This is a genomic window from Acrocarpospora sp. B8E8 (assembly GCF_039871605.1).
GTDB classification, from domain to species: Bacteria; Actinomycetota; Actinomycetes; order Streptosporangiales; family Streptosporangiaceae; genus Acrocarpospora; species Acrocarpospora macrocephala.
On sequence record NZ_JBDPLV010000004.1, the window covers coordinates 57,672 to 238,640 of the forward strand.

At 68.4% G+C, this 180,969-nt stretch carries 162 protein-coding genes, 2 rRNA genes and 1 riboswitch (1 of these 165 cut by a window edge); of the genes, 69 read left to right on the plus strand and 95 right to left on the minus strand.

Going from position 1 to position 180,969, the window contains the following annotated elements:
- Positions 1-516, minus strand: the start of a protein-coding gene (locus tag ABGB08_RS05510; protein WP_347586949.1) for a zinc-binding dehydrogenase. Its footprint begins 585 nt before the window's first position; only the first 516 of its 1,101 coding nucleotides appear in the window; it begins with the start codon at positions 514-516; its stop codon lies off the left edge, out of view.
- Positions 517-597: 81 nt separating this feature from the next.
- Positions 598-2,076, minus strand: a complete 1,479-nt coding sequence (locus ABGB08_RS05515) for an aldehyde dehydrogenase family protein (RefSeq protein ID WP_347586951.1) — start codon at positions 2,074-2,076, stop codon at positions 598-600.
- A 90-nt stretch (positions 2,077-2,166) separates the two neighbouring features.
- Here ABGB08_RS05515 and ABGB08_RS05520 point away from each other — a divergent pair, with 90 nt between their 5' ends.
- Positions 2,167-3,168 carry an aldo/keto reductase gene (locus ABGB08_RS05520; protein WP_347586953.1) on the plus strand — a complete coding sequence of 334 codons (1,002 nt, stop codon included), beginning with the start codon at positions 2,167-2,169 and terminating at the stop codon, positions 3,166-3,168.
- Here ABGB08_RS05520 and ABGB08_RS05525 read toward each other — a convergent pair whose 3' ends face one another.
- Genes ABGB08_RS05525 through ABGB08_RS05545 form a run of 5 tightly spaced genes read right to left on the minus strand, consistent with a single transcriptional unit; the run spans position 3,169 to position 7,990 of the window.
- Positions 3,169-4,044 carry a CoA-transferase gene (locus ABGB08_RS05525; RefSeq protein ID WP_347586955.1) on the minus strand — a complete coding sequence of 292 codons (876 nt, stop codon included), beginning with the start codon at positions 4,042-4,044 and terminating at the stop codon, positions 3,169-3,171.
- On the minus strand, positions 4,041-5,558 hold the full coding sequence (locus tag ABGB08_RS05530) for an AMP-binding protein (protein ID WP_347586957.1): 1,518 nt from the start codon (positions 5,556-5,558) through the stop codon (positions 4,041-4,043). The genes ABGB08_RS05525 and ABGB08_RS05530 overlap by 4 nt, the downstream gene beginning before the upstream one ends.
- Before the next feature lie 13 nt (positions 5,559-5,571).
- Positions 5,572-6,366 carry an alpha/beta hydrolase gene (locus ABGB08_RS05535; protein ID WP_347586959.1) on the minus strand — a complete coding sequence of 265 codons (795 nt, stop codon included), beginning with the start codon at positions 6,364-6,366 and terminating at the stop codon, positions 5,572-5,574.
- Positions 6,363-7,199 (minus strand): alpha/beta hydrolase, encoded by an 837-nt coding sequence (locus ABGB08_RS05540; protein WP_347586961.1) that lies wholly within the window; start codon positions 7,197-7,199, stop codon positions 6,363-6,365. Before ABGB08_RS05540 ends, ABGB08_RS05535 begins: the two co-directional genes overlap by 4 nt.
- Positions 7,196-7,990 (minus strand): CoA-transferase, encoded by a 795-nt coding sequence (locus ABGB08_RS05545; protein ID WP_347586963.1) that lies wholly within the window; start codon positions 7,988-7,990, stop codon positions 7,196-7,198. The genes ABGB08_RS05540 and ABGB08_RS05545 overlap by 4 nt, the downstream gene beginning before the upstream one ends.
- 208 nt (positions 7,991-8,198) lie before the next feature.
- Here ABGB08_RS05545 and ABGB08_RS05550 point away from each other — a divergent pair, with 208 nt between their 5' ends.
- Genes ABGB08_RS05550 through ABGB08_RS05570 form a run of 5 tightly spaced genes read left to right on the plus strand, consistent with a single transcriptional unit; the run spans position 8,199 to position 12,036 of the window.
- The gene (locus ABGB08_RS05550) at positions 8,199-9,092 is read left to right on the plus strand and encodes a DUF6282 family protein (protein WP_347586965.1); all 894 of its coding nucleotides are present in this window, start codon (positions 8,199-8,201) and stop codon (positions 9,090-9,092) included.
- Between the two features lie 13 nt (positions 9,093-9,105).
- On the plus strand, positions 9,106-10,014 hold the full coding sequence (locus ABGB08_RS05555; RefSeq protein ID WP_347586967.1) for a hypothetical protein: 909 nt from the start codon (positions 9,106-9,108) through the stop codon (positions 10,012-10,014).
- A complete protein-coding gene (locus ABGB08_RS05560; RefSeq protein ID WP_347586969.1) occupies positions 10,011-10,409 on the plus strand; it encodes a lipocalin-like domain-containing protein in 399 nt (132 codons plus the stop codon). Before ABGB08_RS05555 ends, ABGB08_RS05560 begins: the two co-directional genes overlap by 4 nt.
- Positions 10,403-11,233 (plus strand): amidohydrolase family protein, encoded by an 831-nt coding sequence (locus tag ABGB08_RS05565; protein ID WP_347586971.1) that lies wholly within the window; start codon positions 10,403-10,405, stop codon positions 11,231-11,233. Before ABGB08_RS05560 ends, ABGB08_RS05565 begins: the two co-directional genes overlap by 7 nt.
- The gene (locus tag ABGB08_RS05570; protein WP_347586973.1) at positions 11,230-12,036 is read left to right on the plus strand and encodes an amidohydrolase family protein; all 807 of its coding nucleotides are present in this window, start codon (positions 11,230-11,232) and stop codon (positions 12,034-12,036) included. Before ABGB08_RS05565 ends, ABGB08_RS05570 begins: the two co-directional genes overlap by 4 nt.
- 77 nt (positions 12,037-12,113) lie before the next feature.
- On the opposite strand, the gene ABGB08_RS05575 is transcribed toward ABGB08_RS05570, so the two are convergent.
- Genes ABGB08_RS05575 through ABGB08_RS05620 form a run of 10 tightly spaced genes read right to left on the minus strand, consistent with a single transcriptional unit; the run spans position 12,114 to position 24,168 of the window.
- Positions 12,114-13,001: an SDR family oxidoreductase gene (locus tag ABGB08_RS05575; protein WP_347586975.1), complete on the minus strand. Its 888-nt coding sequence runs from the start codon at positions 12,999-13,001 to the stop codon at positions 12,114-12,116.
- Positions 13,002-13,055: 54 nt separating this feature from the next.
- A complete protein-coding gene (locus tag ABGB08_RS05580; protein ID WP_347586977.1) occupies positions 13,056-14,603 on the minus strand; it encodes an ABC transporter substrate-binding protein in 1,548 nt (515 codons plus the stop codon).
- Positions 14,604-14,642: 39 nt separating this feature from the next.
- Complete coding sequence (locus tag ABGB08_RS05585; RefSeq protein WP_347586979.1) at positions 14,643-15,836, minus strand: cobalamin-independent methionine synthase II family protein; 1,194 nt, start codon at positions 15,834-15,836, stop codon at positions 14,643-14,645.
- Positions 15,833-16,846 (minus strand): peptidyl-alpha-hydroxyglycine alpha-amidating lyase family protein, encoded by a 1,014-nt coding sequence (locus tag ABGB08_RS05590; RefSeq protein ID WP_347586981.1) that lies wholly within the window; start codon positions 16,844-16,846, stop codon positions 15,833-15,835. Before ABGB08_RS05590 ends, ABGB08_RS05585 begins: the two co-directional genes overlap by 4 nt.
- Positions 16,843-18,051, minus strand: coding sequence for an amidohydrolase family protein (locus ABGB08_RS05595; RefSeq protein ID WP_347586983.1), 1,209 nt, complete (start codon positions 18,049-18,051; stop codon positions 16,843-16,845). Before ABGB08_RS05595 ends, ABGB08_RS05590 begins: the two co-directional genes overlap by 4 nt.
- A gap of 11 nt (positions 18,052-18,062) precedes the next feature.
- Complete coding sequence (locus ABGB08_RS05600) at positions 18,063-20,348, minus strand: CoA transferase (protein ID WP_347586985.1); 2,286 nt, start codon at positions 20,346-20,348, stop codon at positions 18,063-18,065.
- A complete protein-coding gene (locus tag ABGB08_RS05605; RefSeq protein ID WP_218041421.1) occupies positions 20,345-21,376 on the minus strand; it encodes an ABC transporter ATP-binding protein in 1,032 nt (343 codons plus the stop codon). The genes ABGB08_RS05600 and ABGB08_RS05605 overlap by 4 nt, the downstream gene beginning before the upstream one ends.
- Complete coding sequence (locus ABGB08_RS05610) at positions 21,369-22,355, minus strand: ABC transporter ATP-binding protein (RefSeq protein ID WP_347586987.1); 987 nt, start codon at positions 22,353-22,355, stop codon at positions 21,369-21,371. The genes ABGB08_RS05605 and ABGB08_RS05610 overlap by 8 nt, the downstream gene beginning before the upstream one ends.
- Positions 22,352-23,224, minus strand: coding sequence for an ABC transporter permease (locus tag ABGB08_RS05615; RefSeq protein ID WP_347586989.1), 873 nt, complete (start codon positions 23,222-23,224; stop codon positions 22,352-22,354). Before ABGB08_RS05615 ends, ABGB08_RS05610 begins: the two co-directional genes overlap by 4 nt.
- Positions 23,221-24,168 carry an ABC transporter permease gene (locus ABGB08_RS05620; RefSeq protein WP_347586991.1) on the minus strand — a complete coding sequence of 316 codons (948 nt, stop codon included), beginning with the start codon at positions 24,166-24,168 and terminating at the stop codon, positions 23,221-23,223. Before ABGB08_RS05620 ends, ABGB08_RS05615 begins: the two co-directional genes overlap by 4 nt.
- Before the next feature lie 354 nt (positions 24,169-24,522).
- Here ABGB08_RS05620 and ABGB08_RS05625 point away from each other — a divergent pair, with 354 nt between their 5' ends.
- On the plus strand, positions 24,523-25,878 hold the full coding sequence (locus ABGB08_RS05625; protein WP_347586994.1) for a helix-turn-helix domain-containing protein: 1,356 nt from the start codon (positions 24,523-24,525) through the stop codon (positions 25,876-25,878).
- A gap of 32 nt (positions 25,879-25,910) precedes the next feature.
- Here the strand turns inward: ABGB08_RS05625 and ABGB08_RS05630 are convergent, their stop codons facing one another.
- Both ABGB08_RS05630 and ABGB08_RS05635 read right to left on the minus strand, forming a co-directional pair.
- On the minus strand, positions 25,911-26,789 hold the full coding sequence (locus ABGB08_RS05630; RefSeq protein ID WP_347586996.1) for a VOC family protein: 879 nt from the start codon (positions 26,787-26,789) through the stop codon (positions 25,911-25,913).
- A gap of 324 nt (positions 26,790-27,113) precedes the next feature.
- Positions 27,114-27,983 carry an SDR family oxidoreductase gene (locus ABGB08_RS05635; protein ID WP_347586998.1) on the minus strand — a complete coding sequence of 290 codons (870 nt, stop codon included), beginning with the start codon at positions 27,981-27,983 and terminating at the stop codon, positions 27,114-27,116.
- Between the two features lie 80 nt (positions 27,984-28,063).
- Between ABGB08_RS05635 and ABGB08_RS05640 the strand changes: the two genes are divergently transcribed.
- The gene (locus ABGB08_RS05640; RefSeq protein ID WP_347587000.1) at positions 28,064-28,528 is read left to right on the plus strand and encodes an Rrf2 family transcriptional regulator; all 465 of its coding nucleotides are present in this window, start codon (positions 28,064-28,066) and stop codon (positions 28,526-28,528) included.
- Between the two features lie 170 nt (positions 28,529-28,698).
- Here the strand turns inward: ABGB08_RS05640 and ABGB08_RS05645 are convergent, their stop codons facing one another.
- The 3 genes from ABGB08_RS05645 to ABGB08_RS05655 all read right to left on the minus strand — a co-directional run bounded on the left by ABGB08_RS05645 (position 28,699) and on the right by ABGB08_RS05655 (position 31,499).
- Complete coding sequence (locus ABGB08_RS05645) at positions 28,699-29,538, minus strand: alpha/beta hydrolase (protein ID WP_347587002.1); 840 nt, start codon at positions 29,536-29,538, stop codon at positions 28,699-28,701.
- Between the two features lie 89 nt (positions 29,539-29,627).
- A complete protein-coding gene (locus tag ABGB08_RS05650) occupies positions 29,628-30,602 on the minus strand; it encodes a helix-turn-helix domain-containing protein (protein ID WP_347587005.1) in 975 nt (324 codons plus the stop codon).
- Between the two features lie 66 nt (positions 30,603-30,668).
- Positions 30,669-31,499 (minus strand): helix-turn-helix transcriptional regulator, encoded by an 831-nt coding sequence (locus tag ABGB08_RS05655; RefSeq protein ID WP_347587007.1) that lies wholly within the window; start codon positions 31,497-31,499, stop codon positions 30,669-30,671.
- 102 nt (positions 31,500-31,601) lie between these two features.
- Between ABGB08_RS05655 and ABGB08_RS05660 the strand changes: the two genes are divergently transcribed.
- Positions 31,602-32,033 carry a PPOX class F420-dependent oxidoreductase gene (locus tag ABGB08_RS05660; RefSeq protein WP_347587008.1) on the plus strand — a complete coding sequence of 144 codons (432 nt, stop codon included), beginning with the start codon at positions 31,602-31,604 and terminating at the stop codon, positions 32,031-32,033.
- On the plus strand, positions 32,033-33,010 hold the full coding sequence (locus ABGB08_RS05665; RefSeq protein ID WP_347587009.1) for an aldo/keto reductase: 978 nt from the start codon (positions 32,033-32,035) through the stop codon (positions 33,008-33,010). The genes ABGB08_RS05660 and ABGB08_RS05665 overlap by 1 nt, the downstream gene beginning before the upstream one ends.
- Here ABGB08_RS05665 and ABGB08_RS05670 read toward each other — a convergent pair.
- Complete coding sequence (locus ABGB08_RS05670; protein WP_347587010.1) at positions 33,004-33,348, minus strand: MFS transporter; 345 nt, start codon at positions 33,346-33,348, stop codon at positions 33,004-33,006. The genes ABGB08_RS05665 and ABGB08_RS05670 overlap by 7 nt on opposite strands.
- Positions 33,349-33,484: 136 nt before the next feature.
- On the opposite strand from ABGB08_RS05670, the gene ABGB08_RS05675 reads away from it, so the two are divergent.
- On the plus strand, positions 33,485-34,327 hold the full coding sequence (locus ABGB08_RS05675; protein ID WP_347587012.1) for a DUF4394 domain-containing protein: 843 nt from the start codon (positions 33,485-33,487) through the stop codon (positions 34,325-34,327).
- Here the strand turns inward: ABGB08_RS05675 and ABGB08_RS05680 are convergent.
- Positions 34,314-35,630, minus strand: coding sequence for a HAMP domain-containing sensor histidine kinase (locus tag ABGB08_RS05680; protein WP_347587014.1), 1,317 nt, complete (start codon positions 35,628-35,630; stop codon positions 34,314-34,316). The two genes, ABGB08_RS05675 and ABGB08_RS05680, sit on opposite strands and share 14 nt — an antisense overlap.
- A 375-nt stretch (positions 35,631-36,005) precedes the next feature.
- Between ABGB08_RS05680 and ABGB08_RS05685 the strand changes: the two genes are divergently transcribed.
- Positions 36,006-36,500 carry a cellulose binding domain-containing protein gene (locus ABGB08_RS05685; protein WP_347587016.1) on the plus strand — a complete coding sequence of 165 codons (495 nt, stop codon included), beginning with the start codon at positions 36,006-36,008 and terminating at the stop codon, positions 36,498-36,500.
- A 30-nt stretch (positions 36,501-36,530) separates the two neighbouring features.
- On the opposite strand, the gene ABGB08_RS05690 is transcribed toward ABGB08_RS05685, so the two are convergent.
- On the minus strand, positions 36,531-36,893 hold the full coding sequence (locus tag ABGB08_RS05690) for a cupin domain-containing protein (RefSeq protein ID WP_155358162.1): 363 nt from the start codon (positions 36,891-36,893) through the stop codon (positions 36,531-36,533).
- A gap of 119 nt (positions 36,894-37,012) precedes the next feature.
- On the opposite strand from ABGB08_RS05690, the gene ABGB08_RS05695 reads away from it, so the two are divergent.
- On the plus strand, positions 37,013-37,804 hold the full coding sequence (locus tag ABGB08_RS05695) for an isocitrate lyase/phosphoenolpyruvate mutase family protein (protein WP_347587019.1): 792 nt from the start codon (positions 37,013-37,015) through the stop codon (positions 37,802-37,804).
- Here ABGB08_RS05695 and ABGB08_RS05700 read toward each other — a convergent pair.
- Entirely contained in the window at positions 37,781-38,614 is an 834-nt protein-coding gene (locus ABGB08_RS05700) for an alpha/beta hydrolase (RefSeq protein WP_347587021.1), read from the minus strand. The genes ABGB08_RS05695 and ABGB08_RS05700 overlap by 24 nt on opposite strands.
- Positions 38,615-38,918: 304 nt before the next feature.
- Between ABGB08_RS05700 and ABGB08_RS05705 the strand changes: the two genes are divergently transcribed.
- From ABGB08_RS05705 to ABGB08_RS05715, 3 genes are all read left to right on the plus strand, one after another.
- Positions 38,919-39,218, plus strand: coding sequence for a hypothetical protein (locus tag ABGB08_RS05705; RefSeq protein ID WP_347587023.1), 300 nt, complete (start codon positions 38,919-38,921; stop codon positions 39,216-39,218).
- Between the two features lie 52 nt (positions 39,219-39,270).
- Positions 39,271-40,038: a class I SAM-dependent methyltransferase gene (locus tag ABGB08_RS05710; RefSeq protein ID WP_347587025.1), complete on the plus strand. Its 768-nt coding sequence runs from the start codon at positions 39,271-39,273 to the stop codon at positions 40,036-40,038.
- An 89-nt stretch (positions 40,039-40,127) separates the two neighbouring features.
- Entirely contained in the window at positions 40,128-40,745 is a 618-nt protein-coding gene (locus ABGB08_RS05715; RefSeq protein WP_155358159.1) for a hypothetical protein, read from the plus strand.
- A gap of 44 nt (positions 40,746-40,789) precedes the next feature.
- Here ABGB08_RS05715 and ABGB08_RS05720 read toward each other — a convergent pair whose 3' ends face one another.
- From ABGB08_RS05720 to ABGB08_RS05750, 7 genes are all read right to left on the minus strand, one after another.
- Positions 40,790-42,067 carry a DUF4331 domain-containing protein gene (locus ABGB08_RS05720; protein WP_347587027.1) on the minus strand — a complete coding sequence of 426 codons (1,278 nt, stop codon included), beginning with the start codon at positions 42,065-42,067 and terminating at the stop codon, positions 40,790-40,792.
- 102 nt (positions 42,068-42,169) lie between these two features.
- Positions 42,170-43,249, minus strand: a complete 1,080-nt coding sequence (locus ABGB08_RS05725) for a hypothetical protein (protein WP_347587029.1) — start codon at positions 43,247-43,249, stop codon at positions 42,170-42,172.
- A gap of 57 nt (positions 43,250-43,306) precedes the next feature.
- Entirely contained in the window at positions 43,307-45,697 is a 2,391-nt protein-coding gene (locus ABGB08_RS05730) for a discoidin domain-containing protein (protein WP_347587031.1), read from the minus strand.
- Between the two features lie 145 nt (positions 45,698-45,842).
- Positions 45,843-46,721 (minus strand): 1,4-dihydroxy-2-naphthoyl-CoA synthase, encoded by an 879-nt coding sequence (locus ABGB08_RS05735; RefSeq protein ID WP_155358153.1) that lies wholly within the window; start codon positions 46,719-46,721, stop codon positions 45,843-45,845.
- A gap of 31 nt (positions 46,722-46,752) precedes the next feature.
- Positions 46,753-47,943, minus strand: coding sequence for an isochorismate synthase (locus tag ABGB08_RS05740; RefSeq protein ID WP_347587034.1), 1,191 nt, complete (start codon positions 47,941-47,943; stop codon positions 46,753-46,755).
- Positions 47,943-48,752 (minus strand): methyltransferase, encoded by an 810-nt coding sequence (locus ABGB08_RS05745; RefSeq protein WP_347587036.1) that lies wholly within the window; start codon positions 48,750-48,752, stop codon positions 47,943-47,945. Before ABGB08_RS05745 ends, ABGB08_RS05740 begins: the two co-directional genes overlap by 1 nt.
- A gap of 97 nt (positions 48,753-48,849) precedes the next feature.
- Entirely contained in the window at positions 48,850-49,977 is a 1,128-nt protein-coding gene (locus ABGB08_RS05750) for an amidohydrolase family protein (RefSeq protein ID WP_347587038.1), read from the minus strand.
- Between the two features lie 143 nt (positions 49,978-50,120).
- On the opposite strand from ABGB08_RS05750, the gene ABGB08_RS05755 reads away from it, so the two are divergent.
- Complete coding sequence (locus ABGB08_RS05755) at positions 50,121-52,055, plus strand: family 20 glycosylhydrolase (RefSeq protein ID WP_347587040.1); 1,935 nt, start codon at positions 50,121-50,123, stop codon at positions 52,053-52,055.
- On the opposite strand, the gene ABGB08_RS05760 is transcribed toward ABGB08_RS05755, so the two are convergent.
- From ABGB08_RS05760 to ABGB08_RS05790, 7 genes are all read right to left on the minus strand, one after another.
- On the minus strand, positions 52,052-52,639 hold the full coding sequence (locus ABGB08_RS05760; protein WP_347587042.1) for an ATP/GTP-binding protein: 588 nt from the start codon (positions 52,637-52,639) through the stop codon (positions 52,052-52,054). The genes ABGB08_RS05755 and ABGB08_RS05760 overlap by 4 nt on opposite strands.
- Positions 52,620-52,979: a DUF742 domain-containing protein gene (locus tag ABGB08_RS05765; protein ID WP_246268861.1), complete on the minus strand. Its 360-nt coding sequence runs from the start codon at positions 52,977-52,979 to the stop codon at positions 52,620-52,622. Before ABGB08_RS05765 ends, ABGB08_RS05760 begins: the two co-directional genes overlap by 20 nt.
- Positions 52,976-53,389: a roadblock/LC7 domain-containing protein gene (locus ABGB08_RS05770; RefSeq protein WP_347587242.1), complete on the minus strand. Its 414-nt coding sequence runs from the start codon at positions 53,387-53,389 to the stop codon at positions 52,976-52,978. The genes ABGB08_RS05765 and ABGB08_RS05770 overlap by 4 nt, the downstream gene beginning before the upstream one ends.
- Positions 53,389-55,740: a nitrate- and nitrite sensing domain-containing protein gene (locus tag ABGB08_RS05775; protein WP_347587044.1), complete on the minus strand. Its 2,352-nt coding sequence runs from the start codon at positions 55,738-55,740 to the stop codon at positions 53,389-53,391. Before ABGB08_RS05775 ends, ABGB08_RS05770 begins: the two co-directional genes overlap by 1 nt.
- 212 nt (positions 55,741-55,952) lie before the next feature.
- Entirely contained in the window at positions 55,953-57,500 is a 1,548-nt protein-coding gene (locus ABGB08_RS05780) for a prenyltransferase/squalene oxidase repeat-containing protein (RefSeq protein WP_347587046.1), read from the minus strand.
- Positions 57,497-58,357, minus strand: coding sequence for a terpene synthase family protein (locus ABGB08_RS05785; protein ID WP_347587048.1), 861 nt, complete (start codon positions 58,355-58,357; stop codon positions 57,497-57,499). The genes ABGB08_RS05780 and ABGB08_RS05785 overlap by 4 nt, the downstream gene beginning before the upstream one ends.
- Positions 58,358-59,710, minus strand: coding sequence for a cytochrome P450 (locus ABGB08_RS05790; RefSeq protein ID WP_347587050.1), 1,353 nt, complete (start codon positions 59,708-59,710; stop codon positions 58,358-58,360).
- 477 nt (positions 59,711-60,187) lie between these two features.
- Between ABGB08_RS05790 and ABGB08_RS05795 the strand changes: the two genes are divergently transcribed.
- Positions 60,188-62,203, plus strand: coding sequence for a cellulase family glycosylhydrolase (locus ABGB08_RS05795; protein WP_347587052.1), 2,016 nt, complete (start codon positions 60,188-60,190; stop codon positions 62,201-62,203).
- A 167-nt stretch (positions 62,204-62,370) separates the two neighbouring features.
- Here the strand turns inward: ABGB08_RS05795 and ABGB08_RS05800 are convergent, their stop codons facing one another.
- Positions 62,371-62,724, minus strand: coding sequence for a hypothetical protein (locus ABGB08_RS05800; protein WP_155358139.1), 354 nt, complete (start codon positions 62,722-62,724; stop codon positions 62,371-62,373).
- Positions 62,725-62,793: 69 nt separating this feature from the next.
- On the opposite strand from ABGB08_RS05800, the gene ABGB08_RS05805 reads away from it, so the two are divergent.
- From ABGB08_RS05805 to ABGB08_RS05825, 5 genes are all read left to right on the plus strand, one after another.
- A complete protein-coding gene (locus ABGB08_RS05805) occupies positions 62,794-63,801 on the plus strand; it encodes a 2-dehydropantoate 2-reductase N-terminal domain-containing protein (protein WP_347587054.1) in 1,008 nt (335 codons plus the stop codon).
- Positions 63,798-64,340 carry a hypothetical protein gene (locus ABGB08_RS05810; protein WP_347587056.1) on the plus strand — a complete coding sequence of 181 codons (543 nt, stop codon included), beginning with the start codon at positions 63,798-63,800 and terminating at the stop codon, positions 64,338-64,340. Before ABGB08_RS05805 ends, ABGB08_RS05810 begins: the two co-directional genes overlap by 4 nt.
- A gap of 195 nt (positions 64,341-64,535) precedes the next feature.
- Positions 64,536-65,579 (plus strand): alpha/beta hydrolase-fold protein, encoded by a 1,044-nt coding sequence (locus ABGB08_RS05815; RefSeq protein ID WP_347587058.1) that lies wholly within the window; start codon positions 64,536-64,538, stop codon positions 65,577-65,579.
- 398 nt (positions 65,580-65,977) lie between these two features.
- Complete coding sequence (locus ABGB08_RS05820; RefSeq protein ID WP_347587060.1) at positions 65,978-66,913, plus strand: helix-turn-helix domain-containing protein; 936 nt, start codon at positions 65,978-65,980, stop codon at positions 66,911-66,913.
- Positions 66,914-67,094: 181 nt separating this feature from the next.
- Positions 67,095-67,721 (plus strand): response regulator transcription factor, encoded by a 627-nt coding sequence (locus ABGB08_RS05825; RefSeq protein ID WP_347587062.1) that lies wholly within the window; start codon positions 67,095-67,097, stop codon positions 67,719-67,721.
- A 180-nt stretch (positions 67,722-67,901) separates the two neighbouring features.
- Here the strand turns inward: ABGB08_RS05825 and ABGB08_RS05830 are convergent, their stop codons facing one another.
- Both ABGB08_RS05830 and ABGB08_RS05835 read right to left on the minus strand, forming a co-directional pair.
- Positions 67,902-68,186: a hypothetical protein gene (locus ABGB08_RS05830; protein WP_347587064.1), complete on the minus strand. Its 285-nt coding sequence runs from the start codon at positions 68,184-68,186 to the stop codon at positions 67,902-67,904.
- Between the two features lie 193 nt (positions 68,187-68,379).
- Entirely contained in the window at positions 68,380-70,827 is a 2,448-nt protein-coding gene (locus ABGB08_RS05835; RefSeq protein WP_347587066.1) for a hypothetical protein, read from the minus strand.
- Positions 70,828-70,834: 7 nt separating this feature from the next.
- On the opposite strand from ABGB08_RS05835, the gene ABGB08_RS05840 reads away from it, so the two are divergent.
- Positions 70,835-71,362, plus strand: a complete 528-nt coding sequence (locus ABGB08_RS05840) for a hypothetical protein (RefSeq protein WP_347587068.1) — start codon at positions 70,835-70,837, stop codon at positions 71,360-71,362.
- A gap of 98 nt (positions 71,363-71,460) precedes the next feature.
- Here the strand turns inward: ABGB08_RS05840 and ABGB08_RS05845 are convergent, their stop codons facing one another.
- From ABGB08_RS05845 to ABGB08_RS05855, 3 genes are all read right to left on the minus strand, one after another.
- The gene (locus tag ABGB08_RS05845; protein WP_347587070.1) at positions 71,461-74,529 is read right to left on the minus strand and encodes a hypothetical protein; all 3,069 of its coding nucleotides are present in this window, start codon (positions 74,527-74,529) and stop codon (positions 71,461-71,463) included.
- Positions 74,530-74,841: 312 nt separating this feature from the next.
- Positions 74,842-75,849 (minus strand): hypothetical protein, encoded by a 1,008-nt coding sequence (locus ABGB08_RS05850; protein WP_347587072.1) that lies wholly within the window; start codon positions 75,847-75,849, stop codon positions 74,842-74,844.
- The gene (locus tag ABGB08_RS05855) at positions 75,846-76,475 is read right to left on the minus strand and encodes an RICIN domain-containing protein (RefSeq protein WP_347587074.1); all 630 of its coding nucleotides are present in this window, start codon (positions 76,473-76,475) and stop codon (positions 75,846-75,848) included. Before ABGB08_RS05855 ends, ABGB08_RS05850 begins: the two co-directional genes overlap by 4 nt.
- Positions 76,476-77,852: 1,377 nt before the next feature.
- Here ABGB08_RS05855 and ABGB08_RS05860 point away from each other — a divergent pair.
- Entirely contained in the window at positions 77,853-78,059 is a 207-nt protein-coding gene (locus ABGB08_RS05860) for an EF-hand domain-containing protein (protein ID WP_155346241.1), read from the plus strand.
- A gap of 112 nt (positions 78,060-78,171) precedes the next feature.
- Here ABGB08_RS05860 and ABGB08_RS05865 read toward each other — a convergent pair whose 3' ends face one another.
- Positions 78,172-79,383 carry a hypothetical protein gene (locus tag ABGB08_RS05865; protein ID WP_347587076.1) on the minus strand — a complete coding sequence of 404 codons (1,212 nt, stop codon included), beginning with the start codon at positions 79,381-79,383 and terminating at the stop codon, positions 78,172-78,174.
- 44 nt (positions 79,384-79,427) lie between these two features.
- The gene (locus ABGB08_RS05870) at positions 79,428-80,531 is read right to left on the minus strand and encodes an FAD-dependent oxidoreductase (RefSeq protein WP_347587078.1); all 1,104 of its coding nucleotides are present in this window, start codon (positions 80,529-80,531) and stop codon (positions 79,428-79,430) included.
- 34 nt (positions 80,532-80,565) lie between these two features.
- Between ABGB08_RS05870 and ABGB08_RS05875 the strand changes: the two genes are divergently transcribed.
- From ABGB08_RS05875 to ABGB08_RS05900, 6 genes are all read left to right on the plus strand, one after another.
- Positions 80,566-81,198 (plus strand): helix-turn-helix domain-containing protein, encoded by a 633-nt coding sequence (locus ABGB08_RS05875; protein WP_347587080.1) that lies wholly within the window; start codon positions 80,566-80,568, stop codon positions 81,196-81,198.
- Positions 81,199-81,267: 69 nt separating this feature from the next.
- Complete coding sequence (locus tag ABGB08_RS05880; protein WP_347587082.1) at positions 81,268-82,428, plus strand: homogentisate 1,2-dioxygenase domain-containing protein; 1,161 nt, start codon at positions 81,268-81,270, stop codon at positions 82,426-82,428.
- On the plus strand, positions 82,429-83,463 hold the full coding sequence (locus ABGB08_RS05885) for a fumarylacetoacetate hydrolase family protein (protein ID WP_347587084.1): 1,035 nt from the start codon (positions 82,429-82,431) through the stop codon (positions 83,461-83,463). It begins immediately after the preceding gene.
- Between the two features lie 60 nt (positions 83,464-83,523).
- Positions 83,524-84,696 (plus strand): Ig-like domain-containing protein, encoded by a 1,173-nt coding sequence (locus ABGB08_RS05890; RefSeq protein WP_347587086.1) that lies wholly within the window; start codon positions 83,524-83,526, stop codon positions 84,694-84,696.
- Positions 84,697-84,753: 57 nt separating this feature from the next.
- The gene (locus ABGB08_RS05895; RefSeq protein WP_347587088.1) at positions 84,754-85,185 is read left to right on the plus strand and encodes an NfeD family protein; all 432 of its coding nucleotides are present in this window, start codon (positions 84,754-84,756) and stop codon (positions 85,183-85,185) included.
- A 2-nt stretch (positions 85,186-85,187) separates the two neighbouring features.
- Complete coding sequence (locus tag ABGB08_RS05900; RefSeq protein WP_347587090.1) at positions 85,188-86,270, plus strand: SPFH domain-containing protein; 1,083 nt, start codon at positions 85,188-85,190, stop codon at positions 86,268-86,270.
- Positions 86,271-86,515: 245 nt separating this feature from the next.
- On the opposite strand, the gene ABGB08_RS05905 is transcribed toward ABGB08_RS05900, so the two are convergent.
- Both ABGB08_RS05905 and ABGB08_RS05910 read right to left on the minus strand, forming a co-directional pair.
- Complete coding sequence (locus tag ABGB08_RS05905; protein WP_347587093.1) at positions 86,516-88,141, minus strand: GTPase; 1,626 nt, start codon at positions 88,139-88,141, stop codon at positions 86,516-86,518.
- On the minus strand, positions 88,138-89,850 hold the full coding sequence (locus ABGB08_RS05910; protein ID WP_347587095.1) for an ABC transporter: 1,713 nt from the start codon (positions 89,848-89,850) through the stop codon (positions 88,138-88,140). The genes ABGB08_RS05905 and ABGB08_RS05910 overlap by 4 nt, the downstream gene beginning before the upstream one ends.
- Before the next feature lie 309 nt (positions 89,851-90,159).
- On the opposite strand from ABGB08_RS05910, the gene ABGB08_RS05915 reads away from it, so the two are divergent.
- Both ABGB08_RS05915 and ABGB08_RS05920 read left to right on the plus strand, forming a co-directional pair.
- Positions 90,160-90,537, plus strand: coding sequence for a hypothetical protein (locus ABGB08_RS05915; protein WP_347587097.1), 378 nt, complete (start codon positions 90,160-90,162; stop codon positions 90,535-90,537).
- Between the two features lie 43 nt (positions 90,538-90,580).
- The gene (locus ABGB08_RS05920) at positions 90,581-91,759 is read left to right on the plus strand and encodes a serine hydrolase domain-containing protein (RefSeq protein WP_347587099.1); all 1,179 of its coding nucleotides are present in this window, start codon (positions 90,581-90,583) and stop codon (positions 91,757-91,759) included.
- A gap of 14 nt (positions 91,760-91,773) precedes the next feature.
- On the opposite strand, the gene ABGB08_RS05925 is transcribed toward ABGB08_RS05920, so the two are convergent.
- Positions 91,774-92,262 (minus strand): hypothetical protein, encoded by a 489-nt coding sequence (locus ABGB08_RS05925; protein WP_347587101.1) that lies wholly within the window; start codon positions 92,260-92,262, stop codon positions 91,774-91,776.
- Positions 92,263-92,494: 232 nt separating this feature from the next.
- On the opposite strand from ABGB08_RS05925, the gene ABGB08_RS05930 reads away from it, so the two are divergent.
- Positions 92,495-93,271: a methyltransferase domain-containing protein gene (locus tag ABGB08_RS05930; protein ID WP_347587103.1), complete on the plus strand. Its 777-nt coding sequence runs from the start codon at positions 92,495-92,497 to the stop codon at positions 93,269-93,271.
- A 37-nt stretch (positions 93,272-93,308) separates the two neighbouring features.
- Here the strand turns inward: ABGB08_RS05930 and hemC are convergent, their stop codons facing one another.
- The 3 genes from hemC to ABGB08_RS05945 all read right to left on the minus strand — a co-directional run bounded on the left by hemC (position 93,309) and on the right by ABGB08_RS05945 (position 95,494).
- Positions 93,309-94,277, minus strand: coding sequence for a hydroxymethylbilane synthase (gene hemC, locus ABGB08_RS05935; RefSeq protein WP_347587105.1), 969 nt, complete (start codon positions 94,275-94,277; stop codon positions 93,309-93,311).
- A 267-nt stretch (positions 94,278-94,544) separates the two neighbouring features.
- On the minus strand, positions 94,545-95,120 hold the full coding sequence (locus tag ABGB08_RS05940) for a hypothetical protein (protein WP_347587107.1): 576 nt from the start codon (positions 95,118-95,120) through the stop codon (positions 94,545-94,547).
- Positions 95,120-95,494, minus strand: a complete 375-nt coding sequence (locus tag ABGB08_RS05945; RefSeq protein ID WP_347587109.1) for an ATP-binding protein — start codon at positions 95,492-95,494, stop codon at positions 95,120-95,122. Before ABGB08_RS05945 ends, ABGB08_RS05940 begins: the two co-directional genes overlap by 1 nt.
- A 368-nt stretch (positions 95,495-95,862) precedes the next feature.
- Between ABGB08_RS05945 and ABGB08_RS05950 the strand changes: the two genes are divergently transcribed.
- The gene (locus ABGB08_RS05950) at positions 95,863-97,176 is read left to right on the plus strand and encodes a helix-turn-helix transcriptional regulator (protein ID WP_347587111.1); all 1,314 of its coding nucleotides are present in this window, start codon (positions 95,863-95,865) and stop codon (positions 97,174-97,176) included.
- A 131-nt stretch (positions 97,177-97,307) separates the two neighbouring features.
- Here ABGB08_RS05950 and ABGB08_RS05955 read toward each other — a convergent pair whose 3' ends face one another.
- Both ABGB08_RS05955 and ABGB08_RS05960 read right to left on the minus strand, forming a co-directional pair.
- A complete protein-coding gene (locus ABGB08_RS05955; RefSeq protein ID WP_347587113.1) occupies positions 97,308-97,760 on the minus strand; it encodes a MarR family transcriptional regulator in 453 nt (150 codons plus the stop codon).
- 2 nt (positions 97,761-97,762) lie between these two features.
- The gene (locus ABGB08_RS05960; protein ID WP_347587115.1) at positions 97,763-99,337 is read right to left on the minus strand and encodes an MDR family MFS transporter; all 1,575 of its coding nucleotides are present in this window, start codon (positions 99,335-99,337) and stop codon (positions 97,763-97,765) included.
- Positions 99,338-99,757: 420 nt separating this feature from the next.
- On the opposite strand from ABGB08_RS05960, the gene ABGB08_RS05965 reads away from it, so the two are divergent.
- Entirely contained in the window at positions 99,758-100,243 is a 486-nt protein-coding gene (locus ABGB08_RS05965; RefSeq protein ID WP_347587117.1) for an NUDIX hydrolase, read from the plus strand.
- Here the strand turns inward: ABGB08_RS05965 and ABGB08_RS05970 are convergent.
- Positions 100,213-101,535, minus strand: coding sequence for a helix-turn-helix transcriptional regulator (locus tag ABGB08_RS05970; RefSeq protein ID WP_347587119.1), 1,323 nt, complete (start codon positions 101,533-101,535; stop codon positions 100,213-100,215). The genes ABGB08_RS05965 and ABGB08_RS05970 overlap by 31 nt on opposite strands.
- 194 nt (positions 101,536-101,729) lie before the next feature.
- Between ABGB08_RS05970 and ABGB08_RS05975 the strand changes: the two genes are divergently transcribed.
- Both ABGB08_RS05975 and ABGB08_RS05980 read left to right on the plus strand, forming a co-directional pair.
- Entirely contained in the window at positions 101,730-102,836 is a 1,107-nt protein-coding gene (locus ABGB08_RS05975; RefSeq protein ID WP_347587121.1) for a glycosyltransferase family 4 protein, read from the plus strand.
- Positions 102,833-103,567: a hypothetical protein gene (locus ABGB08_RS05980; RefSeq protein ID WP_347587123.1), complete on the plus strand. Its 735-nt coding sequence runs from the start codon at positions 102,833-102,835 to the stop codon at positions 103,565-103,567. Before ABGB08_RS05975 ends, ABGB08_RS05980 begins: the two co-directional genes overlap by 4 nt.
- 37 nt (positions 103,568-103,604) lie before the next feature.
- Here ABGB08_RS05980 and ABGB08_RS05985 read toward each other — a convergent pair whose 3' ends face one another.
- The 6 genes from ABGB08_RS05985 to ABGB08_RS06010 form a co-directional block, all read right to left on the minus strand.
- Complete coding sequence (locus ABGB08_RS05985; protein ID WP_347587126.1) at positions 103,605-105,074, minus strand: HAMP domain-containing sensor histidine kinase; 1,470 nt, start codon at positions 105,072-105,074, stop codon at positions 103,605-103,607.
- Positions 105,075-105,081: 7 nt separating this feature from the next.
- A complete protein-coding gene (locus ABGB08_RS05990) occupies positions 105,082-105,771 on the minus strand; it encodes a response regulator transcription factor (RefSeq protein WP_347587244.1) in 690 nt (229 codons plus the stop codon).
- Positions 105,771-106,310: a hypothetical protein gene (locus ABGB08_RS05995; RefSeq protein ID WP_347587128.1), complete on the minus strand. Its 540-nt coding sequence runs from the start codon at positions 106,308-106,310 to the stop codon at positions 105,771-105,773. The genes ABGB08_RS05990 and ABGB08_RS05995 overlap by 1 nt, the downstream gene beginning before the upstream one ends.
- A gap of 31 nt (positions 106,311-106,341) precedes the next feature.
- Positions 106,342-107,610, minus strand: a complete 1,269-nt coding sequence (locus tag ABGB08_RS06000) for an ABC transporter permease (protein ID WP_347587130.1) — start codon at positions 107,608-107,610, stop codon at positions 106,342-106,344.
- Positions 107,607-108,341, minus strand: a complete 735-nt coding sequence (locus tag ABGB08_RS06005; RefSeq protein WP_347587132.1) for an ABC transporter ATP-binding protein — start codon at positions 108,339-108,341, stop codon at positions 107,607-107,609. Before ABGB08_RS06005 ends, ABGB08_RS06000 begins: the two co-directional genes overlap by 4 nt.
- Before the next feature lie 67 nt (positions 108,342-108,408).
- Entirely contained in the window at positions 108,409-109,554 is a 1,146-nt protein-coding gene (locus ABGB08_RS06010) for an efflux RND transporter periplasmic adaptor subunit (RefSeq protein ID WP_347587135.1), read from the minus strand.
- 117 nt (positions 109,555-109,671) lie between these two features.
- Between ABGB08_RS06010 and ABGB08_RS06015 the strand changes: the two genes are divergently transcribed.
- Entirely contained in the window at positions 109,672-111,219 is a 1,548-nt protein-coding gene (locus ABGB08_RS06015; protein ID WP_347587137.1) for an HlyD family efflux transporter periplasmic adaptor subunit, read from the plus strand.
- A 22-nt stretch (positions 111,220-111,241) separates the two neighbouring features.
- Here ABGB08_RS06015 and ABGB08_RS06020 read toward each other — a convergent pair whose 3' ends face one another.
- Positions 111,242-111,772, minus strand: coding sequence for an FAD:protein FMN transferase (locus ABGB08_RS06020; protein ID WP_347587246.1), 531 nt, complete (start codon positions 111,770-111,772; stop codon positions 111,242-111,244).
- Between the two features lie 5 nt (positions 111,773-111,777).
- Here ABGB08_RS06020 and ABGB08_RS06025 point away from each other — a divergent pair, with 5 nt between their 5' ends.
- The 3 genes from ABGB08_RS06025 to ABGB08_RS06035 are packed head-to-tail and all read left to right on the plus strand — an operon-like array spanning position 111,778 to position 114,618.
- Positions 111,778-112,095, plus strand: coding sequence for a circadian clock KaiB family protein (locus tag ABGB08_RS06025; RefSeq protein ID WP_347587139.1), 318 nt, complete (start codon positions 111,778-111,780; stop codon positions 112,093-112,095).
- Positions 112,092-113,591: a circadian clock protein KaiC gene (gene kaiC / locus ABGB08_RS06030; RefSeq protein ID WP_347587141.1), complete on the plus strand. Its 1,500-nt coding sequence runs from the start codon at positions 112,092-112,094 to the stop codon at positions 113,589-113,591. The genes ABGB08_RS06025 and kaiC overlap by 4 nt, the downstream gene beginning before the upstream one ends.
- Positions 113,584-114,618, plus strand: coding sequence for an ATP-binding protein (locus ABGB08_RS06035; protein ID WP_347587143.1), 1,035 nt, complete (start codon positions 113,584-113,586; stop codon positions 114,616-114,618). Before kaiC ends, ABGB08_RS06035 begins: the two co-directional genes overlap by 8 nt.
- 54 nt (positions 114,619-114,672) lie before the next feature.
- Here the strand turns inward: ABGB08_RS06035 and mgtA are convergent, their stop codons facing one another.
- Positions 114,673-117,336: a magnesium-translocating P-type ATPase gene (mgtA, locus tag ABGB08_RS06040; RefSeq protein ID WP_347587145.1), complete on the minus strand. Its 2,664-nt coding sequence runs from the start codon at positions 117,334-117,336 to the stop codon at positions 114,673-114,675.
- A gap of 127 nt (positions 117,337-117,463) precedes the next feature.
- Here mgtA and thpR point away from each other — a divergent pair, with 127 nt between their 5' ends.
- On the plus strand, positions 117,464-118,012 hold the full coding sequence (gene thpR / locus ABGB08_RS06045) for an RNA 2',3'-cyclic phosphodiesterase (RefSeq protein WP_347587248.1): 549 nt from the start codon (positions 117,464-117,466) through the stop codon (positions 118,010-118,012).
- 112 nt (positions 118,013-118,124) lie between these two features.
- Here thpR and ABGB08_RS06050 read toward each other — a convergent pair whose 3' ends face one another.
- On the minus strand, positions 118,125-119,096 hold the full coding sequence (locus ABGB08_RS06050) for an aldo/keto reductase (protein WP_347587147.1): 972 nt from the start codon (positions 119,094-119,096) through the stop codon (positions 118,125-118,127).
- 86 nt (positions 119,097-119,182) lie between these two features.
- On the opposite strand from ABGB08_RS06050, the gene ABGB08_RS06055 reads away from it, so the two are divergent.
- From ABGB08_RS06055 to ABGB08_RS06065, 3 genes are all read left to right on the plus strand, one after another.
- Positions 119,183-120,154 carry a hypothetical protein gene (locus ABGB08_RS06055; RefSeq protein WP_347587149.1) on the plus strand — a complete coding sequence of 324 codons (972 nt, stop codon included), beginning with the start codon at positions 119,183-119,185 and terminating at the stop codon, positions 120,152-120,154.
- A 69-nt stretch (positions 120,155-120,223) separates the two neighbouring features.
- Positions 120,224-120,514, plus strand: coding sequence for a Fe-S cluster assembly protein HesB (locus ABGB08_RS06060; RefSeq protein WP_347587151.1), 291 nt, complete (start codon positions 120,224-120,226; stop codon positions 120,512-120,514).
- A 112-nt stretch (positions 120,515-120,626) separates the two neighbouring features.
- On the plus strand, positions 120,627-123,134 hold the full coding sequence (locus tag ABGB08_RS06065) for a hypothetical protein (protein ID WP_347587153.1): 2,508 nt from the start codon (positions 120,627-120,629) through the stop codon (positions 123,132-123,134).
- On the opposite strand, the gene ABGB08_RS06070 is transcribed toward ABGB08_RS06065, so the two are convergent.
- Entirely contained in the window at positions 123,118-123,498 is a 381-nt protein-coding gene (locus ABGB08_RS06070) for a hypothetical protein (protein ID WP_155358953.1), read from the minus strand. The genes ABGB08_RS06065 and ABGB08_RS06070 overlap by 17 nt on opposite strands.
- A gap of 232 nt (positions 123,499-123,730) precedes the next feature.
- Between ABGB08_RS06070 and lhgO the strand changes: the two genes are divergently transcribed.
- From lhgO to ABGB08_RS06085, 3 genes are all read left to right on the plus strand, one after another.
- Entirely contained in the window at positions 123,731-124,891 is a 1,161-nt protein-coding gene (lhgO, locus tag ABGB08_RS06075; protein ID WP_347587156.1) for an L-2-hydroxyglutarate oxidase, read from the plus strand.
- Between the two features lie 65 nt (positions 124,892-124,956).
- Entirely contained in the window at positions 124,957-125,667 is a 711-nt protein-coding gene (locus ABGB08_RS06080; RefSeq protein ID WP_155358955.1) for a response regulator transcription factor, read from the plus strand.
- Positions 125,668-126,007: 340 nt separating this feature from the next.
- Complete coding sequence (locus tag ABGB08_RS06085) at positions 126,008-126,889, plus strand: hypothetical protein (protein WP_347587158.1); 882 nt, start codon at positions 126,008-126,010, stop codon at positions 126,887-126,889.
- 58 nt (positions 126,890-126,947) lie between these two features.
- Here the strand turns inward: ABGB08_RS06085 and ABGB08_RS06090 are convergent, their stop codons facing one another.
- From ABGB08_RS06090 to ABGB08_RS06105, 4 genes are all read right to left on the minus strand, one after another.
- On the minus strand, positions 126,948-128,249 hold the full coding sequence (locus ABGB08_RS06090; protein ID WP_347587160.1) for an MFS transporter: 1,302 nt from the start codon (positions 128,247-128,249) through the stop codon (positions 126,948-126,950).
- A gap of 197 nt (positions 128,250-128,446) precedes the next feature.
- Entirely contained in the window at positions 128,447-128,908 is a 462-nt protein-coding gene (locus ABGB08_RS06095) for a MarR family transcriptional regulator (RefSeq protein ID WP_347587162.1), read from the minus strand.
- A gap of 260 nt (positions 128,909-129,168) precedes the next feature.
- Positions 129,169-131,136, minus strand: coding sequence for an endo-1,4-beta-xylanase (locus tag ABGB08_RS06100; protein ID WP_347587164.1), 1,968 nt, complete (start codon positions 131,134-131,136; stop codon positions 129,169-129,171).
- Between the two features lie 296 nt (positions 131,137-131,432).
- On the minus strand, positions 131,433-132,908 hold the full coding sequence (locus tag ABGB08_RS06105) for an NCS2 family permease (protein WP_347587166.1): 1,476 nt from the start codon (positions 132,906-132,908) through the stop codon (positions 131,433-131,435).
- 125 nt (positions 132,909-133,033) lie between these two features.
- On the opposite strand from ABGB08_RS06105, the gene ABGB08_RS06110 reads away from it, so the two are divergent.
- Complete coding sequence (locus tag ABGB08_RS06110; RefSeq protein WP_347587168.1) at positions 133,034-133,264, plus strand: DUF2530 domain-containing protein; 231 nt, start codon at positions 133,034-133,036, stop codon at positions 133,262-133,264.
- A gap of 52 nt (positions 133,265-133,316) precedes the next feature.
- On the opposite strand, the gene ABGB08_RS06115 is transcribed toward ABGB08_RS06110, so the two are convergent.
- Both ABGB08_RS06115 and ABGB08_RS06120 read right to left on the minus strand, forming a co-directional pair.
- Positions 133,317-136,865, minus strand: coding sequence for a hypothetical protein (locus ABGB08_RS06115; RefSeq protein ID WP_347587170.1), 3,549 nt, complete (start codon positions 136,863-136,865; stop codon positions 133,317-133,319).
- Positions 136,866-136,989: 124 nt separating this feature from the next.
- Complete coding sequence (locus tag ABGB08_RS06120) at positions 136,990-137,790, minus strand: DUF3027 domain-containing protein (RefSeq protein WP_347587172.1); 801 nt, start codon at positions 137,788-137,790, stop codon at positions 136,990-136,992.
- Positions 137,791-137,976: 186 nt separating this feature from the next.
- Between ABGB08_RS06120 and ABGB08_RS06125 the strand changes: the two genes are divergently transcribed.
- On the plus strand, positions 137,977-139,284 hold the full coding sequence (locus ABGB08_RS06125) for an MFS transporter (protein ID WP_347587174.1): 1,308 nt from the start codon (positions 137,977-137,979) through the stop codon (positions 139,282-139,284).
- Here ABGB08_RS06125 and ABGB08_RS06130 read toward each other — a convergent pair.
- Positions 139,281-139,679, minus strand: coding sequence for a cold-shock protein (locus ABGB08_RS06130; RefSeq protein WP_155349839.1), 399 nt, complete (start codon positions 139,677-139,679; stop codon positions 139,281-139,283). The two genes, ABGB08_RS06125 and ABGB08_RS06130, sit on opposite strands and share 4 nt — an antisense overlap.
- Positions 139,680-139,999: 320 nt before the next feature.
- Here ABGB08_RS06130 and ABGB08_RS06135 point away from each other — a divergent pair, with 320 nt between their 5' ends.
- Complete coding sequence (locus ABGB08_RS06135; protein WP_347587176.1) at positions 140,000-140,620, plus strand: helix-turn-helix domain-containing protein; 621 nt, start codon at positions 140,000-140,002, stop codon at positions 140,618-140,620.
- A 1-nt stretch (position 140,621) separates the two neighbouring features.
- On the opposite strand, the gene ABGB08_RS06140 is transcribed toward ABGB08_RS06135, so the two are convergent.
- A complete protein-coding gene (locus ABGB08_RS06140; RefSeq protein WP_347587178.1) occupies positions 140,622-141,467 on the minus strand; it encodes a hypothetical protein in 846 nt (281 codons plus the stop codon).
- An 83-nt stretch (positions 141,468-141,550) separates the two neighbouring features.
- Between ABGB08_RS06140 and ABGB08_RS06145 the strand changes: the two genes are divergently transcribed.
- Positions 141,551-143,905, plus strand: coding sequence for a helicase C-terminal domain-containing protein (locus ABGB08_RS06145; RefSeq protein WP_347587180.1), 2,355 nt, complete (start codon positions 141,551-141,553; stop codon positions 143,903-143,905).
- A 296-nt stretch (positions 143,906-144,201) separates the two neighbouring features.
- A complete protein-coding gene (locus ABGB08_RS06150; RefSeq protein WP_347587182.1) occupies positions 144,202-145,842 on the plus strand; it encodes a DNA repair helicase XPB in 1,641 nt (546 codons plus the stop codon).
- A gap of 230 nt (positions 145,843-146,072) precedes the next feature.
- Here the strand turns inward: ABGB08_RS06150 and ABGB08_RS06155 are convergent, their stop codons facing one another.
- On the minus strand, positions 146,073-146,345 hold the full coding sequence (locus ABGB08_RS06155) for a hypothetical protein (protein WP_347587184.1): 273 nt from the start codon (positions 146,343-146,345) through the stop codon (positions 146,073-146,075).
- A 218-nt stretch (positions 146,346-146,563) separates the two neighbouring features.
- Between ABGB08_RS06155 and ABGB08_RS06160 the strand changes: the two genes are divergently transcribed.
- Entirely contained in the window at positions 146,564-148,594 is a 2,031-nt protein-coding gene (locus tag ABGB08_RS06160) for an ATP-binding domain-containing protein (RefSeq protein WP_347587186.1), read from the plus strand.
- A 588-nt stretch (positions 148,595-149,182) separates the two neighbouring features.
- Here ABGB08_RS06160 and ABGB08_RS06165 read toward each other — a convergent pair.
- Complete coding sequence (locus ABGB08_RS06165; protein ID WP_347587188.1) at positions 149,183-149,578, minus strand: hypothetical protein; 396 nt, start codon at positions 149,576-149,578, stop codon at positions 149,183-149,185.
- A 123-nt stretch (positions 149,579-149,701) separates the two neighbouring features.
- Here ABGB08_RS06165 and ABGB08_RS06170 point away from each other — a divergent pair, with 123 nt between their 5' ends.
- Positions 149,702-150,127 (plus strand): GNAT family N-acetyltransferase, encoded by a 426-nt coding sequence (locus tag ABGB08_RS06170; protein ID WP_155358974.1) that lies wholly within the window; start codon positions 149,702-149,704, stop codon positions 150,125-150,127.
- 300 nt (positions 150,128-150,427) lie between these two features.
- Here the strand turns inward: ABGB08_RS06170 and groL are convergent, their stop codons facing one another.
- The 5 genes from groL to ABGB08_RS06195 form a co-directional block, all read right to left on the minus strand.
- Positions 150,428-152,059, minus strand: a complete 1,632-nt coding sequence (gene groL, locus ABGB08_RS06175; RefSeq protein ID WP_347587190.1) for a chaperonin GroEL — start codon at positions 152,057-152,059, stop codon at positions 150,428-150,430.
- Positions 152,060-153,097: 1,038 nt separating this feature from the next.
- Positions 153,098-153,298, minus strand: a complete 201-nt coding sequence (locus ABGB08_RS06180) for a cold-shock protein (protein ID WP_030452168.1) — start codon at positions 153,296-153,298, stop codon at positions 153,098-153,100.
- Between the two features lie 334 nt (positions 153,299-153,632).
- Positions 153,633-153,908, minus strand: a complete 276-nt coding sequence (locus ABGB08_RS06185; protein WP_155361582.1) for a MoaD/ThiS family protein — start codon at positions 153,906-153,908, stop codon at positions 153,633-153,635.
- A 31-nt stretch (positions 153,909-153,939) separates the two neighbouring features.
- Complete coding sequence (gene thrC, locus ABGB08_RS06190; RefSeq protein ID WP_347587193.1) at positions 153,940-155,184, minus strand: threonine synthase; 1,245 nt, start codon at positions 155,182-155,184, stop codon at positions 153,940-153,942.
- A gap of 14 nt (positions 155,185-155,198) precedes the next feature.
- Positions 155,199-155,337: riboswitch (SAM riboswitch) on the minus strand.
- 57 nt (positions 155,338-155,394) lie between these two features.
- Positions 155,395-155,955, minus strand: a complete 561-nt coding sequence (locus ABGB08_RS06195; RefSeq protein ID WP_347587195.1) for an RNA polymerase sigma factor — start codon at positions 155,953-155,955, stop codon at positions 155,395-155,397.
- A 130-nt stretch (positions 155,956-156,085) separates the two neighbouring features.
- Here ABGB08_RS06195 and ABGB08_RS06200 point away from each other — a divergent pair, with 130 nt between their 5' ends.
- Positions 156,086-157,510 carry a trehalose-6-phosphate synthase gene (locus ABGB08_RS06200; protein ID WP_347587197.1) on the plus strand — a complete coding sequence of 475 codons (1,425 nt, stop codon included), beginning with the start codon at positions 156,086-156,088 and terminating at the stop codon, positions 157,508-157,510.
- A 40-nt stretch (positions 157,511-157,550) separates the two neighbouring features.
- Positions 157,551-158,714, plus strand: a complete 1,164-nt coding sequence (locus tag ABGB08_RS06205) for an MFS transporter (RefSeq protein ID WP_347587199.1) — start codon at positions 157,551-157,553, stop codon at positions 158,712-158,714.
- Here the strand turns inward: ABGB08_RS06205 and ABGB08_RS06210 are convergent.
- From ABGB08_RS06210 to ABGB08_RS06220, 3 genes are read right to left on the minus strand one after another with little or no spacing between them, the layout of a single operon-like run.
- Positions 158,692-159,270 carry a hypothetical protein gene (locus ABGB08_RS06210; protein ID WP_347587201.1) on the minus strand — a complete coding sequence of 193 codons (579 nt, stop codon included), beginning with the start codon at positions 159,268-159,270 and terminating at the stop codon, positions 158,692-158,694. The genes ABGB08_RS06205 and ABGB08_RS06210 overlap by 23 nt on opposite strands.
- A gap of 10 nt (positions 159,271-159,280) precedes the next feature.
- Positions 159,281-160,132 carry a trehalose-phosphatase gene (otsB, locus tag ABGB08_RS06215; protein WP_347587203.1) on the minus strand — a complete coding sequence of 284 codons (852 nt, stop codon included), beginning with the start codon at positions 160,130-160,132 and terminating at the stop codon, positions 159,281-159,283.
- A 15-nt stretch (positions 160,133-160,147) separates the two neighbouring features.
- Positions 160,148-160,402 carry a DUF3263 domain-containing protein gene (locus ABGB08_RS06220; protein WP_246269228.1) on the minus strand — a complete coding sequence of 85 codons (255 nt, stop codon included), beginning with the start codon at positions 160,400-160,402 and terminating at the stop codon, positions 160,148-160,150.
- Between the two features lie 152 nt (positions 160,403-160,554).
- On the opposite strand from ABGB08_RS06220, the gene ABGB08_RS06225 reads away from it, so the two are divergent.
- Both ABGB08_RS06225 and ABGB08_RS06230 read left to right on the plus strand, forming a co-directional pair.
- Positions 160,555-161,673: a S8 family serine peptidase gene (locus ABGB08_RS06225; RefSeq protein WP_347587206.1), complete on the plus strand. Its 1,119-nt coding sequence runs from the start codon at positions 160,555-160,557 to the stop codon at positions 161,671-161,673.
- A 165-nt stretch (positions 161,674-161,838) separates the two neighbouring features.
- The gene (locus tag ABGB08_RS06230) at positions 161,839-162,138 is read left to right on the plus strand and encodes a hypothetical protein (RefSeq protein ID WP_155361591.1); all 300 of its coding nucleotides are present in this window, start codon (positions 161,839-161,841) and stop codon (positions 162,136-162,138) included.
- Between the two features lie 48 nt (positions 162,139-162,186).
- On the opposite strand, the gene ABGB08_RS06235 is transcribed toward ABGB08_RS06230, so the two are convergent.
- From ABGB08_RS06235 to ABGB08_RS06255, 5 genes are all read right to left on the minus strand, one after another.
- Positions 162,187-163,203, minus strand: coding sequence for a dipeptide ABC transporter ATP-binding protein (locus ABGB08_RS06235; RefSeq protein ID WP_347587208.1), 1,017 nt, complete (start codon positions 163,201-163,203; stop codon positions 162,187-162,189).
- Positions 163,187-164,227, minus strand: coding sequence for an ABC transporter ATP-binding protein (locus tag ABGB08_RS06240; protein WP_347587211.1), 1,041 nt, complete (start codon positions 164,225-164,227; stop codon positions 163,187-163,189). The genes ABGB08_RS06235 and ABGB08_RS06240 overlap by 17 nt, the downstream gene beginning before the upstream one ends.
- A 12-nt stretch (positions 164,228-164,239) precedes the next feature.
- Complete coding sequence (locus ABGB08_RS06245; protein WP_347587213.1) at positions 164,240-165,160, minus strand: ABC transporter permease; 921 nt, start codon at positions 165,158-165,160, stop codon at positions 164,240-164,242.
- On the minus strand, positions 165,153-166,094 hold the full coding sequence (locus ABGB08_RS06250; protein WP_347587215.1) for an ABC transporter permease: 942 nt from the start codon (positions 166,092-166,094) through the stop codon (positions 165,153-165,155). The genes ABGB08_RS06245 and ABGB08_RS06250 overlap by 8 nt, the downstream gene beginning before the upstream one ends.
- A gap of 110 nt (positions 166,095-166,204) precedes the next feature.
- Positions 166,205-167,863, minus strand: a complete 1,659-nt coding sequence (locus tag ABGB08_RS06255) for an ABC transporter substrate-binding protein (RefSeq protein WP_347587217.1) — start codon at positions 167,861-167,863, stop codon at positions 166,205-166,207.
- A gap of 477 nt (positions 167,864-168,340) precedes the next feature.
- Between ABGB08_RS06255 and ABGB08_RS06260 the strand changes: the two genes are divergently transcribed.
- From ABGB08_RS06260 to ABGB08_RS06275, 4 genes are all read left to right on the plus strand, one after another.
- On the plus strand, positions 168,341-169,255 hold the full coding sequence (locus ABGB08_RS06260; RefSeq protein WP_155361597.1) for an ABC transporter permease: 915 nt from the start codon (positions 168,341-168,343) through the stop codon (positions 169,253-169,255).
- Positions 169,256-169,304: 49 nt separating this feature from the next.
- The gene (locus ABGB08_RS06265; RefSeq protein ID WP_347587251.1) at positions 169,305-170,099 is read left to right on the plus strand and encodes an ABC transporter ATP-binding protein; all 795 of its coding nucleotides are present in this window, start codon (positions 169,305-169,307) and stop codon (positions 170,097-170,099) included.
- A gap of 92 nt (positions 170,100-170,191) precedes the next feature.
- On the plus strand, positions 170,192-170,728 hold the full coding sequence (locus ABGB08_RS06270; protein WP_347587220.1) for a YbhB/YbcL family Raf kinase inhibitor-like protein: 537 nt from the start codon (positions 170,192-170,194) through the stop codon (positions 170,726-170,728).
- Positions 170,729-170,808: 80 nt separating this feature from the next.
- Positions 170,809-170,985 carry a hypothetical protein gene (locus tag ABGB08_RS06275; protein ID WP_170322050.1) on the plus strand — a complete coding sequence of 59 codons (177 nt, stop codon included), beginning with the start codon at positions 170,809-170,811 and terminating at the stop codon, positions 170,983-170,985.
- Positions 170,986-171,164: 179 nt separating this feature from the next.
- Here the strand turns inward: ABGB08_RS06275 and ABGB08_RS06280 are convergent, their stop codons facing one another.
- Together ABGB08_RS06280 and ABGB08_RS06285 are read right to left on the minus strand one after the other, a co-directional pair.
- Complete coding sequence (locus tag ABGB08_RS06280) at positions 171,165-171,995, minus strand: hypothetical protein (RefSeq protein WP_347587222.1); 831 nt, start codon at positions 171,993-171,995, stop codon at positions 171,165-171,167.
- A gap of 323 nt (positions 171,996-172,318) precedes the next feature.
- Positions 172,319-173,638 (minus strand): lysine 2,3-aminomutase, encoded by a 1,320-nt coding sequence (locus ABGB08_RS06285; RefSeq protein WP_347587224.1) that lies wholly within the window; start codon positions 173,636-173,638, stop codon positions 172,319-172,321.
- A 184-nt stretch (positions 173,639-173,822) separates the two neighbouring features.
- Here ABGB08_RS06285 and ABGB08_RS06290 point away from each other — a divergent pair, with 184 nt between their 5' ends.
- The 4 genes from ABGB08_RS06290 to ABGB08_RS06305 all read left to right on the plus strand — a co-directional run bounded on the left by ABGB08_RS06290 (position 173,823) and on the right by ABGB08_RS06305 (position 178,794).
- Complete coding sequence (locus tag ABGB08_RS06290; RefSeq protein ID WP_347587226.1) at positions 173,823-174,386, plus strand: DUF1707 domain-containing protein; 564 nt, start codon at positions 173,823-173,825, stop codon at positions 174,384-174,386.
- Between the two features lie 208 nt (positions 174,387-174,594).
- Positions 174,595-175,620 carry a phosphate acyltransferase PlsX gene (plsX, locus tag ABGB08_RS06295; protein ID WP_347587228.1) on the plus strand — a complete coding sequence of 342 codons (1,026 nt, stop codon included), beginning with the start codon at positions 174,595-174,597 and terminating at the stop codon, positions 175,618-175,620.
- Positions 175,621-175,662: 42 nt separating this feature from the next.
- The gene (argS, locus tag ABGB08_RS06300) at positions 175,663-177,381 is read left to right on the plus strand and encodes an arginine--tRNA ligase (RefSeq protein WP_347587230.1); all 1,719 of its coding nucleotides are present in this window, start codon (positions 175,663-175,665) and stop codon (positions 177,379-177,381) included.
- 126 nt (positions 177,382-177,507) lie between these two features.
- Positions 177,508-178,794, plus strand: a complete 1,287-nt coding sequence (locus ABGB08_RS06305; protein ID WP_347587232.1) for a hypothetical protein — start codon at positions 177,508-177,510, stop codon at positions 178,792-178,794.
- A 138-nt stretch (positions 178,795-178,932) separates the two neighbouring features.
- Here the strand turns inward: ABGB08_RS06305 and sepF are convergent, their stop codons facing one another.
- Positions 178,933-179,313 (minus strand): cell division protein SepF, encoded by a 381-nt coding sequence (gene sepF / locus ABGB08_RS06310; RefSeq protein WP_347587234.1) that lies wholly within the window; start codon positions 179,311-179,313, stop codon positions 178,933-178,935.
- A gap of 109 nt (positions 179,314-179,422) precedes the next feature.
- On the opposite strand from sepF, the gene ABGB08_RS06315 reads away from it, so the two are divergent.
- Positions 179,423-180,208 (plus strand): PhzF family phenazine biosynthesis protein, encoded by a 786-nt coding sequence (locus ABGB08_RS06315; RefSeq protein WP_347587236.1) that lies wholly within the window; start codon positions 179,423-179,425, stop codon positions 180,206-180,208.
- 464 nt (positions 180,209-180,672) lie between these two features.
- Here ABGB08_RS06315 and rrf read toward each other — a convergent pair.
- Both rrf and ABGB08_RS06325 read right to left on the minus strand, forming a co-directional pair.
- Positions 180,673-180,789 (minus strand): 5S ribosomal RNA (gene rrf, locus ABGB08_RS06320).
- A 53-nt stretch (positions 180,790-180,842) separates the two neighbouring features.
- Positions 180,843-180,969: ribosomal RNA gene (locus ABGB08_RS06325) — 23S ribosomal RNA — on the minus strand; the annotation flags it as partial.

Sequence of the window (180,969 nt, forward strand, 5' to 3'; positions counted from 1 at the left end):
GACCGCCGCTCCGAAGCCGCTCGGCACGCCGCATCCGAGCAGCGCGGCGACCTGCGGCGGCACCCTGGGATCGATCGCCACGGCCTGCCGCGCGGGCACGATGACCCGCTCGGCGAGCCCGCCCACGCCGAGCACCGGGGTCGCCTCGACGCCGTCGCCCAGAAGTACCTTGGGCCGCCGGGGCAGCCGGTCAGGGCACGCGCGCGGGCGGCCGGCCATGCACTGGCGGCACCGCCCGCAGGCCACCATCGGGGCGACCACCACGCTGTCGCCGACGCTCAGCCCGCTCGCCTCGGGACCCAGCTCGGCCACCCGCCCGGCCACCTCGTGGCCCACCAGGTAGGGAAAGTCGGTGCCCGAGGTGCCGTGCATGAAGTGCACGTCGCTGTGGCATAACCCGCAGGCGGACACCTCGATCACCACCTCGTCGCCCACCGGCTCGCGCAGCGGGATGTCCTCGATGCTCAGCGGCCCGTGCGCGGCACGGGCGACCGCGCCTCGGTAGTGGGTGGGCATGGCGGCTCCTTCGGTAGGTCGTGATCTGGACGGCGACGGTGAATCGCCTGGTCGGAGGCTTCCTATGGGACGGGTTTCCGGTTAGTACCAGCGCGGCGCGTCGGCCGAGGCGGTGTCGATGATCACGGTCTTGGTCTCGGTGTACGCCTCGTGGCCGAGACGTCCCAGCTCCCGGCCGACGCCGGACAGGCCGACACCGCCGATGGGCGCGTCCAGCGCGAGCGCGCCGTAGGAATTGATCCAGAAATATCCGGACCTGACCCGCCGGGCGGTGGTCAGCGCCCGGTCCAGGTCCCGGGTCCAGCAGCCACCCACCAGGCCGAACGGCGAGTCGTTGGCCAGCGCGACCGCCTGCTCCGCGCCGCTGAACCGCTGCACGGTGAGGACCGGGCCGAACACCTCCTGGTAGACGATGTCGGGCGGGTTCACCGGGGCGACCTCCAGGACGGTGGGCGCGTAGAATGCGCCGTCCGGGGGCTCGCCGCCGACCAGGACCTTGGCCCCCTGCTCGACGGCCTCCTGCACCATCACGTGCACCCGCGTCGCCTCGGCGGCCGAGATCAGCGTGCCCAACTGGCTGTCCGGATCGAACGGCGGTCCCACCCGGATCGAGCGGGCTAGCTCCACCACCCGGGCCGTGAACTCAGCCGCGACCGGCTCCTCCACCAGCAGCCGGGAGCCGGAGAAGCAGCGCTGTCCCGCGTTGCGGAAGATGCCGCCGACCGTGGCGTGCAGGGCGGCGTCCAGGTCGGCGTCGGCGTAGACGATGTTGGCGGACTTGCCGCCGAGTTCGAGCAGCACCCGCTTCATGCCGTCGGCGGCCGAGCGCATCACCTGGCGGCCGACGGCGGTGCTGCCGGTGAAGGACACCATGGTCACCGCCGGGTGCTCGGCCAGCCGCCGCCCCACCTCGCCCGCGCCCTGCAGCACCTGGAGCAGCCCGGGGGGCAGGCCCGCGTCGGTGAGCAGCCCGGCGAACACGGGGGCCGCCAGCGGGCTGACCTCGGGAGCCTTGAGCAGCACCGCGTTCCCGGCCGCCAGCGCGGGCCCGGCCTTCTGCGCGGCGAACACGAGCGTGGTGTTGAACGGGATGATCGCGGCGACCACGCCGACCGGCTCGCGGAAGGTCATCCGCAGCGTGCCACCGTCGGCGGGGAACGTGGACCCCTCCAGGGTGGCCGCCCACCCGGCCGCCGCGCGTAAGTGCGCCGCCGCCACGGCCACCTCGCCGTACGCCTCGGCCAGCGTCTTGCCGTTGTCCAGGGTGACCAGGTGCGCCAGCCGTACGGACTGGGCCTCGATCAGGTCGGCGGCGGCGCGCAGCACCCGGGCCCGCTGGTGCGGCGAGGTGGCGGCCCAGGCCGGTTGCGCGGCGGCGGCCTCGCGCACCGCCGCGTCGCCGAACTCCGGAGTGGCCTCCTGGACGGTGGCCAGCCAGGTTCCGTCGCCCGGGTGGCTGGTGGCGAACTCCCGGCCACCGCCGTGGCAGAGCGCGCCGGAGACGAAACTGTGGGCCGCCGGAAGCCTGGCGGTGGCGATGTGCCCAGCGAGTGTGCTCAACGGCTGCTCTCCTCTTTCCCTCAGCTAGCGGGCAACGATACTCTTATTTATAGGACTTAAAGTCCGATAAATGGAACATGGGAGAGCAGTGTGGAGTTCGCGAACCTCGGCCGCAGCGGTCTGGTCATCAGCCGCCTGGTCCTCGGCACCGACAATTTCGGCACCCAGACCACCGAGGAGGACGCCTTCGCGATCATGGATCGGGCCCACGAGCTCGGGATCAACCTGATCGACACCTCCAACGTGTACGGCTGGCGGTTCGGCGAGGGCCTGACCGAGCAGATCATCGGCCGCTGGCTGGCCCAGGGCGGCGGCCGCAGGGACCGGACCGTGCTCGCCACCAAGCTGTACGGCCGGATGGCCGAGTGGCCCAACAACTCCGGCCTGTCCGCGCTGCACATCCGGCGCGCCTGCGAGGACTCGCTCCGCCGCCTGGGGACCGACCACATCGACCTCTACCAGCCGCACCACATCGACCGGAGCACCCCGTGGGAGGAGATCTGGGAGGCGATGGAGCTCCTGAAGACCCAGGGCAAGATCGTCTACGTGGGCTCCTCCAACCATCCCGCCTGGCATCTCGCCGGTGGCCAGGAGAGCGCGGCCCGACGCGGCCACCTCGGCCTGGTCAGCGAGCAGACCATCTACAACCTGCTGGAACGCACCGCCGAGCTGGAGGTGCTGCCCGCCTGCCGGCACTACGGCGTGGGCATGATGCCGTGGTCCCCGCTGGACGCCGGGCTGCTCGGCGGCATCCTCCGCAAGGAACGCGAGCACCTGCTGGGCAAACCGCTGCCCGGCGCCGGGATGGCCCCGCACCGGGGCCGCAGGATGGTCAAGCTGGACCGGCACCGCGCCGCCGTCCAGGCCTACGAGGACCTGTGCGCGAAGCTCGGCGAGGACCCGGCGGACGTGGCCGTGGCCTGGCTGCTGCGGCAGCCCGGGGTGACCGCGCCGATCATCGGGCCCCGCACGGTGGAGCAGCTGGACGCCGCCGTGCGGGCCTTCGAGGTGAACCTGGACGAGGCGACGCTGGCCAGGCTGGATGAGATCTTCCCTGGTCCCGGCCCCGCGCCTGAGGCGTACTCCTGGTGATCAGCGGAAGGTCTGCTGGAGGGCCAGCAGCCGCCGCACGCCCACTTTTTCCAGATGTTCCTGGTGGTCGGCGACCGAGTGCACGTGGGTCTCCAGGTATTCCTTGGTGCGGTCCTGGGCGGCCAGGTCGCGGTACTCGACCAACCGCTCCCGGTCGTAGCCGTAGTGGCCTGGGGAGGACAGCGGGTAGGCCCCGTATGGAGCGTGTGCCACCCGTTCCACGATGGCGCCGGGTATGGACACCAGGCGCGGGTCCGGCTGCGGGGCGTGCTCGTCCAGGATCTCGTCCGAGCTGATGATGACGTGGTCGCACGCCTTGGCCATGACGTCCTCGAAGCGGCGCTGACCGAAGATCTGCGCATTGCCCTTCCGGTCACTGACCTGGGCGTGGAACAGGCCGTAGTCGGCGCGCAGGGCGGGGATGGTGGTGACCGTGCGGCCGGTGTACGGGTCGGTGGTGGTGCGGATGTCCGGGTTCACCTTGGGCAGGTCGGTGCCCTCGTACAGCGGGGGCAGGGGCAGGAACGGCAATCTGCTGGCGCCCGCGCGGAAGCCGTAGACGATGTAGGCCTCGTCTCCCTCGACGATCTCGATGCTCTGGCTCTCGGCGGCCCTGCGGTAGTTGGGGGCCATACCGAGGAACTCCAGGCCGACGTAGGAGACGTGCAAGCGCCGTACACATCCGGCGGCGATCAGCATGTCCACCGGCGCGCCCGCGCTGGGTGTCGGGATCAGTTCCAGGTCTCGCGCGCCGCGCCGGATCAGCGCGTTGACCAGGGCCATCGGGCTGTTGTGCGAGTGCACTCCGCCGAGCGCGATCGTGGCTCCGTCGGGAATGCCGGCGACCGCCTCCTCGGGGGTCGTCACCTTGCTCATCGCATGGACTCCTTCAGCTCGGCTCTTCTGATCTTTCCGCCCTCGTCCACCGGCAGGTCCGTGACGAACTCCACCTCGCGGGGGCGCTTGTATCCGGCCAGCCGCTCGGCGCAGTAGCCGAGCACCTGCTCCTCGGTCAGGTCCGCGCCGGGCACCCGCTGCACCAGCGCCTTGACCGACTCGCCGAACCGCTCGTCCGGCACGCCGACCACGGCCGCCCTGGCCACGCCGGGACACGCCTGGAGCACCGCCTCGACCTCGCCCGCGTACACGTTCTGCGCGCCGGACCTGATCACGCCCTGGGCCCGGTCGGCCAGGTAGATGTAGCCGCGCTCGTCCCGCCAGGCGATGTCGCCCAGGCGCAGCCAGCCGTCCTGGAGCACCTGCCGGGTGAGTTCGGGCTGGCTCCAGTATCCGGAGAACACGCTGGCCGCCTTGATGCGCATCTCGCCGGTTTCGCGCACAGGCACTTCGTGGTCCTGCTCGTCGAAGATCTTCACTTCGGCGTACGCGGCTGGGCGGCCCACCGAGACCAGGGCGGTGGCCCCGGCGGCGAGGAAGTTGCGGTGGTCGTCGGGGGTGAGGAGCGCGGTGAAGCCGCCTGCCTCGGTGGCGCCGAAGGCGTGGTAGAGCTCGACTTCCAGGGCTTCGGCCACGGATCTGATCAGGCTCCAGGAGACGGAGGCGCCGCCGTAGCCGATCATCTTGAGGCGCTGGGCCTGGGACAGGTCCAGGTCGGGTAGGGCCCGGACCAGGTCCACGAGCATGGTGGGGACCAGGAAGGCGTGCTCGACGCCGTACTCGGCGATGTCCTTGAGGAAGGCGGCCGGGTCGAAGCGCCGCCGCAGGAGCAGGGGCACGCCCAGGTAGGCGGTGGTGGTCACATAGGACGCGCCGACGCCCAGGCTGAGCGGGACCGAGAGCCAGGTCGGGCCGCCGCGCGGCACGTCGATCTCGGACAGGTAGTTGGCGGTGTGGGCCAGCTGCTGGTCGTGGGTGGCCATGCAGCCCTTGGGCGCGCCGGTGGTGCCGCTGGTGTAGCGGAGCGAGCGCAGGTCGCCGCCGTGGCCGGTCTCCGGTGTTCCGGCCGGGTCGCCGGAGGCGATCAGCTCGGCCAGCGTGGGGTGGCCGTCGAGGCCGACGGTGAACACCGCGCGCATGCCGGGTAGCGCGGCGGCCGCCTCGACCGCGGCGGGGGTGTCGCAGATGACCGCGGACGCGCCGGAGTGAGCCAGGATGCGGGTGATCTCGGGTGCGGTCATCCGGGGGTTGATGCCGACCGCGACGAGGTTGATCTTCCAGAGGCCGTAGAAGGCGGTCACCATGGGGTGGCTGTTGGCGAGCACGAGCGCGATCCGCTCCTGGGCGCGGTAGCCGAGGGCGGCCAGCGCGTTGGCCAGGCGGTCGCTCTCGTGGTCGAGTTCGGCCCAGGTCAGCTGCCGCTCGTCGGAGATGACGGCGAGCCGGTCGCCGCGCCGTACCGCGTTCTGCCGCAGCAGGTTCTCGATTCGCATGGATCTTCCGTTCTCAGCGGAGTGCCTGTTCCACCAGATTGGCGACCAGGCCGGGTTGCTCGATGTGCGCGTTGTGGCCGGTGTTCGCCAGCACGGTGACCGGGCGGCCGAGCACCGAGACCAGCTCCTCGTAGCGGATGCCGGGGTCACGGTCGCCGCAGGCCAGCCGGACCGGGCAGGCGGCACGGGCGGCCAACGCGGCCAGCGCGGCGGGAGGCGCGGGAGGCGCGGCGGTGATCCGGGGATCGCCCGATAACCGGTAGCCGCTCTCGGCGACGGCGACCCCGCTGTCCAGGTCTGCCGCGGCGAATCCGGCCATCCCGGAGATCCGCCCGAACAGCTCGCGAGCCTGCTCGCGGCCGGGGAGGATCCGGATCGGCCTGGTCGCGGCGGCGGCGCGGCGGGTCAGCTCCTCCTCGGTCCAGCTCACCTTCATCGCGATGACCAGGACGGACGCGACGCTCACCCCGCGAGCGCCGTCCGCGAGGGCCAGCGCGACCATCGCGCCGAGGGAGTGGCCGACCAGGTGCACCGGGCGCTCGCCCAGGTGCCCGCGGATGCCAGCGGCCACCGCGTCGGCGTAGCCGTCCGGAGAATAGTCCAGCTGCCAGCGGGAGCGGCCGTGACCTGGCAGGTCGGCGAGCAGCCAGCCGACGTCGGGGCGGCGGCCGGCCAGCTCCCGGGTGACCGGCTTCCAGACCGCCCCCGAGGCGGCCGAGCCGTGCAGGAACACCACCGTCGGGCCCGCGCCGCCGCCGGACTCCAGGTGCACGCCCGGTCCGGCCTGCGTCGGCCGGGGAGAAGTCATGATCCCTCCTGCTTGAAGAAGTCCAGCACCGTCTCGGTGAACGCGGCAGCCTGCTCGATCTGCGGGTAGTGACCGCTCCCGGCGACGGTGACCGCGACCGCGCCGGGGATCTGCGCGGCCAGCTCCCGCCAGGTGCCGTCCGGCACCAGCCGGTCGTGCTCGCCCCGGATCAGGCAGGTGGGTACGGCGACGCCGCCATAGTCGCGGGCGGGCGGTCTTATGTGCGGGCGGCTCTCGCCACGGCGCATCGGCGAGCGCAGGTTGCCCGCCGCCGCCGTCTCCCACGCGCCGGGGATGGCGCAGAAGTCGTACCTGCGGCGCAGATACTCCTCGCTGTCCCGCCAGCGGGGATCGTGGAAGAGCACGTCCATGGACGGGCGCAGCCCTTCCAGGGTGCCGTCGAAATCCTCCAGCACCTTCCGGGCCGCCTCCGCCGGGGCGGCCAGACCGATCCCGGCCACCGCCATCGCTTTTATCGGCCAGACCGGCGCGGGTTTGCTGGCCACGTCCAGCAGCATGCGCCCGCTGAGTGAGGTGCCGATGAAGTACGCCGACTCGATCCGGAGCGCGCGCAGCACGCCGGAGACCTGGCGGAGCATCAGCCGTCGCTGGCCGCCGAAGTCCCTGAGCTTGGCGCTGTGCCCGTAGCCGACGAAGTCGAGCGCCATCACCCGGTGGTGTGCCGCCAGGGCCGGGATGCAGTGCTCCCAGGTGATCTCGGCGGCGGCGCCGTACTCACCGCCGTGGAGCAGGACCAGCGGGGGTCCGTCGCCGGCCTCCAGGTAGTGGGTGGCGCAGCCGTCCACCACGAGGTGGCGCTCTGCCCAGCTCATGCCGTGGCGGGGTAGCGGCGCAGCACGCCTTCGGTGTCCACCTGGGTCCGCAGCAGGCGCAGCTCCTCCTCGGTCGGCGGGTCCACGGTCCGCACGTCGTCGGCGACCAGCAGCTCGAACCCGGTGGCCGCCTGGACGCGCTCGACGCTGCTCCACGGGTGCACCTTGATCAGCCGCATCCGGCGGCTCTCCGGCTCGAAGTCGAACACCCCCAGCGGGGTGAACACCCGGCGGGGACCGTCGGACTCGGGGCGGAAGACCTTGCTGCGGGAGTCGCCGCCGTCCAGCCAGCCCGCCCCGCTGACGAAGTCCACCTTGTCGACGAAGATCCTCGGCGTGTGGTGCTCGGTGTAGATGTAACTGGTCTTGAAGCCGCCCAGGAAGATCAGCCCGATCGTGCCGGGGCCGCGGACCTTGGGCTTGTCCCACGGGCCGATCACGGCCATGTTGAGATTGCCGTGCTTGTCGATCTGCATCCCGCCCAGGAACGCGAAGTCGAACCGGATCGCGGTCTCGAAGTCCACCACATCATCAAGAGAGAACTGGTACTCGCTGGTCACCAGGTTGCGGTAGTCGGCCGACGACTCGGTGAGCCGCTGGATCTTCGGGTTCATCGCGCCACTGCCGCCGCAGAAGAAGGACAGGTCCGGCGCGTGGGTGAGCTGCGCCAGCCGCAGGCCGGCCACGGGGATGTGCGAGGCGGCGCCCACGGAGCCGAAGTCGCCGTCGGCCATCTCGTGCGAAATGGAGATCGCCATCATCTCGGCCCAGGTATAGCTCGTGTCCGGCACGTGAACCCCCCACTGTGTTGATTGCGATGCTTCGCATCGCGGTTCGGATGCTCAACCCCGGTGTCTTCCCTCGTCGCTTCGCTCCTCAGTCCAGACACCGGCGCATCCTCACGGGCTTGCCATGATAGCGATTCGCATTTATCGTACATCAAGTCCGCAATGTGTTACAGACTCTAGGGTGGCGGCACCGCTGTCAAGAGGAACGACGATGATCCGACCCTCCGCGATCGAGCGAGCCCTGCACGGGCTCGTCGATCTGCACTGCCACTCCGGGCCTAACCCCCTCCCGCGCCGGTTCGACCATGTCGGTGCCGCCGCCGACGGGGCGCGGCTGGGCATGCGGGCGCTGCTGGCCAAGTCCCACCACCACAACACGGTGATGGACCTGCTGGCCATGCGGGATCGGCTGGCCCCGCTCAGCACCGCCGTGTACGGCGGGATCGCCCTCAACAACCAGGTCGGCGGCATCAACCCGTACGCGGTGGAGATGTGCCTGCGGATGGGCGGGCGGTGCGTGTGGTTCCCCACCATCTCCTCCCGCGCGCACATCGACCACCACAACTCCGGCGGCGGCTTCCCCAAGCCGACCATCCCGCTGTCGCTCGCCCAGGTCGACGTGCGCGGCCCGGACGGCGCGCTGATCCCCGAGGTCGGCCGGGTGCTCGACGTGATCGCCGAGTCCGGCGCGCTGCTGTCCGCCGGGCATATGGCCCCCGACGACATCCTGGAGGTCTTCGCCGCCGCCCGGGACCGGGGCATCCGGCGGCTGGTGGTCAGCCATCCGAACTTCGTGATCGGCTCAGATCCCGCGCAGTGCCAGGAGTTCGTCCGGCTCGGCGCGTACATCGAGCACGAGACCAGCATGTACGACCCCGAGGTGGCCCAGGCCCGATGGTCACCCCGGCAGCTGCTCGACTGGATCGAGCAGGTCGGGCCCGAGCACACCGTGCTCGCCTCCGACCTCGGCCAGGCGGGGCGGCCGATGCCCGTGGACTCCTTCATCCGGGTCGGCTCCGCGCTGCTGGACCTCGGCCTGCCGGAAAAGGACCTAGGGCAGATCGTCCGCGTCAACCCCTCCTACCTGCTCGGCCTGGACGACTGAAAGGACCGATCGCATGTACAGCGCAACCGACCCGCGCTCCGCGCTCAACGCGGGACGCCCGATCGACACCAACGCGCCGATCGCCGCGCTGGCCACCTTCGAGTTCCTCAGCCTGCCGCCGCAGGAGACGACCGAACGCGGGGGCAGAACCTGGTATGCCCGGGGGCAGAACCTGGCGATCGCCTACAGCCGGCTGGCCGGCGGCGACACGCTCAGCCGCTCGGCCGCGGAGCAGGGCGAGGAGTATGTCGTGATCCTGCCGGATGCCGAGGCGACCATCGAGGTCACGGCAGGCTCCGAGAGCAGGACGGTGTCCGGCAGCGGCCTGGTCGTCGTGCCCCCGGGGGACAGCTCGATCACCGCGCGCGGCCAGGTGGAGCTGTTCCGCCTGTTCGACGTGCGCGCCTCGGACGTGCTGGCCCGCTGCGCCAACGCCGCGTCCTACGCCGAGCCGCACCCCCGGGTGGCCTTGCTGGAGCCCTGGCCGGACCCGCCCGCCGGGCACCGGCTGCGCGTGTATCTCACCGCCGACTATCCCCGGGAGCCTGGCCGGTTCGGGCGGATATTCCGGACCAGCTCCTTCATGGTCAACTTCGGTGACCCCAGCGATGGGCCGCGCGACCCCGACCGGATGTCCCCGCACCACCACGACGACTTCGAACAGTGCTCGCTGACCGTGGCGGGCGACTACGTCCACCACGTCCGCACCCCGTGGACGGCCAAGCTGGACCAGTGGCGCGACGACGAGCACGCCCGGGTGGGCAGCCCGTCCGTCGCGATCATCCCACCGCCCACCGTGCACACCAGCCAGGCCATGGGCGCCGGGCAGCACCTGCTCATCGACGTGTTCAGCCCGCCGCGCGCGGACTTCTCGGCCAAGGCCGGGTGGGTGCTGAACGCGGCGGAGTATCCAGCCCCATGATCATCGGCACCTGGCGTCTGGACGACTACTACCTGGAGGACGGGGAACGGCCGCTCGGCGACACCCCGCTCGGGCGGCTCCTCTACGGTCCGGACGGCTACATGGCGGTGCAGTACATGCCAGGGAACCGGCCGCCGATGGCCGCCGCCAACTGGCGCTGGGCGAGCGACGCGGAACGGCTCGACGCGGTGCGCGGCTACGGCGCCTACAGCGGCCGGTACGAATGGCTCGGCGACCGGATCGTGCACCACGTCGAAGCCGCCATCTATCCCAACTGGATCGGCGCCACGCTGGTCCGCCTGGCCGTCGTGACGGGATCTCGGCTGGTCCTGCGCGCCGAGCGCACCCCTGGCCAGCCACCGACGCCCGTCCTCGTCTGGGAGCGCCTGTGCTAGTCGACGCGCACGCCCATCTGACCATCAATGACCCCGCCTACCCGGGTGGCGAGGTGGTCGACCCGATGACCGCAGAGCGGCTGCTCGCCGCGCTGGACGAGCACGGTCTCACCGCCGCCGTCGCGGTGCAGCGAGCGCACGTGTACGGCTTCGACAACAGCTACGTGGTGGACTCGGCCGCACGTTATCCGGACCGGCTGGCGGCCATGTGCGTGATCGACGCTTTGGCCGACGATGCCGACGCGGTGGTACGCCGCTGGGCTACGCGCGGCGCGGTGGCGATGCGGCTGACCGCCCCGGGCGGACACCAGCACGGCGGCCCTCGCGGCACGGACTGGTTCGCGGGCCCTGCGGCGCTGCGGGTCTGGCGGCAGGCCGCCGAGCTCGGGCTGTCCATGTGCCTGCACATTTACCGGTGGAACCGCGACGACTGCCTGGCCGCCCTGCCCGGCGTGGTCCGCGCGTTCCCCGGCACGCCCGTCGTGCTCGACCACATCGCCAGCGTGGAAGCCGACCGGCCGGAGCCGTACCCCGGGGCGGACGGGCTGCTCGCGCTGGCCGACCTGGAGCAGGTGCACGTCAAGGTCACCACCCTCAACCACGCCCGGCTGCTGTCCGCCGGGGTGGCCCCGGCGGACGTGGTGTTCTGGCTGGTGTCCCGGTTCGGGGCCGGGCGGGTGTTGTGGGGTTCGGACGTCACGCAGACCCCGGTCGGCTATCCGGACATGGTCCGGATCGGCCGGGAATCGGTGGCCGGACTCACGCCCGGAGACGCCGCCCTCGTGCTCGGCGGCACCGCCGCCCGCCTGTACGGCCTGACATGACGCTGCCGCTGGTCGACACCCACGTCCACCTGTTCAGCAAAGCGCTGCCGCTGGCGGCCGGAGCCTGGACCCGGCCGGAGGGCGACCTGACCACCGAGGCGTTCCTGCCGATGATGGACGCGCACGGCGTCAGCCACGCGGTGATCTCCGCGATGAGTCTGCTCGACGACCGGAACGAGTACACCCTGGCCGCGCTACGCGCATACCCCAGGCTGCGCGGCACGGTGCACGTGGAACCGGCCACAGAGGCGACCGAGCCAACCGAGTTTGCCGGGTTGCGCGTCAACGGCGTGGCCGGCGTGCGGTTTCAGTGGCGTCGCCGTGCCGATCTGCCGGACCTGGCCGGGCCTGGCTACCGCGCGCTGCTGCGCCAAGTCGCCGAGCTGGGCCGGCACGTCGAGCTCAACATCGAGTCGGCGCGGCTGCCTGCGGTGCTGGACTCGCTGCTGGCTGCCGGGGTGAAGGTGGTCGTGGACCATTTCGGCGACCCGCACCCCGCGACCGGCTACGCCAACCCCGGAGGCGCGGCGCTGTTGCGCGGCCTGGCCACCGGCCGGGTCTGGGTGAAACTGTCGGCCGGATACCGGTTCCGCGTTCCCCCCGCCAGGCTGGCCGGATATGCGGCGACGCTGCTCGCCGCCGTCGGGCCGGAACGGCTGTTCTGGGGCAGCGACGCCCCATTCGTCGGCGCGCGGCGGCCGCTCACCTACCGGGATGCCGTGGACTCCTTCGCGACCACGGTGCCGGAGCCGACGCTACGCGATCAGATCACCCGGGCCTCCCTGGCGTTCTACTTCGGCTGAACCGAGCACCTGGACCGACCTCCTGAACCGGCCCACCTCGAACGGCTCCGCCGACACCGAACCGGCGGAGCCGCCGTTCAGCGGCCGGGTGGCAGGTGGCTCTGCAGATGCTTGCTGAACCCGGCGAAGTCTTCGGCCAGCTGGTCCGCCGTCCAGCCGCCCTCCCGGTGGGTCACGAACTCCTCCTTCGGATGCGCCCAGATGGCGAACTTGTCGCCGCCGAAGCCGAAATACTGCCCGGTGATCCCGGCCGACTCCGCCGAGGACAGGAAGACCACCAGCGGGGCCACGTCCTGGACGGTGCCGATGCCGCGGCGGCGGAGCTCGGGCGGGACCGGGGCGCCGGCCTCCACCTGGGCCACCACCTCGGCCAGGTTCGGGATGGTCGCCGCCATCCGGGTCAGCGCGATCGGCACGATGGCGTTCACCGTCACCCCGGCCTTGGCCAGCTCGATCGACCAGACCCGGACCATGGCGATGATCGCCGCCTTGGACGCCGCGTACGCGGTCTGGCCGAAGCTGCCGTACTGGCCCGCGGGCGAGCCGACCAGGATCAGGCGGCCGCCGTCACCCTGCTCGCGGAAGCGGGCGGCGGCGGCGCGGCCGCAGGTGAAGGTGCCGCGCACGTGGCTGTTCAGGACGAGGTCGAACTCCTCGTCGGTGACCTTGCCCAGGGTGCGGTCGCGAAGCGCGCCCGCGTTGGTGCACATCACGTCCAGCCGGCCGAACTCGGCGACGGCCCGCTGGACCAGCGCGTCGGCCGACTCGGCCGTGCCGACCGCGCACACCTCGGCGACGGCCCGGCCGCCCGCGCCGGTGATCGCGGCCACGGTCTCGGCCGCCGCGTCGCCGTCGATGTCGTTGACCACCACGCCCGCGCCCGCGGCGGCCAGCGCCTCAGCGTACGCGCGGCCGAGGCCCCGTCCAGATCCGGTGACGATCGCGACCTTGTCGTCGAGCCGCACAGTCTTCCTCCATGGTGTTCCGGGGGGGGCGCCCCAGGGACGCCCCCCTGCGACTTATGAGCTGATCTTTATGGGGGCGAAGTCGTAGTCGCCCGTCACCGGCACCTCCATGCCGGTGACGCCCTTGCGGAAGGCGGCCACGTAGGTGACGCCGCAGACCGGCACCACCGGCGGGCCGACCTCCAGGACCTTCTTGAAGATCTCCTGGAGCGGCGCCGCGCGCTGGGTCACGTCGTCGCTGACCCGCGCCTGGGCGAGCAGCTCCGCGCCGCCGGGCAGCTCGAAGCCGCCGGGGTTGTAGAGGCCGCCCTTGAGGTAGAAGTCGGCGACGAACTGGCTGGGGTCGGGCCGCCCGGCCTGGAGCAGCGAGACGGTAGCGGTGAACTTGCCGGTCCTGCGCGCGTTCACCATCTGCTGGAACTCCAGCACCTTGATGGTGACCTTGATGCCGACCTGCTGCAGCTGGGCCTGGAGCGCCTGCGCCAGGGTCTGGTAGGAGGTGTTGGGGCCGACCTCCAGCTGCATCTCGAAGCCGTTCGGGAAACCCGCCTCGGTCAGCAGCTGCTTGGCCTTGGCCGTGTCGTAGTACGGCTTGACGTCGTTGAGCTCGGGCACGTTCGCCCAGAAGCCCTGCTGGAGCGGCTGCACGGCCGGCGTGCAGGAGCTGGCGTAGAGGTTCTTGCTGATCGACTCGCGGTCGATCGCGTACAGCATGGCCTCGCGGATCTTCGGGTCGGCCAGCTTGTCGGAGCCGGTGTTGATGAGGATGCCGTTGAAGGTGGTGTTCGCCCCCTTGATCACGGTCAGGCCGGACGCCTCGGCCTCCTTCATCTGGCTGGGCGTGATGGACGTGCCGTCCGCCTGGCCCGACTTGACCGCGCGCAGCCGGGTGGACTCGTCGGAGAAGACCGCCATCTCGATGCCGCCGATGGTGATGCGCTTGGCGTCCCAGTAACCGTCGAACCTCTTGAAGGTCACCTTGCCCTCGCTGAGGGTGTCCAGCTGGAACGGCCCGGTGCCGACCGGCTTACCGGTCAGGCCGGGATCGGTGAGCGCGCTCGGCGCGACCACGATGCCCGGCTCCCCGGCCAGCACGTTGATCATGTATCCGGACGGCTCCGTGAAGGTCAGCTTGACCTGGTCGGGAGCGAGCACCTCGACCTGCTCAAGCCCCGCGAGGGTGCCCGCCAGAGCCCCTTCCTTCTTGTACGCCTCCAGAGACGCCTTGACGGCTTCGGCGTTCAGCTCCTCCCCATTGTGGAACTTCACGCCCTGCCGCAGTTTGAAGGTGATCGTCTTGTTCTCGTCGGCGAGCTGCCACTCGGTGGCCAGGCCAGGAATGATCTCCCCGGCCGGGGTGCGGTTGATCAGGCTCTCGTAGACGACGTCCAGGAAGACGGGGTCCAGCGGCGCCGACTTGCGCGGGTCGAAGGAGGTCGGCATGCCCGGCACCGCCCACCTCAGGATGGCGTTGTTGTCATATCCCGCCGCGGCCGGTTGGGCGCTCCCGGCCGGACTCCCCCCGGTCTCGCTCCCGCACCCGGCGAGGACGAGACCTAAGGAGAGGATCACACCGGCCGATTTCACTGATGTTCGTTTCACGGCCCTTGCCTCCCTATTTCACTTTTTTCGTTCCACTCGTTACCGCAACCGCTCAGCGGCGATCGCGGCGCCTTCGGCGAGAGCGCGCAGCTTCGCCCAGACGATCTCCTCGTGGCCCACCCGGGATCCGATCCCGCAGTCGGTGCCGGCGTGCAGGTTCTCCCTGCCGACCACGCCGGCGAAGTTCACCAGCCGCTCGGCGACCAGCTCGGGATGCTCGACCAGGTCGGTCGCGTGGCTGACCACCCCAGGGATGAGGATCTTGCCCTCGGGCAGCTTCACGTCCTCCCACACCCGCCACTCGTGCGCGTGCCGGACATTTCCCGCCTCGATGGCGTACGCGCCTGCGTTGACCTTGATCAGCAGGTCGGCGATGTGCTGCAGGCCGATGTCCTGAGTGTGCGGGCGGTGGCCGCTGCCCCAGCAGGTGTGCAGCCGGATCTGGTCGGCGGGCAGCCCGGCGATGCTGTGGTTGAGCACCTCGACCGCCGACTCCAGGTAGCTGCGCAGGTCCTCTACCGTCCAGCTGGGGTGGAACTGCCAGGTGGTGGCGAACTCCGGCTCGTCGATCTGCAGGATCAGACCGGCGTCGGTGATCGCCCGGTACTCCTCGCGGAGCGCCTCGGCCACCGCGAACATGTAGTCCTCTTCGCTCGGGTAGTACGCGTTCCGCGCGCCGGCGCCCAGGCTGAGCGGGCCGAGGGCGGCGATGAAGCCGTCCGCCTCCCGGCCAGTGAGGGCGGTCTTCAGGGCGTCGATGTCGGCGGCGATGGCGTCCTGGCCGGTGTAAGCGATCGGGGACGTACACACCCGTTCGGTGGTGGACATCTTTGGGGCGGCGCCGGGTGTTGAGAAGCCCGGTCGGATCGGCCCCCCCGAGCCTGCCAGCCACAACCCGGAGGCGTACATGCCGGGGAATTCGGCCTTGTCGCGAGCGGCCACGAACTCACGCTTCGGCGGCGTGCCCGGCTCGATGGGCAGGGTCTCCCAGCCGGTCACCCGGGCGTGGATATAACCGGCATATCCGGACATGTTCGCGGCTTTGACGTACTCGCCGTCGTTGACGGTGTCCAGGCCGCAGGCGATCTGGAGGTCTACGACCTCGCCTACCGCGCCTGGAAGTCGCTCGTCTACGGCCGCCCGCTCGCCCTTGGCGATCAGGTCGTCCAGGTCCTTGGGTCTGGGCAGGTTGCCGCCGTGGGTGGTGAGAATTCGGTGGGTGTCGCGCCTCATACGATTCCTTTGAATTTCTGGAGTTGGTGGCTGGCGCACGACTGATCGACCAGGCCTGGTCTGACGGCGAAGCTGTAGGTCACCTCGGCGACGTACAGGTCGCCGCGGGAGTCCAGCGCGATGCCGTGCGGGGCGATGAAGTTGCCGGGGGCGGCGCGGTCCTGGGTGGAGTCGCCCCACCGCTCGAGCACGCCACCGTCCTGGCCCAGCACGGAGAGCCGGGCCGGGTGGTCCTCGGCCATCTCGCCGTGGACGAAGGACTTCGCGCCCTTCGGCCGCCACAGCTCGGCCACGAAGACCGTGCCGTCCGGCGCGACGGTCAGCGCGCAGGGGCGGCGTACGTCCGTCCACGCCTCGATGAACCGGCCGGTGGTGTCGAAGACCTGGATGCGGTCGTTCTCGCGGTCGCCGACCAGGATCCGGCCGTCGGGGGTGATGTCCAGGCAGTGCGGGAGGTGGAACTGGCCGGGGCCGGTGCCGATCTCGCCCCAGGAGTGGATCAGTTCGCCGTCGGGGGAGAAGTGGTGGACGCGGCAGTTGCCGTATCCGTCGGTTACGTACAGGTCGCCGTCGGGGGCGACTGCCAGGGCGGTGCAGCGGTTGAAAGGGCCGCCGGGGTGGCGGACCCGCTCCACGCTGTGCACCCGTACGGGGCCGGTGGAGGTGTAGCCCGTGTCGGAGGGGACGCCCTCGGTTCCGATGGTGAGGAGCAGTTCTCCGTCGGGGGTGAACTTGCGCACGGTGTGGTCGCCCGCGTCCACGCAGTAGATCGCGCCGTCGGATCCGACGGTCAGGCCGTGCGGCATGGTGAAGAGGCCGAGTCCCCAGGAGCGGACGAACGTGCCGTCGCGCTCGTAGACCAGGACCTGGTGGTCGAAGCGGGTGAACAGGTAGACGCGGTCGTCCGCGTCCACATCGACGGCGGTCACGTCCGCGTGCCGCAGGCCGTCGGGCAGTCGCTCCCAGTCGTCGTCGAGGAGGAAGCGGTGGCGGTCGCCGCGTGTGGTCATAACGCCCCCCGGGTGGCCGGGAGCCAGCCCCACGGGTGGGTGCCCCACACCGGTGGCACCAGTTCTCCCGCTCGTACGGTGTGCACGGGCACCAGGCCATATCCGCCGTGAAAGGTCTCCTGCGCGGTGTCCACGAACTCGAAGTCGCCCTCGACCAGGTCCAGCACGGTGAGATCGGCCTCCCGCCCAACGGCGATCGCGCCGAGCTCGTCTTCCATGCCGATCGCCCTGGCCGCGTTCACCGTGGTCATCCGCACCACGTCGGCCAGGCTGTAGCCGACGGCCAGGAACTTCGCCATGCATTCGAGCAGCGAGTGGAAGTTCTGGCCCATCGCCGTCAGGTCACTGCTGATGGTGTCCGGCGCGAGGCCCAGCCCGCGCTGCTCGCTGGCCACCCGGTAGCCGAAGTTGCCGCGGCCGAGCGCGGAGTCCAGGATCACCCCGCGTTCCCTGGCCGCGACCAGGGCTTGCGTCATCCCCTGCGCACCGCCGGGGTTGGGCGTGCACAGGTGGGTGAGGATGTCGCCGGGGTCTAGCTGGTCGAGGGCGAATTGGGTGACGGGGGTGAGCCGCTCGGGATTCGGTCGCCGGTGCGCGGACAGGTCGCCGATGTGGACCATGAGCGGCACGCCGTACTCGCGGGCGACGTCCTTGGCGGCGGCGAAGACCTCCTTGCCGCGCTCGGCGACGAGCGGCCCGACCAGCCTCAGTTTGACGCCCTGGACCAGGCCGGGGTTGGCGGCCATGCACCGGGCGATGGCGTCCTGGTCGATCTCGTCCATGCTGTTGACGTCCACCATCGTGGGCATGGTGTGGGCATAGCTGCCGATGTTCAGGTAGGGCACGATCCTGGTGCTGGCCTTGGGCTGGATGAAGGCCGAGAAGACGCCGATGGCGGCCACGCCGACCGAGCCCGCGTCCACGAGCGTGGTCACTCCGGAACCGACGCCGATCACGTCGGGGTCGCAGCCCTCCATGCCGACGCCGGGCGTGATGGCGCCGTAGGCGACGTGGGTGTGCAGATCGATCAAGCCGGGCACCACATACCGGCCGCGCACGTCGATGACGCGGCGGGCCTGGTCGGCGAGGATGTCCTGGCCCAGCGCGCTGACGCGCCCACCGGTGATCGCCACGTCCAGGACACCGTCGATGGCCTGTCCCGGGTCCAGGACCCGGCCGCCTCTGATCAGCAGGTCGTATTCCATCGGATCTCCCATCAGAAGGGGTTCCAGCCCGGAGGCAGCGCGTCCAGCTGGACAGCCCAGCCCCGCGCCAGCGCGTCGGCCTCGTCGCCCAGGCCGATCTGTTCCAGCACCTCGCGCCCGTCCGCCCCGGGGCGGCGGACCGGCTCGCCCAGCCGGGGCGGATTGCCCTCGACCGAGATGGCGAGACCGGGCATCACCACCTCTCCGACCTCCTCGGAGACCTGGTTGACGCTCAGCCCGAGGGTTCTGACGCCCGGGTCGGTCATCAGCTCGCCGAGCGAGGTGACCGCATGCGCGCCCACACCCGCCGCGACCAGCCGCCGCGTCCACTCGGCCGCGCCGGACGAGCGGAAAGCGGCGGCCAGCACGGCGGCGATGTGTTCATGGCCGGAATCCGGGTCCAACTCGCCCAGGCCCGGCACCCGGCGCAGCTGCTCCTCCGTCGCGCCGAGGTAGAACCAGCCGTCGGCGGCCTGGTAGAACCGCTGCCATGGGCTCGGTCCGAGCGCGGCAGGGCCTTGCCCGGGATCCGCCGAGCCCAGCACCAGCCAGGCCTGCTGGTAGAGGCCGGTCTGGGTGAGCGAGGCGTGCACGTGCTGCCCCTGTCCCGTGGTCTCCTGGTGGTAGAGGCCGAGCGCCGCGGCGAACGCCGCCATCGCGCCGGTCCCGTAATCCAGCACGTTGTACGGCCCGAACACCCCCGGCGGCCCCTCCCCACCAGAGCGGACCATGATCCCGGTCGCCGCCTGGCCCTGCGTCTCGTAGCCGCGCCGATCCGACCACGGCCCGCCACGCCCGAAACAGTTGACCGACACGTAGACGATGTCCGGCCGGCGGGCCCGCACATGCTGATAACCCAGTCCGTAACTGTCCGCGGTCCGCCCCGGAAAGTTGTGCGTGAGCACATCCGCCTCGTCGATCAACCGCCACAGGACCTGCTGACCCTGGCTGGACTTGACGTCCAGCAGCACGGTGCGCTTGCCCCGATTCACGAACCCATGCGCGCCAACCGACCGCTGCGGCACATTGATCTTGACCACGTCGGCCCCGAACTCGGCCAGAATGCGCCCCGCACTCGGCCCGGCCAGAATCTGGGTCAGATCCACAACCTTCCGCCCCTGGTACGGCAATCCGCCCCCACCCGCCGGCAACCACGCGGAACCCGACGGCGTGGCCAACTCGGCCAAGATCTCCGCACGGTCCCCGTCGGGCAGGCTGCGTGCCCGGCCAGGCACGGCGGGGGTCCCCGACAGCCAGACCGGGGAGCCGGGCATGGCGGTCGGCCCAAGCACCGGGTCATCCAGCACAACCACCTCGCCGGACACGCGCGCATGCTCGGACTCCAGCCACTCCCCGGTGGTCCGCACCAAGGTGAGCGGCACCCCGGCCGCGTCAGCGAGCTCCTCCCACTCCAGCGCGGGCCGGGTCAGGAAGAGCCCGGTCAGCCGCTTCTGCAGCAGGTCACGCAGGTGCGGCTCGCGGTCCATCCTGGGCCGGTCGGTCAGTCCTTCCCCGGCCCACTCGGCCACCCCCGCCGCGTCGAGAAACCACGAGAGGAAGCGAGTGGTCGCGCCGATCGGATTGAACTGCACATAGCGGCCATCCCCGCAGCGGTAGGTGCCACTGCCGTTGGCGGCGATGGCACGTTCCGGTCCAAGACCCCGCGCCGTCGGGTACGCCCCGGCACCCCCGATCGCCTCGAACATCGCGTGGTACAGCGGCACCTCGATGCGATCTCCCCGGCCGGTGCGGTGCCGCGACGTGAGCCCCGACACCACCGCGAAGGCCCCGCAGAAGGCCGCGAAGTTGGACGCCACCGGGATCGCGCTGTAGGTCGGGCGGGTGGGGTCCCAGCCCTTGGGCACGTACCCGGCCCTGATCCGGCAGTTGCCGGTGGCCGCCGCGATGACCCCCTCCCAGCCGGGTATCCCGGCCCGCGGGTCGGCGGCGGCGAAGCCGGGCAGCGAGCAGTACAGCAGCCGGGGGTTGACCTCGCGCAACTCCGCCCAGCCGAGCCCGAGCCGATCCATCACCCCCGGCCGGAAGTTCTCGATCAGCACGTCGGCCCGCCGGACCAGCTCCCTGGCGGTGTCCAGGTCGGCCTTCAGGTCCAGAGTGATGCGGCGTTTGTTCCGGTTGAGGAATGCGTCGGCGCTGTCCAGCACGGCCCCCGGGCGGTCCACGTGGACCACGTCGGCGCCCTGGTCGGCGAGCATCAGCGCGGCCAGCGGCCCGGCCACGTAGTGACCGAAATCGACCACCCTGACACCCGCCAGCGCACCTCCCCTGTCGTTCATCGCACGGTCTCCTGGGGGATCGTCACTTCATCCATCGGCTTCTCGCCCGGCCGGTGGCGCACGCAGGCCACCCGGTGCTCGGCCGCGATCTGCAGCAGCGGCGGGTCCTGCTGGGCGCACTCGGGCAGCGCCACCGGGCAGCGGGTGTGGAACCGGCAGCCCGAGGGCGGGTTGGCCGGATCGGGCAGGTCGCCCTTCAGCACGGTCCTGCGCCGGGCCCTCTGGGCGCGCGGGTCGGGCAGCGGCACCGCCGACAACAACGCCTTGGTATAGGGGTGCCGCGGGTCCTCCGCGATCTGCTCGGCCGGACCTTCCTCGACGATCCGGCCGAGATACATCACCGCGATCCGGTGCGCCAGGTGCCGTACGGTGGCGAAGTCGTGCGAGACCAGCACCATCGCCTGGCCGGTGTCCTCCTGGATGGACAGCAGCAGGTTGAGGATCTCCGACCGGGTGGACAGGTCGAGCGCGGAGGTCGGCTCGTCGGCCACCAGCACGCTGGGCGACAGGGCCAAGGCGCGGGCGATGCAGACCCGTTGCCGCTGCCCGCCGGACAGCTCGTCCGGGTAGCGGTCCACGAACGCCGGGTCGAGCGCCACCCGGGCCAGCAGGGCGGCCGCCCGCTCGCGCATCTCCCCCCGGCGGATCCGGCCGTGCACCAGCAGCGGTTCCGCGACGGCGTGGGCGACGGTCTTGGTGGGGTCGAGCGCGCCGTACGGGTCCTGGAAGATGACCTGGAGGCGGGCGCGCATCTGTTTCAGCTCACGGCCCTTGGCCCGGCTGACATCCTTGCCCTCCACCTCGACGGTGCCCTGGTCGGGGGTGAGCAGCCGGGCCATCAACCGGCCCACGGTGGTCTTGCCGGAACCCGACTCGCCGACGATGCCGACGGTGGTTCCGGCCCGCACCTCCAGATCCACCCCGTCCACCGCGCGGACGCTCTCCACCGTCCGGCCGAACGCGCCCCGGCGCATCGGGAACGACTTGCTCAGGCCCTGGACCCGCAGGACCACCCGATCCTCAGCCACGGCCGGCTCCCTTGAGCGTCAGGTCGCCGGAGGCGACGCGGCCACATCGGGTGCGATGTCCTTCGCCCAGCAGGGCGTCGGGCTGGGGCTCCCGGCAGTGCTCCACGGCGTGCGCGCAGCGTGGCTCGAACCGGCACCCGGCCGGGAACCCTCCGGCGGACGGCACCCGCCCCGGAATCACCGTCAGCCGCGACCTGGCCTGGCCCGACTGCGGCACGGCGGCCAGCAAGGCGCTGGAGTACGGGTGCCCCGGGTCGTAGAAAAGCCGGTCCACGGTGGTGCGCTCGGCGATGTGACCGGCGTACATGACGACCACCTCGTCGCAGAAGTCGGCGACCACGCCGAGGTCGTGGGTGACCAGCAGGACGGCCAGGTCGAGGTCGCGTTGCAGGTCGCGCAGGAGGGCCAGGATCTCGGCCTGGATGGTGACGTCCAGCGCGGTGGTCGGCTCGTCGGCGATGACCAGCTTGGGCTCGCAGGCGATGGCCGCCGCGATCATGACCCGCTGCTGCATGCCGCCGCTCATCTCGTGCGGGTAGGAGCCGATCCTCCTGGCGGCGTTCGGGATGCCGACCCGCTCCAGGAGCTCGCGCGCTCGCGCCAGGGCCACCCCGCGCCGCTCGCCCAGGTGCAGCCGCCGCGCCTCGGCGATCTGGTCGCCGACCGTCATGGTCGGGTTGAGGCTGCTCATCGGCTCCTGGAAGACCATGCCGACCGGCCCGCCGCGGATCCGGCGCAGCTGCCGGGGCGTGCACGTGAGCAGGTCGACCCCGTCGAACCAGACAGAACCGGCCGTGACCCGGACGGCGGCGGGCAGCAGGCCGAGAATGGACATCGAGGTCAGCGTCTTGCCGCAGCCGGACTCGCCGATCAGCGCGGTGGAGCGGCCCTCGCTCACCTGGAAGCTGACATCCTCCACCAGGCCGGGCTGGCGGCCGGGCAGGTCGATGGTGAGCCCTTCCACCGACAGCAGCGTCATATGCCTCTCCTCAGTCCGACGGCGTCGCGGATCGCGTCACCGATGGTGTTGAAGGCCAGCACCGTCAGGACCATCGCGATCCCGGGCGGCACGACCGAGTAGGGCGCGTCGAATTGGTTGGTGTAGGCGGCCTTCAGCATCGACCCCCAGCTGGCGTCGGGCGGCTGCACGCCGAGCCCGATGAAGCTCAGGCTGGCCTCGGCCAGCAGCGCCACGCCCATCAGGATGGTCACCTGGACCAGCAGCGGGGCGGCGATGTTGGGCAGGATGTGCACCCACAGGGTCCGGCGGGTGGGCGAGCCGATCGCCACCGCCGAGTGCACGAAGGTCTCCTCGGCCACCGCCAGGGTCGCGCCGCGCACCACCCGGAACAGGCCGGGCGCGAAGATGATGCCGATCGCCACCATGGCGTTGACCAGGCCGGGGCCGAGCACCGCCAGGATGGCCAGCGCGCCGACCATGGCGGGCAGGCTGAGGACGGTGTCGGCCAGCCGCCCGGCGACGGCGTCCACGACGCCCCGGCGAAGCCCGGCCCACAGGCCGAACGGCAGGCCGATGAGCAGCGCCACGCCCACCGAGATGAGCGGCGCGACCAGGGCGATCCTGCTCGCCTGGATGATCCTGCTGGCCACGTCCCTGCCGAACTCGTCGGTGCCCAGCAGGTGGGACCAGCTCAGCTCGGCGAACCGGTTGCCCAGGTCCTGCGCGTCCGGGTCGTGCGGGGAGATGAGCGGGCCAAAAACGGCGAACAGCACCAGGATAGCCACCAATCCGGCGGCGGTCGCGGCGGACGGGCGGCGCAGGACGTTCCTGATGACCCGGCTGCGCTGGGAATTTCTGGTGGCGGAACTCAGGGTGGCGGTTGTCATGCGGTGCGCACCTTCGGATTGATCCAGCCGTAGGCCAGATCCACGATGAGGTTCATCAGGACGACGACGACGGCGCAGAGCAGCACGTATCCCTGGATCACCGGGTAGTTGCGCTGCAGCACCGCGTTGACGGCCAGGGTGCCGAGGCCGGAGATGCCGAACACGGCCTCGATCACGATCGCGCCGCCCAGCAGCCGCCCCGCCTGCAGGCCCAGCACGGTCACCACCGGGATGGCGGCGTTGCGCAGGATGTGCCGCCGGACCAGCCAGCCGCCGGACGCGCCCCTGGCCCGCGCGGTTCGCACGTACGGCCGGGTGAGCACGTCGGCCACGCAGCCGCGGGTGTGCCGGGCCAGCTCCGCGGCCGTGGCCAGGCCCAGCGCGGTGGAGGGGAGGATCACGTGGGACAGCCAGGTGCCGAAGCCCTCCCCCAGGTCCGCGTAACCGGTCGCCGGCAGCCAGGTGTTGGTGAGCGCGAAGACCGAGACCAGCACCAGCCCCAGCCAGAAGCTCGGCATCGCGATGCCCAGGGTGGCCAGGGTGGAGACCAGCCGGTCCAGCCGGCTGCCCAAGGTCAGGCCCGCGACGATGCCGGCCGACACCCCGACCAGCACCGCGAGGACGATCGCCATGACGGTGATGACCAGGGTCGGCGGAGCCACCTCCGCGATCGAGGTGAGCACCGACTTGTCGGTGAACAGCGATTTGCCGAGGTCGCCGCGGAGCACGCCGGACAGCCAGGTGACGTACTGCGCGAGCACGGGCCGGTCCAGCCCCAGCTGGGTGCGGATGCGCTCCACGTCGGCGGTGGTGGCGTTCTCGCCCGCGATCACCTCGGCCGGGTCGCCCGGAATGAGGTGGACCAGCAGGAAGGTGAGGATGGACACCAGCCACAGGACCAGCAGACCGCCACCGAGCCGACGGATGATCATGCGAGTGCTCATCGTCACCTCCGTTGAGCGTCGGGCTGGCGGCAACCCGCTCCGCCAGCCCGCGTTTGTCCGATAATTGGACAAAACGTTTGATATTTGTTACGCCATGCTGCCCTGCGGGTAAGTTCGCGTCAAGGGGATACCGCCGCGTAAATCCTCGGAGTCGGGACTGTTACAGATCCAGGTGGGATCGATGGGTCCGGCCGGGGCGTCATCACAGGTGCCGGTCGTCGGCGGGTGAGCGGCGGGTGACCCACGTATAGCCGATCACGGGGAGCCGGTACGTTGGGCTCCAGCACAAGACGTTCCGCATTTCTCTGGTCCCGAGCACATGGCAACTTCCCCCTTTCGCCCTAGGATGCGCACATGGCCGAACCGTCGACCTCCGCCGGCCTGTCCCCCGTCACCAGCGGGTTCACCGAGATCAACCAGGAGAACCGCACGCTCCGCGACCTGGTGGAGATCTACCGGCACCTGTCCGGCCTGGCGCTGCAGGACGCCGACATCGGCACCGTGGCCCAGCTCATCGCCCGCAGGACCGAGGTGACCGTCGCGGTCATCAGCCAGAAGATGGGCATCCTCGCCGCGGCCGCACCCGGCGAGAGCTACGAGAACTCCGTGCAGTACGTGCACGACCACCTGATCCACCCCCGGCTCGCGCACCTGCTGGCGATGGCCGGCAAGACCCGGCGCGCCATGCGCCTGCCCGACCCCACCCGGGGCCGGGCCAGGATCGTCGCGCCCATCCTGGTCGGCGACACCGTCCCGGCCTACCTCGTCTCTCTAGTCGCGAACGTCTCGCTGGTCACGGACGCGCCCGAGCAGGGCGAGGACATCCACCTGCTGATCGCCGAGCACGCCGCGACCATCTGCGGCGTCATCCTGGCCCGCGAGCGGGTCATCTCCTCGGCGGGCAGCCAGGTGCGCGACGACCTCATCGAGGGCCTGCTGTCCGGTTCGGGACGGGACAACGACGAGGTGGTGCGCTGGGCGCAGCACCTCGGCTTCGACGGCGAGCGGGACCACCGCGTGCTGTCGGTCATCATCGAGGCGCCCCCGGGCGACAGCGAGCGCAGCAGGCTGGTCGCCGAGCGCGCGGCCGGGGCCACCGCGCGCTTGTTCGTCGCCCAGTCGCCGGACGCGATCACCGCCGTCCGAGCCCGGGAGGTGATCATCGTGCTGAGCGAGCCGGCCACGCCCGCCACCGGCATCCGGGCCGACCAGCTCGGCGCGCTGTGCGTGCAGCGGCTCGGCGCGCTCTTCCCCGACGTCGGCGTCTCCATCGGTATCGGCGGCGCGTTCCGCGAGCCCGCGCACATCGCCCGCTCCTACGAGGAGGCGCGGCGCACCAACGAGGCGGTCCGGCGGCTGGGCCGGCGTGGCGCGGTGGTCGCGTTCGACAGCCTCGGCATCAGCCGCCTGCTGCTCCAGGTGCCCGACCCGGAGGCGCTGCGCGAGTTCGCCACCGACATCCTCGGCGCGGTGCTCCGGCACGAGCAGGAACATCACGTCAAGTACGTGACGACGCTCAAGTCGTACTTCCAGGAGAACAGCAGTCCCCGGCGAGCCGGGGAGCGGCTGCACGTGCACCCCAACACGGTCACCTACCGGGTCCGCCGGGTGGAGGAGATCACCGGCCTGGACCTGGACAACTACCGGGACCGGCTGGCCGCCCAGGTCGCCCTGGAGATCCTGGAGGCCCTCGGAGAGGCCGGGCTGTGACCGGGCCGGCGCTTTTCAGCACCGGGCTCTTTTCAGCGAGGCGCGGTGACCACGGCCGCCGCGGAGTAGACGATCCCGCCCACCCGGGAGGAGTCGATGTAGCGGGGAATCCAGTTCTCGTCGTCGACCTGGCTCGCGCCCCAGCCGTAACAGACGTCGAAGCCGGTCGAGGTACGCACCCGGAACAGGAACATGTTGTCCGACAGTCGGCGCCCGGGGCTGACGAAGGCGTCCATCTCCCGCTCCGCCAGGTCCCAGGCGATCTCCACCTCTTCCAGCGTGGCCGTCTCGATCATCAGGTGCTCCAGCCGGAGCGCGTCGCCGCCCTCCAGGAGCGCGATGCTGTGGTGGCGGAGGTTGCAGCGCAGGAACCACATCTCCCCGTGCGGCCGGCCCAGGTTGATCGCGTCGGAGACCCGCATCCCCATCACGTCGCGGTAGAAATCCAGCCCGCGCTGCAGGTCGGGCACCCGCAGCGCCACGAAACCCAGCCCGAGATCGCCGGTGACCGCCCGCGAGCTGGGACGTTGGCCCCGATAGGAGCCCGGCTTCTCCTCCTGGCCGACGAACAGCTCGTGCCGCAGGCCGAAGGGGTCGGTGAAGGAGACGATCCACCGCACCGAACGCTCGGCCGCCAGCCGCGCGCCACCCGGCTCCACCGCGAACCCCGCACCCGCCACCCGGGCCGCCGCCGCCTCGAGCGCGGCCTCGTCGCCCAGATCCCAGCCGAGGTAGAGCAGCCGGTCCGGCCCCTGGGGATGCACCGCCAGCCGGTAAGCCCGATCGCACCAACGCACCCGAACCGTGCCGTCCGCCAGCCGGTCCGCCTCGAAGCCGAAGACCCTCGGCCCGAAATCCAGCCAGTCCGCCGCCGCCGCGGACTGCACGCCGACATATCCGAGAGTCCGCATCCGCAACCCCCTCGTGCCTCAGGCGCACTTGTGCGCCACCACAAGAGTATGCGGCACCGGCGGCATGTCAGCTCGCCCGACCGCCACCCCGGCGTCCTGGTAGGCGGGCCAATTGAGGTGACGGCCCACAACCGCTCAGCCGCCAGGTCGGCCCGCCACGCTAAGCAGAACATCGGCCTGAGGCCCAGTGTGGTGAGGAGGGCGTCGGCCTGGGGCCCGGCGTGGTGGGCAGGGCGTCGGCCTGGGACTCGGTGAGATGGCCAGGGCGTCGGCCTGGGGCCCGGTGTGGTGCGCGTAGGCCCCAGGCTGGTGCGTCAGGGCCGGTCAGCCGATCAGCGCGGCCCGGTTTTCCGCCAGCACGTCGCGCAGCGACCTGGGCTCGCGGCCGGTGAGGTCGCGGACCGCGGTCGAGACCCGTTCCGCCCAGCCGCCGCGGGCCGAGGCGCCGAACGAGGCGATCATCTGCGCGACCTCGACCGGCAGCCCGGCCGCGACCAGGCCCTGAACGTACCCCTCGTCATCGACATGGAGCACCTCGACCGGACGGCCGCTGATCTCGGCTGCCAGCGCGGCCAGCGCCGCGGCGTCGATCGCCTCCGGGCCGGTGATGTCGTAGACGGTGTTCTCGTGCCCTTCGGACGTCAGCACCGCCGCGGCGGCGGCCGCGCAGTCCTCGCGGGAGACGTAGGCGGTGGCGCCCGCGCCGCTGTTGGTCACCAGCTGGCCGCCGGCCACCGCCTGGGCGGCCGTCGGGATCTGGTATTCGGCGTAGATGTTGTTGCGCAGGAACGTCCACGTCAGCCCGCTGTCGAGCAGCGCGGTCTCGGTGGCCCGGTGGTCGACGGCGACGGCGGCCGGATTGTCCGGGTCCGGGCTCGGCAGCGAGGTGTAGAGGACGTGCCCGACGCCCGCGGCACGGGCCGCTTCGACGGCCTGGGTCTGCAGCTCGACGCGGCCAGGCCCGATGATGTCGGTCGAGATCAGCAGCAGGCGATCGACGCCGGTCAGTGCGGACCGCAGGCCGGTCGGGTCGCTGAAATCCCCGTGCCGGACGTCGGCGCCGCGCTGCGCGAACTCGCCGAGCGCGGCCGGATCGCGGGTGAGCAGGACAGGCTGTTCCCCCTTGTCGAGCAGCAGCTCGGCGACTAGGCGGCCGAGGTGACCGGATGCTCCGGTGATGGCGATGGTCGGCACTTGGGCCCTCCACATGCTTCCGTAATCAGAACGGTGACGGTTAATAATAACCAGATCGGTTGCAGTTATAGACTGCGAGGGTGAGCAGTCCCACGAACACCCGCTTCGCCGTCGCCTATCACGTGCTGGGGCTGCTCGCGTCGATCCCCGGGGAGCCGCTGAGCTCCGAGCAACTGGCCCCCAGCGTCGGCTCCAGCTCCGTCTACCTCCGCCGCGTGCTCGGCCTGCTCCGCCGCGCCGGTTTCGTCCAGTCCAAAGCCGGTGTGTTCGGCGGCTGGCAGCTCGCCCGCCCCTCGCACGAGATCAGCCTCGGTGACGTGTGGCGGGCCGTACAGGGGGATGGGCCGGTGCTGGGCATCCACGGCCCGCCTCCAGGCTGCCCGGTCGGCGGCTCGGTGAGCGCGCGGCTGGCGGACGTCGAGCAGCGCGTGGCCCGCGCGATCGAGGCGGCACTCGACGAGCTGACCGTCGCGGACTCTCTTCCCGACGGCGCCCCGTTCACCGTCGACATCCTCACGGTTCCGGCTCGCACGAACGGCGCTTAACCGGAGATCCCCGGAACCAACACCGTCACGATCGTCGCGGTCGACGCCGCGGGAAACGCATCGCCCCCGAGCAACGCGATCGCCATCCCCGTCAACTTCGGCACCGGCTGCTGAACGCGCACCGCTAGGCAACGGCCCGGCTCCAGCCAGGAGCCGGGCCGGCTCGCCTGCTAGACGAACCGCTTGATGAAGGTCAGGGCCGTGTCGGCGACCTCGCGCCAGCCGCTGTCGATGGTGAGGGAGTGGCCGCGGTTGGGGATCTCGACGATCTCGGTGACGGCGTGCTCGTTGCGGCGCTGCTTCTTGAAGGAGGCGTTGGCGATCGCCCAGGGGACGGTGTGGTCCTTCTCGCCGGAGATGATCAGTAGCGGGCCGCGGTCGGGGGTCTCGCTGTCGACCTTGGTCTCGCTCCAGGGGTTGAAGTTGGCGACGGCGGCCTGGAACAGCGGTGCGCCGGGGGCCGGGACGGAGAAGGTCTCGTACAGGTGTTTGGCCTCCTCCTCGGTCACGGCGTTGGCGAAGGCGTACCGGAACTGGTCGTAGGTGAGCGGGACCGCGCGGTGGATGTTGGCCGGGTTGGTCAGCACGGGCGCGGCGGCGCGCAGGGAGGAGACCGGCAGCGGCAGCACGCCCTGGAAGGGGGCCGGGTCGATCGCGACGGAGGCGCACGACAGGCCCCGGCCGGCGAGGATCTGGGCGAGCAGGCCGCCGAAGGAGTGCCCGATGACAGCGGGCCTGCGCTCCAGCTTGCCGATCAGGTCGGCGAAGTGGTCGGCGACCTGGCCGACGGTTTTGTGGGCGAACACCTCTGGGTGCGCCTTGGCCTCGGCCACGGTCTCGGGGTCGTCCGGCCATCCGGGCAGCACCGGCGCGAAGCCGGCCTCGGCGAAGACCGCCGCCCACCGCTCCCAGCTGCTCGGCAGCAGCCACAGGCCGTGGACGAAGACGACGGGGGTGCAGCCGGCGGCGTTGGCCTGCTCGATCTGCTGGAGGTCATGTTCTGCGGACATGCGTGAAGGCTCCTGTTTGACGGGCGATGGCCTGGTCACGATAGGGCGGGAGGGAGCGGGCGAACGTGTCGCGTGCGCACAGGATTTGGTCAGGCGTGCATGGATTCGTTGGGGCGGTTCAGGTCGCGCCAGGCGCGTGGCGACATGCCGTACGCGCGTTTGAATACCTTGCTGAAGTGGGTGGCGTCGGTGAAGCCCCAGCGGTGGGCGATGGCGGCGATGGTCAGGGAGCGGGTGGCGGGGCGGGCCAGGTCCTTGCGGGATTCTTCGAGGCGGCGGGCGCGGATCCAGTCGCCGAGGCTGATACCGGATCGGGCCAGGAGTGTGTACAGGTAGCGGACGGAGATGTTGTGGGCGGCGGCGATCCGTGCGGCCGACAGGTCGCGGTCGGCGAAGTGGGTCCGGAGGTACTCCATGATCCGCAGGTTCAGCGTCGCCTCCATTGGTGCCCAGCTCAGGCTTCGGTCGGCCAGTTGGGTGGCGATGACCGCGCGGATCAGCTCGATGCTCGGTTCGGCGACCAGGTCGGCGTGCGTGCTCTGCCGCAGCTCCGCGCTGCCGCCCAGGCGGGCGAAGTACGCCGAGGCGAGCTCCGCCACGGGATTGCCGGAGCCCAGCGTCAGCGCAGTCACCTCGCGCAGCGTCCTGCTGGGGAGCGCCAGCGCCTCGCGGGGAATCCGGAAGAAATGCTGGTCGATGCCATGCTCGAACAGCAGCGTGTAAGGAGTCGCCGTGTCGTAGAGAGCGAAGTCTCCCGGCCGGAGCAATGCCTCTCGCCCACCTTGGATCACCATGCTCGACCCGGACAGCTGCAGCCCCAGGAACACGGCCGGTTCGACGTCGTCGCGGGCGAGCGTGGGCGTGCGGCGGATCGTGGTGCTCGTCGCGCGTACCGAGCAGATCCCGATCCGTCCGGCGCCGCTCAGCCGCACCTCGACGTCGATGTCCTCCGGCGGCCGGTGGTGATCGATCTCGATGCGGACCACCGAGTCGCACACGACGTCGCGTACCACTTCTGCCCGCTCACCCGGCGGCAGGGACGCGGTCTGCACGATGACCGTCACGGGAGAGCCCCCGTTCTCGACCTGACATAGGACAGATTCCAGGATGTTGTCCCGTGATGACCCTGTCTAGCCGCGTACGGCCCGCAACGCGCGCCGGTTGAGACGGTCCAGGGCGGCGGACGTGGCTTCGTCAGCCGGGAGGTAGAAGAGGATCCGCTGGCCTTCGGCGTCCAGGGTCTCGTACGACAGGTGCAGTTCGCCCACCTCGGGATGCACGAGCCGTTCCACGCCGGTACGGCGCGGCGGCACCAGCCCGGCCCGCATCCGTTCGGCGAAAGGCGCCCCGCCCACGATGGTCAGCTCCTCGACGAGGTGGGCGAAGTGCGGGTCATCGGGCGAGGATTCGGACCTGAGCACGGCGACCTCCTCGTCGGCGATCCGCTCCCAGTCGGGAAACGCCGATCGAGCCCGGTCGTCGGTGAACACGAACGTGGCCCGGTTCGGCGGCCGTCCGTCTAGCAGGCCGATGGGCCTGGCGAGGCGTTCGTAGGCGGAGGTGTGGGCGAGCGTCTCGCCGAGCCGGTTGAGCAGCACGGCCGGGGTGGTCTCCAGCCGGTCCAGCAACGACCGCATCGTGGCCCGCACCTCCCGTTCCGGCGGCAGCGCGCCCGGACACAGGATGTCGGCGCCGGACGCCGCCTTGGCCAGGTTGCGGAGCTGGATCCGCTCGCCTCCCGGCAACCGCAGCGCGTCCGCGAGCGCGCCCAGCACCTGCGGCGACGGGTGCCGATCGCGCCCCTGTTCCAGCCGCGTCAGATAGTCGACACTCACCCCGGAGATGGTGGCGAGCTCGGCCCGCCGCAGACCGGGCGTGCGCCGACGACCACTATCGGGCAACCCCACCTCGGCCGGCGTAATGGCCTCCCGGCGACTACGGAGAAACGCCCCCAAATCCATGGCCCGAGTGTACGGCCGGCGCCACCCCCGGATCGTGGCCCTGCCAGGGCTAGCCTTCCCTCGGCCTTCCTGCCGCCGAATAGGCTCCCCACAATGAAGATCATGAGATTTACCGACAACGAGATCGAATATCTGAACAGCCAGCTGCTCGGCCGCCTGGCCACCGTCGGCCCCGGCGGCCGCCCGCATATCGTCCCGGTAGGGGTCTTCTACGACCCGGAGACCCAGACCATCGTGATCGCCGGGCACGCCGGCACCAACATGATCGAGAGCAAGAAGTTCCGCGACGCAGAGCGCCACCCGGAGGTCGCGTTCGCCGTGGACGATCTTGCCTCTACCGATCCCTGGACCCCGCGCGGCATGGAGATCCGGGGACGCGCCGAAACCCACACCACCGGCGGCGAGGAACTCGGCAAGCGCATCGGGGCCACCATGCCGTTCGACTCGGCGTGGATCCGCATCCACCCCCGGCGCATCCTGACGCGCGGGATCGACACCGATTCCTTCGACCTGTCCGCCCGGGATGTGGCCTGATGCGTTACCAGCTGCTCGGCCCGACCGGCCTGCGAGTCTCCGGCCTGTTCCTCGGCGCGATGAGCTTCGCCAGCCCCGCCGAGGCCCGCAAGATGATCAACCTGTACGCGGACGCGGGCGGCAACGTCATCGACACCGCCTCCGCCTACGGTGACAGCGAAGAGATCCTGGGCGACCTCCTGCGGGAGCGCCGCGACCAGTTCGTGCTGGCCACCAAGTTCACGCTCACCCGGGACGCCAGGGACCCGAACGCGGGCGGCAGCCACCGCAAGAACCTGACCCTCTCCCTTGAGGCCAGCCTGCGGCGGCTGCGCACCGACTACGTCGACCTGTTCTGGGTGCACATGTGGGACGAGGTCACGCCCATCGAGGAGACCATGCGGGCGCTCGACGACGCCGTCCGCGCGGGGAAGGTCCTCTACGTGGGCGCCTCCAACCTGCCCGCGTGGCTGGTCTCCCGGGCCAACGCCCTGGCCGAATGGCGGGACTGGACCTCGTTCGCGGGGATCCAGGTGCCGTACAGCCTGCTCAAGCGGGACATCGAGCGGGAACTGCTGCCGATGGCGGAGGCTCTTGGGCTGAGCGTGGCCACCTACGGGGTGCTCGCCGGTGGAGTGCTCTCGGGCAAGTTCCTCAGCCCTGTCGGGGTTTCGACCAGGATCAATCCGGCGTCCCTCACCGCGCGTGATCATCGAGCGGCGCGTGCCGTGCAGGATGTCGCCGGGGAGTTGGGGGTGACCGCGTCGCAGGTCGCGATCGCCTGGACCCGCGGCCGGTCCCGTGCCGTGCACCCGATCATCGGCTCCCGCACCGCCGAGCAACTGCAGGACAACCTGGCCGCCATCGACGTCACCCTCCCGGCGGAAGCCATGGATCGTCTGGATTCGGCGGTCGAATTCGACCTGGGTTACCCCACCGCGGACAACTTGGGACCCCGGCCGTGGCTGTTCGGTGAGCGGGACACCAGGCGTCAGTGACGCCCGCTCTCGACGAGAGCTCTGGGGGCCAGGTCGATGCTGTCGCGCAGCTTGGTGGGGGTGAGGTGAAGCGCCGCCATGAGGCCGAAGGCGGCGACGGCGGCGGAGATGAGAAAGATGTGCGCGGTGCCGTCCCCGTAGGCGGCGCTGACGACCTCGCGAACGGCCGGTGACATCGCGGCGATGACCACCTGGACCAGGACCTGCAACGCGCCCATGCCGATGCCCTGCAGGACCCGCCAGGCGATGAGCTGGCCGGTGTTCTGGGCGAACCCGCAGCCCAGGGAGGCGATCACGAACGCCACGATGGCGATCTGCCGGCACGTAGAGGAGACCATACCTACCTTTTCGGCAAAAATGCACGTCAAGCAAAAATGCCTGGAGGGCAGGTAAGATCGCCGGGCAATCCGCACGCCGTACCGCACCGAATGAGAGGTGTCGCCCTCGATTTCACTCATGCAAAGGAGCACGGACATGCGCAGGACTCTGGCCACCGGCCTGCTCGCGCTGGCGGCGGTCACCGTCGCCGCAGCACCCGCGAGCGCGAGCCGCGACAGCATCAAGGTCATCGGACTCACCAGCACGCAGCGACTGGTCATCTTCGAAGCCGACAGCCCCGGTTCCACCTTCGTGATCGGCAAGGTCACGGCGCTCAAGGGGGACAAGAGGCTGGTCGGCATCGACTACCGCGTGCAGAACGGCAAGCTCTACGGCGTCGGCGACAAGGGGGGCGTCTACGTCGTCAGCCCCACCACCGCCAAGGCGACCAAGGTCTCCCAGCTCACGGTCGCCCTGACCGGGAAGAACTTCGGCGTCGACTTCAACCCGGCCGCCAACCGGCTGCGGGTGATCAGCGACACCGGGCAGAACCTCCGGCACAACATCGACGACCCCATGGGCGCGCCCGCCGCCGGCACCACCGCCACCGACGGCACGCTCACCAACCCGCCCGTGCCCCCGGCCACCACCGGCGCGACGGCGACCGGCGTCTCCGGCGCGGCCTACACCAACAACGACCTGAACCCCGCCACCGCGACCACCCTGTTCGACCTCGGCGCCGACCAGGTCAGCATCCAGTCTCCGGCCAACGCGGGCTCGCTGGCCCCGACCGGCAAACTGGGCGTGACGGCTTCCGGCGGCACCGGTTTCGACATCTTCAGCAGCCGCGGCAGCAACCGCGGTTTCGCCACGCTGAAGGTCTCCGGCGGCTACCGCTTCTACACCGTGGACCTGCTCACCGGCCTCGCCTCATCGCGGGGAGCCTTCCCGGCGAAGCAGCAGGTCGTCGACATCGCGGTGCCGCTCAAGCAGGGCTGACAGCCCCGTGTGCGGGGACACGCAGGACAAAACGCGCCCCTCGTTCGCTGTCCTGAATGGTCAACGTGCCCCCGTGCGCCTCGGCGATTTCCCGCGCGATCGCGAGCCCCAAGCCGGTTCCCCCCGAGTCCCGATCGCGCGAGGCGTCCAGCCGGGTGAATCGCTCGAAGACCATCTCCCGGTGTTCTGGAGCTATTCCGGCGCCGTCGTCGACCACCTCCAGGATCGCCGCCGATCCCTCGGCTCGCACGCTGACGGTGACCTTCGAGGTGGCGTGACGTTCGGCGTTGTCGAGCAGGTTGACCAGCACCCGCGTGACCCGCAGCCGGTCACAGTCGATGAGCACGCTCGGCTGGAGATCCCTGACGATCTCCACCCGGTAGGCCCGGTGCTCCACCTCGGCACCGGCCAGCTCACTCAGATCGGTCACCTCACGGCTGAGCGGGGCATGCGCGTCCAATCGGGCCAGGGTCAGCAGGTCGGTCACGATCGCCTGAAGCCGGTCAAGCCCGGCGAGCACCTCCTTGGTCATCTTCGGCCAGTCGGTGTCCCGGGGATACATGAGCGCCTCGTCCAGCTGCACCCGCATGGCGGTGATCGGGCTGCGCAGGTCGTGGGAGGCGTCCGAGGTGAACTGCCGCAGCTGCTTGTACGCGCCTTCGAGCCGGTCCAGAGTGCCGTTCACCGTTTCGGCCAGGCACTTGAGCTCCGAATACCTCCCGTACTGGGGCACCGGGACCCGGCGATCGAGACGGGTGGCGGTGATCTCCGCCAGTTCGGTACGGATGGCGTTCATCGGAGTCACCACCTTGGTGAGATCGCGGAACACCCAGGCGGTCATCATCGTGGTCACCACCAGGGACACGCCGACCGCCAGGAGCAGCGCGGTGACGTCGCCGTACCAGGGGACGATCGGGACCGCAATGTAGAGCGGCCAGATCCCATCCGGCTGGTACACCTTGTACGCCACGACGGTCATGCAGCCCTTCAACCCCGCCGGAGGGCACAACACCCGCGCGGCGCGCACGTTGCTGCTGGCCGGGAGGAAGGTGGCCATCGGCGGCTTGCCGACCAGCGGCCGGGTCGCCGCGACCGGCCGGCCGTGCGCGTTCAGGACCTGAATCGCCTCGACCCTGCCCTTCTGCAGCACGGCCGGGAGAGGACCTTCCCTGATGAGGGGCACCACCCGGCTCCAGGCCCCGGTGGCCCGATCCCGAGCCCTGTCCGCCTCCTTGGCACCCGCGAACAGGAGGAACAGAAAGCTGACCCCGACGCAGACCAGCGCCACGAGAGCCCCGGCCACAAGTGTCCTACGCGCCCGAAACGATGATGATCGGTACCAGCTCAACATGCGCCCCCCCGAATGTGAGGTGCTTCACCCCCTTCTAGTCAAAGAACGGCGATGTCTGGCCACAACGTCCCGAACCAAGGCAAAGTTTCGGCGTTCGACCTGGGGCGATGCGTCATCTCACGACAATCGCGCGCTCTCCGGGTGGGATCAGCTCCCTGATCACAGTCGATGACGCCGGTGACGCCCGAGGCGCGGACCCGCCTGAAATCTTCAGGCCGGAGGCTCCGGTGAACTGCGCGGCGAATGACGGGCGAGGGATGTCCGTTGACGCGGTCCAAAGGTGATCGGACGCTCACAGCGGATCGCTCATCAAAAGGAAGGCGTGCCATGAGGTCGCTGAAATCCACGATCGCGCGGGTAGCCGCGGTCGCCCTCGCGTTACCGCTGTTCGTCGGTGCCGGCACGCCCGCGGCTACGGCGAGTTCGGCGGCGTACGGCTGTGCGGTGACCTACGACGCCACCGACTGGGGCACGGGATTCGTGGTAGCACTGACCGTGAGCAATACGGGGACCATAACGTTCAGCCCGTGGATCCTGCAGTTCGTCTTCGCCGGCGACCAGCAGGTCATCTCGTCGTGGAGCGGCGTCTGGTCACAGACACCGCCGAGCGTGCAGGCCACCAATCCCACCTGGTACGCGTCCATCGCTCCCGGCGCTTCCCATGGGATGGGCTTCACGGCCACCTACACCGGGGTGAACGCCAACCCGACCGGCGTCACGCTCAATGGCGTTCCGTGCGTGGTGACATTCCTCTATGACGCAGCTCGACGGGACCGGCGGGACGGGATCTCGCCGGTCCCGTGCTTGTCCGCCGCCGAATAATATGGTCGCGCCAATCCGAGCAGCTAATGCTTAGGCGTTCGTTGCCTTTGCGTATTCGGCGGCGCCGCCCGCGAAGTCGTACACGATGGCGGGTTCGTCGCCGACTACCCAGGCGTTGTGGCCCGGTGGGCAGACGAAGACGTCGCCGGGGCCGACTTCTGCTTCGGTGCCGTCGTTCATGCGGAAGCGCATGCGGCCGGTGACGACGAAGCCGTTGTGGCGGGTCTCGCAGAGTTCCGTGCCCGCGATGGACTTGACCGATTCGGACCAGCACCATCCGGGCTCGAAGGTGGCCACACCGAAGCTCAGGCCGGTCAGGTTGCATACTTCCAGGTGCCCCAGCGGGAAGTCGCGGCGCTCGTCCGGCTTTTCGATGCTCTTGACCTCGATCATGACGTTCCCCCTCACGTCAGTCCCAGTCTTCCACCGCATATTTCTCTCCACAAGGGGCTCTACCTGGGCAAACACCTCTGCGACCCCCGGTCCGGCATACCCTTGAACGGGAGGAACACATGAGGACATTTCATGAGTTGCACCACGGCGACCGGCCTTTGCTGCTGCCCAACGCCTGGGATGTGCCGTCCGCGCTGGCCTTCCTCCACGCGGGCTTCCCGGCGATCGGGACCACGAGTTTCGGCGTCGCCTCCGGCCTCGGCCGTCCGGACGGTGAGCGCGCCACCAGGGACGCCAACCTGTCGCTCGCGCGCCGGCTCGCACGCCTGCCGATCCACGTCAGCGTGGACATCGAGGACGGCTACACCGACGACCCCGAGGAGATCGCCGCGTACGTCGCCGAGCTCGGCGTGGCGGGCGTCAACATCGAGGACAGCACGGCCGAGAAGCTGCTGCCGCCGCAGGCGCACGCGGCCAAGGTGGCGGCGATCAAGGGCCAGAATCCCGGCGTGTTCGTCAATGCCCGCGTTGACACCTACTGGCTCGGCCAGGAGGCCACCGTGGATGCGACGCTGGATCGGGCCTCCCATTACGTTGAGGCGGGCGCCGACGGCGTCTTCGTGCCCGGCGCCACCGAACCTGCCGAGCTGCGGGAGCTGGCCGCGCGCATCCTGGTGCCGCTCAACGTTCTCGTGATCCCGGCGCTCTCCCTCGCCGACCTGGCCGAACTCGGCGTGCGCCGGGTCAGCACGGGCTCGTTGCCGTACCGGGCGGCGATCCACGCCGCGACGCAGGTGGCCACGGCCGTCCGCGATAGCGGAAGCATCCCCGCCGCCGTGCCTTACCCCGACCTACAGCACCGGCTGGTCCGGTACGCGCGGAAAGCGTCAGCGGGCGAGGAAGTCCAGTAGCGCCCGGTTGACCTCCTCGGGGTGGGTCCAGGGCACGTTGTGCGGACCCTTCTCGATCGTGACGAAGGTGAGGTCCCTGATCAGGCCAGGCAGCCGGGCGGCGGTGTTGGCGTACGGCAGGATGCGGTCCTCCTCGCCGTGGATGAGCAGGGTTGGCACGTCGAATTTGAGCAGGTCCGGCCGGAAGTCGGTCAGCCAGGCGTCCACGCAGGCGTACGCCGCGTAGGGAGACGCGAGGACCGCCACGTTGAAGCTGTTCTGCCAGGCCTCGTCGCTGATCCGGGTGCCCCGGTAGACGTCGACGTTGTAGAAGTTGTCGAGGAACTCCTTGATGGCGGCGGGCCGGTCGTGCACGATCGCCTCCTTGATGGCGTCGAACACCTTTCCGTCCACGCCTTCGGGGTTGTCGCCGGTCTGCAGGAGGAACGGCGGAAGTGCCCCGATGAGCACCGCGCGGCCAACCCGCTCCGAGCCGTACGTGCCGAGATACCGCGTCACCTCGCCCGTGCCCATGGAGAAGCCGACCAGGTCGACTTCGTCCAGTTCGAGGTGGTCGAGCACCGCCTTGAGATCGTCGGTGAAGGTTCTGTAGTCGTAGCCGGTGGTGGGCTGGCTGGACTTGCCGAACCCGCGCCGGTCATAGGTGATCACGCGGTATCCGGCCCGCAGCAGCACGCGCTCCTGCTTCTCCCAGGCCCGGCCGTCCAGCGGGTACCCGTGCATCATCACCACCGGCCGCCCCGCCCCGTGGTCCTCGAAGTGGATGTTGATGACGTCGCTGTTCTCCCGCCCAACCGTGACTTTCCCCATTGAGTCCTCCCCCAGGGACGCAGTTCCTACGGCCCAAGCTAGCAACGCCGTAATTGGCGATTTTTGGGATTTTGCGGTACGGCAAGGCACAGCCATCGCCTGTTCATCCGTGCACCACTGGCGTTGACGCATGATCGACCCAACCCCGAGCACCTGACCGGCTTGGCGAAGATATGCCGCAGAGTTGGCGGTGCCCGCCGCGCCCGACACCAAGCTGGTGCAAAATCGCCATATTTGTCTACTTATGTCGGGATTCCTGGTGGTTGTGCCGGGCAGAGTCCGATCAACAAGAGGGGGATGCCAGATGATCAATAAGATTCGTGAGAACGGTCTCACCTCCCAGCACATGTACATCGCCGGCTTCGCGTCCATAGGGCTTTCGATGGCGTCCTGGCTGCTCTCCAGGGCCGCGGGCGACGTCGGCATGGGGCGCGCCGACCACTGGGGGATCTTCATCGGACAGTGGGCGCCGACCTTCTTCACGCTCGGGATCGCGCTCCGGATCGAAGAGAGCATGGACGGGAAGCACGACATGATGGGCAAGTCCAAGACGGATATGGACTCCCGGATGGCCCGCAACGCGCGGATGGGCTCCCCGGCCTGAGAGCTAACGCGGGCGGGTTTCCGCATCGGCCCGCCCGCGTTAATCTGCTGCGATGGCCGAAGCCCGGACGACATTGCGGCACACGTTCAACACCGACGCCGAACTCTACGACCGTGTCAGGCCAGGCTATCCAGCTGAATTGTTCGACCAGTTGCCCACCGGGCGCGTGCTCGAAATCGGCTGCGGCACCGGCCAGGCCACCGAACCACTGGCCAGACAAGGCCGACCCATCGTCGCGATCGAATTGGGCGAACAATTGGCCGACGTCGCCAGGCGTAAGCTCTCCCGATTCCCTCACATAGAAATCATCACCGCCGATTTCGAGACCTGGCCGCTGCCACCCGAACCTTTCGACCTCGTCCTGGCCGCGACATCCTTTCACTGGATCGACCCGGACATCCGCGTGGCCAAGGCCGCGCAAGCCCTACGCCCGGGCGGAACGCTGGCCACCATCGCCACCCACCACGTATTCGGCGGAACCACCGCGTTCTTCGCCGACGCCCAGGAGTGTTACCTGCGCTTCGACCCCGACACCCCACCGGGCCTGCGCCTGCGGCCCTCCGCCGAGATCCCCACGGACAGCGCCGAGATCGACGCGTCCCCCGACTTCGGCCCCGCCCGCTTCCACCGGTACGAATGGGACCAGCCCTACACCACCCAGGCCTACCTCGACGTCCTGACCACCTACTCCGGCCATATCGCCCTGCCAGCCCCGGCCAGAGCCGGACTCCTGCGCTGCATCGCCGACCTCATCGACAACACGTACGGCGGCCGGATCGTCAAGCGCTACCTGACCGAACTCCGCCTGGCCGACCGCTGATCACGGGATCTTTACCAAGATCAGCCACCGGCTCGCCTTCGCCCGGGAATCAAGATCAAGGTTGATTCTCCAAGCGAAGGAAATATCCCATGCGTATATCGACCGTTCTGGCCGGGGCTGCGCTCCTTCTTCTCACGCCCGCGATGACGCCGGCCCAAGCGGCCACGACATCCGCCGCGTCGCGCTGTTTCCAGTTGCCGTACTTCGGTCCGTGGGGGAAGGCCGATTTCGACTTCGGCCCCGCGACCGTCGAGCAGTTGAACCGCAACGGCATCCGGCTGGAGGGCATCACGCCGGTCCAGGTCAAGCGTGGCAACACCGGCATCTTCATGCCGATCGGCTGGCAGCAGGACCATATCGACCCGTGCCGTGGCGTTTTCTACCCGGGCGGGTTCCGGATGGTGAACGACAAGACCAAGGAGAACATCTCGTTTGAGCGGTTCTACCTGCGTGTGGACGGCGTCTACTTCAACATGTCGGTCAACGGAGGTCCGTCGGCGGAGCTCCGGGTCGGGACGTACAAGCTGCTGGAGTTCATGCCGACCATCGCCACACCGCGCCCGCTTGAGGGCGGCGTCGGGCCTCGGGTGTGGCCGTTCTACGTGGATTCCGGCTGGTCGAAGGCCGTCAAGCGGCTGAGCGGCTTCACGCCGCCGATCGGCCAGGTGCTGGGCAACCTGGACGCGGTCGTCAAGTACCTGCCGTAGACACGAGATCCCGGCCGCCTCGCGGCGGCCGGGATCTCCCAACGTTAGAAGCGGTGCGGCGGCGCCAGGTAGGGGAACGTCGGGCTGACCGCCGCCGTCGGCGCGGTGACCTTCTCGTTCGCGATGATCAGCGACGGCGAGCCGGGCCCGGCAGGCTCCCCCATCAGCATCCGGACCAGCGTGGCGTGCGCGTCGTCGCCGAGGCGGCGGCCGTTCGGGTAACCCTGGGGGTCATCCTCCACCAGCCCGAAGCGGTTCGGGCGGCTGCTGGGCGGGATGCTCATGTTCAGCCGGAGCTGGTCGCTCGGGATGACGGCGGCCGGGTCGACGTCCTGGTTGAGGACGTGCGCGTTGAGATCGTCCCGGATCGTGCCCCGGATCGGCCCGGTGGACTTGGCCACTCCGGCGAAGAAGATCTGCCACAGGTCGCGGCGCGGTGCCGGGGGCACCTTGACGCTCCAGTGGTGAACCTTGATCAGCCTCGGCCCGATCGGGTTGAGCACGAAGTTGGTCAGCCGCGTGTTGTACCGGTCCTCGACCGGGGTCATCGAGTTGTACGTCTCCCCCATGGTGAACATGGTCACCACGTCCATGGCGGGATTGCCCATCCGCGACATCTGCGGATATCTGCCATCCAGCCCGCGACGTCCGGCCGTCGCCCAGACCCCGATCACCGGATTGCGCGTGACATCGCCCTTCAACGCCAGCGTGGCCTTCGGCACCTGCAACACCATCGCGTTGACGTTGCCGTTCAGCACCTTGATCAGGTCGATCGGCGGGATGATCGGCGACCCGGTCATCGCCAGTCCCACCGTCTTGGCGTTGCTGAAGAACGAGTCCGCCGCCTTCGCGGCGAGCGTCCGGCCGCCGCCGGGCAGGTCCACGGTCGCTTCCGGCCGTCCCGCGCCGGTGGCCGCAAGCGGCACTACCCCGTTGCCCACCAGCGTCTTGACCGGCTCTCCCGGCCGGATCTCCTCCAGCTTGTACGGCTGGCTGGCCCCCACCTGCGTCCCGAACGTCCACCGATAGGTGAGATCCGGGGTGCCGGTCCCCCGCTGGTCAATATGGATCTCGTAACGCGCGTCGGTGGCGAACCCCCGTCCGGAGAACTGCTGGATCGGGGCATAGTTGGTGACAAAGCACACCATGTCCGGGCTATCCGGGCAGACAAAGGCATACAGATCCGAGCCATCCATCTGCGGATCAAGGACCAGCCGCGGCGCGTCCACATGGCTGGCGGCCGTGCTCGTCCCCGTACTGGGCCCGGCCAGCACGCCCCAGGTCATCGCCCCCACGGTCGCCGTGGTGACTACGGCTGGCAAGACTAGCTTGCTGCGTTTCACGCGTTCCTCCGATATTAATTAGAAAGTCGTGATCTGGTCAGCCGCAGCGGTGAATCGCCTGGTCGGCGGCTACGCGGCTGTCTATGGGACGGGTTTCTGATTAATGCTTTCGATCTCCGCCAGATGACGGGCTTGGGTGCGCCCCGCATGCCGCAGCGCCCGGTCGAGGGCGTCGGCGACCTCAGGCGTCTTGCGCTGCCGCCACTCGGCGCGCAGCAGCCGGACCGCGGTCTCGGGGTCGCCGTGGCCGGTCTCGTAGCGGCCGATCGCGAGCCGGTCGCCGGTGGCGCGCACCATGGCGAAGTGGGCCTTCGCCTCCCGGTCCCGGCCGAGCTTGAGGAGGAGCTCGCCGTACTCCAGCAGGAAGGCCGGGGCGGGCAGGCGGTTGACGGCGGCCTGGTAGCTCGCCGCGGCTTCGGCGGTCGCGCCGAGCGCGGCCTGGGCTCTGGCGCGGCCCGCCAGCGCGTACGCGTAGCCGGAGTCGGCCTGGAGGGCGCGCTCGTAGGAGCGGAGGGCAGCGGCGGGGTCGGTCTGCAGTTCGCCCAGGCGGTGGTGGCAGAAGGCGACGTCCACCGGGTCGACGGCCGTGTCGGCGGCCCGGCGCAGGGCTTCGGCGGCTCGGGCCGGCTGGCCGCGCAGCTCGTACATGCGGGCGGCGCGGGTGAAGGTGGCCACGTCGGCGCGCAGGGCCATCAGGCGGTCGAGCGCCCGCTCTGCGCGGGCGGGCTGGCCGCGCTCGATGGCGGCGTCGAAGAGCACCGCGTAGGTGGAGGCCCGGCGCGGGTCGGCGCGCCGGGCTTTGATCCCCCAGGCGTAGCCCTTCGCGAAGTCGTGCTTGATGTTGGCCACGGCGCCCAGACCGACAATGGCGTCCAAGTTGCCCGGATCCAGCCGGGTGGCCTCCCGGAGCGCGCCTTCGGCCTTGGGCACGTACGCGCTCTGACCCGTCCGCCGGGCCCGTTCCGCGTAGAGGTTGCCGAGCGACGCCCAGGTTCTGGCGTCGCCGGGATGCGCGCGCAGGTACTCCTGCGTCCGCGCCAGCAGATCAACCTGAGGGGGCTGCGCCGACCCGCCCGAACCGCCCGGCCCGAGCATGGTCAGCGCGGCGGCGACGATCACGCCGGCGCCCAGCGTCCTGGCCTGCACCATGAAGGCGATCATGGTATGCCGCTGACCGGCGCCGATCGCGGCGCCGGTCAGCGGCGGGTAATAAGCCCCTCAGGACTGGTAGACCTCGAATTCCGACAGCTGCCCGGCGGGCCAGCCGGTGTTGCCGGTGATGTTCAGCCGCACGTAGCGGGTGGACGTGCCCGCGAACGTGATCGTCACGGTGTTGCCGGTGGCCGGGTTGAAGACGTATCCCGCCGAGCCCACGATGGTGCTGAACGAGGAGCCGTTCGTGCTGCCCTGAACGGACAACGTCTGGGTACGTGTCTGCCACGCGGACGGCGGCGGCAACTTGAGCACGATCCTGCCGACCGTGACAGCCGAGCCCAGATCGACCTGGATCCACTGCGGGAACACGTTGTTGGCGCTCTCCCAGTAGGAACCGGCGTCGCCGTCGACCGCGTTGCCGGAGCCCAGGTTCTGGGTGTGGCTGCTCTCGGCGGTGGGCTTGCCGCGGGCCAGGTTGACGTTGGGCGCGGCGTCGGTGGTGACGTTCAGCGCGGAGGACGGTTGCGAGGTGTTCCCGGCCGCGTCACGGGCGACGACGGTGAAAGTGTAGGCGGTGGCCGGGGTGAGGCCGGTGATGGTGGTGGAGGTGCCGGTCGGGCTGGCCACGGCGGTGCCGTTCTGCCGGACCTCGTAGCCGGCCACGCCCACGTTGTCGGTGGAGGCGCTCCAGGAGAGGGAGACGCTGGTGGCGGTCTTGCCGGTCAGGGTGAGGTTGCCCGGCACGGTGGGCGGCTCGTTCTCGCCGATGACCGTCGTGCCGTACACCTCGAATTCGGCGAGCTGCGCGGCGGGCCAGCCGGTGTTCCCGGAGAAGTTGAGCCGGACATACCGCGCGGTCCCGGACGGGATATTGATGGTCACCATATTTCCGGTGGCCGGGTTGAACGTGAACGCTGTCGGGCCCGCGAAGTTCGTGTAGGTCGTGCCGTTGGTGCTGCCCTGGACCTGGATGGTCTGGTTGCGTGTCCCCCAGGCGGGCTGCGGCGGCAGCTTGAGCACCACCCGGCCGATGTTCGCCGCCGACCCGAGGTCCACCTGGATCCACTGCGGGAATCCGTTCAGGCTCTCCCAGTACGAACCGGGGTTGCCGTCGACGGCATTGGACGGGGGGTAGCCCGGGTTCGTGCTGCTCGCGGTCGTCTGCTTGCCGCGCGCGAGGTTGGGGTCGGGGTCGACGATGATCATCGGCACGGTGGGCCGTACCGACGTGAGGGCGATCTGGCCTTTCAGCATGCGCCCGCCGTCGCCGGTCAGCCGCAGGTAGTAGTCCGACGAACAGGCCGTCCCGTCCTCGTCCAGGGCCAGCAAGCCCGAGTTGGCCGGCACGGTCGCCGGCGTCTCGGCGGTCTTGGCGATCTGGTTGCCCTCGTTGAACTCGTCGAACATCGAGATGTAGATGCCCTGGCAGCCCGCGCGGATGACGTTGTAGAACTGCCGCCACATGAAGTCACCGTGCGCGCGGTGCCGGGCGGTGACCTCGCCGGGCAGCACGCACGGCTGGTAGTCGATGCCGCGCGCGTTGCAGTGCGCCTGGTCCGGCACGAGCAGGTTGGTGTAGTGGTTGTCCGCCTCGCCGACGTTCCTGATCCGGCCGACCATCCACGGCGAGATCATGTCGTAGGCGTTGTAGACGTCGATGAAGCCGGGGCGGGAGTCGTTGATGCCCTGCCGCCAATGCGTCGGGACCCCGCCCATCACGTAACAGCCCTGGGCCTTGAACCAGTTGACGACGTCCAGGCAGGGGCCGGGGGCGAACGGCCGGCTGGGCTCGCTGAAGCCGAAGCCCCAGAGGCCGACGACGGGTTTGCCGTTCTGCTTGGCGTACATGGGGGAGGCGACGTGGGCCGACATCTTGGTCAGCCAGTCGGTCTTCACCTCCGACTGCATGTTCAGCCAGTCGGTGAGGTCGTACATGACGTACCACTTGACGGTGTTGGCCTCGGCCGCCTGCCGGACCTTCTGCGCCATGGCGTCCCGCGTGGGACCTTCGGCGCCGTTGGGGTTGAACCGCTGCAACGCGGCCGTGTCGATGGTGTTCTCCCGCATCCAGCGGAAGTGGGTGTCGACCGTCTGCTGGTCCCAGCTGGAGAACAGCGTGGCGGGCTGCCCGTTGTTCAGGTTCGAGTACGCGGTGACGTAGCTGTTGGTGTACTCCCGCATGTCCGGCCAGGCCACGATGGTGTTGTTGCCCGGCGACGGCGGCACCTGGTTGTTGTTGCCGCTCCAGTGCCACCAGGCGTTGATCGGCGCGCCGTCCCCCTTGCAGGCGAACCAGCCCTGATAGCCCACCGTGATCTTCCCGACCACGTCCCCCGGCGGGCTCGCCGCGTTCGCCGCGCCGGCCATCGTCGCCAGCACCCCGGTCGTCGACGCCGCCGCCAGGGCGGATCCGGTCACCGCGGAGGCCAAGAACCCCCGACGTGAGATCTCCACGCGCACTCCTCTGTGAGGGGGCGCGGATCAGGACGCGTGAACCGCGCGCCAGAAAGGCTCGGATCCCCATCGTGACAGGATCCGATACACGAGTGCAATAGTTGGAAATCTCAACGCAATCTTTCGAGGTCAACGCGCAAGAAACTCAGAAGTGCCAGGGAAACGGGCTCCAGTCGGGGGCGCGCTTCTCCAGGAAGGAGTCCCGGCCCTCGGCCGCCTCCTCGGTCATGTACGCCAGCCGGGTCGCCTCCCCCGCGAACACCTGCTGCCCGACCAGGCCGTCGTCGATCAGGTTGAAGGAATACTTGAGCATGCGCTGCGCGGTCGGGCTCTTGCCGTTGATCTTGCGAGCCCACTCCAGCGCGGTCCGCTCCAGTTCCTCGTGCGGCACGACCGTGTTGACCATGCCCATCCGGTGCGCGGCCTCGGCGTCGTACGTGTCGCCCAGGAAGAAGATCTCCCGGGCGAACTTCTGCCCCACCTGGCGGGCCAGGTACGCGGAGCCGAAGCCGCCGTCGAAGCTGGCCACGTCCGCGTCGGTCTGCTTGAAGCGGGCGTGCTCCCGGCTGGCGATGGTCAGGTCGGCCACCACGTGCAGGCTGTGGCCGCCCCCGGCCGCCCAGCCGGGAACCACGCAGATCACGATCTTGGGCATGAACCGGATCAGCCGCTGCACCTCCAGGATGTGCAGGCGGCCGGTAGCGGGGGTGCCGTCCGCGTACTGGTAGCCGTCCTTGCCGCGGATGCGCTGGTCGCCGCCGGAGCAGAAGGCCCAGCCGCCGTCCTTGGGGGACGGGCCGTTGCCGGTGAGTAGCACGCAGCCGACGTCCGTGGTCATCCGGGCGTGGTCGAAAGCCTGGTAGAGCTCGTCCACGGTCTGCGGGCGGAACGCGTTGCGGACCTCCGGCCGGTTGAAGGCGATCCTGACCGTGCCCTGATCGACCGCGCGATGGTAGGTGATGTCGGTGAACTCGAAGGCGTCCACCGGCTCCCACGCCTTGTCGTCGAACAGCTCAGAAACCATTCCCACTCCCCAATATCGTCCTGCCTGCACTCTAGAAGCTCCCCACGGCCTCGCGGACGCCGAAGATGTCGCGGACCGCGCCCAGCTTGGCCTCGGTCTCCTGCCACTCGGCGACCGGACTGGAACCGGCGACGATGCCGCACCCGGCGAACAACCGCAGCTCCTGGCCGCTCACCCGGGCGCAGCGCAGCGCGATGCACCACTCCCCGTCGCCCCGGGAGTCCTGCCAGCCGACCGGGGCGGCGTACCGGTCCCGGTCCAGGCCCTCCAGGGAGCGCAGCAGTTCCCGCGCCTGGTGGGTGGGCGTGCCGCACACGGCGGCGGTCGGATGCAGCCGCCCCGCGAGGGCGAGTGCGTCGGTGTCGCCGCTCAGCGTGCCGGTGATCATGGTGGCCAGGTGGGTGACGTTGGCCAGCCGGAGCACGTGCGGGGTGGGCACGTCCAGGGTGTCGCAGTACTCCTCCAGGACGGCGATGGCCGAGTCGGCGGCCAGCGAGTGCTCCACCGAGTTCTTGGGCGTGACCAGGTTGTGGGCGCCGCCCGGCCAGGCCGTACCGGCCAGCACCAGGGAGGTGATGTCGCGGCCGACGCGGCAGGCCAGCAGTTCGGGGGACGCGCCGACCAGGCCGTCCACCGCGAAGGACCAGCAGGAAGGGAAACGTTCGGTCAGGCGGGCGACGGCGGAGCGCGGGTCGAAGGGACCGGCCAGGCGGCCGCGGACGTCCCTGGCCAGCACCACCTTCTCCAGCCGGTCGGCCTTGATGTCCTGGACGGCCTGGGTGACCGCGCTGTGCCAGCGGGCCCTGGCCCCCGGTTCCGCGCGCCAGTCGACGTGCGGCAGCGGAGCCCAGGGGTCGCGCGGCGGCTCCTCGGGGTCGCCGACCGTGGTCTTCCAGGCGATCCCGTCCCGGCGGCCGACCACCACCCGGGGCACGATCAGCACGGATTTTCCCGGGCCGTCGTCGAAGGTGAAGCTGCCGAAGACGATCGGGCCCGAGCCCGGGCGCTCGACCTCGTCGCTGATCCGGCTGACGGCCGTGAACCGCCGCCACCAGCGGCGGGCCAGGTCGAAGCGGTCGGGACCGGAGATCTCGAACCGGGCTGCCTCTCCCCAGGCCACCACCCCGTCGCCACCGCGCAGCCATAAGGTGGCTCCGGCGTGCGGCGCGACCTCCAGTAACGAGCCGGGATCGTCGATCTTGACGGTGCGGACCAGCTCCATCAGGCCGCACCTCCCGCCGGGCGGCGCGCGTGCACGCTGTGCACGGTGAAGGAGACCGCGCGGAAGCCGGGCTCGGCCATGAGCTTCCGGACGCCGGTGAGCTGGGCGGGGGTCATGCCCGCCGCCAGCAGCTGGGCCTCCAGGTGGTGGCTGTTGCTGATCAGCAGGCCGAGACCGGGCGAATCAGGACCCCACACCTCGGTCTTGCAGGCCGGGTCCACGGCGGTGAAGCCCGCCTCGGCGACCGCCTGGGCGGCCGACCTGCCCCAGGTCGGGTCGGCCCCGACCGCGTCCAGCACGGTGGCCAGCGTGGTGAGGTAGGTCTCGTAGAGTTCCCGCGCCTGCTCGTCCGGCGTGAGCAGCGCGGGCCAGTGGGTGATGTCGATCTCGTCGAGCTGCAGCCAGCCGCCCGGGCGGAGCGCGCGCAGCAGGCGGGCCAGCACGTGCTGCCGGTCCGGCAGGTGGCTGAGCACCAGCCGGGCGTGCACCAGGTCGAAGCCCGCGTCCGGCAGGGGATCGTGGACGATGTCATGGCGGGTGACGGTGAGGCCCGGATGGGCGGGGATGAGGCCCGGCTTGATGTCCGTGGCCAGCACGCTGCCCTGGGGCGCGACCCGTTCGGCCAGCCAGCGGGCGACGCTGCCGCCGCCCGCGCCGATCTCCAGGCAGCGCCACCCCGCGGTCACCCCGGTGCGGGCGAGACGCTCGAAGGTCAGCGGATCGAGCAGGTCGGCCAGACATCGGTGCTGGTCGGCCGAGTGGTCTCCGTCGTTGTCGAACACGTAGTGCGGCTTGGTGGCATGCGCCAACTGGGCCTCCCCCGAAAGAAGCAGATGGACCAGTTCCGCATACTAGACAGTCGTTACTCTAAGTAAGTATCTCGACACTCGCGACTTGGCCGGTTCCTCAGGAAGTGCGGATTCCCCGGCGGAAGACGGCCGCCGGGCGCTGGAGCAGGCGGTGGTCCTTCGTGGGGTCGCCCGCGACCGCGAGCAGGTCGGCGTCGAAGCCGGGGGCGATCCTGCCCTTGCGGTCGTCGACGCGGCAGGCGCGGGCGGCCAGGCTGGTGAACGAGCGGAGGACCTCGGTGGGGGTGCACCGGGCGAAGTCGACCAGCATCTCGCCGCCGTAGGGGAGGATGCCGTGCGGCTTGGGCGGGCCGATGCCCGCGTCGCTGCCGCCGATGATCTGGACCCCGGCCGCGTGCAGCAGGCGCATGCCCTCGGCCAGCCCGGGAAGGCGGCGGGCGATCACGGGCGGTGGGTTGAAGCCAGGCAGCACGCCGACCGTCAGCGAGGCGAAGATCCCGCTTTCAGCCAGCCGCGCGATCAGCTCGTGGTCGGGGCTCACGCCGTCCTCGGTCAGGAAGGAGACATGTTCGATCGAGTCGAATCCCGCGTCGAGCGCGGCGGCGATGCCCACGGAGGCGTGCGCGTGGCCGGTGATGGGCAGGCCGTGCAGGTGCGCCTCCTCGGCGGCGGCGCGAATCTCGGCGGGGGTGAACTGCAGCAGGTGGGAGTGGGTGCCGGGGGTCATCTCGCCACCGGTCACCATCATCTTGACGGCTTTCGCGCCGCGCGCGGCCCTTTCCCGTACGGCTTCGCGGATGCCTTTCTCGCCTTCGGCCTCGCCGCCGAGGAACCAGCAGTGACCCCGAGGTGAGGTGATGGGCGCTCCGGCCGAGAGGATCTCGGGGCCGTCGGTGAACTCCTGGGCCAGCTTGATGGCCAGGTAGTCCTTGTCGCCCAGGTCGCGGATGGTGGTCACCCCGGCGGCCAGGTGCAGTTGCGCGGCCGCGTGCATGCGCTCGTAGAGGCCGTCCTCGTCGAGGTGGCCGATGGGGTCGAGGCTGGCGTCGAAGGCGAGGTGCACATGGGTGTCGATCAGGCCGGGCAGGAGGGTCACGTCGCCCAGGTCGAGGGCGTTCTCGGCGTCGTCGAGGAGCGCGGTGATCCGCCCGCCGTCCACGACCACCGCCCGCGAGTGGATCAGGTCGTGACCGTCGAAGATGCGCTGCGCGCGAATGATTTGCATGTGATCGATTGCACTGCGAGTCGGGGGTTGGGGGCATGAGTACCCCCGTACTCGAAACAGGTCTTGACGGGTGTTGAACTGTAAATAAGGCTTACTAATTAACACCTCTGGAGGCGCTTGTGACCCGGTTCGGGCGTGTTGTCGTGACAGTGCTTCTGGCGAGCACCGCAGTGATCGTGCCCGCGTCCGCTCCGGCGGTGGCGGCGACGATGGCGGATGTCGTACCGGTGCCGGTGACCATCCAGCCGTCGGCGGCGACCTACACACTCCCGTCGGGGGCCAGCATCTTCACCCAGGCGGGATCGGCTGATGTCGGGAATTATCTGGCGGGCATTCTGCGGCGTTCGACCGGGTACGCGCTGCCGATCGCGAGCGCCGGATCGGGCGAACCCACCAGTGGCATCTCCCTGCTGCTCAGCGGCGCCGATCCGAGCGTGGGCGCGCAGGGATACCAGCTCGACGTGACCGCCGCCGCCGTGGTGCTGCGGGCGCAGACGGCGACCGGTCTGTTCAACGGGGTCCAGACGCTGCGGCAGCTGCTGCCGCCGGAGATCGAGAGCCCGACCGTGCGCCCAGGGCCCTGGACGGTTCCCGGGGGCAGGATCGTGGACTACCCGCGGTTCGCCTACCGGGGCACGATGCTCGACGTGGCCCGCCACTTCCACCCGGTGGCCACGATCAAGCAGCACATCGACCGGATCGCGCTCTACAAGATCAACTACTTACACCTGCACCTGTCCGACGACCAGGGCTGGCGGATCGTGGTGGACTCCTGGCCCCGGCTGGCCACCTTCGGCGGCAGCACCCAGGTGGGCGGCGGCCCCGGCGGCTACTACACGAAGGCGCAGTTCCAGGACATCGTCGCGTACGCCGCGGCCCGGCACATCACGATCGTGCCCGAGATCGACATGCCGGGGCACACCAACGCCGCGCTCGCCTCCTACGCCGACCTCAACTGCAACGGCGTCGCCCCGGCGCTCTACACCGGAACCGGAGTCGGGTTCAGCTCGCTCTGCACGACCAAGGAGATCACCTACACCTTCGTCAACGACGTGCTGACCGAACTGGCGGCGCTGACGCCCGGGCCGTACCTGCACGTCGGCGGCGACGAGGCGGACGCGACCTCGGCCGCCCAGTACGCCACGTTCATGAACCGGGTGCAGCCGCTGGTGACCGGCAAGAACAAGGCCGTCATGGGCTGGCACCAGATCGGCGCCTCGGCCGTGCAACATTCGGCGAACCGGATCGTGCAGTACTGGGGCACCACCACGTCCGACACGCTGGTGAGCACCGCCGTCTCGCGCGGCGCGAAGGTCGTCATGTCACCGGCCAACAAGGCCTACCTCGACATGAAATACACCAACGCCACCCCGATCGGGCTCAGCTGGGCGGGCCTCATCGAGGTGCAGACCGCCTACGAGTGGAACCCCGGCACCCACCTCAGCGGCGTGCCCGCCACCGCCGTCCTCGGCGTCGAGGCCCCGATGTGGACCGAGACGATCGTCACCGAGGACCACATCGAGTTCATGGCCTTCCCCCGCCTGCCCGCCATCGCCGAACTCGGCTGGTCCCCGTGGTCCACCCACAACTGGACGGCCTTCCGCGCCCGCCTGGCCGTGCAGGGCCCCCGCTGGACGATCATGGGCATCGACTTCTACCGCTCTCCCCAGATCGCCTGGCCCGCGCCGGGCACGACCGTCCGGTACGAAGCCGAGAACGCCGCCATCACCCAGGGCGTCGTCGAGTCCAACCACGCCGGCTACTCCGGCACCGGCTTCGTCAACTACGACAGCGCCGTGGGCAGCAGCGTCCAGTGGACGGTCACCGCCCCCACCGCGGGCACGGCCACCCTCCGCCTCCGCTACGCCAACGGCACCATGGCCAACCGTCCCATGGACATCACCGTCAACGGCACCTTGGTCGCCGACGAGTTCGCCTTCACGGGCACCGGCGCCTGGACCACCTGGCAGACCAGAACTCTGACGGTGACGCTACCCGCCGGAACTTCCACCATCCGGGCCACGGCCACCACCGCGAGCGGCGGCCCGAACGTCGACTACCTGGAGGTGCAGCGCTAGACCTTCGCCATCGGGCGGCGGCCGTAGGCGTGCTGGACCAGGGCGATGAGGACTTCCTTGCCGGAGTCGCGGCGGCGGGCGTCGCAGAGCAGGACCGGGATGTCGGGGCCCAGGTTGAGGGCGAGTTTGACCTCGTCCAGGTCGTAGCGGGGGGCGTCGTCGAAGCAGTTGACGGCGACGATGAACGGGGTGCCGCGGCGTTCGAAGTAGTCGACCGAGGGGAAGCAGTCGGCCAGGCGGCGGGTGTCGGCCAGCACGACCGCGCCCAGGGCACCGCGGGCGAGCTCATCCCAGACGAACCAGAAACGTTCCTGGCCGGGGGTGCCGAACAGGTAGAGGACGAAGTCGTCGCCGATGCTGATCCGGCCGAAGTCCATCGCGACCGTGGTGGTGTTCTTGGACTCCACGCCGGACAGGTCGTCGACGCCCACGCTGCGGTCGGTCAGGGTCTCCTCGGTGCGCAGAGGCTTGATCTCGGAGACCGCGCCCACCATGGTGGTCTTGCCCACCCCGAACCCGCCCGCGATCAGCAGCTTGATCGGGACGGGCATCTTCTTCTTGCCGTCAGAGGGCCCGGAGACCATCGAGCACCGCCCTATACATTCTCTCGTCGAGCACGTCCACCTCGGGCTGCGGTTCCTGGACCGCGATGAAACCCCGGTCCAGCAGGTCGCCGAGGAGCACGCGAACCGTGCCGGCCGGCAGGTCCAGGTGGGCCGCGATCTCCGCCACCGAGAGCGGCCGCTTGCACAGCCGGACGATCTTCAGATGTTCCGGATCGAGGCCCATCTCGACCCCGGTGGCCGGGCGGATGGTCACGGCCAGCGAGATGAGGTCCAGCTTGGCCCGCGCCTCGGTGCGGCCGCGCGTCATCACGTACGGCCGGACCACCTGCTCGTCATAGAGGGCGTCATCAGGATTCACGGGTCGCTCCTGGTAGAAGAGGCTACGGTCCGTGCGGGCGAGGTGAGGTACTGGCCGACGCGGGTGACCAGCATGGCCATCTCGTACGCGACCAGGCCGATGTCGGCCGATTCCTCGCAGAACACGGCCAGGCAGGCGCCCTGGCCGGCGACCGTGACGAGCAGGTAGGCGGACTTCATCTCGATGATCGTCTGCCGGACCGTGCCGCCTTCGAACCTTTCGCTGATGCCGCGGGCCAGGCTCTGCACGCCCGCCGCGACCGCGGACAGGTGCTCGGCGTCGTCCACGGCCAGGCCGCGGGAGGATGCCATGAGCAGGCCGTCGGTGGAGAGAACGATGCAGTGCCGAGCCTCGCGGACCCGCCCGACAAGATCGTCCAATAGCCAGGCCAGGTCAGCGGATGCGGTCATCATCGGTAGTCCTCATCGTTCTTTTGTTGTCCGAGCAGCCGCGCGGCCTCGGACCTTCCACGTTGGGTACCAGACTGGTACGACCCCATGATCTTACGAATATCCTCGGGAGAACGATCATCGTCCTCATCCTCAGGCAGATCCTCGACCGGCCGGTCCCGCAGGGACGGGGCGATGCTCGCCTGGGGCACCCGGAAGGGGAGCCCGGACGGGGTGAACGACTCAGGCACGGGAGCCTCCGGGACACGCGGGATGTCGGGAGTGTCCGGCACGAGCTCGGGGCGGCGACGCTCCCCGATCGGGGTGACCGGTGTCGCCACCGGGGCCGCGAGCGGCTGCTGCCGGGGCGGTTCCGGCGCCCGGTCGAGCGGGTCGGTGGGCCGTCCGTGCTGGGCGACCACGGCCATCCTCGGCAGCTCGGGCGCGCCCAGCGGATCGGCGTCCACCAGGCCCGAGCTCATCATCACGAGTTCGTCCTCCACGACCAGCTCGCGCGGCAGCAGCACCACCGCGGTGGTCCCGCCGTACGGGGAGGCCTTGAGCTGGACCCGGATGCCGTGGCGCTCGGCCAGGCGGCTGACCACGAACAGGCCGAGCCGGGCGGTGCTGGACAGGTTGAACTCCGGCGGCTCCAGGATGCGCTGGTTGGCCGCGGCCAGGTCCTCGGCGGACATGCCCAGACCCCGGTCCTCCACCTCCAGCGCGTACCCGTTGGCCACCATCTGCCCGGCCACCTGCACCACCGTGTACGGCGGCGAGAACGAGACCGCGTTCTCGACCAGCTCAGCCAGCAGGTGGATGACGTCGCCGACGGCCCGGCCGGTCAGCTCGACCTGGCCCATCGGCATGATGGTGACCCGGGTGAAGTCCTCGACCTCGCCGAGCGCGCCGCGCACCACGTCCACCATGGGGACGGGGTTGCGCCAGGCACGGGCGGGGCTCGCGCCGGAGAGGACGATCAGGTTCTCCGCGTTGCGGCGCATGCGGGTGGCCAGGTGGTCGACCCGGAACAGGTCGTTGAGCTCCTCCGGCTCGCTCTCCCGGCGCTCCATCACGTCCAGCAGGGTGAGCTGGCGGTGCACCAGACCCTGGGTACGGCGAGCCAGGCTGAGCAGAATGTCGCGGATGCTCTGCCGCAGTTCGGCTTCGTCGACGGCGGTTTTGATGGCCGTCTCCTGCACCGCGTTGAACGCGTGGCCGACCTGGCCGATGACGTCGTCGCCGAACTCCAGCGGCGGCGCCTCGCTGGCGACGTCCACCTTCTCGCCGTGCGCGAGCCGGTTGACGATGCTGGGCAGGCGCTCGTTGGCGAGTTCGAGGGCCGCCGTGCGCAGCTTCTCCAGCTGCTGGAAGAGCGCCCGCGCGGTCGTGATGGACAGCACGATAGAGGCGATGACGGCGAGCAGGCCGAGACCACCGGCCAGCGCCAGCCGTACGAGGACACCGATGGCCACGCCCGCGGCCCGGTCGAGCAGGTTCTTGCCGGCGTCCTCGACGGCTTGCTGGCGGGCACCGAGCACAGCGTCGGCGACGGCCCGCCACTGGCCCGAGGTGAGCACCAGGCCCATGTCGGTTCGACCGCTCTCGATGACGGTGTCCTCCATGACCCGCATCCGGACGAAGTCGGGGGTGACGGCCAACTCCTGGTAGGCGTCCTTGTCGGCCTTGGGCAGTTCGGCCACCGCATCATCGGTCTGAGCCCGTTGGGCGCCGACGAGCTGGGCGAACTGGGAGTGTTCCGCTGCGGTGAGGCGGCCGGCGGCAAGCGCGCCGGACAGGAGCGCGTCCTCCTGGGCGACGATCTCTCTGGCCCGGGTCAGCTCGACCAGGGTGCGGGCGTCCTTGGAGACCTCTTCGTCGTCGAGGCCGGCCAGTGAGACGTACATGCGGTAGATCGAGTTGGTGAGGTCGGAGTAGACGTCGGCAGCGCGCAGCCGGTCGATCCGGCTCTTGTCTATGGTGTCCCTGGCCGCGGCGAGGCCGTCGAGGCCCTTGACCGTGTCGGCCAGGCGGGTGCGCAGGATCGGGCTGGCCGCGGTGCTCACGCCGCCGTCGGCGCTGAGCTCCTTGAAGGCCCGGATGACCGTGTCGGTACGGCCCCGCTGCGCCTCCAGTTCTTTACGACTGGCGTTGCTGGGCGCGCCCAGGTTGACCAGCGTCAGCCGCCGCTCGTGCTGGAGTTCGACGAGCAGTGGCTCGCTCGGCTGCACGATGCCCGAGTCGAGCGTGCTGACCCAGAGCAGGTTGACACCCTCGCGGAGGGTCACCCAGGCAGCGAACACCCACAGCGCGGCCAACGAGAGGAGCAGCGCTGTGACCTTGGTCCGCACGCGTGAGTTACGGAAACGCATGACACCATCCCTGATAAAGCCAGAGAAAGCTGCGGCGTGTTTCCTTGCGATTAACTATTGCTAACCACTCAGGGCCTCAGCGAAAGGAGTGGCCGATATCCCTGCACCACACGTCGGAAAACCCTAGCAATGCTACGAAACACACTCAAGCCGCAGGACTATACAACCGACTAGATGTCCTACTTTTCGTTAAACGTCCTGTTTATCGCGGTTTAAGCGGTACAGACCTGTGATGGTAACCGACCTGGCGGCGGTGCACCAGCCAATCGGGTCCGTACGGCCTGCCGGGTTGCCAAGATCACAGCGCGCACGATGGAGACCGGCAGATACAGGTCCTTGTCATGCCAGAGCGGCGGGTGGTCCGCCTTCGCTTCGGCCGCCAGCAGGAAGGCGTGGCCGCGCAGAACGGCGTCCCAGTCGGTGTTCTCGCGAGTGAGCAGGATCTGGATCGCGTACGCGGTCTCTTCCGCAGTCCCGGTCCAGCGGCCCCAGGAACCGTTGGCGCGCTGGGTGGCGCGGACCCAGCGGACGGCCCTGGCGGTGGCCTTGCGGGCGGCTCCGCCGCCGAACTCGTGCAGGGCGAGCACGCAGCTCGCGGTGGCATAGAAAGGCGACGCGTGCCAGCGATCGTGCCAATTCCCGTCGGGGTTCTGGTGCGCGCACAGCCAGTGCGAGACTTTACCGATGACAGCCGCATATCGTCCGGCGGCGTTCGGATTTTCCCTGGCGTACTGGCCATACGCATCGAGTACGTGCGCGTTCACGCTGACCGAGGAGCCCTCTTCTCCCGGCCAGGTACAGAAATGCGAATCTGTTTCATAGGCAGCCAGGCTGTCGGGCGGGCAGGGGGCACCGAGCAGTGCCAGCGCGTACAGCGCGACCGAGGTGGTGTCGGCGTCGGCGGGCAATCCCGGCCCGGCGGGGGTGCCGGACGGGCCGATCGCCAGTCGCAGGTCGGCGACCATCTCCGGAGGGACGTCCACGGACACACCGGTGCGGGCCAGCCAGCTGAGCACCCAGCCGCGCTCGAACACGGTGATCGGGTAGCCCACGGGGACGGGGCCGCCATGCGCGCGGACCACCGCCTCCAAGTGGCGGCGGACCGAGCTGGGGCCCTTCGGGTCGCCGAGCCAGGCGGCGGCGGCGGCCGGGGATGCGCCGACGATCCCGGCGAGGGTGGGCCGGACGGCGGACACGCCGCGGGCCGCGTCGCCCGCGACCTCCAGGGCGTGCACCAGCTTCTCGGGAACCGCGCCGCCGGAGTCGAGCCTGGATCTGATCACGGCCAGCTTGGCGTCCGACATCCCGGACGGCAGCCGGAGCGGATCACCGCCCAGGTGCCGGTTGATGAGCGCGACCAGCGACGGCACCACCAGTTCGATGGCCGGCATGTCCGGCAACGGCCCATCGTCGCGCTGCCAGGCCAGCAATGCCGCGAGCCCGCGTTCGGCCACCAAGCCGACCCGCTCGGTATCCCGCACGTGATCCCCACGCCGCAGGACGGACAGCAACGCCTCGGTGGCGCTTAGCGTGGGCACCAGGCCGTAGCCGTCGGGCGCGCCCCAGCCGCCGTCCGACTGCTGGCCCGCCACCAGGAAGGCGATTCGCTCAGCGTGCCCGACCAGCCAGGGGGCCTGGCTGACCAGCCGTCCGGTCTCGTACGCGGAGGGCGAGACCTGCCCCCACGGTTTGAGCATCAGCCCGGACAGCAGTTCATTACCGGCCTCGGTCAATTCCGCACCGGACATCGTCGTCGTCACAGCTCACCCCAGTAGTCGCCGTGGCCGTAGAAGCCCGTGCTGAATCCGATCTGCCGCTCCAGATAGGCGACCGCACCCGGGCATCGGCCCCGGAGTGGATCCAGGCGTTTGCGGCAGACGTCGACCGAGTTCATGATCAGGTCGGTGACCTCCGCCCGGGTGGCGCCCAGCAGCAGCGCGTTGAGGTCGCCCCACTCCTGGTCGCGCTCGTAACCGGCCAGATCGTTGAGGAGCCGGAGCACCCGCTGGACCTCGTCGCCGATGTCCATCAACTGGTCCAGGTGGCGCAGAGTGGCAGGGTCGCCGAGGGCGATCCAGTGCGTGAGGTTGACGAAGGACGAGGCGGCGCTGGCCGCGTTGGCCAGATATTCGCCCAGGGCGGGCTTGTCACCGGCGGCCCGCCAGTGCCATTCCCTGGCCATCGCGGCGACGAACCGGCGGAGCACGTCCCGCCAGCGGCGCTGGAGTTCCTCGTAGGCGGGTCGTTCGGCCAGGTCGTCGCGGATGCCCTGAAGGAAGGTGGTGAGCGGAGTCGCCGGGTCGCCGCCTTCGGCGACGCGCACGCAGGTCCGTACCAGCTCGTCGACCTGGCCGGGGGTGCTGGCCACGTAGTCCATCTGCCAGTCGGCGGCGAACACCCAGAGCGCGGTGCGGAGCAGGACGCGCAGGTCCTCGGCGGTCGCGTCCGGGGAGCTGAAGGAGTTGGCCAGGGCGAGGGAGCTGAACAGGCCGGGGGCGAAGGGTTTGGGTGGGAAAAGGTCGGGCTGGGTGGCCGCGCATTCCATCAGGTAGCGCTGACCGGTCGCGGCCAGGGCGCAGATCCTGCCCTGCTCGGCGGCGGACGCCAGGAGATCCACTCAGCGCCCCTCTCGCCGGTGCAGGGTCATCTCGACCTTCCGGCGAGGCCGGACGGATCCGGCGGGGAACGGCTGGTATGGGCCGGGGTCCACCAGCCGGGGGCGGAATCTGCTCAGCAGGGTGGCCAGGAGCAGCGGGGCTTCGACGTAGAACAAGTGCAGGCCCAGACAGACGTGCGGGCCGCCGCCGAACGGGAAGTAGGCATAGCGATGGCGGCGCTCGGCGACGTCCGGCGAGAAACGCTCGGGGTCGAACTCCAGCGGGCGCTCCCAGAACTCGTCCAGGCGGTGCGTGACGTACGGGCTGATGAGGAGGTCGGAACCGGCCTTGATCGGAATTCCGGCGATTTCATCATCGGCGGCGGCGACCCGGGGGAACAGCCAGCCAGATGGGTAGAGGCGCAGGAGTTCCTGCAGGACCATCTTCAGGTAGCGCAGTTCCAGGAGATGGTCGGGAGTCACCGGGCCGGTCCCGACCACCTGGTCGATCTCCGCGTACAAGCGTTCCGCCACCTGCGGGTGTGCGTCCAGGAGCGGCCAGAGCCAGGTCAGGGCCATCGCCGTCGTCTCGGCAGCGGCACCGTAGATGCTGACCAGATCGTCGCGCATCTGGCGGTTGCCGCTCTCGTCCCGGGAGCGCGCCCGGCTCAGCGCGGAGATGATGTCGCGCCCGTCGTTCTCCTCCAGCCGGGCCTGGCGGACCAGCGGATACACCACGTCGTCGATCGTCTTCGCCGCGTCCCAGAAGGCCCGGTCGCCAGGCAGCGGAACCCGGTCGGGCACGAACGGCAGGAAGATCCGGAATGCGAAGGACGAAGCCGCGGTCGCGTACGCGGGGGCGAGGCGTTCGGCTTTCTCCGGTGACACCCGGTTCCCGAACAGCACCCGGATCACGGCCTGGTTGACGATGCGGGCCATCTCCTCGGCCACGTCGATCACCTGTGCGGTGTGCCGGTCGAGAGCGTCGATGCCCTCCTCGATGGACTCGGCCATCTCGGCGGCAAGCGAGTCCACATACCGTGCGGTGAACAGCGGCTGAAGGATCTTCCTGCTGGACTCCCAGCCGGGCCCGTCGCTGATGATGCTGTCCCCGGACAGCCGGGACAGCGGCTTCCAGAACATACCGTCTCTCACGTAGTTGGTCCAGTTCCCGCGTAACACGTGCTGGACGTGGTCGGGGTGGCTGACCAGGTACGGCCGGATCGGGCCGAGGTTGATCCGGACGAGTTCGCCGCCGGCGGCCCGGCCGAAGTCGGCGAGCGCGTTGACGGGGTCACGCAGGAGCCGGGGCAGGACGTGGCGGAGGGGAAGCGTTGCGGCCTGTCTGGTTCCGACTGGATTGGTGATCGACATCGCGGGTGTCTCCCACTGGTGCGATTTTTGCGCAGCACGAACGGCACTCATGGCGGATGGGTGCGTGAAACGGTCCAAGGCACACGGGTTGCCGATTGGGCACCCGGACCTCGACCGAAATGGTCGGTATTCGAATAGGAATCGACGCTCAGTAGCTCGTCGGTTACCTCCAGTTCGCGCCTGATCACATGACCGATGTCGCCCATGTGATGGTTTTAGCCCCAAGCGACATCACTGGCGCAGTATCACATGATCAATTCCAGTCGATCAATATTGCACCACAGTGACACTTTTGTAGGCACATGACCGAAATACATGGATCGGTCCGAATTGGAGGGTATTGGGCGGTAAGTGACTGGGGTTACCTGCGGGAACGGCCTAGGCGAAAGGCCAGCAGGCTGGTTGGATCTTCTCGGGGCTTGCCGGTGAAACGCGTCAGCCAATAAATATGAAGAATTCTCGCGTTACGGGAGCACCATGAGGACGACCCCCACCTTTCGCGCCGCCCGCGCGGGAACGATCGTGCTGGCGTTGCTGCTGCTGGCCGGGGTGGCTCTGGACCCTTCCAAAGTGGTGGGCCTGTCCTCCTATCCGGGCAGCTACCGGCTAGGGTCCATGCTTATCTACCTGCCCTTATGGCTGGCCGGATTCGCGGCAGGATGCACCATCCTCCTACAACGCCGCAGGTCCGGATTTTTCGTGACATTGGGTGTTCTGGTGTTATCGGCGATGGTCGCCCGGTTCGCTGCTTCGCTGGTGAGCGTGATCGGCACGGTGCCCGCCTGGTCGACCGTCCGGTTCGTGGCCTGGTCGACGGGGTTCACCGGGATCTACGCGGGCGTGTTCGGCTGGCCCGCCGCCATCCCCGCGTGGCTGATCCTGCGCCGCGAGAAGCCCGGCCCGTCCGCCAGGCCGGTGCCCGAACTGACGGTCATGGCCGCGTTCGCCGGGGTCGGCGGCCTGCTGCTGCTCAGCCGCGCCTGGTGGACCCACTCCCCCCTCGGGTACGCCTTCGGCGACGGCTGGTGGTTCATCGCCCCCACCGCCGAGGCCGGAGTCGTCGGCGGGCTGGCCGGCCTGGGCGTGTTCCTGGCGATCGTGCACGTGGCCGCCCCCCGGCTGGCCCGAGGCCCGAGCCGGTTGTCGACGTTCGTCGGCGGCTGGCTGGCCTGCGTCTGCGGCGGCCTCGGCCTGGGCGCGGCCCAGAGCCTGCTCGCCCTGTTCGCCTCGGACCCGGTCGACGCTCTGGGCTCCGACCTGTGGGCGATCCCCGCGACCCTGCTCCGGCTCTCCCTCGGCGTCTCGTACGGCGCGACGATCGGCCTGGTCGCCGCCAGCGCCCTGATCACCCTTCCCGCGTCCCTGCGCGCCCCCCGGATGATCAAACCAGCCGTCGCCACGATGGCCCTGCTCAGCCTGCTCACGGTCGACCCGCTGCCGCCGCCGCTCCCCGTCGCGGCCACCACCACGGCGGACGAACTCCCCCGGCTATCGGTGTCCGCGCCCGCGATCGTGGACGGCCAGGGCCGCCAGGTCCTGCTGCGCGGCGCCAACGTGGAGCTCCCGCTGACCAGGGACGACTTCCGGGGCCTCGCCGAGCAGGGCGCCAACGTCGCCCGCCTGGGCATCTCCTGGTCGCGGCTGGAACCCACCCCCGGCGTCTGGGACACCAGCTACCTGGCCAGGATCAGGGAGGCGGTCGGCTGGGCCGAGGCGCACGACCTCTACACCGTGCTCAACCTGCGCCAGGACCGCGCCCCCACCGGCCTGTACGCGACCTGGGGACGGCTGGCCGCCGAGTTCGCGAGCGCGTCGGCCGTGGCCGGGTTCGACCTGATGGACGAACCGGCCACCGGGGAACAACCCCCGCTCACCTCGTCATTGCTGCTCGGCCGGGACTACGCCGAGGCCATCACGGCGATCAGGGCCGCCGAGCGCGCGGCCCGCGGCTTCGCCCATCTGATCTTCTTCCAGCCCAGCGTGCTCTGGGCCGAACTGGGCTTCGACGCCGCCCCGCCCCCCGGCTTCAGCGCCGATCCGAACCTGGTGTTCGCGCCCCACCCGCCCGCGCGCTCCACCCTGGTCTCGGCCCGGCGGGGACTCGCCCAGGCCGCGCGCATGGCCTCGCGGTACGACGCCGCCCTGTGGATCGGCGAGTGGTCGAGCGAGCCGAGCGGCTACGCCTCCGCGGAGGACGAAGGCCTGGTCGGAGGCGCTTTCCGGGTCGGCTACAGACCCGCCGTGCTGTCCCGGGCCTATCCCCGGGCCACGCCGGGACGACTGACCGCGCTCTGGTCCGGCACCGAACGCCGCGGCCTGCGCCTGGCGGGAACCGGCGGCAGTGGCCGCTGCGACCTGGACGTCTGGGTTCCCGGGGCGGAACGGCCCGCGATCGCGTCCACCGGCATCTCCAGCGTCGCCTCCCGTAGGGTCCCCGGCGGCTGGCGGATCTCCGGCTGCCCGTCGGGCGACTACCGGCTGGAGTTGGTGTAGGTCAGGCCGTCTTGGTGACCAGGATCGCGATGCCCAGCAGGATGGCGACGGGGATCAGCCACATGACGACCTCGACCGCGAACTCCTTGTACATACCGTTCCTCTCCGTAAGCAGGGCGAAGTTTTCCGTTCGCCAGCATATTTAGATAGACCGAAATTGCCCACTTCTAGAGGGGCACGAGCGCGTACGCAACCTGTCCGGAGCCGAGCGCGCCCGCCTCGTAACCCACCGCGACCAGCACTCTCCGCCGTACCCCAGCAGTATGGATCCACTCTCCGCCAACAGGTTGATGGAACGTCCGCCCATCCGGCAACTCCACTGCCACCTCTTCGTAACCGATCTGCACCCGGAACCCAATGGGTTCTTGCGTCACAGCCCCAGGCGCGGGATCCAGCCCGAGTTCCATCGCGAGCGACGGCATCATGACAGGCCCACGAGGATCCGGAGTCTCCAGCAGAAGCACTGCCTCCTCATCACTGGAACCAGCCGCGCGAGCCACGATCGCCGTCACGTAGAGCATGATTCCGGAGGCTAGCAGTGTCCGATGGCCGATCCTCCGGATCGGCGGGCACCTGGAAGGATCGAATCCATGCGTTACATCATCATTGGGGCCGGGGCGATCGGCGGGACCATCGGCGGCAGGCTGTTCGAGAGCGGCCATGACGTCGTGCTGGTGGCCCGAGGCGCTCACTACGCCGCGTTGCGCGACGGCGGGCTCCGTTTCGTCACCCCCGACCGCTCCGCGACTCTCCCCATCCCCGCCGCCCAAGGCCCCCAAGACGTCGAGCTGACCCCCGACGACGTACTCCTCCTCTCTGTGAAAACGCAGGACACGACGGCCGCGCTGGACCTGTGGGCAGGCGCGCCGGTGCGTGGCGGCGGCACCGCCGCCGAGCGGCTGCCGATCATCTGCGCCCAGAACGCCGTCGAGAACGAACGCGCCGCACTCCGCCACTTCCCCCGCGCGTACGGCATGCTCGTCTGGCTCCCCGCCCTCCACCTGGAACCGGGCACCGTAGCCGCGTACGGCGCACCCCTCTCCGGCATGCTGCCCCTCGGACGTTATCCCCAGGGTGTGGACGAATTCTCCGAACAGGTGGCAGAAGCCCTGAGCAAGAGCGTCTTCACCAGCTGGCCCGACCCCGACATCATGCGCTGGAAATACGCCAAACTCCTCGGCAACCTCGGCAACGCCATCGAAGCCCTGTGCGGCCCCGGCCCCGGCCGCGAACCAGTGATGACACAAGCGGTAGCCGAAGGCCGCGCAGCCCTGAACGCGGCCGGCATCAGCTACGCAACCCCTCAAGAGGAACAAGACAAACGCGGCAACCGAGCCGACCTGGTGGCCATCGACGGCTTCCCCCGCCCAGGCGGCTCATCCTGGCAGAGCCTCGCCAAATCCAGCGGCACAATCGAAGCCGACTTCATCAACGGCGAAATCGCCCTCCTCGGCCGCCTCCACAACATCCCCACCCCAACCAACATCGTCCTCCAACGCGAGGCCAACCGCTTCGCCCGAGAACGCCGCGAACCCGGCTCAATGCCAATCGAAACCCTGACCGCCTTGATCGAGCCGATCTCCAAAGGTGACTCATGACGACCCTCGCCCAGCTTCGCAAGACCGCGCTTTCCCTCCCCGAGACCGCCGAGCAAAGCATCCGCTTCGGCATGGTCGCATTCACTGTGCGCGACAAACGGTTCGCCTCGATGGACAAGGACGACTATGTGCAGCTCCACCTCCCCGTGGCGGAGGCGGACGAGGTCCTTGCGGCGCACCCGACCGCTGAGCGGCTGACCCGCGGCGCGACGCTGATCGGCGTACGTGTCCCGCTCGGTGACATCAACGGTCAGCAGCTCAACCACTGGGTACGTCGCGCCTGGCTCTCGCGCGCACCGAAGCGGCTCGCAGAGCAGGTAGCCGCCGGGGACACCGCGGCTCCCGGTGAAGTCGGTGACCTGCCAAAGGCCATCGGAAGACCCGCCACTCAGGCGCTCATCAGCGCCGGCATAACCACGCTTACCCAGGTCGCCGAACTGACTGAAGCCGAACTGCTGGCAATGCACGGAGTCGGCCCGAAGGCCGTTCGCATTCTCAGCGAGGCACTCAACGTAACTGGACGCCCGCTCAAGAACTGACTCAAGTCCTCCGGCGTTTTGCCATGGCCAGCGCGTGGATCTGTCCAATGTAGATCATCCCAGCTGGTGTGGAACGCTGCGGTCGCTCTATCGAAACCCGCTGTAAACGCTCCTTTGCGTACCGTTTCCGTATCCGTTGGATGAAACGCCCAAATAACGCTTTACGGGGACTCGGTGGCGCTCTAGTTTCAGTCCGTGGACGTGGAGCGTCGTGAGGCCGCTGAGCGGTACGACAGCGCGCTCCCCGAGGGTGTCAACGTCATGCGGGTGTGGACTCCCCGCGATCCGGACTCGCTGCGCAAACGTCTTGGGGACGACGGTCTCGCGGTGTGGGCCGAGGATGACGTTTTGCATGTGGTGTGGCGGGGGGCGGCGCGGCGGGTGGAGTTGATCGGTGGCGTCCGGCCGCGGCTCTGGCTGGTGGAGGGGACCGACGATCTGTGGGAGGCCTCGCTGCGGATCCGCCGACTGGATGAGGCTGTCATCGATATCGTCCCGTGTGTCGGCGGGAGCCGTACTGCCATGGATGAGGTGCGCTGGCACGGGCCGGAGGCGGTCGAGCCTCGGCCGGTCGCGCAGGCCCTGGTCGGTACGGTGGAGCGGCATGAGGTGGAGTTCGCGGGGCGGCCTCGGGCTATCACCCTCTATCGGCCGCCGATCGGCGGTGGTCTGGTGCCGGCGTGCTGTGTGGCCGATGGCGGATCGGTGGGCCTCTTCGCGCGTACGGTCGAACCGGCGATCCTGGCCGGGAAGTTCCCGGCGGTCGTGCTGGTGGGGATCGACAGCGATCATGGGGCCGGGGCGTATCCGGATCCGCGGGCGCGGGAGTATCTGCCCGACGCGGACCCGGATCGGTTCGCGGCGCATCTGGCGTTCGTGGTCGACGAGGTCATTCCCTGGGCGGAGGAGCGGTTTCCGGCCTCGGGGCACTGGATGAGCGGCGGCTACTCCAACGGCGCGGTGTGGGCGCTGACGGCGGCGCAGCGGCGGCCCGACGTGTTCACCGGGGTGGCCGCGTTGAGTCCTGGCATCCCACCGCCCGCCGAGGTGCACACGCTGGGCCGCCATTACCTCGGCGCGGGCACGCTGGAACCAGGTTTCCGCTCGGCCTCCGCCGAATGGGCCAGGCGGCTGGCCGGGATCGGCGGGCGGGTACGCCACGAGGAGTGGATCGGCGGCCACGACCACTACTGGTGGACCCAGCGGTTCCCGACCGCCCTGGAATGGTTACTCGCCTAGCAGTCAAACCACTGCCGAACGCCAACGATCCGCGATCTTGATGCCATAGCCATGCTGACCATGCCAAACATCCCCGCCTGCTGTGCTTTCCATTGCCACTGTCACCTGACGCCGCAGTCGGCCAATTCAGCCGACGAACTGAGAGCACCCGCTGACTCGCCCTGCACGCAAATTCGGACAGCTCAGCGCATTCGGTACCATTCCCACATCGTGCGCTATGGCCTCTGTAGGGTACAACATCGGCAATATGATCATCTGTTCACTACCGGGCAGGCATCGGCAGATACGCGCCGCAAGGGCGAGGCGATGCCCTAACGAGGAGTTACGCCATGCGGGTGAGTGAATTCAGCACTGATGGCCTGCCAGCCCATGACCGCTTCCCCGGCTGGATTGAGAGCGTGGAAAGATCGCTGACACCCTCCCGGGTGCATAGTGAGCAGAACGACTTCCGCGGCTGGGTGCGGACGGTGGAGCTAGGCAATGTGCAGATCTCCACCATGGCCTACCCTCCTCTGATCGTCCGCAGGTCCGCGCAGCACATCCGGCGGAGCGACCCCGAGGCGTACCAGGTCAACTTCATCCTCAGCGGGCAGGGGTGGACCGCCCAGGCGGGCTGTGAAGCAGTGATCAGTGCCGGGGAGTTCGTCCTGTTCGACACCTCCCGCCCGTTCGATGGTCGGCGGATATGCGCCCCCGACACCGCCTGCGGCATCGTCGTCGAGATTCCCCGTGCGCTGTTACCGCTGCCGCCGACTATGGTCAGCCCGCTTGTCGGAGCCTCCTTTTCTGGGCGCCAGGGTATCGGCGCGGTGTTCCGCCGCTGGCTGACGAACCTCGACAGGCATGCCACCGAGTTCACCGCAGCGGACGAGCCGTCCTTGAACTCGATCACCGTAGAGTTACTCGTGGCCGTGCTGTCCCACCAACTCGACGATGCCGGCGCCACATCGCCGGAGTCACATCGACGCGTGCTGCGGGTGCGGGTCCGCGACTACGTCCAGCAGCGGCTCAGCGACCCGAACCTGTCCCCGACCGCCATCGCCGCCGCCCACCAGATCTCCCTGCGCCACCTCTACCAGATCTTCGACGACGAAGATGTGACGCTGTCGGCCTGGATACGCCGGCAACGCCTGGAGAACTGCCGCCGCGACCTGGCCGACCCCCGGCTCGCCTCGCGCCCTGTCCATGCCATCGCAAGCCGATGGGGCTTCACTGACGCAGCTCACTTCAGCCGTGCGTTCCGGACCGCGTACGACATGCCACCCAGCGTCTACCGGAAGCTCACCCTCACCGGCCAGCCCATGCAGAGATCGACAAATACTGTGCACAAATAGCCAACGACTTCCGAAACAGTGTTCTGCATCCTCAATGTGCGACCGACCAACACGGTTACGCTCGGCCGGACACATCGCATCGGTAGCCGGGGAACGTATCTATCAACGGGGAGCCTGACATGCATGTACTTGTCTCAGCGTGCGTTCCGCCGCTTCACATGCCGTCCTCAACGGGACGGGCATGCGCGTCGTCGTGATCGAGAGGGACCCTCTGGCACGCGGCGGCATCACGGCGATACTCCGCCACGAGGAAGGCATCAAATCCATCGTGGAGGTTTCCGCCTATCACGATCTCCGCAGAGAGCCTTCCTTATCCGAGACCTCGGTCTGCATCATGGGTGTGGATCGCGTAACCGACGAGACGGTGACACTGGTCAGTCAGTTGCGCCATCACCTGACAGGGTCGGAACGGCCCATCCCTGTGATCGTGCTCACCCCCGACTGGTCCCCGCTCGACATCATGCTGATCAAAGCAGACGCTTGTCCAATTCGACGAGATCACATCGGTCCCATGCAGCTTGTCTGGCTCATCAGGGTCATCAGCATGGGCTACCGACCGCTATACAAAGCCCTGGTGCAGGGCCTGACGGACAGGTTCGCTCCAGTGAGCGGCGAGATCCGCCAAATCCTGACAAAACGAGAGTACGAAGTGCTGACTCTAATCGCCCGCGGGAAGGTGAACGGTGAGATCGCCACCGAACTGGGCGTAGCGATCTCCACCGTCAAGACCCATGTGACGGAGATCCTTCGCAAGCTGGGCGCCCGGACCAGAGCCCAGGCGGTGATGGCCGCCGGACTCTCCGGCTAGGCGGCCGTCACCCGGCTCAGTCGGGTGACGGCTAAACGGGCGTCGACCCGACTCGCCAGGTCTCATCCGGTCACGCCGCCGGGTAGACGGCCTTCCAGCCGGAGTGCCGGCCCTTCGGTTGCCGCGAGCGAGGAGTGGAGTCGCGGGATTCCGGCGTGCCCGTGGCAGGTGATCCGGCGGCTACTCTTTTATTCGCCAGGACTTTCCATTGCAGATCCCAGGCCCATAGGTGTAGGTTTTGCCGCTCTCGCTGACGGCGACCAGGATGTCGCCATTTTCTCCATCACATCTGTCGCCGAACCCGAAGGGTGTCCCCTGTCCCGGGCTGATCGTCGCGAGACTGTGCTCGTTTCCTTTCCAGCTGACCGTCACGGTCTCGTGAGTGTCGTTGATGATATGGAATTGCGCATCGAACCGGGGCTGGCAGGCACTCAGGGTCATCACGCCGGCCACGGCCAGTCCCACGATCCACAGACGAATCTTGGACAGGGATACAGACGGGGATACAACTGCCCCTCGCGTACTCATCAAGGCCTCTCCGGATCTTGCGCCGCCAGCCGGGACTGCGGCTTCTCTGTCCAATGTACGTCCTGGTACACCTCCTGAGCCGGCACGATGGGGCCGCCTGGAACCTCCACCGTGCCGGCTCGGAGCCCTTCTACGGAATCTGCGCCGCGGTGAAGAACTCGCTGACGGGAACTTCAACGAATCGCGGATACTGGTGGTCCGGGAAATAGTAGCCGCGCGTCCAGCAGCTCAGATTCGCGGCGCTCTTGCTCACCGTGTACGAAATGAGAACCCTGCTGCTGTCCGGCAGGATCCCCGGCTGGACTCTCGCACCGTAGACGGAGGAATAGGCCGGGTTCGTCGTGGTCTCCGGCGGCGTGTAAAGGTCCACCTTCGTGGTTCCGAACCCCCACGCGCTCCGGGAAGGCACGGCGACTATATTCCCTGGAGCCTGCGAGGCGGGCGTGTGATGCACCAGCCAGAACGAGCCGTTGACGCGGACGACGCTGAAGTCGATTTCCACTTTCGGTGCCAGCGGCTTGGCCGTGGCGCAGGTCGTCTCCCATTGCGCGGCTCCGTTGCTCCCCGGGCCGGCGAAGTACCGCCATTGGCTCTGATCAGTGAGGTTGACATTGCCGGGCGTACGTGCAAGGAAAAGCGATTTCTCGGCGTTGGCGCCGTCTCCCTCCCAGCCGTATATGTACGTGTACCCGTCATGGTCCAGCAGGGAGGCTCCCCAGATGATGGGTAACGAATTCCGGGCCGAGCAGTCCTGCAGCCTCGTCGGGGTGACGTTGATCGTGTTGCTCGTCTCCAGACCGGCGATCGGAAGCCTGGCGTACGAGCCACGCGTGTTCTCGTCCCCCACCCCCTCGTAATAGAACTTGACGACGTCGTTCCCGGCGACCTTGGAGTCTCCCGTCCAGTACTGTCCGCCCTCGCCCACCGGGGTCTTGGCGTATCGCGACCAGAAGTCCGTGTTGGGATCGGTCTCCTGGCAGGTGCTTCCTCCCGTGATGGTGCGTAACGAGGATCCGTTCTGGACGACGACAGAGTTGCGCATGAAGCTGGTGTCGGTGCCGGTCGGCCGTTTACTCGGATCACCGAGGAAGGTGTCCGAGAAGAACCAGGCCCGCTTACCCGACGGCAGTTTCAGCGACTGGACGGCGTCCCCGCCACTCCAATCCGCGCATCCGGCGTTGGCCGCCTGGTTTTCCCACATCGCGTTCAACGCGCCGTTCATCTGCGTACCGGCCTGGACCGCCATGGTGGCGGTCCAGTTCACGACCTGCCCCATCGCCAGGGAATTGGGGATATTCTGTGACTCCTGCCAGAGGTCGCTGCGGACCGCGATCAACGTCGCCGCCTCTCCCGCGTTGATTTTGATGGTGAGTTCGTGCGTTTCCTCGTCTCCCCTGGACAGGGCGCGCGCCCATCGCAATGGTGTCCTGGACGACAGGTTGTTCCACGCCACGAGGAAGTAGTTGAACTCGACCTCGCTGTCGACCCCGGCCTGATCGGGCGCGTCGACCCGGACGGACAACCTGCCGTTTCCCGTGGCGGGTGGGGTGAACTCAAGGTAGGAGGCGCCCCCGTGCCAGATTCTGGTGCTCCCGCTCGCCGAGCCGCCCCAGGTCATGGCGCTCTGCGCCGCCCGCCTGGGACGAGCGTCAGCGCCGAGCAGGCCGCGCCAGGTGGTGGTCGCGTGAGCATGGGAGTATCCGTCCGCGGCGCCGATGAACGCGGAGAGATCGGTGGTCTTTCCGGTGAGCCGGTAGTTGGCCACCGCGAATCCCTGCACTTCGGTGATCAGGTTGAGGCCGTAACCTGCCAGCACCTGCTCTATCGCCTCCAGCGGCAGCTTGTCGTCCATCTCCTCCCAGGTCTTCCGTACGAAATCAACGGTGCCGGTTCGCTCGGCTAGATACTCGGCGAATATGAAGGCCCCGTACTGCCTGCTCCCGCCCAGGCCGTCACTCGCGTTCAGCGCGCTTTCCGGACCGCCAGCCTCGGCGAGGACTGATTTCAGGGCCCTGGCGTAGTGCTGCCATCCCGCCTCCGCCGGGTTGGCCTGACGGTAGACGACGTCGGTCGCCCATTCCGCGGTCGCCTCCATCCACCAGTTGATCGAGGGGATGTGGCCGAAGAAGTGGAGGCTCGGCAGGTAATGATATTGGACCGCGTGAAATAGCTCGTGCCGGATGAGATAGGTGTACCACTCCTCGTTGCGGAAAGGGTTGCCATTCGCGTCCACCATCTCCGCAGGGTCCGTGGGGAGGAAGATCACCGGCCCGCCGTCGACGAAATCCCCGAAGGGGAAGGTCAGCCCGGGATTGTCGTTGACATCGAAACCGACATATATCTCGACGCGGTCTCCCGTGAGGCCATACCCCATGGACTGGTACTGCGACCACGCCACCCTGAGCGACGCCTCGATCTTGTCGATGGCATCCGGAACACCGTTCGCCGGGCTCGTGTCGACGTCCGGGATCCCGTTCAGCGGGATCTCGGCGGCGTCGATGGAGAACCCGTCGATATTGTAATAGATATCGAATTCATGACCTATCGAAAGCGAGCGCTTACAGGTGAACCAGTTCAAGAATTGAATGTACGACGTGGCACAGTCGTTCCAGGTGGCCAACAGCGCTGACGGGGCCGTATTCTTTACTGGCCTGACGGCCAGGCCCTTCACCCAGGCTTGTGTCTCCGCCGATGCCTGGTTGAGCAGTGAAAGCGCATGGACCATGGTGAAGCCCGTTTCATGGGATATCTTCTCGTCCCTGAATCTCTTCGGCAGCCGACCCGGATCCGCGATCTTCAGAATCGTGTTCCGGATGTATTCGTCGACGCCGATCTCGCCACGCGACCATGCTTTCGAAATCTGGCCGTCATCGCCGAAGTCGGGTTTCTGGGCCGCGAGCTGCTTGTGCAGCTCGCTTTCTGGCCGCTCCACCGCTCGGTACGGCCCGGGCGTCTCGCCGGGAACCGGCGGTTCCGGCTGGGCGGATGGGGCCGCCGGCGTCGGTGTCGACGTCGGCCGCGCGAGGGCGTTCGGCGCCGTGGCCGACTGCAGGACCGCCACGAGCACGCCGACGACCGCCAATGCCACTACCCGCATTCGGCGACGGGTTTGATATGGAGATAACAAATCTTCCGCCTACGGTGAGAGGTGACGAACAGAATGGGTAGCTGAACCGCAACGGTTGCCAGGGAGCCCGGCAACCGAGGAGCGTCACGGACAGGTGGTCGGGACGAATGCCACGGCGTCGAAGACCACGCTTTCGTCTCCGGCGCCCTCGCCGTTGAGCGTGCTCAGCGAGACCTTGGCCGTGCCGGAGAAGGTGAACACGCCGAGCGGCACCCAGCGGTTGGCCGCCTGCCCGGGATTCGCCTTGACCGGACGCTGCGTGATCACCCGTGATCGGATGCCCTGCGCGGTGTGCACGTCGTAACGCGCCTGTTTGGTGTATCCGTAATGGTCTGGCAGGTGGACGAAGACCTGTGCCGCCCCGTTCAGCTGCTGGCCCAGAGTCCAGGTGCCGACGACCCTCATCACGGCTCCGTTGTTGCTCGCGTTCCTGGCGTAGCCGAACCACTGGTGTCCGCCGAACCCGTTGCCGAGCTGCTGGAAGTCCGCCTTGGCGGGCGTCTTCCCGCTGGCGTCGCGGCCGAATTCGAGGGTGAAGCCGCCAGCGTTGGTCCAGCCGGAGTTGTCGCAGCCTCCGCGGACGGCCGGCGCCGTACTGGGCACGTCGTCGACGATCTGGGCGCCGGACGGCAGCCCGGGGGTCTTGCACGGATACCAGAAGTCCCGTGGTTCCTCACGTTCCGTGCCGGCCCAGGTGGCGTCGTAGCGGATCGTGCCCTCGTTGCCGCACATGGCCGAGCAGTCGCCCTTCCACGCCTTGGGCAGGTGCCACCAGCACTTGAAATCCGCCCGGGTGCAGGTGCCCGCCGTACTGGCGGCCGGGTTCTCATAGTTCGACGTCCCCGGCTGGCAGTCGTTGTGCGCGGTGCTGCCCGGCGTGGCCGCGACGCAGAAGGCGTTGAGGTCCACCGCGAAGACGTTCACCTTCTGAATGACGGGGACCACGGACGAGCGGTAGTCGTTGTGGTTCCACCACGCGGCGTTGTAACCCGCCTGGTCCACGTATTTGCCCTGGGCCGTGTCCCAGTAGGTCTTGGTGATGGGCCAGGCCGCCCAGCCGAGCACCTTCTCCTGGTAGGGCCAGAACTGCGGCGTCGCCGCGTCCGCGTACGTGTTGCCGTCCAGGAAGGGATGCCGACCGGGTTTCCAGAACGAATTGGAGGGATTGTTGGTCCAGCCGGCACCCCAGGCGCCGTTGTTCGGCTGGCCGTTCGCATCGTTGCCGTTGGCCTCCGACTTCGGATGCCAGCCGGAGTTGTAGGCCCAGACGGCGAAATACCAGTTCTCCAGCTTCGACGCGCTTCCATTGTTCGCGATCATGGCGCCGTTGGTGTCGGTCCAGATCTGGTTCCACTTCTCGGTCAGCGTCCGCAGGCCCGCCGCGATGTTGGTGACATAGTCCAGGGCCACGGCCTTCTGCTTGTCCGGCGGCCACGCCGTCTCCCCCGGTCGCTCGGACCCGGCCTTACGCATTCCGTCGGTCTGCTGCGAGATGCCGTACCCGCAGTCCGCCTGGGAAAAGTCGATGGCCCAGTCGTTGGAAGGGTCGCTGTCGTAGATATTGACCCCGTAATAGTTCCCCACCAGCGGGTTACCCGTCTCACCCTCGAAGGCCCTCCGCTGGGCCTGCCAGAGGTTCGACTCCTGGGCGAGGATGCCGAGCATGATGTTCGTCGGCACCCGGCCTCCTCCCAGGAGATCATGCGCGGGGAACATCGTCTGCGGGGGCCAATTTGGCAACCCCGAGCCCTTCCAGTTGTCCCCCCCGCCGGTCGGTCGGGTCACCGTCAGGCGCTTGAAAACCAGCTGGTCGACAGCCCATTCGACCTGACGCCAGTGCGGCTGGTACACCTGCAGCTTCGGATCGTTGCGCGGGACCGCGCAGGTGTGGCCGTCGTCGATCGGGCTCTCCGCGAGGGTCAGCCCTGCCGATGTTCCGGCCGCCGCCTTGTCGGCACGCTCCGCGATCGCCGCGAGGCGGGGATTCAGGACTCCGCCCGTGTGGATCTTCGGTGCCCGCCGCAGCTCCGGCTCCACGCGGAAGGTCAGCTTCGCCTTGGTCGCGGAGACCTCCGCCGCCACGTCAATCGTTTCGGCTCCACCGTCGTCCCTGCCGACTCCGGAAATTCCGGTGTCCTTGGGATCTCCTCGGAGCCCTTCACGCAGGCCGCGCCGGGACGCGCTCCTGACGACGAGCGTCCCCTGCGAGGAGACCTGACCGGACGCGGGGCCTGTCACCAGGCTCATCGTCCCCGGAAGGTCGCGGGCGTTCCGCGCCCCGCCCAAGAGGAAGATCCTGCCGCCGCTCCCCGCCTGAACGGACACCTCCCCCAGCGCTCCCGTGGCCAGCGTCCGGGTCCTGCCGCCGGAGTGGTACCTGACGGTCACGCCGTCCTCGGCCTGCTCGACGAACGCCACGCCTCCCTGAGCGTCCACCCGCAGGTCAAACGGCACGGAACGGGCCTCAGCCAGACGCCTGACCTTCCCGGACCCGGAGACGGCGACAAGCGCACCGCCCTTGGCGGCCGCGAACCCGTCCTCGTACGGCACAGCCGAGGTGATCTGTCCGGGAATCACCACAGCGTCGGTGACCTTCCCCCCGCCCGCCTCCACCCGAAGAAGTCGGCTGGTCCGGTGCTTGTCGTCCGCACCCTGGGTGAGCGCGACCGTGCCGTCCGCACCACAGCCCGGATTGAAGTACGCCAAGGTCACTTGATCTTTGAGCTTGGTCACCGCGCCGCTCGCGACATCGACGACCGCAGCGAAGGCGCCCCGAGCGAAGAGTTCGGATCGGTTGGTGAAATAGCGGGGCGCGTAGACCGCCATCACATGGCTCCCCGACCCGGTCAGACACGCGTTTCCGATCCACTGATCGGTGTCCATGCCCGGTTCGCTGAGGGTCGCCAGCGTTCGCCACTGGTAACCGGTGCGCGCCTCCGCGACGAGCAGGTGAAAGCCGGTCGCATCGCCAGCGGCGGCCACAGCGAGATCCTTGGACGTCCGCCACCCTGCGGGAAGCACGCGGTCACGCTGCGACGTCTCCACCGACGAGAGCTCAGTCAGGTCTCCGGCCGGCTCGACCGCGGCTTTCGCCGATGGTTGCGGGGCGACTCCCCTGGTGGGCGCCCGAGTCTCGGCCGTTGCCGCACCCACACCACCGACCATTGATAAAGCGGTAATTACGGACAACACAAGAGCGGTATACGGCCTACCGGCGATAGCCACTCAGACCTCCGTCTTCGAAGCTTGTAAGGACGCTGGTTCGGCCCCGTTTCAGGTGACGGGGACCGGAGAAAGAAGGCGGGCGGACTTCCATGTCAGGAGAACCGGCCCTGTTCGGCGAGAAACAGACAACCGACGTGGAACAGCGGAGGAAAGCACGCCTTTCCTCCGCTGTTCCCGTGGCCCTCGGCCTCGTCCTACGGGGATCCCCGTCAAGAACCGTCCGGTCGGACGTCGGCTCTCTCAGCCCGCCTTGATGATCTGCTTCGCGTTGCTCACCCAGCCGGCGAAGATCTGTCGGGATTCGGCGATCTTCTCCTTGTTCCCGTCGAGAAGCCGATGTTCGTACGCGGCTCTGACCGCCTTGTACGTCCCGACGAGATTCAGCTCCGCCTGGCAGTTCGCATCGGCGGCGGCGACCCGCCTCTCCTCGGCGGACGCCGGCGTGCCCTCGGCGCGCGACTCCCACCTCGGGTCGCCTTGGGCGGTGACCGGATGGTCGTACGAGGTGAGGCCGACATCCTGCATGCAGGCACGCCAGGCGGCCAGAGCCGCCTGCACCCGGCTGTCGCGGATGGCTCGTGAACGGGAGGCGACGGCCAGGCCGCGAGGGTCGGCGGGGAGTTTTCTCACGGTGCCGTAGAGCTTCTCGTCCGCCTGGCCGGCACATCCTTTCGCGGGGATGGCGCGCCCCGTCTCGGTCTGAGCCGCGGCCCCGTCGAACGCCTTTCTTTCCTCACGGGTGGGTTCGTGCTTCGACTCGGTGAAACCGCGCGGCATGGTCTCCGCCGGGAGGCGCGGGTACCCCGAATCAGCGGCGGCCTTCGGATCCAGGTATTCGAAGATGTCGGACTCGCGATAGTCTCCGGGGCTCCAGGTGCGGATGGTGTTGGCCGTCCAGTGAGTGAAGCCGAGTGACCTCATGCACGCGGCGGACGCGATGTCGCGAGCCTGGTCGATGAGCCTGATGTCGCTCATCGGAGTGAGGTACGGATCGAGCGGCAACGTCACATGCGTGGAATCGTGGACCTTCACGATGTCGCCCAGCGGAGGCTCGCCCTCCCCCCCAAGAGGCGCGGAGGTCGGGCGCATACCGTTGGACAGCGAAGGCTCGACGGTGGGGTCGACGGCGGCGGTCACCGCCGTATTGGCGGCGGACAGCTGGATTACGATGAAACCAACAGCGGAAATCGACGCGAGTGCCGTGGCGGCGGCGACGACGGCGACTGCTCTCCTTGGCTGAAGCGTCACGGGGTCCCCCTCCTCCAGTAGCACTGGTGGTAGATTCCGTAGCTGTTCCCATAAACGCAGTGGTCCGTATGGAACTGCGTCGTCCAGCGGCCGTAGCCCGCGGCCGTGGAATTATTAACACCGAGCGTGTCCTGATAAAGGTCGCCCGAGCACCCGGCCTTGTTCACCCACATCGTAAACCATGCACCGTAGTAATTACTGTATTCGACCCGGTAACCCCAATGCTGCTGGGGCTCGTCGACCCACCAGTATTGCATCGGGCTGCTGCATCCGCCATCACTGCCAGGGCCACTGTAATCATCCCACCTGTCCAGGACCAGACCGCTGTGGAGGTTCTGTATGGAGTAGTAACCGTCGGACTGCTGAGCGTCCCACCACTGCTGATTGCTCGACGAACTGTTGTACGGGTAGGCGATGACTTTGGCGAGCGGATCCATGCTCGAATTGAGGATTTCGAGATACAGGTAGCCGTTGCCGTAGTCGCTCGCGGTCGCCCACCTGTTCATGGAGTCCGCGTAGGCGGTTCCGGCGGGCATCGCGGTTAACCCCGCGAGCACGCCCACGCCCAGCGCCGCCAGGGCCTTGGCGCGTACCAGGGATCTGATTTGGCGCAAGCCGAATACCAACTAATTCCCCTCTCGATCGCCTTTCGGCGCGACAGTACGGAGTGAGTTCTCTCGCTTCGGTCCGGAGGATGTGGAGTCCGATCACTGCGGACATCGCAAGGTTTACGAAAAATCTTGCCTGCGATTCCCAACCCCCATGACTTCTATTGTCAACGCTCTTGAAGTGTCCGTCAATGCGAAGCACGTCACGCTCGAATCACTGTTAGCGGTCACCCCAGTCCAGACGCTTTTCTAGCTGAATACGGCGATTTGCGCGGCACATCCACGCAGAGAATATCGACCGTCCGAAACCCAGCACATTCGCCCCTTGTCGGCGGACCGAAAGTCGCGGTTCGCGCATTGGTGGGTTCCCCAGGATACGAACAGAAGACGTCTGCGGCGGTTGTGTAGCTCCGATCGGACCTGGTGAAGTCCAGCATGCCGCCAGTAAGGCTCGTCAAGCGATAGAGGCAGACGTCACCGTCCTCTATCGCATAATTACACTGGCCGTCATGACCGGCGCTGGCAGGTGATGCTCCGGCCATCAGCGTGAGAGTGCTAATGGCGATGGCCAGTGTTAGGTTCCTGGCTGTTTTTCTGACGGGCAAATTTCCCCTCCTTGGTTCGGCGGTCAGCAAAATTAGTGCGCCGCCTGGTGCCCGCCGGGATCCCTGAATACGCATGGACCGGGCCCACAATGGATAACAGTCTTTTCAGCATTGAGCTGAACTCCTCTTCCACCTCCCCTGGCCGATTTCGCCGGTTTCCATGCTTCCTGCGGAGTCATCAGACATCAATGGGTCAAATGACGGATTCCCGCACACACCTCCACCATTAGGGGGAGAATAATACGGTTCGCCCATCCGCCATATGGGCGATGATGGCGTCGAGCAGGCCAGGGCCGGTACTGCAGGCGGCACCCCGGACAGCCAGGTTTGCCAGTGGCCCTTGAGGTTGGGCCAGATGCCTTCGGCGGGCTTGAGTTCGGGGGTAGCTGGAAGATCGTCAACCAGTCGTGATCGTCAATGAAGGCGCGCATCTCAGGGTGGACGTGTGCGTTGAGGTTGTCCCAGACGACCATGATCAGGGCTCGTAACTGCTGGTGAGCGGCTTGGAGTGTTCTCTGGGTGAACAGTGAGCCTTTCCGTGTAGCGGCTGATCACGAAAGGTGATCATGTGGGAGTGCGCCCGGCGTACGGCGATGTCAGGGGTGCTTGCGGAAAGGTGCGGTCGGGTCTCCCGGAGGGATCGCATCTCTGGGTCGGGTAGGACCGCATCACTGCGGCGGTCCCCTAAGAACCGTGCAAGCGACTCGCCGCCGCACACGGTTCAGGCAAGCCGACTGCTGAACACCATTTATCCGACTAAGGTGCTGATCGCGAAACCTGAGGAGGATACATGTCTGAATACGCTCCGACCTTCAGCCTGGTCGACAGTGACGGGGACGGCTTGATCTCGGCCGAGGAACTGGTCCGGCTCGCGGACCTGCTCGGCCAGCCGCTCGGCGAAGATGGCGCGGAAGCCGTCATCCGCAAGGTGGACGGCGACGGCGACGGCCTGATCAACCTGGAGGAGTTCGGCGGCTGGCTCCAGTCCGCCCGCTAGATCCAGGAGTTTGACATTCGTCAGCCTGCCCGAATACGGCTGTGCGAGTTCAGAAATCCTGATCTCTCACGGCATCGAATCAGCCGGGCGAATCCGCCCGGCTGACCGGGCTTCAGGCCGCGATGTACACCTGGCTGAAGACCTTCGCCAGTTTGGCGAGGTCGTCGGTGCCAGGGGTGTAGAGGGTGGTGAGGCGGCGCTGGAGGGGTTCGAGCTTCTCCAGTTGGGCCCAGGTGGCGGCGGGGATACCGTGGACGGTGCCCTTGGTGTCCACGTAGCGAGACCAGATGTTGACTGTTGCGGCGCCGTCTTCCAGGGGGAGCACGATGCGCTGGGCGGTGGCGGTCTTGGCTTGGGCGGTGGTCAATGAGGGGCCGACCAGGCCGGCGTCTTCGGCGCCGACTTGGGCGAGGGCGTCCCAGGCGCGGGCTTTGACCTGGATCCACTGGTTGCGGCGGGCCTCCTGGGCGGTGATCTTCCACTTGGTGTAGCCGGGGGCCATGCCGCTGTCCAGGGTGAGCTGGTCGATCTTGCCGCCGGTGAGCAGCGGTTCGATCACGGCGGGGGTGAGCAGCGGGTACTGCGTCGTCATGGTCTTGACGCAGGCGGTTTGGCCGCCGCAGGCGAACACGGGGACCACGGTGTGCAGGCCCAGTTTCTTGCCGGGGGCGATCTCGCGTAGCGCGGTCGAGGCGGCGGTGACGAACTTGGTGAGGTCCTCGGCGGTGGTGAAGGTGGCGTTGTAGCCGAGTTGGTTGGTGAAGCGGATGCCGGCCACGCCGGGCTGGGCGGCCAGGGCGCCGATGTTCTTGATCGCTGCCGTGAAGGCCTGCTCCCCCGCCTTCCAGTCGTCGGCGAGCTCGGTGTTGATCCAGACCCGCAGCCCGGTCTCACTCGCGGTCTCGACCGCCTGTCCGGTGGGCGTCTGGGCCGCCGCCTCGACCTCGTCGGGTTCGACCGTGCAGGTCGTGCCGGGCGGGTCGCACACGACGTCCCCGCCGTCCTCGGCGGGGCCGGCCTGGTCCTCGTCGTACGCCTCGCCCTCGCCCGTCGGGCAAGGGCCGTCGGTGCAGGTGATCTCGACGGCCGGCGAGCCGTACGGCTCTGCTTCCTGGAGGTTGCGGGCGTCGTCGGCCAGCCAGTTCATGGCGACCTGGAGGGCTTCGTCGGGTTTGGCCAGCCAGCGGCAGACGACGTAGGAGGGCGTGCCCGCCGGGAGCTCGTCGTTGCAGGATTCCCCGGACGCATGCGCCGCGGATCCGGGCAGCCAGATCGAGATGGCTCCCGCCAGAGCACCGATGGCCGCAATCCGCCTCAAACGCATCTTCACTCCAGGGTTCTTGGTGATCGCCCCGGACAGTATAAGGATCAACCAGTCTGACCGCTTGTGCGCAAGCCGCGGGTCGCGGAGCGCGGGTGCAGGCCGAAGCGGGGGTCGGGCTCCTGGGTGTCGTCGAGGATGTCGGCGAGGTAGTCGGCCAGGGCGGGGGCGTGTTTGAAGCCGTGGCCCGAGTCGCCGCCGATCACCCATTCGGACGGGCGGACTTCCGCGATGATCCATTCGGCGTCGGGGGTCAGGCCGTACTGGCAGACCTGGCTGAACAGGACGGGGGCGGCGGCGAGGCTGGGGAAGCGGCGGCTGAGGTAGTCGCGGGCGAGAAGTTCGCTCCGCGGGAGGATCTGGCGGCTGCCGGTGCGCGGGTCGTAGGGGTCGCCTTCCAGGTCGCTGGTGCATTTCAGGCCCGCGCCGTCGATGTCGCCGTGGCCGTAGATCGAGCTGTCGTATTCGCAGAAGGCGGGGATGCTCGCCCAGGTGGCGGGGACGTCGAAGTGCAGGGTGTCCTGGCGGGTGACCGTGACGGGGAGGTCGAAGAGGCCGGGGAGCCAGGCGCCGCAGGCCCAGACGATGCGGTCGGCGCGGAGGGTCTCGCCGTTCACCTGTACGCCGCCGTCGGGGTGGGGGAGGGCCTCGGCGCGGATCGTGGTGACGCCTGCGGACTGGGCGAGGCGGGCGGTGATCTGGGTGGCGCGGCGGGCGCGTACGACTCCGGCGTGCGGTTCGCGCAGGACGAAGGTGAGGTCGTCGCCGCGGAAGTCGGGGAAGGCGCGGCCGGCGTCGGCGGGATCCAGCAGTTCAACGGAGATGTCCAGATTTTTCAGGACCTGGGTGCTGGCGGATTCCCAGCCGTGTTCCTGGCGGGCGAACCACATGATTCCGGTTTCCAGGAACAATTCTTCGCCGGCGCGTTCGCCTAGGCGGCGCCAGCCCTCGCGGGCTTTCCAGGCGAGTTTGGCGTACCAGTCGTCGTGGCCGTGGGCGCAGCGCAGCAGGCGGGTTTCGCCGGCGCTGGCCTGGCGGATGTGGCCGGGGGCGTACTGCTCGATCAAGGTCACTTGCCAGCCGGTGTCGGCTAGGCGCAAGGCCAGTGAGGTGCCCCAGATACCTGCGCCTACCACGATTACGGTCCTCATCGGGCCAGGGTGCCATACCAGCCATAATCGGAGGATGGCGGGCGAGGCAGCGCAGACGTTGGAGCGGGGGCTGCGGTTGCTGCGCGTGCTCGCGGATGGGCAGCGGGGGCGTACGCCGACTGAGCTCGCCGCTGAGCTGGGGTTGAGCAGGCCGGTGGTGTATCGGCTGATCAATACGTTGCAGCAGGAGGGGTTCGCGCGGCGGGATTCGGATGGGCGGGTGCATCTCGGGTTCGGGGTGCTGGTGCTGGCGCAGGCGGTGCAGCCGCTGTTGCGGGCTGCCGCGTTGCCGGCGTTGCGCAGGCTGGCGGAGCGGGCGGGGGCGACCGCGCATCTGACCGTGGCCGAAGGCGGTGATGGGCTGGCGATCGCGGTGGTGGAGCCGTCGTGGACGGATATGCATGTGGCTTATCGGGAGGGTTCGCGGCATCCGCTGTCCCGAGGGGCGGCGGGGTTGGCGATCCTGGCGCAGCGGGACGGGGTCGTGGGGTTTCAGGCGTCCGAAGGACAGTTGCAGGAGGGGGCTCGGGGGGTGGCCGCGCCGATTCTGGGGGTGCCGTGGCTGGCGGCGTCGGTCGGGGTTATCACGTTTGGGCAGTTGGATGTCGAGGCGGTCGGGGAGCTGGTGATGGGTGCCGCCCGGGAGCTTGCTGAATCGTTGACATGAGGGCTGGTTCGGGGCACTGTCGTACGTATAGAGGACAAAGGTGTCCGATATCCGTACGCGGGAGGGGTCATGCCGTACTACCAGCAGGTCGGGGAGGTGCCGCGGAAGCGGCATGTGCGGTTTCGTCGGCCTGACGGCGGGTTGTACGCCGAGGAGTTGATGGGCGAGGAAGGGTTCTCGTCGGATTCGTCGCTGCTTTATCACCGGTACGCGCCGACGGCCATCGTGAAGGCGGAAGCCGTAACCGCCTTGTCAGGGGGTGAGCTGACGCCGAACCTGCCGCTTTCGCCACGACATTTCCGGACTCAGGATCTGGGGCCTTCGGAGGATCTCGTTTCGGGGCGCAGGTTGCTGGCGGGGAACGGGGATGTCCGCATCTCGTACGCGGCGGCGGATCGGCCGAGCGAGCTCTACCGGGACTCGATGGGCGACGAATGCGTGTATGTCCAGTCCGGTCGGGCCACCTTCGAATCCACCTACGGCGCGCTGGAGGTGGATGAAGGCGACTATGTCGTGATTCCGACGGGGACGATCCATCGGTGGGTGCCGCACGGGACGGTCACCGCGCTCACCATTGAGGCGGCGGGGCATATCCGTCCGCCGAAGCGTTACCTCTCCCAGTACGGCCAGTTCCTGGAGCACGCGCCTTACTGCGAGCGCGACCTGCGCATTCCTTCCGAACCGCTACTCAGCGACGGTGAGGACGTTCCCGTGCTGGTCAGGACCCGGGGCGGGCTGACCAGGCTGACCTACCGCAACCATCCGTTCGATGTGGTCGGCTGGGACGGCTGCCTCTACCCCTACGCGTTCAACATCGCCGACTTCGAGCCGATCGTGAAGCGCACCCACGCCCCGCCGCCGGTGCATCAGACGTTCGAGGGGCCAGGCTTTGTGATCTGCTCGTTCTGCCCTCGTCCGCTGGACTTCCATCCGGAAGCGGTGCCGATTCCGTACAACCATCACAACGTGGATTCCGACGAGTTCATGTTCTATGTGGGCGGGGATTACAGCGCTCGCGCGGGTTCGGGTATCGATGTCGGGTCGATCTCGTTGCATCCGGCGGGGTTCACGCATGGGCCACAGCCGGGTGCAGTGGAGGCGGTGATCGCGTCGGGTGCGACGACGACCAGTGAGCTGGCTGTCATGATCGATACCTTCCGGCCGCTCGATCTGGGTCCGGGCGCGCTGGCCTGCGAGGATACGGACTACGCGTGGACGTGGGCCCGCTAGATGTTCGGGCTCGACAACCTGCCTTATGGCGTTCTCGCGGATCGGGTCGTGGTCAGGTATGGGGACCATGTGCTCGATCTGGCCGACGCGCTTGGGGACGAGGTGTTCCATTCGCGGAGTCTGAATGCCTTCATGGCGCTCGGGCGTCCGGCCTGGCAGGAGACCCGGCGGCGGATCCAAGCCTTGCTCCGTGCCGGGACCGATCACCTCATTCCGCTCGCTGAGGTCGAACTGCGGCTGCCCATCGAAGTCGCGGATTATGTCGACTTCTACTGCTCGCTGGAGCACGCCACCAACCTCGGGCGCCTGTTCCGGCCCGGTGAGGAGCCGCTCAAGCCCAACTGGCGGCATCTTCCGGTTGGGTATCACGGGCGGGCGGGGACGGTGGTCGTTTCGGGGACGCCGATCCGCAGGCCGTACGGGCAGGTGGGCGGGCCGCATTTCGGGCCGACGGCGAAGCTCGACATCGAGGCGGAGCTGGGGTTCGTGGTTGGGGTCGGCACTCAGTTGGGCGAGCGGCCGGGTGCGTTTGAAGATCACGTTTTTGGGGTGACGCTGGTCAACGACTGGAGCGCGCGGGACATCCAGTCCTGGGAGTACGTCCCGCTTGGGCCCTTCCTGGGGAAGTCGTTTGCGACGTCTATCTCGCCGTGGATCACTCCGCTTGAGGCGCTTGAGCATGCCAGGGTTCCGGGGCGTGCGCAGGATCCGGAGCCGCTCGGCTATCTGAGGCGTACCGCGCCTTGGGGGCTTGACCTGCGGCTCAGGGTGGAACTCAACGGGAAGACGGTCAGCGAACCGCCGTACCGGGATATGTACTGGACGCCTGACCAGATGCTCGCACATATGACCGTGAACGGGGCATCTTTGAGGACCGGGGATCTGTTCGCGAGTGGCACGGTGTCCGGCGTGGCTGATCCCGGCTCGTTCATCGAGCTTGGGCAGGGGTTTCTCGACGACGGAGACACGGTGATCATCAGCGCGACCACGAGCTCCGGGATGTCACTCGGCGCGGTGTCAGGCACGATCACTTAGTGCTACCGATCCGCTACCCTAGGGAGTCCCCCGAGTAGCAAAGGCAGGACCATGCGCCGCGTGATCGTTCTCGTGACCCTGTGCTCCGGGTGCACGTCGGTGACGGCGGGAACGCCGCAGGTCACTGCGCCGATCATCACGATCTCTCCCCGGCCTGACGACCTGCGAGCCCGCCCGGACCTGGGGCTGGTCGTGCGGGTGCGGTACGGCACGCTGACCGGCGTGACCGCGTTCGCGGGCAGCAGACCGGTGCCGGGCATCTTCAACGGCGACCGTACGGCCTGGCGCTCGACCTGGACCCTCACCCCCGGCATCGACCACGTGGTCAACGCCTCCGCCACTGGCGCCGGAGGCGCTGTCCGCCAGGCGAGCAGGTTCCGTACCCTGCCGCCGTCCGGACCCGCCGGAGACGTGGCCATCGCCCCGCTGCCCGGCGAGACCGTCGGCGTGGGCATACCGATCGTGGTGACCTTCAACACCCCCGTCACCGACCGGGCCGCCATCGAACGCGCCCTGGAGGTCAAGGCCTCCCGACCGGCCGAAGGCGCCTGGCACTGGTTAGGCCCCAACCAGGTCGTCTTCCGCCCGCGCCGGTTCTGGCGGGCCCGCCAGCAGATCGTCCTCACCGCTCATCTGGGCGGCGTGCGCCTCTCCCCCGGTGTGTACGGCACCGCCGACCGCACCGTCAGCTTCACCATCGGCCGCAAGATGACCAGCACGGTCGACACGCTCACCCACCAGATGATCGTCAGACGCGACGGCGCGGTCGTCCAGCGCATGCCGATCAGCGCCGGGAGGGCCACGAGCCGGGAATACACCACCACCAGTGGGATGCACCTGGTCATGGACAAGGGCAACCCGGTCCGCATGGTGTCACCCGGCCGTCGCCGGGGCGAACCCGGCTACTACGACAAGCTGATATCGCACGCTGTCCGGATCTCCAACAGCGGAGAATATGTGCACGCGTTCAACAACATCTGGGCCCAGGGACGGCAAAACGTCAGCCACGGATGCGTGAACGCCTCGCCCGCCCAGGCCGCCTGGTTCTACGCCAACTCGCTGCGCGGCGACCCCGTGCTGATCACGGGCACCAAGCGGGTGCTGGAACCTGACAACGGCTGGGGTTTCTGGCAACTTTCGTGGCAGGAGTGGCTCGCTGGAAGCGCACTGCATGCTCCAACGCTTGTGAATTCGTTCATCGCCCCGCCCCTACGCCCGGTTTCTGACATGTAGCGTGAAAAGTGGAACCCCGCAGAGTAGGGATCCGTTGAACGCTATGGAGGGCGGGCAATGGACTCGTGGATCGTCTGGTTGATACTCGCGGCGGCACTCGGCGTCGCGGAGATCTTCACGTTGACCGCCGCGCTGGGGCTCATCTCGGTCGCGGCCCTGCTCACCGCCGGAGTGGCAGCGGTCGGGCTCCCGCCCGCCCTGCAACTCCTCGTCTTCGTGCTCACTTCGATCTCTGGCGTGGTGGTCATCAAGCCCATCGCCCAGCGCCACATACAACAGGCTCCGGCCCAGCGGTTCGGGGTGTCCGCTCTGGTCGGCAAGTCCGCGTACGTGACCCGGGAGGTCACCGGCCGGGATGGCCGGGTCCGCATCGGCGGGGAGGAATGGTCCGCTCGGGCCTATGACGAAACCCTCGTCATACCCGTCGGCGCCACCGTCGACGTCTTCGAGATCGAAGGAGCCACCGCGCTCGTCTACCCCCGGGAGTGACCATGGAAGTCGCCCTGCTCGTTGTTCTGATCTTCGTGGTGCTGTTCGCCATGACCACGGTGCTCCGGTCCGTACGGATCGTGCCGCAGGCACGCGCGGGCAACGTGGAACGGCTCGGCCGATATCACCGGACGCTGGAACCGGGGCTGAATTTCGTCATCCCTTATGTGGATCGGGTTCGGCCGCTGATCGATCTGCGGGAACAGGTGGTGTCCTTCAAACCGCAGCCGGTCATCACCGAGGACAACCTGGTGGTGGACATCGATACCGTGCTGTACTTCCAGGTCACGGATCCGCGGGCGGCCTCCTATGAGATCGCCAACTTCATCCAGGGTGTCGAGCAGTTGACCGTGACCACGTTGCGGAACGTGGTCGGCGGGATGGATCTGGAGATGACGCTCACCTCGCGGGACACCATCAACAGCCAGTTGCGGGGGGTGCTGGACGAGGCGACCGGGAAGTGGGGCATCCGGGTGAACCGGGTCGAGATCAAGGCGATCGATCCGCCGCGGACCATCAAGGAAGCCATGGAGAAGCAGATGCGCGCCGAACGGGACAAGCGCGCTGCGATCCTTACCGCCGAGGGTTTCCGGCAGTCGCAGATTCTTACCGCCGAAGGTGAGAAGCAGAGCGCGATTCTGCGCGCTGAAGGTGAGCGGACGGCTCAAATCCTGAAGGCCGAAGGTCAGTCGCAGGCGATTGACGAGGTCTTCCAGGCGGTTCATCGGAACGACCCCGACCCGAAACTTCTCGCCTACCAGTACCTGCAGATGCTGCCCCAACTCGCGCAGGGGCCTGGCAACACGTTCTGGGTCATTCCCAGTGAGGTCACCTCGGCCCTGCAGGGTGTCTCGAAGGCCTTCACCGAAGCCCTGCCGCAGTCGGCCGCGACCCGCGAACGCCAGGTCAGCCAGGCCGGCAGCGAAGCAGTCGCCGAAGCGGAACGCGCCGCCGCTCAAGCCAAGGCCGAAGCGGATGAGCCCCTGGGACTGCCGCGGTCAATCGAATCCGGTAACGCCGTGACCGACGCTTTGAAGGAGTTCACGGCCCAGCCGGAGCATGCCGAAAGGCCTAGGGAGAGCTGAGGTCGCTGGCTGAAGGGCAGCGGGCCCTGGAACGGCTGAGGGGTTCGCTGCCTGGAGGCTGGGCGCGTAGCGGGAGGAACAGCTGAGGCTCGCTACCTTGAAGGGCTGAGCGCCGTAGCGGGTGGACGGGGCGAAGCCCCCGGAGCGGGTAATTTCCTGGGGGGCGGGGCGGTAGCCCCGGAACGAATACAGGGTGGGTGGGTGGGTGGGTGGGAAAAACCACCGCTCCAAGCACTCCGGTTGGGTTAGCTGGAGGCTGTTTTTATTGACTTGGTGAAGTTTTGGAATCTTGTTAGTTCTTCTTGGGCTGGGGTGAGGACTAGGCGTTCGCCTACCTCGGTGACGCTTGTTTGGAGGGCTTTGTTGGCTTTGTGGGCGCGGTGTCTTCCGCCTAGCCAGGCTGCCAGGCGGGAGAGGAGGGCGACGAGCAAGCCGGTGATGGCTCCGCCTAGGAGGAGGGCGGTGGGCCAGGGGAGGCGTCCGATGGTGGGGGCGGAGGCTTCTGGGAGTTGGAGGTAGCTGAGGCCGAAGTAGACCAGGAGCCAGAGGGCACCGGTGATCATGATGGCGAAGAGTAGCCACTGGAGGAGGCCGACCGCGCGCCACCAGTGGGGGCGTTTGGAGACGCCGAGCGAGGTGGTCGCGACGGCTTGGTCGAGGGTGTCGGCGAGGTCGTCGGTTCTGCTGCGGGCCGCGTGCCTGACCACTGCCGCCCAGGGTTCGGGGACTCCGGTGGCGACATCTGAGCCGATCTGCCTGATTGCCGTGTCCAGCTGTGATCGTTGCACGGCGGTCGGGCTGGGCAGCGAGCTCCGTCCGGCCACCCAGACATCGCTGGGTGAGCTCCCGGAAGACGGGGTGAGGTGGAAACGCCGTAGCGGATCGGGGCGGAATTTGCGGAGCCAGCGGGTGATGGGCCAGCCGGTGGCCATGATCGCGCGGTGGCGGTGTGCTTTGGCGACGGCTTCCACGACCAGGGGCACGCCGGCGGCTTGGGCGAGGGCGTCCGCGAGTGGCTTGGTGAGGCGGTCGACGGAGTCCGTACCGGATCTTGGGGTGAGGTTGGCGGCGGCGGCGAGGGTGTCGGCGGCGGTGACCACGTCGGCGGACAGCCGGGCGGACCAGGCGCGGCGGCGGGCCACCTTCTGGGTGAGCATGCCACGCAACTCGGTCAAACCCTGTCCGGTACGCGTCGAGGTGCCCAGCACCGGAACCCCATCCAGTCCGTCCTGCGCGAGCAGTCGCGCGAGGTCGTCCAGGCAGCGCTTGATCGCCTGTTCGGGCAGCCGGTCGATCTGGTTGAGCACGATGACCGTGACGTCTTTGTGGCGGGCCAGCGGGCGCAGGTAACGATCGTGGATGGCCGCGTCCGCGTACTTCTGCGGATCAAGCACCCACACCAGCAGATCGACGACGGCGACCAGCCGATCGACCTCCTGCCGGTGGGACAGCTCGATCGAATCGTGGTCGGGCAGGTCGAGCAGGATCAACCCGGACAGCGGATTGTCCCCGCTGCCCATCGCATGGCGGCGCGGCACATCCAGCCAGTCGAGCAGCGGCCCGGAACCGTCCGGATCCCAGAGCGCCGCCCGCGCCTTCGACGTCGTCGGCCGGGTCACCCCCACCGGCGAGAGCGACGACCCGGCAAACGCGTTGAACAGCGACGATTTCCCGCTCCCCGTGGCCCCGGCCAGCGCCACCACGGTGTGATCGACCGACAGGCTGCCCCGCACCCCGGCCCGCGACACCACCTTCCGCGCCTCCACCACAACCGACCCTTCCAGCCGCCCCTCAGCCAGATCCGCCGCCGAACCGAGCGCCTTCAGCCGATCCTCCAGCGGAACCTCCCGACCCCTGCGCAAGATCTTCACGCCGGAAGCTCCCGTTTCCGCTCCTGTACGGCCCGCGCCGCCACCCGCAAGGCCCCCGAATCCGGCGCACCCAGACCCTCAAGCAGCGCGGTGAAGCGCACCTCCTCACCGTCCAGCAACGATCGCACCCGAGCCCGCAGATCGGCCCGCGCCCGATCGGTGAGTGTGCGCACCGCCTGATCCCCGAAGACCGCTTCGAGTAGTTTCTGGCTGAGCACGCTGGTGCCGCCCGCGATCCCGATCTCGATCCCGGTCAGGCCGCCTGTGGACGCGAAAACGGCCAGCATCAGCAGCAGGCCGAGACCGTTCACCCCGAACGACGCCGCCCTCGCCGAGCTGCGCTTGCCGGCGCCCTCGGATCTGACGAGATCGAGCACGTACCCTTGCCAGTCGCGCACCGCGGTCGCCGCCTGCCCGGCCAGTCCTTGCGAGGATCTCCCGAGCCGTCCTGCCGTGGCGACCCCCGCGCGTTCCAGCAGATCTCGCCCCGACGGCGTGGCCAGCCACGACTCGACGGCACGTTCGGCCGCGCCGTCGGCGGTGGCCCTGATGAGGGACTCGACCCCGCTCTCCAGGGCCGTTCTCAACTGACGGTCCTGGGCAGGCCTGCCGGTGATGACGGCCGCGATCCGGTCGCGCAGCCAGCCGACCCTGGTCTCCAGCGACCGCATCAGGTCGCCGGTGCCGATGAAATCCTGCCAGCGGGCCAGCACCTCGCCGCGCAGCAGCGAGCCGTCCCGCATGCCCTCGTCGAATCCGCTCATTCCGACGTCGTAGCTGCGCTCGGCCATCCCCCGCAGTTCCCCGATGCCGAGCCGCTGCCGATCCGCCGCGTCGGCCAGCACGGGAACCCGTACGGAGAGGCTGTCCAGCGCCCCCGCCAACGTCTGCCGGACCACCTCGCCGCGCGCCTTCGCGTCGGCGGACAGGTCGGCCAGCCACTCCTTCACCGGGCGTACGACGGTTTCCGGCAGGCGGGCGTTCTCCTCCGGAAGAATCAGCTCCGGGATCACGAAAAGCGGCGTCCCGCCCAGGCCATTGGCTCCGAGCAGCCGCCGCAGGTCCTTGCTGACCGGATCGAGCGCCTCCGCCGGAACCCGCTGCAGGATGATCCCCAGCGCCGTGCTGCGCTCCCTGGCGATCCGGAGGAAACCCCACGGCACCTCATCGGCGTACCGGGATGCGGTGGTCACGAACAGCCAGAGATCGGCGGCGGCCAGCAACTGCGCGGCCAGCTCACGATTGGCGATGACCACGGAATCGATGTCAGGCGCGTCCAGCAGGGCAAGCCCTTCCGGCAACGACGCCGTTTCGACGATCTTCAAGGTGCCCGGTTCGCCGGACCCCATCCCCGTGACTCGCGGCAGGCCAGGCAGCACATGGGTGGCCGTGAACCACGACGCGTCCTCCGGATTGGCCACCAGCGTCGGTGCCAGCGTGGTCGGCCGCAGCACCCCCGGCACGGTCACGTCCGTCCCCACCAGCGAGTTGACCAGGGTCGATTTCCCGGCCCCCGTCGATCCGCCGACCACCGCAAGCAGTGGCGCGTCAATCGCCGCCAGCCGAGGCAGCAGGTAGTCGTCCAGCTGCCCCCGCAGCTCCTTCAAGGCACGCCGATCAGCCGCCACGTCTCCGATCGCCAGCGGAAACAGGTCGTGGTCAAGCTGACTCCGCAGACTCCGCAGAGCCGCCAGCAGCTCATCGGCCATGCCCCCGACCTTCCCGGGGGATGGCCTCCGCAACGCGCCACCACACACAAATTTGCCGAGATATCGCCGTACGCCCCGAGAAAACCCCCAACCACATGCCGAAATATCAGCGTAGGTACCCGACGCCGCTCACCTCGTTTCCCCGCGACGCCGGGATCCGAGATAACTTCGTCTCCGTTGTTGACGATATTTCCCATCCAGCGCTAGCGTTGTCTCTACCAGAGACGATGTTCAACGGATCCCGTCGGCGTCTCCGGCGTGGTAGTAGTGAGACCCCCAGAGGAGGCCGGACAGACAAGTTGGTGCACCATGACCGAGCACTTCCTCGGCGTTCTCGGCATCGGCGAGGCGCTGGGAGTGAGCCGGCACGCGGTGCACAAATGGCGCTCCCGGTATCCGAGCGACTCGACTCACCCGTTCCCCGAACCCGACGTCGAAATCGACGGAGCTCCCGGCTGGCGAGCTGACCGGCTGGACGAGATCGTGCGGTGGCGCAACGGCCTGCCGGGCCGCGGCGCGGGCGGCGGCCGCCCCTCCGCCGCACGTCAGGAATACCTCCAGGCAGCGGCGGCGCGCGGCCTCGACCGAGACGAAGCGTTGCGTGCCCTCGTCACCTTCACCGAAGAATTCCCCGAGATGACCGAGCCGGAACTCTGCGCCTGGCTCATAGAGAAATGGCGCCCCTAGGACTTCCCGGCGCTCCCCCGTACACCAGGAAAGGCGATGACGCATGCCCGAAATCGGCGGACACACCGCACCAGGATTCGAAGGATTACGCGAAGCGTTCGCGGCCAACCTGGCCCACAACCGGGAAATAGGCGCCGCCGTCGGCGTCTACCTGCACGGCCGGAAAGTCGTCGACCTGTGGGGCGGAATCGCCGACCCCGAGACCGGCCGCCGCTGGGAGCGCGACACCCTGCAAGTCGTGTTCTCCACCACCAAAGGCATCACCGCCGCCTGCGCGCACCTGCTGTCCCAGCGCGGCCACCTGGACCTCGACGCACCCGTCGCCGACTACTGGCCGGAGTTCGCGGCGTACGGAAAGGACCGCATCCCCGTCCGCTGGCTGCTCACCCACCAGGCCGGACTGCCCACGATCGACCACCCGATCACCCCGGCGCAGGCGATCGCCTGGGACCCGATGGTGACCGCGCTGGCCGCCCAGCGCCCCGCCTGGGAGCCGGGCACCGAACACGGCTACCACGCGCTCACCTACGGCTGGCTGGTCGGCGAGGTCGTCCGCCGGGCGACCGGCCGCAGCCTCGGCTCCTTCCTCGCCGAAGAGATCGCCGCACCACTCGGCCTGGACTTCTGGATCGGGCTGCCCAAAACCGAGCAGCATCGGGTCAGCCGGATCGTCGCCGCACCCCTGGACCTGGACGCGCTGGCCCACATCGACCTGGGCGCCTTCCCCGAACCCATGCGCGAGGTGATGAGCGCGTACGCCGACCCCACGTCGCTGACCATGCGGTCGTTGACCGTCGTCACACCGCCGCTGAACCACAACGACCCCGACGAGCAGGCCGCCGAGATGCCCGCCACCAACGGCATCTGCACCGCCCGCGCGCTGGCCCGCTTCTACGCCGCGCTCATCGGCGAAGTCGACGGGCATCGTATTCTCGAACCCGCCACCTTGGCGGCGGCCACCGCGGAACAGGTCAGCGGCATCGACCGCATCCTGCGCATACCCGTCCGGATCGGCACCGGTTTCGGCCTGCCCACACCCGACGTGTTCTGGTACACCCCGACCGCCTTCGGCTTCCCCGGCCACGGCGGATCCCTCGGCTTCGCCGACCCGGCCACCGGCCTCGCCTTCGGCTACGTCATGAACCACATTCAGGACGGCGCATCCGATCTGCGAGCCGCCACCCTCCTTGACGCGGTCCGGCGCGCGATGCTCAACCCTTGAGCCCGCCGCGACTCTCAGGCGCTCTGCGAGGGCGTGCCTCCGCCACCAGGCGACGGCCGAGTGGGCATCAACGCACGGCACTTCTCCAGCGCCTCCGCCACCTTCGGATCCGCTTGGTCGAGATCCTGGAACCCGCGCACGTCCTCGACTCCGTTGTCCTTCATGCAGGTACGGAACGCGTTGAGCGCGGAATCATCGAAATTCCCCCGCTGCCCCGGCCCACCGGACGGCATCAAGGACCGGCACGCTTCCATCGCCGCCTGAGCCTCCGGACCCATGGCGCCGAAACCCCCCTGACCACCCTGCCTGCCACTCGGCCTTGGAGACGGGGACCCACTCGGCCGAGGAGCCTGGGTCACCCCATGCTCGCGCAGGCAGTCGGTGAACGCCGAACGCTGATCACCCGAAGGTTGTGCGCCGGTGGGCACGGTGTCCTCCCCGCCACAAGCGGCAGAGGCCAGCACGACAGCGGCAACGGCGACGATCCGAAGGTACGCGATCACGGAGCAGACTCCCGTGGACTCGGGGCCGGGGGGTTCCGGCGGGTCCCATCCCAGAGCATGCGATTAGGAACCGCTTGAACCCCGGCTGTGAGTCACCTGTCAATCCCAAATGCTCCCGCCCCTAACCAATGGGCGTGAGCGGATGTCTGGGTCGCGAGGCGACGGCGTGGTCTGCACGGGGTCTTGACGCCTTCTGCTCCTGGGCTGCGTATGCGTCTGGTTGGGTGTGAGCGTGATCGAGAACAGCAGCCTGTCCCGTCCTGACCCGATCGTCTATCTCGATCAGGTAGCCGCGAGCGCGCCGGGGCGGGCCTATAAGCAGCAGGTGATGGATCTGCTTGAGCTTCAGCCGGGGCAGACGGTGCTCGATATTGGCTGCGGGCCGGGGACCGACCTCGCGGCTATGGCCTCTGCCGTCATGCCGAGCGGCATGGTCATCGGTGTCGACCGCGATCCGCTGATGGTCGCGCAGGCTCGGGTCCGCCTGGCTGAGCAGCCCTTGATCGAGATCCGCTCGGGCGACGTGCACGCGTTGCCGTTGGACGATGGCAGTGTCGATCGGGCTCGCACCGATCGTGTGCTCCAGCATGTAAGCAACCCGTCCCAGGTGCTGGCCGAGTTTCGCCGGGTGGCCCGCCCCGGGGGACGCATCGTCATGGCCGAACCCGATTGGGAAGGATTGCTGATCGACTCCGTGCAGCCCGCCACGGGCCGAGCACTGATCCGATTCATCACAGTGGAGATCATCCGTAACGCGACCATCGGCCGCAGTCTCCCGCGGCTTTGTGTGGATGCTGGCCTCAGCGTGCGGTCCGTCATCACCGTGGCGCCGGTGTTTCGTGACTTCACCATGGCTGATCAGCTCTTCGGGCTGCGCCGTAACGTGGCCCGAGCCATCGATGCCGGCTATCTCGACGCCGATGGCGAGCAATGGATCGAGGACATCGCGGCTCGGCCGTTCCTGGCCACGGCCCTGTTGTTCCTGGTAACAGCCGAGGTCCCTGCTTGAGGAGAGGTTCGCTGGTCGCTCATGCCGAACCTCCCGGTCAGTGCGGGATGCCCCGGATGATGTCCCGAGCCCCCTTACGCCCCAGCACCGACGCCACATACGCGCCCAACTCCTCCGCCCGGTTGGGGGTGTCCCACTCGTGGGCGTACGCGAACTGGCCGCCCTCTCGCGTGAACACCATGCCGATCAGTGACAACTGACCGTCCGGCGTGGTGTGGCAGTGCCCGGCGATCGGGGAATTGCAGTGGCCCTGCAAGGCGTGCAGCATCGCCCGTTCCGCTCGGACGTGGACCCGGGTCTCCGCGTGATCCAGCAGCCGCAGCAGTTCCACCACTCCCGCGTCACTCTCGCGGCATTGCAGCCCGATCACCCCCGCACCCACCGCGGGACACATCACATCCAGCGGCAGCGCCTCACCGATCCGGTCGTCCATGCCGATCCGCCGCAGCCCGGCAGCGGCCAGAACCAGCGCCTCGAACCGGTGCTCCGCGTCCAGGCGCGCCAGCCGCGAGTTGACGTTCCCCCGGATCCGGTCCACGTGCAGATCAGGGCGATGCCGCAGCAACTGCGCCTTTCGGCGGACCGATGAGGTCCCGATCGAGGTGCCAGGCGGTAGCTCGTCCAAGCTTCGGAAGGGCGAGCCGTTCCGCCAGACCACCACGTCATGCACGTCTTCACGCTCCAGGTAGGCCGCGACGCAGGTACCGGGCGGAGGCGGGATATCGCCAGGCACGTCTTTGAGGCAGTGCACCGCCGCATCGACCACGCCCATCACCAGCGCCCGGTCGATCTCCTTCATGAACGCGCCCTTGCCGCCCAGCTCCGCCAGATCTCCCTGCCAGCGATCTCCACTGGTCTCGATCCCGACCACCTGGACCTCCAGGTCCGGGCAGATCCCGAAAATCCGGTCCGCCACATCACGCGCCTGACCCATCGCCATGGGCGAGGTCCGCGTCCCCAGCCGCAGAGCCCGCCCCTCCAGCCCCTGGGCCACGAACCTCCGCATCAGCGACGCTCGATCATGGTCAAGCCCGCTTCCCGCTCCCCGTCCGACCACCGACAGCGTCGCTCTGCTCACGCGCCCTGCCACCGCCCTCACCCTCCTGACTGCCGAGCCCATTTCTTGATCTCAACATCGGTACGGGACCTCATGCGCCTCACGACCATCAGTCGCCAAGGCCACCATCTTGATCACATAGGCGACCGGGTGCTGGTCCGGGCCCCCGATTTCGCACGCCTATCCTTCCCTCACGGCCGGGACGGCGTCTCACACTCATGCCAGGACGCGCGACACGTCCGGCCGGCGATGCTCTGCCAGGTGGTTGCCCTGGCGACGGCTCGCGTTCGCGGGGATGGGTACGGGACGGTGGATGGGCCAGTCCTCGCAGGGCGCGGCGAAGGTGCCCCGGTAGGGGACGCTGTAGGCCCAGCCCAGATACTCCAGGCGGCATTTGGCCACTTCGGCGACCTCGTCGCTGACCTGATAGCGGGCTCTCAGCTCCCGCTGGGTGCCCACCCGCTCGTGGACGGCGATCTCACCGTCGCGGATGCGGGCCGCGAGATGGTCGGAGACCGCGACGATCCGCTCCTCCATACGCGCGGAATAGAACGACGTCCATTCCTCACCGGGGTTTCCGACGACCAGACCCACAGACGGATCCAAGCGGATCAGCCTCCGCCTTTTGAGCTGACGCCAGATCCACAGGGCCTGCGTGGACGCGAGGTTGTAGGTGGCCACCAGCTCAGCCGCGCTGGGCACCCGAACGCCTGGCGCGAGTTCACCACTGATGATCCGCGCTGCTAACTCATCGACGATCTTCTGAACGTGCCTCAAAGCCCACGCGGTCATCAGGCCACCTCATCAAGGATGGCGTAGACGACCTTTCCGCCGGTCACCGGCAACCGGTATCCCCATACCGCCGCCAGCGCGTCGACAAGCAGCAGCCCACGCCCGCCGACGTCCTCCGCCGAAGGGTTGACCAGCTTCGGCGGTAGACGGCTGCAATCCCACACCTCCAGGACGACGCGCCCGCCGATCCGGTAGAGGCCGACCCCTACGATCCCTAGCTGGCATTCCCCCTGTCCGCCCGGCGCGCCTAAATCGGCACCCGCCGCTGTGACATCAGCGGTGGCCTGGACCGCGTTCGCGACGAGCTCGCCGATGACGAGCTGAGCACACTCGACGAGATCCGCTCGCCCCCACGCGGTGAGCGTCCGCCCCACACGGCGACGCGCGATCGAAGCCGAAATTGGATACGCCAGCAAACGCTCACACGAACGCTGCGGAATCTGGATCGGTTCCGCTCTACCTGGTTTCCGGTCTACACCCCCTCGCGTAACTCCGGACGAATCATCTAGAAAACGATCATTTCGCTGGGCATAACGGCTGCTACTATTCTGTGCCATTGAGTCAGTGCCCTCTTCCGGATCGAGGACTCGGCTGATCGTTCACAGCGCCAGCCGAACCCGCGTGAGTTTCGTGGTTTGTCGCGCACAGCAGTGCCATAATTGGCCAAGCACCAGGAACTGAAAAGACGAATAGCGTGTCGAGACGCCAATGACACGCGGCGACACGATCGCGAGGGATTGTTATGGCCAACCCGATCGACCCGAAACAATCGCCCTGGAATCTCCTCGGCATGGCCCTCCGCCATTGGCGTAAAGACATCCGCGATATCGGGCTCCGCCCCCTCGCCGATGAGATCAACTGGAGTTACTCTCACCTCGCGAAATGGGAACGGGGAGAGCAACAGCCACACGCCGATGCGATCAAGGCTCTGGATGCCAGACTTAACGCGGGTGGATATCTTGTGGCACTTCACGCGGCCGTATCCGAGCTTGACCAACTCCGCAGGGGTACCCTCGATGAAGAACCCCTCGACGAGGACGGCTATATGGAACGCAGAGAACTTATGCGGAACGCCGCAGCCTTCGCTGCTGCCGGTGCAGTCGCTCCCGTGCTCACCACCCTGACCGACGCGTGGCGTATGTCATCACCAGATCGCTCCCTGCCCGGCGCAAGCGTGACCCAGGCGATGATCGATGACTGGGAGAACGCGGCGGATGTGCACGTCAGGCGGGCATATTTCGATCCGCCCGCTACCGTCCTCGCCGCCGTCGCGGTGGATTACACCGACATGGCTCCCCACCTAAGTCGCACTCAGCCTGCCGCCCTACAGCGCGATCTCACCCATGCCGCCGCCCGGCACACGGCCGTGATCGCGGGAAAATGGTTCGACCTGGGCAACCTCCGCGAAGCACACCGCTGGTGGGCCAAAACCCGAGAGCTGAGTATCCAATCCGCGGACCCGCTACTGGCGTCATCTCTGCGGAGTTGGGAGGTGAGTTACCGGCGACAAGACCCCCACGAAGATCTCGCCGATGTGCTCTCGACAGCGCGGGAGGCACGACGCCTCGCCGGAGACCGCCCGAACGTGGCACTCGTCACAGCGCTAAGTGCCGAAGCTCAGACCCTCGCATCGATGGGCCGCACCGACGAAGCGGTCACCGCGCTCCTCCGAACCGAAGAGGTATTCACCCGCCTCCCAGCCCAGATCACGGCGGATCGCGACTGGCTGCGACGGGGAACCTATCTGGACCGGAGTCTCATCTATACCCTCGCCGGCGATAACAGGCGGGCCGCCGAGGCGCAAAGCGCCGCCCGGAATCTCTATCCGGCGACGCACCGGTCTGCGATCGTGATCCAGCTCCATGGTGCCGCTCTCCAGGCTCGCACCGACCCGGAGCAAGGTGCCGACGAGGCGCTTCGGATCGTCGGGGCGCTCCCCACCGGCCGACGAGACACCAGAGTCCTGCGGGCAGCTCACATCGTTCTGGATGTCGCGCCCGAGAATGCCCGCTTCCTCCCCGCCGCTCGGGAACTTCGCGCCCTCACCGCAGCCTGAGCAAAGGCGAAGCACTCTCGGCTGTCCGACAGTTCAAACGTCACACCAAACCCCTGACCAGGGAACGGCCAGCATCCCCGAAGAGCCTGTCTTTGTACCCCGACGGGTCGGGTGCCACCGCTCTGCCCGGATCAGGGGTGCGCTGTGCCGAGTATCTTGTTGTATTCGCTGAGAAGGTCGACGAAGTTGGCCAGGTTCTCGTCTGGCCAGTCGCCTAGTTTGTCGTCGAAGCGTTTGCGTAGGCCGGTGGTGGCGTCGGCTACCCGCTGGGCGGCGGTGTCGCTGGCCGAGAGTAGTGTTGCGCGGCCGTCGGCGGGGTCGGGGCCGCGGACGATCAGGCCGAGGTCGGCGAGGTGGGTTAGGAGGCGGCTGACCGCGCCCTTGTCGATGTCAAGGTTCTCGACGATCGACGTGGCGCGGGCGGGGCCGTGGTCGGTGAGCCAGGCCAGGATGAGGTAGCCGGAGGGTTGTAGTTCCGGGTGGACTGCCCGCGCGCGCTCAGCGACCACACACTTGATCCGGCGCAGCAGGATGGCCATCTCGCTTTCGAGGCGGCGCATTGAGTCGACCCGGCTTCTGGTCACGGTCAGCCCGTTCCCTGGGCGGCGACCTGGTCGGTTGAGTGCAGGGTCGTACGGAGCGGGACTTCCTTGATGAACAGGACGCACACCAGCGCCAGGGCGGCGAAGGGCACCGAGACCAGGAACAGTTCGGCGATCGAGGCGCCGAAGGCGTGCTCGAAGACGGCCCGGATCGGGGCGGGCAGCGTGCTGAGGTCCGGGATGCCGTGCGCCTGCTGGCCACTGCCGTCGATGCCGAGTCCCTTGAGGCCGCTGGTCACCTTGTCGGAGACCTGGGCCGACAGCAGGGCGCCGAGTGCGGCGACGCCGACCGTGCCGCCGATGGAGCGGAAGAACGCCACGAGCGAGCTGGCGGCGCCCAGATCGGCCAGCGACACGATGTTCTGTACGGGGATGACGAGATTCTGCATGGAGCCGCCGACGCCGATGCCGAGCAGGGCCATGTAGACGCCCACCAGGACCAGGTTGGTGGTCTCGTCGATCGTGCCGAGCAGGGCGCATCCGGCCACGACGAAGATCATGCTCGCGGCGAGCCACACCTTCCACCGGCCGGTCATGCTGATGGCCCGGCCGCTCACGACGCTGGAGACGAGCAGGCCGCCGACCAGGGCGATCGACATCAGTCCGGCTTTGGTGGGCGACATGCCGCGAGCCAGCTGGAAGAACTGGCTGAGGTAGACGGTCGAGGCGAACATGGCGATGCCCACGAACACCGAGGCCAGCGTGGCGAGAACGATCGTACGGTCCTTGAACAGGCCGAGCGGGATCACCGGTTCACGCGCGACGCGTGCCTCCACGAAGACCGCGATGGCGATCAGCACCACGCCGCCGCCGACCAGCAGAGCGCTGGTGCCAGAAAGCCACGCGTACTGGTTGCCGGCGAGCGAGACCCAGACGAGCAGCAGCGAGACGCCGGCCATGATGAGGGTCGCGCCGAGGTAGTCGACGCTGACGTCACGCTTGACCACGGGCAGGTGCAGGGTCTTCTGCAGCAGTACGAACGCGGCCACGCCGAACGGCAGGCCGATGAAGAAGCAGCCGCGCCAGCCGAGCGCGCTGTCGGCCACGAGACCGCCGATCAGCGGGCCACTGACGGTCGCGGCCGCGAACACGGCGCCCATGTAGCCAGAGTAGCGGCCGAGGTCGCGCGGGCTCACCATGCTCGCGATCACAATCTGGACCAAAGCCATCAGACCGCCGACACCGAGCCCTTGCACGAGCCGGGCGCCGATGAGGGTGCCCATGTTCGGCGAGATGCCCGCCACCAGCGAGCCCGCGATGAAAATGCTGAGCGACAGCTGGACGAGAAGTTTCTTGCTGAACAGGTCGGCGAGTTTGCCCCAGATCGGCGTGGTCGCCGTCATCGCCAGCAGGGTCGCGACGATCACCCAGGTGTAGCCGGTCTGGCTGCCTTTGAGATCGGCGACGATGCGTGGCAGCGCGTTGGTCACGACGGTGCTGGAGATCATGGCGACGAACATCGCCAGCAGCAAACCGGACAGGGCCTCCAGGATCTCGCGGTGAGTCATCTGTTCGGACGCCTCGGGGACATCAGCCACCAAGGATCGCGCTTCGGACACGAGTGCTCCGATTCATCGGCAAAAGGTTGAATTTAGTCAACCATAGGAGGATTTTTCGCCCGACATCGGCTCCCGGCGAAGGGGCAGACAAGCCCTGTACGAGGCCTCGCCAACGGCTACCAGGTGCGCGGGCTGGCCTGCTCGCCTCGACCCCGATCGGCTTCCTCAAACTGGGTTCTCTTGAGGACGCCTCACCTTGACAGAGGAAATCTCCGCTCGTGTCACCACCGACCGCTCGTGTCACCGCCGACAACGACCCACACGCCCGCCACCGAACCCGCTGACCTGCGGCTACATTAGCTTGGTAGTTTTTTCGGGTATTTCAGCAGGCGCCAGCAGGGGCGGAATCTCCCCCTTTCTGAAGGTAAAGTCTCGTCTCTTCGCAGGCACACATCACGGCCAGCCGTTACGGTCTGCGAGGTGAGCGACGACGAATATCAGCGCAGCCTCCCCAGAACACCAGCAGCGGCAGCCCTGCTGCTGTTCGACGAGCACGGCAGGGTCCTGCTCGTCCAGCCCGCTTACAAGCAGGACGGCTGGGAGTTCCCCGGCGGCGTGGTCGAGGCGGGAGAGACGCCGGCGGAGGCTGCGGCCAGAGAGGTCAAGGAGGAACTCGGCTTGACCCGCCCGACACCAACGCGACTGCTGTGCGTGGACTGGATGCGGGTCCGGGAAGGCGAGCCCGGCGGCCCAAGAATGGTCTTCGACGGGGGACTGCTGACCTGGGAGGAACAACAGGCGATCCAGTTCCCGCAGGAGGAACTACGTGCCTGGGACCTGGTGGATCCGGCCGACGTCGATCGGTTCCTCCCGCCCGAGCGGGCGGGCCGGTTTCGCGCGGCCCTGGAGGCGCGGGCGAGCGGCGCGGGAACGGCTTACCTGGAGGACGGCCTGTCTCTCACCTGACGTGCGGCTCTGACTGCTGCGGCCAACTCCGGCACTCCCACGACCTTCGGGTGGCGCTGCACCAACTCCACAGCGATCTTCCGGATCGAGAGCCGGTCGCGGACCTCGCCCGGTGCGTGACGGCAGGCGGCCAGCAGTTCCCGCGCGGTCTGCTCGGGCTTTCCCCACTGCCACCAGGCCCTGGCGAGGTCGGTGTGGAGCCGGCCGCGCCGCTCGGGACTGGGGAACATGCTCGCGCGCAGGCCCCGTCCGGCCGTTAGCGCAGCCCCTGCGTCTCCCAGTGACCAGTGCACGCCGACCTTGTACAGGCCGACCGCGGCCGGGGAGACGGTGAACGGCTGGGAGGCGATCGGCTGAGAGGGCAGGCGGGCGGCGGCGCGCTCGGCCTCGCCGATCAACTCCAGCGCGCGGTCGCGGTCCCCGACCTGTGCAGCGATGTAGGCGCTGGTGCACAGTATCTGCGCATACGTCGCGGCCTGGGCGGAGGTGACCAGGCCGGTGGCTTCAACCTGGCCGGCGGCCTGCATGATGACCTGGTCGGCGATGCGGTGGCGGCCCTCGTGCCGCAGCACGATGCTCATGCAGCGGGCGGCGGCGGCCGCCGCGATCGGTGACTCCGACAGCCTGGCTGCGCTGGCCGCGCGATCGGCGGTGATCCGGCTGGCACCGTGATGCCCGATCTTGTCGAGAGCCTCGGTCGCGACCATGTAGCAGTCGGCAACCCCAGCATGGACCGCCGGGCCATCGCCCTGCTCGGCAGCGTAGTGGGCCGTCGCTATCAGATCGGGCAACTCGGCGACGAGGCCGGCCAGATCGCCCGCGTCGAACTGGCGTCGGGCCCGGGCCAGCCGCTGCGCGAGTCCGGCCGGGGTGGCGGGGCGTGCCGGTGTGGGGAGTAGGACCAGGGCGTCGTCGAGGCGGGTCAGCAGCGGTAGCGGGACTGTCAAGCCCGCGGCGGCGATGAAGCTTCGACGGCGCACAGGATTCTCCTCGGCTCGATCGGCACCCGCCGCGGCGGGTGGCTCGGCGGGGATTCCCAGGAACACACTAAGCAGATCGGTGGGCAGGGCAACTGCCCGCGCCACACGGATGAGGATGTCGACGTCCGCGCAGACCCGGTGCCCGGTCTCCAGGCGGGAGATCGTCGAGGCGGAGTAGCCGGTCGCCCGGCCCAGATCGGCTTGCCGCCAGCCGTGGGATTCGCGGGCGAGCCGGATTGCGCCGCCGAGGTTCCGGGAAGCGATCAGCGCCCGTGCGCGGGCGGAGTCCCATAATGCGTCGTGCGTGCCCATCGCGGCTCCCGCGTGATCACACAGATACTCCTCGTGGTCAGAATATGGCCTGTCGGCAGGACCGTCGAGGGCGTTTGCAGGAAACGCATACCGTTCGCGCATGCTGCACGAATCCTTCCTCCTGCTCGTGTGGCGCGCTGTCGTAAGGGGCGACCCGGCCGTGCAAGACCGGCTGGCAGAGCGAGGGGGACAGGATGCGGATAGTGCTGACATGGCTCTCGACCGCCTACGGCGGTGCGGAGATGCTCATGCCGGAGATCGCCGAACAGCTCGCGCTGCTCGGCGCGCAGGTCTCGGTGGTGTGGTGGCGCCTAGGCGGCCCTAGCTACCTCGGCTCGGCCGAGCGGGTACAGCTTCACGAGGCGACAACAGCATCCGGCTACCGGGCGGCGCTGGCAGCGGCAATCGGCAACAATGCCGCAGGCACGGTGGTCATCTCCAATCACCGGACCGTCCCGGTGGACCTCGACCAGGCTCAGAACGTTCCGGTGCTGGCCGTGGCCCACGCGATCCTGCAGAAGGGAGAACCGCTGCGCCTGGTCGACCCCGGCAGCGGCGAACTGGTCGGGCAGGCGCCGGAACACTGGCCCTGGCACCTGCTGGAGCGGGCCGCCTGCTGGGTGGGCATCAGCGCCGCCTCGGCCGACTCGGTCCGCGCCGTGGGCCCGCCCGGCCTCCCGGTGACCGTGATTCACAACGGGGTGGCGGTTCCGGAGCGCACGCCCGCGCGGGCCGAGCGCGGGCAGCTGCTGCGGGTGGCGGCGGTCGGGCGCCCGGTCGCCTGGAAGCGGCTGGAGGACATCGTGGCGGCTGTGGCACACCCGATGCTAGCCGGGCGTATCCACCTGGACGTCTACGGGCAGAGCGGCAGCGCCCCGCAGCGGCTGGCGGCCGAACTCGGTCTTCCCGCCACCTTCCACGGCTGGATCGACGATCTCCCGCGACGGCTTGCGCGGGCCGACGTTCTGGCGTGCGCGGCGCTCATGGAAGGCTTCGGGCGGTGCGTCATCGATGCTGCCGGCGTCTCGACACCGGCGATCGTCCCGCGTGCTGGGGCCGGCCCTGAGGTGGTACTCGACGGCATCACCGGCTACTGCTACGACCCCGCCGACCCCGACGGCCTGGTGCTCGCCCTGCGCCGCGCCGCCGACGCCAGCCCCGCCCAGCTCGCCGCAGTGGGCCGGGCCGCCAGGGCACGTGCTTTGGCCTGGTTCACCCCCGGGCGATGCGCCGCCCAGTATCTCCAGCTGGCCCACGAGACGCTGGCCGCGCCCTGCCAGCCCGCGAGGAGGGTGGCATGATTGCCATCCCCGCCCTCGGCGACATCGTCAGCCTGGCCACCGACCCGCTCCTGCACGAATGGGGCGTGGCGGCGGCGCTGGATGCCCGACCCCTGGACGGACTCGGCGCCTTCGCCAGCGACGCCTTCGCCGCCGTGTTCGCCGCCAGGGGCGGCAGCATGATCCACCCGACCGCGAAGATCTCCCCGTTGGCGCACATCGGCCCGAACGTGGTGATCGGCCCGGGCTGCATCGTGCACGAGTTCTCCACCGTGCGGCACAGCGTCCTGTCCGCCGGCGTGCAGATCGGCTTCGGCTGCGAGGTCACGCATTCGGTGATCGCGCAGGAGACACGGCTCGCCCACACCATCCACCTGGGCCACAGCATCGTCGGGCAGAGCTGCCACCTGTCCGCACAGCTCGTGATCGCCTCCACGCACCTGTGGTGCCAGGACATGGGCAATCCCGACCGCGAGGTGACCATCCGTCTGGCCGATGGGACGGTCTACGGCACCGGCCTGGTGAAGTTCGGGGCGATTCTGGCTGACCGGGTGCGCATCGCGATGGGCGTAACCATGGGCCCGGGAGTGGTGGTGGGCACCGCAACCGTGCTCTACCCGGGAGTGAGACTTGCGGCCACCGTCCTACCCGCCGGGCACGTCGTGCGGCCGGCACCCGTGTCGCTGTCCGTTATCGCACGTTGTGACCGAGTGGCGGCAGAGGTGCCGGTTGCCGAGAACTACGCCATCTGAATACTGCGGAGCCGCCCGCCTCCAGGGCCAGCCCGTGTCAGGTTCTGGTGGGGAGTTGGATGCGGAAGAGGGCGCCTGGGGTGGTGTTCTCCGCGGTGATCGTGCCGCCGTGGGCGTGGACCAGGGCGGCGGCGATGGACAGGCCCAGGCCGGTGCCGCCGGAGTTGCGGGTGCGGGAGGGGTCGCCCCGGTAGAAGCGTTCGAAGACGCGGTCGGGGTCGGGGACGCCTGGGCCCTCGTCGGCGACTTCGATGATGGCGGTGGCGTCGGGGAGGACGCCGACGCCGACGCGGAACGCGGTTCCGGCGGGGGTGTGGCGGAGGGCGTTGCCGACCAGGTTGCCGATGACCTGGCGGAGGCGGGTTTCGTCGCCGTCCACGGTGACGGGGGTGTCGGAGTCGTCCAGCCGGAGGAGTTCGATTTCCCGGTCGGGGGCGAGGAGTTGGGCGTCCAGGACGGCGCCCGCCGCCAGGCTGAGGACGTCGACCGGCTCCCTTTCGAAGGGGCGTTGCTGGTCGAGGCGGGCGAGCAGGAGCAGATCATCGACGAGCACGCCCATCCGGGCGGCTTCGTCCTCGATCCGGCGGACGAGACCGGCCAGGTCGTCGTCGGGGTTGCGGCCGTGTTCCTGGCGGTAGAGCTCGGCGAAGCCGCGGATGGAGGTGAGCGGGGTGCGCAGCTCGTGCGAGGCGTCGGCGACGAAGCGGCGCATGCGCTCTTCCGAGCGTTTCGCCTCGTACGCCGAGCGGTTGGCCGCCGCCTCCGACGCCTCCCGGTCCTGGAAGGCGGCTTCGATCTGGGTGAGCATGCCGTTGATCGCCCGCCCCAGTCGTCCCATCTCGGTACGGCGATGCCGCATCGGTACCCGTTGCGACAGATCTCCCCTGGCGATGGCGGCGGCTGTGCGCTCGACCTCGCCGAGGGGGCGCAGGCTGCGCCGTACCAGCCAATAGCAGGCGAGACCCAGGGCGACCAGGACGGCTCCGCCGGCGCCGGCCACGATCGTGGTCAGGCGGGAGACCGTTCGTTCCAGGTCACCCATGTTGATGGCTATCACGCGGCTCTGGCCGTCGCGGCCGGGGACGGCGATCATCCGCCAGGGAGGGTCCAGGTTGCCCACGGAGGGAACGGTGAAGGGCTTGCCGGCGCGTTGCTGTACCTCGGCGGCGGTGAGTTTCGGGAGGGCGGGTTTCTCCTCGATGGGGGATTCGGCCACGGTTCGGAGCTGGTTGCCCTGGGCGTCGAGGATGCTGACGTGGAAGAGGCCGAAGAAGCGTTGCGGGCGAGGCGGGGCGTCGCGGGGGCGCAGATCGGCCTCGGGGATATCGATCATGTCGCGGAGTGGGCGGCTGGTGGCGGACAGTTGCTCGTCCACTTGCTCGGTCAGGTAGCCACGCAGCAGCTGGACGGCGAAGCCGCCGGTCAGCGTGATAGCCAGGGTGACCAGGGCAAGCGTCCCGACCACCAGGCGGAGCCAGAGCGGGGTACGGGCAAGCCTTTTCTTCACGGGCACGTCACCGGCGGGGGGCGCGGAGCACGTAGCCGACTCCGCGCAGGGTGTGGATCAGTTTGGGGTCCTGGGTGTCGATCTTGCGACGGAGGTAGGAGACGTAGGACTCGACCACGTTGCGGTCGCCGCCGAAGTCGTAGTGCCAGACATGGTCGAGGATCTGGGCCTTCGACAGGACTCGGCCCTGGTTGACCATGAAATAGTGCAGGAGTTTGAATTCGGTGGGCGAGAGGCGTACCGGGCGGCCTTGGCGCCAGACCTGGTGGGCGTCCTCGTCGAGTTCCAGGTCGGCGACCTGGAGGCGGGCGGGGATGCCGGGGTCGCCGCCGGTGCGGCGGAGCACGGCCCGGATTCTGGCCAGCACCTCTTCCAGGCTGAACGGCTTGGTCACGTAGTCGTCGCCCAGGGCGAGGCCGGCCAGCTTGTCGTCGGTGGTGTCCCTGGCGGTGAGGAACAGCACCGGGATGCGCCGACCGGCAGAACGCAGCCGGGCGGCGACCGCGAAGCCATCCATATCGGGCAGCATAACGTCGAGAACCATGAGGTCAGGACGTACCCGTTCGGCCATCAGGACGGCTTCCCTGCCGTCGGCGGCGATGACGACCTCGAAACCGGCGAAGCGCAGGCTGGCGGCGAGCAGTTCCCGGATGTTGAGCTCGTCGTCCACGACCAGCAGCCGCGCTTCCGCCTGCATCACCGACCGCCCACTCCGGGGAAGCCCCCTTCGCTGACCGTTGTCGCGGCGACGTTGCCGTCGGCGTCGCGTTCGCCCTGGACGATCACGGTGCTGCCGGGCTTGATGTCGCCGACCTTGCCCTCCTTGCTGAGCTGAATCTTCGTGTCGCCGTTCGTGGTGACGACCGTGGTGGCGCCGTTGGCTTCGACGTAGATCTTGTTGCCGTCGACGAGCTTGACGGTGCCGAATGTCGCGTTGCCGAACCCGCCCTGACCGCCGCCCTGACCTTGGCCGGTGCCCTGGCGCAGGCCGCCCCCCTGGCCGGCCAACGCTCCCGCGATCAACGCCTGGCGATCACTGGTGCTACTCGGTCCCCAGATCTTCTGCGCCTGGATGCCGAGCAGCACTCCGGCCATCAGCACCACCCCCGCCGCCAGCGTCACGGTCAGTTTGGACGCCTTCGCCCGGATCGGGCGCTCCATCAGCTCGCTGTCGAGATCCTCGCCGTACGGCGACTTCTCCAGTAGTTCACCCGAAGACGGCCTACGCCTGCTCACGCTCGCTCCTCTCATCCGAAATCACTCGAAATCACTCGAAGCGCAACGCTTCAATGGGCCGCAGCTTGGCGGCGCGGTTGGCGGGATAACTGCCGAAGAACAACCCGATCGCGACCGACACGCCAAGCGCCAGAGCGACCGAACTCGGCACCACCGAGGGGGTGATCCCCGCGATGGTGAACTGGGCGCCGATCACCGCGACCGTCACCCCGAGCAGGCCGCCGAACAGGCTCAGCATGGTCGCCTCGGCGAGGAACTGGCCCAGGATCGCGCTCCTGGGCGCGCCGATCGCCTTGCGGATGCCGATCTCCCGGGTCCGCTCGGTGACCGTGACCAGCATGATGTTGGTGATGCCGATGCCGCCGACCAGCAGGCTGATCGCGGCCACCGCGCCGAGCAGCACGGTGAACGTGCCGATGGCGGCGCCCACCGTCTCCTGCAGGGTGGCCTGGTTGAGGATGCGGTAGTCGGCGGCTGCCGTACCGGTGATGCCGTGCCGCTGGTTGAGCACCTGGGTGATCTCGTCCTGCGCGGCGTTCACCGTGTCCGCGCTGGTGGCCTGCACCACGATCTGGCCGAGCGGCCCGAACCCGGTCAGGCTCTGCTGGACCGCCGGCAGCGGCGCGATGGCCAGATCGTCGCCATCCTGGAACCCGGACGAACCCGACTCTTTCAGCACGCCGACCACGGTGAACGGCACCCCGGTGACGTTGATCTGCTTGCCGACCGGGTTCACCTGGCCGAACAGGTTCTCCGCCACGGTCTGGCCGATCACGATGACCTTCCGGGCGGCCAGGATGTCCTCGTTGAAGAAGTACGTACCCTGCGCGACCGGCTTGTTGGACGCCTCGAAGTAGCTCGGGTACGTGCCGACCACCTGCTGCACGGCATGGCTCGCGCCCTCGTAGGTGGCCGTCTGGTTCTGCGCGGTCACCACCGGCGACACGCTCTGCACCGACGGCGCGTTCGCCCGGTCCGCCAGCGCGCGAGCGTCGTCCACGGTCAGGTCCTTGGCCTGGGTGCGCGGACCCGAGTTCTGCTGCTGCCCGCCACCACCGCCGAGCAACCTGGCGAAGCCACCGCCACCGCCACCGCCCGATGTGGTCGAGGAGACCGTCAGCGAGTTCGCGCCCAGGCGCTGGATGTCCCCCTGGATCTGCTGGGACGCGCCCTCCCCCACCGCCACCAGCAGGATCACCGCCGCCACGCCGATCAGGATGCCGAGCGTGGTCAGCGTGCTGCGCATCTTGTTGGCCGTGAGGCCGCGCATGGCGAACCGCACCACTTCGAGCGCGTTCACAAGCTCACCTCTTCGAGCCGGGGCGGCGGTCCGGAGACCGGCGACTGGCGGATGTCCGCGATGATCTGTCCGTCCATCAACCGGACGACGCGTTTGGCGTGCGCGGCCACATCCGGCTCGTGTGTGATCACGACGATGGTCCGGCCGCCCAGGCTGAGCTGGTCGAAAATGCCGAGCACGTCCCGGGTGGACGTGCTGTCCAGCGCCCCGGTGGGCTCGTCGGCGAGCAGCAGCGTCGGCGCGTTGACCAGCGACCTCGCGATCGCGACCCGCTGCTGCTGCCCTCCGGACAACTCGTTGGGCTGGTGGTGCACCCGATCGGCCAACCCCACCCGCTCGAGTGCGGCCAGCGCGCGCTTCCTGCGCTCTCCGGCCTTCACCCCGCCGTACGCCAAGGGAAGCTCGACGTTCATGAGCGCGCTCATCCGGGGAATGAGGTTGAACGACTGGAACACGAACCCGATCTTGCGATTCCTGACGATGGCCAGGCGCACGTCGTCCAGCACGCCCACATCCGTGCCATCCAGCTTGTACGCCCCTGACGACGGCACATCCAGACACCCGATGATGTTCATCAGCGTGGACTTGCCGGAACCGGACGCACCCATGATCGCCACATAGTCGCCGGGCTCGACGGCGAGGGTGATCCCGCGCAACGCGTGCACGGCGGTCTCCCCTTGGCCGTAGACCTTGCGTACATCCTGAACATCGAGCACGAGGGGCGCGCTCATCGGCTTCCACCTTGGCGATCGATTGCCGACTTCCGGCCACGCCGGACATTGAGGACAGGGAACGCTCTCATCGGCTACCTCCACCCTGACCGCCGCCAGCGCCACCGGCGCCGCCCCCGCCCCCGCCACGGACGAAGCCGCCGCCGCCGAGGCCACCCGGGAGCTGGATCCCCCCGCCGGTGGTCGTCGTGGTCGTGAGACGGACGACCTGGTCGCCCTCCTTCAGCCCGGAGACGATCTCGGTCGCGGCGTCGCCCTTCACGCCCACCTCCACCCGGGTTCTGACCTGCTGCCCGTTGTTGAGCAGGGTCACCGAGCTCTGCCCGCCGGCGGTAGTGACCAGCGCGCTCGGCAGGGTCAGCACGTCGTCGACGGTCTCGACGATGACCTGCACGCTGGCTGTCTGCCCGAGGCGCACGGTCGGCGGAACCTCAGAGAGACTGACCGTCGCGGCGTACTGCACGACGTTGTTGTTCGTCTGCGGCTGCGGGTCGATCACGGTGACTTCGCCACTCGCGGAAACCCCGGTGAGCGCGTCGAAGGTGACGGTGGCGGTCTGGCCCACCTTGAGCCTGGTCACGTCGGCTTCGGTGAACTGCCCGACGATGCGCAACGCGGTGGTGTCGGCGAGCTCGATGAAGCCGGTGCTGGTGTCGCTCTGGGCGCCCGCACCCGCCGTACCACCCGAAGAACCGCCGGAGGAGCCGCCCACGGTTCCGTTCACGGCGGTCACCGTGCCCGCGTACGGCGCTTTGATCACCGTCGCGTCCAATGCGCGCTTCGCGGCTCGATAGGAGTTGCGGGCGTTGATGTACTGGGAGTAGCCGGAGGCGGTCGAGGTGTCGGCGTCCTCGGCCGCGTCCAGGCTCGCCTTGGTGGCCTCCAGGGACTCGCGCGCGGCCGTGTCGTCCAGCCGGGCCAGGACCGCGCCCTTCTTGACCTTGTCTCCAGGTTCGACCCTGATCGACTCGACCGTGCCGTTGGTCCCGAAAGTGAGCGACCTGGTCCGCGCGCTCTCCACGGCTCCGGAGGCCGACACCGAGGCGACCACGCTGCCCCGGGTGACCGGCGTGGTCAGCGGCGCGGCTCCCGCCGGGGAGCCGCTGCCCAGCGAGGCGTACGCGGCCGCCACGCCGCCGAGCAGCAGCCCCCCGAGCAAGAGGTTCACGATCAGCGCTCTGCGCTTCGTCGACAGCTTCACGAGGCTAGACACTGCCGGTCCCCGCTTGAGTCCAGCTCCGCTGTCCCTGAAGGTTTGCTGCCAGCACGCACAGCCAACTCTCAGGCAGGGTTAAGCGGGGCATGACGCGCGATCGCCAGGATGGCCGCCATGATGTCGAGCAGCCCGTCCTCCCTCCTGCGCAAGGGAGGGCTCGCCCTGGCGGCGATCGTCCTGGTGAGCACCGGCGTGATCTATATGACCGGCGACGACTCCGCCGCGGCCCCCCGCCTGGAATACGCCTCCGCCTCCCGGGGCACCGTCGTCTCCTCGGTCTCCGCCGCCGCGACCACGGTCGACAACGGCATGCGCGACCTCTCTTTCACCTCGCAGGGCAAGGTCCAGAAGATCTACGTCTCCATCGGCGACAAGGTCACAAAGGGCGCAATCCTCGCCCGCATCGACAACACGGTCGCCAAGGAGAACTACACCGCCGCCAAGGCGGCCCTCGACGCGGCCGAATACGCCCTCGACAACCCGACCTCCAGCGGCGATTCCGGGAGTGGGGGTTCCGGGAGTGACAGTACCGGCGCCGGCAGCGGTGCGGTTGGGGGTAGCGGTTCCGCCACCGGTAGCGGTGCTGCGGGCGGTAGCGGTTCTGGAGCTGGCGGTGGTTCTGGGTCAGCCTGCCCGCCGTCGAGCACGGCCAAGCCAAGTGCGAACCCCAGCGCGAACCCGACCGCCAAACCTTCCGCGACCCCGAGCTCCGGGCGATCGGGCGGCGCGCCCCAGCCCTCACCTTCCTCTGGCATGGCGGTAGAACCCGCCTCTGCCGGATCCACGCCCGATTCCCCCGGCCGCGACGACAACCCCGACAAGCCCGCATCCCGAGACGGCGGTCTCGTCGTCCAGACCGAACCCCCTGCTCCGAGCCCGAGCCCATCCCCCACCGCACCCCGCCCGACCCCCACCTGCGCCACGACCCAACCCAGCCAGGGAACCCAGGACACGCAAACCCGACAGACCGGCGGTTCAGGAGGCGGCACCCCAAGCGGCGGCGGCTCTCAGGGCAGAGCCCTCACCGAAGCAGAACTAGAAGCGAATGTCAGCCAGACCACCACCGACCTGGCCGAAGCCAAGGAAGCCCTGGCCGGAGTCACCATCAAGGCCCCCGCCGCCGGAACCGTCCTCTCCATCGCCGGAACCCTGGACACCGACTACACCTCCGGCACCTTCATCACCCTCGGCGACCTGGACAACCTCCAGCTCCAAGCCATGTTCACCCAATCCGACATCGGCCACCTCAAGGTAGGCCAACCCGCCGAAATAACCCTCACCACCGACCAAACCACCAAACACCCCGGCAAAGTCAGCCACATCGACGCCACCGCCACCACCACCGGCCAACTCGTCCAGTACGGCGTCACCATCACCTTCGACGAACACCCCGAAGGCCTACTCCTAGGCCAATCCGCCACCGTCCTAGTCACCACCGCCGAATCCGAGAACACGCTCTACGTCCCCGCGAGAGCCGTACAAACCACCCAAGACGGAACAGCCACCATCACCACCCAAACCGGCCAGAAAAAGCCAGTCCAGACCGGCATCCGCAGCGACCTCTACATCGAAATCACCGAAGGCCTCACCGAAGGCGACAAGATCACCCTTCCCACCACCACAACCAGCAACGACTTCCCCGACAGCACCTTCCCCGGCTGATCGCCGCAGCAGGGGCGGACGCTCAGCGCGGCCCGCCAAACCAATCGGTCGCGGCGGGGAAGCCCTTGGTCCGCCAGGTACGGCCGGAGGCCGTCACCGCCAGCGCTTCGACGCCGGGAGTCGCTCGCACCCAGTCGCGGGCGTCGTCGCCCATCGCGAATGCGGCGGTGGCGTAGGCGTCCACCGTGGTCAGGTCGTCGCCGACCAGAGTGATGGAAGCCAGCTCGAGGGCCGGGCGTCCGGTGTGCGGGTCGATGATGTGCGGGCCGCGCTCGGCGACGCCTGAGGTGGCCACGGCCAGGTCACACCCTTCGACCACGGCGAGGAGGTCACCTGGCCGGAGCGGATGGGCGATGCCCACCCGCCACGACCGGCCGGGCTCGGGGGCCGATCCGAGGCGCACGTCGCCGCCGCCGTTCACACAGTGCCGGAGGGCGCCGGAGACGGTGTCGATATTCGCGCTCTGCGCCGCCAGCGCCTCCTGGGTGATTACGGAATGGTTACGCTGCTGGTGAGAGGGGGTATGTCGGCGTAGGAGGCCGCCGGGAGGGATTGCGGGTGTCGACGCCGATGACGACCTACTCGTTCAGGTTGTACGTGGTCGGGCAGACACCGCGGTCGGCGAGCGCGGCGTCGAATCTCCGGGGCCTGTGTGACACCTATCTTCCCGGCTGCCACGAGATCGAGGTCATCGACGCCGCCGCACGGCCGGACCTCGCGGAGGAGGAAAGGATCCTGGCCACCCCCACAGTGATCAGGGTCGCCCCGCTCCCCAAGTTCCGGGTCATCGGTGATCTGTCCGACCAAGGCAGGGTCGCCAGGTTCCTCGGCCTCCCCGGCGTGGACACCGCGTCCCCGGAAGGGCCGGAACGATGACGGGCGGCGCCGCGATCCAGCGAATGCCCACCGGGATCAGCGGCTTCGACGACGTCGCCGTCGGCGGGCTGCCCGTCGGCCGGTCCACCCTCGTATCAGGCACGACCGGCAGCGGGAAAACCCTGTTCGCCGTCGAATTCCTCGCCCGCGGCGTGATGCGCTATGACGAACCCGGGGTATTCGTCGCCTTCGACGAGACGCCCGATGACATCCGCCGCAACGCCGTGTTCCTGGGCTTCGACATCGCCCGCTGGGAGGCCGACGGTAAGTGGACGTTCGTCGACGCCGCGGCGGACATCAGTGAGGAATCGCTCACGGTCGGGACCTTCGACCTCGGCGCGCTGATGGCCCGCATCGATCGCGCCGTCCGCCAGATCGGTGCCAGACGCCTCTGCCTGGACTCACTCGGCGCGATATTCGTCCGCTTCCGCGACCGCGAACTCATCCGTCACGAACTGCTCCGGCTCATCCACGTCCTGGGGTCGCTCGACGTCACCTCGGTCCTCACCACCGAACGCGACGAGGAGTACGGCAATGTCTCCCGGCATGGCGTCGAGGAGTTCGTCCTCGACAACGTGGTGATCGTCCGGAACATCCTGCTGAACGAGAGACGGCGCCGGACGATCGAGGTGGTCAAGTTCCGCGGCGGCACGCACCGGACCGGGGAGTGGCTGTTCACCATCGACCAGACGGACGGGATGGTCATCATCCCGCTCGCGCTCCTCGCCCCGCGCGAGCGAGCGTCGCAGGAGCGGGTCTGCACCGGCAACTCCCAGCTGGACGTCATGCTGGACGGCGGCGTCTTCCGGGACGCGGTCGTCCTGCTCACGGGGCCGCTCGGAGCCGGAAAGACGCTGTCGGCCCTGCAGTTCGCGGATGCCGCGTTCCGGGCGGGGGAACGCTGCCTGTTCCACGCCTTCGACGAGACCCGCGACCAGCTCAGCCGCAGTGCCGCCGGTTGGGGTCTCGACCTGGACGCCATGGAGGCGTCGGGACTGCTCCGGGTCACCGCCGCCTATCCGGAGGTGGCCTCCGTGGAGGATCGTTTCCTCCAGATCAGGAGAGAAATCAGGGACTTCGCGCCCGCCCGGCTCGTCATCGACAGCCTCTCCGCTCTGGAGCGGAGATCATCGCCCCGCACCCTGCTCGACTTCGTGATCGCGCTGGGCGGGATCGTCCGGCAGGACGAGATCACCACTTTGTTCACCTCCGCGCCGGCCGGGGTGGGAACGTCGCCGATCACGGAGATCGCCAACCTCACCGACGTGACGATCCTGCTCCAGTACGTGGACGGCACGGCAGCCGTGCAACGTGCCATCGCCGTCCTGCAGACGCGGGGCTCGGGGCACGACCACGCCATCCGCCAGGTCAGCATCGACAGCGCCGGTATGCACATCGGTGACCCCTATCCCGGGGTCTTCCGCATCCTCCCCGAAACCGCCACGATGCCTGCCAACCCCCACCGCGGAACAACCGGGCTGGGTCCTGATGGGTGAGCCGCACAACGCCGAACCGGCGCGGCCCGCGAATCTCGGACACGACGCCCGGCGGATCGTCATGTCGGCGTTGGCCGACGGAATCGTCGCGGTCGACGACAGCGGTGTGATCCGAATCTGCAACCCCGCCGCCGAGGAACTCGTCGGCCGGCCCACGGGTGAACTCGTCGGCACCCTGTTCGGCCATCCGGTCGTCGCCGGCGAATCAACCGAGATCGACCTGATGCTGCCCGGCGGCCAGACGCGGGTGGTCGAGATGCGCGCCACCACCACGACGGTCGCCGGACAGTTCCTGCATGTCGCCGCGCTGCGTGATGTCACCCTCCGGCGGCAGGCCGAGCAGGAGCTCGAAGCGGAACTCGAACGGCGGGGCTCGGTGATCGCGGTGGCGGCCCATGAGGTCCGCAACCCGCTCACGGGGATCGGCCAGCTCGTGGACATGCTGCGCGACCCCCGGGAGAGTTTCACCGACGAGGAACGAGCCGACGTCCTCGGCCGCATCGCCGATCGCACCGCCCATGTCCAGTCCCTGGTCAAGAAGCTTCTCACCGTGGCGAAGATCGACGCGAAGATCTCGCACACCACCACGGTGCCGGTGCCGGTGCTGGAGGTGATCCTGGAACGGTTGGCCGAGTTCGCCGACCGCCCCCGGAACGTGAACGTGTCGTGCGACCCCGGGGTCCGGGTGCTGGCCGATCGCGGCGAGCTGTCGGAGATGCTGGTCAACTACCTGGAGAACGCCTTCGCCTACGGAGCCCCGCCCTTTCAGGTCGACGTCGCCGAACAGCCCGGCGGGGTGGAGATCCGGGTGTGCGACAACGGGCCCGGCGTGCCCGCGGAGTTCGAGGCCAGCCTGTTCGACCGCTTCACCCGTGGTGCGCGCGCCCGCCGGGGGACGGAGGGCTCGGGACTCGGGCTGTGGATCGTCCGGCACCTGGCCAGAGCCAACGACGGCGACGCGTACTTTGAACCGGGTGAAGCGGGCGCCTGCTTCTGCCTCCGCCTCCCTCAGGCACCGCGCAGGTGACGGCACGCCGACGCTCCCGCGCCGGACGGCGTTCCGGCTGCTGCTGCCCGTCGTTCAGCCGTAGCCTGGATCACTCCGATGTCGGCGGATCCGATGGGCGGTGGTGAACCGTCCGGCCCTGCGGTGGGTGCGATGGCCGGCCGCGCGCTCGCGACCCGCCGGTACGACGGGGAGAGCGCGGTAGAACCAGTGTTTGCCGACCTCGATCAGGCCGAGATAGAGGGCCACCATCACGGCCAGGGCGAGGAAGTACGGGCCGGGAAGCGGGACGAAACCCAGCAGCTGCGCCACCGGGGTGAGCGGCAGCACCATGCCGATCAGAACGACCCCGAGGGTGGCGACTACCAGCGGAAGGCTGGGATGGCTGCGGAAGAACGGGCTGCGCCGGGTCCGGATCGCGAAGATCACGAGTGTCTGGGTGGCGAGGGATTCGACGAACCAGCCGGTACGGAAGAGGGCCGGGCCGGCATGGAAGATCCCGAGCATGACGGCGAACGTGGCGAAGTCGAACAAGGAGCTGAGCGGCCCGAAGAACAGCATGAAGCGCTGGATGAGCTTCATGTTCCAGCGGGCGGGGCGGGCCACCTGCTCGGGGTCGACTTTGTCGGTGGGAATGGCGAGCTGGCTCGTGTCGTACAGCAGGTTGCTGAGCAGGATCTGGGACGGCAGCATCGGCAGGAAGCCCAGCACCAGGGAGGCCCCGGCGGCGCTGAACATGTTGCCGAAATTGCTGGACGTGCCCATCAGGACGTATTTCATGGTGTTGGCGAAGATGCGACGGCCCTCCATGACGCCGTCGGCGAGCACGTTGAGGTCCTTCTCCAGCAGCAGCACGTCCGCGGCGTCCTTGGCGGCGTCGGTCGCGGTCTCGACCGAGATGCCCACGTCGGCGGCGTGCAGCGCGAGGGCGTCGTTGACGCCGTCGCCGAGGAAGGCGACGTCCAGTCCGCTGCCCCGCTGGACTCGGACGATGCGGGCCTTCTGTTCCGGCGTGACCCGTGCGAACACGGTAGACCGGTCGATGAGCGCGGCTAAACCGTCATCGTCGGCGGCGGCGACGTCCTGACCGGTCGCGACACGTCCGCCGGGCAGTCCGAGGTCGGCGCAGAGCCGCGCGGCAACGGCAGGGTTGTCGCCGGTGAGGACCTTCACGGTGATGCCGAGATCGGCGAGGCGCTCGAGCGCGTGGGAGGCGCCGGTCTTGGGCGGGTCCAGGAAGACCAGCAGGCCACGCAGGACGAGGTCGCACTCGTCGGCGAGGGTGATCTGGAGCGATTCGGGGGCGGGACGTTCCGCCACCGCGACCACGCGGTTGCCCGCGGCGGACTCGGCCGCCAGCGTGGCCGTCACCTCGGGCGGCACATCAGTGCAGCGTGCCAGGACGGCTTCCGGCGCGCCCTTGGTGATGAGGGTCCTGCGACCCTCGTGTTCGACCACGACCGACACGATCCGGCGTTCATGGTCGAAGGGAAGGACGGCCAGCCGCCGGTAGGGGGCCAGCGTGGGGCCGAGAACCGCTGCGGCCGGAGCCTGCCAGAGCGCGACATCCAGCGGGTTGCCGCCCGCCACCCGCCCGGCGGCGACCGCGGCTTCGTTGCAGAGCAGGCCGAGTTTCAGGGGTTCGTCGGCGGGGGTTCCGTCCGGGCCAAGGGAACGCATGAGGCTGATGCCGCCCTCGGTGAGGGTGCCGGTCTTGTCGGTGAACAGCACCTCGATATCACCTAAGTCCTCGATGCAGACCAGGCGTTTGACCAGCACCTTGCGCTGAGCGAGGCGCCGTGTCCCCGCGGCCAGGCCGGTGGAGACGACGGCGGGCAGCAGTTGCGGGGAGATCCCCACGGCGATCGCCAGCGAGAACAGCAGAGCGTCGATAAGCGGGCGGTGGAGCAGCAGGTTGACGATGAAGATCGTGACGGTCAGCACGGCGGCGACCCTGACCAGCAGCATGGAGAACCTGCTCAGCCCGACCTGGAACTCCGTGTCGGGGTGGCGGTGCCCCAGGCCGAGCGCGATCTTTCCGAACTCGGCGCGCCCGCCGGTGGCCACCGCGACCGCGGTGCCGGAGCCGGCGCGCACCACGGAGCCCATCAGCGCGCAACTGCTCAGTTCGGCCAGGGGAGCGCCCGGCCGGACCGGGGCGATCGACTTGGCCACCGGCATCGACTCCCCGGTGAGCACCGACTCCTCGCACTCCAGCCCTTCGACAGAGATCAGGCGCAGATCCGCGGGCACGATCTGGCCGAGCCCGAGTTCGACGATGTCGCCGGGTACGACGCCGGTCACGTCCACCGGCTGTGGCCGGCCGTCCCGCCGGACCACGCAGGTGTGCCTGATCTGTGAGTGCAGCGCCTGCGCGGATCTCTCCGCGCGGTACTCGTTGAAGAACCCAAGGCCCACCGACGCCGTCAGGATCGCTCCGATGATCAGGGCGTCGGCCGGTTCGCCGAGGAAGTAGGACGCGATCGCGGTCAGGGCGAGCAGGATCAGCAGCGGGGATCGTAGTTGGCGCGCCAGCACCGCGAGCCGCCGCGCCTGATGGGTGCGCACCGCGTTCGGGCCCACCGCTTGAAGCCGTTCTCGTGCCTGGGTTCCGCTCACGCCCTCCCTGCTGATCCCCAACCGGGCCAGCACCGCCTCGACATCCAGGCTCGCGGCGGTGGTGACATCCAGTTCCGCCCATGCGTCGTGGCGTGTCGACGGCACGGTTCCTGCGCTCATGACCTCGCCTCCCATGCCTGCGAGCCTGAGCGCTCGTCCCGACCCGCAGTAGAGGCCTAGGTCCTGCCTGTGTTGTACGAGCGGACTCGTTGCCGGAACGGCTGCGAGAATCCTCAGGGTGAGCAGGATGTTCGTGGCGTTGGTGCCTCCGCCGGACGTACTCGCCGAAGTTGAGGAGGCTGTTGAGCCGTTGCGGCGGGATTGGCCGGAGCTGACCTGGGTTGAGCCGGCCAACTGGCATATCACGCTGGCTTTTTTGGGCGAGGTTCCGGATAAGGCGCGGGCGGAGCTCGGGGTGCGGTTGGCGCGGGCCGCTGGACATCATGAACCGGTGACGCTGGCGTTGGGAAGGTCGGGGGCGTTTGCCAAGCCTGGGCGGGCGGTCACCTTGTGGCTGAGTTTGCGTGCTCCGGCGAGGTTGGCCAGGCTTGCGGGGTCGCTGGCGGCCGGGGCCAGGCGAGCGGGCGCGGGGCACATCGACGAACGGCCCTACCGGGCCCATTTCACTCTGGCCAGGTCGCGGAAATCGGCTGAAATTTCCCCACTTGTGGAGGCGTTGAGCGGCTTCGAAGGGACGCCCTGGCAGGCGACGAGTGCGCAATTGTTCGAGAGTCACCAAGGGCCGCCCCTACGGTACGAACCCATCGAGGACTACCCACTCGGCAGGCGCGGTTAGGCTCGTCGGCGTGGATCGTCCTCGACGCTGGCTGGTGCCGGCCGTGCTGGGCCTGCTCGTGCTCATCGTGGTGCTGGGTGCGCTGGTCAGCTGCCCTGCGCACCCAGCTCATTCACCAGGCGTACGCCTCCGGCGCGGTTCCCCCGGGGCCGGGGAAGATCTCGTCGAGACGGGCCAGCGCCTTCTCGTCGAGCTTGATCTCCAGTGCCCGGGTGGTTCCGTCCAGCTGTTCGGCCGTGCGTGGGCCGATGATGGGAGCGGTCACCGCGCGCTGGTGCAGCAGCCAGGCCAGGCCGACATTCGCCGGGTCCTCCCCCAGCTCATCGCAGAACGCCTCGTACTGCTCCAGCTGCGGACGGAGCCGCTCGATCTCGGCCTGCTGGTCCGGGGTGGCCGTACGGCCCTTCTCGATCTTCCGGAGGACGCCCCCGAGGAGACCTCCGGCGAGGGGGCTCCACGGGATCACCCCGAGCCCGTAGTCCTCGCAGGCCGGCAGGACTTCCAGCTCGACCGAGCGCTGCAGCAGGTGATATTTGGACTGCTCGCTGACCAGGCCGAGGAAGTTGCGGCGGCGGGCCGCCTCCTGGGCCTTGGCGATGTGCCAGCCGGCGAAGTTGGACGAACCGACATACAGGATCTTGCCCTGGGTCCGCAGGACCTCCATGGCTTCCCAGAACTCCTCGAACGGGGTGTTCCGGTCGATGTGGTGGGCCTGGTAGATGTCGATGTAGTCCGTCTGCATGCGCTTGAGCGAGGCGTCGCAGGCGCGGCGGATGTTGAGCGCGGACAGGAGGTTGTCGTTCGGCCATTCGCCCATGGAGCCGTACAGCTTGGTGGCGATGACGGTCTTCTCCCGGCGACCGCCGCCCTGGGCGAACCAGCGCCCGACGATCTGCTCGGTGACACCCTCGCCCATTTTCCAGCCGTAGACGTTGGCGGTGTCGAAGAAGTTGATCCCCAGCTCGTGCGCGCGATCCATGATCGCGAACGAGTCCTCCTCGGTGGTGTGCGGGCCGAAATTCATCGTGCCCAGGCAGAGCTTGCTGACCTTGAGTCCAGTGCGACCTAGTTGTCCATACTCCATGGACCTCAGCTTATGAACCTGGAGTGGACTCCAGGCGAGCGCTCGTGGGCACTATCAGCAATGATTGCCGCATGGGGGGAGTGAGGGTGAAAGTCATCGGGCTGGTGATGCTGGTGGTCGGGGTGGTGACGGCGACGCCCGCCTGGGCGGACGATACCGAGCGGGTCCTGTTCAAGTTTCGGGACAAGCGGATCACCGAGTCGAGCGGGCTCGCGCTCTCGCCGACGCATCCGGACATCATCTACACCCACAACGACAGTGACGCGGGGGCGCAGTTCTTCGCTGTGGGCATGGACGGGCGGACCCGGGCGACGTTCACGCTGGCCGGGGCGGAGGCTCGGGACTGGGAGGCGATGGCCGCGTCGAAGGACCCGGAGACCGGCCGTGGGGTGCTGTGGTTCGCCGACATCGGCGACAATTTGGAAGGCGCATGGCCGGATATTTCCGTTTATAAGGTGATCGAGCCTCAGCGGATGAGGGATGCCACGTTGCAGGCCGTGCGGTACCGGTTTCGGTACGCGGATGGGGGCCGGAACGCCGAAGGGCTCATGGTTCATCCCAAGACGGGGCGCCTTTACGTGGTCAGCAAGGAGTTCGTGGGGTCGATCTACCAAGCCCCGAAGGTTCTCCGTACCGATCGGACCAACGTGCTGCGCCGCGTTGGCGAGGCGCCGATCATGGCCACGGATGCCGCGTACGCCCCTGACGGCGCGACCTTCGTTATTCGTACCTATTTTTCCGCATCTATCTACAAAGCTCCGGACAAACTGGTGTCCAGAGTTTCCATGCCCGCCCTCGCGCAGTCGGAGTCGGTGACGTACACGCGGGACGGATCGGCCCTGCTCACCGGGTCGGAAGGGATCGGCAGCCCGGTCTACGAGGTCCCGCTCCCGGCCAAGGTCGCCGCGTCGCCATCCCCGGCCCAGCCTGCCGTGGCGAAGCCCGCCGCGGCCGCCGAGTCCAGCGGTGTGCCCATCTCCATGGTGGCGTTGTGGGTCGGTGTCGCCCTCGGCGCGATGGCGATTATCGGAATCATCGCCCGCTGGGCGGTTCGCTGAGCCGGATGTGTGAACTCGCTAGTCGGGGGCAAGGTGGGACGAAACACCCGACCAGAACGAGGAGTCATCGTGCTCACACTGACGGACAACGCCGTACAGGTGATCCGTGATCTCACCGCGCAGTCGACGGATTCGGCGGACACGGGCATTCGCATCGCTGGCCAGGCCGACGAGCCGGGAGCCCTGCTGCTCTCGGTGGCGGACGCCCCGGCGGTCACCGACCAGGTGATCGACGTCGAGGGCGCCCGGGTCTTCCTGGACGCCGAGGCCGCCGATGTCCTGGACGACAAATCCCTGGACGCCGCCATCGACGAGCAGGGCGGGGTCTCCTTCAGGATCGAGCGCCAGAGCTACCTCTGACGCCGACGCCACGGATCCCGGCTTCTCATGCGGGCCGGGATCCTGGCTACTTATCAGTAACTGAGTACATATACGCATGTGCTCGCGCGGGCGGGACGGCATTGTTTCGGGCATGAACTCCGGTGGTCCCCTTCCGTGCCCGGACTGCGGTCAGCAGCTGACCGGGTCCCACGCCTCCTGTCCGGCCTGCGGGCTGCCCCTCGTCGGACCGGCGGCGACCGAGCTGTGGCAGCTCGATCTGGCGCTGGCCGATCTGCGCGCCCGGGAGGGCCACCTCCTGGCCCGGCGCGAGGTGCTGCTCAGGACGCTGCGCGCAAGTCGCGACAAGGTTCCGGCAATGGCGGGAGCAGTCCCGAGCGGGGGTCCCAACCAAGCACCGATCTTGGGGCGTCCGCCTGTTCCGCCGCAGCGTCCGACGGATATGTCCGGCAAGGCCGTGCAGAATCTGCTGCTGGGTTTGGGTGGGTTGTTGCTGGTTGTGGCGGCGGTCGTGTTCACCGTCGTGAGCTGGGGATATCTCGGGATCGGTGGGCGGGCGGCGGTTCTGCTGGGGTTCACGGCGCTGACGCTGGCGACGCCGCTGTTCCTGCTGCGCCGGGGGTTGAGCGCGACGGCCGAGACCATGGCGCTGCTCGGGTTCGCGCTGATGCTGCTCGACGGCTACGCCGCCTGGCAGGTCGAATTGGCCGGACTTGATCGCATCCAGCCGCTGACGTACACCGGCGTCTTGATCGCCGTTGTGTGCGCGCTCTTCGCCCTGTACGGCCTGCTCGTGCACGTGGTCGTCGGCGAGCGGATCCACACGCTCAAACTGGCCGTTCCGGTGGCGATCGGGTTCGGACAGCTGGCCCTGCCGGTCCTCAGCATCGACCGGGACGCCCTGTGGATCACCACCGCGCTGGTCGCCACCGCCGGGATCGACCTGCTGCTCTGGCACCGGCTCAAGCGCGGCACCGCCATCGTCTGCTTCTGGATCACCTGGACGATCGGCTCAGCCGTGGGCGTGCTGCTGACCATCCGGGAAGTCGACCTCCAGGGCGGGTTCGCCCTCTCCGGCGTGCTGGTCGCGGCTGCCGCCATCGCGCTGTTCCAGGCCTCGCGTGGCCGATGGACGATCCCGCTCGCGGGCGGAGCCGCCATCACGCTGGCGGCGGCGCTGGCGTATCCGATCCGGCTGTCCGTCGATGCAAGCTGGTGGCCTGTTCCGACCCCTGTCGCCGCGTTCGCCGTCGCCGGGATCGCCCTGCTTGTCCGGCCCACGATCGGGCGCGAGATCGGCAGAATCGCGGCGGTCGCCGCCGGTGGCTTCGGTCTGCTGGTCGCTTCGCCCGTGCTGGTTCCGGTCACGGTCGCGCTGATCGGGCCTTTCTCCCCAGACCACTGGGAACCACGTACGCCCTGGGATGGACCTCGCACGCTGGGCGCACGCGACGAACTCGGGCTGAATCTGGTCACGCTCACCGTCCCCGCCGTGATCGTGCTGGCCACCGTGGCGATCGCCCTGGCGGTGTGCGCGCTGGTGGTCCGCCAGAAGAACGCGGCGATCATGTCCGCGGTCGCGGTGACCGCCGTCATGCTGGTCGTGCTGCCGGTCGCGTTCAATCTGCCGTTCGGGGTTCTGGTCGCCGTACAGCTGCTGGTCACGGCCTTGCTCGGAGCCGGGGTGGCGTTCGGGGGGCGGTCACGGGAGCTGGCTTTCGCCGTGCTCGCGGTTGGCATGGTCGCCGAGGTCGCGGCGTGGGCCCTGGTCTCCAAGACGGCGACCCTGGTCGCGGCGGCTGTCCTGGCCGTCGTCGCCGCTGGGGTGGCGTGGCGGGCGAGCCTGCCTGCCGTACGGGCTGGGGCTGCCGGGGTGGCGACGGCGCTGGCCGGGGGCGAGGCCGTCGCGGTGTGGCTGGCGGCCGGGCAGAGTGCGCGGTATGTGACGTTCGTTCTGATCGCGGTCGCGGGACTGGCCGCCGTCGCCGCCTGGCTGCTGCGGGACGTCGGGGTGGAGATCGCCGGATACGCGCTCACCTTGATCGCGTTCGGCTACGTCGTGGACCCGCGCATGCTCAGCGTCGCGCTGGCCCTGGCGGGCGTCATCGCGGTTGGTACGGCCCTGCGCCCCGACCGGCACAACCTTGGTTATGTCGGCACAGTGCTCCTGCTGCTCGCCTCCTGGACCCGCCTCTACGCCGAGAACGTGGAGGTCGTCGAGGCGTACACCGTGCCTGTCGCAGTAGTCCTGCTCGCCTTCGGCTGGTGGCGCGCCCGAACGGCGTCCTCCTGGATCGCCTACGGCAGCGGCCTCACGTTCGCGCTGCTCCCGAGCCTCTGGGATCTCTACACCGAGCCGAACAACTGGATCAGAGCACTCGCGCTGGGCGTGGCCTCACTGCTCGTGCTGCTGGCCGGGGCGCGGTGGCGGCTGCAGGCGCCCGCGCTGCTCGGGGGGCTCACGCTGGCCATGGTGGCGGTGCACGAGCTGGCGCCGTGGGTGTCCGACCTGGTGCTGAGCGTGCCGCGCTGGGTGCCGGTGGCGGTCGGCGGGCTGCTGCTGCTCCTGGTGGGCGCGACGTACGAGGCGCGGATGCGGGACGTCCGGCGGTTCGGCTCGCTGATCAAGGGCCTGCGCTAGGGCGCATCCGCTCCACGAAACGTTCGCCGCGCAGGGCACGTTCCACCACGGCGATCGACTCCGCGAGGGAGACCAATCGGGGGCCTTCCTGGCGGTAGACCTCCAGCACGGCCTCCACGACGTGGGGCGGCAGGTGGTCCTTGAGGTCGACGGCGGCGCCGCGGTATCCGGCGCGGGCCGCCTCGATCTCGGCCCGGACGTGATGGTGCGCCATCCGGGCCAGCGCGAGCGGATGCCGGCGAAGCACCCCATAGGCGCGGTAGTCGGGCGGCACGGCGTCCAGCAGCCAGGTGACGGCGGAGCTCTCCCAGTCCGGGCTGCCGGGCGGGCGCACCTCGGACGGCCATTCCGGAGGTACGTACATGCCCCCATCATACCGAACACAAGTTCGATGCTAAGTGGACCTATTGCTATGGGTATGTCCGCGCTAACTTTCGGGGTGATGACCGGTTTCATGGGATCTCGCGTCACAATGGTGCGGTTCTACCCTTGAAGGGCGGGGATTCGGCTCCGCCCTGGGCACGAGACGATCGCGGACGCGCTGCGCCGGCTTCGCGATGAGGGGCACATCGACGCGGCGAAGGTAGGCGGCTGACATGAGGATCGGGGTTGTCGGGGCGGGCATCCTGGGGTTGGCGGTGGCCCGCGAGCTGACCGCCAGGGGGGCCGAGGTCACCGTGCTCGATAAGGAGGATCAGGTCGGCGCGCACCAGACCGGGCATAACAGCGGGGTCGTGCACGCGGGCATCTACTACCAGCCGGGCTCGCTGAAGGCGCGCCTCTGCCGGGACGGGGTCGCCTTACTGCGGGAATACTGCGCGGAACACAAGCTTCCCTACGAGGAGGTCGGGAAGCTCGTCATCGCCTCGAACCGGAGCGAACTCGCTGGAATGCAGCGGATCGCCGCCCGGGCCGGGGAGAATCGCGTGCCCGGCATCGCCGTCCTCGACGCGCTCGGCCTGCGCGAGATCGAGCCGCACGCGGTCGGCGTCGGCGCGGTGTACTCCCCGCACACCGCGATCGCCGACTTCCCCGCCATCGCGCGCAGCCTGGCCGCTTCCCTGGATGTACGGCTCGGGCTGCCGGTCCGGGCGATCAGGGAGACGGCGTCCGGGGTGGAGGTGCTGGCCGGGCGGACGCGGTTCGCTTTCGACCGGCTCGTCTCCTGTGCCGGGCTTGGTACGGATCGGGTAGCCGCGATGGCCGGGCAGCCGGGGGAAGTACGGATCATTCCGTTCCGGGGGGAGTATCTGCGTTTGACGGCTGCGGCGAAGGGGCTGGTCAGAGGGCTGATTTATCCGGTTCCTGATCCGCGGTATCCGTTCCTTGGCGTCCATCTGACCAAGCGGATCGACGGTGAGGTGCTGGTCGGGCCGAACGCGGTGATGGCGCTCGCGCTGGAGGGATATTCCTGGTCGAAGGTGTCGCTCAAGGATCTGCGGGGAATCGCGGCTTGGCCTGGCACGCGGCGCATGGCCGTACAACACTGGCGAACCGGGCTCCGGGAGGTGTACGGCTCGCTGGCCAAGCGCACCTTCCTCAAGGCGGCGCGGCGCTACGTGCCGTCCTTGACAAAGGAGGATCTGGCCAGAACCGAGGGCGGCGTCCGGGCCCAAGCCGTGGCCAGGGACGGTTCGCTCCTGGACGACTTCGCCATCGACACCCACGGCCCGATCGTGCTCGTCCGCAACGCGCCATCCCCCGCCGCGACATCCAGCCTCGCCATCGCCCGCCACATCGTGGATGCGATCTTTTGACAGCGGCTTTAAGGCAAACTTCGTAAGGTTCCGAGCATCCGTACATGTCGCCTCAAGAAGCTGCCATGGTGTCTGAATCCCCTTCTTCCGCTGAAGCCCGGCTGTTGGTCGTCGAGGATGAGCCGAACATCCTGGAACTCTTGGGCGCCAGCCTCAGGTTCGCGGGCTTCGAGGTGCATTCCGCGTCCAGCGGCGGCGCGGCCGTCACAGCCGCCCGCCGCCACCGCCCCGACCTGATCGTGCTCGATGTGATGTTGCCGGATGTGGATGGCTTCGAGGTGGTACGGCGGTTGCGTGGCAGCGGCACGTACACCCCGGTGGTCTTTCTCACCGCCCGCGACGCCACCGAAGACAAGATCCGCGGCCTGACGCTGGGCGGCGACGACTACGTCACGAAGCCGTTCAGCCTCGAAGAGGTCGTCGCCCGCATCCGCGCCGTCCTCCGCCGCACCTCAGGCGACCCCTTCGCCGCCCCGCCCCGCCTGTCCTTCGCCGACATCGAACTGGACGAGGAATCCCACGAAGTCTGGCGCGACGGTACCGCGGTCTCCCTCTCCCCCACGGAGTTCAAACTCCTCCGCTACTTCATGTCCAACACTGGCCGCGTCCTCTCGAAAGCCCAAATCCTCGACCACGTCTGGGACTACGACTTCCGCGGCGACGCCGGAATCGTCGAGTCATACGTCTCGGTCCTCCGCCGCAAAATCGACAACCGAACCTCCCCTCGCCTAATCCACACCCTCCGAGGCGTCGGCTACGTCATGCGCTCTACCTGAGGTGGATCCCCCACCCACCCAGCCCGTTGTTTTCCCTCGGGCTCCGCTCGCCCCCGCCAACACCGTTGCGGCCTCAGAGCGGCAGTGCCACCCACCCTTGTTCCCTCGGGCTCCGCCCTGCCCCGCTATCTCGTGGCTTCCGGACAACAGCGACAACGCATGGGCTCTCATCCACCCCTTTTGGCTTGTCTGGCTTCGGTTTCCGTCGGCGGCGGCGGGATAAACGAGCGGCACCCTATGTTTATATAACATCGCTTTATATAGAGCATAGAGACCCTCTACACCTTGGAAAAGATTAAAACTGGCATACTCCAGTTACCCATTCGGTAATCTTCTACTCATGATTAGCCCCCCCCACGAAGGTCTCGCCGGCATCGCCACACTTGACCCTGGCCGAACCGCGGACGCCCTACGTGCCCTCTTCAAACTTCCCATTCCAGCAACCGGAAATGCGCGCGTCATCTCCGGCAATCTAACCGAATGCGTACCAACCGAGTACCGCGCCGACGCCGCCCTGCTTTATGGCGACAAAGCCAACCCATTCGGCGTCATCGTCGAGGTCCAGCTCCGGCGCGACGATCACAAGCGCATGAGCTGGCCCGCCTACATCACCAACCTCCGTGCCCGCGACAAATGCCGCGCCTGCCTGGTGGTCATCTGCCGCGACCGCGCCACCGCGAGATGGGCCTCCCAGCCCATCAAAGTCGGCCACCCCAACTGGGATCTGGTCCCGATGGTGATCGGCCCCGACAACTCACCCGTATACACCGAAGTCGCCGACGCTATCGGCAACCTCGGCCTCGCCGCCATCGCCGCCATAACCCACAACAAACACCCCCAGATCAACAAGATCCTCGCAACATTGGCAGCTGCTCTGGCCTCCCTGGGGGGCGATTCCAGCGCCGAAGGCTACGCTAAGTATGTCCTGGTGTCTCTGACGGGCAACGCCCAACAAGAAATGGAGAGGCTCATGACCGCCGAAACCTACCCATACCAGAGCAGGTTGATCGAGCGCCTCCTAGCCGAGGGCAAGGCCGTGGGCAAGGCCGAGGGTGTGCTGGAGAAAGAAGCGGGGATCCTGCTGATGGTGCTGGAAACCCGGGGGATCGAACTCTCCGAAGACGACCGCGAGCGCATCACCGCCTGCAAAGACGAGACGATCCTCGACTCCTGGGTCAAACGCGCCCTGTTCGCCGAGTCGGCCGAAGACGTTTTCTCCTGACACTTTCAACTGGGGTGGTGTCTGATGGGACGCCACCCGGGTCGGGGATGTTACTGGGTCAGGGCGAGGAGGGCTCGGTCGTTGTAGTCGGAAAGGGCTTGGTTTTCGCGTCAGGGGTGATCTTTCGGCGGAATACGCGCTTGGCGGAGCGGATGGGGAGGATGTGTTCGGTCAAGCCCTGGCGTTTGGCGACCAGGCGGGTGACCAGGAGGGCCAGGGCCACGCCGAGGAGGCTGAGGGTGCCGGTGGCCAGGATGGCGATCCGGGGGCCGGCCAGTTCGGAGAGCCAGCCGACCAAGGGGGCGCCGATGGGGGCGCCGCCGGTGAAGACCAGGATGTAGATTCCCATGACCCGGCCGCGCATAGCGTGGGTTGCGCCCATTTGCACGGTGGCGTTGGCGGTCGTGTTCACGGTGATCATGGCCATACCGGCGGGGATCAGCAGGATCAGGAACGTGAGGTAGCCGGGGGCCAGGGCTGCCATCATCTGGAATATCCCGAAGAAGGCCGCACCCAGCAGCAGGAATCGGCGGCTTGGCTTGATTCGCCGCGCTGCCAGCAACGCGCCGCCCAGCGCCCCCACCGCCAGCGCGCTTGACGCGATTCCGAAAGCCGACGAGCCCGCGTTATAGACGTTGGTCGCCATCAATGCGATAGCCGTCGAGAAACTCTGCGCGAAGACCGCCACGAACGCCACGATCAGGATCGGCAACAGCAGCTCAGGCCGTCTGCCGACATAGCGCAGCCCTTCCCGGAGCTGCCCCTTCGCCCGGGGCACCCGCTCCGGCGTCCGGAGTTCGCTCTTGCGCATGAGCAGCAGGCCGGCGATCACCGCCCCGAACGACACCGCGTTCACCATGAAGATCGGGCCAGTGCCCAGCACGGCGATCAGCACACCCGCCAGCGCGGGCCCCACGACCCGGGCCAGGTTGAACGTGGAGCTGTTCAGCGCGATCGCGTTCGAAAGATCGTCGCGCCCGACCATCTCCACCACGAACGCCTGCCGGGTCGGCACCTCCACACAGGCCAGCAACCCCAGCATGAACGCCATAACGAACACATGCCACACCTGTACGGCACCGCTCACGATGAGCACACCCATCGCCAGCGCCAGCAACCCCATCAGCGAGTCGGCGACCACCAGCAACCGCCGCTTCGGATAGCGGTCGGCCAGCACGCCGCCCCACAACCCGAACAACAGCATCGGCAAGAACTGCAGCGCCACGGTAATGCCAAGCGCCGCCCCACTTCCCCCGGTCAAGCTCAACACAAGCCAGTCCTGGGCGGTCCGCTGCATCCAGGTCCCCACATTGGACACCACACCCCCGACCGCGAACAGCCGGTAGTTGTAGCTCCGCAACGACCTGAACATTCCCCCGTGAACCGCTGCCTTCCCAACCGGATCGGACACCACCTCATCGGCAACAGCCTCAGACGCCGACGCAAACGGCACCTCATCAGCGGCCGGGCCAGCGTCGGCGGGTGGGGCCGAGTGCGAACGACCCGAAAGGCGGGTGGGTGGGACAACCCCCTCAATAGCTGGAGCCCCGGGAGTGGTTAGGTTGTGGAGAGTTTTTCCAGGATGGGGGCGGCTGCTCGGAGGGTTGCTCGTTCCTCGGGGGTGAGGTCCTTGAGGCGTTGGGCCAGCCAGGCTTCCTTGAGGCGGCGTTCCTCCTTCAGCAGGGCGATGCCCGCTGGGGTGACGGTGATCGAGACCTGGCGGCGGTCCGTTGAGTGCGGGGTGCGGGCCAGTAGGCCCCGTTCCTCCAGGTTGGCGATCACGCGGGTCATCGAGGGAGGTTGCACCTTCTCGTGCTCGGCCAGTTCGCCAGGCGTCATCGCGGTGTGGCGTTCTACAGCGGCCAGGGTCGCGAGCTGGGTGGGGGTCAGCGAGTGGCCCGTGCCCTGTTTGCGCAGGCGCCGGTTCAGGCGGGCGAGGGACACGCGGAGCGCGGACGCCAGACCTGCGTCGCTGCGGAGGTTCGCAGCCGACTCTGTCTTCTGGGGATTCGTTAGCATAAGTCATTACCTCTGCTAACTATATACGACATCGTGATATTCCTCCATGGCGAGGCCTCGCTTGCTCCCATACCTTCCCGTACGGAAGGCCAAAGATACGACGAGGACGCGACCCACGGAGCCGCGCCCTCGGCGTGGAACCGATGCTCTTGGCCGTCACCGTCTCCCCACTCTGGCGAATACCTCTAGTGAAGGTGGGAACGGGGTCGTGGCTGGTGTGCCACGACCCCGTTCAGTTCGCGATCTTCAGTTCAGGTGTTTCACGGCGAGGTGCAGGTGTAGCCGGAGGGCAGCGCGGTGTTGCCGTTGGGACGACTCACCTGGAAGCCGAACTCGCCGAAGGCGCCCGCGGCCAGGTTGCCGTTGAAGCCGACATTCCTGGCCGTCACGGTCTGGCCGCTGACGGTCAGCACGGTGTTCCACGAACCGGTGATCGTGTGCCCGGCCGGGAGGGTGAAGGTCACCGTCCAGCCGTTGATCGCCGAGCTGCCCGCCGTCACCCGAGCCGGCTGGATCACGTAGCCGGTCTGCCACTGTGTCTGCACGGTGCCGGTCGCGGTGCAGGCCCCGCCGGTACCGCCACCGGTGGTGGTAAAGGTGACCAGTGCGGAGTTTCCGGACAGGTTGCCCGCGCCGTCACGCGCCCGGACGTAGACCTGGTACTGGGTGTTGGCGGTCAGCCCGGTGAGCGTGATCGAGTTGGTCGTCGGCGAACCCAGTTGCGGGTCGGTCGCACCCTGCTCCCGATAGACGTTGTAGCCGGCCAGGCCAGAACCACCGGTGTCGGTGGATGCCGTCCACGTCAGGGTCGCGCCCGACGCGGTGACATTGGAGGCGGTAGGCGTACCAGGTGTGGACGGCGGAGTCGTGTCGGTGCCCCCGCCGCCGGTCGTGGTAAACGTCACCAGCTGGGAGTTGCCCGACAGGTTGCCCGCGCCGTCACGCGCCCGGACGTAGACCTGGTACTGGGTGTTGGCCGTCAACCCGGTCAGCGTGAACGAGTTCGTCGTCGGCGAACCAAGCAGCGGATCGGTCGCGCCCTGCTCGCGGTACACGTTGTAACCCGCCAGACCAGAACCGCCGGTGTCCGTGGACGCGCCCCACGAGAGTGTCGCGCCCGAGGAGGTGACGTTGGAGGCGGTAGGCGTACCCGGAGTGCTGGGCGGGGTCGTGTCGCCGCCTCCGCCGCCGTCGAGCGCGTTGTGCACCGCTGTGTACGCGGGTTTGATCGCGTAGTTGTTGTCGTAGATCAGCGCGAAGCCCTCGCCGCTGAAGGTGTCCGGCACCCACGAGTACTTGTCGGTGAAGCCCCAGATCGTCACGCCGGCGCAGGCGGTGACTGCGTTGCAGGCGTTGATGACGTTCGTGTAGTACTGGGCCTGCGTGGTGTCCTTGGCCGCGGTACGCGGGGTCTGCATGCGGACGTCCAGCTCGGTGACCCTGACCTGGACGCCGAGGTTGGCGAAGCGCTGCATGTTCTGCTGGATGTCGTTCGGGAAGCCGAACTGGATGGCCAGGTGCCCCTGGAAGCCGACACAGTCGACGGGCACGTTCTGCGCGCGCAGCGACTGCACCAGGTTGAACATGGCGGTGCTCTTGGCGTTGATGCCTTCGACGTTGTAGTCGTTGATGCACAGGCGCGCGTTCGGGTCGGCGGCGCGGGCGGCGCGGAACGCGTCGGCGATGTAGCTCTGGCCCAGCGTGTTGAACCAGAACGACTGCCGGAAGGTCCCGTCCTCGTTGAAGGCCTCGTTCACGACGTCCCAGGAGACCACGGTCGCGTTGTTCGCGTACCGGCCGACGACCGTGGCGATGTGCTCGTTCATGGCGGCACGCATGTTGGTGGCGCTCAAACCCTGCACCCAGCCGGGCGTCTGGCTGTGCCACACCAGCGTGTGCCCATGCACCTGCTGGTTGTTCTGGGTGGCAAAGTTGACGATCTGGTCAGCCCCGGTGAAGGTGTACTGGTTGTCGTTCGGCTCGGTCGACTCCCACTTCATGGCATTCTCGGCCGTGATCTGGTTGAACTCCGTGGACGCGATGTTCCGATAAGCCGTCTCGTTGGCGAGCGGACTGGTGGCGATCGCGGCGCCGATGAACTTGCCCCGTTCTTCGGCATGCCCACGTAGAGTCCCGTCCGCGTGGGCGGGTGTGGCGATAAGAACGCTTGCCGCAGCCGACGCCACCGCGCAGACCACCGCGAGAGATCGCCATTTCGAGGAAGGCACAGGATCTCCTTTTTCCGAAAGTTTTCGATAGCTTTCGTGTTGTCCACGGAGGCTAGAATTCCCCGGAAGAGGGGTCAATCTCCTGGCCAGAACAAGGAAAGCGCGGAGTCCTGACCCCATAAAATATCGGCCGACCTCTGAAACTTTCAGTTACCCGACCGCAACACCGGTGTAGCGGTCCTGGCTCGCGAGCCGGTCAGCGCCTGAGGCGACCCTGCCCAAATAAAACCCGGTTGACGATGACCGGCAGGAGCACGCGAAAGAATCCCCACCGGATTGCCGGTGGGGATTCTTTGTCAGCCGATGTTGAAGAGGATCTTCAGCGGGCCGAGCGCGAAATAGATCACGAACAGGGCCGTGACGACCCAGAGCAGCGGGTGGATCTCGCGCGACTTGCCCTTGACGGCCTTGATCAGGACGTACGCGATGAAGCCCGCGCCGATGCCGTTCGCGATGGAGTACGTGAAGGGCATCAGGACAATCGTGAGGAACGCCGGGATGGCGATCTCGTAGTCGGTGAAGTCGATCTCCCGGATCGAAGTCATCATCAGGAAGCCGACGACGACCAGCGCGGGGGCCGCGGCCTCGTAGGGGACCACCGCGACGAGCGGGGCCAGGAACATCGTCAGCAGGAAGAGGATGCCGGTGACCACGCTGGCCAGACCGGTACGAGCGCCTTCACCGACGCCCGCGGCCGATTCGATGTAGGTGGTGTTGGAGGAGACGGAACCGGCGCCTCCGGCCGCGGCGGCGACGGAGTCCACCAGCAGGATCTCGCGGGTCTTGGGCAGGGTGCCGTCCTGCTGGATCAGGTCGGCCTGCTTGCCGACGCCGACGATGGTGCCCATCGTGTCGAAGAAGTCGGTGATCAGCAGGGTGAAGACGAGCAGGATCGCCAGCACGACGGAGATCTTGGAGAACGCGCCGAACAGGCTGAACTGGCCGAGCAGGCCGAGGCTCGGGATGTCGACGATGTCGCCGAGGGACGGGAGGGCGGGCACGTTCAGGCCCCAGCCCTGCGGGTTCGGCTGGCCGTTGACCAGGGACGGGCCCGCGTCGGCGAACAGCTCGACGATGATCGCGAAGATGGTGGTGGCGACGATGCCGATCAGGATCGCGCCCCTCATCTTGCGGGCCACCAGCACCGCGGTGGTGAGCAGGCCGACCACGAAGACCAGGATCGGCCAGCTGGTCAGAGCGCCACCGATGCCCAGCTCGATCGGGGGCGCCGGAGCGGCCGTCTTGCGCACGAAACCCGCGTCCACGAAGCCGATCAACGCGATGAACAGGCCGATGCCGACCGAGATGGCCGTCTTCAGGCTGCTGGGGATGGCGTGGAAGACGGCTGTCCTGAATCCGGTCAGGACCAGCAGCAGGATGATCAGACCTTCCAGGACGACCAGGCCCATCGCGTCTTCCCACGACATCTGGGTGGCGATGCCGTACGTCACGAAGGCGTTCAGGCCAAGACCGGCCGCGAGCGCGAACGGGACATTGGCCACGAGGCCCATCAGGATGGTCAGCAGTCCGGCCACGAAAGCGGTGGCCACCGCGACCAGCGGGATGTTCGGGGCGCTGCCGTCGCCGAGGAACTGGCCGTCCGCGTCCTTGACGGTGCCGATGATGATCGGGTTCAGGACGACGATGTAGGCCATCGTGAAGAACGTGGCGAGACCGCCGCGCACTTCGGTTCCGACCGTTGAGCCACGGTCGGAGATCTTGAAGTACTTATCGAGAAAACTGGCACTTTGGGGGGTTTGGGTGACACTCACGGGCGCAGAGTGACACCCAATACCAGCTGCGAAAAGACCCAGGAGACCGAAGTGATTCTTTCGTGATCGATTCGTGTACGGCTTGCGCTCATCCACCCGTTGACCTGGTCGCTTAGGCTGATCGAATGAAGCCGCCACGCAAACCGGACCCGGAGCCGCTCCAGACCAACGACAGCGCCACCATCCTCGCCGGCATCGGTCTCTGGGCGATCGCCCTCGTGGTTCTCCTCATCATCCGCCCAGCTCAGAGCTGGTGGATCTGGACCTGCGTGGCTGGCATGGGCATGGGTGGCTTCGGACTCATCTACGTGTACCGCCGCGATCAGCGAGAGCGATCACGCGATACCGCGAAGTAGCAACGCGACAAACCCGAGCCCACTCTCGCCGATCACCCAAACCGGCCGGATATCAGCTGTCCAGATCGGCCTCGGCCAGGAGTAGCGGGACGCGTTCGGGGTCGCGGAGGAGGGCTGCGACGGCTAGGCGGTCGCCCCATTGGCCGGAGGCCCAGGCGAGGCCGCGCGCGAGGCCTTCGACGCTGGAGGCGTGGACTTTGCCGTCGAAGAAGCGCCAGGGGATCGGTCTGCCGTCGACGAGGAGTTCTTCGTGGGCGATGTAGGTGGCGGGGGCGGTGGGGAGGAGGGTGTGGACTTGAGGGGGGACCGGGCGTTCTGTGCCGGTGGAGGTGACGTCGCCGGTGACGATCTCGCCTACCAGGGGGAGGTCGAGGACTTCGGAGAGGGCTTCGGCCAGGTCGAAGGGGGCCAGGATCAGGGGGCGGTCGGCCACCAGGGCCAGGAGGTCGGGGGCTTCGACGATGACGGGCTCACCTGCCGGGGCGTCGGGGCCGGGGACGGAGTCACCCGCTCGGGAGCCGGACGTGGCATCGCCCGCTCGAGGGCCGGCTGCGTCTCGGGAGCGGGGAGCCGCTTCATCCGCTTGGGAGCCGGGGGTGGGCTCGGCTGGGGGCGAGATGAGGACGTGGCCATCTTCCGCGTCGGTGACGACGATCGTGCCGTTGAGGATGGAGCGGACGGCTGACGGCGGGCGGACGCGGGAGGGGTCCACTCCGGCGATGGCCATCCAGAGGGCGCGTAGCTGGGGGCGGTCGAGTTCGATGGCGGGGTCGGCCATGAGGTCGAGGAGTTCTTCCGGGCCGCCGTGCGAAGCCAGCAGCTCCGGCAGGGTGGAACGGACGCCGATCATGGTCAGCGCGGTTTCGTCCACGTCTGCTGGAGCGTCGGCGTACAGGCCGAACAGGAGCGGGTCGCCGGACGGGAGGCGCAGGGAGGTCGGGGGTTTGCCGTCCAGGACCGGATTCCGGGAGAGCCACCAGGCCGTGTACGAGGGGACTTCGACGACCTCGCCCGCGACCAGGACGCGGAGCGGGAGGAGCGCGGCGCGCAGGGGCGGCCGGGACAGCAGGGCGAGGGCGGCGCGCCAGTCGGCGACATACTCCAGGTCGCGGATGGCGGTGAACTCGCGGGCCACGGGCGGCACGTCGAATTCGGGGAGCAGGTCGAGGACCGCGTCGAGCCACTCGTCCTCGCGGTCGAGGTCGTGGTCGCATTCGTCCGGGTCGAGCAGGACGTCGGAGTCGTTGACGACGGCGAACCCGTCGAGCACGCCCGCCGCGGCGAGCACCCGGGAGCCGTATTTCTCGACCAGGTCGGGGGCGGCGAAAGGCGCTTCCAGGTCGATGAGCTTGGCCAGGTCGCCGCCTTCCAGCAGCAGCTCACCGGCGGTGTAGACAGCGCCGTCCGCGCCGCGAAGCGCGAGTTCGGCCAGCCAGGGCGCCTCCCCGGCCGACAATCCGGCCGCGTCCACGAGCGCGAGCACGGCCTGCGCGACCGGCTCGGGATCCGCGCTTCCGGCCGATTCGGTCACGGCCGCGTGCGTGATCGGGTCCTCCAGGACGGTACGGGGAGTGGCCTCACCCGCACCCAAGCGAAGCAACAATTGGTGCGCCGCATCCGGATGCACGATCCGCAACCCCAGCGGAGCCAGCGCGGCCGGATCGAGCCCGCCTTCGGTCAGCAGCAGCGTGCCTCGCGCCCCCCGGACCAGGCGCCCATCGGCCAGCGGCACCGCGATCGCCCCGATCGCCTCCGGATCGTCAGCGGGCAGCACCTCATACAGCGACCGCCACCAGGAGGGATCCCGATCGGCCACCTCGTCCCCCGACAACATGTCGACGACGTCGGCCAACTCCACCCGCCGCACACCCAGCGTGGTCAACGCCGGATGCCGCGACGACCACCCCGCAGGCAACAGCCCCGGCACCATGTCCGCGACCTTCTCCAGAAACTCCCCAGCCCCGGCAACCGCCCGAGCCTCCCGCCCAGCAACAACAAACGACCCACCGGGCGAGCCATCGCCGGAGACGCTGGGCGAGGCAGGGCTTGACGCACTCCGCCCACCGAGCGCCTCATCGCCGGAGGCGCTGGGCGAGGCAAGGGTTGGCGCGCTGGCTCCGTCACGCGGCCCACCGGACGACCCGTCTCGCGGCTCGCCGGACGCGCTGAGCGACAGCGACCCATCCGTCTCTGCGACAAGCTGGGACATTCGCTGATATGCATCACTTCCGACAGGAAGATCCGTGGCCCAGCGACGATTCAACGTGGTCCGGAACTGATCCTCGCCATCTGGATCCGTGGGAGCGGACAGCGCGGGTAGCAGCGGTGCCCCGGGCAGGAGCCCGACGATCTCCCGGCGGATGGCCGCGTCGAGTTCTCCCTTGCCCAGCATGCCGGGCACCAGGTCCAGCAGCCGGGGGGTGCGCGGCAGTTGCCGAAGCAGCAGCACATACAGTTCGGCGGCCCGGCGGATGAGGAAGTCGGTCAGCGGGCCGGTCGCCACATGCCGCCGGTCGGTCGCCAGCGGGAACGTGGCGATCAACAAGGCGGGCAGGTCTAGCGCTTCCTCACTCGGTGTGGGCGCATGGATAACGGCCGGAACGTCCCTCGGCAAAGGCCGAGGCTCACCAGCCGAACCCGATTCGCGATCAACAGCCAAGCCGCCCGTCGACAGCCACCCGGATGCGGCCGAGCCATGACCAGCGGCGGAACCCCCAAGCCCTCCTTCCGGCGCCGACTCCTCTGGGCCGGGAAGACCTGAGTCCGACGCCCCCGGGATCTGAACGACCGGGACGGCCCAGCGGACCTGCCAGAACGGGCGGGCGCGTTCCTCGGTGGGGCGGTCGGCGTAGAGTTCGGCGATCTGTTCGGGGGTGAAGGAGCCGGTGGCGGTGATGACGTGCCAGCCGTCGCCGGTGACCGTGCGGACCTCGCCGTCGAGTTCGATCTCGATGACGGAGAGGGCGGGCATCACGAGCGGGAGGGCCGGGCTGGTCTCCTCCAGCATTTGGCGGACGGCCTGTTCGGCGACCTTGTCGCGGAGCGGGAGCCGTACCAGAGTCTCGAAGCCGTCGGGGACGGGCGCGGGGTCCATCGGGAACGGGAGGCGCAGGAGCGGGACATGTCCGGCGCGGTCGGTCAGTTCGGTGCTGAGAGTGGGCTGGGCGGCGACCAGGGCACTGGTTTCCTCGCGGGACCAGCGGACTCCGCCGGTGGAGCGGGAGAACACCGACGGGGAGTCACAAACCGAGACGACAGCGGCGAAACCCACACCGAAACGGCCAGCCGCGCCGATCTCATCGCGTTTCGCCGAAACCCGCAGGGTGGACAGGCCCTCGACCCCGGCCGCGTCCAGCGGAGCGCCGGTGTTGACCGCTTCCAGGACACCATCGCGCAAGGACAGCCGCAGCCGCCCGGGAACCCCCGCGCGCAGGGCGGCGTCGGCCGCGTTCTGCGCGAGTTCGACGATCAGCCGGTCACGATACCCGCCGAGCGCGAAGTCCTCTTCGGCGTTGGCATCCTCCCGGAATCGGGCAGGAGAGGCAGCCCAGGCGGCGAGAACGGTCTCGCGCAGGCGCGTGGTGCCGAAGAAGTCGTTCATTTCACGCTCTCGGGAGGGGGCTGACACAGCGAACGTAGGTTAGCGCCCCGGCCCGACATTCCTCGCCTCAGCCAAGATCTTCGTCAAGGTCACTTCATCTCAACGCTACCCATCAGAGGAAACGTCAGGCGTCCGGTTCGTCCGGGGTTTTGGGGGCCTCGGCGTTTTCGTCGGCGGGCATTGGGTCGTAGCCGAGGTCGTCGAGGATGGGCTGGGCCTGATCAGGGGTCATAGAGGGGACTGTCGTCGCCTCCGAGTGAGCCCCGCAACCGTGATCGGCGGCGACGACGCGGCCGTCATCAGGCGCGTACTCATTGGCGCAGACCCCGAACCCGAGCCGGAGCGCACCCGCCAGCGGCCAGTAGAACCCGCACGTCGAGCACTGCGCGGGCGCGGCGGCGGCGAGTGGCGTGTCGGGGCCGGGGTCGCCGTTGTGCCAGCGCTGGACGGCCAGGTCACGCCCTATGGCGGAGAGGACCCGAGCCCGGCCCAGACCGTACTCAAAAATCATCTGGTGGTCGGTGTCGTCGTCGGTTTCGGTGAAACCGGGGGCCAGCCGGTCGTCGTCGGCCTCGGCGGGGAGCAGATCGCCCACGCCCAGGTCGCCGGGGCGGAGCCGTTGGTTCCACGGCACCCAGGTCGGCGCGAGCAACGCGCCGCTGCCGGGCAGCAGCACCGTCTCACTTATCGTGACATTTCGGGCACGCGACGCGCGCGCGACGGTGATCGCCCAGCGCCAGCCCTGGTAGGCCCGATCCAGACAGGCGAAATAATGGGTGACGACCCGGTCGCCCTCGCTGTCGAAGCCCAGATGTTCGCCCACCTCGCCGGGCCTGGCGATCTCCTCAGCGCCCAGCCTGGCCAGGTCGACGGCGGCGGCGCAGGCCTGGTCGGCTGCCGAGCTTCTGATCCGGGTGCGACTCACACTTTATTTTCACCCACGCCAGGAGCGGACAGCACCCGACTCGGTCAGTAAGACTGGATTTTCGAACGTACGGGGAAGGGAGCGCCACCTGTGGCGGGTGTTTGGGAGCGAGTTCGGCGCGCAGGTCGGGGGACCGCCCGCGCGAGCCGTACCGCCGCGGGGGCGACGGCCCGAGCGGGAAAGTCGGTGGCCAGGACCGGACGGCGGGTCGGGCAGGCGACCCGGCGGCTGACCTACGCGCAAGGCGCGGGACGCACCGGTCTGGGAAGATTGATCGAGCTGACGGCGGCGCACAGCGCCGGGGACGCGTTCATCACCGTTTCCCTGGCGGGAGCGCTGTTCTTCGGCCTGCCGGTCGGCCAGGCGCGCGGCCAGGTGGCCCTCTACTTGCTCATCACGATGGTCCCGTTCACGGTGGTCGCCCCTTTTGTCGGCCCAGTTCTCGACCGATTCCGGTCCGGACGCCGCTATGTCATGGCAGGCACCCTCTTCGCCAGAGGCCTCCTCTGCTGGGGCATGGCCTCATCGGTCGTGTACGGCGACACGCTGTCCCTCTTCCCCGCCGCCCTCGCCGTCCTCGTCCTGTCCAAGGCCTACAACGTCTCCCGCGCCGCGATCATGCCGAGCGTGCTCCCCGCCGACATCACACTGGTCACCGCCAACGCCAGAGTCGCCCTGTTCGCCCTGGTCGCGGCCGGCGGCGCGGCGGGCACCGCGGCGGGGCTGACCGCCTGGATCGGCGCGGAATGGGTGCTGCGCGGCGCGATGGCGCTGTTCCTGGTCTGCGGCGTCGTCGCGGTACGGCTCCCGCGCCACGTCGACTCCCCCGAACAGGACGAGGACACCCCCGCCCCGCACTGGCGCACCTGGTTCAACGTCGGCCCGGTCGTCGGCGAGGCCATGCGGGCCAACGCCGCGATCCGCGTGCAAGCCGGATTCCTGGTGTTCTTCCTGCTCTTCCTGGTCCAGGACAAGCATCTGCCCGGCCTCGCGCCCGAGATCACGATCGGCCTGCTGGCCGCCGCCGCGGGCGGGGGCGGCCTGATGGGCGCGGCCGTCGCCTCCTGGGCCAAGTCACGCTCCCCGCAGCTGATCGTGCTGGCCACGCTCGCGCTGACCACGATCACCACGATCGTGGCCGCCTTCTACTTCACCCTGTGGACGGCCGTCGCCGTCGCCCTGGTCGGCGCGTTCGCGCAGGGCCTGGGCAAGCTCGCCCTGGACGCCATCGTGCAGCGCGAGATCGGCGAGGAGGTGCTCTCCTCCACCTTCGGCGTGGTCGAGGCGCTGCTCCAGATCGCCTGGGTGTTCGGCGGCCTGATCGGGCTGATGTTGTCGCTGTTCGTCCACGGCCCCGCCGGTTTCACGGTGATGGCGGTGGTGCTGGGGCTCTCGCTCGGCTGGCTGATCGCGAGCAGGCGCAGGCGGCTCCGCGCCAAGCCGGTACGGCTCCCCGCACCAACGGACACGAAGCCGCTGACCAATCCGTTCTAACCGTCGATGTCGTCCGCGACGGCCCGCAGCACGCTCGCGACCTTCTTGGCGTGCACCGGGTCGGGCTGCTTGCCCTTCTGGTAGGACGTCGAGATGTCGTCCAGCAGCTTGATCAGGTCTTCGACGATGACGACCATCTCGTCCGGCTTCTTGCGCTTGCCCTTCGGCCGGGCGGTTTTGGCGAGCGTCGGCGGCTGCTCCAGGACCCGTACGGACAGGGCCTGCTGCCCGCGGCGGCCCTCCGCCACGCCGAACTCGACCTTCTGTCCTGGCTTGAGGACATCCACGCCTTTGGGCAACGCGGATGAATGCACGAAGACCTCACCGCCGTCGTCGCGGGTGAGGAAACCGAAACCTTTGGTCTCGTCGTACCACTTGACCTTGCCGCTGGGCACAGGAGTGACCTCGTTCAGACTGTCGTGAAAGGAATGGATGTAGGTTATGCCCACTGAGGCGGCATGGGACCGCCGGAACGCCTGGAAATTACGCCCGAATCGCCGTCGACGCGGCGGTCTGGCGGGTCGCCACGGCGCCGGCCGCGGCGGCCCGGTCTCGCCTCGTGGACGACGTTTCCGGTGGAGTGCACCCGTACAGGATGCCAAAACGGATACGTCTACGGGTAACCGGTTTATCCGCGAAAGCAGCCACTTATCAATGGGGCTACGGCGGAAACATTGACCGTCTACGCTGGGTGGCGGAGGTAGGCGGCATTCCCATGAGCAGATCCACGCGCGAGCGGATCATCGATGAGGCCCTGCGGCTGTTCGCCGAGCGGGGCTACGCGGCCACGTCCGTGGCCGAGATCGAGGCCGCCTCGGGTCTGTCGCCCGGCGCCGGCGGGCTCTACCGGCACTTCAAGTCCAAGTACGAGGTGCTCGCCGCCGCCATGAACGAGCACGCCACCAGGACCAGGCAGCAGATCGCCGAGGCGCTCGCCGAGGTGCACGCGGCCGGCCCGACCGTCGCGGTCGAGGAGCGCCTGGCCGAACTGTGCCGGTCAGGACTGGCCAAGGTCCGCGAGGAGAGCGAGCTGACCCGGGTCTTCTTCCGCGATCTGAGCCAGTTCCCCGAGCTGGTGGGCGTGGTCCGCGAGGGCCTGCTGCAGCCGATGTTCGATTCGATCACGACCTGGTTCGAGGCGCAGCCGGAATACCGGGAGGCCGGCCTGGACTGGTCCGGGATCGGCGCGGTCCTGGGCGGCGCCGTGGTCCACTACCGCCTCTTCGAGGAGACCGTGGGGGAACCACCCGGCCGCGCGGACAGGGACAGGTTCGTGGCTTCTTGGGTACGGCTCGCGCTCGGCCTGCTGCCCCAACCCGCGGCCGCGGCCGTCTGAGCTACCGAGTCACCCGGAGCGTGCGGGACGGCGGCGGTGGAGGTGGGTCGAACAAGCGGTAGATCAGCCAGGTCACCCCGGCCGCCGTGCCGATGATGAACATGACCCCGCTGACGCCGTGGAACTCGACGAGGAACCTGGCGAGATCGCCCTGGAAACGGACCAGGGCGAGCGCGCCGCCGCCGAACAGATAGGCGGCGACCGGCGCGGACAGGCCGATCAGCCGGTCGCCGAACACCCAGCCCTCGCTGGCCAGCACGACCACCGCGCCCACCGCCCAGATCAGCCCCGACACCGGGAAGATCGCCACGGTCGGCAGGCGGAACGGGACGAGCAGGGCGGCGAACACGAAAAGCCCGAGCCCGACCGTCTCCCTGCGGTTGTTGGCGAAGATCGACCAGGCGTCCCTGCCGTCGGTGGCCATCGGGTTCCCGCCCGCCATCGCGGCGTCGCGAATCCGGCTGAACGCGGACGGCTTGCGCCCGCCCCTGTCGGCCAGGTGCCGGCGCGCCTCCTGCCGGTAGTGCATGACCCCGGGCGGCGTGGGCGTCGAGCGGCGTCGGGGCGGCTCGGCGTCGTCCACGGGGAACACCCGGGTCTGCGGAGGTTCGCCGGATTGCCCGGCTAATCGGCGTGCTTCGCGGTCGACCAGCTGTTCCGGGGTGCCGAATCTGGCCAGGATCCTGGCCACGGCCTTGGCATCCTCGCTGCCGGCGCGCTCCTCGTCCACCCGCTCGCGAACCCGGCGGACGAAGTCGAGCCGCTGTTCTGGCCGCATCCGGCCGTGGGCCGCGTCCGCGACCTTGCTGACGAACTCCAGGACGAGCTGGTCGGCGCGCTCGATCACGCACGCCAGTCTGCCCCAGCGCCCGGAAGTACGCGACTGTTGCCCGCGAAATCATGTCGGTCGCAGCTCATACGATGGAAGTAATGAGCGAGACGTTCACTGAGTGGCTGCGCAGCCGAACCGACGAGCAGCTGCGCGACCTCGCCATGTCCCGCCCTGAACTGATCACCCCGGTCCCCGCCCATGTGACCGGTCTGGCCTCCCGCGCGGGAACCCCGTCGGCGTTGGGCCGCGCGCTGGACCGGCTCGACCGTTTCACTCTCGCGGTGGCCGAGACCCTGGCGCTCAGCCCGGGCCCGCTGCCCGATCTCCGCGCCCAGCTGCTCCGGTGTGGTACTGCGTCCGCCAGTGAGGTCGACCAAGCCCTAGATAGGGCCCTGGAGCGCCTGAGAACCATGGCCCTGGTCCACGGGTCGGACACGACATTGCGGCTCGCCCCTGGCGTTACAGCGGCTCTGGACCCTCCTGCCGGGCTCGGCCCCCCGGTCGCCGACGTCTTCCGGCACCACGCCCCGGAGGCCGTCGAGGTCATATTGGACGACATTTCCACTCCGGGCAGGGGCGCACCCCGCGATCGGCTGGCGAAGCTGTTCGCCGATCCCGCCAACGTGCGGCGGCTATTGGGCGAAATTTCACCACAAGCCAGGGCAGCGCTCGACGAGCTCGCCTGGGGACCGTCCAGCGGGCGGGTGCCGAACGCGCGCCGGGAGGTCCGGGTGGCCGGCGCCCAGTCGCCGATCGAGGAGTTGCTGGCGCGCGGCCTGCTCGGCGCCACCGGCGAGGAGAGCGTGGCGCTGCCGCGCGAGGTCGGGCTGGTGCTGCGCGACGGCTGCCTGCACCGTGACCTGTCCCCGGTTCCGCCGTCGCTCGACGGCATCCCCCGCGACCAGGACCGCGCCGACCGTACGGCGGCGGGGCAGGCGTTCGGCTTCGTGCGCTCGGTCGAGGAACTGTGCGAGTTGTGGAGCGTGGAGGCTCCTGGGGTGTTGCGGACGGGCGGTCTGGCCGTACGGGATCTGAAAAGGACCGCGCAGTCGCTGGACGTGCCCGAATGGGCGGCGGCGTTCATCGTGGAGATCACGCACGCGGCCGGGTTGATCGCCTCGGGCGGGTCGGTCGACGGCGAGTGGCTGCCGACGTCCGCCTACGACACCTGGCGGGTCCGGACGACCGAGGATCGCTGGGGAACGCTGGCCGCGGCCTGGCTGACCTCGGACCGGGCGCCGGGGCTCGCGGGAGGCCGCGACGAGAAGGATCGCCTGCTGAACGCCCTCCACCCCGATCTGCGCAGGTCGGCCGCCGCCGAGGTGCGGGGAAAGACGCTCGCGGTCCTCGTCTCGGCCGAGCCCGGCCTGGCTCCCTCGGCCGAGTCGGTGCTGGATCGCCTGGCCTGGGAACAACCCCGCCGCCGTGGCGGCTACCGTACCGAATTCACCGAGTTCACCCTGCGCGAGGCCGAGCTCATCGGCGTGACCGGGCTCGGTGCGATGTCCGCGCACGGACGGGCGCTGCTTGACGGCGGTCGAACCGAGGCGGCCGCCGCGCTGGCCCCGCTCCTCCCGGAACCCGTCGACCGGGTGCTGCTCCAAGCCGACCTCACCGCCGTCGCGCCCGGCCCGCTCACCAGCGAGCTCGGCCGCTGGCTGGCCCTCGCCGCCGACATCGAGTCCAAGGGCGGCGCGACCGTCTACCGGTTCTCGGAAAGCTCGGTCCGCCGTGTCCTGGACGCCGGGCAGTCCGCCGGAGAGTTCCTTGCCATGCTGGAACGCCACTCCGCGACCCCCGTGCCGCAGCCCCTCACCTATCTCGTCGGCGACGTGGCCCGCCGCCACGGCCGCCTCAGGGTCGGGACGGCGTCGGCGTACATCCGTTGTGACGACCCCGCCGTCCTGGAAGAGGTTCTCGCCGACCGCCGCTCCAACGCGCTGCGGCTGCGCCGCCTGGCCCCCACCGTGGTGGCCTCCAAGACCTCCCGGGCGACCCTGATCGACTCGCTCCGCGCCATGGGTTACGCGCCCGTCGCCGAATCTCTGGACGGCGACGTCGTGATCTCCCGCCCCAACGCCCGCAGGACCGAGAGCCCGCCGGCCCGCGCCGTCAACGGCTTCCACGGCCCCGAACCCGAAGTCGTCGCCGCGGCCATCCGCGCCATCCGGGCCGGGGACGCCGCCCATCTGTCCCGCCTCGAACCCCGCGGCGAACCCGACGGCGCCCTTCCCCGCTCCCCCGCCACCGCGACCATCACCGCCCTTCAGGAGGCCATCCGCCAGGGCACCCGCGTCTGGATCGGCTACCTCGACTCGCAGGGCCAGGCGACCAGCCGGATCCTCGAACCCGCACGGATGGAGGGCGGCTATCTCACCGCGTACGACGAGACCCGCGCCGCCATCCACCGCTTCGCGTTGCATCGCATCACCGGTGTGGCGGACGTGAATTAATTCCGTTGTCGGCGGGTGATTCGTCAGGCAGAGTCATTACCAATCCGCGAGAACTTTCCGCGTCATGTCAGGAAAGACGACTTCTCCGGAAATGGCGCTATTCCATGATCTGCCGGCAGGGGTTGGATTGGCGACTGACCTTCATGATCGGCGAGGTGGGTTCCACACATGTCGCGACGTGTCGTGGTATGTGTGGACCCATCGGCTCTGGGCCTGCGACCAGTAGTGAGCAAAGTGGGACTCATTCCGGCTGCCCGGGTGTTGGATAGGCGGTACGCCGGAGATGGGGGACACCTGTGAATGACGGCCCGTTGATCGTTCAGTCGGACAAGACCTTGCTGCTCGAAGTGGATCATGAGCGGGCCGACGAGTGCAGGAAGGCGATCGCGCCGTTCGCCGAGCTGGAGCGCGCGCCCGAGCACGTGCACACCTACCGTGTGACGCCGCTGGCGCTGTGGAACGCCCGCGCCGCCGGGCACGACGCCGAGCAGGTGATCGACGCCCTGATCAGCTTCAGCCGCTACCCGGTGCCGCACGCGCTGCTCGTGGACGTGGCCGAGACCATGGCCCGGTACGGCCGCCTCAAGCTGGACAAACACCCCACCCACGGCCTGGTCCTCACCAGCACCGACCGAGCCGTCCTGGAGGAGGTGCTGCGCTCCAGGAAGATCCAGCCGATGCTCGGCGAGCGCCTCCCGGACGACACAGTGGTCGTGCATCCCAGCGAGCGCGGCAACATCAAGCAGGCCCTGCTCAAGCTGGGCTGGCCGGCCGAGGACCTGGCCGGATACGTGGACGGCGAGGCCCATCCGATCCTGCTCACCGAGGAGGGCTGGGAGCTGCGCTCCTACCAGCGGGAAGCGGCCGACGCGTTCTGGCACGGCGGCTCCGGCGTGGTCGTGCTGCCGTGCGGCGCGGGCAAGACCATCGTCGGCGCGGCGGCCATGGCCCGGGCGCAGGCGACCACGCTGATCCTGGTGACCAACACGGTGAGCGTGCACCAGTGGAAGCAGGAGCTGCTCAAACGCACGTCGCTGACGGCCGACGAGATCGGCGAGTACACGGGGACCAAGAAGGAGATCCGTCCGGTCACCATCGCCACCTACCAGGTCATGACGGCCAAGCGGCAGGGGGCGTACCGGCATCTGGAGCTGTTCGACGCCCGCGACTGGGGGCTGATCGTCTACGACGAGGTGCACCTGCTGCCCGCGCCGATCTTCCGGATGACCGCCGACCTGCAGGCCCGCCGCCGGGTCGGCCTGACCGCCACCCTGGTACGCGAGGACGGCCGGGAAGGCGATGTCTTCTCCCTGATCGGCCCGAAACGGTATGACGCGCCGTGGAAGGAGATGGAGAACCAGGGCTGGATCGCCCCCGCCGACTGCGTCGAGGTCCGGGTCACCCTCACAGACGAGGAACGCCTCGCCTACGCGATGTCCGACAGCGAGGAGCGGTATCGCTTCTGCGCGACCACGCCGTCCAAGACCCGCGTCACCGAGGCCCTGGTGCGGCGTCACGCGGGCGAGCAGGTCCTGGTCATCGGGCAGTACATCGACCAGCTCGACGAGCTCGCCGCGCACCTGGACGCTCCGGTCATCAAGGGCGAGACCCGAGTGCGCGAGCGGGAACGCCTCTACCAGGCCTTCCGCGACAAGGAGATCCAGGTCCTGGTCGTGTCGAAGGTGGCCAACTTCTCCATCGACCTGCCGGAGGCGGCGGTGGCCATCCAGGTCTCCGGGACGTTCGGGTCACGGCAGGAGGAGGCGCAGCGCCTCGGGCGGGTGCTGCGGCCGAAGGCCAGCGGGGGCGGCGCGCGGTTCTACTCGGTGGTGAGCCGCGACACGGTAGATCAGGAGTTCGCCGCGCATCGGCAACGATTCCTCGCGGAACAGGGCTATGCCTACCAGATCATCGACGCCGACGACGTCCTGACATGACAAACCCGGCGGGGCGCACCCCGCCGGGCAACAATAGTTATGTCCACGAAATTCCGCCGGCCCGAGTCAACCGCATCACCCCCTCGCGCCTTGGCCCCCTCAGCCAAGAATTACCAGACAAGCCCGGTTCCGGGCATACCCCTATTGTCCAACCTAATCACGCGATTTGCGCATCTTTTTCGCGCATTTCCCATGCCGATTCAATAAGGTTTCGCAGGGTATTCGGGAGATTACTGCGCGGCCATCCCGCCCACGAACAGCACTCCCTCGGCCACCACCCACGCCACCAGCGCGACCGGCAGCAACCCCGCCCGCCGGGTCAGCCAGGCCGCCACGGTGGCACTCGCCGCGACCACCGCGAACAGCCCCGAAACCGAGGAAACCATGTCAAGCCGCTGCGCGCACGCCTTGCGGTTCTCCCCGTCGGAGCAGAACGCCTCTAGCCCCCACCCCGCGAACACCGACAAACCCCACAGGGCGGCGAGCAACAAGCTCGCGACCATCGGTATCACCGGCGACACCCACGTCCGCGTCATCCCTACCAGGTACCCGGGCAAAGAAACGACAACACCCGCTACCTGGCCCTTCCCCCGGCGTTCCGGTCGGCTTTAACCGGAGAACACCTGGTCAGCGCGCCGGAAACTCGGTTGGTGTCTTCCTCGCGCATGAGTAAGCTCTTGTGTTTCGCTGCCTTGACCACCACCCCGACAGGAGCTCCGGCATGCCCGCCCACCAGCTGGCCCCCGACATACTCGCGGCGGAACGGGAACATCTCGCGATCTCCCGCGCCGCCCTCACCGCGATGCGCGTACACGTCCAGTCGCTCTCCTCCGACGCCGCCGGCGACTGGGTCTCCCGGCAGGTCCTGCAGGGCCTGCTCGACCAGCGGGTGGCCGCCCTCGCCGACCACCCCGACACCCCGCTCTTCTTCGGCCGCCTGGATCGCGGTACGGCTCCCGCCGACGAACTCCCGGGAACGCTGCACGTCGGCCGGCGACACGTACACGACGGAGCGGGCCAGGCGCTCGTCATCGACTGGCGCGCCCCCGTCTCCCGGGCGTTCTACCAGGCCAGCCCCGCCGAGCCGATGGGCGTCTCGCGACGGCGCCGGTTCGGCTACCAGGCCGGAGAACTCACCGCCTTCGAAGATGAGGACCTCACCCACGGCGGCACGCTCGGCACCTCCAAGATCCTCACCGACGAGATCGAACGCCCCCGCACCGGCCCGATGCGCGACATCGTCGCCACCATCCAGCCCGACCAGGACGAGATCGTCCGCGCCGACCTGGGCGTGACCGTCTGCGTCCAGGGCGCCCCCGGCACCGGCAAAACCGCCGTCGGCCTGCACCGAGCCGCCTACCTGCTGTTCACCCACCGCGAGAAGCTGTCCCGCTCCGGCGTGATGATCGTGGGCCCGAACCGCGCCTTCCTGTCCTACATCTCCTCGGTGCTGCCCGCCCTCGGCGAGGTCAAGGTCGACCAGACCACCGTGGCCGGCATCCTCGGCGACCACGCCCACCCCGAGGACCCCGCCATCGCCACCATCAAGGCCGACGCCCGGATGGCGCCCGTGCTCAGGCGCGCCCTCTGGCTGCACGTCACCAAGCCCGAGGAAGGCGTCCTGGTCACCCGGGGCGTCAACCGTTACCGCGTCGCCGACTACGAAGTCCGCGAGATCGTGGCCTCCCTGCGCGGCACAACCCGCTACAACCCCGGGCGTACGGCCCTGGCCCAGCGGCTGGCCCATGCGATCCTGGTCCAGATGGAGCGCCGCGGCGAGTCCCCCGACGACCGCGTCCAGGACGCCGTCGCCCGCTCCAAGCCCGTCAAGCAGGTCATCGACCAGACGTGGCCCAAACTCACGCCGGAACAGGTCCTGCATCGCCTGCTGAGCGACTCCGCCTTCCTCGCCCAGGCCGCCAAATCCGACCTGACCCCGCTGGAGCAGCAGGCCCTGCTGTGGCCCAAGCCCGCCAAGTCGTTCCGCTCGGCCAAATGGACCGCCGCCGACGCCGCCCTCCTCGACGAACTCGCCGACCTGATGGACCGCACCCCGTCCCACGGCCACCTGGTGGTCGACGAGGCCCAGGACCTGTCCGCGATGCAACTGCGCGCCCTCGGCCGCCGCTGCCGCACCGGCTCCGCCACCGTCCTCGGCGACCTGGCCCAAGGCACCACCCCTTGGTCGGCCCGCTCCTGGCAGACCGTCCTGCACCACCTCGGCTTCGAAAAGGACTCACAACGCTCCGGCGGCACCGAAACCGCCATCACCGAACTCACCCTCGGCTTCCGCGTCCCCCGCGAAGTCCTCGACTACGCCGCCCGCCTCCTCCCCACCATCGCCCCCGACCTGGCCCCACCCCGCTCCCTCCGCCCCGGCCCCGGCTCCCTCACCATCCACCAAACCGACGACCTCGGATCAGCCCTGACCCAAACCATCACTCAGACCCTCACCCGCGAGGGTTCCATCGGCGTCATCACCCCCGACTCCCTGACCACCGAAATCTCCACCACCCTCACCCTCCCTCACGAGATCCTCACCCCCGACGCACCCACAGATCACCGAGTGCTCCTCATCCCCGCCTCCCTGGCCAAGGGCCTCGAATACGATCACGTAATCCTGGTAGACCCCACTACCATTACCACCGCAGAACCCCAGGGCCTCTCCCGCCTGTACGTCGCCCTCACCCGCGCCGTAACAACCCTGACGATCCTCCACACGACCCCTCTCCCTCCCGAACTAGCCCAGTGATCCCCAACAACACAAAAGCCCTCCGAACGTGGGTTCGGAGGGCTAACGTTTAGCAACGAAGGGCATACAGGGAGTCCGCGCCTCCCAATCAGCCCAAAAAGAGCTTGCCCCGGGGAGCTTGCATGCAGAGGCTAATCCCGGGGCTTCCGTCACCCATGGTAGCGCATGATGAACAGCGCGGAAAGGCCAGCAGTGAACCCCGCCCTCGATCACGCCGTCGAATCGGCGATCTCCGTCGAACGTTTGCGCCCCTACCGAGCGGCCTTCAACGGAGACCGGTCTACGGGACTCAGGCTCTACGCCTGGAACATCGAGATCTCAACCGCCTTCTACGGGTTGCTCCACTGTCTCGAAGTGACCTGTACCACCTTCGGCTCTTCCGCAATCGCATCGCCCACCACGAGGCCGTACACGGTCGGCATCTCGCAGCCGACCACGCGAGCATCATCCGGGTCCTGGGCTACCTCTCCCCCGAAGCCACCCAATGGGCGCGCAAGCACGATCGCGTACCTGAGGCGCTCGCCCGTCGCGCCGATGTATGCGCCGCCCTGGCGCCTACCCGATTCTGAGAACCCCCACAACAAAGGATCACGAGGAGATCGGAGATTCCTCTCTGGTTCCGTCCAGCGCCGCGCGCGCAGTTGTGGTCTGGGTGCCCAGGAGGTTGGCGAAGGGGCGAAGTGTGGTCTTGCCGTCCCGGTAGGCCTGGAATGAGGTGCGCAGGAGGGGAACGGGGAGTCGGGGCTGGCCAGCTGTGGTGAGCCACTCCCAGTAGGAGTCCAGGCGGTTGGTCAGGACGGCGGCGTCCAGTGAACGTGTGCGTACGAAAGCGTCACACTGGTGGCGGTCGATCAGTCCGAGGTTGTAGAGACGCCAGGCGAGGTTGACCGGGGAGACCCACAGGTCGCAGGCGAGCGATGCGAACGAGTCGGCCGTGGGTGTGTGCTGCCGTGCAGCAGTCCTTGCCGACGGACTGGCACGCACCCGAGCGCTCTACCTCCTGGCCGCGAACGCGTCCCAGGTGAATGGGGATCGGCGCGCACGCCCGAGCGCCCTACCGCTGACCATCGTGACCAGTAGGTCGAACGCTCGCGTTAGGGTCCCGCTGTGGACGATGAGCTTGTAATTCGCTATGGCCGCGAAGAGGACATCCCGGCAGTTCTGGAATTCTGGCGCCAGGCAGCCGAGGGAACCGACCGGCACGACGATCCGGCGAAAGTGGCGGCCCTGATCGAGCGAGACCCTGAGTCATTGCTGATCGGCGAGATCGGCGGCGTGCTGGTGGGAACATTGATCGCTGGTTGGGACGGCTGGCGGGCGCACCTCTACCGCCTCGCGGTGTCCCCGGCATTCCGTCGACGCGGGATCGCCTCAGCCCTGATCGTGACAGCCGAGCAGCGGTTCACGGCCTTCGCCGCGTTCCGCGTGGACGCCATGGTGCTCCACGAGAACGAGCTCGCCCATCATGCCTGGAAGGCGGCGGGTTACGGACCACAACCGCAGTGGGGCCGCTGGATCAAAGCGCTGGAGTGAGAATCGACTAGGGGTTGGGGCGCCCGACCCCCCTCTCACACCGCCGGAGATGGGCACGTCGTCACGTCGACCGGATCGGGAGCACGCGCGCCGAGGGGGCAAGTTCGGCGCGGGGGCAAGTTCGGCGCGCGCCGCGTGGCCCTTCGTTCTCGCACCCCGCATTAAAGATGATGCAGTTGCCTTCGGATCGGAGTCGGCACCAACCCTTCCGTCGAGGCTCAATTAATCACCTATGCCGGGCGTACACACAAAAAGGCGGTCCCGGGGTGGGACCGCCTGATCGTGGGAGGTGGGACCTGGTTAGAAGTCCATGTCTCCGCCGCCGGGCATGCCGCCGCCGGCCGGAGCAGGGTTCTTCTCCGGCTTCTCGGCGATGACGGCCTCGGTGGTCAGGAAGAGCGCCGCGATGGAGGCGGCGTTCTGCAGGGCGGAGCGGGTGACCTTGGCCGGGTCGATGATGCCGGTGTCGAACATGTTCACGTACTCACCGGTGGCGGCGTTGAGGCCCTCGCCCGGGGGAAGGTTGCGGACCTTCTCCACCACGACGCCGCCTTCGAGGCCGGCGTTGACGGCGATCTGCTTGAGGGGCTCCTCAAGCGCCTTCTTGACGATCGCGGCGCCGGTGGCCTCGTCGCCGGTGAGTTCGAGCTTGTCGAACGCCTGGGCACTGGCCTGGAGCAGCGCGACGCCGCCGCCGGGGACGATGCCCTCCTCGACGGCCGCCTTGGCGTTGCGGACGGCGTCCTCGATGCGGTGCTTGCGCTCCTTGAGCTCGACCTCGGTGGCCGCGCCCGCCTTGATGACGGCGACGCCGCCGGCGAGCTTGGCGAGGCGCTCCTGGAGCTTCTCGCGGTCGTAGTCGGAGTCGGTGTTCTCGATCTCGGCGCGGATCTGGTTGACCCGGCCAGCGATCGCCTCGGCGTCACCGGCGCCGTCCACGATGGTGGTCTCGTCCTTGGTGACGACGACCTTGCGGGCCTTGCCGAGCACGTCGAGGGTGGCGGACTCGAGCTTGAGGCCGACCTCCTCGCTGACGACCTGGCCGCCGGTGAGGGTGGCGATGTCGCCCAGCATGGCCTTGCGGCGGTCGCCGAAGCCGGGGGCCTTGACGGCCACCGAGCGGAACAGGCCGCGGATCTTGTTGACCACCAGGGTGGCGAGGGCTTCGCCCTCGACGTCCTCAGCGATGATCAGGAGCGGCTTGCCGGCCTGGACGACCTTGTCGAGCAGGGGCAGCAGGTCCTTGTTGGCCGAGACCTTGGAGTTGACCACGAGAATGTAGGGGTCCTCCAGGACCGCCTCCATGCGCTCGGGGTCGGTCACGAAGTAACCCGAGTTGTAACCCTTGTCAAAGCGCATACCCTCGGTGAGCTCGAGCTCCAGCCCGAAGGCGTTGCTCTCCTCGACCGTGATGACGCCTTCCTTGCCGACCTTGTCCATCGCCTCGGCGATCAGCTCGCCGATCTCGGTGTCACCGGCGGAGATGGAGGCGGTGGAGGCGATCTGCTCCTTGGTCTCCACATCCTTGGCCAGCTTGGAGAGCTCCTCGCTGACCCGCTCGACGGCCGCCTCGATACCCTTCTTCAGGGCCATCGGGTTGGCGCCGGCGGCGACGTTGCGCAGACCCTCACGAACCAGGGCCTGGGCCAGCACGGTGGCGGTGGTGGTGCCGTCACCCGCGACGTCATCGGTCTTCTTGGCGACTTCCTTGACCAGCTCGGCCCCGATCTTCTCCCACGGGTCCTCAAGCTCGATCTCCTTGGCGATGGAGACACCATCGTTGGTGATCGTGGGGGCGCCCCACTTCTTCTCCAGCACGACGTTGCGGCCCTTGGGGCCCAAGGTCACCTTGACGGCGTCGGCGAGCTGGTTCATACCGCGCTCAAGACCGCGCCGGGCTTCCTCGTCAAACGCGATCATCTTGGCTGCCATAAGGCTAGACCTCCCAGTAGAGGGTGGCTTCAGCGGACCGAGCCGACGCCCGCGACGGCATGGGGCCGCATATCCCTTCGGCGGACCCCGTCGTCCCGATCCCGTTATTGGCACTCCCAGCTGGGGAGTGCCAACCATCTGTTTAGCACTCTCCCCGTGTGAGTGCAAGCGAAAGCCATGCTGACCAGTACGGATATGCCCCAACCAGGGAGAATCCACCCAACCCCTTGGACAGCATCTCCCACCCAACCCTTCGCGTCCCTCGGACTCTGCTCGCTCTGTCATCCCCGTGGTCGCTCGGATGAAGCGGCAACTTGATCCGAGTGGGGGTATCCCACCCACCCAGCCCTTCGTTTCCCCTCGGGCTCCGCCCGACCCCGCCATCGCCGTGGTTGCCCTCGGGAAGCGACTTGTCATAGCGCGGTGGTTCCCCCACCCACCCAACCCTTTGTCTCCCATCGGGCTCCGCCCGACCCCGCCATCCCGGTGGTGTCCCGAATGAAGGGGCAAAGGATGGGTGGAGGGGACCACCGCGTCGTAGCTGCCGTTTCGAAGCGACGGCCAGGGCGAATGACGGGAGCGGGCGGAGCCCGGAGGCCAATCAGAAGGCTAGGTGGGTGGGTAAACCACCCCGGATACCGCGATGGCGGGAGCGGGCCAAGCCCGGCAATCAAAGGGCCGGACGGGTGGGAGAACCACCCCCAGACACCGCGATGGCGGGAGCGGGCCAAGCCCGGCAATCAAAGGGCTGGGTGGGTGGGAGAACCTCTGGGCACAAGCACCACGCGAATCCCCGGCAACCCCCGCGCCATAGGTCGTATGTCCCGGCTTGGCCGCGCCTGTGTCTGGACTGAGGAACGCAGGTCGCGGAGCGGCCGGAGTGACGAGGGAAGACGCAGGCTGAAGGCGGCCAAGCCCGCCGTGCCGAAGGCGCGGCAATGTCATTGCAAGCCCGCCGATCCGGAGGATCGGCCATAGACACGGCAGAGCCCGGGTGCCGCCCCACGCGGCCTCCGGGCTCTCTCGTCGTTGCCTGGATCAGACGGTCCGGACAGCCTCCGCCTGCGGGCCCTTCTGACCCTGGGTGATGTCGAACTCTACTCGCTGGCCCTGCTCAAGGGCCTTGTAGCCGTCCATCATGATTGCCGAGTAATGGACGAAAACGTCCTTACCACCGTCTACCGCGATGAAGCCGTAGCCCTTGTCCGCGTTAAACCATTTGACGGTGCCCTGCGCCACTTTCCGACTCCTCTTGCTGGGCTGGCGACGGACCATGCCCATTCCACCGCATGGTCCGTGACCTTTCGGGCCGGAAGGATTACGCTCTCTCCGGCCACGTCGATCGTTCTCGACCATACCTGTAGCAAGCGGTGGGACAACAGAGTCAATCCGCACTTCGATTGCGGCAGAACACGCTTCCAAGAAGGCCGGATTTTGGATTTGTGATTACATAGTCGCGAAATGCACCATATGCCATAGCACCGATTAAGCTTCGATAACGATAGAACCCCATGTCAACACGGAAACACCCACGCACTGTAGGAGTGCGTGGGTGTGCAGGGGACGTTCGAGGTCAGCCCCCGGCCACCGCCGGGATCACCGAAATCTGTGCCCCGTCCGGCGTCGAAGTCTCCAGTCCGTCGGAGAATCGGACGTCCTCTTCCCCCACGTAGACGTTGACAAAACGCCGGATCTTGCCCGATTCATCGAGGATCCTGGCACCGATGCCGGGGTAGTCCGCGTCCAGCTTGAGCAGGACCTCGCGGAGCGTTCCGCCTTCTCCGGCCACCTCCGACGCGCCCCCGGTGTAGGTACGAAGAATCGTCGGAATCCGCACCGAAACACTCATTTGGCCGCCCTCTTTCGTTGTTCGGAATCAGTTAGTTGGCGAAAGCCGTACGAAATGCGTCGAGGGACGGGCGGATAACCGCCGCCGGACGGGCCTCGGCCGAGACGGCGTCCAGGGTCTTGAGGCCTTCGCCCGTGTTGAGGATCACCGTCTCCGCGCCGGGGTCGAGCTGGCCGTTCTCCACCAGTTTGCGGGTCACGCCGAGGACCACGCCGCCGGCGGTCTCCGCGAACACGCCCTCGGTCCTGGCCAGCAGCCGGATCGCGGCCACGATCTCGGGGTCGGTGACGTCCTCCACGGCGCCGCCGGTGCGCCGCGCGATGTCCAGCACGTAGGGGCCGTCGGCGGGGTTCCCGATGGCCAGCGACTTGGCGATGGTGTTCGGCCGGACCGGCTGGACCACGTCGTGCCCGGCCTTGTACGCGGTCGACACCGGCGAGCACCCTTCGGCCTGGGCCGCGAAGATCCGGTACTCCTTCTCCTCGACCAGACCGAGCCGGATGAGCTCCTTGAACCCCTTGTCGATTTTGGTCAGCTGGGAGCCCGACGCGACCGGAATGACGATCTGATCGGGAATGCGCCAGCCCAACTGCTCGGCTATCTCGTACGCCAGAGTTTTGGACCCCTCCGCGTAGTACGGCCGCAGGTTGACGTTGACGAAGCCCCACTTCTCCCCGAGCGAGTCCCCGATGAGCTCCGAGCAGAACCGGTTGACCTCGTCGTAGGTCCCGTCGATCCCAACCAGCCGCCCGCCGTACACCGACGCCACGACGATCTTGGCTTCTTCCAGGTTGGCGGGGACGAACACGCACGAATCCAACCCGGCCCGGGCCGCGGCCGCGCCGACCGCGCCCGCCAGGTTGCCCGTCGACGAGCAGGACAGCGTGGTGAAGCCGAAGTTCCTGGCCGCCTCGACGGCGATGGCCACCACCCGGTCCTTGAAGGAGTGGGTGGGGTTGCCGGAGTCGTCCTTCACGTACAGGGAGCGCATGCCCAGCTCGCCGGCCAGGTTGTCGGCCTTGACGAGCTTGGTCCAGCCGGGCTGCATGTTGGGCTTGGCCGCCACATCCACGGGGACGGGGAGCAGGCTCCGGTACCGCCAGATATTGGTCGGACCTGATTCGATGTCCGCGCGGGTCACGGGCCCGAACTCGTATGCCACCTCAAGTGGCCCGAAACACTCGATACAAGCGAAATTCGGGCCGATGTCATAGCGGGTTCCGCATTCGCGGCAGGAGAGAGCGGTAGCGGGTCCGAAGTCGGTGCTGAGCGCCATGAAGCGAGGCCTTTCCCTCATCTTCGCCTGCGACCACCCTGGTCACAGGCCGGAATTGGCACCTGTTCCGATCGGCCTCGCCAGGTCACGAGCGCAATCGGAATGGTTGCCGGGGCTTCGCAGGGCCGGTCCCTCCACCCCTCTGGATGAGCAAATATTCAGTTGTCCCAAAGACTGTACATCGCCCCCCCGACAACACTCGACCGCGTCTCACTTGCCGAGATACGCGTCCCCCAGGGCGGACTGGATGTACTTCCGGGCCTGGTGGATGCGGGATTTGGCCGTCCCCAGCGGGATGCCCAGCTGCTCGGCGACCTCCGCGTAGTCGAGCTGCACGATGTCCCGCAGCACCAGCGCGGCGGCCAGTTCCGGCTTCTCCAGCTCCAGCGACTCCATCGCGTCCAGCAGATCCAGCCGGGATCCGGCGATCACGCTCACCCGGTGCGGGTCGGGCCGATGCTCGGGTAATTCCTCGGAGGTCTGCTCGGCCGCCCGCCGCTTCAACGTCCGGTACGTCGTCCGCGCGCAGTTGGCCGTCACGATGTGCAGCCAGGTGCTGAACCGGGACCGCCCCTCGAACCTGCCGATGTTGCGCGCCACCGCCAGCAGCGTGTCCTGACAGGCCTCCTCGGCATCCTGCCGGTAGGGCAGCAGCCGCTCGCAGTGCCGCAGCACGTCGGGTTCGATCCGCTTCAGCAGCCCCCCGAGCGCACGATGATCGCCCCCTGCGGCCGCAGTAGCCAGCTCCTCGGTGGTCTCGTCCAGCGCCATCTCGACCGGCTCCCAAGATCTCCCAAGCGGGGCAGCCCCGGCGTGACAAGGCCGGGCCGCATCGAGCGCCGGAGCGTTTTCCTGACATCCTAACTTTATTAATGTCTCCGCATCGTGGAGTGTGCCGGCAGTGAGCTCAACGTTGATCGCCTCCAACCGCGGTCCCGTCTCGTTCACGCTGTCCGAGGACGGCGCGCTCACCATGCGCCGGGGCGGCGGCGGCCTGGTCTCCGGCCTGTCCGAGGTGGCCAGGGATGCCGAGCTCCTGTGGGTCTGCGCCGCGCTCTCGGACGGCGACCGCAGCGCCGTACGGCTCGCGCCCGGCGGCCGCCTGGACGAGGCCGGCTACGACACCGGCCCGCTCCGCATGCTGGACATCGCCCCCGCGGTCTTTCATCGGGCCTATAACGCGGTGGCCAACTCGACGCTCTGGTTCGTCAGCCACCTGCTCTACAACACCCCGTTCACCCCCCATTTCGATGGAAGGTTCCAGCGGGAGTGGGAGTCCTACCAGGACTACAACGGCGCGTTCGCGCTGGCGCTGGCCGAGGAGGCGGGCCACGAGGCTCGGGTGATGATCCAGGACTACCATCTCAGCCTGGCCCCGGCGATGCTCCGGGTGGAGCGCCCCGACCTGCGGATCGCCCACTTCTCGCACACGCCATGGGCGCCCCCGGACTACTTCTCGGTGCTGCCGGACGAGGTGGGCGTGGAGATCCTGGAGGGCCTGCTTGGCGCGGATCACGCGGGGTTCCTGACCGCGCGCTGGGCGGATGCCTTCATGGACTGCTGCGAGACGATCCTGGGCGCGCGCGTGGACCGCGCCAGCCGTACCGTCACCTATCAGGACAGGACCACGCGCATCGGGGTGCACGCGCTCGGCGTGGACGGGCCCGCGCTGCGGGCGCGGGCCGCGGAGCCGGATGTGGAGTCACACCTGCAGGTGATCAAGGAGCAGGTCGGGGACCGGCGGCTGATCGTGAGGATCGACCGGACCGAGCTGTCCAAGAACATCGTCCGGGGCATGGCCGCCTACCGGGAGTTCCTGGCCGAACATCCGGAATGGCACGGCAAGGTGGTGCATCTGGCGTTCGCCTACCCGTCCCGGCACGATCTGCCGGAATACCGGGAGTACACGGCGGCCGTGCAGCGCTGCGCCAAGGAGATCGAGGATGAGTACGCGACCGACGACTGGGACCCGCTGATCCTCAACATGAACGACGACTACCCGCGCTCGCTGGCCGCCTACCGGCTGGCGGACGTGCTGCTGGTCAATCCGATCAGGGACGGCATGAACCTGGTCGCCAAGGAAGGGCCGATCCTGTCCCCCCGGTGCGCGCTGGTGCTGTCCCGGGAGGCGGGCGCGGCGGCCGAGCTCGGCGCGGACGCGCTGCTGGTCAATCCGTTCGACGTGTCGGGCACGGCGACCGCCCTGCACGACGCGCTGGTGATGCCGGAACAGGAGCGGATGACCCGGGCGACAAGGCTCCGCGCGGCGGCCACCGCCCTGCCGCCGCAGCGCTGGTTCGCCGATCAGCTCCAGGCACTCGCCTGATACTTTTGTCCTGATATTTTACTAATCAGGGGAATAACTGGTGACAACGACCACCCGGGCCATCACGTTCACCAGGGACCGGCCGACATGGCTGATCTATCTCATTCTCGCCACCTTCTCCAGCTACCTGTACGGCCTGTCGGCCGCCATCCCGCTGCTGCGCGCCGAACTCGGCCTCACCCAGGCGGTCGCCGGGCTGCACGCCACCGGCATGGCCATCGGCTCGATCATCACCGGCCTGGCCATCCCCGCGATCACGGCCAGGATCGGCCGCCGCGCCGCCTGCTGGACGGGCATCGCCGGCATGAACGTCGGCATGCTCATCGTCGCCTTCGGCCAGGTCCTGCCGGTCACCCTGCTCGGCTACACGATCGCCAGCGGCATGGCGGGGATCACCCTGTTCATCTCCATGGCCGTGCTCAGCGAGCACCACGGCGCGGCGGGCCCGGCCGCGATCGCCGAGGCCAACGCGGTCGGGGTGCTCCCCGGCATCGTGGCCTCCTACGCCTTCAGCGTGCTGGCGGGCACGGTGCTGGGCTGGCGGGCGGCGCTGTTCGTGCCGCTCATCCTGTCGGCGCTGCTGGCGCTGACCATGTTCCGGGTCTGGGTGCCCGAGCGCCCAGCCGCGCCCGTGCAGAAGCACGGGCCGCGCGTTCCCTACGGGCGGCGCTTCCACCTGGCCGGTGCGGTGTTGTTGTGCTGCGTGGCGCTGGAATTCTCGTTCAACATGTGGGCGGCGGAGTTACTTGCCCAGCGGACCGGGCTGAGCGCCGCCTCCGCCACCACCGGGCTGACCGCGATGCTGATCGGCGTCGCCCTCGGCCGGCTCGGCGGGGTCCAGCTCGCGCTGCGCTTCCGCGTCGACGTGGTGCTGGTCGGCGCCCTGCTGCTGGCGCTCACCGGCTGGGCGGTGTTCTGGACCACCACGATCACCGTCGTCGCGTACGCCGGACTGGTGATCACCGGCCTGGGCATCGCGCTGCAGTTCCCGATGGCGCTGAGCCGGCTGATCGAGGCCTCCGGCGGGCGGCCGGACCAGGCCTCGGGGGCGGCGTCGGTATGGGCGGGGTTCGGCTCCGGCGCCTCGCCGCTCGTGCTCGGCGCGCTCGGCGACGGATTCGGCACCCACACCGCGTTCTTGATGGCCCCCGTCCTGATCGGCCTGGCGACCGGCGCGGTGCTCAGTTCCAGGCAGCCCGCTTGAGGATGGTGGCGAGCCCCCGGGTGCGCCACTGGTCCACGATCAGGATCTTCGAGCTGGGCAGGAACCACTCACGCTGGTGGAAGTAGCCCTTCACGGTGGACTTGGTCTGCCCGATGTGCATGCAGGCGGCCTTCCAGTCCCGGTAGTGCGCCTTGTGATCTGGCCCGATCTGGCGCAGGCCCTTCTCGGCCAGCTTGAACTCGCCGATCCACAGGTTCTTGTCGTAGACGCAGGGGCCGACATCGCTGGCGGGGTAGAAGGGGCGGCTCGGCTCGTACGGGGTGAAGCCCTCGTGGCCGATCTTGATGGCGGCCGGGCCGAGCACCCAGAAGCTCCGGCAGCCGGAGTCGCGGAAACCGCTCTGCTTCGGGCAGGAGCCGGTGACCACGCGGGTCCAGTCGGGGCTGACCTTGTAGACCTTCCAGGCCTTCGGGATGGTCAGGGTCAGGCCCTTGCGCAGGTGCAGCGGTTTGGTGGTCGAGGCGGAGGCCGGGAAGGGAATGGCCGCCACCAGCGCGAGACCGCACGCCACTAACAGAATCGTTCGTTTCAGCATGCCGAGCAGGCTACTGATCCCGGCTTGTAATCGACTTGTGGAGTGTTTCAAGAAGGGCGACCACCCCGGCGGGCCCGTCCACGACGACGTCGCAGACCTCGGTGAGCGCGGCGACCTCGCTGGAGCCGCTGCACACCCGGACCCCGGGAAGGCTGGAATCGGCGACCGCGGCGAAAGCGGCCAGATCCCCCAGGTCGTCTCCGACGAACATGACCGAGCGCGCGGCGGTCTCGGCCAGCAAGGCGCGCAGCGCGCGGCCCTTGTCCATCCCGGGCCCGCGCAACTCCAGCACCTTGCGCCCGGGTTCGACGACCAGCCCAGCCCGCTCGGCGAGCCGCGCCACCGGTTCCCGCAGCTCCTCCAGCACGGCGTCGGGGTCGGCGCAGTTGCGGGTGTGTACGGCTACCGCCCGCCCCTTGTCCTCGATCTTCACCCCGTCGGCCAGGGTGGCGACAAGGGCGGGGAGCTCGTTGCGTACCAGCTCGAGGCCGGACGGCGGCGGGGGCGCGACGGTCTCGCCGCCCTCCCAGCGCTCCAGGCCGTAGTGCCCGAGGATGAGCAGGCCGGGCACGTCGATCAGGTCGGGCCCCTCCGGGGTGTCGCCCAGCGCGAGCGCGGTGCTCGGCGGGCGGCCGGTGATGATCGCGATCCGGGCGACCTGCCCGGCCAGGCGGATGAGCGCGGCCGGCGCGGCCGGGTGGATCCAGGCGGCCGACGGGTCGGCCACGATCGGGGCGAGCGTGCCGTCGAAGTCGAGGGCGATCACCGCGCCCCCGGGATCCTCGGCGATGGCGGCCAGGCCCGTCGCGCCGGTCTCGGTGAGCACTCGCACGGCTTTCCCCTCTGTCGTGCTTGTCGTCATGCCAAGCGTACGTACCTAGCCGGATTCGCCCGTACGGCGGGCGGCGCGGTCGCGGCGGCGGCTGCCGCGCAGCCGGAGCAGGCGGTTGACCAGCGCGGGATCGGCGGCCAGCGCCTCGGGACGGTCGATCAGCTCGCCCAGGAGCTGGTAGTAGCGGGTGGTGGAGAGGCCGAAGGTGTCCTTGATCGCCTGCTCCTTGGCGCCGGGGTAGCGCCACCGTTGGTTCTCGAATTCGAGGATCTGCCGGTCCCGTTCGGATAGCTCGTCCACTATGTCCCCCTCGGGGCAAGGGATCTCATCGTAGCCCGGCGACCGGGGTGATCAAGTACCCATAACCGTACGTATCGGACTGTTCACGGAAACGTCAGATTGAATCATCGATGCGTGCCAGAATGTTGCCCCAAGATCCAAGGGAGCGGCCGATGAGGATGCTGCTGCTCGGGGTGCTCCCCACCTGTCTGGCCGCCTGCCTGGTGACGGGGGCGGCGGCCGTACCGGGGCCGAAGGACGGGCTCGCCGAGAACGCGCGCGGTCGCCAGTGGCCGCTGCGCGCGATGGATGTCCAGGAGGCCTGGCAGCGCAGCCGGGGCGCCGGGGTGACCGTGGCGGTCCTGGACACCGGCGTGGACCCGCGCCACCCCGACCTGGCCGGCGTGGTGGTGCGGGGCCCCGACCTGACCGGGGCCGACCGGACCAGGTCCGGGCGGCACGGCACCGCCATGGCCAGCCTGATCGCCGGACGCGGCCACGGCGCCGGCCGGACGCTCGGCGTGCTGGGGGTGGCTCCGGAGGCCCGCATCCTGTCGGTGCGGGTCACCCTGGAGAACGACGACCCGCAGCGCGGCAACGCCCGGATCAGCGCCCGCGGCCGGCTGGCGTTGGCCCGCGGCATCAGGTACGCGGTGGACCACGGCGCCCAGGTCATCAGCATGTCCCTGGGCGGCGGGGAAGGCTCGTACGAGGGCTCCCCCGAGGAGGAGGACGCGGTCCGCTACGCGCTGGGCAAGAGCGTGGTCCTGATCGCGTCGGCGGGCAACGACGGCGCGGGCGCCAACCGGCGCAACTTCCCGGCGGGCTACCCGGGCGTGATCGCGGTCGGCGCGGTGGACGAGCGGCTGCGCCGCGCGCCGTTCTCCAACCGGCACGACTACCTGTCGGTGGTCGCTCCCGGGACCGGGATCGTGAGTGCGGACGGCCCCGACTCCTACCTGATCTCCGACGGCACGAGCTCGGCGGCGGCGTTCGTGGCCGGGGTGGCGGCGCTGGTCAGGTCCCGCTACCCGGCGCTGACCGCGCTGGAGGTCCGGCAGGCCATCCAGCGGAGCGCACGCCACCCCGCCCCCGGACCCGGATACGGGCACGGCGTCGCCAACGCCGAGGGCGCGCTGCTGGCGGCGGAGCAGATGCACCGGATCCCGCTGGCCGCCGTCCCCCGGCAGGCCAGGTCCAGCGTGGCTCACGACCGGTCCCGGGAATTGATCGACATCGGATTGCTGCTGGTGGTGGCGGTGCTGGCGACCCGGGTGGCGATCACCAGGTGAGGGTATCCGGCAGCCCAAGATCCGTTTGACTACGGCCCCGCGATCATTGCCAGAACATGACTTGCCGTCATGTTAGCCCTCCAAGGAGGGGGTATAACGAGGCGTGATTACACAGAGTAGTTTTCCTGTGACCCATTAGCGAGTTCCTTCCGGGGGGAAATACATATGATCCGCCGCATTCTCGTCACCTCTGCCTGCGCCGGCCTGCTCGCTCTCGGCTCCGCCTCGGCCGCCTCGGCCGCCGCCGCGCCCGCCGACGACCCGATCGTCGGCCTGCTGGGCGGCCTGCTCGGTGGCAGTGGCGGTGGCCTGATCGGTGGTCTGCTCGGTGGCAGCAGCGACCCGGTCGGCCAGCTCACCGGCACTCTGAACGACCTCACCAACAGCCTGAGCGGCGTCACCAACGGCGTGGGTGACGTCCTGGAGGCCATTCCCGGGTTGTCGGAAGAGGACCTCAAGGGCTGAGCCAGTCGCGAACAGGGCCTCCACCAGGTGGTGGAGGCCCTTTCCGTTTCAGTTGGCGTGCACCACGTCGTGCACTTCGGCGAAGTGGCAGGCGCTCGGATGATCGGCCCCCGGCCGGATCTGCAGCAGCGGCTCCTCCTCCGCGCAGATCTCCTGGGCCTTCCAGCACCGGGTCCTGAACCGGCACCCCGAGGGCGGATTGGCCGGCGACGGCGGATCCCCCTGCAGGATGATCCGCTCCCGGTTCTCCCGCCCCTCCGGATCGGGCACCGGCACCGCCGACAGCAGCGCCTGCGTGTACGGATGGGTCGGCCGGTCGTAGATCTCGGTGTCCCGGCCGATCTCCACGATCTTGCCCAGGTACATCACCGCGACCCGGTCGGAGATGTGGCGGACCACCGACAGGTCGTGCGCGATGAAGATGTAGGCCAGATCGAACTCGTTCTGCAGCCGCTCCAGCAGGTTGATCACCTGCGCCTGGATGGACACGTCCAGCGCCGACACCGGCTCGTCACAGACGATGACCTCCGGCTGGAGCGCCAGCCCGCGGGCGATGCCGATGCGCTGCCGCTGACCCCCGGAGAACTGGTGCGGATACCGGTTGATGTGATCGGGATTGAGCCCGACCACGTCCAGCAGTTCCTGCACCTTCTTCCGCCGGTCACCCTTCGGCGCCACCTCGGAGTGGATCTCGAACGGCTCCCCGACGATGTCGCCCACGGTCATCCGCGGGTTCAGCGAGGTGTACGGATCCTGCATCACCATCTGGATGTTGCGCCGGATCCGCTTCAGATCCGCGCCCTTGGCGTTGGCCAGATCCTTCCCGGCCACCCGGACCGTGCCCGAGGTCGGGGTCTCCAGCGCCATCAGCAGCTTGGCCAGCGTGGACTTGCCACAGCCGGACTCGCCCACGATGCCCAGCGTCTCGCCGCGGTGCAGGTCGAACGAGACCCCGTCCACCGCCTTGATCGCGCCGATCTGCCGCTTGACCACGATGCCCTGGGTCAGCGGGAAGTGCTTGACCAGGTCGCGGACCTCCAGGACGGGCTCACCTTTCGACGCCATCGAGGACCTCCCTCCAGTAGTGGCAGGCGCTGCTGCGGGTGCCGCTGATCTCGTGCAACGGGGGCACGTCGGTCACGCAGTTGTCCTGGCGGTAAGGGCAGCGCGGGTTGAAGGCGCAGCCGGTGGGCATGTCCAGCAGGTTCGGTGGCAGGCCCTTGATCGCGTACAGGTCCTGGCCCTTCTGGTCGACCCGGGGGATCGATTCCAGCAGGCCCTTGGTGTAGGGGTGGGCCGGAGTCTTGTAGACGTCGTGCACGGGGGCGTTCTCGACGATGCGGCCGCCGTACATGACCGCGATCTTGTCGGCCACGTCGGCGACCACGCCGAGGTCGTGGGTGATCAAGATCATGGCCATGTTGCTCTCCCGCTGGAGCTCGGCCAGCAGTTCCATGATCTGGGCCTGCACGGTGACGTCCAGCGCCGTGGTCGGCTCGTCCGCGATCAGGACATCGGGGTCCAGGGCGATGGACATGGCGATCATGATGCGCTGCCGCATGCCGCCGGAGAACTGGTGCGGGTAGTCGTGCACGCGCTGGCGAGCGGCCGGGATGCGGACCCGGTCCATCAGCTCGATCGCCTTGGCGTACGCGGCCTTCTTGCCCATGCCCCGGTGCACCCGGAACATCTCGGCGATCTGCCAGCCCACGGTGAACACCGGGTTGAGCGCCGACAGCGCGTCCTGGAAGACCATCGCGATCTGCTGACCGCGGATCTGGGTCCTGGCGTTCTCCGAGAGTTTGAGCAGGTCGGTGCCGCGGAACCGGATCTCGCCCTTCGGGATGCGCGCGGGCGGCATGTCCAGGATGCCCATGATCGCCTGAGCGGTCACCGACTTGCCAGAGCCGGACTCGCCCAGCACGGCCAGCGTCTCTCCGGCGTTCAGGGCGTAGGAGACACCGTTGACCGCGCGGGCCACGCCCTGCCGGGTCGCGAATTCCACGTGCAGGTTGTCGACCGCCAGCAACGGGGCGGTGCCGAGGGTGTCCGCGGGCAGCAGATGCGTGTCGACGGATGGGTTTTTCACTTCTGGCACCTCCTATCGAAGCTTCGGGTCGAGCGCGTCCCGTACGGCGTCGCCGAGCATGACGAACGCCAGCACGGTGATGCTCAGGAACAGCGCGGGGAACAGCAGCGGCGCGGGCGCCTCCAGGAACCGGTTCCGGCCGTCGGCGATCATCAGACCCCACGAGATGTCCGGCGACTGGATGCCGACGCCGAGGAACGACAGCGCGGCCTCGGCGGCGATGAACACGCCCAGGTTCATTGTGGTGACCACGATGACCGGAGTCAGCGCGTTGGGCAGGATGTGCCGGACCATGATCCGGATCGGTCCCGCCCCGAGTGCCTTGGCGGCCAGCACGAAGTCCTGGTTCTTGGTGGTGATCACCGCGGCCCGCATGATGCGCAACACCAGCGGCCAGGCCAGCAGCGACAGGGCCAGCACCACGCTGCCGATGCCCGCGTTGTCGCGGCCGATGACGGCCAGGATGAGCAGCGCGCCGAGGATCGACGGGATGGCGAAGAAGATCTCCGCGATCCGGGACAGGAGCACGTCGGTCCATTTGCCGAAGAACCCGGCGAGCAGCCCCAGGGTGCCGCCGACCAGCGAGGTGACGATAGTGGCGACGACGCCCACGATGATCGAGACGCGAGCGCCGTAGATCACCCGCGAGTAGGTGTCACAGCCCAGGTTGTCGCTGCCGAACCAGTGCGTGCCGTCGAGGCCGTCCCGGGCCCTGGTCAGGTCGCAGGTGGAGGGGTCGAAGGCGTTCACCGGCGAGAACAGCCAGGGGAACGCCGCGATGATCACCAGCAGCAGCACCAGCGCCGCGCCGAACAGGAAAACCTTGCTGCGCCGCAGGTCATACCACGCGTCCGACCACAGGCTGGCAGGCTTCTTGGCCTTCTCCGGCTTGGCGTCCTTGGCCGGCGAGGCCGTGATCGTGGAGTTACTCATAGCGGATCCTGGGGTCGAGTACGGCGTACAGCAGGTCGACGATCAGGTTGGCCAGAATGTAGATCAGCACCAGGACCGTGACAATCCCCACCACCACCGAGTTCTCCCGGAGGTAGACGGAGGTGAACAGCTGCTGGCCGATGCCGGGCAGGTTGAAGATGGTCTCGGTGATGACCGCGCCGCCCATCAGCGTGCCGAGGTCGGCGCCCAGATAGGTGACCAGCGGAATCAGCGAGTTCCGCAGCGCGTGCCTGCCGAGCACCCGCCGCCGCGGCATGCCCTTGGCGATCGCGGTCCTGACGTAGTCCGACCGCAGCGTCTCCATCAGGCTGGTTCTGGTCAGCCGGGTCAGGTACGCGATGGACGTGCCCGCCAGCACCGCCCCGGGGACAAGGTAGCTACGCCAGCCGTCGGCGACGCCCGTGACCGGGAAGAAGTCGATCCCGGTCGAGAGCTTCAGCTGCACGCCGAGGAGCAGCTGCAGCAGGAAGCCGCTCACCAGGGTGGGGATGGAGACCAGCATCAGCGTGACGGCCAGGATGCCGGTGTCCGACCACCGGCCGCGGCGCAGCGCCGCGATGAGGCCGAGCCCGATGCCCACGACGGCCTCGATGAACAGGGCCATCAGCGCGAGATTGAGGGTGACCTGGAATTTGCCCTCGAAGATGGTCGACACGGGCAGGCCGCGGAAGGTCGTTCCGAAGTCGCCGGTGAAGATGTCCCGGATGTAGTAGCCGTACCGGACGATCAGCGGGTCGTTGAGATGGAACAGTTCCCGCATGGTCTGGGCGAATACGGGGTCGACGCGCCGGTCACCGGCCAGGGCCTGCAGGGGGTCGCCCGGCAGCGCGTAGACGATTGCGAAAATGAGGAACGTGGTGCCAAGCAGCACAGGGATCGCCTGAAGCAGGCGCCTGACAACGTAGCGGCCCATTCGGTCTCCCGATCATGACAAAGGGCAGCCCACTTGCAACCGAGCGGGCTGCCCTTAAGAGTGATGGCGCATCCCGGGTGACTACAAGAGCCACCCGGAATGAGATCCGCCTAGGCCTTCTCTACGTTGAAGAGGTCGATCCGCTCGAACGGGTCGATCTTCACGTTCTTCACGTGCTGGGAGTAGGCGCCGTTGGTCTGGTAGAAGTAGACCGGGATGTAGGGGAGCTCCTTCAGCAGGATGTCGTCCGCCGCCTGGTAGGCCGCGATGCCCTCTTCCAGCGTCTTGGCCGAGTCGCCCGCCTTGAGGTGCTCCTCGAACTCCTTGTTGTTGAAGCCCGAGTAGTTCGAGGACGCGTTCGCCGCGAAGATCGGCTTGAGGTAGTTCTCCGGCGACGGGTAGTCCATGATCCACGCCATCCGGAAGCCGCCCTTCCACTTCTTGGCGCCCAGGTCGTCGAGGATCGTGGCGAACTTCTCCACCGGCTTCGGCGTCACCTCGGCGCCGAGGTTGGTGCGCAGGTTGTTCGCGACCGCCTCGATCCACTCCTTGTGGCCGCCGTCGGCGTTGTAGCCGATCTCGATCGCGCCCAGGCTCGCGCCGCCGGCCTTGTCGAACAGCTCCTTGGCCTTGACCGGGTCGTACGTGCAGGCCTCGCCGCAGGCGCCCTGGCGGTAACCGGAGACGACCGGGCTGATGAAGTCGTCGGCCGGGACCCGGGTGCCGGAGAAGACGGTCTCGGTGATGGTCTTGCGGTCGATCGCCATCGAGACGGCCTTACGGACGTCCGCGTTCTTGGCGTAGTCGGCGCCGGTCTTGATCGGGAAGCCGATGTAGCCGATACCGGAGGAGGGCTGCTCGATGTAGCGGTCGCCGAACTCGGCCTTGGCGCTGCCGATGGCCTCGGCGGGCAGCTGGTCCATGATGTCCAGGTTGCCGGCCTGCAGGTCGCGGTAGGCGGCGTTCAGGTCGAGGTAGATCTGGAAGTTGACCGCGTCGATCTTGGCCTTGCCCTCCTTGTAGTCGTCGTTGCGGACGACGGAGATGGCCTGGTCCTTGCCCCGCTCCCACGGCTTGGCCATCTTGAACGGGCCGTTGCCGATCGGGCTCTTGCCGTACGCCTCGGTGACCTTGCCGTCAGGACCGAAAGCGGCCTTGGGCATGGGGTAGAAGGCGGTGTAGCCCAGCATCGTCGGGAAGCCGGAGAACGGGTTGGTCAGCGCGACCGTGAAGGTCAGGTTGTCCACGACCTTGAGGCCGGAAAGCGTGGTGGCGGTGGCCGCGGGCGCGACCTGCTCGCCCTCGCCGTCCGGGTCGACCGGGTTCATCTCGGCATAGCCCTGGATGCTGCCCATGAAATAGTTGCCTTCGTACGCGTTGGCGCCGTTGGCGGTGTAGTTCCAGGAGTCCACGAAGCTCTGCGCGTCGACGGGGGTGCCGTCGTGGAACTTGTAGCCATCCTTGAGTTTGATGGTCCAGTTGGTCTGGTCGTCCGAAGTGATCGACTCGGCGATCTGGTTGATCGGCTTCTTCTCGGCGTCGTAGTTCACCAGGCCGATGAAGAGCGCATTGAGCACCTCGGCGCCGCTGGTCTCAGCGGTGTTGCCCGGGACGAGTTCGTGCTGGGGTTCGGCGATCTCGACCCGCACCGGCTGAGTGGCGGGGGCACTGCCACCGGCCTCCGGGGCGTCGCTGCCGCCACAGGCGGCGACCGCGAGCGCGAGCAGCGCGGAGCCGGCGATGATCTGTGCGCCCTTGGTTACGCGCATAGTAAGTTGATCCTCCCTCAAAGGATGGGCTACGGCGCTGAGCTGCGAAATGTCCTTGCCAAGCGCCACCTGGCCCCTTATGGGGGCCCGGATTTGCAAGCACGGTCAAAACAGCTGACGCCCTGCCAGTCGTCCGCGAGCATCCCTCACCACCTGCTGCAGACTTGTCTCTGCTGCGTTGCAGTTCGGTCACACGTGCGTCAGTCGGGCGTCACACGCATTCCAACAAGCTTGCCCCAAATGTCTAACAGGGGGTCAAACCACTCAATAAGGTACACATGGCCTCTCGGTGGTCAAGCCCGGAGGCAGGCTTTGGGGGGAGGGTCGTGGCGTTGGTCCCCATATCAGGATCGCTTGGGCTACGGTTGACCAAGCTGTGGCGTAGTGTGCCGCGGCGGTCGTACGGAACCCATGTGAGGAGCCAACGGATGACCATCGCAGGCTTCTCGTTCACCAGCATCCAATAGAGTCCATGCCATGAGCCAGCCGGAATCCGCCGTCGCGGACGCCCAGGCGGGCGGCCCAGCGACGGATTCGCTGGCCGAGCTCGCCCGGCGCCATGGGCTTCGCCGTGCCATCGCACGGCCGAGCCTGCCGTCCTACGTTCGCCAGTTGTGGGCGCGCCGGCACTTCGTGCTCAAGTACGCGACCTCGCGGAATGTCTCGAAATATTCCGACTCGGCGCTGGGGCAGCTGTGGCAGCTGCTCACGCCGCTGCTGAACGCCGGCGTCTACTTCCTGATGTTCGGCGTGATCCTGGGCCAGCAGAAGGACATCCCGAACTACACCGCGTTCCTCATCACCGGCGTCTTCATCTTCACCTTCACCCAGCGCACGGTGACCGGCGGAGCGAAGTCGATCTCCGGGAACCTGTCCATGATCCGGGCGCTGCACTTCCCGCGGGCCGCGCTGCCGCTGGCCTACGCGGTGCAGGAGCTGCAGCAGCTGGCCTGGTCGATGGGGGTGCTGACGGCCATCGTGCTGCTCACCGGGGAGTCACCCACCATACGCTGGCTGCTCGTGCCGGTCGCACTGCTGCTCCAGCTGATCTTCAACGTCGGGGCCAGCCTGTTCATGGCCCGGGTCGGCGCGTTCGCGCGCGACATGAACCAGCTACTGCCGTTCATCATGCGCACCTGGCTGTACGCGTCGGGAGTCTTCTTCAGCATTCCGGCCCGGGTGGACGACCTGCCGGAATCGCTGAGCTTCGTCCGCTACGTCCTGGAGCTCAACCCGGTGGCGGCCTACATCGAGCTGATGCGGGACCTACTCATTCACGAGCACACCCCGCCACAATGGGCTTGGACGACTGCCATATTCTGGGCGGTGTTCGCGCTAGTTGTCGGCTTCTGGTACTTCTGGCGGGCCGAGGAGAGGTACGGCCGTGGCTGAGGCAGAGGTGGTGGCTCAGGCTGCCAAGGCTCGAGAAAGCGCCCAGGCGATGGAAAGGGTGTGGCCGGTGTCCGCCGAGGAAGCCCAGGCGTCACCTGTCGGCACTCCCACCGTCATCGTGGACGACCTCCACATCGTCTACAAGGTGTACGGCGCGGCCAGCGAAGCCGAGAAGGGCAACGCCGTCAACGCCCTGCTCCGCCTGGTCAAGCGCCAGGGCCGCCCGCAGATGAAGGAGATCCACGCCGTCAAGGGCGTCTCCTTCGTGGCCCGGCACGGCGACGCCATCGGCATCATCGGCCGCAACGGCTCCGGCAAGTCCACCCTGCTGCGCGCCATCGCCGGCCTGCTCCCCCCGCACAAGGGCGCCGTCTTCACCGACGGCCAGCCGTCCCTGCTGGGCGTCAACGCGGCCCTCATGAAGGAACTCACCGGCGAGCGCAACATCGTCCTCGGCTGCTACGCCATGGGCATGAGCCCCGCCGAAGTCCGCGCCCAGTACGACGACATCGTCGACTTCTCCGGCATCGGCGAGTTCGTCCAGTTCCCCATGTCCACCTACTCCTCCGGCATGGGCGCCCGCCTCCGCTTCGCCATCGCCTCCGCCAAAACCCACGACGTCCTCCTCATCGACGAGGCCCTCGCCACCGGCGACCGCGAATTCAAACGCAAGTCCCAGGAACGCATCATGCAGATGCGCAAATCCGCAGGCACCGTCTTCCTCGTCGCCCACAACCTGGACGTCATCGAGGAGACCTGCAACCGGGTGATCTGGCTCCACAAGGGCAAAATCAAGATGGACGGCGACCCCAAAGAAGTCATCTCGGCCTACAACAAGGCGTGACGATCCTTCGGATCGGCGGGCTTGGCGCGAGGTGGTAAGACGTACCAGGATGGGGGTGAAGAGATCAGTAACCCCGGCCATCGGAGAAGACTGTGCCTACGCCGCCGCCTATTCCTTACGATCACCTGCCCGAAGTTCCGGAACTGGACGTCGAGAGTGACGATGTCAGCGATGCCGTGACGCTGCCCAACGCGCACGTGTTCAGCGGGTGGGGCTTCACGGGGCAGAACCTGTCGCCGCAGTTGCGGTGGTCCGGAGCGCCCGAGGGGACGCTGAGCTACGCGGTCACCTGCTTCGATCCGGACGCGCCGACGGGGTCGGGATTCTGGCACTGGGTGCTGTTCGACATCCCGGCGAACGTGACAGAACTCCCGACGGGAGCGGGCACGGCGCCGGACTTCAAAGGGCTGCCCGAAGGGGCCAAGCACGCGCGCAACGACTTCTCGACCAAGGATTACGGGGGCGCCGCGCCCCCGCCCGGATGGCCGCACCGGTACCTGTTCGCGGTACACGCCCTGAGCGTGGAGTCACTCGGGGTCGACTCGGACACCCCGCCCGCCGTGGTCGGCTTCAACGTCACAGGCAACACCCTCGCCCGCGGTTTTATCGCACCTATATACGAAAGCTGATGCGCCAGCGCCCGCTGTTCCCTTATGATTCGAACGGAGATTCGATCTGAGGGAAGACCGCGATGCGCTGGGAGGGCGGGATGAGTGAGCTGGTGACGGCCATCGATCATTTGGCCGCCGAGGATCCGTCCGAACTACCGCGAGGCCTCCTCGCCGAGCAACTCGTCGAACTGCACTGGCAGATGGCCCGACTACAGGCCCAGATCGCCCGCCGCACTTCGGTGCGCCCTCCGGGAGGCGAGCGCGAGTACAACTGAACACGAACACGAAGGCCGGGCCTCCCCCCAGGGGATGCCCGGCCTTCTGCACAGATGTCTGGATGTACGGCTACGTTGACGTGGCCACGCCAACGTGTCCGGAAGATCGCTGGGGAGATTCGTGCGGCAGCGGTGACCACGCGCGAAAGCGGGACCAGCGCCGGCCGCCACGAGATCGGCTAGTTGGCGGGGGTCAGCGCGGGCGCGAGGCCGCCGACGAGGTTGGTGGCGGTGTCGGTGACGCTCTTGACCAGCGTGGCCGCACCCTCGCTGGTGCTCGCGAGCTGCTCGGCGGAGACCGTGTCGACGGCCGGCGCGACGGCGGGGGCCAGGTCGGCGCCGGCGACCTTCCCGGTGATCGGGGCCAGCGTGCCGCCGAGGTTCAGCCCGCCCATCGCGGGCGCCCCGGTGACGAGGTTGCCGAACTCGGTCACGCGAGCCACGTTCTCGACCGTGGCCTCGGCGCTGCCGACGACGTTCTCGACCGTGCCGACGAGGTCTTCGGCGGCCCCGGTGAGGCTGGCCGCGGCCCCGGTCACGTCCTCGACCGACTCGCCGAGCGAGGAGACGGACCCGTTCAGGTCGACGGGCACCGAGCCGAGCGAGGCCTGGAGCGTGTCGAGCAGCGTGTTCACGCCGACCGGCTCGGCGGCCATCATGCGCTTGCCCGTGCTGACGCCAGGAAGGCTACCGGTGACGCCGCCCAAGCCGCCGGTGAGGCCGCCGAGCGTGCCGGTGACCTGGTCGAGCGGGCTACCGCCGCCGCCCAGGAGACCATCGACCAGACCGCCCCCGCCACCACTGCCGCCGAGCAGACCACCGAGCAGACCGCTGATCGGGTCGCCGCCACCAGCACCGCCGAGCAGACCGCCCAGCAGATCGCTGACCGGGTCGCCGCCCGCGACCACCGCCGGCTTGACGTCGTGCGACTGCGCCACGGCGGGCGCGGCCATGGCCGCGGCGACACCGAAAGTCGCCACCGCGATGACGGCCTTGATCATTCGCTTCATGATTTGCCTTCCCGGTCTTATTCCGAATCTCGGGATAAGAGCTAAGAACCCCCGTGCACCGGCGCAGCACGCCGGCTGATTGGCTACTGAGCCGAATTTCTATCATCACGGAGCCGGAAGGAGAATCCGCAGCTCATCAGGGCCGGGCAAGCACCAACGCCCGGTAATTCCGGAAATGGAAGCGCTAAGGACCACCCTCTGGTCATCGGCATAGAGCCCGTTTTGGCGAGACATGCTCTGAGATGCTCCCCGGCCCGGGAGAAAGGCACGGTAAACCCGCCTCCCGAGCCTGGGGAACATATTTTCCGCCGCCTTGAATCGGATCAGGCGCTGAGCCGTGCGACCGGCACCGCCGGTTCGAACGGAAACCGGTCGGCGAAGGCCGGGCGCAGGTCGTCCAGCCAGACGGCTCGCGGGTCGTACCGCGCGAAGAACGGACGCCCGACGAGTTCCGGCTCTCTGGCCTGGATGAGGTGCAGCACGAAGACCCGCTGTCCCGCGATCTCGGCCACCCCGTCCAGGCACACCTTGCCGGGCGTAGCCGACATGGAGGGCCCTCTGACGGTCCGGCACACCCCGGAGACCTGGGCGTACGCGTCCCGGAACAGCTCGTACGCGCGCGCCAGCGGCACCGCGAAGTAGTCCTGCGGCCCGGTGTCCCGCTCCACGAACATGTAGTAGGGGATCATGCCGAGCGTGCTCTGCCGCCGCCACATCCCCGCCCACACCGCCGCGTCGTCGTTGATCGACCTGATCAGCGGCGCCTGCGTCCGGATCACGGCCCCGGTGCCCCTGACCCGCCGGACGGCCTCCGCCACCACCGGAGGCTCCAGCTCGCGCGAATGCGAGAAGTGCGCCATGAACGCGAGGTTCTTCCCGGCGGACACCACCTCCTCGAACAGCCGCAGGGTCGCGTCGGCGTCCGGATCGGTGACGAACCGCCCCGGCCAGTACGCCAGCGACTTGGTCCCGATCCGGATGGACTCGATCTGCTCCACCTTCAGTAACGGCTCCAGATACCGCCGCAACACCGGCTCCCCCATGATCATGGGATCCCCGCCGGTGAACAGCACGCTGGTCACCTCCGGATGCGCCTCCAGATAGCGCACCAGACTCTCCACATCGCCGGAGGCGAACTTCAGATCCGCGTCCCCGATGAACTGCGCCCACCGGAAGCAGTACGTGCAGTACGCGTGACACGTCTGCCCCTGCTTCGGAAAGAAGAGCACGGTCTCCGGGTATTTGTGCTGCATGCCCGGCACCGGCTCCGCGCCCACCTTCGGCACGTTGAGCGCCAGCTGCCCGGCCGGATGCGGGTTGAGCCGCCGCCGTACCTCGTTCGCGGCCTCGTTCACCCGCGCGGCCGGGGCGCCGTCCCGCAGCAGCCCGGCCAGGCGGGTCACGTCGGCGGCGGGCAGCATGTCGTCCTGCGGGAAGACCAGCCGGTAGATCGGGTCGTCGGGCACGGCTGACCAGTCGATCAGCTCGTCCACCACGTACGCGTTGGTGCGAAACGGCAGCACGGTGGCGACCGCGGCGGCGCGCAGCCGCGCCTCGTCGTCGAACCCGGCTCGGCGCAGGAGTCCGTCGAGGTGCTTGCTCGTATAGGCGCGGAAGCCTCGGGTCCCTTCGGTAAAGATCACTCGGCCTTCCCTTCTCGGTAGGTTTTTCCGCACTCGTGTAAACCAACTGTGTCTGTCAGGCGTCTATGCAACTCATATACCGGGTGTCGGGCGACTTAACCGGCACTTCCACGATTTAGCAAAGATCCCTGTCATGAAGTTGGCCCACTCGCGACATATCTCGAAACGCGGTACTCTGGCGGTTGTGACAGTCAACGATCCAGGTCAGCGCGCCTCCGACGCCGACCGTGACCGCGTCGCTGGGGTCATCGCTGAGGGGCTAGCCACCGGCCGCCTGACCAGTGCCGAGCACGCCGACCGTCTTGAGGCCACCTACACGGCCGTGACGGTCGGCGATCTCGTCCCGATCACCCGGGATCTACCCGACACGCTCCGTTCAAACGTCCCTACCGGAACGGAGAAACAGCGGGTTTCCGCCGTCTTCAGCAAGGTCATCCGGGGCGGCCGCTGGGTGCCCGGACGGCACACCACGTTCAGCGCCGTCTTCGGCGCGCTCATCATCGACCTCACCGAGAGCGTGCTGCCCGGCCGCGAGATCACCCTGGAGCTCAACTCGTTCTGTGGGAAGCTCATCGTCCGGGTCCCCGAGCACGCGAACGTGGTCGACGAGGGCAGCGCGCTGTTCTCCAAACGCCACGTCACGGGCGGCAAGACCGAGGACGGGCCGCTCATCCGGGTGACCGGAAGCTCCAGATTCGGGAAAGTGATCGTGTCCCGCAAGATCACCGACTGGAACATGCGGAGCTAGGCACCCCGGCGCCGGACCTACCATTCAGATTAGTGAGACTCTCGCCGCGGTGAATCGCCTGGTCGGCGGCTGTATTAATCAGAAAGTCGTGATCTGGACAGCCGCGGCGGCGAATCGCCCGGTCGGCGGCTATGCGGCTGTCTATGGGACGGGTTTCTGGTTAACAAGAGTCACCGATTGGACGGCGCTGTGTTCTCGATGGCCACTCATGGCGAGTGAAACCCTGCCCGTCGCGCTGGACGCGATGGGGGGCGATCACGCCCCGCTGGAGATCGTCGCGGGAGCCGTCCTCGCGGTGCGCGAGCTCGGCGTGCCGGTCGTCCTGGTCGGCCAGCCCCGGGTGCTCTACGAGGCGCTGTCCGCGCACGACGCCACCGGCGAGGTGCCGATCGTCCGCGCCGAGGAGACCCTGGCCATGGACGAGGGCGCGCTGGCCAGCCTGCGCCGCCCGCGCTCCAGCATCGCCGTCGCCTGCCACCTGCTCCGCCGCGGCGACGCCGCCGCCGTCGTCTCGGCCGGCTCCACCGCCGGGGTGGTCGCCACCGGCAAGCTCCGGCTACGCGCCCAGCACGGCGTGCTCCGCCCCGCCATCGCGGTCGCCCTGCCGACCCTGCCCCATCCGACCATCCTGGTCGACGCGGGCGCGAACGCCGACGTCAAGCCCGAAATGCTGGTGCAGTTCGCCCACCTGGGCGCGGCCTACGTCGAATCCGCTCTCGACGTGAAGACCCCCCGAGTTGGCCTGCTCACCATCGGCGCCGAGCCAGAAAAGGGCAACAAACTGGCGAAACGCGCGCACGAACTGCTCCAGGCCAGCCCCGGCCTGGACTTCAGCGGAAACATCGAAGGCCACGACCTGCTCACCGGCAAGGTCGACGTCATCGTCACCGACGGGTTCACCGGAAACATCGCCCTCAAAACCATGGAGGGCAGCGTCCGGTACGCCTTCGGCCAGCTCCGCGACACCGTCGCGGAAAGCCGCGTCGCCAAGCTCGGCGGGCTCCTCCAACGTTCCCGGATGCGCGAGCTCTACCGGCGGCTCGACCCGGAGGCGCACGGCGGAGCCGTACTGCTCGGGCTGAACGGAACCGTCGTGATCGCGCACGGCTCGTCCCAGGCCAGGGGGATCGCCTCGGCCTGCGAACTGGCCGCCCGGCTGGCCGCCGGCAAGATCGTCACCAGGGTCGGCGACCGGGTGGGCGCCATCCCGCGCTCGCATCGCCTCTGGGGATAACCCTGGCGACGGGAGAGACCGCGCGTCGCTAGGCTTGGAGCCATGACCGACCCGCAGCTCGTACTCACCGAAGGGGTCCAGCGGGCGCTGGCCGCCGCCTTCGGCCAGGAGTATGCCGCCGAAGACCCGCTGATCAGGCCGTCCCAGTTCGCCGACTACCAGGCGAACGTCGCGATGAGCCTGGCGCGACGGCTCGGGCGCTCGCCGCGGGAGGTCGCCCAGGAGATCGCCGGTCACATCGACATCCCCGGCCAGGTCGAGGTCAGCGGCCCTGGCTTCATCAACCTGACCCTGTCCGACGGCTGGCTGGCCGCGCAGTCCGGCGAGCAGCTCGCCGACGAGCGGCTCGGCGTCGCCACCGAGGCGCAGCAGACCGTCATCGTCGACTACTCCGCGCCCAACGCGGCCAAGGAGATGCACGTCGGCCACCTGCGTACCACCGTCGTCGGCGACGCCCTGGTCCGGGTGCAGGAGCACCTCGGCCACCGGGTCATCCGGCAAAACCACCTCGGCGACTGGGGCACCCCGTTCGGCATGCTCATCGAGCACCTGCTCGACATCGGCGAGGAAGCCGCGGTCGCGCAGCTGTCCGCCGGCGCGGGCAACGACTACTACCAGGCCGCGCGGGCCAAGTTCGACAACGACCCCGCGTTCGGCGAGCGCGCCAGGGCCCGGGTGGTCACCCTCCAGGCGGAGGACCCGGAGACCATGCGGCTGTGGCACATTTTCATGGGCGCCACCATCCGCTACTTCAACAAGGTCTACACCCAGCTGAACGTGACCCTCACCGACGACGACATCGCCGGCGAGAGCATGTACAACGCGGTGCTCGCCCAGGTCTGCGACGACCTGCAGGAACGCGGCGTCGCCGTGATCAGCGACGGCGCGCTGTGCGTCTTCCCGCCCGGCTTCACCGGGCGCGAGGGCCAGCCCCTCCCGTTCATGATCCGCAAAAGCGATGGGGGGTACGGCTACGCCACCACCGACCTGGCCACCATCCGCTACCGGGTCCAGGACCTGAAGGCCGACCGGCTGCTCTACGTGATCGGCGCCACCCAGGCCCTGCACATGCAGATGTTGTTCGCCTCCGCGCGTATGGCCGGCTGGCTGCCCGACCACGTCCAAGCTGAACACGTGCAGATCGGCAGCGTGCTCGGCAGCGACGGCAAGATGTTCAAAACCCGGGCGGGCAAGTCCATCAAGCTGCTCGAACTGCTGGAGGAGGGCGAATCCCGGGCCGCCGCCGTGCTCGCCGACCGCGACTACGACGCCGCCACCCAGGCCGAGATCGGCCAGGCCGTCGGCATGGGCGCGGTCAAGTATGCCGACCTGTCCGTCAGCCACGACAGCGAATACGTCTTCGACTTCGACCGGATGCTGGCCCTGACCGGGAACACCGGGCCTTACCTGCAGTATGCGACCGCCCGGATCCGCTCCATTTTCCGGCGGGGCGAATACGATCCCGCCTCGGCCCGGGGGCCCATCCGGATCGGGCATCCCGCCGAGCGGGCGCTGGCGTTGCAGCTGCTCGGGTTCGGGGCGATCGTCAGCGAGGTCGGGGCGGCCAGCACGCCTCACCGGCTCTGCGCGTTCCTTTTCGACACGGCCAGCGCTTTCACCACGTTCTATGAGAACTGCCCGGTGCTCAAAGCCGACAGCGAGGAGGACCGGCAGTCCCGGCTCGCGCTGGCCGCGTTGACGCTGCGCGTGCTCACCCAGGGGCTCGACCTGCTCGGAATCGAGGTCCCGGAGCGGATGTGACGGCGCGCCTTCGGGTAAAGGTGGGTCAATGACGTCTAGTCTTGGCGCGGTCAAGGGAGTGTCTGGCCACTTGGTCGCCCGTTGAACATGTCGGGCCGCCGGCCGTCGGGGAGCGAACGCTTGAGCATGGACGTCAGCACAGGGCACGCCGACACCTCGGGGTTGCACCGCTATGCCGAGGCGCTGCTGACCCATCTTTCGGCCGACGGCACCGCGCCGCCCTATCCGGATGTCGACGTGCCAGGATACTGGCTGTCACCGGCCGTGCAGGCGCTGGTCCACATCATGAACGGGGAGGACGCGCTCGAACCGCTGGCGCGGGCCGCTCGGCTCGATGGGGCTCGTACGTCGCTGTTCCTGTGCCTGGCGCTGGCGGTGTGCGGGCACGGGGATCGTATCCACGCGTCCTGGCTGGGGACCGCGTTCGGTGACCTCTCCGAGGACCAGCCCGTCACATCCGGGCAGCGGGCGCTGTGGCTGGCCGCCGCGCGGGGGGCGTACGGACCTGCGGGGAAGATCTTCGTGCTGCGGAAGCTGGACGCGATCGCCGTACCACCCGAAGACGAACTCTGGCTGAAAGCGCTCGTCCCGGGGCAGCCTGAGCCTTTGGTGCCGCCGTCGCTGGCCGATTATCCGGAACTCGCGGAGATTCCCGCCCTTGGCGGGCCGGTGCTGGCCGCCGACCGGCTCGCCCGGTTGCGCGCGCGATGCGAGGAGATCCTTTCGGTACGGCAGGCTGATGGCGCGGTGGTGTCGTCGAGTGCGGCCTGGCCGGAGATGGAACCATTGGCGGTGTTGCGGGCGCTCATCGGGGACGGTGAGATGGATGGGCCGTTGAGCTCGTTGAGCGGGCACTTGTTGCATGATGTGCAGCCCGGGGCTGATCCTCATCTGGCCGCGTTGGCGCTCCACGTGGCCGCGCCCGCCGTCAGGGCGGCGGCTGAGCGTCTCGCGGAGAGCACGCTTGGGGAGACGCCGGGGGCGGTGACCGTGCCGGTCCTCGGGAACGCGATCATCCTCCGGCCGGACGGCCCGGACCAGTCGACCCTGGCCGAAGCCGAACGCCTCATCATTGCCCGGAACTCGCCACGTCGTCCTGATCGGCTTGGCGGATATGTGTTGCTTGGCCTCGGGCTGAGCCTGATGCTGCTGGGACTGCTGTTCTGGCCGACCGCGATCGCCGGGGCCGGGCTGGCCGGGTGGGGGGGCTACCTCCTGCGGCGCAACCGGCGACGGGCACTCGTGGAGCTCGCCCGCATCGAAACCCAGCTCGCCGAACTCCACAGACTCGCAGACGGCGCCATCTGGGCCCTCCACGAATACGCCCGCGAATCCAAATCCCGCCGCGAATCCGCCACCACCGACCTAACCGCCCTCACCCGCCTCCTGCGCCGCGGCCCCCGCGCCGGCTAACCCCTCGTCCGTCTGGGGCGAAAATCAGCCCTTGCGCTCGAACGCAACGCCGCTGGGTACCCTTCCGGCGCTCGGGGCGGCGAGAGGATAGCGACGAGTGACCCAGCGGCGTTGCGTTCGTGGTGCCTGGTTTCCTTGTTACACGGAGGAGACCTCGACGTGGGACGGGGTCAAGAGGAAGACCTTCTCGGCGATACGCTCGATGCGGCCCTCGCAGCCGTAAGCCAAGCCGGCCGCGAAGTCGACCATGCGCGTAGCCTCAATCGTTGACATCGTTCCTACGTCCATCACGACGCTGTGGCCCTCCCGAAAGTGGCGGCCCACGGTGAGAGCGTCGTCGTACTTCTTTGGACGGACCATGACGATGCGCGCGGGCTCGCCCTCCGTCTGCCACCGGCGGGCCGCCCGCTCAGACGCTGGAATCCAGTCGTCTTCGTACTCTGCTTCGCCATAGGGCTCGTCATACTGCTCGGCCCCGCCCAGGCCAAGGTAGCTCGCTACCTTGCGCACTGCCCCCATCGGCTTCGTCCTTTCCGGGTTTGTCCCGACACTTGGGACGCTAACCGACCATTACCCATGGGCGAGCCGACACGCCACAGCATGGCATTCTTTTTGTAGGGTGCATAACATGCGTATCTTCACCGTCGATTCCTTCACCGACCGGCCGTTCAAGGGTAACCCCGCCGCCGTCTGTCTGCTGGAAGGTCCAGCAACCGCTTCGTGGATGCAGGGAGTAGCGGCGGAAATGCGGCATTCGGAAACCGCATTTCTGATGCCGAGGGAGGGGGAGACCTATTCGCTGCGATGGTTCACACCGCTGGTCGAGGTCGCGCTCTGCGGGCATGCCACGCTTGCGGCGGCACATATCCTTTATGAAACTGGGCAGGAAACCGGACGGATCGAATTCTCTACCCAGAGTGGGATTCTTTCGGTTGACCGCGACTCGTCCGGACTTATCACCATGGATTTTCCGGTCAAGCAGCCGACGGAATGTCCTGTACCGGAAGGTCTCACAGACGCTTTGGGGGCTGAGCCTGTCTGGGTGGGAAACAGCCAGTTCGACCTCCTGGTAGAACTGAACTCGCCGGAGACCGTCCGAACGCTGGTTCCCGATATGGCGGCGATCGCCTCGATCGACGTCCGCGGGGTGATCGTCACGGCTGTCTCACCGGATTCGGACGCGGACTTCGTCTCCCGATTCTTTGCTCCGAGGGCGGGGGTCGATGAGGATCCAGTAACCGGATCCGCGCATTGTGTCCTGGCTCCCTATTGGTCTCAGCGTCTCGCAGTTCACTCGCTGACCGGCCGGCAGCTCTCCGCCCGAGGAGGACTGGTCCGCACCACCCTCCGCGACGACCGAGTCGACCTCGCAGGCCAAGCGATCACAATCTGGTCAGGCAACCTCCACGTCTGAATTGTTGGCCCGTAGGCCCATTGAGCCCTTGGCCGTACGTCCATGCTGTGAAGGCTGAGCGCCGTAGCGGGTGGGCGGGCGAACACTCCGGCCGACCGTGATAGCGGGCCTCTAGTGAGCCGCTGGTCAGCGGCCATCGCGGGCGCGGTGGTCTCGGGCACGGTCTTATGTCGGCCTACGTGTCCGCCCGCCCACCCGCAAACTGACCCGCCGTACTCCGGTACGGCCTATAAAGGCAAACCCCTGCCAACAGCAAGAACGTAATAGACAACCTGCCCCAGCCCCCGAACTGCTCAACACCAGCACTCACGCTGCACCAGCGCGGTTTTGGCGCCGGGACGGCGAGAAGCAGCACCCACGCAAACGGCGCCGGATAACGGCGACTAACCCGGCCCACCAACCCCGGCAACCCCCAGAAAATACGAAAGCCCCAGCCGTTCTGGCTGGGGCTTTCGTTAAAGATTGTCCGGCGGCGTCCTACTCTCCCACACCGTCCCCGGTGCAGTACCATCGGCGCTGGAGGGCTTAACTTCCGGGTTCGGAATGTAACCGGGTGTTTCCCCACCGCTAAAACCGCCGTAACTCCATCAGACATGCTTGCAGTCTGAGAGTTACATAGTGGACGCGAGCATTTATGGTCAAGTCCTCGGCCTATTAGTACCGGTCAGCTCCACACGTTACCGCGCTTCCACACCCGGCCTATCAACCCGGTCATCTACCGGGAGCCTTACCCCCTCACAGGGTGGGAGACCTCATCTCAA

What these genes read in the sequence shown, in the direction of transcription:
- ABGB08_RS05525 (WP_347586955.1), bottom strand. Translation starts at nt 4,044, where the DNA reads ATGAGCAAGGTGACGACCCCCGAGGAGGCGGTCGCCGGCATTCCCGAC.
- ABGB08_RS05530 (WP_347586957.1), bottom strand. Translation starts at nt 5,558, where the DNA reads ATGCGAATCGAGAACCTGCTGCGGCAGAACGCGGTACGGCGCGGCGAC.
- ABGB08_RS05535 (WP_347586959.1), bottom strand. Translation starts at nt 6,366, where the DNA reads ATGACTTCTCCCCGGCCGACGCAGGCCGGACCGGGCGTGCACCTGGAG.
- ABGB08_RS05540 (WP_347586961.1), bottom strand. Translation starts at nt 7,199, where the DNA reads ATGAGCTGGGCAGAGCGCCACCTCGTGGTGGACGGCTGCGCCACCCAC.
- ABGB08_RS05550 (WP_347586965.1), top strand. Translation starts at nt 8,199, where the DNA reads ATGATCCGACCCTCCGCGATCGAGCGAGCCCTGCACGGGCTCGTCGAT.
- ABGB08_RS05555 (WP_347586967.1), top strand. Translation starts at nt 9,106, where the DNA reads ATGTACAGCGCAACCGACCCGCGCTCCGCGCTCAACGCGGGACGCCCG.
- ABGB08_RS05560 (WP_347586969.1), top strand. Translation starts at nt 10,011, where the DNA reads ATGATCATCGGCACCTGGCGTCTGGACGACTACTACCTGGAGGACGGG.
- ABGB08_RS05570 (WP_347586973.1), top strand. Translation starts at nt 11,230, where the DNA reads ATGACGCTGCCGCTGGTCGACACCCACGTCCACCTGTTCAGCAAAGCG.
- ABGB08_RS05585 (WP_347586979.1), bottom strand. Translation starts at nt 15,836, where the DNA reads ATGAGGCGCGACACCCACCGAATTCTCACCACCCACGGCGGCAACCTG.
- ABGB08_RS05590 (WP_347586981.1), bottom strand. Translation starts at nt 16,846, where the DNA reads ATGACCACACGCGGCGACCGCCACCGCTTCCTCCTCGACGACGACTGG.
- ABGB08_RS05595 (WP_347586983.1), bottom strand. Translation starts at nt 18,051, where the DNA reads ATGGAATACGACCTGCTGATCAGAGGCGGCCGGGTCCTGGACCCGGGA.
- ABGB08_RS05600 (WP_347586985.1), bottom strand. Translation starts at nt 20,348, where the DNA reads ATGAACGACAGGGGAGGTGCGCTGGCGGGTGTCAGGGTGGTCGATTTC.
- ABGB08_RS05610 (WP_347586987.1), bottom strand. Translation starts at nt 22,355, where the DNA reads ATGACGCTGCTGTCGGTGGAAGGGCTCACCATCGACCTGCCCGGCCGC.
- ABGB08_RS05615 (WP_347586989.1), bottom strand. Translation starts at nt 23,224, where the DNA reads ATGACAACCGCCACCCTGAGTTCCGCCACCAGAAATTCCCAGCGCAGC.
- ABGB08_RS05620 (WP_347586991.1), bottom strand. Translation starts at nt 24,168, where the DNA reads ATGAGCACTCGCATGATCATCCGTCGGCTCGGTGGCGGTCTGCTGGTC.
- ABGB08_RS05625 (WP_347586994.1), top strand. Translation starts at nt 24,523, where the DNA reads ATGGCCGAACCGTCGACCTCCGCCGGCCTGTCCCCCGTCACCAGCGGG.
- ABGB08_RS05630 (WP_347586996.1), bottom strand. Translation starts at nt 26,789, where the DNA reads ATGCGGACTCTCGGATATGTCGGCGTGCAGTCCGCGGCGGCGGCGGAC.
- ABGB08_RS05645 (WP_347587002.1), bottom strand. Translation starts at nt 29,538, where the DNA reads ATGTCCGCAGAACATGACCTCCAGCAGATCGAGCAGGCCAACGCCGCC.
- ABGB08_RS05655 (WP_347587007.1), bottom strand. Translation starts at nt 31,499, where the DNA reads ATGGATTTGGGGGCGTTTCTCCGTAGTCGCCGGGAGGCCATTACGCCG.
- ABGB08_RS05660 (WP_347587008.1), top strand. Translation starts at nt 31,602, where the DNA reads ATGAGATTTACCGACAACGAGATCGAATATCTGAACAGCCAGCTGCTC.
- ABGB08_RS05665 (WP_347587009.1), top strand. Translation starts at nt 32,033, where the DNA reads ATGCGTTACCAGCTGCTCGGCCCGACCGGCCTGCGAGTCTCCGGCCTG.
- ABGB08_RS05670 (WP_347587010.1), bottom strand. Translation starts at nt 33,348, where the DNA reads ATGGTCTCCTCTACGTGCCGGCAGATCGCCATCGTGGCGTTCGTGATC.
- ABGB08_RS05675 (WP_347587012.1), top strand. Translation starts at nt 33,485, where the DNA reads ATGCGCAGGACTCTGGCCACCGGCCTGCTCGCGCTGGCGGCGGTCACC.
- ABGB08_RS05685 (WP_347587016.1), top strand. Translation starts at nt 36,006, where the DNA reads ATGAGGTCGCTGAAATCCACGATCGCGCGGGTAGCCGCGGTCGCCCTC.
- ABGB08_RS05690 (WP_155358162.1), bottom strand. Translation starts at nt 36,893, where the DNA reads ATGATCGAGGTCAAGAGCATCGAAAAGCCGGACGAGCGCCGCGACTTC.
- ABGB08_RS05695 (WP_347587019.1), top strand. Translation starts at nt 37,013, where the DNA reads ATGAGGACATTTCATGAGTTGCACCACGGCGACCGGCCTTTGCTGCTG.
- ABGB08_RS05700 (WP_347587021.1), bottom strand. Translation starts at nt 38,614, where the DNA reads ATGGGGAAAGTCACGGTTGGGCGGGAGAACAGCGACGTCATCAACATC.
- ABGB08_RS05705 (WP_347587023.1), top strand. Translation starts at nt 38,919, where the DNA reads ATGATCAATAAGATTCGTGAGAACGGTCTCACCTCCCAGCACATGTAC.
- ABGB08_RS05710 (WP_347587025.1), top strand. Translation starts at nt 39,271, where the DNA reads ATGGCCGAAGCCCGGACGACATTGCGGCACACGTTCAACACCGACGCC.
- ABGB08_RS05715 (WP_155358159.1), top strand. Translation starts at nt 40,128, where the DNA reads ATGCGTATATCGACCGTTCTGGCCGGGGCTGCGCTCCTTCTTCTCACG.
- ABGB08_RS05725 (WP_347587029.1), bottom strand. Translation starts at nt 43,249, where the DNA reads ATGATCGCCTTCATGGTGCAGGCCAGGACGCTGGGCGCCGGCGTGATC.
- ABGB08_RS05735 (WP_155358153.1), bottom strand. Translation starts at nt 46,721, where the DNA reads ATGGTTTCTGAGCTGTTCGACGACAAGGCGTGGGAGCCGGTGGACGCC.
- ABGB08_RS05740 (WP_347587034.1), bottom strand. Translation starts at nt 47,943, where the DNA reads ATGGAGCTGGTCCGCACCGTCAAGATCGACGATCCCGGCTCGTTACTG.
- ABGB08_RS05750 (WP_347587038.1), bottom strand. Translation starts at nt 49,977, where the DNA reads ATGCAAATCATTCGCGCGCAGCGCATCTTCGACGGTCACGACCTGATC.
- ABGB08_RS05760 (WP_347587042.1), bottom strand. Translation starts at nt 52,639, where the DNA reads ATGGTCTCCGGGCCCTCTGACGGCAAGAAGAAGATGCCCGTCCCGATC.
- ABGB08_RS05770 (WP_347587242.1), bottom strand. Translation starts at nt 53,389, where the DNA reads ATGACCGCATCCGCTGACCTGGCCTGGCTATTGGACGATCTTGTCGGG.
- ABGB08_RS05775 (WP_347587044.1), bottom strand. Translation starts at nt 55,740, where the DNA reads ATGCGTTTCCGTAACTCACGCGTGCGGACCAAGGTCACAGCGCTGCTC.
- ABGB08_RS05790 (WP_347587050.1), bottom strand. Translation starts at nt 59,710, where the DNA reads ATGTCGATCACCAATCCAGTCGGAACCAGACAGGCCGCAACGCTTCCC.
- ABGB08_RS05795 (WP_347587052.1), top strand. Translation starts at nt 60,188, where the DNA reads ATGAGGACGACCCCCACCTTTCGCGCCGCCCGCGCGGGAACGATCGTG.
- ABGB08_RS05800 (WP_155358139.1), bottom strand. Translation starts at nt 62,724, where the DNA reads ATGCTCTACGTGACGGCGATCGTGGCTCGCGCGGCTGGTTCCAGTGAT.
- ABGB08_RS05805 (WP_347587054.1), top strand. Translation starts at nt 62,794, where the DNA reads ATGCGTTACATCATCATTGGGGCCGGGGCGATCGGCGGGACCATCGGC.
- ABGB08_RS05810 (WP_347587056.1), top strand. Translation starts at nt 63,798, where the DNA reads ATGACGACCCTCGCCCAGCTTCGCAAGACCGCGCTTTCCCTCCCCGAG.
- ABGB08_RS05825 (WP_347587062.1), top strand. Translation starts at nt 67,095, where the DNA reads ATGCGCGTCGTCGTGATCGAGAGGGACCCTCTGGCACGCGGCGGCATC.
- ABGB08_RS05840 (WP_347587068.1), top strand. Translation starts at nt 70,835, where the DNA reads ATGTACGACGTGGCACAGTCGTTCCAGGTGGCCAACAGCGCTGACGGG.
- ABGB08_RS05860 (WP_155346241.1), top strand. Translation starts at nt 77,853, where the DNA reads ATGTCTGAATACGCTCCGACCTTCAGCCTGGTCGACAGTGACGGGGAC.
- ABGB08_RS05865 (WP_347587076.1), bottom strand. Translation starts at nt 79,383, where the DNA reads ATGCGTTTGAGGCGGATTGCGGCCATCGGTGCTCTGGCGGGAGCCATC.
- ABGB08_RS05870 (WP_347587078.1), bottom strand. Translation starts at nt 80,531, where the DNA reads ATGAGGACCGTAATCGTGGTAGGCGCAGGTATCTGGGGCACCTCACTG.
- ABGB08_RS05875 (WP_347587080.1), top strand. Translation starts at nt 80,566, where the DNA reads ATGGCGGGCGAGGCAGCGCAGACGTTGGAGCGGGGGCTGCGGTTGCTG.
- ABGB08_RS05880 (WP_347587082.1), top strand. Translation starts at nt 81,268, where the DNA reads ATGCCGTACTACCAGCAGGTCGGGGAGGTGCCGCGGAAGCGGCATGTG.
- ABGB08_RS05885 (WP_347587084.1), top strand. Translation starts at nt 82,429, where the DNA reads ATGTTCGGGCTCGACAACCTGCCTTATGGCGTTCTCGCGGATCGGGTC.
- ABGB08_RS05895 (WP_347587088.1), top strand. Translation starts at nt 84,754, where the DNA reads ATGGACTCGTGGATCGTCTGGTTGATACTCGCGGCGGCACTCGGCGTC.
- ABGB08_RS05900 (WP_347587090.1), top strand. Translation starts at nt 85,188, where the DNA reads ATGGAAGTCGCCCTGCTCGTTGTTCTGATCTTCGTGGTGCTGTTCGCC.
- ABGB08_RS05910 (WP_347587095.1), bottom strand. Translation starts at nt 89,850, where the DNA reads ATGGCCGATGAGCTGCTGGCGGCTCTGCGGAGTCTGCGGAGTCAGCTT.
- ABGB08_RS05915 (WP_347587097.1), top strand. Translation starts at nt 90,160, where the DNA reads ATGACCGAGCACTTCCTCGGCGTTCTCGGCATCGGCGAGGCGCTGGGA.
- ABGB08_RS05920 (WP_347587099.1), top strand. Translation starts at nt 90,581, where the DNA reads ATGCCCGAAATCGGCGGACACACCGCACCAGGATTCGAAGGATTACGC.
- hemC (WP_347587105.1), bottom strand. Translation starts at nt 94,277, where the DNA reads ATGCGGAGGTTCGTGGCCCAGGGGCTGGAGGGGCGGGCTCTGCGGCTG.
- ABGB08_RS05940 (WP_347587107.1), bottom strand. Translation starts at nt 95,120, where the DNA reads ATGACCGCGTGGGCTTTGAGGCACGTTCAGAAGATCGTCGATGAGTTA.
- ABGB08_RS05950 (WP_347587111.1), top strand. Translation starts at nt 95,863, where the DNA reads ATGGCCAACCCGATCGACCCGAAACAATCGCCCTGGAATCTCCTCGGC.
- ABGB08_RS05970 (WP_347587119.1), bottom strand. Translation starts at nt 101,535, where the DNA reads ATGGGCACGCACGACGCATTATGGGACTCCGCCCGCGCACGGGCGCTG.
- ABGB08_RS05975 (WP_347587121.1), top strand. Translation starts at nt 101,730, where the DNA reads ATGCGGATAGTGCTGACATGGCTCTCGACCGCCTACGGCGGTGCGGAG.
- ABGB08_RS05980 (WP_347587123.1), top strand. Translation starts at nt 102,833, where the DNA reads ATGATTGCCATCCCCGCCCTCGGCGACATCGTCAGCCTGGCCACCGAC.
- ABGB08_RS05990 (WP_347587244.1), bottom strand. Translation starts at nt 105,771, where the DNA reads ATGCAGGCGGAAGCGCGGCTGCTGGTCGTGGACGACGAGCTCAACATC.
- ABGB08_RS06005 (WP_347587132.1), bottom strand. Translation starts at nt 108,341, where the DNA reads ATGAGCGCGCCCCTCGTGCTCGATGTTCAGGATGTACGCAAGGTCTAC.
- ABGB08_RS06015 (WP_347587137.1), top strand. Translation starts at nt 109,672, where the DNA reads ATGATGTCGAGCAGCCCGTCCTCCCTCCTGCGCAAGGGAGGGCTCGCC.
- kaiC (WP_347587141.1), top strand. Translation starts at nt 112,092, where the DNA reads ATGACGGGCGGCGCCGCGATCCAGCGAATGCCCACCGGGATCAGCGGC.
- ABGB08_RS06035 (WP_347587143.1), top strand. Translation starts at nt 113,584, where the DNA reads ATGGGTGAGCCGCACAACGCCGAACCGGCGCGGCCCGCGAATCTCGGA.
- mgtA (WP_347587145.1), bottom strand. Translation starts at nt 117,336, where the DNA reads ATGAGCGCAGGAACCGTGCCGTCGACACGCCACGACGCATGGGCGGAA.
- thpR (WP_347587248.1), top strand. Translation starts at nt 117,464, where the DNA reads ATGTTCGTGGCGTTGGTGCCTCCGCCGGACGTACTCGCCGAAGTTGAG.
- ABGB08_RS06050 (WP_347587147.1), bottom strand. Translation starts at nt 119,096, where the DNA reads ATGGAGTATGGACAACTAGGTCGCACTGGACTCAAGGTCAGCAAGCTC.
- ABGB08_RS06065 (WP_347587153.1), top strand. Translation starts at nt 120,627, where the DNA reads ATGAACTCCGGTGGTCCCCTTCCGTGCCCGGACTGCGGTCAGCAGCTG.
- ABGB08_RS06070 (WP_155358953.1), bottom strand. Translation starts at nt 123,498, where the DNA reads ATGTACGTACCTCCGGAATGGCCGTCCGAGGTGCGCCCGCCCGGCAGC.
- lhgO (WP_347587156.1), top strand. Translation starts at nt 123,731, where the DNA reads ATGAGGATCGGGGTTGTCGGGGCGGGCATCCTGGGGTTGGCGGTGGCC.
- ABGB08_RS06080 (WP_155358955.1), top strand. Translation starts at nt 124,957, where the DNA reads ATGGTGTCTGAATCCCCTTCTTCCGCTGAAGCCCGGCTGTTGGTCGTC.
- ABGB08_RS06085 (WP_347587158.1), top strand. Translation starts at nt 126,008, where the DNA reads ATGATTAGCCCCCCCCACGAAGGTCTCGCCGGCATCGCCACACTTGAC.
- ABGB08_RS06095 (WP_347587162.1), bottom strand. Translation starts at nt 128,908, where the DNA reads ATGCTAACGAATCCCCAGAAGACAGAGTCGGCTGCGAACCTCCGCAGC.
- ABGB08_RS06110 (WP_347587168.1), top strand. Translation starts at nt 133,034, where the DNA reads ATGAAGCCGCCACGCAAACCGGACCCGGAGCCGCTCCAGACCAACGAC.
- ABGB08_RS06115 (WP_347587170.1), bottom strand. Translation starts at nt 136,865, where the DNA reads ATGAACGACTTCTTCGGCACCACGCGCCTGCGCGAGACCGTTCTCGCC.
- ABGB08_RS06135 (WP_347587176.1), top strand. Translation starts at nt 140,000, where the DNA reads ATGAGCAGATCCACGCGCGAGCGGATCATCGATGAGGCCCTGCGGCTG.
- ABGB08_RS06145 (WP_347587180.1), top strand. Translation starts at nt 141,551, where the DNA reads ATGAGCGAGACGTTCACTGAGTGGCTGCGCAGCCGAACCGACGAGCAG.
- ABGB08_RS06155 (WP_347587184.1), bottom strand. Translation starts at nt 146,345, where the DNA reads ATGGTCGCGAGCTTGTTGCTCGCCGCCCTGTGGGGTTTGTCGGTGTTC.
- ABGB08_RS06160 (WP_347587186.1), top strand. Translation starts at nt 146,564, where the DNA reads ATGCCCGCCCACCAGCTGGCCCCCGACATACTCGCGGCGGAACGGGAA.
- groL (WP_347587190.1), bottom strand. Translation starts at nt 152,059, where the DNA reads ATGGCAGCCAAGATGATCGCGTTTGACGAGGAAGCCCGGCGCGGTCTT.
- ABGB08_RS06185 (WP_155361582.1), bottom strand. Translation starts at nt 153,908, where the DNA reads ATGAGTGTTTCGGTGCGGATTCCGACGATTCTTCGTACCTACACCGGG.
- thrC (WP_347587193.1), bottom strand. Translation starts at nt 155,184, where the DNA reads ATGGCGCTCAGCACCGACTTCGGACCCGCTACCGCTCTCTCCTGCCGC.
- ABGB08_RS06195 (WP_347587195.1), bottom strand. Translation starts at nt 155,955, where the DNA reads ATGGCGCTGGACGAGACCACCGAGGAGCTGGCTACTGCGGCCGCAGGG.
- ABGB08_RS06210 (WP_347587201.1), bottom strand. Translation starts at nt 159,270, where the DNA reads ATGCTGAAACGAACGATTCTGTTAGTGGCGTGCGGTCTCGCGCTGGTG.
- otsB (WP_347587203.1), bottom strand. Translation starts at nt 160,132, where the DNA reads ATGACGACAAGCACGACAGAGGGGAAAGCCGTGCGAGTGCTCACCGAG.
- ABGB08_RS06225 (WP_347587206.1), top strand. Translation starts at nt 160,555, where the DNA reads ATGAGGATGCTGCTGCTCGGGGTGCTCCCCACCTGTCTGGCCGCCTGC.
- ABGB08_RS06230 (WP_155361591.1), top strand. Translation starts at nt 161,839, where the DNA reads ATGATCCGCCGCATTCTCGTCACCTCTGCCTGCGCCGGCCTGCTCGCT.
- ABGB08_RS06235 (WP_347587208.1), bottom strand. Translation starts at nt 163,203, where the DNA reads ATGGCGTCGAAAGGTGAGCCCGTCCTGGAGGTCCGCGACCTGGTCAAG.
- ABGB08_RS06245 (WP_347587213.1), bottom strand. Translation starts at nt 165,160, where the DNA reads ATGAGTAACTCCACGATCACGGCCTCGCCGGCCAAGGACGCCAAGCCG.
- ABGB08_RS06250 (WP_347587215.1), bottom strand. Translation starts at nt 166,094, where the DNA reads ATGGGCCGCTACGTTGTCAGGCGCCTGCTTCAGGCGATCCCTGTGCTG.
- ABGB08_RS06255 (WP_347587217.1), bottom strand. Translation starts at nt 167,863, where the DNA reads ATGCGCGTAACCAAGGGCGCACAGATCATCGCCGGCTCCGCGCTGCTC.
- ABGB08_RS06260 (WP_155361597.1), top strand. Translation starts at nt 168,341, where the DNA reads ATGAGCCAGCCGGAATCCGCCGTCGCGGACGCCCAGGCGGGCGGCCCA.
- ABGB08_RS06265 (WP_347587251.1), top strand. Translation starts at nt 169,305, where the DNA reads ATGGAAAGGGTGTGGCCGGTGTCCGCCGAGGAAGCCCAGGCGTCACCT.
- ABGB08_RS06275 (WP_170322050.1), top strand. Translation starts at nt 170,809, where the DNA reads ATGAGTGAGCTGGTGACGGCCATCGATCATTTGGCCGCCGAGGATCCG.
- ABGB08_RS06280 (WP_347587222.1), bottom strand. Translation starts at nt 171,995, where the DNA reads ATGAAGCGAATGATCAAGGCCGTCATCGCGGTGGCGACTTTCGGTGTC.
- plsX (WP_347587228.1), top strand. Translation starts at nt 174,595, where the DNA reads ATGGCGAGTGAAACCCTGCCCGTCGCGCTGGACGCGATGGGGGGCGAT.
- argS (WP_347587230.1), top strand. Translation starts at nt 175,663, where the DNA reads ATGACCGACCCGCAGCTCGTACTCACCGAAGGGGTCCAGCGGGCGCTG.
- ABGB08_RS06305 (WP_347587232.1), top strand. Translation starts at nt 177,508, where the DNA reads ATGGACGTCAGCACAGGGCACGCCGACACCTCGGGGTTGCACCGCTAT.
- sepF (WP_347587234.1), bottom strand. Translation starts at nt 179,313, where the DNA reads ATGGGGGCAGTGCGCAAGGTAGCGAGCTACCTTGGCCTGGGCGGGGCC.
- ABGB08_RS06315 (WP_347587236.1), top strand. Translation starts at nt 179,423, where the DNA reads ATGCGTATCTTCACCGTCGATTCCTTCACCGACCGGCCGTTCAAGGGT.